Consider the following 227,030-nt stretch of genomic DNA (forward strand, 5'->3'; position numbering starts at 1 on the left):
GGTCGACGTCGCCAAACCAGTAGCGGTCGAGCATCATGTCGCCAACCACAAGGATGCGGGCGGCGTGGATCTGTTCGGAAACGGGCGTAGTCATGAGTCTAGAGTTTCGGCAGCAGCCGAGGTCACTGCGATTACGATTGGGTGGAGCGCCCGATGGCCTGGTATTCAAAGCCCGCATCGCGCATGGCTTGCGGCTCGAACAGGTTGCGGCCGTCGAACACCATCGGCGTCTTCAACAGGGCCTTCACGGCGTTGAAGTCGGGGCTGCGGAACGCCTTCCACTCTGTCACGATGACCAGCGCGTCGGCGTCCTTGAGCGCGTCCATCTGACCAGTGCAGAACGTCACGCGTTCCAGTTGCTCGGCAGAAAGATCGAGCGCCAGTGCATGACGGGCCTCTTCCATCGCAACCGGGTCATAGACCTGCACGCGTGCACCGCGCGACAGGAGTGCCCCGATCAGGATGCGGCTCGGTGCTTCCCGCATATCGTCGGTGTTCGGCTTGAATGCCAGACCCCAGATGGCGAAGGTGCGGCCGGTCAGGTCCGCGCCCATGCGGTCTTCGATCTTGCCGACCAGCACTTCCTTCTGCTTGTCGTTGACGGCCTCGACGGCTTCGAGCACGTGGAGCGTCTGACCGTACTCCTGCGCGGTGCGCACCAGCGCCTGCACATCCTTCGGGAAGCACGAGCCGCCGTAGCCGGTACCGGCGTAGAGGAAGCTGTAACCGATGCGCGGGTCCGAACCGATGCCCAGGCGCACGAGTTCGATGTCAGCGCCCACCTTGTCGGCCAGGTTGGCCATCTCGTTCATGAACGAGATGCGCGTGGCCAGCATCGAGTTGGCAGCGTACTTGGTGAACTCGGCCGAGCGCACATCCATGTAGAAGGTGCGTTCATGGTTGCGGTTGAACGGTGCGTACAGCGTGCGCATCATCGACTTGGCCTTCAGGCCGTCGGCATCGCCATACGTGCCGAGCACGATGCGGTCCGGGCGCATGAAATCGTCCACCGCCGCGCCTTCTTTCAGGAACTCAGGGTTCGACACCACCGAGAAGCCGACGTCCGACTTGCCGCGCGCGGCCAGCACTTCCGCCACAGCTGCACGTACCTTGTCGCCAGTGCCCACCGGTACGGTCGACTTGTCGACGATCACCTTGAAGCCATTCATGTGCTGGGCGATGTTGCGCGCGGCGGCCAGCACGTACTTCAGGTCAGCGGAGCCGTCTTCATCGGGCGGCGTGCCGACGGCGATGAACTGCACATCGCCGTGCGCCACGCTGGCGGCCACGTCGGTCGAAAACTGGATGCGCCCCGCCGTGCGGTTGCGCTCAATCAGCTCCTTCAGGCCCGGTTCGTAGATGGGCACGCCGCCGGCGTTGAGCAGGTCGATCTTTTTCTGGTCGACGTCGAGGCAGAACACGTCGTTGCCAAGTTCCGCCAGACATGCGCCGGTGACCAGACCGACATAACCGCTACCGATGATGGTGATTTTCATACGAACACTTCAAAGATTGAAAAAGCGCCGACGTGGACTACGTGAGCACACCACGCCGGACTGAATTACATGCTGGCACCACCGCTGCCGCCGAGGGTCTCGGTACGGCGCGGTGCATAGGTTTCCCAGCGGTTGCAACCCGGGCACTGCCAATAGAACAAGCGCGCGCGGAAACCGCATTCCTGACAGGTATAGCGGGCCAGGTTGCGCGTCCGGCTTTGCAGCAGATCGCGAATGGCACCGAGATCCTGCGCGCGCTGGATATCAGCATTGCTGCCCGCCTCGACAGGATCGGCCAGCGCGCTCTCAGCCACATCAGCCGTAGCAGACACCTCATGGCTGACCGCCTCCGACGCACGCGTTGCCTCCGCTTCCACCAGTCGCGTCAACGCCATCAGCGATGGCTGGCGACGAATCTGGTCGCGCATCAACGCCACGGCATCGTCGATACCGTGCACATCCAACTCGTATTTGTAGACCGTATCGAGCAACTCCGGGCCCAGGCGGGCGTCCATCTTGGAGCGCAGCCACGCCAGCCCTTCGGCGGCACGCCCGAGCTGCGTATACGCCTTCATCAGTCGCTCGGCGACCAGCGGCAGGAAGGCCACATTCTGCTGTTCAATGCTGCGCCAGCGCTTGATGGCGCCTTCGACGTCGCCCTGACCTTGCGCCACATCGCCCAGTTGGATGGTGGCGCGCACGTTTTTGGGGTTCTCCTGCAGCGCGCGTTCCAGCCACTCCACGGCGGCGGGCACGTCCTTGCGTTGCAGTGCTTCCTGCGCCAACTCGCAGCAGAACTGTGCGATCTGGACGGCGTAATCCTTACCCTGCAGTTTCTGCAACTCACGTGCCGCTTCAATGGCCTTGCGCCATTCCTTCTCGATTTCGTACAGCTCGAGCAGCACGCGCTTGGCCGGCTCGGCGAATGTGCCTTCCATCAACATGCGCAGAGATTCCTCGGCGCGGTCCAGCAAGCCGGCTCGCAGGAAATCCTGGCCAAGCTCATACAGCGCATGATCGCGCTCATTGGGCGGCAGATCGGGGCGGTTGACGAGGTTTTGATGCACGCGGATCGCGCGTTCAGTTTCGCCGCGACGGCGGAACAGGCTACCCAGCGCAAAGTGCAGCTCGGTAGTTTCCGGGTCCAGGCGGGCAACTTCAATGAAGGCGTCGATGGCCTTGTCCGGCTGCTCATTGAGCAGGAAGTTCAGCCCCTTGAAGTACGAGCGCGGCAGCGACGATTGCTCGGTGCGCAACTGACGTGCATCGAGGCGCGCGGCCACCCAACCCAAGCCGAACACCAGGGGGATGGCCAACAGCCACCAGAGATCAAAATCCATGCGTCAGACCTTGGGGCCGGGAACGTGATACGGGGAATCGGCGACCACTGCCGCAGGCGCCTCAACGGCCTCCTCCGCCTTCTTCATACGGCCGATCTGGCGGCGCAGGCGGCTTGCGGCAAAGCGATGCCGCACCACACGCGGCGCCATCGCCAGCATGGCAAGAAGGATGCCGGCCACGAAGAACGCCAGCGCAATCAGGATCAGCGGTGCGTGCCAGACCACACCAAACGGCAGCACGAGCGAGACTTCCGCCGTGTTGTGCAGTGCCAGCACGAAGAGCAGCACAAACAACAGGATGCGGATGACCCAGACGAGAAATTTCATGCGGATTCGGAAACGGACGGCGGTGCGATGGCCAAATGCAGCGCGATTGCCGGGTTGTGCCGCATTGTAGCGGATTCATCCGCCGGCCAGCCACGCGCGAGCGCGTGCGCGAGTGTGCCGCGACAATAAAAAACGCCCCGGCAGAACCGGGGCGTTTCTGAAACAACCTTTGCGACCAGGACTCACCGCGACATGACCAGCGGCACCGCCATATCCGCTGAAAATCCAGCGGTCGAGCGTTTGCTGTCAGCCTGTCGGGCTGCCTTGACAGCCGAGAGCGACACTGCTGGCTCACCCTCCGAAGAGAGTTCGCCTTGTCGCTCCAGACTGCGGTCGACCCGCTCGCGCAACTCCTTGCCTGCCTTGAAGTGCGGCACCCGCTTCTCGGGCACCAGCACCTTCTCGCCGGACTTGGGGTTGCGACCGACACGCGGCGGACGACGATTCAGACCGAAGCTGCCGAACCCGCGGATCTCGATGCGGTGGCCGTCTGCCAGGGCGTCGGACATCGCATCCAGGATCGTCTTGACCGCGATGTCCGCATCCCGCAGCAACAGCTGCGGAAAGCGGGCGGCCAGCTTTTCCACGAGTTCGGACTTGGTCATGGGCATCGTGCGCGTCCTTGCAGGTCGAACGTGGATGCTTACTGGTTAGTTTCGTTCAGCTTGGCCTTCAGCAGCGCGCCGAGGTTCGTGGTACCAGCGGTGCCGGTATCCGCAGCGAACTTCTGCATCGCTTCTTGCTGGTCAGCGCTGTCCTTCGCCTTGATGGAGACGTTGATGTTGCGCGACTTGCGATCGATGTTGACGATCATCGCGGTCATCTGTTCGCCTTCCTTCAGCACGTTGCGGGCGTCTTCCACGCGGTCGCTCGAGATTTCCGAAGCGCGCAGGTAGCCTTCCACGTCGTCAGCCAGCTGCACCACGGCACCCTTCGGATCAACGGCCTTGATCGTGACGTTCACGATCGAACCCTTGTCGTTGGTCGAGATGAAGTTGTTGAACGGGTCGCCCGACAGCTGCTTGATACCCAGCGAGATGCGTTCCTTGTCGATGTCGATGGCCAGCACAACAGCTTCCACCTCGTCGCCCTTCTTGTACTTGCGAACGGCTTCTTCGCCAGTCTCTTGCCACGACAGATCCGACAGGTGCACCAGGCCGTCGATGCCGCCCGGCAGACCGATGAACACGCCGAAGTCGGTGATCGACTTGATCTGGCCCGACAGCTTGTCGCCCTTCTTGTGGTTGCGACCGAAATCGTCCCACGGGTTGGCCTTGCACTGCTTCATGCCCAGGCTGATACGACGCTTGTCTTCGTCGATATCCAGAACCATGACTTCCACTTCGTCGCCCAGCTGGACAACCTTCGACGGCGCCACGTTCTTGTTGGTCCAGTCCATTTCCGACACGTGGACCAGGCCTTCGATACCGGCTTCGATCTCGACGAACGCGCCGTAGTCGGTCAGGTTGGTCACCTTGCCGAACAGGCGGGTGCCTTGCGGGTAGCGACGCGAGATGCCGACCCACGGATCTTCGCCCAGTTGCTTGACGCCCAGCGAGACGCGGTTCTTCTCTTGGTCGAACTTGAGGATCTTGGCGGTGATTTCCTGGCCAACCGACAGCACTTCGCTCGGGTGACGCACACGACGCCATGCCAGGTCGGTGATGTGCAGCAGACCGTCGATGCCACCCAGATCCACGAACGCGCCGTAGTCGGTGATGTTCTTGACGATACCGTTGACGATCGCGCCTTCCTTGAGCGTTTCCATCAGCTTCTGACGCTCTTCGCCCAGCGTGGCTTCAACCACGGCACGGCGCGACAGCACAACGTTGTTGCGCTTGCGGTCCAGCTTGATGACCTTGAATTCGAGGGTCTTGCCTTCGTACGGCGTGGTGTCCTTGATCGGACGCACGTCGACGAGCGAACCCGGCAGGAATGCACGAATACCGTTGACCATGACGGTCAGGCCGCCCTTCACCTTGCCGGTCACGGTACCGGAGATGATCTCGCCGGATTCCAGTGCCTTCTCAAGGTTCAGCCACGAAGCCAGGCGCTTGGCCTTGTCGCGCGACAGGATGGTGTCGCCGTAGCCGTTTTCCAGTGCGTCGATCGCGACCGAAACGTAGTCGCCGACTTGCACTTCCAGCTCGCCCTGGTCGTTCAGGAATTCTTCGACCGGAACAAATGCTTCAGACTTCAGGCCCGCGTTCACAACGACGAAGTTGTGGTCGATACGCACAACTTCCGCAGAGATCACTTCGCCAGCCTTCATATTGGACTTGGCGATCGACTCTTCGAACAGGGCGGCAAAAGATTCGTTAGTTTGGGACATAAAAGATAGGCATCCGCAGAACATGCCTCGCATGGCTTTCGCTGATGATGGGCGAAGACAGGTATGCGGGGTTATGAGTTGAACAACCGCCGACAGCAACATGCCGCCGGCACCGATCGAACCAGTTCAGCCGGCTCAGTTCGCCTTGTTGGCGCCCTGCACCTGCCGGTACCAGTCCAGTACCTGCGCAACCACTTCATCGACCGACATGTCGGACGAATCCAGTTGCCGCGCATCTTGCGCCGGACGCAGCGGCGCGACACTGCGGGTGCGATCCCGCAAATCACGCGCTTCCAAGTCCTGCGAAAGACTTTCCACTGTAGCAGAAAAACCCTTTGCAATCAATTGTTTATAGCGCCGCTCGGCGCGTGCCTGCACGCTCGCCGTAAGGAACACCTTGAGCACCGCTTCAGGGAAAACCACGGTGCCCATGTCGCGTCCGTCGGCCACGAGGCCGGGCGCTTCCAGGAACGCCCGCTGACGTGCATGCAGCGCCTCTCGCACGGCGCCATGCACGGCAATCGCCGAAGCTTGGTTGCCGACCGATTCGTGACGTAGCGCCAAGCTCACATCTTCGCCCTTGAGCCAGATGTGATCGGCCTTGAAGCGCACATCCAGCGTGCTGGCGATGCGCACGAGGCTATCGACGTCGTGATCGTCGACGTTTTCACGCATGCTGGTGAGCGCCACCAAGCGGTACAACGAGCCGCTGTCCAACAGGTGAAAACCCAGCAAATCGGCAACCTGATGAGCGACCGTGCCCTTGCCGGATGCGGTCGGGCCGTCGATGGTGATGACCGGATACGGCGTGGAAGCAACGGTGTCGGACATGATGAAAATCTGGCGGTTAATTGCGTCTCAGGCGGTAATGCCGCCGAACGCGGTGAAATATTCCGGGAAGGTCTTGGCGACGCAGCGCGGATCGTTGATGCGCACCGGCACCGGGCCGAAGGCGGCCAACGAGAACGCCATCGCCATGCGGTGATCGTCGTAGGTGTCGATGCCGCCAGCGGGCGAGGTCCATTGCGACGGGGGCGTCACGCGGATGTAGTCAGCGCCCTCTTCCACCTCGGCGCCGAGCTTGCGCAGTTCAGTCGCCATGGCGGACAGGCGGTCGGTTTCCTTGACACGCCAGCTGGCGATGTTGGTGAGCGTGGTGGTGCCGTCCGCAAACAGCGCGGCCACGGCCAGCGTCATCGCCGCGTCCGGGATGTGGTTGCAATCCAGCTCGACCGCGTGCAGCTTGCCGTCGTCGCGCTCGACACCGCGGACTTCGATCCAGTTGGCGCCGGCCATGACGTTGGCGCCCATGCGGTTGAGCGCGTCGGCAAACCGGACGTCGCCCTGAATGCTGGACATGCCAACCCCCTCCACACGCACCGGCCCACCGCCCAGCGCGCCGGCCGCCAGAAAGTACGATGCCGATGAAGCATCGCCTTCCACGAAAATCTCGCCCGGCGCCTTATACGTGATGCCGGTCGGAACGGTGAACGACGCCCAGCCGTCACGCTCTACCTGCACGCCAAAGCGCGCCATCAGGTTCAGCGTGATCTCGATGTAGGGCTTGGAGATCAACTCGCCAACCACTTCGATCGTGACAGTGCCGGCGGACTCCACCAGCGGCAGCGCCATCAGCAGCGCGGTCAGGAACTGGCTCGACACATCGCCGCGCACGCGGATGGGCGCGTCGATCTTGACGGGTGCGGCGTGGATCGCCAGCGGCGGGTAGCCTTCGTTGCCGGTGTAATCGATGCGCGCGCCGACTTGGCGCAGGCCATCGACCAGATCGCCGATCGGGCGCTCGTGCATGCGCGGCACGCCGTGCAACGTGTACTCGCCACCTTGCAGCGCGAGCGCGGCAGTCAGCGGGCGAATGGCCGTGCCGGCGTTGCCCATGAACAGATCGGCGGATTTGTTCGGGAAACGGCCGCCCGTGCCGGTGACGCGGTAGGCGTTCTCGCCCAGGTTTTCGACCGGGACACCCAGCTTGCCGAGCGCATCCAGCATGACGCGCGTGTCATCGGAATCAAGCAGGTCGCGCACAACGGTTTCGCCCTGCGCGAGCGCGGCCAGCAACAGCACGCGGTTGGAGATGCTCTTCGAGCCCGGCAGCTTGATGGTGCCGCGCGCAGACTTCAGCGGACCGACGTCGAGATGTTCCATGAATCCAATCAGTTCAAAACAAACGTTATTCGGGTTGCGCGCCGTTGCCACCTTCCGGGGCCACGCGCTGCGGCCAAGCAAGGCGCGCTTCGCTCGCGCGGCGGAACACGCGTTCAAGCGAAGCGCCATCACGCTCGGCAATCATCGTCTTCAGACGACCGATCACCGCTTCATATGTATTCAGTTCGCGCAGCAGCGCTTCGCGGTTCGACAAGCAGATGTCGCGCCACATCTCGGGCGACGATGCGGCGATGCGCGTGAAATCGCGGAAGCCACCGCCGGCAAAATCGAGCTTGAGTGCGCCATCTTCGGCATTGATGATCTGCGCCACCAGCGCGTACGACAACACATGCGGCAGATGGCTGACGGCGGCAAACACGGCGTCGTGCTGCACGGCCGACATGATGTGGCAATGCGCGCCTGCCGCTTCCCACATGGCCTGCACACGCTCGACATCAGCGCGGCGGTTTTCCTGCAGCGGGCAGAGTACGGCCTTCTTGCCGACATAGAGATCGGCCAGCGCAGCCTCCACGCCGTTGAGTTCTCGGCCGGCAATCGGGTGCGCCGGCACGAACTGGCTGACCTGATCGCCCAGCGCCGTCTTGGCCGCCATGATGACGTCGGACTTGGTGCTGCCGGCATCGGTGACGATGGTGTCGGGGCCGAGGTGCGGCTGCATGGCGAGCAGCAGTGGCAGCGTCTGCGCCACGGGCGCGCACAGCACGACCATGTCGGCGCCACGCACGGCCTCTTCCATCGGCAGCGCTTCGTCGATCACGCCCAGCCGGATCGCCGTCTCCAGCGACGCAGCTGACCGCCCGACGCCCACGATATGCCCGACCACGCCGGCGCGTCGCAACGCCAGTGCAAGCGACCCGCCAATCAGGCCGACACCGACAATCACCAACCGGGAACTGGAAAAAGAAGAGGCCACAACACCGCCCTGCCAGAAAAAAGCAAAGCGGCATTGTAGCCCGATGTGCGGAGCGCGACGTTCCCGCTAGTGCGCCGAGGGATAGGACCCCAGCACCTTGAAATACGCCGCGTCATGACGCAGCTTTTCGAGCGCGCGCGCCACCTGCGGGTCACGCTGATGGCCTTCCACGTCGACGTAGAAGTAGTACTCCCACGCCCCGCTGCGGGCCGGACGCGACTCGAAACGGCACATCGACACGCCGTTGTCCGCCAGGGGCGCCAACAGCTTGTAGACCGCACCGGCCTCATTCGGCACCGACAGGATCAGCGAAGTGTGATCGCGCCCGCTCGGCTCCGTCTCGTAGTTGCCGATGACGACGAAGCGCGTGCGGTTGTGCGGATCATCTTCCACGTTGGCCCGCACCACATGCAGCCCGTAGCGGTTGGCCGCCTGAACGCTGGCCAGCGCGGCGACGGTTTCGTCCTCACCCGCCATGCGCGCGGCCTCGGCGTTGCTCGACACGGCTTCGCGCGGCAGGTTCGGATAGTTCGTGTTGAGCCAGCGCTGGCACTGCGCCAGCGCCTGCGCATGCGCGCGCACCACCTTTACCTGCGACATGTCGCCCGTCTTGTGCAGCAAGTTGTGATGCACCCGTAGCGCGATCTCGCCGCTGATCTTCAGCGATGTCTGCAAGAACAGATCGAGTGTGCGCGACACCACGCCTTCGGTCGAATTCTCGACCGGCACCACGCCGCAATCAACCGTGCCGGACTCCGCCGCACGGAACACCTCATCGATGCTCGGGCACGGCATCGGCTGGATCTCGTGGCCGAAATGCGCAACCACCGCCTGCTCGGAGAACGTGCCCGCCGGGCCGAGGTAGCCGATGCGCAGCGCCTGTTCCAGGCCACGGCAGGCGGACATCACCTCGCGCCAGATGGCGGCGATGCTCTCGTCATGCAGCGGGCCCGCATTGCTCGACTGCATCTTGCGGATGACCTGCAGTTCGCGGTCCGGCCGAAACGCCGGCGACGAATAGCGCTTCTTCACCTCGCCCACTTCCTGCGCCACCTTGGCGCGGTCCGAGAGCAGCGTGAGCAGCTGGCTGTCGATGGCATCGATCTGCGTGCGCAGCGGCGCCAACTCCGCCGCCAATGCGGCGTCCTTGTTCTGTTTCGTATCGTCTGACTGACTGGTCATTGTAGAAATCGGTTCGGCAACGGATTGCGGATTGCAGATTGCCTCGCGAAGCAAACGCTTCGCGCTATGTTCTGGGCTGATCGGGCGCCTGCCTTAGGCGGAAGCCCGCTCAAACTCGCGCATGAAGTCGACCAGCGCTTCCACGCCTTCCAACGGCATCGCGTTGTAGATGCTCGCCCGCATGCCGCCCACGGACTTGTGGCCCTTGAGCTGCACCAGCCCGCGCTCGCGCGCCTGCGTCAGGAACGCCTCGTTGCGGGATTCGTCGTTGAGGAAGAACGGCACGTTCATGCGCGAACGGCACGTCGGATGGATTTCATTGCGGTAGAAGCTGCTGGCATCGATAAAGTCGTACAGCATCTTCGACTTGACGATGTTGCGCGTCTCCAGTGCTTCGACGCCGCCCTGACGCTTGATCCACTGGAACACCAGCCCGGCGATGTAGATCGCGTAGGTAGGCGGCGTGTTATACATCGAGCCGTTTTCGGCCACGACGCGCCAGTTGAATGCCGACGGGCACAGCGGGTGGGCATGGCCGAGCAGGTCCTTGCGCACGATCGCGATGGTCAAACCGGCCGGGCCGATGTTCTTCTGCGCGCCGCCATACAGGACCTGATAGCCATTCCAGTCGATAGGCCGCGAGAGGATATGGCTCGACACGTCGGCCACCACCACACGCCCATGCGCCTGGCCCACGTCCGGCGTGTGCTGATATTCCACGCCGACGATGGTTTCGTTCGTGCACAGGTGCACATAGGCCGCGTCAGACGACAACTGCCACTTCGATACGTCGGGAATCTTGTGGAAACGCTCGGCCTCGCTAGTGGCAGCGATATTCACCTCGCCGTACTTGCGCGCCTCCTGCTGCGACTTCACCGACCACGTACCGGTGACGACATAGTCAGCCTTCGGAGCGTCAGCCGATAGCCGGCGCATCAGGTTCAGCGGCACGATGGCGTTCTCGGCGATGGCACCACCTTGCAGGAAGAGGATTTCGTAGTTGTCCGGCACCGCCAGCAATGCACGCAGATCGGCAAAGGCCTGCGCCATGATGCTTTCGAACTCGCGCCCGCGATGGCTCATCTCCATCACGCTCATGCCGCTGCCGTGCCAGGAGAGCATTTCCTCCTGCGCCTGTTCCAGCACCTCGGTCGGCAACACTGCCGGACCTGCCGAAAAGTTGTACACGCGCGCCTGGCTGGCTTGAAGAGCTCGATCCGCTTGGTTCATGGGGCGAAGGACAAAAGAAAAATGGCTGTCTGGGCGCAAACCCAAACAGCCATTATCCACCAACTGGCGGCGCGACGGGGATTGCGCCCCGATCGTCGGCCTAAGCCGGTCAATTACTTCGAAGCGGCGGAAATTTCCTTGTCAGCCATGTCGCGCATCTTCTTGCCGACTTGCGGGCCGTACTTCTGCATCACGCTGCCCCACACTTCCTGCATGGCCTTGCCTTGGTTGGCCATGAACTTCTGGCCGCTCGGCGTCTTCAGGAATGCAGTCAGGTCCTTGATCTCCTGGGTCGAGTAGTACTTGCCCAGCGAGTCGTAGTGAGCCTGCAGAGCGTCCTTCTGGAACGCGGCCGTCTCAAAATCCTTGCCTGCACCGTCGGTCATGCGCTGCACTGCGCCGTTCTTCTTCAGCTTGTCGACCGCAGCCTGCTTTTGCTTGTCAGTCAGAGTCTTGTTCTCGACCAGTGCCTGTTCCAGCACCAGCGGGGCTTCCTGCTTGGCACCGTTTTCGAGCACTTCACCTTGGCCCTTGATCGCTGCGTCAACGTTCATCGTCGTCAGCAGGTCCTTGATGGCTGCGGTCTTGTCGGCGTCACCGGCCTGCGCGAACGCAAACAGCGGAGCGAAACCGGCCACCACGATCAGATGTTTGAGTTTGAGACTCTTGTGCATTGTTGCTCCCTTAAGATAAGCGTTGCGTTTAGGCCGGGCGTGTGACGCAAAAGTTCCAATCCCTTGCCGCGCATAGGTCCGGCATCATGACAGAACTGCGCCCGGCGGCAAGCAAAAGATGTTTCTAATTATGTCTCGATGCTGCCATCAGACTGCATATCGGCATCGGGGGCAGCTTCCGCTGCATCCGGACCCTCGGCCCCTTCCGCGCCCTCGGCGTCGGACTCCACCACACGTTGCAATCCGGACAGCTTGTTGCCCTCACCCACCGAGATGAGCGTGACGCCCTGCGTAGCGCGGCCCATTTCGCGGATCTCGTCCACACGCGTACGAATCAGCACGCCGCCAGTCGTGATCAGCATGATTTCGTCTTCCGGCGCCACAAGCGCGGCGGCGACCACCTTGCCGTTCCGCTCGGTGGTCTGGATGGCGATCATGCCCTTCGTGCCGCGGCCGTGGCGGGTGTACTCGGAGATCGGCGTGCGCTTGCCATAGCCGTTTTCGGTGGCGGTCAGCACGCTGCCAGCACCGCTCTGGGCACCTTCGCCCTCGGTTTCGGCGGGCGCGACCAGCATGGCGATCACCTGCTGGTTCTCTTCGAGATTCATGCCGCGAACGCCGCGCGCTTGGCGGCCCATCGGGCGCACATCGTTCTCATCGAAGCGCACTGCCTTACCGGCGTCGGAGAACAGCATCACGTCGTGCTGGCCATCGGTGATATCCGCACCAATGAGGAAGTCGCCCTCGTCTAGGTCCACGGCGATGATGCCGGCCTTGCGCGGGTTCGAGAACTCGGTGAGCGCTGTCTTCTTCACGGTACCCTTCGAGGTGGCCATAAAGACGAAATGCTGCTCGTCGAATTGCTTGACCGGCAGGATGACGTTGATCTTCTCGCCCGGCGACAGCGGGAACATGTTGACGATCGGGCGGCCGCGCGAGTTGCGGCTGCCTTGCGGCACCTCCCAGACCTTCAGCCAGTACAGCCGGCCGCGATTCGAGAAACACAGGATGTAATCGTGCGTGTTGGCGACAAATAGCGTGTCGATCCAGTCGTCTTCCTTCGTTGCAGCCGCTTGCTTGCCACGCCCGCCGCGCTTCTGTGCGCGGTATTCGGAGATCGGCTGGCTCTTCATATAGCCGCTGTGGGACAGCGTCACCACCAGATCTTGCGGCGTAATGAGGTCTTCTGTATCCAACTCCGTGGCATTGTGCTCGATCTGCGAGCGACGCTCGTCGCCGAATTCCGCGCGGATCGCGGTGAGTTCCTCGACGATGATGGCAGTAATCCGTTCCGGACGTGCCAGGATATCCAGCAGGTCGGCGATCTGCGCCATCACTTCGCGGTATTCCTGGACGATCTTGTCCTGCTCCAGCCCCGTGAGGCGTTGCAGGCGCATCTGCAGGATTTCCTGCGCTTGCGTGTCGGACAGTTTGTACAGGCCATCGCCCTGCATGCCGAATGCTGGCAACAACCCTTCCGGACGATACGCCGCGCCACCGCCCGAGGTTTCGCTCTCGGCACGAATAAGCATGTCGCGCACCAAGCCCGAATCCCAGCTACGGCTCATCAACTCTGCCTTGGCGACCGGCGGGGTCGGCGCGGCCTTGATGATGGCGATGAACTCGTCGATGTTGGCCAGCGCAACCGCCAAGCCTTCCAGGATGTGACCACGTTCGCGCGCCTTGCGCAGGTCGAACACGGTGCGACGCGTCACCACCTCGCGGCGGTGCAGCAGGAAGCACTCCAGCATCTGACGCAGGTTCAGCAGTCGCGGCTGGCCGTCGACCAGCGCCACCATGTTCATGCCGAACGTGTCCTGCAGCTGCGTATTCTTATAGAGGTTGTTGAGCACAACCTCCGGCACTTCGCCGCGCTTGAGTTCGATCACCACGCGCATGCCGGACTTGTCCGACTCGTCGCGGATATCAGAGATGCCCTCGATGCGCTTCTCCGTCACCAACTCCGCGATGCGCTCGAGCAGCGTGCGCTTGTTAACTTGATAGGGCAGCTCGTCGACGATGATCGCTTGGCGTTGCCCGCGGTCGATATCTTCGAAGTGCGTCTTGGCGCGCATCACCACACGGCCGCGGCCAGTGCGATAGCCTTCGCGCACGCCCGAGATACCGTAGATGATGCCGGCGGTCGGGAAATCCGGCGCGGGGATCAACTCGATCAGCTCATCCACGGTCGCATCCGGATTGCTCAGCAGATGCAGGCAACCGTCGACAATCTCGTTCAGGTTGTGCGGCGGAATGTTGGTCGCCATGCCGACCGCGATCCCAGACGAGCCGTTGACCAGCAGGTTCGGAATGCGCGCCGGCAGAACCGATGGCTCGCTTTCGCTGCCGTCGTAGTTCGGCTCGAAATTGACGGTTTCCTTGTCGAGGTCGGCCAACAGTTCGTGGGCGATCTTTGACAGGCGGATTTCGGTGTACCGCATGGCTGCGGCGTTATCGCCGTCGACTGAACCGAAGTTACCTTGGCCATCGACCAGCATGTAGCGCAGCGAAAAGTTCTGCGCCATCCGCACGATGGTGTCGTATACAGCAGTGTCACCGTGAGGGTGATACTTACCGATCACATCGCCGACGATACGTGCGGACTTCTTATAGGGACGGTTCCAGTCGTTGTTCAGTTCGTGCATCGAATACAACGCACGACGATGTACCGGCTTGAGACCATCCCGCACATCCGGAAGGGCGCGGCCCACGATCACGCTCATCGCGTAAGCGAGGTACGAACTGCGCATTTCTTCTTCGAGCGATACCGGGAGTGTCTCTTTGGCGAATTGATCCATTGGGCGAACGGTGGGAGGCCTCGTAGTGATCACTACAAGGCACTGCGGTTGCGCGAATAACAGAACATTTTACCATGCCGCAAGCCCCCTCCCCCTCACCCCGACGAGCGACGCATCCTCAACCCCGGGCACGTTCCCTGCGAGGGCGACCAAAACTGTCGACCCAGTCCCCATAAGGGTTTGCGAGCCATTTACTGCCTTGTTGCGTACACACCACAAGGCCATGGTGCCCCGTTCGAATCGCTTATATTTGCTTTTTAGGAGTGCGTGCTTGTGGCACAATCCCCCAGCGAAGAGGCAGACATTGTTCGAAGTGGAGCCTTCACCACACCGAGAATGTTATACTCCGAAGAATGTATGACTTGTTTTCGTCCCATCTGCTCGCAGTCTTCTGCGGTGATCTCATCCTGAGAGGAGAAATATGAAAAAATTTGCCAAGCTCGCGTTCGCTGCAGCTGCGGTAGCTCTGACTGCATCCGCTTACGCTCAGTCCGTGCCCTACGAAAAGAAGGCCGTCAACGACAACTGGGGTAACGGCACGAGCGAGTGGGTCTGGAAGAACGGCACGAACGAACTGTGCTGGCGCAATGGCTTCTGGACGCCGGCAACTGCCAACGCACAGTGCGACGGCGCTCTGGCTCCGGCTGCTGCTCCGGCACCGGCTCCGGCTGCTCCGGCTGCTCCGGTCGTTTCGAGCGAGAAGGTCACCTTCGCCGCTGACACCCTGTTCGACTTCGACAAGGCTGTGCTGAAGCCGGAAGGCAAGGCCAAGCTGGACGACCTGGTCTCGAAGCTGAAGGGTATCAACCTGGAAGTCGTGATCGCCGTTGGCCACACCGACTCGTTCGGTTCGGACAAGTACAACGACCGCCTGTCGGTCCGTCGTGCTGAAGCCGTCAAGGGCTACCTGGTCAGCAAGGGCATCGAAGCCAACCGCGTCTACACGGAAGGCAAGGGCAAGCGCCAGCTGAAGGTTGATCCGAAGTCGTGCAAGGGCGCTCGCAAGGCACAAATCGCCTGCCAGCAACCGAACCGCCGCGTGGACGTCGAAGTGGTCGGCACCCGCAAGGCTCAGTAATTCGGTTCTCACCGAGAAAAAGCCCAGCGAAAGCTGGGCTTTTTTTTTCGTCTGTGCAACGGAATCGCCTGATCCCGCTGAACCGACAATAAAAAAACGATGACGCCAATCGCGCCATCGTTTTTCTTTGGGGCATTCACCGCCCCTCGCACGAGCCGCCTCCTCTTATTAATAGGCAGGAGTCGCCTGGTCGTTGGCAACCATGGCGCGATCACCCACGCGCAGGTTGTTCGGGTTGCGTTGGGTGACCGTCGCGACACGGCCATCATCCAGGCGCACGCTGACGCGGTACACCGTCTGGCCGCCCGCCCCGGCACGCTGCTCGACCTGGTTGCCGGCGTAAGCGCCGAGCGCTGCACCACCAATGGTCGCCACCGTGTTGCCCGTACCGCCGCCGACCTGGTGTCCCAGGATACCGCCCGCCACACCGCCGATGATCGTGCCCAGAATACCTGGGCTATTGGCCGGTGCCTGGACGGGCTGGATCGATTCGACCCGGCCATAGAGCGCACCCGTCTGCTGCGGCTGACCGCCGTACGCCGGCGGCTGACCATACCCACCGTTGTAGCCGCCGCCGTAGCCCGGTGCCGCACAACCCGCCAGCACTGCCAAGCCTGCCACACCCAGTCCCGCCAAAATCTGTTTGGTTTTCATCGATCTCTCCTTGAGCGAAAGTGACTATTGGAGGAAACGCATGCGCGTTCGTTCACCTCTGTTTCAATGTGAAACCTTTTTGCGGGCCGTCTAATTTGGTCGAGGCGACGCTTTTTGGTACATTTCCTCACCTAGCCGTTATACCCAGGCGCAGCGCAACATGACTACCATTCACGCGAACGCCGATCCAGGCGAACTCGAAAAATTCAGCGAACTTGCCCACCGCTGGTGGGATCCGAACAGCGAGTTCAAACCCCTGCACGAAATCAACCCACTACGCCTCGGCTGGATCCAATCGATCGCGCCGCTGGCAGGTAAGCGCGTTGTCGATGTCGGCTGCGGTGGAGGCATCCTCTCAGAAAGCATGGCGCGTGCCGGGGCCAACGTCAAAGGCATCGATCTGTCGCGCAAAGCATTGCGCGTCGCCGATCTGCATGGCCTTGAAGCCGGCGTGGCAGTCGATTACGAGGAGATCGCTGCAGAAGCGCTCGCCGCGCGCGAGCCCGGCAGCTTTGATGTCGTAACTTGCATGGAGATGCTCGAACATGTGCCCGATCCGGCGTCAATTGTGCGCGCTTGCGCGACACTGGTGAAGCCGGGCGGCTATGTGTTCTTCTCGACCATCCACCGCAACGCTAAGGCCTACCTGCTGGCGGTCATCGGCGCGGAATACGTGTTGAACATGCTGCCGCGGGGCACACACGATTACGCCAAGTTCATCCGCCCGTCAGAATTGGCCGGCTTTGTGCGCGCCGCCGGCCTCCAAGCCGAAGAGATGCGCGGACTCGAGTACAACCCGATCACCGACCGCTACGCCCTCACCCAGGACACCAGCGTTAATTACCTGATGGCTACGCGCCGTCCGCCCCAGGCATGATGACCGGCCGGTTTCCCGATCCGCTGGGCGCGGTGCTGTTCGATTTGGACGGCACGCTGGCGGACACGGCGCCTGACCTCGCCGCCGCAGCCAACAAAGTGCGCACCGACCGCGGCCTCGCCCCCCTGGCCTACGAGGCGCTGCGCCCTGTCGCTTCGCACGGCGCGCGGGGCTTGATTGGCGTGGCCTTCGGCGTCGGGCCCGAAGATGCGGAATTCGAACCGCTGCGGCTGGCCTTCCTCGCGAACTACGAGGCGGAAATCTGCGTACGTACACGGTTGTTCCCCGGAATGGGCGACGTGCTGGCCGAACTGGGTCGCGCGGGTATCCCGTGGGGGATCGTCACCAACAAATCGGGCCGGCTGACGGTGCCGCTGGTCGCGCAACTGACGTTTCCGGTGCCGCCGGCCTGCGTCGTGGCGGGTGACACCACGCCGCACGCCAAGCCTCACCCCGCCCCGCTGCTCCACGCAGCCCAGTCGATCGGCGTCGAGGCACGGCAGATCGTCTACGTGGGCGACGACCTGCGCGACATCGAAGCCGGCCGCGCCGCCGGCATGCCTACCATTGCCGCCAGTTACGGCTATTGTGGTAATGGGCCGCAGCCTGCGGAATGGCGTGCCGACGCGCTGATCGCCAGCGCCGCCGAGCTGATCCCGCTGCTGCTCGAATCACAACGCGCCTGAGCGCGACTCCCGGGCGAATGCCCAGCACCTTTCCGGACCGCCGCCTCCCCACGGGACGCGGCGGTCGACCGACTGACGAAGTACGCCACGCCGTGGCCGGACCGACACCAGCATGAGCACCTCACCCGATTCGCATCCTGATTTGCAATCGAATTCCAACGGCTGGCGTGCGCGGCTGGACCGCGTGCGCCGCACCGCCGGATGGCAACGCGCCGCGCAGGTCGGCACCTCGCGGCGCACCAGGCGCATCGGGCTGGGCGTGCTGATCTTCCTGGTGGTGTTCGGGCTACTGGGTATCTTCGGCGGGCCGCCGCTGCTGCACCATCTGGCGCAAACACAACTGAGCAAGTTGATTGACCGCCCCGTTTCGGTCGGCAAGATCCGCATCAACCCATACACGCTGCGGCTTGATGTGGACCAGCTCCACATCGCCGAGCGCGACGGCAAGACGCCGTTCGTCGACGTCGGCCACCTGCACGTGAACGCGTCGTGGAGCTCCATCTTCCGCCGCGCGCCCGTCATTGAAGAGCTGAGCATCGATGCGCCGCGCGTACGTATCGTGCGCACTGCCGAGCAGCGCTTCAACTTCTCCGACATCGTCGACAAGCTGACCCAGCCCGAGAATCCGCCGAAGCCCAAATCCGCCGAGCCGGCGAGGTTCGTCTTCGCCAACCTGCAGCTCACCAACGGCGCGATCGATTTCGTCGATCAGCCACTCGGTACGCAGCACACGGTGGATGGCCTGCAGATCGGCGTGCCCTTCGTGGCAAGCCTTCCGGCTGACGTGAACATCTTCGTGCAGCCGCTGTTGGCGGCGCGCATTGACGGCGCCCCACTGCATTTCGCGGGCAAGACCAAGCCGTTTGCGGATTCGCTGGAATCGAACCTGAACATCAAGATCGACGGCCTGGATCTCCCGCGCTACCTCGGTTACGTGCCCGGCCCGCTGCCGGTGGCCGTGCCGCAAGGCAAGCTGACGACCGACCTGACGATCGACTTCCAGAAGCCCAAGAGCGGCGCGCCGGTACTGCGCGTGCACGGCACCGCCGGCCTCGACAACCTGGAAGTGACCGACGCCCAGAAAGCGCCCCTGGTGGCGGCCAAGCAAGTGCGCGCGGCACTCTCTGACGTGCGCCCGCTCGACAACGTATTCCACCTCGATGCGCTGACGCTCGATGGCGTGCGCGTTGATGCCACGCGCGGTGCCGATGGTGGGATCAACTTCGCGCAACTCGGCGGCAAACCCACGCCCGCCGAAGCGAAGCCTGCCAAGCCCGAAGCTGCCCCGGCTGCCAAACCGAAGCCGCTGGATGTGATGGTCGGCAAGCTGCAGCTAGCGAACAGCATCGTCCACTGGCGCGATGCCACCACCCAGCCCGCTGCGGACCTGATGCTGGAAGACCTGCACGGCGAGATCGCCGTACGCACGCTCGGCGGCCCGACAACGCTCGACGTGGGGGCCAAGCTGGCACAAGGCGGCACGCTCCAAGTCAAGGGCAACACCTTGCTGGAGAAGAACACCGGCGAGCTGGAGCTGAAGTTGGATGGCATGAAGCTAGCGGGCATCGGCCCGTATCTGCGCCAGGCCGGTGCGCCGCAGTTGCAGAACGGTGCGCTCTCGGTCGACGGCAAGGTCGCGCTCGACTTCGGCCCGGACAAGTTCAACGTGCGTGCGGAGCCGCTGACCGCCAGTGTGGCCGACCTGTCGATGGCGCCCGCCACCCGCAAGGACGCTGCACTGCGCGCCAAGCTGCTGCGCGCCGACGTGAAGAGCTTCGACCTGGCCGCACGCACCCTCGCCTTGAATGAAGTGCGTGCCGACGGCCTGCAGCTTGACGCGCTGCGCAAGAAGGACGGCACCACCACGTTGACGCTGCTCGACAGCGCGCATCCAGAGACAGCCAAATCGGCGGCACCTGCCAAGGCCAAATCCAACGCGCCGGCCGAAAAGCCCTGGGCCGTGACCGTGCAGACGCTGAAGCTGGACAACAGCGCCGTCGGTTTTGAAGACCAGACCAACGCACGCCCGGTGAAGGTGCGCGTCGAGCCGCTGAACGTGGTCGTACAGAACGCCTCGACCGATCTCGGCAAGCCGGTCAACGTGCAGATCGGCGCGGGGCTGGGCGCCAAGGGCAAGCTCGACGTGCGCGGCGACGTGGTGCCGCAACCGCTCAAGGCGGATCTGAAGGTGAGCTCGCAGAACCTGTCGCTGGCGGGGTTCGATCCGTATCTGGACAAGTCGCTCAACGCCGCCATCACCAGCGCGCTGCTGACGATGGACGGCCGCCTGGTGCTCAACCAGGGCAAAGCGCTGACGGTCAACTACCAGGGCAACGCCACGCTGGGCAACGTGCGCCTGCAAGACCGCGTGACCTCGGACGATTTCCTGCGTTGGCGCTCGCTCGCGCTCAACCGCATCCAGGCTAACTACGACGGCAACACGCCCCACGTGCGCGTGGGTGCAGTGGCACTCTCGACGTTCTATGCGCGGATCATCATCAACCCCAACGGCCGTCTGAACCTGCAGGACATCCGCGTGCAGCCGGAGGAAGAGCGGCGCTCGCTCACACAGTCCGAACCGACGTCGGCTTCCACACCTGCCGCTGCGCCCGCAGCCGCGGCCGCGCCGGCAGGCACGCCGGCCTCGGCCGTTGTCTCCGCGCCACCCGCGCCCAAGGCCGGCGGCGCAGACTTGCGCATCGACGCCATCACGCTGCAGGACGGCAACATCCGCTTCACCGACAACTTCGTCAAGCCAAACTACACCGCCAACCTGACCGCCATCGGCGGCTCGATCGGCACCATCAGCACCGCGGTCAACCAGACGCCCGCCGACGTAACGCTGCGTGGCAGTGTCGACGGCACGGCCCCGGTGGACATTCACGGCAAGGTCAACCCGCTCGCGCCCACGGCCTTTGTGGACCTGACCGCCAAGGCCGACGGCGTGGAGTTGACCAACCTCACGCCTTACTCCGCCAAGTACGCCGGCTACCCGATCACCAAGGGCAAGCTGACGATGGACCTGCACTACCTGCTCGACCAGGGCAAACTCACGGCCGACAACCATATCTTCATCGACCAGCTCACCTTTGGCGACCGCGTGGAGAGCAAGGACGCGACCAACCTGCCGGTGCGCCTGGCGGTGGCGCTGCTCAAAAACTCGCGCGGCGAAATCGACGTGCGCGTGCCGGTGTCGGGTTCGCTCGATGATCCGCAGTTCAGCATCGGCGGCGTGATCCTGCGCGCGTTCGTCAACCTGATCGCGCGTGCGGTGACGGCGCCGTTCTCATTGCTCGCCAGCGCCTTCGGCGGCAGCGGCGGCGAAGAACTCGGCTACATCGAGTTCGACCCAGGTACCGCGACCATCAGCCAGGCATCGGTCGCCAAGATGGACAAGCTGGCCACCGCGCTCAAGGATCGCCCGGCGCTGAAGGTCGACATCGTTGGCCGCGTCGACCCCGAATTCGACCGCGACGGCCTGCGCCGCGAAGCCGTCAACCGCCAGATCCGCGAACAGAAGCTCAAGGACGCCGGTGACGCCGCCGAGGCCGACACCAGCGTCACGCCGGAAGAGCAAAACAAGTACCTTGAACGCGCCTACAAGGCCGCCAAGTTCCCGAAGCCGCGCAACATGATCGGCTTGGCGAAATCTCTGCCGCCGGAAGAAATGCGCAAGTTGATGGAAACCAACGTGCAGGTGACCGATGCGGACCTGCGCGAACTCGCCCAGCGCCGCGCCAACGCCGTGCATGTGGCGCTGGCCGAACGTGTGGAACCGGGGCGTCTCTTCGTGGTGGCGCCCAAGCTCAACGCCGAGGGCATCAAGGACAAGGGCAAGACCACACGGGTTGATTTCGCGCTGAAGTAGCCCATCTATGGGATAATCGATCTTCTTCTCTGGGGCCGACCTGGTTTCGACGTGGGTTGCGAAGCAGTGGAGGGCATACCGAGGACCCGTCACCTCGTTAATCAATGGGAATGCAATAACTGCTAACGACGAACGTTACGCACTGGCAGCCTAAGGGCCGCCGTCCTCGCACTGGCTCGCTGACGGGCTAGGGTCGCAAGACTAGCGAGGTCATTTACGTCAGATAAGCTTCAGGTGAGTCACGGGCCTGGAGACGAAAACCTAGTGAATCGCCGTCGTAGAGCGTGTTCGTCCGCGATGCGGCGGTTAAATCAAATGACAGAACTAAGTATGTAGAACTCTCTGTGGAGGGCTTGCGGACGCGGGTTCGATTCCCGCCGGCTCCACCATCACCTTCCCTCGAAGCATTGAGGGACAAGCAGTAACGGTCATTTGCGCGTTCGGTTTTGGGTATGTGTCCCAAATGGGTGTCCCAACCGAACGTCAATGGCTTACAGACTCCCTGCGCACCTGCGCCGGAACCGCTACGGCACGCTGTATTTCCGGCTGTCGATCCCGGCGGACCTTCAGGCAGACTTCCACCAAAACGAGCTTTACCGGAGTCTCGGCACGGCTAGCGTGCGCGAGGCGACGCTTATCGCGCATCATCTGTATGTGACGATAAGTCGAATCTTTGTGGAATTGCAGCAGATGGATGCAGAGGACCGAAAAAAGGCAGCAGACGCGGCGCTAAAGGCGCTCAAGACCTCCCCTGGCCTGCGGGACAGGATGCGCGTTGAACGGCTCCAGCGGGCGCTCCGAGAACAGGAGGCTGAACTGGACCGCCGGGAGTGGGAAATCGTCGGAATCGAGGAACGCCACTCGATCGAAGTGAAAGCACTGAACGGAGCGATTGGTCGCCTTGCTTCCGGCAGCACGACAACCGTCCCGCCTTCCCGCCCGCTAACGGACGCCATCGCTGCCTACATCGAGGAGAAGACGACCCGCGCCCGCTGGACGAACAAGACACTCGAAAAACGGCAACACTGGTTCCGGCTGTTTCAACAGTTCATGGGCGAACGTCTGGGCCACGAACCGCGCCTGAAGGAGATCGACCGCGCGGCGTGTGTCTCTTTCCTGAGCCTTCTGCAAAAGCTGCCGCCAAATATGACAAAGAACCACGCTGGCCGCCCTCTGGACGAGGTGGCAGCACTCGGACTACCTCCGATGGCTGCGGCCAGCATAAACGGCATCTTGGGCTTCCTGAGCGGATTCTTCGACTGGTGCAAGGAGAACCCGGCGTTCAAGATCGACCACAACCCGGCATACAAGCTCTCAATCGATGAGAGTGGCACCAAGCAACTTCGAGCGTTCAGGGATGAGGAGCTTGTGGCCCTGCTCAGTTCACCTGCGTTCAGGTCAAAGACGTTCCTGCACCCCTACCACTACTGGATCATTCCAATGGCCTTGCACACCGGCGCGCGCCTCGGGGAGCTGTGTCAACTTGGACTTTCGGACATCATCGAGGTGAACGGCGTGCCCTGTATTGATATCAACGACGAGGAGGAGAAGGCGCTCAAGAATCGCAACGCCAAGCGCTTAGTGCCGATTCATTCGTGCCTGATCGAGATGGGGCTATTGCGCTACGTGGCGGCCCTGCGTCAGCGCGGCGAGACGCGCCTGTTTCCTGAAATCAACCTTTCGATCAGCGCCAGCCACGACGCCTCGAACTGGTTCAATGACAAGCGCCGATACAGCGACTCCTGCGGCGTCACCGATCCGGAAACTAACTTCCACTCGTTCCGGCGAACGTTCATCACTCGAACGATCAAGAAAGATGGCGGAGGCTCAGCACACCCGCACGATGTAGCGCCCATCGTTGGACATGAGCACGGGTTGATAACGATGGACGTTTACTTCGATGACAAGGACGATGCCGCAGAGCGCCGCGAAACCGTCGAGAAATTCCGGCTGCCGCCTGCCGCCCTATCCATCATTCCGCCGATTGAAGACGTCTCCTTCGGCACACGTCCGCCACGCCAACGACGAGCCGCCCGATCTTAATCTGTGGGTAAGTCCTCGACCGTTCAACTTGCTCAGAAATTGCCAATCCAGCAGAGCTCTCTCAAACAGGCGGAGCGCACGAGCCACACTGGTTTTCGGCAACAAAAAAGGGCGCTGTGTGCGCCCTTTTTTCTCAACCAAGAGTAGCTTACGCGGCTTTAGCCATCGGGCAAGCCTGCTCCAGAAGTCGCGTCAAGCGGTCGGCCTCAGCTTCCATCAGCTGCGTAGCCTTCACAAGCTCACGCAGCATGCCGAGCATTTCGCCCTTGCTACCGGTCGAGTGGAGGAACGTAACTTTCTGATGTGCCATTTCGATCACCTTTAGTCGTGGGCGGGGTCGTATGTTTCTAGAATGCTGCTTGATTTTGTAGCTTCTCAACTTCTTCGTTGTAGAGCGCTTCGTCATCAGCAGCTAGGGCTGCCGCTACAGCCTCCAATTGCGAGACTTGCTTCTTCGCGTTCAACAAGAGCCGGACATTTTCCGGTCCCAGATCAACTCCTGGGTTACTCAAGTGACTGATGATGGTGTCGAGCATTCCCGACACAACGCCCATCGAGCTCAGAAGCTGATGAATATTCGGGTTTTCGATGAGTTGGATGCCGTGGAACCCATACAGCTTCGAGTTCGCAATCACAGTATTGCTTACCCCGAAAATTCGCTCCCAAGCTTCGGTAACGAACTTCGTAGCCTGTTTCTTGAAGTCTTCCTCTGTCATAGCACCGTTCTATCGCGGTTAGGGAAAACTTCCCCAAACCAGTGATTGTAACGGAACCACCACCAATCTACAAGCGAAGACTCCCCTGTTACTTCTAATATGCACTACTTGGATGAAAAATCAAGCCATCAACCGCACACAATTTCCGTAGATGAAACGGAAGTCACTTTCGATGCGTTGACACGATCATCCTGCTTCCATGCAGATATCGGCATCAGCGAGCGACTCTTGAGCCGCCGCTCCCGCCCAAAGTGGGCGTCAGCCGAGGCGCCTGAGCCTAGACGATCGATGCACCTTAGCAACAGACACGGCTTTCCACGATACCACAGCTCAGCGTTCCGGGCTGGACTCCCAGAAAGTGCGGCTCAGCCGTCATTTAGCACCGCTGGGATACGTGCCAACACGCGCTGCAACTGCGCAAGGTGCCAATCGCCGCCCTTCGGCGTCCTTATCCCCAGCCGATTCAACTCCTCTACCATCCGGCGCTGTGACAACCCTGCGGCCTGATAACCACGCAGGGTTTGGGCAAGACCGGATGCAAATACGTCGGCCGCGACCATCCGCTCTGCAACGTTCCCCCGCAGGTTTTCGGGTTTGCCGAGCTTCACGCCTCGCGCCTTTGCCGCTGCAAGCGCATCCTTTGTCCGCTGGCTGATCCGTTTGGCTTCGTGTTCTGCGAATGCCGCCATGATGTGAATCGTCAATTCGTTCGCTTCCGGCATGTCGCAGGCCAGGAACCGCACCTTGCTCTCCATCAGCCCCGACACGAAGTGAACATTCCGGGCTAGACGATCAAGCTTGGCTATTAGCAACGTTGCGCCATGCTTCCGGCAGGCGTCCATCGCCGCCCGGAGTCGGGCGCGCTTTCCGAGTGCATCTGCACCCTTGCCCGACTCGTGCTCCTCAAACTCTGCTAACAACTCCCACTGCCCGCCGCTCAGATACCGAGTGACGGCCTCCCGCTGCGCATCCATCCCTAGACCACTCTGACCTTGCTTCGCTGTGCTGACCCGGTAGTAAGCGATGAACTTGCCATTTGCCATGTCTGACCTCGTTGTTGAACGAACGTTCAATATGAGGTCATGCTACACGGAGTTCACATATTGCGCAACGGAGTTACTCCAGAGTATTATTCGTGTCCCACTAGAGACACATAGGAGTTAACATATGTCAGTTTTGACTGATCACGTCATTGATATGCCGTCCAAGAAACCACGCCTTAACCTGACGCTCGACGAAGACACCATGGCGCTTCTGCGTTGGCTGTCCGCTGCGACGAACGTGCCGGAAACCAGCATTGTCAACAAGCTGTTGTCCTCCCATCTGTCCGAACTTTGGGAGTATCGAACGTGGCTCGAACAGCTCCCGAAAGACAACGAGCGGTTAAATATGTTGGGCGTCAATCTGCTGGTCTCCTACGGCCCCGATGACCTAGTTGCTGGCCTGAAGCGGCTGGACCCGGCATACGAGACCATGGAAGAAAAGATGGCGCGCGCCCTCAAGGGGGAATCCAAATGAGTCACGCCGAATTTGACGCGCTGGCCGACAGTCGTATGCAGGAGCGACAGGCCATGAACAACCCGGCGCAATGGGGGCCATTCACGGGCGACGGCTACTATCCCGTCAACGACGAGCAACTAGCCGATACGCTGGTTGGCGCCGATATCGTCATCGCCGAAGACCGTTTCACCTCGTTTGCTTACATGGAAGGCTATCTCTCGCCTGAGCGAGGCTCAAAGCCGTTCTTCGCGATCAAGGACCGCACACCCGGCGAAGTGCATTTGCTGTCCGTTCCCGGCGCAAATGAATAGCCGCCATGCTCGAACCCCTGTCATCCGTGCTGGCGCGGCAAACACCGGGCACGCTCGAACGCGCCCGAAGCATCATCCAGCCGTGTGACCGTGAACGGCTGATCGGCATGTATCGCAACGCGTTTGCGACGCAGCAGCGAACCAAGGCATTCTTGCTGGCGGAAGCCCTCACGATTCATCGCCTGCCACCGTGTCTTCGGTTCGCACATCCACCGCCCGTTCGCCCGCTTACGGTCGATCAACAGCTTGATCTATTCGCCCACGACATCCAGTGGCTCGCAGGACAGCACGCTGCACAACGCCGTGCTGTCACCGGCAAACGCTACACGCGCTTGTTTGATGAATTCATCTGCCCCGATGAGTTCGAGTGGGTGCGCGAGGCGGAATACTGGTTCAACAACGGCGAACGCGACCAGTGGGTTATCGTGCGCGGGTTGGCTTTGTCAGAGCGACAGCAATGGGAATGCAAGTGGTTGCGCTCGCCCGTTGTCAGTCGGAAAGCAGATGCCCTCGCCGAGCGTCGAGATACGGTCTACAAGGCAATCATGTTGCACCTACCCAAGACCAGCCGGACGATGGATACGGATGCAGCCAAAGCGGTCTTGACCCGCCGATTTCGGGTTTGGCTATGCGGCCAGATGACGCGAGATGGAGGTCGGGTTAGCCCCGCTGCTGCCGCTCGACTCTACGCCATGTGGACCGGCGACGCGATCGACAGGGGCACGGCCGGCAAGGCGCTGGATTGGCTAGAAACGAACATCCCCGAATCTCGCAATCGCAGACATGGCGGCGCACGTAGCGGCGAGATCGCCATCTCGAACGTATGAGCAATATGGGCATCCCTCCCAATCCACAGGATTGGGGGTGCATAGCCGGCTTTTCAAAACGTCCCAAAGCCAATGCACGTAAGGCTTTGCGTGCCCTCTGAAGGGTCCACACCCTGAAGCACACTGAAGGGTCCACGCAATAGACCAGAAATACGCCCGACTGCGGACCCTTCCCGACGTTTTTCGTGGACTCTTCTACCCTGCCCCTCCGGTAGCGGCCACACCTGTCCTATCTGCCAGCCGTTGCAGACGATGCCGAATACATGACCGACCCCCACGAGCGCACAGCTCCTTTTGCGATCGTCGGCCACTACGTGCGTATCGAAAACGCTTAGCCAGTTACTTGTAGGGCATGCCAATCGAACCGCAGGCTTCCGCCAAAGCGTCAAACACAATGAGGTGCATGCCGTCGCCCCATGCTACAGGCCGAGCGTCGAGGTAGCGATCTACGATGGCGGTCAGTTGAACGTCCGTCGCACGCATCGCATCAACGCACTTCCCTAACATCTGCTCCCTGGCGAGGTCGCGGAATGCAAAGATCGGCGACATGAACATGCCGTCAATCACGCCCATCACATACGCACGGCGCATCAGGTCAGGCAATTCGCGATAGTGAGTGCCCGTCACAAACGGATTGTGAATGTGGACGGGCGGCGGAGGGGACTGCGCGAAAGAAGCGGTGCCCAGAATCAACAAGGCTGCTGCCGCAAGTAGCTTTCTCATTGCGATTGTCAGGTGGTCTCGTCGTTTGCTGACTTCTAATTGCGCAAGCCAAGCAAGCTAATCCTTGAGGCGGAATGGTGTCTCACGCACCGACCGGCAGAAGTTGCTGCCGATTCCAAATGATCCCCTCAAGATACCGCTGTAAGGATATCCAGTAAGGTTTCCTGAATCATATGTCAGCACGCGTCGGCTCCATCAAAAAGTGGAACCCCTAGAAAAAACGCACCTTCTCGATGGGGTGCGTTTCGTCAACCGGCGCAAGTTTTCGTGGAAACCTTATACCTCTATTTCACGTGCTCGATGAACGTCCAGTATTCCACTACGTCTCCACGTCGCCGAATTTTTACCTTCCCTGTGAAGATGGACGTATCGGTCAATTCGACGCTTTCCCCAACATCAAAGATATCGCACTGGCCATTTGCGAGACCTGCCCCCAGCGCCTTCTTGAAGGCAACGTTGTCGCGGCTTGCAGAGTAGCCAACTATCTTCCCAAACATTTCCTCGGACTGGCATCCATAGGTCTTCTTTTCTATCCGGTGCGCACTTTGCGCGCCCGCACTCGCCGCCCATGCCAGAGCCACAATACCCAATGTGACCGAAGTGAAAACTCGTCTCATCATCGTCCTCGTCAGTCTTCTTGGCGTCGTTATCAGATACGCAAATGCCGCTACCCTCGGCGCCGGACAATCGTATCGAGCCAGTCATCATGTCGCCTACCCAACGACCGGAGGGCTAAGCATGGCCTTTGCACTCGGCCTTTATTCGATTCCTCGTTCCTCAATCGAACTAAAACCGCAACCGTGACGCCTCACCCTCCGTGCTAGACTCGCCCCACTCAAGTGTCCCAATGTGGACAGATGCCTTACACACCTACAACCCAAGAACCCGCACGGGTGAACGATTACATGCCTAGTTGGTGGAGCCGGTGAACCTCCCGCCGGCTCCACCAAATTCCGCTCTCAAACGTCTTTGGCGTTTGGCAATGAAACCCCGCTGGGCTTGGCTCTGCGGGGTTTTTTTGTTGCAAACTTCCCCACGCCATTCCCAGTCACGACGCCCCCAATCTCGGCGGCTTTATGGGGAGTTGTCGAACGCCCCCGAAAGCAAAAGACCCGTTCGGGATTGCATCTTTGAGTGGCCTTTCAGCGTTTGCTTTTGACCGGTTGATCTGTAGCCGAGCACCGTCGTTCAGCCCATATCACGCATCACCTCAATCCTGCAAGCTCCCCGCCGGGAGCATGCGGTCGGGCCAATCCTTCACGACATGCCTTCTCACGAGGTTACGGCCGCCCTGTTTCGCCTCATAACAAGCGGTGTCCGCCGCTTTTATCCAGGCATCCCAAGTGCCGTCCTTTTCGTCACTCCAAGCGACGCCGATGCTGACCGTAACGCGGACGGTCGTGCTGCCATCGACCACGATAGACATCGCCTGGACCCGCTTGCGAAGGCGCTCGCTCACAAGCCCGGCCTCTAGCTCGCTGACATTGGGCAAGAAGAGCACGAACTCTTCCCCGCCGTACCGGGCGAAAACATCCCCTTCCCGCAGTTCGTCTCGGACAGCTTTGGCAACGGATACCAGCACCTGATCACCAGCGGGATGCCCGAACCTATCGTTGATCTGTTTGAAGTGGTCGACATCTAGGATCGCCAGTGCGCTGTTTGCGCGCGGCGTGGCCGGAATGCGGCCGAGAAACCAACGGCGGTTACCGACACCAGTCAGCGTATCGGTATCGGCTGCGAGCTGAAGGCCGGCTTCGCCGCGCTCCCGGACCAGCGTCACAATCAATAGCGCGATCCAGAAATTGAAGAAGATCTGAAGAAAAAAAGCCGTCGCAAAGTCGAATGCCGATGGGATATCGAGGCTGATGCAGACCAGCCGTACAGCGTAAATGGCTGCGCTGATCAACAGACACGCCGCCAATGGGCGGCGCGCCGGTAGTGGCTCGCTAAGCCGATCCAGCCAGATTTCGCACGCCGATGCCGCCAGGGAGATCACCGCTGTCAGATGAAAGACGCTCGCTCGCTGCTCATTGACGAGCGGAAAGCCCGACACGATGCCGATCAGCAACCATGCTGCCGGCACGAGTACGACAATCCAGTAGAGACTGCGGCGGCGTCCGCTCAGGCGGCGCACGCCATCCCAAAACAGCGGATAGGCGACCGTCCCAAGAAAAATACTCAGATAGGTCCACAGCCAGTACGGTAAAGCGGCCTGCTCACCAAAGGCAGCCAGTGCGGCGCCGATGGCCAACCCAATGAAAGCGGCAGCAATTCGCTCTAGACCCATCGGCCGAGTTGAACGCCTGCGGCTGTGCAGGATAGCCGCGGCGCCGGCAATCAACGAGGTATCGTGAAGAAGAATAACGGTGGCTAGATCGAACGCCGGGTGCATACAGCCTCTTGGGTTTCCAATATTCGAATTATCGAAGAAGCATTTGCCACAAAGATGACCGGCGCGATTAGGTCTTCCCCTCTGTCCATCATCGTGACGTGCACATCGTCGCACGCCGCGGCCGGCGAGGTTACGGTGTGGCGCACACATTCATATCCACCCTTGCTACCCCCATTGCTGGGCTCGTTGGGCCGATTCATCAATCGGGCTTTTTTTGTCCCATAAGCGCGCCCAATAAAAAACCCGCAACGCCTTCGCAGTTGCGGGTCTTCTCTTGCTTGGCAGAAGCGGGACTTAGCCGCCGATCGTCACGTTGAATACAAAGCCGTCCGGACGAACGAGGTAGTAGTCACCACCCACGCCCACCCAGTGGTAGCCGCGTGGCGGGCGCGCCAGGCGATGTTCGCGCCAGTCGTCAATGATGTACTGGCGATCACGATATTCCGGCGGAATGCGTTCGCCACGATTCCAGCGGTGGTATTCCATGCGATCGGCGCGGCGGTCCATGTCGACGCGCTCTTCGTGGCGGTCGCGGTCCCAGTGGCGATCGTGATCGCGGTCACGGTCTTGCGCGTGGCTTGCCAGCGGTACCAGCGCCGAAACGGCCAGCATCAAAGAAGTCAGGATTTTGGCTTTTTGCATTGCAGTGCTCCCAGAACGTCCGGATACGTCGGACCTTGGTTTGAGTCTAGGCTCCGACCGCCGGCAAGGCTGTGACGAGCACCGTTAAGGATGTAACCGAACATTATTGTGCGTCACGCGCCGGCTGGCGATGCCCTGCAGGCCACAGCGGGTGCCGTGTCGATCATGTCGGTAGGGGCGCGGCGCGTACGAGGCGATGTAGACGCATCCTGCCGGGACAGCGGGACCCATACAGAATCGAAGAAATTTGCGATGTTCTGTACCTGTCGGCGGCGATGCGGCGGGTGCTAGCCTGCAAGCTCTTCATCACTTGCAAGACACCCTTCCGCCATGCCAACCCTCCCCAACCTGCTCACCTTTGCGCTGGTCGCGCTCGGCATGGTGCTGACGCCCGGCCCGAACATGATCTACCTGATCTCGCGTTCGATTTGCCAGGGGCGCAATGCGGGGCTGGTGTCGCTGGCGGGCATCGCCACAGGGTTCGTCTTCTACATGCTGTGCGCGGCGTTCGGTATTACGGCGCTGCTGATGGCGGTGCCGTTTGCCTACGACGGGCTGCGCTTTGGCGGGGCGATCTATCTGCTGTATCTCGCCTGGCAAGCCGTGCGCCCCGGGGGCCGCGCGCCATTCCAGGTGCGAGAGTTGCCCGTGGATAGCCCGCGCAAGCTCTACACGATGGGCTTGCTGACCAGCTTGCTCAATCCGAAGGTGGCGGTGCTGTATCTGTCGCTGCTGCCGCAGTTCATCGAGCCGGCGCATGGCAGCGTGCTGGTGCAATCGGTCTGCCTCGGCATCACGCAGATCTGCGTGAGCGTGACCGTCAATTCGATGATTGCCGCCACGGCAGGCAGCATTGCGGCGTTCCTGTCGCGCAAGCCGAGCTGGCTGTCGATCCAGCGTTACCTGATGGGCACGGTGCTGACGAGCCTGGCGTTGCGCATGGCGATGGAAGCGCGCAGGTAAGGGAGCAGAGGTCCCAGCACCGCAGTGCACCATCGCCACCGCCGACAACCCTGATTGACACGCGCGCCACCATGTCCTTGGATACCCAGAGTGACTCCAAGGAGACAACGGCATGCACCCGGATGATCCGCAGCAACGCGCCACGCGGCGCGGCGTACTCAAGACCCTTGCCACGCTAGGCGCTGGCGCTACGCTCAGCCACCCGGCATTGACCGCGCTGGCCGCAAACACAGGCAGCGTCACCCTGCCCTTCGACAACGGCGCGCGCGAACTGGTGGCCTTTCCGCAAAAGCGCCCACTGATCCTGCTGACAAGCCGCCCGCCGCAATTGGAGACACCCTTCGCAGTCTTCAACGACGGCACCATCACGCCCAATGACGCCTTTTTCGTGCGCTACCACTGGGCGGGCATTCCCACTTCGATCGAACCGGCAACATATCGCCTGCAGGTGGGCGGCAACGTCAACACCCCGCTCGACCTATCGCTGGCCGACCTGAAAGCGCTGGGCGAGCCGCGCGAGATCGTTGCCGTCAACCAGTGTTCAGGCAACGGTCGCGGCCACTTCCAGCCGCGTGTCGGCGGCGGCCAGCTCTCCAACGGGGCGATGGGCAACGCGCGCTGGACCGGCGTGCCGCTCAAACAGGTACTCGACAAGGCCGGCGTACGCGCGGGCAGCCTGCAGGTCGTGTTCGACGGCCTCGACCATCCGCCGCTGGCTGATGCCAATAGCCCCGATTTCGTCAAGGCGCTGGACATCGACCACGCGCTCGATGGCGAGGTGATGATCGCCTGGGCCATGAACGGTGCCGATCTGCCCATGCTCAATGGCTACCCGATCCGTTTGATCGTACCGGGCTACTACGGCACGTACTGGATAAAACACCTCTCGAGCATCCAGGTTGTCGACAAGACCTTCGATGGATTTTGGATGCGTGCGGCTTACCGCATTCCAGACAATCCCTGCGCCTGCGTTGCGCCCGGCACCGCGCCCGCAAAGACGATACCGATCAACCGCTTCAACGTGCGCTCATTCATTACCAGCCTGACGGATGGCGCCACCGTTGCCGCCGGGCGTGAGCACATCGTGCGCGGCATCGCGTTCGATGGCGGCTACGGCATCACTGAAGTAGCGTTCTCCTCCGATGGCGGACGCTCATGGGTGGAAGCCCAGTTGGGCCGGGACCTCGGCAGATACTCGTTCCGCGAGTGGCGCGCGGCATTCACACCCGCGCGGCGCGGCGCCTATGAGCTGAAGGTGCGGGCTACCAACCGTATCGGACAGAGCCAGCCGATGACGGCGCTGTGGAACCCGCCGGGTTATATGCGCAACGTGGTGGAAACCACGCGCATCACGGTTGCGTGAGGAGGTGGACATGCTCGATCGCAAAACGCTGCGCACCTGCCTCGCTTTGGCCGCGCTGATCAGCGCGACGGCCACATACGCGCTGGATGTCACGCTGCCGCCCGAAACCGCCCAGTACAAGCCGAACGATCTTCCTGGTTATCGGCTCGTGCTACAGAACTGCATGATCTGCCACGCCGCGCAGTACGTGCAGACGCAACCGGCCACGCTGCCGCGCAGCTATTGGGAAGCCACGGTCAAAAAGATGAAGGTGCCGTTCGGCGCGCCGTTTCCGGAAGAGGACATTCCGGCGATGGTGGACTACCTGGTGAAGACCTACGGGGCAGAACGTGCACAGGCAAACCCCGCCAAATGACAACGGGGCGGTCCGGCCACCCCGGATCGCCCCGCTTGTTGTGAACGCACGACCCGATCAGCGGCGGCGCATGTAGAACGTAAAGACCTTGTCGTGCTCGCTGTGCTCCAGCAGCTCGTTGCCGGTCTGCTTGGCGAACGCCTGGAAATCGCGCGTGGCGCCCGGGTCGGTGGCGAGGATCTTGAGCACGTCGCCGCTTTGCATGTCGGCAAGCGCCTTCTTCGTGCGCAGGATGGGCAGCGGGCAGTTCAAGCCGCGCGCATCAACTTCCTTCTGAAACTCCATGTCTTCCTCTGGGTTGCGAGCGAGCAGTGTTGCACTGCCCGCGTAAGTCATGCCGCTATTGTAACGAGCCGCGTCGGTTGCCATTGGCGCGGCGGCGGCTCGGCGGGTTCGCCGGTGCGAATGTCGATATAGCTGACCGGCAGGCCGCGCGCGGTCAGGAAATCGGCCACGGCATAGCCGGTGCCGGCCGTCCACGGGCGCACCTTCTCGAACGGCTTCAGGCGATACTCGACCAGCTCTTCCGACAGCGCGATCTCGCCATCGGCCACCACGTGGTACGCGATGATCAACTCGTTCTTGCGGATGAACTCGTACACGCCGATCAGCGAGATTGATTGCGCGTCGAGGTTGGTTTCTTCCTTCAGCTCGCGCGCGATGCCCGCTTCGGGCGTCTCGTCGCGCTCCATGAAGCCGGTGACGAGCGCGAACATGCCCTCCGGCCACTGCGCGTTGCGCGCCAGGAACATCTGCCCGCGATACTCGACCACCGCCGCCAGCACCGGCAGCGGATTGTTCCAGTGGACGAAGCCGCAGTCCGGCGCCGGACAAGCGATGCGCAGCCGGCCCGCCGTGTGCTGCTCGACGAGCGGCGTGGCACATTGCGGGCAGAAGCGGTAGTCGAAGCTCATGGTGATGAAATGGCTGAGGTAGCGATTCAGGCGGCTTGTTCGCAGGCAAGGCGGATGTCGGCAGCAAAGGCTTCCACCGTTTCGGGCTGCACATCCCACGAGCACATCAGGCGGCAACCGCCCGCGCCGATGAACGTGTAGAACTTCCAGCCACGTGCGCGCAGTGCCTCGATGGCGGGCAACGGCAGTTCGGCAAACACCGCGTTCGATTCGGTCGGGAACATGATGCGCACACCGGGCACATCGACGATGCGCGAATGCAGCAGTTGCGCCATCGCATTGCCGTGGCGCGCGTTGCGCAGCCAGACGTCGTTCTCCAGCAAGCCCAGCCACGGCGCCGAGATGAAGCGCATCTTCGAGGCCAGTTGCCCTGCCTGCTTCACGCGATAGGCAAAGTCCTCCGCCAGGCGACGATCGAAGAAGACGACGGCCTCGCCCACCGGCAGGCCATTCTTCGTGCCGCCGAAGCAGAGCACGTCCACGCCTGCACGCCAGGTGATCTCCGAGGGATGCACACCGAGCGATGCCACCGCGTTGGCAAAGCGCGCGCCATCCATGTGCACGCGCAGCTGGCGGCGCTTGGCAATGGCGGCAATCGCGCGCACTTCTTCCACTGTGTAGACCGTGCCCACCTCCGTCGACTGCGTAAGCGAGACGACCTTGGGCTTCGGGTAGTGGATGTCAGACCGGCGCGTGACCAGTGCTTCCACCGCGTCGGGCGTGAGCTTGCCGTTCTCGCCCTTGGCGGTCAGCAGCTTGGAGCCGTTGGAGAAGAACTCGGGGCCGCCGCACTCGTCCGTCTCGATATGCGCCAGCTCGTGGCAGATGACGGAGTGATACGACTGGCACAGCGAGGACAGCGCCAGCGAATTGGCCGCCGTACCGTTGAAGACGAAGAAGACCTCGCAGTCGGTCTCGAACAGGTCGCGGATGCGATCGCACACGCGCTGCGTCCACGAATCATCGCCATACGCGGGCTCGTGGCCGCTGCCGTTGGCTTCCAGGAAGTATTTCAGCGATTCGGGGCAGAAGCCCGCGTAGTTGTCGGAGGCGAAATGTTGCATGGGCTGCATGGCGACCGGCCTGAATGAGGAGTGCGTTACTTCTGTTCGGACCAGAGCACGCCGCCGGTCGCCCAGTTCTCGCGCTTGACGTCGTTGATGATGATGTCGACGGCACCGGGCGCGCAGCCCAGGGTTTCGCAGGTGACGCGCGTCACGGCTTCAACGAGCTGTTTCTTTTGCTCGACGGTGCGGCCCTCGAACATCTCGATATGGAAAGTCGGCATGGTGTCTCCGGTGTGGTGAGTCGCGTGATCAATCGCGATAGGAAGCGTCAATTTTATCCAGTTTGCGCAACAGGGCCGGCCACTCCATCACGCCCTCGATGGCGCCGCCGTCTTCCAGTTGCTCAACAGCTCGGTCCGCTACCTGCGGAGCGGGCGAGACAACCTCGCCGCCCGTCAGCGCCTGGATCTGGATTTCGCACGCCTTGATGAGCGTGGCCATCAGCACATGCGCTTCGGCCACGGTGCGGCCGATGGTGAGCGTGCCGTGGTTGCGCAGCAGCATGGCGAACTGGGCCCCGAGCGACGCGGTCAGGCGCGTACCCTCTTCCGGCGTGAAGGCCAGGCCTTCGTAGTCGTGATACGCAATGCGCTTGTGGAAGCGCAGCGCGTGCTGCGAGAGCGGCAGCAACCCGTGCTTCTGCGCCGACACGGCGATGCCCGCAGTGTTATGCAGATGGATCACGCAATGCGCATCGGGCCGCGCGGCGTGCACGGCAGCGTGCAGCGCAAAGCCCGTCACGTTCACGGATGGCCGCGTTGCGGCATCGGGCCAATCGCCGACGAGTTGCCCGGCGCGGTTGATCTTGACCAGGTTGGATGCGGTGATCTCGTCAAACGCCAAGCCGAACGCGTTGATCAGGAAGTGGTCCGGCTCGCCGGGAACGGTGGCCGAGAGGTGGGTGTAGATCAGATCATCCCAGCCGTTGAGTGCGGCCAGGCGATAGGCGGCGGCCAGGTCGACACGCACGGCGCGCTCGGCGGCGCTGATCTCGCCCCCGGGCACGACGGCACCGGGGCGCAGGGCAAAAGACATGGGGCTCCTCCAATGGAGGAGGCATTCTAGAACGCGCGCGCGAATCGAGCAGCGACGCGCGCTACATGCTGTCCATCACGCACGTACGGGCGATGCCGGTGAGACGCGCTTGACCACGATGAACGTCGCCACGCCCACGACCAGAGACACCGCCGCCACCGCGAGCGACGCATTGAAGCCACCCGTGGCCGCGAACAGCCGGTTCGCCAGCGGCGGCCCGACGATCTGGCCGATGCCGTAGGCAGCCGTCATCAAGCCCATCAGGCGCGGTGCCGCGTGCGGCCACAGACGACGCGCCTCGCGCATGGCGAACAGTGTGATCGCCGTGAACGGCAGGCCAAGCAGCAGGCTGGAGAGCGCCAGCCCCGCCACCGTCGGCCAGACGATGCTGATGGTCACGGCAACGGCCTGCATCGCATATGCGGTGGCCAGTAGCGCGCGGTTGTCGCGCGCCAGGCTGATCCGCGTGGAGAGAAAGGCGCCCAGCGCCACGCCCGCGCCGAACATCGGCCAGAACAGGTCGGGCCAGACGGAGCCGGCCGGCAGCACCTTGCGCGCGATCACCGGCAGGAAGGTGGCGGTGATGATGTAGCCGAAACCGGCCACGCCGTAGGCCAGGGTGACAGCAATGGTTGGGGCATCCAGTTTCGGTACCGCGCCGGCCGCGGCCGATGCCGGCGCGGCATGCGAGCGCGCTTCGGGCCGGACGGTCGACCACACCGCCGCAGAGAGCAGCGCCGACAGCACACCAAACGCAACCCACGCCGACGTGGCATGCCAGCCCAACGCCACCATGCCGCTGGCCATCAGCCCCGGAATGGCGATGCCCAGACCCGGCCCGCAGAAGATGATGCCGCCCAGCGCTGCGTGCCCCAGCTCGGTCAGGCGGTGCAGACACCAACCGGCCGTGAAGACAAACACCAGCGCGCTGATCATGCCCGCCGCAAAGCGCAGCACGAGCCACGCCGGCTGGCCTTGCAGCACGCCCATCCCGGCAGTGAGCAGTACCGTCGCAACCAGGCCGATGCGAATGAACCGCGCCGCATCACCGCGCAACGCCATGCAGACCAGGGCGCCGACGAAATATCCAAGGTAGTTGCCCGTGGCTAGCCAGCTGCCTTGCGCAAGCGTGAGGCTGCCGTCGTGCAGCATCATCGGCAGGATTGGCGTGAAGGCGAAGCGGCCAATGCCCATCGCCACGGAAAGCGCGACCATGCCCGCAATCGCCACACGCCACGCGGTAGCGCGCGGGTGCGGCACAGCAGAGACGACAGAGGAAGACGGCAGAGTGTGCTCCATGGGAAGCGCTCGGGATGAGGAAGTCGGCACTTCATCGTACGCACCGCCGCTCATCTTGAAAAATGAATTATATTGAACGAACCCATTAGCATTTGAGATAGATCATGGATCTGGCCTCGCTTGAGATTTTCCGAACGGTGGTGCGCGAAGGCGGCGTCACCCGGGCAGCCCAGCAGTTGAACCGCGTGCAATCGAACGTGACGACGCGCATCCGCCAGCTGGAAACGTCGCTGGGCGTGCAGCTATTCGTGCGCGAGAGCAAGCGTATGGTGCTCACGCCCGCCGGCCAGACCCTGCTGACCTACGCCGACGACATCCTGCGTCTGGCCGCCGAAGCGCGTCAGGCCGTGCAGCCGCGCGAGCCGCACGGGCGCCTGCGCATCGCCTCGATGGAGAGCACGGCCGCCAGCCGCCTGCCCACGCTGCTCGCCACGCTGCACCAGCGCTGGCCTCGCGTGCAGCTCGAACTGGTGACGATGACAACGCGCCAGTCGATCCAGGCGCTGTCGAATTTCGAGGTGGACTGCGCATTCGTTGCCGAAACCGCATGCCTCGCCAACACGCGTGCGGCGATGACCACGCTCCCCGCCTTTGCCGAAGAGCTGGTGCTGATCGCCCACCGCGCGCATCCGCCCATCCGCCGCGCCACCGACGTGCAGAGCGCCGCCCTGCTCGGCTTTGAACCTGGCTGTGCGTATCGGCAATTGATCGAAGACTGGTTCGCTGCCGATGGCGTGGTGCCGTCGCGCGTGCTCGAGCTGGGCTCGTACCACGCCATCATCGCGTGTGCGGCGGCAGGCATTGGCGTGGCACTGGTGCCGCGCTCGGTACTGGAGCTGTACACCAATGCGCCGGAGATCAGCGTGCACGAGCTTGGCAAGCCCGGCCGCGTCGACACGGTGCTCGCCTGGCACCGCGAGATGGCCGGCCCCGCCCTGCAAGCGCTCCTGCAGGTGCTGAGCGAGCCGCATGCCGTAGCGAGCACACCCGCCGGCGAGGCCATCGCTGCCTAAACTGAATGCAGCACACGGACCATGCCGCGGGTCCGACGCAGTCCAGCGCGGCAACGACGACGGAGGCGCCCATGCGACCGTCAATGCGGATTCGTCAAGGGATGGTCTGGCTGACGGCAATCATCGCCGCCACATGGAGCAGCCTTGCCATGGCAGCCGCCCCGGTAATCGTGCTGCCGCTGACCGGCGCGATCGGGCCGGCGAGTGCGGCCTACGTCATCCACGGGTTGCAGCAGGCGCGCGCGCAAGGCGCACAACTCGTGGTGCTGCAGATGGATACGCCTGGCGGGCTGGATGCGTCGATGCGGCAGATCATCCAGGCAATCCTTTCCTCTCCGGTGCCGGTGGCGGGCTATGTGGCGCCGGGTGGTGCGCGTGCCGCCAGTGCGGGCACCTACATCCTCTACGCCTGCCACGTCGCGGCGATGGCGCCGGCCACCAACCTGGGCGCGGCATCACCGGTGTCCATCGGCATTGGCGGGCATGCGCCCAGTCCGCCAAGTCCCGGAGATGCAGCCAAACCGGCCAGCGCCCCCGCTGCATCGTCCAGCAACGAAGACACCCTCGCCCGCAAGCAGATGCACGACGCGGCGGCGTACATCCGCGGGCTCGCGCAACTGCGTGGTCGCAACGCAGACTGGGCTGAGCGCGCCGTGCGCGAAGCCGTGAGTCTCGACGCGCCCGAAGCTGCCAACCAGCACGTCATCGACCTCATCGCCAGCGACACCCCTGATCTGCTCAAGCACGTGGATGGGCGCGCGCTGCGTACGTCCCGCGGCCTCGTCACGCTGCACACTGCTGGCGCGCCGACCGTCGTGTTGGAGCCCGACTGGCGCAACCACTTCCTCGGCGTCATTACGGACCCGAGCCTCGCGCTGTTGCTGCTGACGGTGGGCGTGTATGCGCTGATCTTCGAGTTCTCGACGCCGGGAATGGTGGTGCCCGGCATCCTCGGCGCGATGTGCATTCTGGTGGCGCTCTATGGGCTGCAGATGCTGCCGATCAACTACGCAGGGCTGGCGTTGATTGCGCTGGGCCTCGGCTGCATGGTGGCCGAGGCGTTCCTGCCGACGTTCGGCGCGCTCGGCGTAGGCGGCATCGTGGCGTTCGTGCTCGGGGCGGTGATGCTGATCGATACGCAAACGCCCGGCTTTGGTGTGCCGCTGCCGCTCATCATCGGGCTGGCCTTTGTGAGCCTGACCGTCGTGCTGGCGGTCTCCAGCCTGGCAGTGCGTGCGCGACGCCGGCCGATGGTCACGGGCGGCGACACGCTCATCGGCATGACGGGTGAAGTGGTCGACGTCGACACATCGGACGCCGATGCAGACAGTGACGGTTGGGCGCGCATCCATGGTGAGCGCTGGCGCGTGCGTTGCGACGCTGGCATGGCGCGTGGCGATCAGGTTCGCGTCATCGCGCGACATGGCTTGACGCTGTTGGTGGAGCCGGCCGAGCCCGTGGCGGCTTCCGCTTAAGAGCCGCTAACAAAACTGTCCTGGCTAGGCGTACCGACGCGGACAGTACTGTAGTACGGCAAGGAGGTGCAACGAAGCCAGGGCGGTTTTGTTAGCGGCGCTAAGGAGAAACAACATGGTCTACGGATTCTTCAGCGCAGGCGGCCTGATCTTTCTGGCCGTGCTGCTGGTCATCTCGTCTTTTCGGGTGCTGCGTGAGTACGAGCGCGGTGTGGTGTTTCTGCTTGGGCGCTTCTGGCGCGTGAAGGGGCCGGGGCTGGTGCTGATCGTGCCAGCTATCCAGCAGATGGTGCGGGTGGACCTGCGCACCGTGGTGATGGATGTGCCGCCGCAAGACGTGATCTCGCACGACAACGTGTCGGTCAAGGTGAATGCGGTGGTGTACTTCCGCGTGGTGGACCCGGAGCGCGCGATTATTCAAGTGGCCAATTTTCTGGAAGCGACCAGCCAACTCGCGCAGACCACGCTGCGGGCGATTCTCGGCAAGCATGAACTGGATGAGATGCTGGCCGAGCGCGAGAAGCTCAACCTCGATATCCAGAAGGTGCTCGACATTCAAACTGATCCTTGGGGGATCAAGATTGCCAATGTGGAGATCAAGCATGTGGATCTGAATGAATCGATGATTCGCGCGATCGCGCGCCAGGCTGAGGCCGAACGTGAGCGGCGAGCCAAGGTGATTCACGCGGAGGGTGAACTACAGGCTTCCGAGAAACTGCTGGAGGCGGCGCAGATGCTGGCGCAGCAGCCTGAGGCGATTCAGCTGCGTTATCTGCAGACGCTGACGCAGATTGCTGGCGACAAGAGTTCGACGATTGTGTTTCCGTTGCCGATGGAGGTACTGGGGGCGATCAAGAAGCCTTAGTTGCCCTGTTTTTTTGGTGTTGGTCCATCCCTTGTTTCATCCCCTGCCGGGGCTGACTCACTTTCTTTGTCTTGCCAAAGAAAGTAAGCAAAGAAAGGCGCGCCCGAGATGGCGACCCCCTCCTTGGATTTTTGCCGCAGGGAGGGGAAGGAGCCAAACTCGCTGCGCTCAGACAAGGCTCCTTCCTTTTTCCTCCCCGCAACAAAAATCCAAGGCGCCATCTAGGGCAAGGTACGGCCAGACCATCGGGGTGCTTGCGTTAGCGCCGTGGCGAACGTCACAGGTCGATCTTCATGCCTAGCTTGAAGAGGCGCGGGGCGCCCATCGATAGGCGGTTGTTGCCGGCGCCGGCCCAGTAGCGCTTGTCGGTGAGGTTGTCGACGTTGAGTTGCAGCGTGGTGCGCTTGCCTGAGATGCGGGTGACGTAGCGCACACCGGCGCTGAACAGTGTGGTGCCGCCCAACTCGGCTTGGTTGGCGTCGTTCACGGGTCGTGGGCCGATGTAGTACGCGCCTGCGTTCAGCGACACCGAGCGCAACATCGGCAGCGTGTATTCCGCGAACAGGCTGGCGGTGCTGCGTGGCGTGTTCTCGGGCGTCTTGCCGTTGAGGCCGTTGCCAACGCCGCGGAACTTGGCGTCTGTCCAGCCGGCGGAGGCCAGCAGCGACAACTCGTTGGTGACACGTCCCTGCGCCGTCAGTTCGACACCGCGAATGCGTTCGCGGCCGTCCTGAACGAAGAGGTTTGCGTCGTTGGTGTAGCTCGCAGCGCGGTCGATGTCGTACACGGCGGCGGCGAGCTGCGTGCCGGCCAGCGTTTCGTAGCGCACGCCCACTTCCTTCTGTTCGGAGAGCGCGGGCGGCATCGCCACGTTGGCATTGGCGGCGGTATTGGGTGCGCGCGCACCGGCCTCCAAACCTTGCGCGTACGACGCATACGCTGACAACGTCGGCGTGAATTTGTAAATGACGGCGCCCAGCGGCGTGGTCTTGCTGGCTTCGTAGCGGTTGGGCGCTTGCTCGCTGGTGTAACGCGTATAGCGCAGGCCGGCGATCACCTGCCAGTGCTGCGAGAGCGTCATGCGGTCCATTGCGTAGACGCCCGTATCGACGGCGCGCTGCTCGGCGGTAAAGCCGATGCCGGTGGTTGGCAGCCAGCCGAGATCGACCGGGTTGTACAGATTCTGCGAACCCGAGAAGCGATCGGAATACACCGCCGCCTGCCGCATGTCCGATCGCGCCACGCCAAAGGTCAGGTCGTGCGTAATCCAGCCCGTCTTCTCGGTGCCGTTGATGTCGGCGCGCACGTGGCTCGTGTTCCAGCGGCCGTTCTGGCGTTGGCCGGACAGCGTGCCTGCGCCCGTCACGGGGTTGGTCAGGCGAAACTCTGAGAATGCCCGCGAGCGCGCTGTCTCCGACAGGCCCCCTTCCACCGTCAGCAGCCACGCATCGGTGAGTGCGTAGTCCGCACGCAGCAGTGCGTTGGTGTTGTTGCCATCAAAGTCGGCCCAGCCGGGTGCGATGCGCTTGCTGGGGTCGGGCATAGCGGGCAGCGCGATCACGCCGTTCCTGGCGGCAGGTAGCGTCACCACGGATTGCTCGGTGATGACCTTGCGTGAGTACTCCACATCGGCCTTCAGGTTCAGGCGGCTGTTGACCTTCCAGTCAAATGCCACAGCAGCCAACTGCCGCGTGCCTTCGATGCCGCTGGTGGGCGATTGCAGTGAACCGCCCGCCGCGTTGAAGCGGATGCCGTATTGGTTGTCTTCACCAAAGCGGCGGCCCACGTCGACCGTGCCGATGGCCGTGCCATTGCTGTCGAACTGCATGCCCAGCGTGGTGACGGGCGTATTGCCCGCACGCTTGGTGACGAGATTCACGACGCCGCCCGGCGTGGTGTAGCCGTAGTACAGCGCCGATACGCCCTTGAGCACTTCCACACGCTCCTTGTCTTCCAGCGGGATGGCGGTGAGCGCCGCAATCGGCATCGCGCCGTTAAAGCGGAAGTTGGTGCGGTTCTCCATCGTCACGCCACGGATGGCGAGGTTGTCGAAGGTCTCGCCGGAGAGCTGCTGGCGCGTCACGCTGGCCGTGTTACGCAGCGCGTCGAACAGTGACGTGTCCTGCTGGGCGTCGAGCGCCTCGCGCGTGACGACGTTCACCGTTGCCGGAATGTCGCGCAGTGCCATGCCACGGAATGCGCCCACCTCGGCCGTGCTGGCTGCAAAGCCGCGCTGGCTGCGCGCGGTGACGGTGGTTTCGTCCAAGTCGACCTTGGCATGGCCGGCAGCAGGTTGCGGTTCATCGGCGCGCGCTAATGTCGAGACGGTGAGCAGAGCAGCAAGCGGAATGGCGGCGAGCGCGCAAGGCAATGCGCGGGCCGCTGCATTGACCACATTCGGATGAGTCATCGCAGACAACAGGTTGATCAGGATTGGCGAAACCGGACGCGCGGCAATGCGCTGGGAGAAGAAAAAACGCGCCGCAGTACAACACGGCGCGTCGATCCATTGGCTGGCAGGTGAAAACCCGCTGGCTCGCCCGGCAGAAGCAATGGCCAGCGATCAGGCAAGGTACCCGCTGCCGCCCATCAAATGAGAATGATTCGCATTATATTGAGGTCGCGTGATCTCGGCAACCGTTAGCTCGCCGGCACCCCCTGCTTCCATTGCGGCCAGCGGTTCACGATATCGTCCAGCAATGGCTTGGCCGCGTTGACGAGGTTGTGCGTGGCCGGCACGAAGCCGCCCTGCTGGGCGTAGTTGATGAGGCCGTCAGAAGCCGTCTGACCGTCATATGGGCGATCGAAATCGGACCCCGAACGCAGCAGCGCCACGCGGCTGAAATCGACCTTGCCGGCACGGGCACCGCGCGTGAGTACTTCCAGCGTGGCGTTGTCCTCTTGCGCGGTAGTGCAGTAGGTGCCCTTGTTGTCGGTCATCGTCTTCACCCAGTCACGCGCGCGCTGGCCCAGGTTGCGGCCAGCCCACCACGTATCGGCAGAAGCGACATCGCACTGAATGACAGCAGGTGGCTGATTGGCCGGCGCGTATGCGTAGTTCTTGCGGAAGGCGATGGCCTCGGGGCTGTCTTCCAGCGTGGCCGATTTCGACAACGTAAAGGCGCGCTGCAGCAGCGTCTCGTTCAGCTGGAACACCTCGGTGCGGTAGTCCATGGGCGGTTTCTCGCCCGGGCCCTTGGTGCCGATGCCGAAATAGCCATACGGCCAGCTGGTTGGCATTTCACGCGCGTCGATCTCATGCGACAGGCCGTAATCCACCGCATAGCGCGCCCACGCTGCTGAACCGACCGTGCCCTGCCCCGGATCAATGCCCGCAATGCCGGCGATGACGAAGTAGGTGTGCGTCAGATCCAGCTTGCTGCGATAGAGCAACGCAGAAATCGTCGACGCGGCATTCGCGTATCCCATGCCTGTGGTGATCTGGCAAACGCCGTCGTAGTTGCAGAGCATGTTGGGCGCGTCGGGCGACAAGCCGGAGATGGCGACCTTCTCCTTCAGGTCGTAGCGGTCGATAAAGGGCTGGGCTTCGCCCTGGAACATGTTGACGACGATGACCTTCACGCCGTCATACGCGCAACTGTTCAAGGTCAGGGCTGCGGCGCCCACAGCGCACAGCTTGGCGATCGTACGCAAACGAGGCATGGGCGTCTTGAGTCGGGAATCGATCATGGCGAGGGCACTCCGTGTTTCCACACGCTCCAGCGCGTGACGATCTCGTTGACCAGCGGGCCGCCCGCCAGATAGAGGTTGTTGAGCGACGGCACAAATCCGCCCGAGTTGCTGCCCACCAGCGAGTCGTACGGCGTCTGCCCCGGATACGGCCGATCGAAGTTGGAAGCGGTACGCAGCACGGCCACACGCTGCAGGTCGAGCAGCCCCGTCCTCGCACCACGCGTGAGCGCTTCGAACGTCGCATTGTCTTCCTGCTGCGTGGTGCAGTAGGTGCCTTGGCCATCTGTCAGCAGCTTCACCCACGCGGCTTCGCGCTCGCCCAGCTTGGCGCCGTGCCAGTACGTGTTGCCCGCGGCGGTGTCGCATTGCACGACCGACGGCGGCTGGTTGGCCGGTGCACTCGGGTAGTTGGCGCGATACGCGCGCGCGGTGGCGTTGTCATCCAGCGCCACGCCCTTGGAGAGCGCAAGCGCTTTCTGCAGCAGTGCCTCGTTCACGCGGAAGACTTCCGTCTTGTAGTCCAGCGGCGGCTTTTGTCCCGGCCCCTGTGTGTTGATGCCGATGAAGCCGTTGGGCCAGTTAGCGGGAATCTCGCGCGCATCGATCTCCCAGGCGAGGTCACTGTCGACCAGATAACGCGCCCACGCAGCAGAGCCCAAGGTGCCTTGCGACGGATCGATCCCGGCAATGCCCGCCACCAGGAAGTACGTGCGCTGCAAATCGAACTGCCCGCTGTAAATCAGCGCCGACACCGACGATGCGGCGTTCGCCTTGCCCATGCCGGTGGTGAGCTGGCACACGTCGTTGGCGTTGCAGTGCACGTTCGGGTAATCAATCGACAGGCCGGGCACCGGCACGTCTTGCGTGAGGCCCAGCTTGTCGATCCACGGCTGCGCCTCGGGCGCGAACATGCTGATGATCAGCACCTTGACCTTGCGCGCGTGCGACTCAGGCGCAGGTTCTTGCGCAAGCAGCGCAACCGGCTGCGTCGATGCGCCAATGCCGGCGGCCACCAGCACGCCAGCGGCGATCGCCCGTAGCAATCGTTTGCTGCGCCGCGCAGCCGATGGCTCGGGCGGCACAGCGTCGACCTTCTCGGATAGAACGCTCATGGTTCTCCTCGGATTTGGGGATGGGAACAGGGGTACATCAGCGCTGCGGGGAACAGCGCGCGCAACCGATGCAAGTTGCCTGCCAGTTATCGCGAGGGCACGCAATCTCAACAGAAGCGGCTGCGTTTCCCCGGTATAGGCGATGGCGCAACCGCCCTCCACTCCCGGCAATCAGAACCAAACTTGTTTGGTCACCCTATACAAGCCACCTTCGCGTGCGCTGCACATCAGGTCGAGCCCCAAAACAAAACGGCACGCGCCCCGTTGCCGGGAACGCGCGCCGTTCAGCGCATCAGATTCGAAGGGGCGTTACATCACACCTTCTGCTGCACCCACGCGGCCACACCGGCCAGCGCTTGGGGCAGCTTCTCGGGCTCCGTACCACCAGCCTGCGCCATATCCGGGCGGCCACCACCCTTGCCACCGACCTGCTGGGCGACAAAGTTAACCAGCTCGCCGGCCTTGACCTTGGCGGTGGCATCCGCCGTCACACCGGCGATCAGCGCGACCTTGCCGTCGCTCACGCTGCCCAGAACGATGGCGGCGGTCTGGAGCTTGTCCTTGAGCTTGTCCATGGTCTCGCGCAGCGTCTTGGCGTCGGCGCCGTCGAGCTTGGCAGCCAGCACCTTGATGCCCGCCACGTCCACAGCCTGGCTGACGAGTTCATCGCCCTGGTTTGCGGCCAGCTTCGACTTCAGGCGCTCCAGTTCCTTCTCCAGCGTCTTGACCTGATCCTGCACCTGGCCGATACGCTGCGTCAGCTCCGACGGCTGTGCGCGCAGTGCGGCCGCCGCTTCGTTGATGCGCGTGTCGAGCGTCTGCAGGTAGTGCAGCACGTTGTCGCCGGTGATGGCTTCCACGCGGCGGATGCCTGCTGCCACGCCCGATTCGCTCACAATCTTGAACAGGCCGATGTCACCGGTGCGCGCGACGTGGGTGCCACCGCACAGTTCCTTCGACGTGCCGATCGACAGCACGCGCACTTCGTCGCCGTACTTCTCGCCGAAGAGCGCCATCGCTCCGTTCTTGACCGCATCATCGAAGCCCATGAGTTGGGCGCTGGTGGCGGCGTTGGCGAAAATCTCGGCGTTGACGCGTGCTTCCACTTCGCGGATCTGCAGCGGCGTCATCGGTGCGTTGTGCGAGAAGTCGAAGCGCGTCTTGTCGGCATCGACCAGCGAACCCTTCTGCTGCACGTGGCTGCCCAGCACTTCGCGCAGGGCCTTGTGCATCAGGTGAGTGGCCGAGTGGTTGCGCATGGTGCGCGCGCGGCGCACGGCATCCACTTCCGCAGCCACGGCATCGCCGACCTTCAGCACGCCGGTGCGCAGCTCGCCATGGTGGCCGAACACATCGGCCTGCACCTTGAGCGTGTCGGCCACATCAAACCAGACGGTGGCCGCCTTGAGCGTGCCCTGGTCGCCGACCTGACCGCCCGATTCGGCATAGAACGGCGTATGGTCCAGCACCACCACGCCGGTCTGGCCGGGGTGCATTTCCTGCACCGGTGCGCCGTCGACAAACAGCGCCGTCACGCGCGCGGTTTCACGCACCAACTGGTCGTAGCCGTGGAAGGTGGTCTTGTCGCCGGTGTAGTCGAGCGTGCCAGCGGTCATCTTGAACTTGCCGGAGGCGCGTGCCTGCTCGCGCTGGCGGTTCATGGCGGCGTCAAAGGCAGCTTCGTCGACGATCACGTCGTTCTCGCGGCAAACGTCTTGCGTCAGGTCCAGCGGGAAGCCGTAGGTGTCGTGCAGCTTGAAGGCGAGTTCGCCGTCGAGCATCTTGCTGCCCGAAGTCTTCAGCTCGCCCAGCGCGGCGTCGAGGATCGACATGCCGTGCTCGATGGTCTCGAAGAAGCGCGCCTCTTCCGTGCGCAGCACCTCGACCACGCGGTCGCGTGCGTCGCGCAGTTCCGGATAGGCCTCGCCCATCTGCGCGACGAGGTCGTCCACCAGCTTGTGGAAGAACGCGGCGCGGCAGCCCAGCTTGTAGCCGTGGCGGATGGCGCGGCGGATGATCCGGCGCAGCACGTAGCCGCGACCTTCATTGCCCGGGATCACGCCGTCGACGATCAGGAACGAGCATGCGCGGATGTGGTCGGCAATCACGCGCAGCGAGTTGTTCGACAGATCGTTCGTATTCGTTTCGCGCGCTGCGGCAGCGATGAGCGCCTGGAACAGGTCGATCTCGTAATTGCTGTGCACGTGCTGCAGGATGGCGGCCAGGCGCTCCAGGCCCATGCCGGTATCCACGCACGGTGCCGGCAGCGGGGTCAGCGTGTATTCGCCGGTGGCCGGATCGAGCTGGCGGTCGAACTGCATGAACACGTTGTTCCAGATCTCGATGTAGCGGTCGCCATCGGCTTCCGGGCTTCCCGGGGGGCCGCCCCACACGTCCGGGCCATGGTCGTAGAAAATTTCCGAGCACGGGCCGCACGGGCCGGTTTCGGCCATCTGCCAGAAGTTGTCCGATGCGTACGGCGCGCCCTTGTTGTCGCCGATGCGCACGACGCGCTCGGGCGGCAGGCCGATGACCTTGGTCCAGATGTCATAGGCCTCGTCGTCGGTCTGGTAGACGGTCGCCCAGAGCTTTTCTGCGGGCAGCTTGTATTCCTTGGTCAGCAGTTCCCACGCCCAGGTGATGGCTTCGAGCTTGAAGTAGTCGCCGAACGACCAGTTGCCGAGCATCTCGAAGAAGGTGTGGTGACGCGCGGTGTAGCCGACGTTTTCCAAGTCATTGTGCTTGCCGCCGGCGCGCAGGCAGCGCTGCACGGAGGCCGCACGCACGTACGGGCGCTTGTCGGTACCGAGGAAGACGTCCTTGAACTGCACCATGCCCGAATTGGTGAACAGCAGCGTCGGGTCGTTGCCCGGCACCAGCGGCGAGGAGCGCACCACGGTGTGGCCCTTGCCCTCAAAGAAGGTCAGGAATTTTTGGCGGATATCGGAGGCTTTCATGTCGCGGGGTGCCGGAGTCAGCATTGCGCCCTGGAGCATCCCGCTCCAGAGCGCCTTGGATTAGTGCAAACCATTGATTATACGGGGTTCGTGACCAGGTCGCGTCCATTCTGCGCCGCATTTTCCCCGGTTGGTCGCATCGGCTTAGAGGGATCCTGGAGCGTGGTGTAGAGTGCACCCGTTCCAATCGTGTCGATTCGTCAATCCATGGGCGCTCTCAGCCATCTCCGTGTTCTTGACCTGACCCGCGTGCTTGCCGGCCCCTGGTGTGCGCAAAACCTCGCCGATTTCGGCGCCGACGTCATCAAGGTGGAGCGCCCCGGCGCTGGCGACGACACCCGCACCTGGGGCCCGCCCTGGCTCAAGGACGAGGCTGGTCAGGACACTGCCGAAGCCGCCTACTACCTGGCTGCCAACCGCAACAAGCGGTCCATTACCGTCGACATCAGCACGCCCGAGGGGCAGGACATCGTCCGCCAGCTCGCCGCGCATGCGGATGTCGTGCTGGAGAACTACAAGGTCGGCCAGCTCAAGAAATACGGGCTGGACTACGCATCGCTCAAGGCCGTCAAGCCGGACCTGATCTACTGCTCGATCACCGGCTTCGGCCAGACCGGCCCCTACGCCGCGCGCGCCGGCTACGACTTCATCGTGCAGGGCATGGGCGGTTTCATGAGCCTGACCGGCGAGCGCGACGACCTGCCCGGCGGCGGGCCGCAAAAAGCCGGTGTGGCCATCTCAGACCTGATGACCGGCATGTACGCCACCGTCGCCGTGCTGGCCGCGCTCGCGCATCGGGACCGCACCGGCGAAGGCCAGTACATCGACATGGCGCTGCTCGACGTGCAGGTCGCCATGCTGGCGAACATGAACACCAACTACCTCGCCAGCGGCCAGGCGCCCAAGCGCTGGGGCAACGCGCACCCGAACATCGTGCCGTACCAGACCTTCCAGGCGGCTAACGGCTGGATCATCGTGGCGGTGGGCAATGACGGGCAGTTCCGCCGCTTTGTCGACGCCGGCGGTATGCCCGAACTCGCTGACGACCCGCGCTTCGCCACCAACCCGCAGCGCGTGGCCAATCGCGACGTGCTGGTGCCGATCCTGGCCGAGATGGTCAAGCGTTTCAGCAAGGGCGATTGGATCGACAAGCTCGAAGCCGCCGGCGTGCCCTGCGGCCCGATCAACAATCTCGACGAAGTCTTCGACAACGAACAGGTACAGGCACGCGGCCTGCGCGTGGACCTGCCTCACCCGAGCGCCGGCACCGTCAAGCTGGTCGGCAGCCCGGTCAAGATGAGCGCCACGCCGCCCAAGGCCGCGAGCCACCCGCCGCTGCTGGGCGAACACACCGAGGCTGTGCTGCGCGATGTGCTGCGTTTATCGCCCGACAGGATCGAAGCGCTGCGCGCACAGGGCGTCATCTGAATCGCACCTTCCCCACCCTAGACGAGGTCTCCATGTGGTCTGATGCGTTGCTGGCTTACCTGCATTACATCTCGATCTTCACGATGATCGTCTTCCTTACCGCCGAGGCCGTGGTGCTGCGGCCCGGCATGACACCGGAGATCCGCCATCGGCTCGCCCGCTATGACGCGGTCTTCGGCTTTGCTGCACTGGCGGTGCTGGTGACGGGGCTGCTGCGCATGTCCTACGGCGCCAAGGGTTATGCGTTCTACGTCCACAACCCGGTGTTCCATATCAAGGTGGGCCTGTTCATCCTGGTGGGGCTGCTGTCGATTCCGCCCACGCTGACCATCCTGCGCTGGAAGAAGCAAGGCAAGACGCTGCCCGACTTCGTGCCCACGCCCGCCGAGATTGCGAAGACGCGGCGCTGGGTCATGATTGAATCGCACCTGATCGTATTCATTCCGCTGGCAGCCGTGCTGATGGCGCGCGGCATCGGCATGTAATCGCGCGGGCCAAACGCGAGCGCTGGGCATCAACGCTCAGGACAAACCCTGAATCGTTGGCCAGCGCGCCGCGCCAGGCCATGAGATGCGCGGCCCCCCTCTGCAAGGTGCTTGAAAGCCGGTCTGCTTAGCGTGCAAACTTGGCCGCCAACAGGGCGGCCCGCCGTCGCTGGCGCAGCACGCCCCTTCCGAGGAGACCCGTCTTGCAGAACGATTCCCAGAGTCGTCCGGTAATCCGCAGCCATCAGGACTTTGCATCCGGCGTCTTGTTCATTGTCGCGGGCGCGGCGTTTGCCATTCTGGCGCGCAGCTACCGCATGGGCACGGCCAGCAGCATGGGGCCCGGCTACTTCCCGTTCTGGCTGGGCATTGTGCTGGTGCTGCTGGGCGTGGTGGTGATCGTGCAATCGCTGTCGCGCAAGGGCGTGGCCGACCGCATTCCGCGCTGGGACATCAAGACCCTGCTGTGGGTGCTCGGCTCGGTGGTGCTGTTCGGGCTACTGCTGCAACCGCTGGGGCTGGTGCTTTCGCTGGTGGTGCTGGTGTTGGTGTCCAGCATGGCGAGCCACGAATTCACGTGGAAAGGCGCGGTCGGCACCGCCATCGTGATGGCGCTGATGAGCCTGGCCGCCTTCATCTACGGGCTCAAGCTCCAGTTCCCGGTGTGGCCGGCCTTCATCGGCGGTTGAGCGAGAAGGAAAGACGCCATGGACCTCTTTGCCAATCTCGCGCTCGGCTTTTCGACTGCGCTCTCGATCCAGAACCTGATCTACGCGTTCATCGGCTGCGTGCTCGGTACGCTGATTGGCGTGCTGCCGGGCCTGGGCCCCATCGCCACGATTGCGATGCTGCTGCCGGCCACGTATGCGCTGCCGCCGGTGGCCGCGCTCATCATGCTGGCGGGCATCTACTACGGGGCGCAGTACGGTGGCTCCACCACGGCCATCCTCGTCAACCTGCCGGGCGAATCGTCGTCGGTGGTGACCACCATTGATGGCTACCAGATGGCGCGGCGCGGGCGCGCGGGCGTGGCGCTGGCGACTGCCGGCCTCGGCTCGTTCTTTGCCGGCTGCGTGGCGACGCTGGTGCTGGCCGCGTTTGCCACGCCGTTGTCGGAGTTCGCGTTCAACTTCGGGCCGGCGGAATATTTCTCGCTGCTGGTGCTGGGCCTGATCGGCGCGGTGGTGCTGGCCTCGGGTTCGCTCATCAAGGCGATTGCGATGATCGTGCTGGGCCTGCTGCTCGGCCTGGTCGGCACCGACGTGAATTCTGGCACCGCGCGCTACTCGTTCGACGTGCCGGAGCTGGCCGACGGGCTGAACTTCGTCTCGGTAGCAATGGGCGTGTTCGGCTTTGCCGAGATCATCGCCAACCTGGAGCAGAAGGAGCATCGCGAAACCTTCATCGACCACGTGCGCAATCTCTGGCCCGGCCGCGAGGACTTCAAGCGCATGATCCCGGCCGTGCTGCGCGGCACAGCGCTCGGTTCGGTGCTCGGCATTCTGCCCGGCGGCGGCGCAACGCTGGCGTCGTTCGCGTCGTACTCGCTGGAGAAGAAGACCTCGCGCTATTCGCACGAGTTCGGCAAGGGCGCCATCGAAGGCGTGGCGGGGCCGGAATCAGCCAACAACGCGGCGGCGCAGACGTCGTTCATCCCGCTGCTCACGCTGGGCATTCCGCCCAACGCGGTGATGGCGCTGATGGTGGGCGCGATGACCATCCACAACATCCAGCCCGGGCCGCAGGTGATGACCAGCAACCCCGCGCTGTTCTGGGGCCTGATCGCCTCGATGTGGATCGGCAACCTGATGCTGATCGTGCTGAACCTGCCGATGATCGGCGTGTGGGTGCGGCTGCTGAAGGTGCCGTATCGCTTCCTGTATCCGGCCATCCTGGTGTTCTGCTGCATCGGTGTGTATTCGGTGTCGAACACCACGTTCGACATCTTCCAGACGGCCGTCTTCGGGTTGATTGGTTACATGTTCGTCAAGCTGCGCTGCGAGCCGGCGCCGATGCTGCTCGGCTTCGTGCTGGGGCCGATGATGGAAGAGAACTTCCGCCGTGCACTGCTGCTCTCGCGCGGGGATTTCTCCACGTTCGTCACGCGGCCGTTGTCGCTGGGGCTGCTGATTGCGGCGGGCATCCTGGTGCTGCTGGTGGCGCTGCCCGCCATCAAGCGCAAGCGGGAGGAAGCGTTTCAGGAAGAATGACGCTGTCCGACGCCGGCCGCGCCATCCAGATCGTGCAGTTGCGTCAGCAGCCCCTCACCGCATCCCATGCGCTATTGCACGCACCGGCGCTCGACGGTCTGGCCGCGGCGCACATGGCATCCGGCAGCCTCAACCGCCGGGCACGGTAAAATCATGGGATTGCCGAATCACGCACCCCCATGAGCCAAGACAACGCCACCGCCAACGGGTCGACTGCCGCCGCCCCCACGTCCAACTTCCTGCGCCAAATCATCGACGGCGACCTCGCACAAGGCACCTACGCCAATCGCAAGGACGCCGCCGGCCAGCCGATTCCGCCGGTGGTTACGCGCTTCCCGCCGGAGCCCAACGGCTACCTGCACATCGGCCACGCCAAGAGCATCTGGGTGAACTTCGGCATGGCCCGCGACTACAACGGCCGCTGCCACCTGCGCTTTGACGACACCAACCCCGTCAAGGAAGACACCGAATACGTTGACTCCATCATCGACGCCGTGCACTGGCTCGGCTACTCGTGGAGCGACGCCGGCGGCGAGCACCTCTACTACGCCAGCGACTACTTCGAACAGCTCTACGGCTTTGCCGAAGTGCTGATCCAGCGCGGCGTGGCCTACGTTGACAGCCAGAGCGCCGAGCAGATCGCCGCCAACCGTGGTGATTTCACCCGGCCAGGCACGCCGTCGCCGTTCCGCGATCGTTCGGTGGACGAAAACCTCGCGCTGTTCCGCGACATGCGCGCCGGCAAGTACAAGGATGGCGAGCTCGTCCTGCGCGCCAAGATCGACATGGCCGCGCCGAACATCGTGATGCGTGATCCGGTGCTGTACCGCATCCGCCACGCGCATCACCACCGCACCGGCGACGCGTGGTGCATCTACCCGATGTACGACTTCACGCATTGCATTTCCGATGCGCTGGAGAACATCACGCATTCGCTGTGCACGCTGGAGTTCGAAAACAACCGCCCGCTGTACGACTGGGTGCTCGACCAGCTGCGCGATGCCGGCGTGCTGCCCGGGGCGGTCACCAACGCGCTGCCGCATCAGTACGAATTCGCGCGTCTGCACCTGACCTACGCCATCACCAGCAAGCGCAAGCTGCTGCAACTCGTGACGGAAAAGCGCGTCGACGGCTGGGACGACCCGCGCATGCCGACCCTGGTGGGCATCCGCCGCCGCGGCTATACGCCGGAATCGATCCAGCTGTTCTGCGAACGCGTGGGCGTGTCCAAAGCCGACAGCTGGATCGACATGAGCATCCTGGAAGGCGCCGTGCGTGACGACCTCGATGCACGTGCGCCGCGCTCGGTGGGCGTACTGGACCCGGTCAAGCTGATCCTCGATAACGTGCCGGCGGATTTCAACGAGCCTTGCTCGGCCCCCGTGCACCCGAAGCAGCCCGAACTCGGCCGCCGCGAATTCCCGCTCACGCGTGAGCTGTGGATCGAGCGCGAAGACTTTACCGAGACGCCGCCCAAGGGCTACTTCCGCCTCTTCCCGGGCAACAAGGTGCGCCTGCGCTACGGCTATGTGATCGAATGCACCGGCTGCGACAAGGATGCCGACGGCAACGTCACCGCCGTGCACGCCAACATCATCCCGGACACCAAGAGTGGCACGCCGGGTGCTGACAGCGTGAAGGTGAAGGGCAACATCCATTGGGTAAGCGCCGCGCACGCACTCGAGGCCGAAGTGCGCCTGTACGACCGCCTGTTCAGCGACCCGCAGCCGGACTCGGGCGACAAGAACTTCCTGGATGCCCTCAACCCCGACTCCAAGAAGATCGTCAAGGCCTACTTGGAGCCGACGCTGGCAACGGCCAAGCCGGAAGACCGCTTCCAGTTCGAGCGCCACGGTTACTTTGTGGCTGACCGCATCGACTCGCAACCGGGCAAGCCCGTGTTCAACCGAGTGGTCGGCCTGAAGGACAGCTGGGGCAAATAAAGATCGGGGCCAAATGCGGGCCCATGCCTGCGTGGGCCTCTGCGCAAGGAGGCATCATGCGTGCATGGATTCTGTTGCTGGCCGGGCTGCTCGCCACCCCTGCCTTCGCGGGGACGTACGCGCCGGACCTGACGCACACATCGGTCTACTTCGGCGCGTCGCATTTCGATCGCACCACGATGCGCGGCCGCTTCGACAAGATCGACGGCGCCATCAATTTCGATGAAGGCGCCCAACAAGGCGGCTTCGATTTCACTGTCGATGCAGCCTCCATCAACACGCGCCTGCGCGTGCTCGATGGCGTGCTGAAATCCGAGCAGTTTCTCGACGCCCTGCAGTTTCCGGTCATCCGCCTGCGCAGCGATCGCTTTGTCGTGGAAGGCGGCAAGCTCGTCGCCATCGAAGCCAAGCTGACCCTGCACGGCGTGACGCAACCCGTGCGGCTGGACGTACGCCGCTTCAGTTGCGGCGACGAGAAGATGCCCGGCAGCACGCGCCACGTCTGCGGCGGCGACTTCCACCTCGCCATCGCCCGCAGCGCCTTCGGCATGACGCGCTTCCTGCCGGATGTGAGCGACCGCGTCGACCTCGACATCAGCGTGGAAGCCACGCCTCAATAAACCACGCCATCCCTCTATGCCCAATATCGATTTCGCCCTGACCACCGAATACATCGAGCTGCACAAGCTGCTCAAGCTCACCGGCGTGGTCGACAGTGGGGGCGCCGGCAAGGCGGTCGTCGCTGATGGGGCCGTCACCGTCGATGGCCAGCCGGAGCTGCGCAAGACGGCCAAGATCCGCGCGGGCCAGGTGGTGATGCTGGGCGATGTGCGCATCGCCGTGCACGAAGCCGAGTAGCACGGTAGGTGTTTGAAAACACGCCGCGTGATAGCGTGCGGCGGTTCATCGTTCTCATCATTCCAGGAGATTGACCATGCCGATCGCACTCTGGTGCGTCTTGATTGCGGGCGTGTTGCCGCTCGTGTGTGCGGCCCTGTCCAAGGCCAGCGGCCAGAAGTACGACCACAACAACCCGCGCGCCTGGCTTGCTCAGCAAACCGGCTTTTCCGCGCGTGCAAACGCCGCGCAGCAAAATCATTTTGAGGCATTCCCGTTTTTTGCGGTGGCCGTGCTGGTGGCCATCCTGGGGGGCGGCGTGATCGACCGCATCAACCTGCTCGCCATCGCGTTCATCGTGGCGCGGCTGCTGTACACGGCCTGCTATTTCGCCGACTGGGCCATGCCGCGCTCGCTGATGTGGCTGGCCGGTTATGGCATCACCATCGCGCTGTTCGTGCAGCCGGCCTTTGTGCACTGAGCTACCGCTCTGCCATCAAAAAACGGCGCTCAGGGGGCGCCGTCTTTTTTGGGGGGTCTGACAGTCGGTGCGGATTACGGCGACGCATCGGGCGGGGCGGCCGGCGTGCGGAACAGCCGCCAGGCCATCCCGCCCAGCACCGCCACCGCTGCCACCAGCGCGCCCCACAGCACCCATTGGCGTGTGCGGCCGCCAGGCGGCTCCGCCTTGAGTGCATCGGCCGGTGACTCGCTCATCGCGCCAAGCTGCGCCGGTGCCACCGCGGGCGACGCCCCGGCCAGCAGATCCGCGCGTGCCACAGGAGCGCCGCGTGCCACCTCTCCCACCGCCAGCATGAACGGCACGTTGCCGCGCGCTGCATACGTGACCGTGGCCGGTCGCCAGCCGATCGCCATCTGCGGCGCACCCGCGCCCAGGCCACCACTGCGCGTATCGACCTGCAGGCGCCAATAACGCTCGCCCGTGGCGGGCACGATGATGGGCGCATTCTCCTGCTCGCCCTTGCCGCCCGCACCGGCTAGCCGGAACAGGCGCGCAGAGGTGACCGGGCGCCACGGTGCCTGCGCATCGGCGCGCGCATACAGGGTGGCCTGTGCGACGGTGTTGGTCTGGGGCAGATGAATCTTCACGCGCTCGACCGGGAACACCCCGCCGGTATCGAACTGGTAGTCGCCGGCGGCGGGTGTCTGCACGGGGGCAAGACCGGTGCGCCACTGGATGGCGCTGTCGACGGGCGCCACGGGAGCGCCAGCGGCCACCTCCGCGCGCACGGCATCCGGCGCGGGTGGTTTGCCCTGCCACGTCAGGCGCAGGTACTTCGCGCGCAAGCCGGTAAATTCGATGCGGTCCTGCACCAGCGTGCTGCCCTGGTTGGACAGGCGGAACAGCGTGGCCTGGGCGACGGGGCTCCAGTGCTGCAAGTCATCGCTGGCTTGCACGCTCACGCCGCTCTGGAATTCCGTTGCCGGCAGCGCCACGACCAGCGCCGTCACCGTGTCATGTAGCTGGCTCAGGTCGACCAGCCATGCGCGAACAGAGGCCTGGGCCGGCTGCGCCCCGGTTGCCCGCAACACGCCATCGGCGCCGAGCACCACACCGGTAGTCCCAGGCTTCTGGGTATCGTCGATGGGCGTTGCGAACCAGTGCACGTCTTGCTGCGTGCGCGCCTGCGGTGCCGGGTCGCGCGGCACCTCGATGGTGAACGGCACGGGCTCGCCGTCGCCGTTGAGGATGCGCAGGTCCGCCAGGCTGGTCTCGTGCGCGTGCGCATAGACGTCTTCATTGAGCGTGACGGCGTAGTAGGCAGCGCCTGGCGTGCCGGTCAGCGCAAAGCGCTCCGCCCAGGCCGGCGCGGACAATAGCGACGCCGCAGCCATCGCAAATACAACGGTCTTCACAGAACCTCCTTGGGTTCGATCTCGGCTTTTGGCTTGGGCGGCAGCGGCGACAGGTAGCCGATCAACAGCAGCAGCACGCCAATCGCGATGAACGACACGATGCGCTCGACGCCCGTCACGCGCGACAGGTCGAACAGGAACAGCTTCACCACCGTCACGCCCAGCAGCGCCCCGCCGGTAAACCACAGCGCGCGGCTGGCACGCCGCGTGGCAAACACCATCACCGCCAGCGCCAGCACCGTCCAGAACATCGACAGCGACGCCTGCACCAGCATCGAGTCGCCCAGGTCATCCAACGTGTACGGCACATGCGCCCAGTGGTGCAGCGTGCGCAACAGCACCGCATTGGCCCAGATGAACAGCGTCGCGCCGACGGCGTAACCGATCACCATCGGCTCGGGCACGAGCTTCTGCAACGCCACGCGGCGCATCCACAGCACAATGGCCAGGAAGACCAGCAGTTGCGCCACGTCCAGCGGGTTCAGGATGGGTAGATAGAACAGCGGTGCGGCATTGCCGTCGCTGGCGGCGCTGACCAGGCTCCACAGCCACAGCAGCGCGGCCAGCGGTGCCGCTCCCCACAGCAGGTAGGCGCGCTCGAAGCGGGCGATCGGCCAGCGGATGCGCCAACCGGCGCCGGCCAGCAGGGCGAGCAGCGCACCGTAGGCGTAGGCCCAGGCGGCAAAGCTCCACATACCTTCGGGCACATATGCATCCAGACGCCAGTAGCCTTCGGTGGCCAGCACGCCGCAGATCAGCCAGAACAGCACGGTGTGCAGCGGTGCTAGCGTGCCATCTTTGACGTCGCGCTCCTGGCAGCGCAGCAGCACGAAAGCGAGCACCACGGCCGCAATCCACACCAGCCCGCCCCAGCCGGCCAGCGGCGACGGTGCCCAGTGTTCGATCGCGGCCAGCGACACCAGGGCAAGCGCGGGCGACAACGCCAGGGCCGGCCACTCGGCCAGCGCCCACTCCAGCTTGCGACGCAGGCCATGCGCGGCCCACGCCGTCAGCACGGCAAAGGCGGCGTACAGCGGAATGTCCGGCCGGTCGACCGTCTTGGTGGCAATGCGCCAAGCCCAGCGGTCGATCTCGTTGCTGCCGCTGCCGAGCCACCACAGCAAACCCCACACCGACGCAACGATGCCGACCACCGGCGCAGCCTTCAACCACGCACGCGCCTCCGCCTTGCCGTGCAGGCGCCAACCGCTGAACACGCCCGCCAGCGCAATCAGCAACCCGCCGATGTAGCGGCTATTGAGCACCGGCCAGCCAGTCTGCGGTGACCAATCGAACGCCGCGCCCAACGCAAAGGCCGCGCCCGCCGCCACTTGAAGCAGCAGGCCCGCCGCCAGCGTCAAGCGACGCTGCTGACGCACACTCAGCCACACCACGGCTGCACCTTCCAGCGCCCACACCGCACTCGTGGTGCGCCCGTCAAAGGCCAGCGGAATGGCCAGCGTGATGAAGATCACGCCCAGCGCGAACATCGCTTCGAACAGCAAACCGAGATTGGCGCGCTTGGGCGCCAGCCATCCGGCAATCAGCAGATAGAACGCCGCCAACGCGGTCGCGCTCCACGCCATCGCAAACGGAATGTGGTGCACCAGCCCGGCCTGCAGCCCCATTGCCACCAGCGGCGTGCCGAACACCAGCGTGCCGTCGACGTAGTGGTTGAGGCTGACATGGCGGCGCAGCGCGTACAGCAGCGCAATGCCCACATACATCAGGAAGAACAGAATCAGGAACGGCTCGGTGCTCGCCAGCAATGCCGGCTGGTAGCGCAGCACGCCCCACGCCGTGGCAATGCCGAACGTAAAGATAAAGCCCAGCAGATTCAGCGCCCGCCACGCCCGGAACCAGGCAATCGCAAAGATGCCCGCGTTGAGCAGCGCGTAGTAGCTGAACAGCGCCACGTGGCTGCCCTGACCGGTGGAGATCAGAATAGGCGCCAGGAAACCGCCCGCGCTGCCGGTAAAGGCCAGCGCCGGTGCGTTCTGCCTGACTGCCAGCCCGGCGGCCAGCGCGCAGATCAGCACCAGCAGCGGAAACGCCATCCCCGGCGAGAGCAGCGGCACCATGCGCGTGGCCGCAAACACCGTCAGATACAGCACGCCGACGCCGCCACCCTGCAGCACCAGCGCATAGCCGGGGCGCTTGTCGCGCAAGCGCCAGCCAATGCCCAGCAGCACGATCGCACCCACTGCCACACCGGCCAGGCGGAATTCGACCGGCAGCAGGCTGTTGTCCGCCGCGTATTTGAGCAGGAAGGCCACGCCGAAGAACAGGATCAGGATGCCGACCCGCACCACGCTGTTGCCGCCCAGCAGCCAGTCGCGTGCGGCGCCCACGGCGCGCTCGACCCAGTCGGGCTGGTGCGGAGCCAAAACTGGCGCAGGGGCGGGAACAGGCTGAGGAACAGGCTGAGGAGGGGGCAGAGGAACCGCCACCGGCAGCGGCGGCAATGTCTCAGCCACGGCGTGCGGCGGCACGGCCTGCGGGACCTCGCCAGCGGCGGCGGGCGCAGCAGCCGCTCCCCCCCGGATTTCAGCCATCTGCCGGCGCAGCAGCGAAACTTCGTGCTCCAGGCGCGCCACGCGCTCCTGCAGCGTGGCCTGGGCGGGCGTTGCTGGCGCTTGCACGGGCACGCGGCCCTGCGGGGCATCCGGTGCACCCGGCGGGTTGGCCCACTGCGCGCTCGCTCGCTTGTCCATATACAGGATCAGCGACGCCAGCCCCAGGCCGATCAGCGCCCCAGCGAACGCCCCGACGACGCCTCCCGACAGGCCTCCCAGCAGCATCCCCACGATTCCGAATATCCAACGCATCGTTCTGATTGTCCTGTTTGGATAGGAAAAACATGCGCCGACTAGCGCACGCACCGCTCGTATACCGCAAAGCGCCGCCGATGGGAATGCGTCCAGCCCCCGTCGAAAGCATCATCGGCCCGTGCGACAATGCGCGCTTTGCCAAAAACGGCCTATCTTCCGACCAACCTGCCGACCACCCGCATGGCCCTCAAATCCACGATCTACAAGGTCGATCTGCAGATCGCCGACATGGATCGCCACTACTACGGCAACCACGCGCTGACCGTCGCCCGCCATCCGAGCGAGAACGACGAACGCATGATGGTGCGCGTGCTCGCCTTCGCCCGCCACGCCAGCGAAGCGCTCGCCTTCACGCGCGGCCTGTCCGAACCCGATGAACCCGAGCTCTGGCAGCGCGACCTGACCGACGCCATCGAACTCTGGATCGACCTCGGCAACCCCGACGAAACCCGCATCCGCAAGGCATGCAACCGCGCCGAGCAGGTCGCTGTATATACCTATAGCGGCAATGCCAGCCGCGTGTGGTGGCAGCAGACCGAAACCAAGGTCACGCGCTTTACCAACCTGTCGGTGTACGAAGTTGCTGCGGACACCGTCGCCGCGCTGGCCGCCATGGTGAAACGCACCATGCGTCTGCAGGTCACCATCCAGGACGGCGACATCTGGATCGCCAACGACGCGGACAATGTCCACGTCCAGCTCGAAACGCTCAAGGCCGCCCAGGCTGCCTGAGCCCGCTCTCACCCACGCCCACTCACGAGGCTCACCATGACCACTACCACTGCAAGCGGCCTGCAATACGAAGACGTCGTCATCGGCGACGGCGCTGAAGCCACGGCCGGCAAATACGTCACCGTGCACTACACCGGCTGGCTGTACGAAAACGGCCAGGCCGGCCGCAAGTTCGACTCCAGCAAGGACCGCAACGACCCGTTCGCCTTTCCGCTGGGCGCCGGCCACGTCATCAAGGGCTGGGACGAAGGCGTGCAAGGCATGAAGGTCGGCGGCACGCGCAAGCTGATCATTCCGGCGGCCCTGGGCTACGGCGCACGCGGCGCGGGCGGTGTGATCCCCCCGAACGCAACGTTGCTTTTTGAGGTCGACCTGCTGGAAGTCTGATCCTGCGCTAGAATCGCGCCCTGCTTGCGATGCGTCACACGGTGCATCGCAAGCCGCCTCCCCCGGCGGGGTGGCAGAGTGGTCAATGCTGCGGCTTGCAAAGCCGTATAAGACGGTTCAATTCCGTTCCCCCGCCTCCAGTTTTCCGGTCTCGACACGTCTACCGTTGCGGCCGCGCCATAGTCAAACGTTCCCCAGCCTCGCAACGCCCTGTTTCCCGGGTATCGTTCGCCTGCCCGCGTGACCGCTCGTAACGATTGCTCTATGCTTGCGACATGGCCGTCACCCGAGAGGATCTCGAACAGAACCGGTTGCGCGCCGCCCTGGGTGATTCGCCCGTCGCGTCGTCGTTGCTGACCGAGGCTGCGCTGGAAGCGTCGCTTGCATCGACGCTCGCGCGGCTGTCGGCTGCGCCCGGCGAATGCCAGGACGCCTGGGTGTTCGGCTACGGCTCGCTCATCTGGAACCCGATGATCTTCCACACCGAGGCCGCCCGCGCCACGGTGCATGGATACCACCGCGGCTTCTATCTCTATTCCCGCATCAACCGTGGCACCTGGGACAACCCAGGGCTGGTGCTCGGCCTGGACCGTGGCGGCAGCTGCCGGGGCGTGGCCTTCCGCGTGCCGCGCGAGCATGCGGAGCACGAATTCCGCGTGCTCTGGCGCCGCGAGATGCTGACCGGCGCCTACCTGCCGCGCTGGCTGCCGACCGAGATCAACGGCAAGCGCGTCCTGGCGCTGGCCTTTGTCATGAACCGCGCGCACGAGGCCTATGCCGGCCGCCTGCCCGACGAACGCGTGGTCGGCTGCCTGCGCGAAGCGGTCGGGCTGTACGGCCCGGCACGCGAGTACCTGCAGCGCACGCTGATCGGCCTGGCCAGCAACGGGCTGCACGATCCGTACTTGGACCGCCTGTGGGCGCGCCTGCAAGCCACCGACGCCGCCAACGCCCCCTCTGCCGCAGCGCAGACGACGGACGCCGCGCCACTGCCCGACCCCTATCTCAGCGCCTGAACCCGCCCGCCATGCTCATCGCCCCGCGTCCCGCGCTCAACCAGCTCATCGGCGTCATGCTGGGGATGGCACTGGCCGTGGGCGACATGGCGAATGCGTGGCAGGAACAGCATCTGCCGATCCTGCATGTCGCGGCCAACGCCAGCACCAAGGGGACACCCAGTGCCGCGCACACCCCTGACGCGCGCCCTACGCGCCGCAGCGACGCCGCCACGCGTGACCGCGACCTGATCGTCGCCGCGCAGACCGGGAACACGATGGCCATCCAGGCGTTGCTGGCCGAAGGCGCCAGCCTCAAGGCACGCGACGCCGACGGCCGAACCGCGCTCATCGCCGCCGTGAGCGCACACATGGGCGCGGCGGCCCGGTTGCTCATCCAGGCGGGGGCCGACGTCAACCTGCAGGACAACGCACAGAACAGCGCCTTCCTGCTCGCCGCCATTCAGGGCGATGCCGAAACCGTGCGCCTGGCGCTGTCGCACGGCGCCAATCTGCGCGCTACCAACGCCGACGGCGACACCGCGCTGATCCCTGCCGCACGCCGCGGTTACGTGGAAGTGGTGAGCGAACTCGTGAAAGCCGGCGTGCCGCCCGACGCCACCAACAACCTGGGCCTCACGGCGCTGATCGAAGCCGTGGCCCTGGGCGACGGCAGCGACAAATACGAGAAAACCGTGCAGATCCTGCTCGACGGCGGGGCCGACCCAAACCTGCCCGACCGCGGCGGTATCACACCGATGCGGCATGCCCGCCAGCGCGGCTTCCACGGCATCGGCGCACTCTTGTTCAAGGCGCGCGGACATTAAAAAAGGGGCCACTCTGGCCCCTTTCTCTTGACTGTCACTCTTTAGGCTGCCGCCGGTTTCTCGGCCGCCGCGTTCCTGGCGTTTTCCTGCTCCTGCAGCGTGCGCCACATCACCTTGCCGGTGCCGGACTTGGGCAGCGCATCCACGAACTCCACCACGCGCGGATACTTGTAAGCGGCCATGTTGTCGCGCGCCCAGTTGATGATGTCGTCTTCCGTGGTCTTGCCCTTGGCGTGGGCCTTGAGCACCACCACCGCCTTGACCGACTCGCCGCGATACGTATCGCGCGTGCCGATAATGCACGCCTCCTGCACGTCCGGGTGCTTGTACAGCAGGCTCTCCACCTCAGCCGGCCAAACCTTGAAGCCAGAGGCGTTGATCATGCGTTTGAGGCGGTCGGTGAGGAAGAAGTAGCCGTCTTCGTCCATCCGGCCCAGGTCGCCCGTGCGGAAGAACTGCTTGCCGTCGAATTCGATGAAGACCTCGGCGGTGGCCTGCGGCTTGCCCCAGTAGCCGAGGAACACCTGCGGGCCGCTGACGATGATCTCGCCCACCTCGCCCACTGGCAGTTCCTGCAACGTCTGCGGATCGACGATGCGCGCGTCGGTGTTGAACACGGGAATGCCCAGGCACTGCTGCTTGGTGTGGTCGGCCGGGTTGCTGTGCGTGGGCGCGATGGTTTCCGACAGGCCGTAGCCTTCCTGGTATGCCAGGTTGAAATCCTTCAGCAGGCGCTCGGCCACGGCCTGCGGCATCGCCGCGCCGCCGCCACCGATGTAGGCCAGGCTCGACAGGTCGAACTCGGCCAGCTGCGGGCTCGCCAGGAAGTCGATCACCATGGTCGGGATGTTCGTCCAGTGCGTGATTTTGTAGCGCGAGATCAACCGCCCAGCAACCTCGCGGTCCCAGCGCGGCAGCATCACCACCGTGGAGCCCATGTAGATCGGCGCGTTCATGCCGTACTGCATGCCGGTCACGTGGAACAGCGGGATGATCGACAGGCTCACGCCTTCCTTCGTGGCGCTCGACCACATCGAACCGCCCACCACGTTGTGCATGACGGTGCGATGCGGGTGCATGCAGCCCTTCGGGAAGCCGGTGGTGCCCGACGTGTACGGCATCACGGCCAGGTCGTCCGGCCCGGCGGTGTGTGGACCGGGCACCAGGCGCTGCGCCAGCACGCCGTTCCAGTCGGTGGCGCCCGGCTGCGCCGGATGCTCGGCGGTGATCCACGCAGGCGGCGCGTCTTCCGGGTATTCGTAGGTGGCGGGCAGCGCGTCAGCGTAGGACGTGACGAGCAGATGCTTCGTACGCTGGGCTTCCGGCAGCTCGGCGTTGGATGTCGTCACGTTGACGGCGAGATCCGCGCTGCAGATGACCGTGGTGGCGCCCGAATCGGTGATGTAGTGCTTGAACTCTTCGGGCCGGTTCATCGGGTTGACCGGCACGACCACCGCATCGGCGCGCAGGATGCCGTAGTACGCGGCAATGAACTGCGGGCAGTTCTGCATGTACAGCAGCACGCGGTCGCCCTTCTGTACGCCCGCCACCTGCTGCAGCCAGCCCGCCACGGCAATCGCATCATCATGCAGCTCGCGGAAGGTGGTGTGGCGACCGTAGAAGATGATCGCATCCTTGTCCGGATAGCGTCGGGCAGACACCTCCAGGTTGTACCAAAGGCTCGTTTGCGGCGAGCTGATGTTGTGCGGCATCCGCCGGGGCCAGAACTGGAAGTGCGGTCGTGTCATGCCATGTCTCCGTAAGTCTGCGTGTTGTTGTTTTTACCTGATGGTATCCGAACGATCGTTCTATTTTCAACCGCTACCCAGAAATACGCTTTTGCGGGGTGAAAACAGCCCACACCACCCCAAGTAAAATGCACAACACCCCCGCCGGCGCTGCTTGCCGGTAGCAAGTCCCTAGGAGAATCCCGACGATGAGTGACGTCACCACGCAGAATTTCGCGCAAGAAGTGATCGAAACATCTCGCCAAGTCCCGGTCCTGGTTGATTTCTGGGCGCCGTGGTGCGGCCCCTGCCGCACGCTGGGCCCGATGCTGGAAAAGCTCGAAGCCGAATACGCGGGCAAATGGAAGCTCGCCAAGATCAATTCAGACGAAAATCCAGAGCTGTCCGCACAGTTCCATGTGCGCAGCATTCCGTATGTGGTGGCGTTTGTGGATGGCAAGCCGGTCGACCAGTTCGTCGGCGTGCTGCCCGAGGCGCAACTGCGCGCCTTTCTTGATCGCGTGATTCCGCAACCGGCCGAAGTGGCCTACCGCGAAGGGCTGGCCGCCCGCCAAGCCGGGGAGATGGCCCGCGCGCGCGAGGCACTCCAGAACGCGCTGGCCTTGGACCCAGGCTTCGATGCCGCCCGCTTCGAGCTGGTGAATGTGCTGCTCGACAGCGGCGACGCGCATGCCGCGCAAGACGAATTCGCGCTGCTCTCACCCAAGGCGCCGCAGGACGCGCGCTATGCGCCGCTGGAAACGCGCCTGAAAGCGGCCGAACGTGCCGATGCGCTACCCGATGCCGACGCCCTGCGCGCGCTCGTGGAAACGGAGCCGTCCAACCTGCAGGCGCGGCTCGACCTCGCGCAGCAGTACATCGCCGGCCAGCAATACGAGGCCGCGCTGGAGCAACTGCTCGCCATCGTCGAGCGCGACCGCACATTCCGCGACGATATTGCCCGCAAGACCATGGTGTCGGTGTTCGACATGATGCGCGACGCGCCGCAAGCGGTGTCGCACTGGCGCCGGCAACTCGCGTCAAAACTGAACTGAGAACCCCCATGCGACTGATCTACGTAGCCGACCCGATGTGTTCCTGGTGCTACGGCTTTGGCCCGCAGCTGGCTGACTTGCGCAAGCGGCTGGGCGACACGCTCGGCGCGCCGGTGCCCGTCACGCTCATCACGGGCGGCCTGCGCCCCGGCCAGCGCGAACCCATGGCGGCCGACAAGCGCGACGAAATCCTGCACCACTGGCACGCCGTGGCCGAACGCAGCGGCATGCCGTTCGATCAGTCGCCCGAAGTCGCCATGCGCCGCGACGGTTTCGTCTACGACACCGAGCCCGCCTGCCGCGCCGTCGTCATGGCACGCGAGCACTGGGCTGAGGATGACGAGCGCGTGCTGACCCTGTTCCATGCCATCCAGCACGCGTTCTACGCCGAGGGCCGCGACACCACACAGGCCAACGTGTTGCGCGAAGTCGCCATCGCCAACGGCGTCGAGGCGGCACACTTCGATGCCGTGTTCGACACGGATGCGCTGCGCGCCGAAACCCGTGAAGACTTCCGCCTGTCGCGCCGCTGGGGCATCAACGGTTTTCCCAGCCTGCTCACCGAACAGGGCGGCACGCTTTACCAGATCGGGCGTGGCTATGCGCCGGCGTCGGCGCTGTACGCGCGGGCGGTGGAAGTGCTGCAGCAGCATCCCGCACCGGACGCCGGATGACACGTTTGCCCGTCGTCAAAGTGGGGCGCGCCAGCTGTCGCGTAAGCTGACGGCCTTGCCTACCCAATTCGGCTACCCAACGCATCCGCCTACCATGCCCGTGATCGAATGGTCAGAGGCGCTCCACCTCGGAGACGCCGCCACCGACGCCAACCACGCCGAGTTCTGCGCATTGCTCAACGCCGTTGCCGATGCACCGGACGCTGAGTTCATTGCCGCGCTCGATGCCTTCATCGCGCATACCGAGGTGCACTTCAGCGAAGAAAATGCGTGGATGGACGCGGCGGAATTCCCGCCCCGCCACTGTCATCGCGGCGAGCACGACAACGTGCTGGCGCTGTGCCATGAAGTGCGCAAGCGCACCGCGGCTGGCGACATGGAACTGGGGCGGAGATTGATCGCGGAACTGCCCGCCTGGTTCGCCCAGCATGTGGACGTGATGGACCGCATGATGACGACGTATCTGGCGCAAGCGCACAACGCGGTGGCGACCGTTTGAACTCCCGCGCCACGTGGCGTAGAGTCTGACGACCTCTCCCCGTGAACCAGGAGTTGCCATGCAGACCACCGACGATGCGGCATTCCAGGCCGACGTGATCGACGCCTCCCAACACCGGCTTGTGCTCGCCTGCTTCATGACCCTATGGAGCGGCCCCAGCAAGGCGGCCATGGTCAACCTCGAAACACTCGAGCCGGCTTACACCGACATGGCCACGTTTGTGACCATCGACGTCGACGCGAGCGATGCCGCCGCGCAGAAGTACGGCGTTCGAGACGTGCCCGCCTTCGTGCTGTTCGACAAGGGCCAGGTGAAAGACACGTGGGCTGGCAGCGATATCGACCAGATCCAGAAAAAGCTGGATCAATACGCGCCCAAATAGACGGGCGCCCAGCCCCAGGCGCTACTGGCTGATGGCCCGCAGCGCCGTCGACGCGGCCACCATCCCAAACACCGCCGTCACGCAGACCGACGAACCGAAGCCCGCGCAAGCGAGTCCCTGCGGGCCCTGCGCAGGCTGCGGTGCGGGCGGCGCATTGACCAACTCGATGGCTCCGGCCGCTGCCAGGTCATCGATGCCGGCGTGGCTCGACTCCACCGGCACCTCAACGGCGCATGCCTGCTGCTCGGGTTCGGGATAACGCAACGGCTCATCCGAGAACACGGCATCCACGCCGAACTTCGCCTTCGGGTTCTTTGAAAAGCCATGCTGGCGGCGCAGATTGCCCCGCACCTTGGCCAGCAGCGGATCCTGAATCGTGCGCGAAAGATCCGTGACGCGGATGCGCGTCGGGTCCAGCTGGCCGCCCGCTGCACCGCAGGTCACCACGCGCTTGCCGGTGCGCTTGCAGAACGCGAGGATGGCCGTCTTCACCTTGACGGCGTCGATAGCGTCGATCACGTAATCGAACGGATGGCCCAGCAAGGCCTCAACGTTTTCCACGGTCACGAAATCGTCGATGCGGCTGATCTCGGCACGCGGATTGATCTGGAGGATGCGCTCGGCCATGGCGTCCACCTTGGCCATGCCATAGGCATCACCCAGCGCGTGAATCTGGCGGTTGGTGTTGGAGACGGCAATGTGATCCAGATCGATGAGGGTGAGCTTGCCGACGCCGCAGCGCGCCAGGGCCTCGGCTGCCCATGAGCCCACGCCCCCGATACCGATCACGCACACGTGCGCCGCCGCAAAGCGCTCCAGCGCCTGCGGACCATACAGGCGCGCGACGCCGCCAAACCGGCGTGCGTATTCATCATCAAGGACGGGCGGATGCGCGGGCGCGCTGATTGCTACTTGGCTCATGACACAATGAAATCGTGGTTGCGCCGAACTATATAACAACGTGCGCGGTCGCATTTTTGTGCCAATACCAACAAAAAACCGATGCGTACATCCGGCAAACTCGCCCTCGGACTGATCATCACCCCTGTCGTCATCGTGGCGGCGGCGGTCATTTTTGTGCTGACGTTCGACTGGAACCGCGCCAGGCCCTATCTGAACGACCGCGTTTCGCAGGCCATCGGGCGCCCATTCGCCATCAATGGCGACCTCATGCTCTCGTGGAAAAAGCCCGAAGGCGAATCGGGCTGGCGCGCGTATGTGCCGTGGCCGCGGCTGATCGCCAACGACATCACGGTGGGCAACCCCGACTGGACCAAGCAGCCGCATGTGGCCACCGTGCAGCGGCTCACCTTCGTGCTGGAGGCGCTGCCGCTGCTGGCGCATCGCATTGTCATCCCGAGCGTGACGCTCGACACGCCTGCGATCGCGCTGGAGCGCGACAAGCAGAACCGCAACAACTGGACGTTCAACCTCGCAGGCAACGAGGAGGGCAAGAAGCCATCGGACTGGAAGCTGGATCTGCGCGAAATTGCCTTCAGCAAGGGCTCGCTGGCACTGGACGATGACGTCAAGCGCATCCACCTGGCTGCCACGATCGACACCGTCGACAACCAGGCGCTGTACACAGCCGCCAACGGCACCGCCATCAAGGGCGAAGACCAACCCGCCCAAGTGCCGGCCGCCTCGGGCGCCTCGGCCCCACAAGCCACGGCGCAAGCGCCCGTCGCACCCGATCCGCAGCAGCCTTACGGCATTGCATGGACGGTCAAGGGCACGTACAACAACGCCGCCATTACCGGTAGCGGCAAGGCCGGCGGCGTGCTGCGCCTGCAAGACGCGCAGCGGCCCTACCCGCTGCAGGCCGACGTGCGGGTCGGCAAGACGCGCATCGACTTGGCAGGCACGCTCACCAACCCCGCCAGCCTGACGGCGCTCGACCTGCGGCTGCACCTGTCGGGCGCGAGCATGGCGCAGCTGTATCCGCTGACGGGCGTGGTGCTGCCGGAGACGCCGCCGTACGACACGCGCGGCCGGCTCATCGGCGAACTGCGCAAGCAAGGGTCAACATGGCGCTATGAAAAATTCACCGGCCGCGTGGGCGGCTCAGACCTCGGTGGCACGCTCACCTTTGCCATGCGCGAGCCCCGTCCACTGCTGACGGGAGAGCTGGTCTCGCACCAGCTGCTGTTTGCTGACCTGGCCCCGATCATCGGTGCAGACTCCAACGCCAGCAAGGCCAAGCGCGCCGACCCCAGTGCCGACCCGGGCGAGAGCAAGACCGTCCGCCAACCGCCCAACAAGGTGCTGCCTGTCGAGCCGTTCCGTACCGACCGCTGGAACGCCATTGACGCCGACGTGAAGTTCACCGGCGAGCGCATCGTCCACACCGCTGAGCTGCCGATCAACCATCTCGTCACGCACGTCAAGCTGCAGGACGCGGTGCTTACGCTCGACCCGCTCAACTTTGGCATTGCGGGTGGCACGCTCACCTCCAACCTCCAGGTCGACGGCCATGCCACGCCGATGCAAGCACGCGCAGCACTGGCCGCACGGCACTTCAAGATCAAGCAATTGTTTCCGAAGATCGAATCGGTGCGCGCGAGTGTCGGCGAGATCAATGGTGATGCCCGGCTCTCGGCCACAGGCAACTCGGTGGCTGCGCTGCTCGGCTCGTCCAACGGCGAAGTGAAGCTCCTGGTCGAGCAAGGCACCATCAGCAAATTCATCCTGGAGGCCATGGGGTTGAACGTGGCCAACGTGATCCTCACCAAGCTTTTCGGCGACAAGCAGGTCACCATCAACTGTGCGGCCGGCGACTTTGCCGTGAGCGATGGGCTGGCGCAGGCGCGCACGTTCGTGGTGGATACGCAGGATGCCGTCATCGATGTGACCGGCTCGACGAGCTTCAAGCAGGAAGCGCTGGACTTCACCATCCATCCGGACTCGAAGGGCCTGCGTGTGTTTTCGCTGCGCACGCCGCTGTATGTGAAGGGCACGTACAAGCATCCGGATGTGTCGATCAACCCGGCGGTGGTGGCACTGCGCGCGGGCGGTGCGGTGGCACTGGCCTTTGCCGCGCCGGTGGCCGCCGTGTTGCCGGTGCTCGAACTCAAGCCCGCGCCGGACAGCGCCTGCGGCAAGCTGCTCGCCGACGTGCGCCAGCGCCCCACCGCGCCACCGCCGGGCAAGACGTATCACAGCAAGAAGCCGGGGCGCACGCCGGAAGGCGATCTGAAATCGACGCAGCCCGCATCCGGCGCGCCTGCTGCGACACAGCCGCAACGCCAAAGCCGCCCTGCCGCACCTGTCGCGCCTACCGCACGCGATCCGATGACAACCGGCGGCTAAGCGAAAGCCGCCGGCGTCGCGCTACCGGTTACTTTGCCGACCGCCGCTTCGCAATCGTCTCGGCCGTCAAGGGCGGCGTGGCCGGGTCGCCGAACTGCCGCGTGACGTAGTTGGTCAGCGCTGCAAGCTGTTCGTCGGACAACTGCCGCCCAAACGCCGGCATGCCGATGTGCCGATCGCCGGCCTTGCGCTCAATGCCGAACAGGATCACCTGCACGAGGTTGGTCGTGTCCCGCGTGCCGACCGCGGAGTTGTGCAGCAGCGGCGGATAGTAGCCGTCTGGCGTGCCGCGCCCATCCGCCTGGTGGCACGTAGCGCAATTGCCGAGATACAGGCGCGCTGCATCGATCGTGGTTTCGATGGGCTTGCCGCGCAGCGCCGTCACATCCGTGGCGGGCTTGCCCCAGTCCTGGCGCGCACGCTCCAGGTTATTGCTCACGGCGGGCACGGTGCGCAGGTATTCAGCGATGGCCTGCACGTCCTGCATCGTCATGCGCGAAAAGCTGTGCTGCACCGCCTCGCCCATCGGCCCTGCGGCTTGCGCGACCCCGGGCAGGCTGCCGGTGCGCAGATACTGCACGAGCTGTTCGGGCTTCCACGCGCCGATGCCGCTAGTCGGGTCGGAGGTGATGTTGAACGCCGTCCAGCCCGCCAGCGTGGAGCCTGCCAGGTAGCCGCTGCCGCGCTCGTCCATGGCCTTCTCCTGCATGGCAAAGCCGCGCGGCGTGTGGCACGTGCCACAGTGTGCAAGCCCCTGCGTGAGATACGCACCGCGATTCCACGTCGGCGGCTTGTCGCCCCTGGGGATGTACGGCTCGGTCTTGAGGAAGATCAGGTTCCACAGCTTGAGCGGCCAACGCATGTTCAGCGGCCAGCGGATCGTGCTCGGCGGTGGGTCGTTCTGCACCGCTGGTACGCCGTAGCGGAAGTACGCATACAGGTCGCGCATGTCCGCATCGTTGATCTTCGCGTATGACGGATACGGCATGGCGGGATAGAGATTGTCACCGTCGTCATCCACGCCCTTGCGCACGGCACGTTCGAAATCTTCGTAGCTCCATTTGCCGATGCCGGTCTTCTCATCGGGCGTGATGTTGCTGGTGTAGATCGTGCCCAGCATCGGAATCGGCATCGGCAAGCCGCCCGCGAACGGCTTGCCCCCGGGCGCGGTATGGCAGGCAGCGCAATCGGCAGCAATGGCGAGGTATTCGCCGCGTTTGATCTGCGCAGCATCGGCTGGGGTGTCCTTGGCCCATGCAGTCGCCGTCAAGCTGGAGAGCAACAGGAAAGAAGCGATCGTTTTCATCTCACGCCTCCTTCTTCAGTTGATCGGCAATGCGCAGGGCCAGCGCCGCGATGGTCAGCGTCACGTTGACGGTGCCCACCGTCGGCATGGTGGAACTGCTGCTGATGAACAGGTTCGGGTGGTCGAACGTCCGGCAGTCCTTGTCGACCACGGAGTCTTTCGCATCCGCCCCCATGATGGTCGCGCCGGTGATGTGATTGTTGGGCGCGAAGTCGTCGTGGAACTGCACGTCGGTGCCACCGAGCACCTTGGCCGCCGTGGCGTAGACCTCCCGCGTATGCACGGCGCTACGTTTGACGTAGTCGTCAATGTGGTACGTGATCTCCGGACGCGGGATGCCGATGGCATCGACCTCGGTCGCGCTTGGCACGATGCGGTTCTCGGGCATGGGCAGGATCTCGTGGAAGCTGTCGAACTGCACGTAGCGTGCGGCCTGATCGCGGATGCGCGCGTTCAATTCAGCAGCCTTGATGAGCTTGCCTTCCTTGAAGATGCGCTGCGTCTCCTGCTCGATGCGCGACATGTTCGACAGGTGCAGCTTCTTGCCCGCCTGCGTGGCACGGAACGGCCCGTCGCGAAAGCCGATCAGCGACGTCATCTCCTGCGGGCCGCGCCCCGGCCACAGCTTGCGGTCGGCATAGAAACTCACGCCGGTGCCGGGGTGGTCCATCAGGTTGCGGCCCACCATGTCAGAGCTGTTGCCCACGCCCTTGGGATAATCCTGGCTGGTCGACATCAGCATCAGCTTGGGCGTCTCGATGCCGTTGGCAGCCAAGACGAACCACTTCCCTTCCACGCGGTGCTCGACGCCCTTCTGGTCTTTGTAGCGCGCCGCCACAATGCGCTTGTTGGCGCCGACTTCCAGCTTGAAGACCACGGCGTTCTCGATGAGTCGCGCGCCGGCCTGCTCGGCTTTCTCCACGTGAACGATGCCGTTGTACATCGCCCCGATCGGGCAGATCGGCATGCAGTTGTTGTTGCCGCAGCAGGTGGGGCGGCCATCGTAAGGGCGGCTGTTGCGGGCGACCGGCTCGGTCACCACATGGAAGCTTGCGTCGTGCGCGTTGAGCGCTTCCTTGATCGTGCGTTCGTTGAACGACAGCGGCAGCGGCGCCATCGGATATGGCCGGCTGCGTGGAGAGCCAAGCTCCTCATCGTTTGGCCCCCACACGCCGAGCGCCTCTTCGGCAAGACCGTAGTAGCGCTCAAGGTCTTGATACTGGAGCGGCCAGTCCCGCGCAATGCCGTACACGCTGCGCAGCTTGAAGTCGTTCGGCATGAAGCGCCAAGCCGACGCCGCCCAGTGCCAGGTCGTGCCGCCCACCGCGCGGATGTACTGCGAGTTGAACTGGTGCTCGCCCTTGAGAACGAGGTAGTTGTTGGGCGGGCCGTATTCCGGATGCGGCGCCCATGGTGTCGATGGATACGGCGCCATGAAGTCCATCTTGTCGGCCTGGTTGCGGAAGCGCTCGACAATCTCCCAGCGCGGCAGGCGCGGGCCGGCTTCGAGCATCAGCACCGACTTGCCCGCGCGCGCCAGTTCGTACGCCACCAGCGCCCCGGCCACACCGGAGCCCACCACAACGATATCGGCTTGTTGGGTATCTGGCATCAGGCTTGCCTCTCGATAGGGGGCTCGGCCCAGAAGCCGGGTTGGTTGGGGCAATACGTGCGGATGACCAGGGTGTCGGACACCACGCCGTACATCAGCGCCTGCTCGTACGTGACGACGTTGCCGTCGACCACGCCCAGGTACCACGCCTCCAGGATTCGCAGCGCAGTCTTCTGTTGCGCATCGCTGAGCGAACCGCCGGTCAGCGCCTGTGCCAGCGGACGCAGCTGCGCGGCAAAGTCCGCACTGGATTTGCCCAGCGCCGCCAGCAACCGCGTGCCAACCGCACGGTCCAGCGCCGGCCGCGCCGTCAGCGCCTGTGACAAGGCCATGAAGGCGTCCAGCGGCTCACCGGGCGCCTGGGCCACCGCGCGCAGCACCTGCGAGCCCACCAGCCCGGCCGCAGCCAACGCCAGCGTGCCCTGCAGCCACTGGCGGCGGGTCAGGCCAGCAGGGGTGTCAGGAGAATGGGAAGGGGCCATTTCGACATCCTGTTGAAACTTCTGCGGGGTGGATGGGCGGGCGCCTCGGCCGGACGCCCTTGACTAGCCAATATAGGCGGCGCAGAACAGATCGCCAGAACCTGCCGGCAAGCGCGAACCGTGCCAGCTCCTTGCGTACAAGCAAACGGCGGCCGGCGCGGTTTGTCTATACTCGGCCCGTTCGCTCGCCGCACACGCTGTTGCACCCCGACGCCTATGACTTCCATTGCCGATATCCGCACTGAATACGCCCGCGCCTCGCTCGACATCGCCGACGTCGATGCCAACCCCCTGCGCCAGTTCCGCCGCTGGTTCGACGAGGCTCTCAAGGCCGAGGTGGCCGAAGTCAACGCCATGACGCTCGCCACCGTCGACCCGCAGGGCCAGCCCTCGGCCCGCATCGTCCTGCTCAAGAACCTCGACGAGCGCGGTTTCACCTTCTTCACCAACTACGCCAGCCACAAGGGCGAGGAGCTGGCTGCCAACCCGCATGCCGCGCTACTGTTCCACTGGATCGGGCTGGAGCGGCAGGTGCGCATCCAGGGCATCGTCGAAAAGGTGAGCGAGGCGGAAAGCGATGCCTACTACCACTCGCGCCCGCTGGGTTCGCGCCTGGGCGCGTGGGCTTCGGAGCAAAGTAGCGAGGTGCCCGACCGCGCCACGCTGGAAGCGCGCGAAGCCGAATACCGCCAGCGCTTCGGCGACGCCCCGCCCCGCCCGCCGCACTGGGGCGGCTACCGTTTGCTGCCCGAGCGGCTGGAGTTCTGGCAGGGCCGCCCGTCGCGTCTGCACGATCGGCTGGAATACCGCAAACAGCCCGACGGCAGCTGGAAGATCGTCCGCCTCGCCCCCTGATCGGCCGTAGGGAGCGCAATACGTTATTGCGCATTGCACCAAGCCGGCACGGCGCTTGCTGCCACAGTAAGGAGCCATGTGCTGCCCGTAAGACCCGCACAGCACCATGGGAAAGTTTGTCGTAAGCTAATGTGATCCGTTCGGGCGGCAATCCGATGGCCGCCCCGATCTAGTGCACGCTAGGGAGGCATCGACATGTTTTTCCAACAGGCGATCGACCGCAAACTCGAACAGTGGATCAAGGACATCCGCGAGTCAGCCAACCTTCCGGTGCGCGTGCGGTTATGGAACGGCGATCAATACGAACTGGGCCGCTTTGAGCAGCCGCGCGTCACGCTGACCGTGCGCGAAGCCAGCGCCCTCCCCCTGTTGCTTGCCCCCACGCTCAACAACCTCGGCGAGGCCTACGTCCAGGAGAAGATCGACCTGGACGGCAAGCTCGCCGACATCATCAACGTCGGTTACGGCCTGGCTGCCGCGGCAGCCACCAGCAGCGGCAATGCGCTGGCCCGTGTGGTACGCCACTTCGCCCACACGAAGGAAGGCGACAAGGAATCGATCCAGTACCACTACGACGTCTCCAACGACTTCTACAAGCTGTGGCTGGACCAGAACATGGTCTACTCGTGCGCCTACTTCGAGAACGGCAACGAAACGCTCGACGAGGCACAGCTCAAGAAGATCGACCACATCCTCACCAAGATCCGCCTGCAGCCCGGGCAGACGCTGCTCGACATCGGCTGCGGCTGGGGCGCGCTGGTGCTGCGTGCGGCGCAGAAGTACGGCGCGCGGTGCCTGGGCGTGACGCTGTCGCAGAACCAGTACGAGCTCGCCACCGAACGCGTGCGCGCGGCCGGCCTGCAAGACCAGATCGAGATCCGCATCCAGGACTACCGGGATCTGTCCGGCCAGTTCGACCGCATCACCAGCGTCGGCATGTTCGAACACGTGGGGCGCAAGAACCTGCCGGGCTATTTCCGCCGCATGCACGACCTGCTGGCCGACGGAGGTGTCGCCATGAACCACGGCATCACGTCGTCCGATACCGCCGGCGGTGAAAGCTCCATGGGTGGCGGCGATTTCATCGATCGCTACGTCTTCCCGCAGGGGGAGCTTCCGCACATTTCGCTGGCGCTGTCCGCCGCGCAGGACGGCGGCCTGGAGGCGCTTGACGTCGAAAGCCTGCGCCGCCACTATGCGCGCACGCTCGAGCACTGGGCCGAGCGCTTCGAGACCAACGGCGAAACCATCCGCGCGCTGGTCGGCGAGAAGAAATACCGCATCTGGCGCGTCTATCTGGCTGGCTGCGCACACGCCTTCGACGCCGACGAGATCTCGATCTTCCAGACCGTCCTGCAGAAGGCCGGCCAGTCGGCGACGTCGATCCCGTGGTCGCGGCGCTATATCTACGCTTGATCATTTGACCGCCAGCGCCCCCATCGACGACCTGTTCGGCGCGCCGCAAGACGACACTGCGGCGGCCCAGCCTGCTAAACCCAAGCGTTCTCCCGCCCGTCAGGGTGTGCAGCCGGCCGTGGTGTCGTCCGAGGTGGCTGCACTCGCGCAGCGCCTGCCGCGCGGGCTTCGCATCGGCACTTCGTCGTGGTCCTATCCCGGTTGGGACGGGCTGGTGTATGCGGGCGAATATTCCGATTCGATGCTCGCGCGCAAAGGTCTGGCGGCCTACGCCCAGCACCCGCTGCTGCGCACGGTCAGCATCGACCGCGGCTTTTACTCGCCGATCCCGCTGGCGGACTATGTGGCCTATGCCGCCAGCGTGCCGGACGATTTCCGCTTTGCCGTGAAGGCGCCCTCCGCCGTGTGCGATGCGTGGATCCGCGAATCGGACGGGCGCGGCCGCATGGCCAATCCGGCGTTCCTGAATGCAGAATTCGCTGTGCGTGATTTTGTCGATCCGGCCACGCGCGGGCTCGGCATGCGCTGCGGGGCGCTGGTGTTCCAGCTTTCGCCGCTCGGCGCGCTGGCCGAAGATGCCACCGGCTTCGTGGAGCGGCTCGAAGCGTTTCTGGCCGCGCTACCGCCGCTCGACCCGCAGCTCAATCCTGATGCGGTCTATGCCGTGGAGCTGCGCGACGCCACGCTCCTCACGCCGCGCTTCATTAAGATGCTGCGTGCGGCCGGCGTGCGCTACTGCGTTGGCCTGCACGAGCGGATGCCTGCAGTCGATCGGCAAGCCGCCGCGGTTGCCCTGCTGGATGAAGGTGCGGGCGGCCCGCTCGTGGTGCGCTGGAACCTGAACAGCCGCTACCGCTACGCGCAGGCCGAGGCGGCGTACAAGCCGTTCGACAAGCTCGTCGATGAAGACCCGTTCTCGCGCGAGACACTCGCCGACATGGCGGTGGCCGCACTGGCTGCCGGGCGCAAGGTGACGATCCTGGTCAGCAACAAGGCCGAAGGATCGTCCCCGCTGTCATGCATCAAACTGGCCGAGGCCATCGCCGCGCGCCTGCCGGCGGACGCAGGGTAGCCCCGGCCCGCACTTACCCTTGCAGGCGGTGCGCGAACTGCTTGCGGAACTTCGACACCTTGGGCGAGATGACGAACGCACAGTAGCCCTGTGCCGGATGGTCGCGGAAGTAGTTCTGGTGCTCGTCTTCGGCGCGCCAGAAAGTCACCTTGCCGTCGGTGGCATCCACCAGTTCCGTAACGATCGGGGCTTCGAAGATATCGCTGGCGCCCAGCTCGGCAATGGCGACGCGAGCCGTCTCCAATTGCTCGGGTGTTTGCGCGAAGATGGCCGAACGGTATTGCGGCCCGACATCGTTACCCTGCCGATCGGGCGTGGTCGGGTCGTGGATGGCGAAGAAGATGTCGAGAATCTCGCGGTACGGAATCACGGCTGGATCGAACTGCACGGCGACCACTTCGGCGTGGCCGGTGTTGCCGTTGCAGACGGCGCGATAGCTGGGGTGATCGACATGGCCGCCGGCATAGCCGGACACCACGCTGTGCACCCCCTGCACCTGCTGGAAGACAGCTTCCAGGCACCAGAAGCAGCCTCCGCCCAGCACGGCGGTTTCAAATTGACGGTCTTGTTGGGTTTCCACGTTCTTCTCCTGAGTCTGCTTCCAATGTTGGGGCCGGCGCGCCAGCCACAATGGCTGGCCGTTTCGTCACTGCATGCTCTTGAACAGAATGGCGCCCATTCTGGCAATGGCGGTGTTGCTTTGCGCCGTGGTCGCCTTGGTATGGGTGATGTAGATGGAAACCAGCAGCGGCTTTTTTTCACTCGGATAGACGACGGCAACAATCGAGCGGGACCCATATCCCCCCGCCCCGGTCTTGTCGGCAATTTCCCAGCCGGAAGGCAGCGATTTCCTCAACAAATCATCAGCGACCTTGTCGTTGATCATCCAGTGCTTCAGCTCGGATTTCGAGGCTTTGGACAGATGATCGCTGAAGAAGATCTGATCCAGGCTGCGGACGGCGGCCACCGGCGTCGTGGTATCACGAGGGTCCCCAGGGGTGCCTTCGTTCAACTCGGGCTCCTTGCGGTCCAGGCGCGTTTTCTGGTCGCCGATCGATCGCATGAACCGGTTGAAACCATCCACGCCACCAATGTTCTCCAACACCTTGTTTGCCGCTGTGTTGTCGCTGTAGCTCACGGCAGCCTCGCATAGCTGCGCGTTGGAGACCGTCTGCGGGGCAAGCCGCTTTTCGGTGATGGGCGAATAGGTCACCAGATCCGTCTTGGCAATGGTCGTGGCGTCGCTCAATGCCAGCGCCTTTTGGTCGACCTTTTCCAGCAGCGCGGCACACAGATAGGCCTTGTGCGTGCTGTTGATTGGAAACGCCTCATCGCCTCGATAACTCCAAGTCATGCCGGATGCCTTATCGATGACGGCGACGCCAATTCTGGCGTGCAGCGAGGCTTCCTCGGATTGGACTGCCTGCTTCAGCCAGTGCTGGTTGAACGCGTGCGCATTGACGCTGACCACGGCCAGCATTCCAGCCAGCAGGACGAAGTGCTTCGTTTTTCTTGAAATCATCAGTGCAATGTTTCCCCAAAACCATCAAGATGCAGCCACGAGTGCTGCGCATGTCACCCCAGAGGATGAAACCCAGCGCTCGGAAAAGCTGCAAGGGCAATTGAGTTTGCCCCCTCTACCTGCAAAACGTTCCGGCCGAAATATGACGTATTGATATCGCAGGCCACGAGCCGCACGGCGGGTTGGCTGCGTGTGTTGCCATTGGTCGACTGAGCGAGCGCATCCTGACATGTGCGTTTGGCAACGTATCAAGCGCCGGTCTACCAGCGACCTTCCACGCGTGTCCGTTACAATTGAGCCTTACTTTCGGTAGTTTGCATGGACCATTACGGAGCCAGCCGCACGGATGCGCGCGAGAGCGAGTCTTCTTCGCGCACACCAGCGGCACACGGCCGCGCCACCCCGCCTGATTTTGATGCCGCGCATTTCCGGCACGCCCTGTCCCAGTTTGCGACTGGTGTGACGGTGGTCACGACTCGTTCGGAGGGTGGCCCCGGCAAGCCAGCGTTCGTCGGCGTGACGGCCAGCTCGTTCAACTCAGTCTCGCTGAATCCGCCGCTGGTGCTGTGGAGCCTCGGCATGCAGGCGAACTCGTTCCCGCTGTTCCACGCCGGATCGCACTACGTGATCAATATCCTGGGGGCGGAGCAATTGGACCTGTGCAAGCGCTTCGCCACCCTCAAGGGCGACCGTTTCGCCAATATCGACTACGCCTTGAGCCCGACCGGCCTGCCGATTCTCGCGCAGTCGCTGGCGTGGTTCGAGTGCCATAACCGCAGTCGCTACCACGAAGGCGACCACGTCATCTTTGTCGGCGAAGTCGAACGCTGCGGCGTGGTCGACCCGCATGGCGCACCGCTGGTGTTCCACCGCGGGGCGTTCTCGTCCCTTACGCACGGCGGCAAGTAACGCTTCGCCGATTGCTCCGGCACTAGCCGGGCTTGGCGCGCTTGCCCGTGCCCGCCTCCAGCGGCCGCACGCCCCGCGCTTCCATCAGCAGCGCCAGGCCGCCTTCCCGATCCTTGATCGTGCGCAGAACGATGTTCGAGCGGATGTCCATCACGCCCGGCGTCTTGTACAGCCGCTCGATGATGAACTCCGAATAGTGCTGCAGGGTCGGCGCCTGCACGCGCAGGATGTAGTTGCAATCCCCGGTGATGATGTAGGCGGCCACGATCTCGGGCCAGCTCTGCACGGCGGCCATGAAGGTTTCGTGCCAGCCGGTCACGTCCTGCCGCATCGACACCTGCACGATGGCTTCCAGCTCCAGCCCGAGCGCCGCCCGACCCAGTTGCGCCCGGTAACCGGTGATGGCGCCGCCCTCTTCCAGCATCCGCACGCGCCGCAGACAGGCCGACGGCGACAGCGCCACGCGCTCGGCCAAGTCCTGATTGCTGATGCGGCCGTCCTCCTGCAAAACCTGGAGAATGCGCAGATCTGTGGTGTCGAGTTGCATCTGTCGTTGTTCTTTGCGTGATTTCGTTGATACGTTGAATTTTATGCGAATCCAACGAAACCGTACGCACGAATATGCAAACCCATTGCGCGTGGATTTCCCTATCATTTCGACACGGATTCACCGAGTTTTCTGCCCTGGAGCCGCCTTGGAACGCACTTTGTGGGACATCAGCCCCGCCCTCTCGACTGCCACGCCCACCTGGCCCGGCGACACGCCGTTTTCGCAGGAAATTGCGTGGAAGCTCGAAGGTGACTGCCCGGTCAACGTTGGGCGCATCACGCTGTCGCCGCACACGGGCGCGCATGCCGATGCGCCGCTGCACTATCGCGCGGATGGTGCCGCCATCGGGCAGGTGCCGCTGGATGCTTACCTCGGCCCCTGCCGCGTCATCCACTGTGTGGGTGTCACGCGCGTTGCGCCGGAACACGTGCGCGATGCGCTGAGCGACACGCCCCCGCGCGTGCTGCTGCGCACGTACGCCCAGATGCCGCAGACCAGGTGGGACGACCACTTTGCTGCCGTCGCGTCCGAAACCGTCGAACTGCTGGCCGCGCATGGCGTGAAGCTCATCGGCGTCGACACCGCCTCGCTCGACCCGCAGACCTCCAAGACCATGGACGCGCACCACGCCGTCGGCAAGCACGGCCTCGCCATCCTCGAAGGGCTGGTGCTCGACGACGTGCCCGCCGGTGATTACGAACTGATCGCCCTACCGCTCAAATTCGCCACGCTCGATGCGAGCCCGGTGCGCGCCGTGCTGCGCAGTCTGCCCTGATTCACAGAACACCAACGCATTCATCGCCCCCAACATCACCATGACCTTGACCCGCAACTCCTGCCTCGAACGCGACGCGGCCGACCCGATCGCCCCGCTGCGCGACGCCTTTGCCCTGCCCGACGGCGTGATCTATCTGGACGGCAACTCGCTCGGCGCGCGCCCCAAGGCAGCGCTCGCGCGCGCGCAGGAAGTCGTCGCCAATGAATGGGGCGACGGCCTGATCCGCAGCTGGAATTCGGCCGGCTGGTTCGAACTGCCGCGCCGCCTGGGCAACAAGCTGGCCCCGCTAATCGGCGCGCGTGAGGACGAAGTCGTCGTCACCGACACCACGTCGATCAACCTGTTCAAGGTGCTGGCCGCCGCGATTCGCGTGCAGCGTGAAGACGCGCCGAACCGCAAGATCATCGTCTCGGAAACGCACAACTTTCCGACCGACCTGTACATCGCAGAAGGCCTGGCCGACTTGCTGCGCGATGGCTACAAGCTGCGCCTGATCGATTCGCCGGACGAGCTGGAAGGCGCGCTCGGTGACGACGTGGCCATCACCATGCTTACACACGTGAACTACAAGAGCGGGCACATGTACGACATGGCGGCCGTCTCCGCGCTGGCGCACAAGCATGGCGCGCTGGCGATCTGGGATCTGGCGCACTCGGCGGGCGCGGTGCCGGTGGACCTGCACGCAGGCGGCGCGGATTACGCCATCGGCTGCACGTACAAGTACCTGAACGGTGGCCCGGGTTCGCCGGCCTTCGTATGGGTGGCACCGGCGCTGCGCGAGCGCTTCTGGCAACCGCTGTCGGGCTGGTGGGGTCATGCGCGGCCGTTCGCAATGGAATCGCGCTACGACGCCGGTGCGGGCATCGGCCGCTTCCTGTGCGGTACGCAGCCGATCACGTCGATGGCGATGGTCGAATGCGGGCTCGACATCTTCGCGCAGACGACCATGGCCGAACTGCGCGCCAAGTCCCTCGCGCTGACCGACCTCTTCATCACGCTGGTGGAAACGCGCTGCGCGGGCTTCCCGCTCACGCTGGCCACACCGCGGGACCACGCCGTGCGCGGCAGCCACGTCAGCTACGAACACCCGAACGGCTATGCCGTGGTGCAGGCGCTGATCGCGCGCGGCGTCATCGGCGACTACCGCGAGCCGCAGATCATGCGCTTCGGCTTTACTCCGCTGTACACGAGCTTTGCCGATGTGTGGGATGCCGTGGAAGCGCTGCGCGATGTGCTGGAAACCGGCGCGTGGCAATCGACCCAATTCAACGAACGTACGCTGGTGACCTGAGATGTCGAATCCGAATCAACCCGCAGCATCGGGCTGCCCCATGCATGCAGCGCAAAGTGAAGGCTGGCATGACGCACAGCTCGATTTCTCGAAGTCGATGAGCTATGGCGACTACCTCGCGCTCGACCAGATTCTGAACGCGCAGCACCCGCGCTCGCCGGATCACAACGAGATGCTGTTCATCGTGCAGCACCAGACCACCGAGCTGTGGATGAAGCTGATGCTGCATGAGCTGCGCGCTGCGCGTGACTGCGTGCGCAACGACAACCTGCCGCCCGCGTTCAAGATGCTGGCGCGCGTGTCGCGCATCATGGATCAGCTTGTGCAGGCGTGGAACGTGCTCGCCACGATGACGCCGCCGGAGTACTCGGCCATGCGCCCGCACCTGGGGCAGTCGTCAGGCTTCCAGTCGTATCAGTATCGCGAGATCGAGTTCATTCTCGGCAACAAGAACGCGGCGATGTTGAAGCCGCATGCGCATCGGCCTGAGCATTACGAGCAAGTGAAGGCTGCGCTGGAGACACCATCTCTGTATGACGAAGCCGTTCGCTACATGGCGCGGCATGGCTTTGCGTTTGATGCAGATTGCGTGGAGCGGGATTGGTCGCGGCCTGTGACCTACAACGCTTCAGTGGAGGCGGCTTGGCTAGAGGTCTATCGCGACCCGACGCACCACTGGGAGCTTTACGAACTCGCCGAGAAGTTTGTCGACCTGGAGGATGCGTTCCGGCAATGGCGGTTCCGGCATGTGACTACGGTGGAGCGCGTGATTGGTTTTAAGCGTGGAACTGGCGGTACGGAAGGCGTTGGCTATCTGCGGAAGATGTTGGATGTGGTGTTGTTTCCGGAGCTTTGGAAGTTGCGGACTGACCTGTGATTTTTGCTATTGGTCCATCCTTTGCTTCATCCCCTGCCGGGGCTGACTCACTTTCTTTGTCTTGCCAAAGAAAGTAAGCAAAGAAAGGCGCGCCCGAGATGGCGAAAGATTCCTTGAATTTATGTCGCAGAGAGGGAGCGCAGGCAACTCGCTTCGCTCAGACAGGCCTGCACTCTTTTTCCTCTCTGCAACAGAAATTCAAGGCGCCATCTAGGGCATCCACGGCCAAACCATCGTAGCGCTGGTGCTGTCGCGGGAGCGATCTCTGGTAGAGCGCGCGGGGCTACATGGCGGGCTCGATGACTTGGCCGAGTCGCGCTGCGAACTCTCGTAGCGCGGGCGCCAGCTCGGTGCGGATGCGCTCCGCATCGGCTACTGCGTACGGCGCGCTGCAGCTCACCACATATGGCTCGCGCTGGCTCGGGGCGAAGAACGCCACGGCACACGCGTGGATGGCCGGATGCCAGTCGCGCAGCGATACTGCGTAGCCCTCGCGTACGCCGGCTTTGACTGCATCGTCTGCTGCCGCACCTTCTGCCGCCCACTGCGCGGGCTGTTGCGTGCGCAGTGCTTCGTAAAGGCGGTCACGCTTGGCCGCAGGCAGCGATGCCAGATACGCGCGCCCCATCGAGCTCGACAGTAACGACAGCCGCGAGCCCACGCCCAAACCCGACGAGCCGCTCATCGATGGGCTGTCGTGGCGGATCGTTTCCAGATAGACCATGTCCAGCCGGTCGCGCTTGCCCAGCGAGATCGATACGCCGTACTTCTGCGCAAACGCGCTCATGTGCGGCCGCGCGAGCTGGATGACGTCGCTCGATGCGAGGTACGCAAAGCCGAGTGCCAACACACCGGCATCGAGCCCATATTTGCCGAGCGCATCGTCGTAGCGCAGATAGCCCAGCGAGACCAGCGTGCCCGCCAATCGGCTGACCGTCGCCTTGGGAAAGCCCGTGCGCCGCACGAATTCCTGATTGCCGAGCAGCGTGTCGCCGGGGCGGAACGCACGCAGCAGTTCCAGCCCCCGGGCGAGCGCGGTCACGAAGTTCGGATCGCTGGATTCAACGGGCGACGTGTCGAATTCGGCATCGGGGAGACGTGTTGTGCTCATGGCAAAAAAGCCCTGGAAATCGTCAGTAGTTGCGCTATGATAGCTCTAAATTTCGAAACTGTGTTCCGTATGTCGGAACAACGAAGACTCGGAGACTACCACCGTGACTGCTCGTAACGCCTTCAACTGGGCCGATCCCCTGCTGCTCGACCAACAACTGACCGACGACGAGCGCATGGTGCGCGACGCCGCCGCGTCGTACTGCCAGGACAAACTGATGCCGCGCGTGCTGGAGTCGTTCCGGCATGAGAAGACCGATGCGTCGATCTTCCGCGAGATGGGCGAACTGGGCCTGCTGGGCCCGACGATTCCCGAGCAGTATGGCGGCCCGGGCCTGAACTACGTGAGCTACGGCCTGATCGCGCGTGAAGTCGAGCGTGTCGATTCGGGGTACCGCTCGATGATGAGCGTGCAGTCGTCGCTGGTGATGGTGCCGATCTACGAATTCGGCACCGAGGCGCAAAAGCAGAAGTACCTGCCCAAGCTGGCCACCGGCGAGTGGATCGGCTGCTTCGGCCTGACCGAGCCCAACCACGGCTCCGACCCGGCATCGATGGTCACGCGCGCCAAGAAGGTCGATGGCGGCTACTCGCTCTCGGGCGCGAAGATGTGGATCACCAACTCGCCCATCGCCGATGTGTTTGTCGTGTGGGCCAAGCTGCCGAACGACAATGGCGAAGACGAGATCCGCGGCTTCATCCTGGAGAAGGGCTGGAAGGGCCTGAGCGCGCCGGCCATTCACGGCAAGGTCGGCCTGCGCACGTCGATTACCGGCGAGATCGTGCTGGACGAAGTGTTCGTCCCGGAAGAGAACCTGATGCCCGGCGTGCGCGGCCTGAAGGGGCCGTTCACGTGCCTGAACTCGGCGCGCTACGGCATTGCGTGGGGCGCACTGGGCGCGGCGGAAGCCTGCTGGCATATCGCGCGCCAGTACGTGCTGGATCGCAAGCAGTTCGGCCGCCCGCTCGCCGCCAACCAGCTTATCCAGAAGAAGCTGGCTGACATGCAGACCGAAATCACGCTCGGCCTGCAAGGCTGCCTGCGCCTGGGCCGCATGAAGGACGAAGGCACCGCCGCGGTGGAAATCACCTCGATCATGAAGCGCAACTCGTGCGGCAAGTCGCTCGACATCGCCCGCATGGCGCGCGACATGCTGGGCGGCAACGGCATCTCCGATGAGTTTGGCGTGATCCGCCACGTGGTGAACCTCGAAGTGGTGAACACCTACGAAGGCACACACGATGTTCACGCACTGATCCTGGGCCGCGCGCAGACCGGTATTCAGGCCTTCTACTGATTGCGCTTTGTTTTTTCGGCGAGTTGGGGCACACTCGTGCACGACTCGCCACACCCCTCGCCGCATCTCTCGCCCGTCCTGGGCACCGTTGTTCTCCTCCCCTCGCGTTATACAAGTTTGCAAATGACCGGGATACGCCGCGCCGCATGAAACGGCCGTGAGCGCGCGTCTATGCTTCGTCCCAAGTGTCGGCGGATGGTTTTGTCGCACGTCCCTCACACCGATAGAACGAGCGCGCAGTCCACACGCAGAGTGCAGCGCCACGCGAAAAAAACCATCGCGAGACAACGGTCTGGAGAATGTCAGCGCGCGTACGCCGGCACCCGCACCGATATCAAAACCAGAACAGGGCACCCTACGCAGGCGACAGAGATCAGCCGGCGCGGAGTCCTGCCAGGAGACAACCCACCATGGCTGAACAGTCCATTCCGTCGTCGACGGACCTTGGCGCCGCTGGCATCGCAGATGCGCGTGCCATTGATCGCTATTTCCAGATTTCTGCACGCGGCAGCACACAGAAGCGCGAGGTCGTGGCGGGCATCACCACCTTCATGGCGATGGTGTATGCCGTGTTCGTCGTGCCCGGCATGCTCGGCAAGGCCGGCTTCGATACCAGCGCAGTCTTCGTTGCGGTGTGTCTGACCACCGCCTTCGGTTCGCTGCTGATGGGCCTGTGGGCCAAGCTGCCGATCGCCATCGGCTGCGCAATCTCGCTCACCGCGTTCATGGCCTTCGGGCTGGTGCTTGGACAGAAGCTCACGCCGGAAGTCGCGCTGGGCGCCGTGTTCCTGATGGGGGTCGTCTTTACCGCCATCTCCGCCACCGGCGTGCGCTCGTGGATCCTGCGCAACCTGCCCTCGGGCGTGGCGCACGGCACCGGCATCGGTATCGGCCTGTTCCTGCTGCTGATCGCGTCCAACGACGTCGGCCTGGTGGTCAAAAATGCCGGCCCGGGCCTGCCCGTGGCGCTGGGCCACATCACGGCCTTCCCGGTAATGATGTCGGTGCTGGGCCTGGCAGCCATCTTCGGCATGGAGCGCCGTCGCGTGCCGGGCGGCATCCTGATCGTGATCATCGCCATCTCGGCGCTGGGCCTGATCTTTGACCCGGCCGTGAAATTCACGGGAGTGTTCGCCCTGCCCTCGCTGAGCTCGCCGGGCCATGCCTCGCTGATCGGTGCGATGGACATCCGTGGTGCGCTCTCCGCCGCCGTGCTGCCCGCCGTGCTGGCCCTGGTGATGACCGCGGTGTTCGACGCCACCGGCACGATCCGCGCCGTGGCGGGCCAGGCCGGCCTGCTCAACGAACAAGGCCACATCATCAACGGCGGCCGCGCCCTGACGGCCGATTCGATCAGCTCGATCTTCTCGGCATTCTTCGGCGGTGCTCCGGCTGCGGCCTACATCGAGTCGACGGTGGGCGTGGCGGCAGGCGGCAAGACGGGTTTGACGGCTGTCGTTGTCGGCGCGCTGTTCCTGGCCGTGATGTTCTTCTCGCCGCTGGCTGGCCTGGTGCCCTCGTATGCAACGGCGCCCGCGCTGATGTACGTCGGTCTGCTGATGCTCTCGAGCGTGAGCAAGCTGCACATGGATGACATGGTCGACGCACTGGCCGGCCTGGTCTGCGCAGTGTTCATCGTGCTGACCTGCAATATCGTCACCGGCATCATGCTCGGCTTCGCCACACTGGTGATCGGCCGCCTGGTGGCCGGCGAATGGCGCAAGCTGAACGTTGGGACCGTGGGTATCGCCGTGGCGCTGGTCGGGTTCTACGTCGGTGGCTGGGCAATCTGATCGCGCGCTGAACCGTCCTCACAAAAGACAAACCGGCCAGACCCGCAAGGGCTGGCCGGTTTTGTTTTGCGCCGCACGCTACCGTTTGCGTAGACGCAAAAAACGCCCGGCACAAAGGCCGGGCGGCAATCACACTACCAAGGAGCCGGTTACTTGTTGGGCTGCGGCGTCAGGCGCAGATACGGACGCACCACCTTGTAGCCCTTCGGGAATTTCTGCTTGAGGACCTCTTCGTCCTTCAGCGACGGCACGATGACGACGTCATCCCCATCCTGCCAGTTACCCGGCGTCGCCACGCTGTGGTACTCGGTCAGCTGCAGCGAGTCGATCACGCGAAGCACTTCGTTGAAGTTGCGCCCCGTCGAAGCCGGATACGTAATCGTCAAGCGGACCTTCTTGTTCGGATCGATCACGAACAGCGAACGCACGGTGAACGTCTCGCTCGCGTTCGGATGGATCATGTCGTACAGCTGCGAGACCTTGCGATCCGGATCGGCAATGATCGGGAAGTTGACGGTGGTGTTCTGCGTGTCGTTGATGTCGTCGATCCATTTCTTGTGCGAATCGACCGGGTCCACCGACAACGCAATCACCTTGACGTTGCGCTTGGCAAATTCGTCCTTGAGCTTGGCGGTCAGGCCCAACTCGGTGGTGCAGACCGGCGTGAAATCGGCCGGATGTGAGAACAGCACCCCCCAGCTATTGCCCAGCCACTCATGAAACTTGATGCGGCCTTCGCTGGAATCCTGCTCGAAATCGGGGGCGATATCGCCCAAACGTAGAGACATCGTGTCCTCCATACACTGATTGGGAACCACTATAGCCAGATTGCCATCCAACCAAAACGACTATAAATTCACAACAACATCACTTTTTGTCATTAGGCGCGGCATTTGCTGACGAGAGGGTGGAAGGCATGCGCACATTGCCGGACAATGACCGAGGCCTTGATCCATCGCAGCGTGCGCTGCGTGAGCGCTTGAAGTTTCGTAGCGCCCACACATATGCTAGCGAATAAGTGCGTCGACAGATTGACGATTGAACCCACCCGATACCGAGGACGCGACCATGACGAACACTTCCCCCAACCTGGCCGATTCCGTCAATAAGGAGAAACTGATGACCGACGTGAAGACTGTACTGTCCGACGCAGAAGCCCTGCTCAAGCAAGCTGCTTCCAGCAGCGGTGAAAAGGCCGCCGAGCTGCGCGAGCGTGGCATGGGCCTGCTGCGCCAAGCCAAGGAGAAGGCGCAGGACCTGCAAGACGCCGTGGTCACCAAGAGCAAGGCTGCCGCACGCGCGACCGACGACTACGTCCACGACCATCCGTGGCAAGCCGTGGGCGTGGCAGCTGGCGTGGGCCTGCTGATCGGCCTGCTGCTCAACCGCAAGTAATTCGCTGCACCCTTTCTGGCCGATGGCGCGCACCTTTTGGGATCGCGCCATCGGCCAGTTGCATTCTGGCGGTTCCATTTCGGGCATGGTCCGTGCTGCGCTCGCAGTGGCGCCGCCTGCCTCGCATCCTCCAACCACCTCATGACCGACGACACCAGCCCCAAGCTATTTGCCTCCCTGAAGACACTGGCCGGCACGGTCGTCTCGATGCTGCAGACGCGGCTCGAGCTGGCGAGCGTCGAACTGGCCGAAGAAAAAGAGCGCCTGCTCGGCACCGCCTTCCTGGGGATGCTGGGCATCAGCCTGATCGCCCTGACCATCATGACGCTGACTGCACTGGTGGTGATCCTTTGCTGGGATACCTATCGCTGGCAGTCTCTGGCCATCATGGCGGCACTGTATGGGCTGGGAGCCCTGGCGTGCCTGTGGAAGGTGCGTTCGCTGCTGCGCAGCGCACCGCCGCTGTTTGAGGCCACGCTGGCCGAACTCGACAAGGACCGGGAGATCCTGCGCCAATGACCGACCCAACCCAACAAGCACCGGCGCCCGGTACGTCCATCAACGAGGAGCCGGCGCAGCATGCACGTCACCATGTCCGCCCATCGCGCCGCGGGGCCGAAGCGCGTCTGCCCCTGAGCGTTCGAAAGGAACTGCTGCTGACCCGCGCCGCACTGGAGCGCTATGACTACGCGCAGGCCCGCAACGACGTACACCGCGCCACCAGTCGGACCTTCAGCCTCGGCGGCCTGGGTGCACTGCTGCCGAGCCTGATCCGCCCGCTGGCACGACCGAACGGTCTGATGCGCACGCTAGGTATCGCGCGCGAGTATCCGTTGGTCGGGACGGTGCTTTCGCTGGCGTATGCGGGATTGCGCCGCACCTTCATCGGCCGCATCACCCGAAAACTCGGCAAGGTGGGGCTGGTTGCCGGCGCGGCCTGGTGGGGCTACAACAAGTGGCAGGAAACCCGCGACGAACACGCCAGCCCCCAGGCATCACCGTCCTCCAGCGCGGTAGACCCGACCGAGATCATCCCGGGCAGCACCTCCTGAGGTTCGGGCACGCAGCAGAAAAGGAAAAGGCCGGAGCACTCCGGCCTTTCTCTTTGCAGCGTTATGTGTGATCAGTGCAGCGGAATCGGATGCCGCATGCGTTCCCAGCGTCGCGCCACATGCTGGCGCAAGGCTGCCAGTCCGTGCGGCTGGGTATCTGGGTCCGCCGCAGGCGGGCTGTCGACCTGCGGGGACTGCGTTGTCACATCAACGTCATGCGCCATGCGGCGTCGGCCATGCCACATCAGCACGCCGCTGGCCGTCCAGCCGATCACGAATAGCGTGTCGCCAACATGCTTGAGGGATTCGGGCGAGGTACCCGCATGGAAGATGGCGCCGAGCATATCGGGGGGCAGCTCCGCGCAGACCCACAGGAAAATCGCCGGCGCCGATGCGAAGACACCGGGTTGCCACCATGGGTGGGCCACTTGCATCTTGTCGGTCTCCATGGCGTCCTCCATCTTTTCTTCTAGTGACGACTCGATCCTATGCCTGACGTGCCTAATTGGCGACCCGCCCGCCACTGAATGCCATGTCGGATTCGTCCGACACTGGCCGTGCGCGTCGGTCTTCGGCCTGATCCGTTCGGGTTAAGGGCCGCCCCGTAAGGCTCAGAGATCGCGCAGCCATGCGGCGCACGGCATGGGGCAGCAGGCGGTCACCCCCGGATTTCGACGGAGGGCGGCATGCGCCGTTCATATGCATAATGCATAAAAGCAGTGCATTGATGCCGTACCGTAAGCAACACATTCGTCCCCTTCCATGCTGGCCGCCAACCAACTTCAACGCCGGGATCCACGCACCGGCATCACGCTGCTGCAACCTGCCACGCTTGCCGTGCGCGCGGGCAACCGCATTGCGCTCACCGGGCCGTCCGGCTCGGGCAAGAGCGTGCTGCTGCGCGCGCTGGCGCTGCTCGATCCGCACGATGGCGGCCAGGTGACATGGCACGGCCAAGCGATCAGCGGGCGCGCCGTCCCCGCCTATCGCTGCCACGTGGCATACGTGCGCCAGCGGCCGGCGCTGCTGCCCGGCACGGTGGAAGACAACCTGCGCATGCCCTATCAGTTGCACGTCCGGCGCCACAGCCCGGGATTTGACCGCGATGCCGCCATCGCCCTGCTCGCACGCGCCGAACGCGAAGCCGGCTTTCTCGACAAGAATGCCGCCGATCTTTCCGGCGGCGAAGCGCAAATCGCCGCGCTGGTCCGCACGCTACAAACAGGGCCGACCGTCCTGCTGCTCGACGAGCCCACTGCCGCGCTCGATCCGGCCTCCGCCAGCGCGGTCGAAGCCCTGCTGCAGCACTGGTTTGCGCAGGCGCCCGAACGGCACGCCTGGGTGTGGGTTACGCACGATCCCGCGCAAGCAGCGCGCATCGGCCACCAGCATTGGCGAGTGGAAGCCGGACGCCTGTCCACGGAGCCCGCACGATGAACGGACAGGACCTCACCCTCTCGGCCTGGCAGGTCGGCATTGCGGCAGCGCTGATTCTCGTGAACGGCGCGCTGTCTTTGGGGCTCGGGCTCGGCCTGGAAAAGCGCCTTGCCTGGGCCGCCGTGCGCACCGTGGTGCAGTTGCTGGCCGTCGGCTTCGTGCTCGAATGGGTATTCGCCCATGCGCATTGGGCCGTGGTGCTGGGTATCGTGGCCGTCATGACGCTGATTGCCGGGCACGCCACGGGCAGCCGCGGCGCACGCGGTTATGCCGGCTTGCGGCTGGACGGCATGCTGTCGGTGTTCGGCAGCGCGTGGCTGATCGGCGCGATCGGGCTGGTGGCCGTGCTGCACGCGCGGCCGTGGTACGAACCGCAGTACGCCATCCCGATCATGGGAATGATTCTCGGCAATACGTTGACCGGTGTGGGCCTGGCGCTGGAACGCATGACCGGCGAACTGACCGCCACACGCGATCAGGTCGAGACGATTCTTGCGCTCGGCGGCACGCGCTGGGAAGCGGCGCGCAATGCCGCACGCACCGCTGTGCGCTCCGGCATGACGCCGATCATCAACCAGATGACGGTGGTGGGCGTGGTGAGCCTGCCGGGCATGATGACCGGTCAGGTGCTTGCCGGACAATCCCCGCTGGAAGCCGTGCGCTACCAGATCGTCATCATGTTCCTGCTGGCGGCGGCCTCGGGATTGGGCACCGTGGCAGCCGTGCTGCTGGCTTACCGCCGGTTGTTCAGCCATGACCACCAGTTGCTGAGTGCCAGCATCACCCAGCGTGGAGGCGCGAAATAGCATGGCGATCGCCCTGTCCTGCGGCCTCGTGCTGCTCAATGAAGACGGTGAAGTGCTGCTCGCCCACGCCACGGAAACGCGCCACTGGGACATCCCCAAGGGCGCGCCCGACCCCGGTGAAGACCACCGCGACACCGCCCTGCGCGAAACGCGTGAAGAAACCGGCCTCGTCCTCGACGGCCACACGCTCGTTGAACTCGGCCGCTACCCGTTCCGGCGCGACAAGGAGCTGCACCTGTTCGCCACGCGCCTGCGCCGCGCAGACGTCGCGCTCGATACGCTGACGTGCACGTCGATGTTCAACAGCTATCACAGCGGCCGGCTCATCCCCGAGATGGATGCCTACCGCTGGGCCACGGCGGACAAGGTGGCGAAGTATGCGAGCCAATCGCTCGCGCGGCTGTTTGCGCAGACGTTGACGCTGGCGAGCATCGATGCGCGCCTGCGCGAGGCGGGGCTGTAGCGGTTAGGGCCTGTTGACACATAAAACGTACGCACGTTGGCCCGAGCGGTGGCCAGATGCGCGAAGGGTGGCGCCGCAAAGGGTCATTCCCTTTGCAAGCCGCCCGACAAAGCAAATGGCCTGCGCTCGGCCCAACCCGGAGGGCAAGGGTCGGATGGGCCGCATGGCGTCGTTACGGCCGGCTTGCTTAGCCCGCTAAGCGGCGCCGTCCACGCCTAGCCCTGCGGCCCATTCGACCCTTGCGTGCGCACGTTTTATGTGTCAACAGGCCCTAAACCGGCACGTCGCCCTCGATGGTCGTGCGGTGCAGCGTGCGCCGGTACGCATCGGGGCAGCCGGGCGCGAAGTGGATGGTGGAACGGTTGTCCCAGAACAGCATGTCGCCGGCGCGCCAGCGGTGCGTGTAGACATTGTCCGCGCGGATGCTGTGGGCGAATAGCGCCTCCAGCACGCTGGTGCTCTCATCTTCCGGCAGGCCGAGGATGTGCGAGGTGAAGCCCTCGTTGACGAACAACGCGCGCTTGCGAGTCTCTGGATGCGTGCGCACAACCGGATGGTCGACAGGCGGCACGGCATCGCGCTGCGCCTGTGTGAGCGGGGCGCGCCACGTCGACAGCGCGCGCAGCCGCTCATAGCGATACACGTACGAATGCACCGCGCGCCGGCCCTCGATGATGCGCTTGAGATCGGCGGGCAGCGTTTCGTACGCGCGAACCATATTGGCGAAGAGCGTGTCGCCGCCCTCTTCCGGCAGCTCGCGCGTCAGCAGCATCGAACCCAGGCTCGGCAGCGGTTTGTATGACAGATCGGAATGCCAGTCGCGCCCCGCATCGCCCAGGCCGATCGGCTTGCCGCTTTCCACCACGTTGGAGACAACGAGGATTTCCGGATGCCCCGTCAGATGGAACTGGTTGAGCACATGCACCTGCAGCGGCCCGAAGCGGCGGCTGAACCGAACCTGTGCCTCCGGCGTGAACGGCACATCGCGGAAGACCAGTAGACCATCATGCGCGAGCCATGCGTGGCGGATCGCCGCGATATCGGCATCGGAAAGATCGGCTGCGTCACCCAGGCCGAGAATCTCTGCGCCGAGCGGCGCATCGGGCAACCGGCGGACGTGGAAACGGGACGTGTGAACGGCAGGCGCTGCAAGGGCTGTATCTGCGGTTTCAGTGGCAACAACAGCGTCGGACATGATGTGGGCACACGGCGGCGAACGAATTCCACATTACACCGCCCGCGCTCACCGCATGCCAACGAAGGATTGCGCAGATCGATACGCGCTTGGTGCTCGACTATCCGTAATGCGCGCGCATGCGCTCCAGGCAAGCACGGGCATCGCCGACGACGAGGCGGCTGCTGCAGGCGATCATGAGATTGCGCGGCAGGCCGAAATCTTCCACGGCCCAACCGTCGACATCGCTGCCGTCGGTGTTCGGCACCTGCGCGATGAGCGGCACGGCAGGCACGTGGTAGCACCAGACATCCTTGCCGCGCGCGATGGCGTAGCCGATTTCGAAGCAGGTGCCGGAGTCGGGCTCATGGCCGCGAAAGTCCGCCACGTTGGCCATCACGGCGTTGGCCGAATCGATCAGCGCAACGTTCTGACGGTAGATCTCGGCGGCTGTCGATGGGCCATCGGCCTGCGGGGCGATCGTGTTGTCGAGCGGGTACAGACCAGTGAAGCCGAACGCCGCGCACAGCGCCTTGAGCGCTTCGCCGTGAGCGGCGGGTTGCGGGCGGAAAACGTCGGGCCCGGCGAGGTAGAGGCGCAGCGTCATAGCGCGATCTGGACGGATTTTGCGGTCGACGCACGCTCAACCAGCGTGCCTGGCAGCAAGACGACACGCGCATCGCCGGCCACGCCTTCGATGCGCTCGTGCACGAATTCGACGGCCTTGTACCCGATGTCGTAGGTCGGTTGCCGGATGGTGGTGATGCCGATCAACTCTGCCCATTCGGGATCATCGATCGACAGCAGCGCTGCACGTTCCTGCCATGCCTCGCCAAACCGGTTGCGCAGATGCCGCGCCACAACGAGCGCAACCGGCGCGTTGGCAACGAACAGCGCCGCCCGTTTACCGCCGTGTTGATGCGCGGCGTCGATGCGCGCATCCAGTGCCTCCAGCGCAGCATCAACCGATGCCGGATCGTTCAGGTCCAGCACGACAGTGGGCTCGGTTGCCTGCCCTCTTGCCACCATCGCCGCACGAAAAGCGGATTCGCGCTCGCGCCGCGAACTCACCTGCTGAAACGGCTGCACGATGAACTGGATGGAATCAAACCCGCGGTCGAGCAAATGCTGCACGCCAAGCCGGACGGCATTCTCATTGTCGAGTCCGATCAGATCGGCCTCAAACCCTTCGACCGTGCGATCCACCAGGACAGCGGGAATGCCGCCGCCCCGCAGCGGGCGCAGCACCGCCTCTTCCGCGCCGAGCGGGTTGACGATCAAGCCTTCGACCCGATAGGTGGTCATCAACTGGACGAAGCGGCGCTCCATCTCGATCTCGTTGGCTGCGTGGCAGATGAGCGGCATATAGCCCAGCGCATGGCAGGCTGCCTCGACGCCTTGCAGCACTTCGATCGTGTAGGGATTGGTCAGGTCGGCCACCAGCATGCCGAGCAGGCGGTTGCGGCCGCGCTTGAGGCCACGCGCCATCTGGTTCGGCCGATAGTTCAGCCGCTGGATGGCCGCCTCGATGCGCTGCCGCAGGTCGTCGGAGAGAACGTTCGTCTCGCCGTTCAGGTAGCGTGAGACGCTGGTCTTGCCGGTTCCCGCTTCGCGGGCCACGTCGGTGATCGTCGCGGGGCGCGACGAAGAGGAAAGGGAGTCAGTCACGATGCGCGTCGAAGCAGGCTATGGGCGCCGGGGGCCGAAGCCAGGTGCGAGGATCATAGCGCAAACCCTGTAGCGCTCTCACGTTGCGCGCGCTACCTCCAGCACCTCCGGATTGACCACGTTCTCGCGCAGCGTGCCCGTCAATGCCTTGACCAGGTTGTCCGCCGCGCAACACGCCATCGCATGCCGCGTCTCGTGCGTTGCCGAGCCGATATGCGGCAACGCGACCACGTTTTTCAGCCCCAGCAGCGGTGAGTCGGCCGCCAGCGGCTCGTGCTCGAACACGTCGAGACCCGCAGCGCGGATCGTGCCGTCGCGCAAGGCATCGATGAGTGCAGCCTCGTCGACCACCGGCCCGCGCGATGCATTGATCAGGATGGCGCTGCGCTTCATCTTCGCCAGCTCGGCCGCGCCGATCAGATGGCGCGTATCGGGCATCAGCGGCACTTGCAGGCAGATGAAATCGCTTTCGGCCAGCAGCGCATCGAGCGTCACCTGGCGCGCACCATACTGCGCCTCGGCCTCGGGGTGCGGATGCCGGTTCGTGTAGAGCACCCGCATCCGGAAACCGAGCGCCGCGCGGCGCGCCACCGCTGCGCCGATCCTGCCCAGCCCGACGATGCCGATTGTCTTGCCTCGAACATCCGTGCCGTAGAGCTCAGGCCCGATGCTGCGCTTCCAGTTGCCGGCCTTGACCCACTCGGCCAACTCAACCACGCGACGCGCGGATGCAAGGATCAGCGAGAACACGGTATCAGCGGTGGACTCGGTCAGCACATCGGGCGTATGCGCGAGCACGATGCCACGGCGCGTCAGGTCGGGCACGTCGAAGTTGTCGTACCCGACCGAGATCGTGGACCATGCCTTGAGCCGCGGCGCACGGTCGAGCATCCCGGGCGTGATCTTCAGGCTGGCGCCGATCGCGCCATCGGCGTTGGCAAGCGCCTCGGTCAACGCGGCGGCGCCATCCACCTGCACGAGTTCGACATGCCTGCGCAGCTCGGCTGCAACGTCTTCAGGCAAGGGCTTGTAGGCAACAACGGTGGGCTTCATCGATTCACTTTCCAGGCACAGGGTGGGCGAGCGCATACGGTTCACGCGGCTGCGGCTTGACGCACAGCGTAAGGACGACGGCGGCCAGCAGCGCGGCGCTCATGAATGCATACGATGCGAGCGGCGAGCCGGTGGCACCGTTCAGGTAGCCGACAAAGTACGAGCCGACAAACGAGCCGAGCGCGCCCATGCTGTTGATCAGCGCCATCGCGCCGCCGGCAACGTTCTTCGGCAGCAGTTCTGGCACGATCGCGAAGAACGGGCCATAGGGCGCGTACATCGCGGCACCCGCAACGACCAGCAGCACATACGACATCCAGAAATGCGATGAGCCCAGAGCAAACGACGCCGCAAACGCCGCCGCCCCGACCAGCAGAAACGGCCACACGAAGCCGCGCCGCGAACCTACCTTGTCGGACGCCCACGACGCTACGAGCATCGCAATCGTGGCGGCGAGGTACGGCAGCGCCGACAGCCACCCCGTCTCGACCATGCCGAGCGACGAGCCGTTCTTCACGATCGACGGCAGCCACAGCACGAAGCCGTAGACGCCGATGCTCCAGCAGAAATACTGCGCGCACAGCTTGATCACAGCCGGCGAGCGGAAGGCTTCACCGTAGTTGCGCATTGGCTTGATGGTGGCCTGCTCCGCCGCCAGTGCCTCCTCCAAGTCACGCTTTTCCGGCGAGCTGAGCCACGGTGCCTGCGCCGGCTTGTCCTGCACCAGGAACCACCAGCACACGGCCCAGAGGATGGCCGGCACGCCCTCGGCAATGAACATGTTGCGCCAGCCGAATTCGCGGATGAGGTAGCCCGACACCACCGACATCCACAGCACCGTCACCGGGTTGCCGAGGATCAGGAACGTATTCGCACGCGAACGTTCCTGTTTCGTAAACCAGTTGCTGATGTAGATGAGCATGGCCGGCATGACGGCCGCCTCGACCACACCAAGCACAAACCGGATCGCCAGCAGCGACGGGATGTTGCTCACAACACCCGTAAGCGCTGCGCACAGGCCCCAAAGTATGAGGCTTGCGAACACCAGCTTCTTCACACTGCGGCGCTCCGCATAGATCGCGCCCGGGATCTGGAAGAAGAAGTAGCCCAGGAAGAACAGCGCGCCGATCAGCGACGAGAGCCCCTGGCTGATCCCCAGGTCGTGGTTGATGCCGGCGGCCGCCGCGAAGCCATAGTTCGCACGATCGAGGTAGGCCAGGCTGTAGGTGATGAAGACGATCGGCATGATCATCCACCAGCGCCGGGCAGCAAGTTGCGTTGCCATGGTTGTGTCTCCTTTGATGGTTTGCGTTGCCCCCAAACGAGGCCGCGGTCGAAGCGCCGCGTTACAGGCTGATGAGGGGTTCCGGCTCGCACACCGTGCGGCCGGGTTGTTCGAGAACATCGAGTGCGGCGCGCGTGGGCAGGCCTTCGGAATCGCCGATCACCTGGATCGCCAGCGCACCGATCCGGTTGCCGCGCGCCACCGCCTGTTCAGGCGACTGGCCTTCGAGCAACGCGCTCACGACGCCCACGGCAAAGCCATCGCCAGCGCCCACCGTATCGACGACGCGTTCGACGCGCACGCCATCCGCCACGCCCTCGGCGCCGTCGGCGGTCTGGTAATACGCACCCGCGGCACCGAGCTTGATGGCGACACCACGCGCGCCCCGGTCAAGATAGAAGCGCGCAATATCGGCCGGTGAGTCATAGCCCGTCAGTTGCCGCCCTTCAGCCAAGCCCGGCAGCACCCAATCGGAAAGTGCCGCCAGTGCGTTGAGCGTGCTCACCATCTCGACGGCGGAGGGCCACAACGTTGGGCGCAGATTCGGATCAAACGAGATCGAACGGCCCGCCGCGCGCATCTCTTGTGCAAGGTGGAACGCCAGCTCGCACGACGTTGCAGAGATCGCAGGCGCCACGCCTGTCAGGTGCAGATGGCGCGCGCCAAGCACGTAGTCGGCGACATAGTCGGCGCGCGACAGCCGGCTGGCGGCCGAGCCCTTGCGGAAATACTCCACGCGCGGGTCGCTGCCATCATCGGCGCGCGACTTCAGTTGAAAGCCGGTCGGATACTGCGGGTCCACGACCACGCACGACGCGTCGATCTGCTCGCGCGCGAGCGTTTCCAGCACGTAGTCGCCAAAGGAATCCCGACCAACCCGGCTCACATAGCCGACGCGGAACCCCAGGCGGCTCAAGCCGACCGCCACGTTCAGGTCTGCGCCGGCAATCCGTTTCGTGAACTGCGTGGCCTGTGCGAGCGGCCCGGGCGCGGTCGCCACGAACATCGCCATGGCTTCGCCGTAGGTAATGACGTCCAACGGGTGTGACATACGTAAGCTCCTTCGATGTGCTGTAGCGATCAAGCGGCCTTGAGCCACGTGACGTGCCGATGGGCGTCGGCTGCGAGGTCCACCGTGTCGAACGGGAATTCGATACCGCGCGGCACGTCGCCCGGCAATGCGGCCAGCACCTCGGCGAACCGCGCATCATTGCCGGCCGGGGCCACAGCAAAGCGTCGCGCGCCCTCACCGGCCACACCCTTGCAATGGATGTATTCGACATACGGAGCCAGCGCCTGTGCGCATGCGAGCGGCGCCTCACCCGGCCATTGCCAGTTGCCGACGTCGAACGTCATGCCGAGCAGATTCGCCACGCCTGCCGCTTCAAGCGCGGCAAACAGTTCACGGAACTGCGCGAGCGAGCCGCCCACTGCAGCTTGACCGTTCTCGACCAGCACCCGTGCGCGCGCGCCCCGCAGCAACTTGGCAAGCACCTCCGCCGAGGCATCACCGGCAAAGCCACCCAGTTGGAACTTGACGATGCGCGCGCCCACGGTTTCGGCCTCTGCCAAGGCGCCGCGCACGGCTTCGCAATCCAGTGCTCCCGCATCGGTGTACAGCGTGGCGGGCGTCGAATAAACCGACCACAGACCATGCGCCGCAATCAAGCGGCCGAGCGCGGCCAGTGCGTCGGTCGATACCGCGCCGTCGAGCGCAGCCGGCAGCAGTTCGCGCCGCACTTCAAAGCCCGCAGCCCCGGCCGATGCCGCGACCGGGACGTAGGCGTGATGCCCCTGCTCATGCACCTGTGCGACGCCGAACGCGCTCGCCACGATCACGATGTCTGCCATTTGTACGCTTTTCTCCGAATGGAACCGGTTCCAATGGAACGTATAGTGGTCGGCGCGATGCGCCAGCGCTATAGAGGAAATCCCTAGCGGCAGGCCCGGAATGCGACTTGCCAGCCATTTCTGGCGGCAGTGAGTGCGATGGTGGGATGGGAAAAGGCGCGCAGGCTTGGCGGTGCTGAAAACGACCGACAATACCCAACGGGCGTAGACGAAGAAGCCATGGCGCGGATCGTCAGTACGATCTGCAGACAAACAAAAAGGGCCGACAGTGTGACCTGTCAGCCCTTCGAATTTTGGTGGGTCCTGCGGGATTCGAACCCGCGACCAATAGATTAAAAGTTTGTTTGAACTCCGCTACCTGCAGATTCACCATCTTTCACGAGCCTTTACGCAGAGCCAGATGGAGCCTATTCTAGCTTTCACGGGGTTAGGCAGAGATGCACGGTAATTCACCAATCTCATAACCCCAGCATAACCCTGGAGGAGCATATGACCCGCTCCCTCACCTTCACCAAGGCGACTCTGGATGCCCTTCCCCCTGCCACCTCAGGTTCGCGGGACACCTACCACGACTCCAAGACACCCGGCCTGCAACTCCGAGTTACGGAGACCGGCGTAAAGACGTTCTCGGTCTACCGATGGCTCAAGGGCGACAGTAAGCCGCAACGCACAACGCTTGGTCGCTATCCCCAGATGACCATTGATCAGGCCCGCACTGCGGCGGCACAGGTCAACGCTGTGGTCGAAGGTAGAGGCAATCCAGGAGACGAACGCAGAGCGAAGCGCGCCAGCGGCATTACGCTGCGCGAAGCCTTCGCGGAGTTCCTCCTCGCTCGGAAGAGCCTGTCCCCTCGCACGGTCTACAGCTACGAACGCATCATGGGCTTGCATGCGGAGGAGGATCGGACGGACGCTAGGCGCCCCAAGCACAAGCCTCGTCGCTCCGGGGCATCGTTTAAGGACTGGCTGGACAAGCCCATCGTGTCAATAACCAAGGATATGGTGGCACAGCGGCACGCAAAGATGGGAGAGCATTCGCCTGCGCAGGCTAACGGTTCCATGCGCGTACTGCGTACGGTGTTGAACTTCGCGGCAGCCAAGTACGAGAACAGCAAGGGAGAGCCCATCATCGGGGAGAACCCCGTGAGACGTCTGTCGCAGACGCGAGCATGGTATCCAGTGGCCCGACGCAGCACGGTGCTGCGCCAACAGGACCTAAAGCCGTGGTTTGCCGCTGTGTTGGCTCTCCCTACAGTAGACGGAGGCAGTCAGCGAGTAGCGAATGCCAAACCAGAAGACGTCCGTGACTATCTACTGTTCCTGATCCTGACAGGCGCTCGGCGCACCGAGGCGGCTAAGCTGCGATGGGATCAAGTGGACCTCATAGCTCGCACCTTCACGTTCCACGAGACGAAGAACAAGCAACGTCACACGTTGCCACTGTCGGACTACCTCTTCGACATGCTGTCTGCCCGGAAAGAGGCGGCTGCAGGCGACTACGTCTTCCCGGGTACCGGCAAGGGAGGCTATCTAGTCGAAACGCGGCGGCAGACGGCGAAAGTGGTCGAGCAGTCTGGAGTCTCATTCACGCTGCACGATTTACGGCGCACCTTCATCACCATCGCGGAGTCGCTAGACATCCCTGCTTACGCCCTCAAACGACTGCTCAACCACAAGAGCAACAATGACGTAACCGCTGGCTACATCGTGATGGATGTAGAGCGGTTGCGAGGGCCTATGCAACTCATCACCGATTACATCCTCCGTACAGCGGGATTGCGTGCATCGGCCAGCGTTAAAAGCATCGGACCACGTGCAGAAAGAAAAAATTCTCCAGAGTGATTCGTGCTCCGCATTGCGGAATTATTGCGCCGCAGGTAGCGCAACGGGGTGATTTCGCGCAGTCAGTGCGTCGTGTGCGCACATTGCGCATTGCGCAGGAATGCAATTATACGCAATATATAACCTTAAGCGACGCGCATGACCACCTACATCAACCTCCTACACCACCCTCTTCTTTCATATAATTGCTCACAGAACGGGTCGGTTGGTTGATGGAAAACTTATAGAGATGAACATCGAATTACTGAGCACAGGGCAAGCTGCAGCCTATTTAGGCGTCACCCGTCACACGCTAGAAGTTTGGCGGTCCGTTGGCCGTTATGGCCTCCCATTCATCAAGGTCGGGCGTTTAGTCAGGTACCGGAAGACCGACCTCGAAGCGTTCCTTGCCTCGCGGACGCGGAACGAGTCCACAGGCTGAGCAACCTGCCTCGTAGTGCCCTATTCCAGCTAGTACAGGTCAAGGCACGACTCGGTGCCTTCCCCCCCAAGTGTAAGCAGCACGTTCACTGCCGGTCGGCAGTGAATAACCACGCCCATTTGGAGGCCGAAATGACCGAGACGCCGTGTACCCCAGAACAACTCCTCAGCTACGCCAGACTTGGTGTCCGGCACAGCCTAGCCTGGTCCGTTGGGCCCGACAGAGTCATCCCCACCGACACTTCCCCGAGCGCCTACCGGTGGTGGGTAATCGACGCCGGTCTTCCATGGGAGTCCCGCGCGGAAATCCTTCAAGAGATGGTTCGCTCTGGCCACGTTGAGATGAGGGCCGGTGAGAAGAACGCGTTGGTCTACGTGCTAGCCAGCGCTTGAAGAACATCGTCGCCACAACAGCCCGTTGAGCGCGTTGGGGCAGGCGGTGTCCAACGCCGCTCTGCCTCGAACATATTCTGTGAATGCAATATGCCGCACCAACAAAATCCCGCTGTCGCCGCCAGTCAAGCCACTAAAAATCGGTACGACCTAACCAAGCCTAATGAAGCCGCCGAGTTCTACGTGGTGTGCGGGCATCCGGTGGTCCCTGTGCAGCCGCGCGCCAAAAACCCCTACGCCAAAGACTGGCAACAGCATCCGCTGCGCACAGTTGAAGACGTCCAGAAGCATTGGGCTGCGTATCCTGACGACAATATCGGCCTGTTCATGGGCGACGAGTACGTTGCCCTGGACTTCGATACGAAGGACGGAAAAGCGGGAGCGCGAACCCTTGCATGGCTCGCAGCCAAGTACCCGCCTGTTAGAACGACCCTGACGCAACGGTCTCAGTCAGGGGGCTGGCACAAGTTGTTCAAGCTCAAACCGGAGCAGCAGCAGAAGTTGCGGAAGCACACGAACGTGAAGCTTGGCCCGTGCCCCGATTACTCCGGCCTCGACATCATCGCAGGTAACTCGATACTCCTCGCAGCACCGTCTGCCACGCCAGTCGGCATGTATAGGTGGAAGGACCTGGATGCAGACATCGCAGAGATGCCGGACGACCTCTTCGAGCTCTTGCTAGGTCTTGAGCATGGAGGGAGAGAGCCAGCGAATGATCCGGCGCCGCAATCGCCGAGCGCTAAACCACCCAAGGTCGAACTACCCGACCATATTGTTGCGCTGCTGAAGCACGGGCACAGCACAGCGTCTGGGTACAAGTCCCCCAGCGAGGCTCGCGCTGCAGCCTACCGCGCCCTCCGCACGGTTGGCTATACCGTGGATCACATCGTTTCCGTGCTAGAGAAGAGCCCATTGAGGGATCACGCAGACACTACACGTCCGCCGCTGTCGGGCGACGCACTGCGGAAGGACGTCGAGAGCGTCTTGGCACTGCCCTATACAGGGAGCACAGGAAATACAGGCGATAGCGGCATGCCCACTCCTCGCAGCACGCCAGGATTATTCAAGGACTACGCCACGCTCTGCGGTATAGCTAACGGCCGCCGCTGGATTGTGAAAGGCCTGATCCCCTCAGACGGGACGGGGATCATCTATGGGGAGAGCGGTTCCTATAAGACGTTCGTCGCGCTCGATTTGGCCTTGCATATTGCGCATGGCATGCCGTGGTGCGGGCGAAAAACTGTGAGCGGCCCGGTTCTGTATATCGCTGGCGAAGGTGGCACCAGTCTGCGCTACCGCATTGAAGCTTGGCACCAGCGCCACGATCTGGCCCCGGACACAGCGGCTCTCCGCGTGTGCACAAATCCGCTACCACTGAACGATGCGACCTGCGTCGCAAGGGTCAAAGCGGAGATCCAACGGCTTCGCACCGAGATCGGCGACCCTGTGCTGATCGTCGTCGACACCCTCAGCCAGAACTTCGACGGTGATGAGAACTCGTCCAGCGAGATAGCTACCTTCCTCCGCACCCTTGCAACCGAAATTCGGGGGATCTGCCCAGGTTCATCACTCATCCTCATCCACCATTCAGGCCACGACAAGACGCGCGCACGGGGAAGCTCTGCGATCAGAGCCAACTCCGACTTCATGTTCCGGATGGAAGGCTTTGCTCACACGGCCAAACTGATCGGCGAGAAGATGAAGGACGCAGATCTCCCGGAACCGCTCGTGTTCGATCTGCGCGTAGTGAACCTCGACGAGGACGAAGATGGGACTCCCATCAGCTCCCTTGCGGCTGCATTCTCAGATGGTTTATCCACCTGTACTCCCGCGACGGGCCCTCGCCGGTACAGCAAGCATTACGCCATGCTGCTGACAGTGATGCGCGGCTTCAAAGAAGGAGCGCTGGAGGTCGAAATCCGCGAGGCCTTCTACAAGGCTTGCCCTCAGCTTACCGAAGAGGCTAGGCGGCAAGGCTTCAACCGCGCGCTCGAAACCGCCCAACAGGATCGCTCGATCGTTCGCTCACCAACCGGCGTTCTATCCCTGGCAGCTGGATCAACGAAAGATGCCGACGACATCGAAGCTTGAAGACATCAGACGGGACAGGACACACCTATAGGTGTGTGTCCATGTCTGTCCGGTTTTGTTCGCGATGTCCGCAAATGTCCGGTTCTGTCCGGGCTGGCGTCCGTCTGTCTAGCCAGAAAAAAATCGAACAGCGTCTCAGGCGATGAACTGACCGGCTGAAGCACTCCCCCAACGCCGTACCGTTACGCGGGTACGGTGGCGTCTCTCCTGTGCTCCCCGAGTTCACGCAGCCGGTCGGCCAAGTTCCCTAAGCGCTGCTGCGGCGCAGTAGCCATCGCGTCTCGCAATACCTGCCGCCTGTCGATAGCCAGCGCCAAGATCGCCATGGCGTCACGCGCCGAGATAGGCTTGCGCACGGTTTCGCCCTTGGTGGTCACGACATAGTCGCCGTTCTCCAGCCGATCCATGGTGGCGGCAAGTGCCAACTGAATCATCTTGGACAGAGTGGCATCGAGCTCCCCCTCCATTTCCGTGCGAACTTGCGCGACGAGGGTCTCCCACCAGTCGGTCTTCTGCCAATCGTAGAGAGTGCGGACGGGGATACCGGAGGCCTCGGCCGCGCGGCGCATGCTGCCAAGCAGGACGTACTGAATTGCGGCCAAGCGCCTGTCATCGCTGCTGTGCAAGCTGCCTTGACGATGAATAGCATCGCTCATGGCACTACCCCCCAAAATCTTGATAGCTCTATTCTATGATTTGCCAGCAAGCTCTCAACTGCCCGGCCCTGGCTCACTGGATAGGCGTCCTTTTGCTTGCCAGCCTCTGGATGCAGGGGTAGAGCCGAAAATAACGACGCCACTGCTTTGATGTAGCAACTGACGCTGGGGTAAAAGATGCAGTCCATCCTTTCAGACCAAGAGTTACGTGCGGCGTTGCACTCGATCTACGTCGCTCAGTTTGAAGCGATCAGGGCGTACCCAAAAGGGTTTACGAAGGCTGATGCAACGCGAATGCTTACCGGCCTAATGGGGGCGCGCCCGTGGTCTTGGCGCGTCATTGGAGTCACGCCTGCAGCGCTTCAAGTGTTTGCCGAGCATGACTTTAAGCGGCCACCAAGGCAGTTGCAGCGAGGACACAAACAAGACCGCGCGACTACTGCGCAGACTCTGTATTTCAATCGTTCCGAGCCGATGGAGTTGGCAGAGTTCTTTAACTTCTTCCTTGAGCGCGACAGGACGGTCATCATGACCAACGAGGAGAACAAACATCGGCCAGACAGCGTATTCCCCGACTACATCCCGATCCCTCAGCACCTCAACCTGTTTCCATGCGGCACCCTGGTGGGCTGGCAGCACCGCAAGCTGGAAACCGAGTTCCTCCGAGAGCTCTTTGCCCAACAATCGCCGGGGCATGGTGTGTTGAACGCTACCCAGTCAGCTGATGCCGCATAGATACTGGTCCAGAGTTGAGGTTACGGTCGTTAGTGCACCATGCTGTTACAGATTGATGGCAGACTGTTCTCGCCATTTCTTAGCAGTTGTAGGCACTGAGCCATAATTTCATTCTGCAGTTGTAGTTGCCTAGTCTGCTCAACGGTGTTTCGAGTCCGTTCCGGCGTACTCGTCGAGCTATCGATCTGGTCGAAGAGTGAGGTCGTAGATTTCCCCCGCAGCTCGGCCTGTTGCTGCTGCAACTGCTGGAGCGCCATTTGGTCACGGATCTGTCGTAGCAGGATCGACTGGTCTGTGTCCTGCGAGAAGGCGTCCAGTGCGACACAGGATGCGGTTACGGCGAGCACCCAGGGGAGAATTGATGGCTTCATGACCACCCCCTACTACCAGACTTGAATCGGTGATACATCCTTGCCGGGCGTGCACGTTGAAGGAGTTGCGCTCCCTTAGGCATCGCCGGTCCATATCCTGTATGCGCCCCAGAAGGCCCCAACTATGGCGCCGGACACAGCCCCACGCACTCCGCCGAAGAGAGCAAAGAATGCGGTTGCCAACCCCATCGACACCAGCACGGTAAGCGCCGCGTCGGTACGGGCGTTCTTTTGTCGCTCTTCTTCAGTCGGAATCACCCATCCGCTGAGGTCTTGTTTCTCGTCTTCGTCGCCCACGTTAGCCTCCTTGGCACTAGCAGATGGCTACCGAAGTCTCTGCCCGCTGCCCCGCTCCACAGCCAAATATAAACCACCTGGATTATTCTTCAAACCATTTGGTTTCCTGGCATCGGAATGGCTCTCCGACACTGCTGGGCATGCCCAGCCTGGAAGAAAAACACGCTTTCGCCGAACGCCTAAAGCAGGCGCTTACCCGTAGCTCGAAAAAGATCAGCTCGGCGGCTGAACTTGCTCTCCAGTTCAACCTGCGAACCACGGGCGAGCCTGTCTCAGCTCAGGCCGCGCATAAGTGGTTGGTGGGCACAGCGATGCCGACCCTCGACAAAATGGAGACACTGGCGGTATGGCTGGACGTCCCGCTGCAGTGGCTGCGTTATGGGATTCCGGAATCGGCAACCAAGCCCCGGAAGAGGAAGGCGAAAGCGGGCGATCTGGGCATCCTCTCGGCAGACGAGGCCGAGCTATTAGCACGGCTAAGGGCGATGCCCGAGGTTCGCCGCAAGCTCGTCTTGGACTTGGCTGAACAGCTCGCGCTCGACGGAGAAATGTGGGCTGGCTAGTACAGTCCATGCTGTGACAGCCCTGACCGGCCTCCGAATCGTGGTTACACCACACGCCAGCGCACCGTACGCTTTTATCGGGAAGAGTCAAAAGACAGCCAGGCGGGGCGGCGCGCTCAGGCATCATCTGTCCACCGACGAAGCCAACTGAGCGGTTCGACACCTCGTGGCGCTATTGACACTTTGACCGGCGCACGCTCGCGTCCGTCCGGCCCCTCAAAAACAAGACTGAAGAGCGAAATGGCCGAGAAGAAACAGAAACAAAAGAGTACGCCAGAAATGATCGAGGTTGGGTACGAAATATCTCGCCAAGTTTACGAAGGGATGTTACCGGCGAATAAGGCCAGCCAGCTTTTCATGTCGCGCCTAAATCTCGCACCCAACCAAGTCCGCACGGCAAACGGGTATTGGCAGTGCTATCTATACCTACTGACCCGTCGTCTTATTCAAAACACAATCTCTGAGGAAGGTTGGATGTACAACCTCGAAAGAATTTCAGCGTTAGGACCGGTGCCCTTGACCACGGCGTTGTACACACTCAATGATCACGTCGAGTACATCAAAAAGAAAAATCCATCCTACCGCGTTCCAGAACGTGTTCACGGCTTTTTTCTGGCTAAGCTCTCCGAGATAGATGCAGGTATTGCGGAATCTATCGATCTGGACCTTCAAGTCGGGAAAGCCCTGCTCGCAACAGAAGACGAGCGCAAGCGAGCCATCACGCTAATGCCTCGAATCCCTGAAAAGATGACGGTAACAACGACTGTTTACCGAAGAAATCCGTACGTCATCGCCCAAGTCCTTTGTCGATCAAAGGGAAAGTGTGAGGGCTGCCGTAAGCCAGCACCATTCTTCCGGCCTAACGGAAGCGCGTACCTCGAAGTGCACCATATTCAACGCCTTGCAGATGGCGGACTCGATACTGAAGAGAACGCACTAGCCCTTTGTCCTAACTGCCATCGAGAACGACACTTCGGGGCTGCGTACTCGATTGAAAACTCCGAGCCTGAGTAACTGCGTAGACGCCTTACCCTCCTAGCGGAGGCGATGCTGCCAAGGGCGGGCAAGAAACATAAAGCCACCTCACGCATCACTCAGCCTGGGCGACGGCAAAGTCCGACAACCTGCCGTCCAAGACGATGTGCAATATGCAGTCAGAGCGCTGTATCGCCTCCATGGCGCGTGGTGCGAGCCAAGGTGATCCAATACGCCGCTCAAGGGAAGCACTACTTCGCCTCAAGAGGGGCGATAGACACGAGCTTGCCAGCAGAGAATTTGTATTGCGCGGGCTCGGATGCCACCTTGCCATCGCAGTGCGGACACGGGACATGAATAGCGCCATTGACCGTCAATTCGATTGGAGGCACGTCAGGGGTAATATCTCCCTCAAGCCCGCAGGTGGTACATATCCCGCGTAGTATTGGAGCCGTCCCGGAAGGTAGAGAAGCGAACGTCATAACTTCACTGGGGACAATGTAGTTGCCTAGAAGCGGATGTCCCCGGCTTGCTGCCACAGTGCGGTAGGTGTTGGTAATGCCGCCGATAAACGCGAGAACACCGTCATATTGGTCGCAATCGAATCCACCGACCCAGTGAGTGCCGTTGTCATACCAGTATTCACGCCCGGCCACACATATGGCGCGCAAGTAGGCCGTCTCCTCTTTATAAAGCCTCTTGTATCGCTCACCCTCGTTCAGATTGTTTCCTGAGAGGTCTGTCTTCAACGCAAAAAGCACTGAACGCACCTTTTCGATCTGATGTTGCTCAACGACCTTCCCTTCCTTGCGCTGGCCAGGTAGGTATCCGAAATTGAGTTGCAGGTCCTTCGCGCTTTCGTGTGCCTGCGTTAGCTCAGAGGCATTGAGCGTAGTCTTCACTTCGATCGCGTAAAGGACGGACTCGATCGGAAATACCCCCACCTTGTCGTCCAAGAGGACCGGCGGCAGTATCGATCGGTCGTAGAGGATGATGTCGACCTGCCCCGATAAGCGCCCTGTGTAACTTTCGACAATTTGCCCGGTCCCGATACCGATGTCGGATGGCAGCAGGGGGCGAAACAGTTGGCCCACTAGAATCTCAAGCACTGTTCCTTTGACTCCTTGGTGGGTGAGGCCGGCGGCCGCCCTCGCGTGCTCGACAGCGGAAATGACCTTAGCCCTGAGGAGCGCCTGATACTGGTTTTTATCAGCCATGGTGAATGCCGTATGCGGTTACGTTCTTCGCGCTGTACTGGGATGCCGGCTGCGAAACGAGGATGTATGTCCTCGATCAGGCGAGGATCAACCGTTGCCGACTCGGGGGCCGAAGTCAGTAACGATGAAGTCGGCACCACTGCAAACGTGCGCTGGTTTTGCCTATCGCGTTCGATAAGGCGTGGTAGATGCGGAAACTCGGTCGCAGAGTTCGACCTTCCCGTTCTTGGTCAACATGCGCTTTACTGCGGTGATCGCGAGATCGCTGGACAGTGATGGCCCCAAGATGATCTTCTTGACGACCTTTTCCATAGACATGTCTTCGGCGGTGATCCCGTCGATATGACCAACCTTGAATCGAAGCTTTGGCTCGATGCCGCGAGGCCCGACCGCATAGTTGAACATGTCGCGAAGCTTCCCCGCTTTGTCTCGCTCGGGCATATAGACAACGCGCCACTCTTGCTCTTCCCTGAAACCATCGTGCTTGGTAAAGAGCGCGAAAAACTTGATCCGCTCCAGGAGAGCATGGGCAGCCAGGTAAAGTTTCTCGATCGGAAATGCTCCGGCTTGAATCAAGCCTGCCGCCTGATCGATCTTGCCGGTGATCCACTCCCTGCGCTTCGCGGTCGAAAGATAGTCCACGGGCGCCAATACGAGCGGAGAATTCTCGTTGTAGGCTAGCTTGGAGACGTCGAACACGATTGCGGCACCGTCTCCGTTGCCACCGTAGCCTCTCCACATAGAAAGCCTACCATCTATGTCCTCCGGCTCCTCGTGCTTCGACAGACAGACGATATACGTATCAAATGCGTGTTCGACAGCGAACCGGTTGAAGTAGCCGGAAAATGCGTCAAGCAGAGCCTTGTATCGTGGCTCATCTCCACAGGCAGCTCTTATGGTTTCGCTGCGAAGAAGCGCGTGCAGCCCCTCGTTCATGCCGAAGCGGAGTTCTTCCACGTCGTTCATGAACATCGGGTTGGAGAACCAAACTTCGTCGTTCGACATGATTGCGTCGAGCGTCGAGATTGACGTGTAGTGCGCCAGCAGAGGCCTTTTGTTTGGAAACGTTTCCCCATTTTCCAAATCGGCCCACAAGGCACGATGAAACGGCTGGTACAGCTCATCGTCTGAAGTCATCTTTTCCCCGTCCCCTTCCGCTGATCGTACACCGGTGCGGGGGCCAAGTGCATAAATCTGCATACGCATGCGCTGTCCGCCACGACCGTACTAGGCCTTGCTGCTGGCCCCTCTGACATTCGTGCATTTGCATAAAAACGACTCGATGAAGCGCACAGGCAGGCGAGGTCCCAACCGCGCGCGCCGAGTGACAAGCCCCTGGGGCAGCCCCCTCTCCACCCTTCGGGAATGGGCCTGCAGGCCGCATTGGCGGCCGCTGGAGGGGCGATCAGGGTTCGGGCCATGGGCCGGAGCTCTGCAACCGTAAGCGCCCCACTAGCGCGCAGGTGAAGTCGGAGGCATGTCAACAATGTCAGCGTTGACGAGTCCCGCCCCGCCTCAGATACTGTATGCATATACAGCACCGCAGCCATGCCCTCCCCCCTCCGCCTCGAATACCCGGCGCTGTCACGCGCCCAGCTCCGCATCATCGGCGACCGCCATGGCAGCGACCCGGTCGTACGGCGGTTGTTGATGGAGGTGCGCGCGTTGCAGAACATCGTTTTGCGGGCGCACCAGGTGGCGGAGGCTGCAGGACCTGGTCATCGAGCGGATGCGTTCGGCATCGCGGTCGCCGCCTCACACAGAGAGCTGGAGGCCGAGACCTGGTTCCAGGAAGACCTTGCAGAGAAGGCCGCCTACCGAGCCACGGTTGCAGCCGGCAAACTACTACCACGTCGAGCGGGCACATCGCGCCGCGAGGGCACGGAGTGACGGGGACTCTATGTCGAAGCCAATCCGCGAGCGCTTTCCCGCGTTGTCTCTTGCTGAGCTTCATCAACTCGCCGAGCTAAATCGCGACAACGAGACGGTGACGCGGCTCTTGTGGGAGATTCGCGCTCTCCACGATGTCGCGTACTACGCTTGGCGCCTGGAAGCAGAGCACTACTTTGTGTACCCCGACAACCCCAAAGGAGCGGCACTGTTTGCACTTCGCCGCGCTCTACAGCAAGAGCGTTGGCTCTCCGAGATGATCGCGAAGATGCAGGTAGAGACACCGCTAGGCGACCGAAGGTGAACAAGTGCCCAGCGTATGATGAGACAGCCCACCCGGGGCTCCGCGCCAATGTGCTACTCCGCCCAAATCGAGGCCGACTATCGGCGATTCGTTCACGAGTACGGTGCCATCATGTCGCTGGATGAGTTCACGCGGATGGTGGTCGCGTACTTCAACAATCCGAAGATGCGTGTTCCCAAGGCCATGACTGCGCCCTTCCTCGTTTCGCCTGAGACTGACGAGGAGCGCAAGATTGCTGAGGTGATACGGGCACGCATGGCCGCCGATGAGATCGAGCTGCTGCAAGAATTGGCAAAGCAGGCCGAGCGCCTGGAGAAGGGTCAGCAGGCCCTGGCGGTGAAGGTGTCAAAGAAGGCCTCAGAAGAGGTGCGCATCGCCACCAACAAGATTGCGTGGACCAAAGGCAAGCTGGAAGAGCTCAGGAGTACAGAGATTACGCCAAGGGACGCACGTATCTTCCCTGGCTGGTATGCCCCGGTGATGGTGATGGAGAACGGCCGACGCGTCGTCAAGCCGATGCGCTACCAGTGTCGCCCCGCCGGCAAGCCTGCCTTCTACGACGCTCAGTTTCCCGGCACCTACAACGCCCGCCGCGACAACCTGCGAGGCTTTTGGAAGGCTCAATACGGCCATACCCACGGCCTGATCCTGGTGGACGCGTTCTATGAGAACGTGACCGGACCAGATGGAAAAAACGTTGTGCTCGAATTCCGGCCGGAGCCACAGCAGACTCTGCTGGTCGCGTGCCTATGGTCTCGCTGGACGAAGCCAGGCGAAAAGGACCTTCTTTCTTTTGCCATCATCACCGACGATCCGCCCCCAGAGATTTCGGAGGCCGGCCACGATCGCTGCCCGGTGCCAATAAAGCCTGAGAACATCGATGCATGGCTCAGCCCCGATCGGGCCAATCTAGATGCAATGGAGGCGATTCTGGATGCGCGCCCAGCTGTATATTATGAACACCACCTTTTCACCTAAACTCGCATGCAACGCCGTACGGAAAAATGATTAAAGAAATCGCCGAGGCAATAGCCACCATCCCCAAGGAATTCGTGACCGCCATTTTGTCTGTGGCCGGTGCTTTTATCGTTGCCGATCTAACTTCCAGACGCAACAACAAACACGCACGGAGCATGCTGGAGTTAAAGCAGTCTTACGATGAAAAGCAAGCTGATGTGGACAGGCAACTCAAGATGAGGCTCGACATCTATATCCCCGCAGTAAAGGCGTCAAGCCAGATTCCCGTGGTGTTGGGAAAATACCTGGACCCGTCCGCCTCAGATCAAGATTGCGCCAGCACCCTGGCAGAAGTAGCCAAGGAGTTGGCAGCGGCAAACGCAATCGCAGGAGAAAATTCCACGGAGAGCTTAATGGCGTTGTCACAGAAACTAGGGGAGCTTGTCGGCAAGAATGGCGTCACCAGACTTGGTCTCAAGATGAAGCATGCAAAATGGTCATCTCTAAACGATCTAACGAATCAGCACATCGCGTCCGGCACGGCTTTGACCGAATTAATGAAGAACGCGAACATCAATGGGGAAGGCAAGGAATACTGGGAGCGAATAAATCAGCAGAGGCTTATTCATGAGACCCTATTAGCGGATTTCACGAAAAAACGTGATGCTGCATATGATGTGCTCAAAACCGCAATCGAAGAAGCGGTAACCTCTCTTGCAAAGGACATACCAAAGCTTCAGACGCTGCAGGACGAGGCACTGTCCAACCTGCGCCTTGACCTAGGCCTACCGGAAGACCGGGCCGCAAGAGCCGCGTTCAGGGAAAAATCTATTGCCACCGCCCAAAGCGCTATTGCCGAAATGGTCGCTACTATGAAGGCGCCGGCGGGGTAGCTCTTACAAATAGCCAGAGGGAAACCGCATATCCCTCATTGATCCTCTACCCCTTGCGATTGGCGAACGGAAGAGCGCCATGTAACTTCATGAATGCCTCCAGCAGAGCCCGCTCGGTATCGCGCGGCACTGGTGGGCCATCCGTGGGCATCGCGCGCAGCAACAGCGACTCGTACCTCGCCAATTGCCATAAGATCTCGCCGCCCCTGTGGGGACCGTTGATCGACGTCTTTCCGGCGCAGTGATTTAGGAGGTCTCTGAGGCGCTGGCGAAGCGAACGCGCTGAGCGGTCCCCCGCAAGTCCGATGTTGCCGCAATCACTCCCGCCGTCATTGCCTCATCGGCAGTCAAGAGAACTTCAACGATTGCCTCATGCAAAGTGAGCACAATCCAGTCCCTCCCATCCCCAGCAGCCGATTCGATGAGGAGCGGCGTGCGTAGCGCACCACTCCGTCACCACTACTTCCTTATCTGCGTATCGTGTAGCCGATCTCCGCGTGGATGCTGGCTTCGATGACAGCATCATAGGGTGCCGGCTCGCGGACGGCCACCCGTGGCGGCTTCTGACGGCAGTTGGCCACGATAGGGCAAGCAGAAAGGCCGTAGTCGCAGTGTGGGGGAGAGTGAGAGTGAAGCAGCTGTCGGCTGCCTGGAGCAGAGGCGCATATTGAGCACGGTGCGCACAAGCGCAAATCAGGCACACCGCCAAGTTTTTCAAAAAATTATGGGACGGCCTCAAGAACTGCCCATCCGAGACAGGTTTGCCCCCTCCCCCCCTCATTGATCCCGGAAGAGTCTGGGAACGAGCCACGCATCATTGATGCGCCGTGTGGCTTGAACAGCACGCGAGTGGAGGCCTGTTCGCTGTGCCCTAACCCCGGCATAACCCCGAGAAAAACAAAAGGGCCGACAGTTGCCTGCCAGCCCTTGTAAAACTTGGTGGGTCCTGCGGGATTCGAACCCGCGACCAATAGATTAAAAGTCTACTGCTCTACCGACTGAGCTAAAGACCCCAAAGACCGCGATTATAGGGAGATAACCGCGATTCTGTCAACGCCCCTTAGGCCAGACGCTCCATCCTCCACATCTGATAGCGGAACGCCAGCACCGCGCCGATCAGGATGCCCGCCACCGCGATGAACGAACCGATCGCCAGTGTCGAGACGCCCGACAGGCCCTGCCCGATCGTGCAGCCCAGCGCCGTCACGCCACCGATGCCCATCAGGATGCCGCCGATGATGTGGTTGCCGGTGTCCTCTGCGTTGGCGAAGCCTTCCCAGCGGAACGTACGCGTGGCCAGCGCCACCACGGCAGAACCGGCAATCACGCCCAGCACGCTCACGATGCCGACCGTCAGCACCTTCGACGTATCGCTGAAGAACATCAGCCATTCCAGCGTGTACGACACCGGCGCCACGAAGCTCAGCGCCTCCATGCGCCCGCTGTTGGTGGCGACGAATGCCTCCTGCAGCGTGTTCGGATCTTCCTGCACGTAGCCAATGTGGCCCGACACGTACCACATGCCCACGATGATGAGCCCAACGCCGATGCCGCCGAGCAGATTGTCCCCCGTGCGGAAGTCACGCCCCACCAGCGCCCAGAGCGACAGCGCCCCGCCCATCACCAGCGACAGCACGAGGCGCAACATGCGCGCATTCACCGAGAACGCATGGCCGAGCACGCTGGGCAAATCTTGCGACGTCGGCAGCGCAATGGCGACGCTGTCGACGGTTGCCACGCGCACCACGCCGAACACACCCTTGAGCGTCATGTACGCCGACAGCCCGAGGAACACGAACACCACGACCGACTTGAGATTGCCGCCGCCAATGCGCACCAGCGTCTTGCTGCCGCAACCCGAGCCCAGCACCATGCCAAAGCCAAATAGGAACCCGCCCACCAGCGACGACAGCCACAGCAGCTTGCCGGCCGTGTAGATCGTCTTGCTCGTATCGATCAGGCCGAGCCAGCTCAAGCCCCCCGTGCCGATCATGGCCACGCCGATGGCGAGCGCCCACATGCGCAGGCGGCTCCAGTCGCCGATGTTGACCACATCGGACACCGCACCCATCGTGCAGAAGTGGGTGCGCTGCAGGATCGCCCCAAAGAGGAACGTGAGCGCAAAGGTGCCCCACAGTACGGTGTGGGACAGCGCGTTGAGATCGATATCGGGCATGCTGTGTCAGACGTAGCGGGTCGGATCGGGAACACCGGCCGCCTCGAAGCCGGCCTTGCGGATGCGGCACGAATCGCACACGCCGCACGCGCGGCCATCGTCGTCGGCCTTGTAGCACGACACGGTCATGCTGTAGTCCACGCCCAGTCGCACGCCGGCCTGGATGATCTCCGCCTTGGTCATGTCGATGATTGGCGCGTTCACGCGGATGCGGTCGCCTTCCACGCCAGCCTTGGTGGCCAGGTTGGCGAGCGTCTCGTAGGCGGCGACGTATTCGGGGCGGCAGTCCGGATAGCCCGAGTAGTCCACCGCGTTGGCACCGAAGAACAGGTCGCGCGCGCCCACCGCCTCCGCCCAGCCAAGTGCCAGCGACAGCATGATCGTGTTGCGTGCCGGCACGTACGTGATGGGGATGCCCGATTGCGCGCCGTCGGTCGGCACGTCGAGCTTGTCGTCCGTCAACGCGGAGCCGCCGAACTTGCGCAGATCCAGATCGACGATTTCGTGGCGTACCGCGCCCAGCGCAGCCGCCACCTTCTTGGCCGCCTCCAGCTCAGACGAGTGGCGCTGGCCATAGCGCATCGACAGCGCGTAGGTCTCGAAGCCATCGGCATTGGCCATGGCGAGCACGGTGGCGGAGTCCAGCCCGCCGGACAGCAGGACGATGGCGCGTTTTTTCATGGGCGAAGCCTTGCAAAGCCAATCGGGAAGGCCCGCATTTTAGCGTGCCGCCGCCCTGCCCGCGCCCGCCGCGGCATATGTCCGCCATATGCGCCCCCATGTGCGCGCCATGTGCCGCCCCATGAAAAACGCCCGCCGGTGCAGCCACGGGCGGGCGTCGTCGGGTACACAGCGGCTTGCCGATCAGCGCATCGTCTTCAGACGGCTTTGTGCGGTCTTGGCCTGCTCGGAGCCGGGGTACTGAGCCACCACCGATTCCAGCGTCTTGCGCGCGGCCGCCTTCTGGCCCGACTCGCCCTGGTTGGTCGCCACCTGCAGCAGCGCGTCGGGTGCCTTCGGGTGCTGCGGATTGCTGCGCGCCATGTTCTCCAGCACGTAGCTCGAACCCTTGTAATCGCGCTGTGCGTAGAGCGCGTTGCCCAGCCAGAACTGCGCCAGAGGCAGATACGGGCTTTGCGGGTACTTCTTGGCGAACGCCGAGAACTGGTTGCCCGCGCCCTTGAAGTCGCCGCTCTGGAACGCCTTGAGCGCGGCGTCGTACTCGGGCTTCTCGTTGGGCTGGACCATGCCCTCGCGGCCTTCCACCGTGGCCTGTTGCGGCTCGAACTTCTTCAGGCGCGCATCGAGGTCGGTGTAGTAATCCTTCTGCTGCTTGGTCAGCGTGTCGACGGCGTTCTGCAACACCTCGTTCTGACCACGCAGGCGCGCCACCTCGGACTTGAGCGTCTCGATCTGGTTCTGCGCGTCGATGACATTGCGGCTGTTTTGGTCGATGCGCTGCGCCGCCGTCGACTGGAAGTTGTTGAACTTGTCGCGCATATCGATGATGGCGCGACGCGCCTCATCGTCGTCAAACACCCCCGCTGCTGCCGGGCCAGCCATGGTCAGGGCGCCACCCGCGACACATGCTGCCATCAGAATGGCTCGAGAGACGCGCTGTTTCATCATCGTATTCATGTGATTGCCAACGTAAGAACGCCGGCCGCAACCTCGCAGCCGGCGTGTGTCACTTCAAATCGTGCCGATCAGCAGACGCGATTAGTACACGATATCGGCGCGGCGGTTCTGCGCCCACGAGTCTTCGTCGTGGCCAGTTGCCTGCGGCTTTTCCTTGCCCAGGCTCACGGCTTCCATCTGGCTGTCAGGCACGCCCATCGACGACAGTGCGCGACGCACGGCCTCGGCACGCTTCTGGCCCAGTGCCAGGTTGTATTCGCTGGTGCCGCGTTCGTCGGTGTTGCCCTGGATCAGGATCTTGCGCTGGTTGTGCGACTGCAGGTAGCGCGAGTGCTGGCCCAGCAGGCCCTGGTATTCCGGCTTGACCGAGTAGCTGTCGAAGTCGAAGTAGATGCTGCGCTTGGCCAGCGGGCTGTTCGGGTTGGTCAGCTCGTCGGCACCCACGTCCACCGGGGTCACGGTGCGGGCGTCCGCGCCCGTACCAGCACCGCCCGTACCGTTCTTGGCGGTGTCGTCCAGCTTCACACCCGAGCTGCAAGCGCCCAGGGCCAGCAGCGCGGCAACCGCTGCGAGTTTGATCATGGTTTGGGACTTCGACATGTCCGATTTCTCCTAAAGGAACGACTTGTTATTGCATGAAAGGACCCCACGCCGGCTCACGCACTTCGCCGGCCTGGAGGGAAAGAACCTGACGCGTACGGCCATCGGTGGACACTGCAGCCAGCACCGACTTGCCGCCCACGCGCGTGGAATACAGGATGAACTTGCCGTTGGCGGCAAAGCTCGGCGATTCATCGTGCGACGTGTCCGTCAGCGCGTTCACATCGCCGTTGGTCAAATCCTGGGTGTACAGGCGGAAGGCACCGCCCACGCGCGAAATGTACGCCAGCAGCTTGCCGTCGGGGGACACGCGCGGGCTGGTGTTGTAGCTACCCTTGAACGTCACGCGCTGAGCACCGCCGCCTTCTTCGCCATCGGCCGACATGCGGTAGATCTGCGGCGCACCGCCACGGTCGCTGGTGAAGTAGATGGAGCGGCCATCCGGCGAGAACGACGGTTCCGTATCGATCGCGCTGCTGCGGGTCAGGCGGCGCAGGCCCGAACCATCGGCATTGACGACGTAGATTTGCGTATTGCCATCGCGCGAGAGCGACACCGCCACGTGGCGGCCATCCGGCGACCAGGCCGGCGCCGAGTTGTTGCCCTTCTGGTTCGAGATGACCGTACGGCGGCCCGCCACCAGATCGTGCACGTAGACCACCGGCTTCTTGCTCTCGAACGACACATACGCGACCTTGGTGCCATCCGGCGACCACGACGGCGAAATGATCGGCTCGTTGCTCGTCAGCGCGATCTGCGGGTTGGCGCCGTCGGAGTCGGAAATCTGCAGCTGGAAGCGGCGGCCGACCTTCGACACGTACGACAGGCGCGTCGCGAAGATGCCGCGCTCGCCGATCAGCTTTTGATAGATATAGTCGGCGATCTCGTGCGCAGCCAGACGCAGTTGCTCGGGCCGGCGCGTCAACGACAGGCCGCCCAGGCTTTCGCCCTTGGCGGTGTCATACAGGCGGAAGCGGATTTCGTAGCGGTCGCCGTTGCGGGTCACGGTACCGCCCACGAAGGCTGCGGCCCCCTTGGTCTTCCAGGCACCCAGGTCAGGGGCCGGACTTTCCGGCACCACGGCACCGGCGACGTCCACGTTCGAGAAGCGACCGCTGCGCGCCAAGTCGGCCCGGACGATCGCCGTGAGGTTTTGCGGGGCCTGCGCCTCGCCCTGGAAGTTAGCAATCGCGATCGGGTACTGGCTGGCGCCCACGCCCGAAATTTCGACGTTGAGCTGGGCATGCGCCACACCCACGCTGGCGGCGGTCAACAACAACGCCTGCGCGGCGCGTCGGAACATCGGGATCCACATCTTTCGCATCATGTTCGTGTCCGTATCGAATCTGAGAATCGTTGGCCAGCGCCGCCGAAGCAACGCCGGTGCGTTATTCCTTGGGCCGGAACGTCAGGGTGACGCTCGATGGCGCCTTCCCGTTGGTGTCACGCGGCAGCGGGTCCGAACGCTCCACTGCACGCAGCACGGCTTCGTCATAGGCACCGTTACCGCTCGACTTCGTCAGGCGCTTGGACAGGATGGAGCCATCGGGCGCCATCTGCACCGCCACCACCGCCGTCGGGTTGCCGCTGATCGCCGACGGGTCGAACAGGATGTTCGGCTTGACCTTTGCACGCACGCGCTCGGCATACCCTGCCGATGCCGTGCCGCCAGTACCCATCGCGTTGCCGACACCACCGCCGGAGCCCGCCACCGAACCCGTCGCACCCGCACCCGCCATGGCGCGCAACCGATCCAGCTGTGCCTGCCGTTGCGCGTTGGCGCGCGATTCATTGGCCTTGCGCTCAGCATCGGCCTTTGCCTTGGCCTCGGCTGCAGCCTTGGCCTTCAACTCCTTCTGCTTGGCCTCAGCGTCGGCCTTCGCCTTGGCTTCTGCCTGCGCCTGCAGCTGCGCGTTCCTGCGCGCCTGCGCCTCGGCCGCGGCGGCCTTCTCAGCCGCCTTTTCCTTGGCCTGCTGTTCGGCCAGGGCCTTGCGTTGAAGTTCCGCCTGACGGGCTTGCTGCTCCTCCTTCAGACGAGCCTGGCGTTGCGCCTCAGACCGCTCTTCGGCAGCACGGCGGGCGTGCTCGGCCTCACGCGCAGCGACGGCTGCCGCTGCGGCCGCGGCTTCCTGCTCACGCTTGCGCTTGCGCTGCTCCAGTGCGATGTCGGCTTCCTCTTCCGCCTTGGCCGGCGGCGCCTTGATCACGGGTTCAGGCTTGACCTCCGGTACCGGCGCGGCCTGCTGCACGGCCTGCTGAACCGCCGCTTCGTCCCACAATTCGGCCTCTTCGCCGCGCGGGGTGCTGCTCTGCCACTGCACACCAAAGTACAGAAAGATCAGCAGCAGGATATGTGTCAGGACCGCCAGCCCGAACGCGCGCAGCGTGCCGCGCTCGCGAACAGGCTCGTACCGGTGCAACGACGTCGTAGTCATGACGTTCAGGTTGCCCCGCCCTGGTTCGTTAACATTCGGTTCATCCACGTGCTCATGACGATTTCACCATCAGGCCGACGCGCTTGACGCCATCGCCCTTGAGCACGCTCATCACGGTCAGCACGCGGTCGTATTGGACCGACTTGTCGGCGGCAATCACGACGGGCTGGTCGGGGTTTTCGTCGGTACGCTGCTTCACAAACGCACGCAACTCGTTGTTGTTGGCGAGCTTCTGCTCGGTCGCCCCGGAACCCGTCTTGATGCGAGCAAGGATCGTGCCGTCGCCCTTGATGGTCACGACGATGGGCGGCTGGGTCTGCTGCGGCGTGGCGTTGGCCACCGACGGCAGGTTGACCACGCCCGGGTTCACCACGGGTGCGGCCACCATGAAGATGACCAGCAGCACCAGCATCACGTCGATGTACGGAACGACGTTGATGTCAGCCTTGGCCCGTCGGGCGCGGCGCGTTCGCTGGATGGTAGCCATGCGCTTGGCTCCTTAGCGCGTCTGGCGCTGGAGGATGTTCGAGAACTCTTCCATGAAGCTCTCGAACCGGTTGGCCAGTCGGTCCATCTCGGTGGCGTAGCGGTTGTAGGCGATCACCGCCGGAATGGCCGCAAACAGGCCGATAGCCGTGGCGACCAGCGCTTCGGCAATACCGGGCGCCACCGCCGACAGCGTGGCCTGCTGCACGTTCGACAGGCCGCGGAAGGCGTTCATGATCCCCCACACCGTGCCGAACAGGCCGATGTACGGGCTGACCGAGCCGACCGACGCCAGGAACGGCAGGTGCGATTCGAGCGAATCCATCTCGCGCTGATAGGCAGCACGCATGGCACGGCGGGAAGCGTCGAGAATGGCGCTCGGGTCCCCACCGCCGCGCTGCAGCTCGCGCGCTTTCAGGTATTCACGCATGCCGGCTTCAAAGATGCGCTCAAGCGCCCCGGTGGTGTGGCGATTGTTGGCAGCGCTCTGGTACAGCGCCTGCAGGTCGCCGCCGGCCCAGAAATCGCGTTCGAACGACTCGGTCTGGCTGCGCGCGGCGCGCAGGGCAAAGGCTTTGCGGAAGATGTACGTCCAGGAGAACAGCGACATCACCAGCAGCAGGCCCATGACGAATTGGACCAGGAGGCTGGCGTGCAGCACCAGCGAGACGATCGACAGATCTTGTGTGACCTCGACGGGATTCATGCGGCGGCTTTGATGGTTGCAAGTACGGGAGCGGGAATCGGGGTCGGCCGGAAAGTGACTCGGTCGACACATCCGACACGAATCGTGCCTGATGCGAGTAAAACGTCGCCACGCCAGCCTTCCTGGGCGAATTGGACCGACGCGGAGCCGACCCGTTCCATACGCGAACGGATCTGCAGCAGGTCATCCAGGCGTGCAGGTGCGCGGTAGTCCACAGCGGTGCTACGCACCACGAAAATGGCCCCGGTCGTGTCGGCCAGCGCCTGCTGGTCGACCCCAAGCGCGCGCAGCCACTCGGTGCGGGCGCGCTCAAAGAATTTCAAGTAGTTGGCGTAGAACACCACGCCGCCTGCGTCGGTATCTTCCCAATACACGCGCAGGTTCCAGTCAAAAGAAGACATTTGGCAATTTTACCAAGACGCAAGTGACGGCCAGCCATCCGCCGGCCGGTCGAGGGCTTGCACCGGATGACAAACCCTGTCTCAGGCCATGTTCCGCGTGACGCTGGTGGCCGAGAATGACTGGCAAACGGGCATCAGTTCGATCGCGTTGACATTGAAGTGCGCTGGGAGCGCCGCGATCCAGTAGACGGCCTCGGCGATGTCGTCGGCGGTGAGCGCTTCGGTGCCTTCGTAGACCTTGCCCACACGGGCGTCGTCGCCCTTGAAACGCACGTTCGAAAATTCAGTCCCCGACACCAAACCCGGCTCAACGTTCGATACCCGCACACGCGTGCCGGTCAGGTCCGCGCGTAGGTTCAGCGAGAACTGACGCACGAACGCCTTGGTGGCGCCATATACATTGCCGCCCGAGTACGGATACGTCCCGGCCACGGAGCCAATGTTGATGACGTGACCCCGGTTGCGCTCGATCATGGCCGGAAGTAGCGCACGCGTCATATGGACGAGGCCCGAGCAGTTGGTGCCGATCATGCGGTCCCAGTCGGCCAGATCGGCGCGCTGGGCGGGCTCCACACCCAATGCCAGGCCGGCGTTGTTGACCAGCACATCGACCTCTCGCCAGCCCTCGGGCAGCGAGCCAGGCAGTGCGGCAACGGCTTCGGCATCCAGCACGTCCAGCACGAACGGCAGCACGGCGTCGCCCAATTCTGCCTTGAGCGCGTCGAGACGGTCCTGACGGCGCCCGGCCGCGATCACGCGATGGCCTTCTCGCACAAAACGCCGCGCGATGGCCGCGCCGAAGCCAGCGGTTGCGCCGGTCACGAATACGATCATGGGAAATGCCTCCGGGCCCAAAAAAACGAAAGGAGGGAGTTTACCTGAAGCTTTGCACCCTATTGCACCGCAATGTGCGTGTCTGCGCGCCCCGGTTCTTGCGGCGGCCATGGGGCTGTCGTACACTCGCGGGCAACCATTCCACCTTGCGCGACTGGCGAATCCTGAGGCCGCAACCTGCGACCTCGACATGTGGGCAGCGACCACGAGGAAGCGCAAGGTTTCTGGCGTCATGCACAACGGCGCCTGCCGCTCGCCTGGGCAGCGAATGGGAAGCACAGGGTGACTTGGGCACCTGCTGCAATCGGCCAACGCCGGGCGCAGCGTCCAAGCCGCGCGCATGTTTCCCCAAACTCGCCCGCCCGATCTCCGCCATTTCCGTTTCGTTTCAGACCAGACACTCGCCATGTTCGAACGCAGCCGCTATACGATCGACCAGATCGACCCCGAAATCTTCGCCGCGATCCAGAAGGAAAATCAGCGCCAGGAAGACCACATCGAGCTGATTGCCTCCGAGAACTACACCTCGCCGGCCGTGATGGCCGCGCAAGGCTCGCAGCTGACCAACAAGTACGCCGAGGGCTACCCCGGCAAGCGCTACTACGGCGGTTGCGAATACGTGGACGTGGTGGAACAGCTCGCCATTGACCGCGTGAAGCAGCTGTTTGGCGCCGAAGCCGCCAACGTGCAGCCGAACTCGGGCTCGCAGGCCAACCAGGGCGTGTTCTTTGCCGTGCTCAAGCCGGGCGACACGATCATGGGCATGAGCCTGGCCGAAGGCGGCCACCTGACGCACGGCATGGCGCTCAACATGAGCGGCAAGTGGTTCAACGTGGTGAGCTACGGCCTGAACGCCAAGGAAGACATCGACTACGACGCGCTGGAAGCCCTGGCGCAAGAGAAGAAGCCGAAGCTGATCATTGCTGGCGCATCGGCATTTGCGCTGCGCATCGATTTCGAGCGCATCGGCAAGATCGCCAAGTCGATCGGCGCGTATTTCATGGTGGACATGGCCCACTACGCCGGCCTGATCGCCGCAGGTGTGTATCCGAACCCGGTGCCGCACGCTGACTTCGTCACCACGACCACGCACAAGAGCCTGCGCGGCCCGCGCGGCGGCGTGATCCTGATGAAGGCCGAGCACGAGAAGGCCATCAACTCGGCGATCTTCCCCGGCATCCAGGGCGGCCCGCTGATGCACGTGATCGCTGGCAAGGCAGTGGCGTTCAAGGAAGCGCTGTCGCCGGAATTCAAGGCGTACCAGGAGCAGGTGGTGAAGAACGCCGCCGCCATGGCCGAAACGCTGATGGCCCGTGGCCTGCGTATCGTCTCGGGCCGCACCGAGAGCCACGTGATGCTGGTCGACCTGCGCGCCAAGAACATCACCGGCAAGGAAGCCGAGAAGGTACTGGGCGACGCGCACATCACCGTCAACAAGAACGCGATTCCGAATGACCCGGAAAAGCCGTTCGTGACCTCGGGCGTGCGCCTGGGCTCGCCGGCGATGACCACGCGCGGTTTCAAGGAAGCCGAAGCCGTGAAGGTCGCGCACCTGATCGCCGACGTGCTGGACAACCCGCACGACGAAGCGAACATTGCTGCCGTGCGCGCCAAGGTGGCCGAGCTGACCAAGCAGTTCCCGGTCTACGGCTAAGCGCCTGACCATGGCCGGGGCACACACGCCATCGGCCACGTAGTACCCTGCCGCGATGGGCCAACCGGGCCATCGCGGCGTTGTTCTTTTAGCGCAATGCGTTTGAGGTTGTCAGGAGAGCGGCATGAAATGCCCGTTTTGCGGCCACGCGGCCACCCAGGTCATTGAAACCCGCATGTCGGAAGAAGGCGACACGGTGCGCCGCCGCCGCAAGTGCGAAGCCTGCGACCGCCGCTTCACGACCTACGAGCGCATCGAGCTGTTCTTCCCCGCTGTCGTCAAAAAGAACGGCAGCCGCGTCGACTACGACCGCAACAAGGTCAAGGACTCCATGCGCCTGGCGCTGCGCAAGCGCCCTGTGTCCGCCGAGGCCATCGACGAGGCCATCGCGCGCATCGAAGAAAAACTCCTCAGCCACGGCGAGAAGGAAATCGGCAGCGACCGCGTGGGCGAGCTGGTGATGCGCGAACTCAAGCGGCTGGACAAGATCGGGTACATCCGCTTTGCATCGGTGTATCGGAGCTTTGAGGATTTGGCCGAGTTCCGGGATGTGCTGGATGAGGTTGCGGCGACGAATGTGCGCAAGTAGGCGGCGCGTGCCAGAGTCACGCCACCGCTACCAGCATGCTGCCGCGGTCAGCGTACCGCCCGAGACCGTCTTATTGCCGGCTTGGTCGTAGCTGAACGTGCCGCAGGCGTCGGTCGCCTGCGCGCCCCGCGGAGCGGCCTGGATCGTATAGACGGTCTGCGTCGGCGCAACAGAAAAACTCAAGGCGTAATAGCCATTGTCCGACTGGTTGGCGTAGATGCCGCCCGTGCCCAACGTTGCACCAGCGTAGGTGTTGCTGAGCGTGCGGTACTGCTCCATTTTTTGTGCAGCGGCGAGCAGCGCAGCCTTGGCATCCGCGCGCCTGGATTTCTGGATGAAGCCGGTAAACGACGGATACGCGACGGCAGCCAGGATGCCAACCACAACCACTGCGATCATCAGTTCAACCAAGGTGAAGCCGTTCGATGTGGGGCCAGACAGGCGTTGGTTTGCGTTCATGGCAGATAGATCACTGAAATCGTTCGCGCCGCTGGGTCTGTCCGGTCAAGCAGGAAGCGGATCTCCTGCCCTTTGTGCAGCGCCGTCAGGCTGCCGGGCGCGCCACTGGCGCTGAAGATGCGTACCGCGCGACCGGCACGTAGAACGTTGCCGTGAATCGCGATCTCCCCCCGATCGAGGTTGAGCGCGGTAATCACGCCATGGTGCAGGCTCGGAGGTAAATTCGCCACCGGCAGTACGTGGTTCAGGCCAGCACCACTTGCCACGCCGCCGCTTCCCAGCGCCAGTGCGGCGTGCGAGGGATTGCACGCCAATGCCAGCAACACAGCCATGCACGATGTCTTCATCTCGTTGGCCCTCCTTTAATTCAGTTGCCGCCACGCGACGCGGCCACGGGAGCCCTTGCCCGCCGTCTCGCCCATCACCTGGATTGCGCCGGCAGAGGTGTTGACGTACTTGTTTTCGAACGGCGTGGCCCCTGGCGGCTGAATCGGCTGCAGAAAACCTGGCGCCGCCGGAATTGAGCCCACCTGCCGGCCGCTGGTGTTGGCGCTCGCCCCATTGAATTGGAGCAAGTCACTGTTGTTGATGACCCTGTCGCCATTGGTGTCGAACGTCGGGTTATCCAGGCGGTTGCCCGTGAACACGTCGAGCTCCATCACCCAGCCGGTGCCGCCCGCGCTGCACACGGCGTTGGAGGGAATGACGGTGTTGAAGATCACGCGCCCGGAGCGGATGGTCGCGTCTGTGACGGCACGCTCGCCCGAGGTCGGCAAGTTGATGTACCAGCCCAGCTTCGTGCTGTTGTAGGAGCCGAGAGAGATCGCGTTATCGCCAGTCTCCGGTGCGTCCAGCGTGGCCTTGCCCACGGCATGTGTCGAGATGCGATACGTGTTGCCATCGGTGCCCGTTGCCGTACCCAGCACCGATTGCTGCTGAAGACTCGACACCCCGCCCACTGCGGCGCCCTTGTCGATGATGCCGTAGAACGTCTGGCCCGCGGTCGTTGCGTTGTCGTTCGTTGCAAGGTACTGGCCCGTGCCAAACACGACCAGGTAATTGCCTTGCTGGTTCTTCGTCACGTCGGGGCGCATCGTGATCGGTTGGCCGCCCGTGCTGAACAGCGGTTGGGGGCTCGCAGAAGTCCCATAGGCCACCGACCAATTGCTGACCGTGGTGCTCGATAGATCGAACTTCCACATGTTGCCGGCCAGGTCACCCGCATACACCACATCGGCAATGCCATCGCCATTGGTATCCACGGCGATCGGCCCCGACAAGCCATTGGGTGACGAGGTGGTACCGGCCTTCGTATCGATCTTTGCGGTGATCGCGCCGGTTTCCGCATCGAGGACGAACAGCACGGCGTGGCCTGTCGTGCTCGCCGCGCCATCCCCTTGCGTGCTGTTGTAGCCGTTGGCCACGATGACGGACCAGCGCCCGTTGTTGGTCTTGACGATCAGCGGCTGGCCGAAGCTGTAGCCCATGTCAGCGTCGTTGGCGTCGGTGAATTCCCACCGGGCGATCTGGCTTGCAGTCGACTCGGAAAACTTGGACGGATCGGTCACGTCGAGCGCAAAAATGCCCTGCCCGCCTGCGGCCAAGGCGCCAGCAAGCATCGTGTGCCAGGCGCTCTTGTAGAACGCGTCGCCCACCGTGATGGCGCCGTCGACAAAGTACTGGTGGCTATAAGCGGGTGCCGTGAGCGTGCTCAGATTGCTGTAGACCGCCGCCGGGACGTAGCCCATGACCTCGTTGCCGGTGGTGGCGTTGATGGCGTGCAGCATGCCGTCGTTCGCGCCCACGTAGATCATGGGTGTGCGCTTGCTCCATGTGGAAGCGAATGCCGAATACGAAGCGCTCTCAAAGTTGTCGGGATAGTTGAATGCCGGTGCGCCGACGTAGTTTGGCGACGAATGCACGATATCGCCCAGCCTGCTGGTCGGGCGGTTACGGAAGGACGGCGTACACGATGGGCATGTATTCGCTTCGTTCGCCGTATTGCCGCGCAAGTAGCTCACGCGTTGCGCCCCGTACCCGTCGTTCGTGGTTTGGTTGGCGTTGTAGTTGAGCTTGGTCGACTGTGCCGCATCCAGCTCGGTCGACGTGGGCGATGCGGGCACCACCGGCCAACGGAACGGAATGCCCCGTGCCCCGAGCGCCGCGGAGGGCTTGTACGTAAGAATCTGCCGGCCGGTGTCCCAGTTTTGCGCATTGATTTGCTTGCCAGCATCCCAGAGTTGGCTTCCGAGTGAACCGTCTGCGTTGATGGCGTAGGCCAGCAACTGGCCCGACCAGTCTCCACTGCTGAATTTGGCCTGATACAGCGCAGTGCCCGTTCCCCACGATCCAGCGTTCAGCGAAACCGCCGAGGCCGCCGCCACCTTGCTGGTGATATCGGCGGCAATACTCTGAAAGCTCTGTTGCAACGTCGCAGAATCGGATGCCAGATACGCGTTGCCCGTTCCGCCCAGCTTGGCCATCTGGTTCAACACGGCCACCGAGGCTGGGTTGGCCACGGTACTGCCCATCCCGACCACATAAGTCTGGATATCGAACGGGGAACCGTAGCCCTTGATACTTGTGCTGCGCAGCGCTGTCACCTGACTGAACACGTCATTCGCGGCTTTGGAAAATGTCCATTGCCCTGTGTTGGCGTTGTAGGTGCTTTGCTGGTCGGACATCGCCCACATCGAGCCATCGGTCTTGCCGGTGGGGTTGCCGTCCGTCGCCAACAGCACGAAGTTCTTCTGGCACGTTTGCGACACCGGTGTCGAATAGCCGCTCTGCGAACCGCCAAAGTAGCTCTTCGCCGTTTGCAGGCTGCCGGAGAGCGGCGTATAGACGGCGCTGTTCTTGATCTCCAGTTGGCTATGTCCGCTCGCCGCCGATGCCGAGTTGGTCTCCGGCGCGAGGTAATCCATTAAGTTTTGGAAGTGCGATGCGGAATCGGCTTGCACTGCTTCGACGATCTGGCCATCGCCCGTCACGTCCGCGTTGTAGCCCCAGGCACGCGGCAGCCAGATCATGCGCGAGTACGGCGGATTGCTGGGTAGAAAGCCAGCATCCGTCGGAGTAAAGCTCGCGCTGGTGCAACGTGAAAAGTCGTCCGGATAGGTCCATGTGCCGACGTCATCGTGCGACGAGCACGCGTAGTAGCTTGTCGTGGGCTTGTTCCCCTTGGCGTTCTGGCCGATGCCCCATGGGTACGGCCACGACGATGTGTACAGCACATCGTTGATGGAGGAATCGTCACCACTGAGTTCGTAGGTGATGTATGGGTATGCCTTACTGGACTGTGGATTGGGAATGCAACGCAAACCGTTGTTGGACGCCGAGATGCCGTTCACGCAGTCCTTGGTAAAGACCATCGTCTTGTCGGTACCGAAGTAGTACGCGAACGTGTTCTTGAGCACGGGGCTCTGCACGTTGAACGTCGCCAGCCCCCAGTTGAACTGCGTTCGATAGCTCGACATCGTCGATGTGATGACCGATCGCGCAATATTGCCGCGCGTGGAAGGGTCACTGCCTGCGATCAACTGGCCCGCCATCGTCCCGTCCATCGACTGCGAGTTGTCGTAGACCACCAGAACGTTAGGCGTGGCCGAGTTCGACAGGAACAGCGGGTACTGCGCAATCGTCAGCAATGCCGCGTTGGTCGTCAAAGGCAGCAGCGCACTGAGCAGCAGCGCAAGTGCCTTGGCCCGTAGGGATCGATTGTTCATGGCGTCAACGCTTGACGTAGATGGATTCGAGAACGACATGCGTCTCCGGACGCGCGCCTGTCGCATAGACGGTGATCCGGTAGGCCGTCCCACCCGTCGGGGGCTTCACACCGATGCCGACACTCTCGCCGGCCGGCACCGACACCCCGGACAGCTTCTCGATGACGTACAAGGGCTGCGAGGCCACGTCCGGCAATGCCGACGCTCCTGTAAAGGCGCCATACGCCCGGGTATTGCCGCTGTTGGTCCAGTCGATCAGCGTGGAGATCGATGCCGATTTCGGCGTGGACCAGGACGACGGCGGCGTGCATAACCCGCTTGCACAGGCTTGCACAAAGCTCGTAGCGGCGGTGATGTTCTGGGCAATGTCCTGTTCGGCATCGCGCAAGGCAGTCTCCGCCGCCTGAAACGCCAACTTGCTGTCCTTGCTGTTGCCCAGCATCATTTCCTGCATGACGGAGCCGTTGACGAGCGCCAAGCCCAGAATCGTCATCACCAACAAAAGCACCAACGCAACGGGCAGTGCGACACCCTTTTGCGCGCGACGCGGCATGAGTCGATCCATCGTCATCACATCACCCGGTTGCGCAGCGTGATCAAGCTCGAGAAAGCGGAGCGTATGCGCCTGTCCGCTGCCGTCGCCGAGGCGCCGTTAAAGGTGTAGACCTGTGCGACGGGCGACACGTTGTCCTGCACGGTCGCCATCAGAAGTTGCATCCGCACGCTGACGACGTTGTTCCAATTGCTGACGTTGTCTGCGGTGACGTACCGGTTGGCAGCCTGATCGCCGTCTGTGTCTTCGCCGAACAGCAGGGCAAGGTTCTCCACGCCTTCCACCAACTCCTGTGCCTGCCCGGCGCCCGTGTAATCCGGCACGCTGTACGACCACAGCGATTTCACTTTGCTGTTGAGCACGCTCTTGGCGATGTAATACGTCTTGGTCACGACGCGATAGGCTGAAGCATCGGTATTGAAAACATGCGCGAGGTCGGCACTGGCATTGCCTGGTGACGGCGTGGTCGTCGCTGCATGCGCGAGCGCGCCCGTCGTTGGTGTGCTCGTCATTTGGCTGACCTGGAAGACGGCCTGTGCCTCGCAGTCGGTCACCAGCACGTAGTCGCCCTGCGCAAAGGGGGCGCTGGCGTCGACGGTCACGGCCCCCGTTGTACCGGTCATCGGCGCCGTCAGGGCAGCGCCGTTGCCGTAGACGCGCTTGATGGCAAAGACGTCCGTTCCCGCGATCGGCGGATTCGCCAGGGTGCTGACACTCGCGTCCAGCGCCGGCGACCATGTCGAACCGCTGGCGTGATAACCAAACAGTGTCTGGTCGAAGCGGTTGTTGAACGCACTGGCAGTATTGAGCGTATTGACGGGTGCATTGGCTGCACCATTACAGCCGCGGAACCCCGCCATGCGGACATCCTGCTCGATCATCTCCACGGCGAAACGCGCGCTTTCCTCCAGGCGCCCGACCGTGTCGACCACGCGCGAAGTCTGACGCCCCGAAAGATAAATCGACACGGAAACGCCAACGAGCAGCAACCCCACGGCCAGACCGACCATGAGTTCAACAAGAGAGAAGCCGGTTTGTCGACGATGCATCATGGTTTGAAAGTCGAAGACAACAACTGTTGCTGGCCGTTCTCCGTCCACCAGATCATGACGGCGTAGGTGCTGCCGACGCCGTCGCAGCCGGGCGCATCGGGCGTGGCGGGCTTAGCTGGTTTGGCCGGTTGGGCTGGTATCGCGGGCGTGGCAGGCACACCGGGGCCGCCGGGGTCGGCTGGCGTGGCAGGAATCGCCGGCGTTCCGGGTGTGCCGATTACGCTGGTCAAACACACCACGCCCGTACCCTTCGGAAGCAATGTGCTCAGTTCATTCGACCACTCGTAGTAATCGTTCTGCGCGGTCTGCGCGGCCGAGCAACCGGTCGACACGCAGCCAGGGTTCGCGGCGGAGCCCGTCAGGTTGTCGTACGCGCCGGCCGCATACCCGGCAAGGTTGGCGCGCATTCGGTCGGTCATTTCATAGGCCAACGATACGGCCTTGCTGCGTTGGCTGGAGGTCGTGGAACTCGACATGCCCACCAGTTGCAGACGGGCAAACCCGATCAGGCCGATGGAGATCACCAGAAGCGCCACGAGCGCTTCAAGCAGCGCGTAGCCCTGCGATTTGGATGTCGACATGCGCGCGCTCATGGGCAGGCTGCGCTGGCGGAATCCGCCAGCCCATTCGGCCGAACCGTGATCTGGTATCCCGGTGCGCCGCTGGTTGAGGAACACGCCTTCAGTTGTCGCGCGGGGCTCGGGGCGGGCAGCAGAAAGCCATGCGCATCGAACTCGATCACGCCGTTGTTTGGCACGCTCAACGTCAACCCCGCCACCAAGGGTTCATGGGCGCGCAAAACCGGCTCTCCCGCATCGATGGCACCGTTCGCGTTCGAATCAACCCAGACGGACCAGCCCGTGCCCCACTCATTCCCGCTTGCCACCGACGCTCCCGGCGCTTTCACACCCACCGGAACGCCGCGCTTTGCTGCTTCACTCCGCGCCAGGGCCAGGGAAGACATGACCTCGCTTTGCACAGCAAAAAGGCGGTTGCTGCGCAGCGTAGGGCCGAACGAGGGCACCGCCATCATCAGAATCACCGCCAGGATGGACAGCGTCACCAGCAACTCGATCAAGGTGAAGCCTTGAACCGGCGCTCGCGCACGGCGTATCCCGAACGCAACGCCGCTCGCAGCGCGCACGGCGCGAGCACCAGGCCGCCCACCCAAAGCATCATGTCCGCTTGCGGAATGTGGCTGGTGAAACGAAGAGGAGAAATCGCGATCTGCCGCGCGCATCTCAGTCAGCGTGCCGCTGCAAGATTGCGCGCCTACACCGCCCCCTGGGCGGCATCCCGTTAAACATACTCACCCCCGACGTTTTGTTATGCGGCAGCCCCTGCGCAATCGATTGCGCAAGCTGCTCCTTGCATTTCCGTGTTTTTTCTTTTGAGCCGCATTGAACGTCACGAACGCGGCGATCGCGCTGCCTCCCCGCAAGAAAAAGGGCGAAGCAGAACCCCCAAATAGTGGGGAATTCGTAACAAAGTGTCAACAATCGACCCGAACAGTGCAAGGTCAGTTAGGGGCCCGCCCTCCCAAAACCGGCCGGGCAACCATGCACCAACCGCAATGGCACAGCACAAGCACGGGTGCCTGAGCGTTTTAGAGGGTATTCACTAGATGTGACATTTAAGCGACCGCTTTGCCACTAATTTGGGCCCGATCTGCCCTCTTCCATCACCGCTTCATGTCCACTCGTTGCTGCCCTCGCCGCCAACGCGGCGCGATCCTGATCGAATCGCTTGTGGCCCTGGCTATCCTCTCGCTGGGTGCGGCGGCGATGTTCACCGCGTTCGACCACCTTGAAGCGGCCAGCCACGCCACACGCACGCTGAGCACGAGCGCCCGCACCCAACTCTCCGCATCGGGCACGCGCTAAGATGCCGCGCCCACTCGCCCGGCGCGCGTGCGGCGTGTCGCTTGTCGAACTGCTGGTTGGCATGGTGATCGCGCTGATGGTGCTGGGTATCGCCTTGCAGCTCACACTGATCGCCAGGGCGCGCTATCTGCGCCTGGCCGATGAGGCCCTGATCCAAGATCGCGGCATGCAAGCGCTCGATCTCATCCGGACCGCCGTGAACCAGGCAGGATGGGTGACCGATACGCCCACGGCCTCTCCCACACGCCGCTGGCCCAGTGACAGCGCACCGCCGTCGCTGGTCGGCTGGGATAACTGTGGCAACCAGGCACTCCCGGCTGCCTCGGGACCGTGCCCAAGCGGCTTGCGCGGGAGCGACGCGCTATTGGTCCGTTTCGCCGGCCGAGGCAAGAGCGTCAGTGACGCTGACGGCGACGGTGCCACACGTGACTGTGCCGGCTATCCGGTGCCGGAGCGCGATGCAAGCGAAACCGACCCTCGCCTCGGTTACATCCTGCTGTACGTGGCCCGTAGCAGCGACGCTGCACAGGTGCCGCAACTGATGTGCCGCTCTCTCAAGCGGGACTTCAAAACGCCGCCAGCCGACCCAGGGCGAGGCTCCGCCATGGTCCGAGGCGTCGAAACCCTGCAACTGCTCTACACGCTTGCCCCGACTGCCACCGCGCTCGGGGAAACGGTCTCTGCACGCGACATGACAAAGGACGACTGGTATCGCGTGCAGCAGATCGAGGTCTCGCTGGTCGTGCGGGGCGAGCGGTTCTCGGCCAGAACACCACCATCGGAGACGATCGAACTGTTCCCGGAAATCAAAGCCATACGAGGCGCGCCAATCAAGCAGGACCTGGAGTTCCGCCCGACCGACCCACACCGCAACCGCGCCCGCTTCACCGCCACGCTGGCCGTGCGCAACCCACTGCACTGCGAGGCCGACGTATGTTGAACCGCCACGCGCGCGGGCGCGGCTTTTCCATCATCGCAGTGGTTGGCGCGCTGATCATCATCAGCCTACTGATGGTCGCTGCATTGCAAGCGGTGCAGGACCAGCGACGCCGTGCAACGCTCTCAGCCAATCACGCGCTCGCGCTGCGCGAAGCCGAGGCCGCGCTCGCCGCTGCCGAGTGCGAATTGGCATTCGCCACCGGCTCACGCGATCCCACCGGCTGCCCTGCTGCACCAGACCCGGCCCGTGCTGCGGCGCTCAACCCTGTCACGCTGGCTGGATTTGTTGAGGGGGCTTGCGGTAAAGAAAAACCAACACAGGGACTCTGCTGGCCACGCGCCGGCCAAACGGCCCAAGGGATGTCCGACCTTCTGCACTCCACGCGCTACGCGACGGTGCTTCTCACCAGCACGACCTCCGCACGCTACGTCATTGAACCCATCCCCGATGTGCCGCCTAGCCAATGGATGCACGCCGGCGCAGCCCCGGCGCCTCATCTCTTCCGCATCACGTCGGCGGGCTTTAGTGCAGATGACGGCGTCAACGTGATGCTGCAGGCCGTCTACCGCCCACGAGTCGGCCAACCATGAACAAGCGTCGCGTTGGAGCGTGGCTTGTGGCCGCGCTCGCCAGTTCCACCCCGGCTGCCACGAGCGACAACCCGGCGGACCTGCTACCGACGCACATCATCGCGGTACGCGGAGGAGATGCGTGGAGCGGCCGCCTGCGCGCGCTGCAATTCCAGCCGACGCTTGGCACGCTCGACGCGCCGGCTCCGCCCGATCTTTGGGAAGCAGGCGCGCTGCTCGGCGATATGCCCCCCGATACACGGCAGCTTTGGACATTCCGTCATGGCGAAGCAACAGCACACAAACCGGTGGCGCTGCGTTGGGATGCGCTATCCCCCGCGCAGCAGGCGGAAATCGATGGTGGCGACGGCCTCGGCACGGCGCGCGTCGATTATTTGCTCGGCGTGCGCGACGCCGAGCATGACGGAGCGGGCCTGCGCCCGCGTTCATCCATCCTGGGCAACATGCGCGGTGCACACGTGCAGTTGCTCGGCCCTCCGGGTTTCGTGTTCGATGCGCGGCATGCGAGCTTCCGCCAGGACCATGCACGGCGTCCATGGATGGTCTACATAGGCGCCAATGATGGCCTACTGCACGCCTTTGATGCGCGCACCGGCGAGGAGCGTTTCGCGGTCATGTCGGACGCCGTCTTGCCGACGGCCGCACGCAACGCATCACCGGGCAGACCGGTGCCGGGTCCGGTCTGCAGCCGGCCCTTTGCTTCGGATGCCTGGACTGGCAGCCAATGGCGGTCTGTGCTCGCCTGTGGCAACGGTGCGATGGGCACGGGCCTGTTCCTGGTAGACGTGACCGACCCGACATCGAGTGGGCCGCGCTCCCTGTTCGCCTACGATGCCACAGACGACCCTACCGTCGGCCACATCGAAGGCCCCATCCCCATCGTGCCGCTGACCGGCAGCGACGCGCAGCCGCGCTGGTTCGCCATCAGCGGCAACGGCCATGGTGATCCCGCCGGGGAAAGCCGCCTACTGCTGCTGGCGCTCGATCAGCCGGTCGTATCGGCATGGCAACCGAACAGCACCGCCTACGCGGTCAGCGTACCCTCCACTGCCGGGCGCGGCGGCCTGGGCGCGCCTGTCGTGGCGCTGGGGCCAAATGGGCGAGGCAACACCGCGTACGCCCCCGATGCCAACGGCAACGTCTGGCGTTTCGACCTCAGCGGCGCACCCCCGTGGGACAAGGCGCTCGGCAAAAACTCGCCTGAGCAGAGCACGCCGTTCTTCACCGCCATGTCGCATGGCAAGCGCCTTCAGCGCGTCCTCGGCCCGATGCTGCTGGCTGCCACGACGGGTGGGCCGCTGCTCGTTTTCACGGCGGTCGACGCGAGCGGCCATGCCACGCTGTACGGGGTAGTCGATGGAAGCAAGCGCGGTCTGTCACGCGAGGACTTGGTCGCGCGCAGCGTCACCGATACGGTCGGCGACGTCGCCGACAGCGCACGCGCCACGAACGGCTGGCACATCGATCTGCCGACCGGCGAGATGCCCGAAGACCTTGCCACCGCCGACCTGCGCAGCCTGATGCTGACCACGCGCGACACAACGGGCCATCAACGCGCGTACCTGCTGGACCCGGTCAGCGGCTTGGCCACCAGTCAAACCGGCGGTACCGGCCATGTGGTCGCGGGTACGCCGCTGATCACCACGCTGGATACGCCCCCAACACAAACGCCCAATGGCATCTCCATACAAGCCACCCACACCACGCTATGGCAACTCGACGGAGATGACGTGCGCCAGTTGGAAACCCGCACCTACACCCGCCAACTCGGCCGCCTGAGCTGGCGGGAAATGACCGAAATGGGCGCGCACTGATGCGGCGTACACAAGGGTTTACGCTGCTTGAGTTGATGGTGGTGCTCGCCGTAGCGGGCGCGCTCGCTTTTGCCACCATGTCGAGTTGGCCGGCGTATTTGCAGCGCACGCGCCGCGCCGCGGCAGGCGCTGCGTTGGTTTCCGCACTGGCGCAACTTGAACTGCGGCACGCGCGCACAGGGTCGTATGGAGAGGATGACCCGATGCCGAGCGTCGATGGTTACATCATCTCCATGCAACCCTGCATGACGCTTGACACAACTCCGCCCCGCTCCCAGTGCATCGAAGTGTATGCACTTCCCAATCCACCTGACGTTGCATGCAGTAGGCTCATTCTGCGCAGCAACGGCACACGCGAACCCGCCGACCCGGCATGCTGGCCATGAAACGGCTCGCACACCGCGCCTGCAAGGCAGGCGTCACGCTGATGGAGTTGGCCATTGTGATCGCCATCGTCGGCATCCTCGCCATGGCGGCGCTCCCGTCCATTATCGACCGCTGGCAGCGCGAAACCGTCATCCTGCTGGCTGACCGCTTTGCCAGCACCGTTTCCTTGGCACGCGCAATGGCTCAATACCAACATATTCAGACCAACATCGTGCAGTTGGATAATAGGGTGGGTTGGGACGGCGGCTGGGCGCTGACCACACAACAACCCGTAAGCAACCCGGATCGCACCGCTAAGCCGGTACCGGTGCCACCGCTGCTCTCCGTCTCAGCCGTCTCTGTGCCCAAGGTGCCAGCTGTACAAATCAGCTTCAGGATCCGCGACCAGACGCTTTCCTACGCACCTGTGGGATACTCACGTGATAGCAACGGGGGACCACGGTACGGCACGCTGACGATCTCCAGCGGACGGCACACGCGGCAAGTACGCATCAGCAATGTTGGCCGAGTCCGCATCTGCGACCCCGTTGCAGACAGCAAGAGTTGCCCGCTCACTGGCGACGACAGCGACTCGGACCCCTAACCCACTCCCGCTTCACACCCATGTTCTCCGACTTCGACCACGCCATGATGCAGCGCGCCCTGGCGCTGGCCGAGAAGGGCCTGTTCACCACCACACCGAACCCGCGCGTGGGCTGCGTGATCGTGCGTGACGACACGGTCATCGGCGAGGGCTACACGCAGCCGGCCGGCCAGGACCACGCCGAAATCCAGGCCATCAAGGACGCCCAGTCGCGCGGCCAGGACGTGCGCGGCGCCACCGCCTATGTGACGCTGGAGCCCTGCAGCCACTTCGGCCGCACCCCGCCTTGTGCGGATCGCCTGGTTGAAGCCGGCATTGCCCGTGTGGTGGCGGCCATGGAAGACCCCAACCCCGCCGTCTCCGGCCGCGGCCTGCAGAAGCTGCGCGATGCCGGCGTCGATGTGCGCTGCGGCCTGCTGGAACGCGAAGCGCGCGAACTGAACATCGGCTTTGTTTCGCGCATGACGCGCGGCACGCCGTGGGTGCGCGTGAAGGTGGGCGCGTCGCTCGACGGCCGCACGGCGCTGGACAACGGCGTCAGCCAGTGGATCACCGAAGCCGAAGCCCGCGCCGATGGCCACCGCTGGCGCGCGCGCGCGTGTGCCATCCTCACCGGCATCGGCACGGTGCGCGAAGACAACCCGCGTCTGACCGTACGCGCCGTCACCACGCCGCGCCAGCCGCGCCGCGTGCTGATCGATTCGGCGCTAGACGTACCGCTTGACGCGCACATCCTCACCACCGACGGCCACCACGAACCGACGCTGATCTTCGCCGCGCAGCCCGAAGCCGGCCGCATGCGCGCCCTGGCCGAACGCGGCGCGGAGGTCATCCTCCTGCCGAATGCCGCCGGCAAGGTCGACCTAGCCGCGGTGCTGCGTGAGCTCGGCCGCCGCGAGATCAACGAACTGCACGTCGAGGCGGGCTTCAAGCTCAACGGCTCGCTGCTGCGCGAGGGGCTGGTCGACGAGATCCTCGTCTATCTGGCGCCCAAGGTGCTCGGCTCGGGCCAGGGCATGTTCAATATGGGGCCGCTCCAAACGCTGGAAGGCGCGGCCGAATTCTTCTTTCACGATATCTCGCGCATCGGGGGCGACCTTCGCATCCTGGCGCGCCGCAACCCGACAGACTGATCACTATGTTTACCGGAATCGTCGCCGCAGTTGGCCGCATTGAAACCGTCTCGCCGCTCGGCACCCACGCTGATGCGGGCGTGCGCCTGTCCATCGACGCAGGGGGCCTGCCGATGGCCGACGTGGCCCTGGGCGACTCGATCGCCATTCAGGGCGCCTGCATGACGGTCGTTGCCAAGACCGACACCGGCTTTGACGTCGATGTCTCGCGCGAATCGCTGTCCAAGACTGTCGGCCTGGAGCGCCCCGGCGAAGTGAACCTGGAGAAGGCCCTGCGCCTGGCCGACCACATCGGCGGCCACCTCGTGTCGGGCCACGTGGACGGCCTCGGTACGGTCACGCACTTCGCGCCCGTGAACGAGTCACATGAATTGCGTGTGCGCGCACCCGCCGAGTTGGGCAAGTACCTGGCCTACAAGGGCTCGGTGGTGGTCAACGGCGTGTCGCTCACGGTCAACAGCGTGCGCGACGATGCCGACGGTTGCGAGTTCTCGATCAACCTCATCCCGCACACGGTGGCAGTCACCACGCTCAAGCATCTGAAGGCGGGCAGCCCGGTCAACCTGGAAATCGACCTGATCGCCCGCTATGTCGAGCGCATGTTGAGCCAGACCACGCTCGCCCGGCCCGCCGCCGCTTGAACCTCGGGTTGGGGCATCGCCCCGGCCGCCTTGGCGTACAATAACGGGCTTCCCATTTACGCAGTCGCACGGCCCCCAGAAGTTGCCAAATGTGGGCGCTGGCCGGCGACACGCACCCCTGCTACGCCATGTCGATCGCCTCAGTCGAAGAAATCATTGCCGAAATCCGCGCCGGCCGGATGGTCATCCTGGTCGACGAAGAAGACCGTGAAAACGAAGGCGACCTGATCCTGGCAGCCGATTACGTCACACCGGAAGCCATCAACTTCATGGCTCGCTTCGGCCGTGGCCTGATCTGCCTGACGCTCACCGCGGATCGCTGCCGCCAGCTCGACCTGCAACTGATGGTCAGCCGCAACGGCACGCCGCACGGCACCAATTTCACCGTCTCGATCGAAGCCGCCGAGGGCGTCACCACCGGCATTTCCGCCGCCGACCGCTCCCGCACGGTGCAGGCCGCCGTGGCACGCGACGCCAAGCCGGAAGACCTCGTCCAGCCGGGCCACATCTTCCCGCTGATGGCCCAGCCGGGCGGCGTGCTGATGCGTGCCGGCCATACCGAAGCCGGCTGCGACCTCGCTGCGCTGGCTGGTCTGTCGCCCGCCTCGGTCATCTGCGAAATCATGAAGGACGACGGCACCATGGCCCGCCTGCCGGACCTGGTGGAGTTCGCCAAGGAACACGGCCTGAAGATCGGCACGATTGCCGACCTGATCCAATACCGCAGCCGCACCGAGAGCATCGTCGAGCGCGTTGGCGAGCGGACGATGGAAACCCAGTTCGGCACGTTCCATGCCGTCGCCTTCCGCGATCGCGCTGCCGGCCGCGCCCATCTGGCGCTGGTCAAGGGCACCCCGACGCCGGGCACCGAGACGCTGGTGCGCGTGCATGAGCCGCTGTCGGTGCTGGATCTGCTCGAATGCCAGCGCACCACGCACTCGTGGAGCGTGCCGGCCGCCCTGCGCGCCGTGCAGGCCGCCCCGACCGGCGTGGTGGTGCTGCTCAACTGCGGCGATTCGCCGGACCGGCTGTTCACGCAGTTCAGCGCCCTGGATACCCCGCACGAGCGCCCGCGCAGCAAACCCGATCCGCGCATCTACGGCATCGGCGCGCAGATCCTCAAGGAAGTGGGTGTCGGCAAGATGCGTGTGCTGGCTTCGCCGCTCAAGCTCCCGAGCATGACGGGCTACGATCTGGAGGTCACGGCCTACCAATCGATGGCGGATGCACCGGACGTCACTTCTCCTGCATCGACCGCCACGCACTGAATTTCCCGCGGCAGCCCAGACTGCCGCGTCGGCTTTATTTTTCTGACGTTGCCCTAGCGGCAATCCCAACCGGAATACACCATGGACCACGGCTTCTACCCGACCAATCTCAACGGCGAAGGCCTGCGCATCGGCATCGTCCAGGCGCGCTTCAACGAGCCCGTGTGCGAAGCGCTGCGCGAAGCCTGTGTCGACGAACTCGAACAACTCGGCGTGGCCGGCGAAGACGTGCTGCTGGTAACCGTGCCGGGCGCACTGGAAGCCCCGCTGGCGCTGCAGAAGATGGCCGAATCGGGTCAGTTCGACGCGCTGATTGCCCTGGGTGCCGTCATCCGCGGTGAGACGTATCACTTCGAGCTGGTGTCGAACGAAGCCGGCGCCGGCATCACCCGCGTGGGCCTGGACTTCAACATCGCCATCGCCAACGGCATCCTGACCGTGGACACGGACGCGCAAGCCCACGCCCGCACCCGCGAGAAGGGCCGCGACTGCGCCCGCGCCGCTGTCGAAATGGCCAACCTGACCAACGCACTCCACGGCCTGCAGGATCACGGCCAGGACGACGAAAACGAGTAAATGCGCGAATAAGCGCCGCGAATAAGCGCCCACCGGCGCAAAGGCTTTTCCCATGACGCAAGACAATTCCCCAGCCAAGACCAAGGCTCCCGCCAAGAGCGCCCGCCGCCGCGCGCGTGAACTGGCGCTGCAGGGCCTGTACCAGTGGCTGCTCAACCGCAACGATCCGGGCGTGGTCGAGGCGCACCTGCAAGATGCGCAAGGCTTCAACAAGGCCGACCGCGCGCATTTCGATGCCCTGCTGCACGGTGCAATCCGCGAAGAAACCACGCTCACCGAGGCCTTCACGCCGTATCTGGACCGTCCGGTTGCCGAGCTTTCGCCGGTCGAGCGCGCAGCCCTGCTGGTTGGCGCGTATGAGCTCGTGCACTGCCTGGATATCCCGTACAAGGTCGTGATCAACGAAGCGGTTGAACTGACCAAGACGTTTGGCGGCGTGGAAGGCTTCAAGTACGTCAACGGCGTGCTGGACAAGCTGGCCGCACAGGTGCGTGCCGTCGAGGTTGCTGCCCGCCGGTAACTTCGACGTTTGTTGTTCGCTTGACCTTTTTGCTTCGCCCCCAGATGGACGCCCACCGCCTGCAGACAGCCGCCCGGCTGGCCAATATCCGCGCCTTTCACGTGATGGAGCTGGCCAAGCAGGCCCGCGAGCTGGAGCTGGCGGGGCGCAGCATCATCCACATGGGCATCGGCGAGCCCGACTTCACCGCGGCCGAGCCTGTCGTGCAGGCTGCCGCCGACGCCATGCGGCGCGGCGTCACGCAATACACTGGAGCGCTGGGCATCCGCCCGCTGCGCCAGGCGATCGCCCACTACTACCAGACCAGCTACGGCCTCGACATTGCGCCCGAGCGCATCATTGTCACGGCCGGCGCGTCAGCAGCGTTACTGCTGGCTTGCGCGGTCCTGGTGGAGATCGGCGGCGAGGTGCTGATGCCCGATCCGAGCTATCCGTGCAACCGGCACTTCGTGGCCGCCTTCAATGGCGTGGCGAAGCTCGTGCCTTCGGGGCCGGAAGAGCGCTTCCAGCTGACTGCCGAGCAGGTCACCGCCCATTGGGGCGAGCGCACGCAGGGCGTGCTGCTGGCCTCACCGTCCAACCCGACCGGCACGTCGATCCTGCCGGACGAGCTGCAGCGCATCGTGCAGACGGTGCGCGCACGTGGCGGATTCTCGATCGTCGATGAGATCTACCAGGGGCTGTCGTACGACCAGGCGCCGGTCTCCGCGCTGTCGTTCGGCGACGATGTCGTCACGATCAATAGCTTTTCGAAGTATTTCAACATGACGGGCTGGCGGCTCGGCTGGCTGGTGGCCCCCACAGAGCTGGTACCCGAGTTCGAGAAGGTCGCGCAAAACCTGTTCATTTGCGCGTCAGCCGTGGCGCAGTATGCGGCGCTCGCGTGCTTCGAGCCGCAAGCGCTGGCCATCTACGAAAGCCGCAAGGCCGAATTCCGCCGCCGCCGCGATTTCATCGTGCCGGCACTGGAATCGCTCGGCTTCAAGGTGCCGGTCAAGCCGGATGGCGCGTTCTATGTCTTCGCCGATTGCCGCGGCGTACACCACCCGCATGCCGCCGATGCCGACGCCCTCACCCAGTCGATGCTGCATGATGCCGGCGTCGTGCTGGTACCCGGGCTGGATTTCGGCCCGCATACCGCGCAGCACTACATCCGCCTGTCCTATGCCACGTCGATGGACCATCTGGAAGAAGCGGTCGCCAGGCTCGGCAAGCTGTTCGCCCGGTAGCTCGCCCATCGCCCAAACAAAAAGGCCGTCCCGAGGGACGGCCTTTCTTATCTATAGACAGCGCAGCGAAGCGAGCCGATCAGGCCTGACCTTGCGACGTGTCGTCCAGGCGTGCCTCTTCCTGCCGGCCGCTGACCGGTTGCTTGTCCGCCGGCTTGGCAGCTTGCGTCTTCGCCTCGGCCTGGGTGACGGGCGTCGTCGTCGCCACCGGCTTCACCGGTTCGCGCTCCGAAGCGGCCGTGACCGGCGAACGATGCCCAGTCGCCACCATGCGCAGGCGCGAGCGTTCCTGGAGCACCTTGCCACCATAACCGCCGTCGCCCTGCGTGACCGCACCGACGTAGAGCTTCAGGCCGGCCTCGATCGAGCCGCCACGGGCGATGCAATCCTTCAGCACCAGCGCACCGACCTTGATGTTGGCGTACGGATTGAGCGCAGCGCCAACGCCGCCCATCACTTCGTACTTGTCCTGGTGGACCTTGGTCATGACCTGCATCAGGCCCTGCGCACCCATGCCGCTTTCCGCGAACGGGTTGAAGCTGGATTCGATGGCCATCACGCCCAGGATCAGCAGCGGGTCCAGGCCGACTTCCTTGCCGGTCTGGTAGGCCGCCTTCACCAGTTGGCCGGTGGCGGTTGCTGCCACCCGGTACTTGCGGGCGATGTATTCGGCCACGGCAGCCTGCTCGCGCGGGGTACCGGCGGTTGCCGACTCACGCGCATCGCGGACGACCTGCGTGTTCGGAATCTGCGCAGCCAGCTCGGCCACGGACGGCACCTTCGAGAGCGTGTCCCAGCCGGCAGCCGCCACCGTGCCGCCTTGAGCGGCAGCGGGCGCCACAGCCTGAACGGCACCCGTGCCGGCCGACGGTGCAGTCGGCGCAAACGCGACCGGCTGCACGCCAGCCGCAACCGCGGGCGACGGATTGGCCGAAGCAACATTGGTGTCAGCGCCCGGCGTGAAATGCAACACGCGCTGGGCGACCATGGCACGCCACTCGCCGTTGAGCGAGAGCGCCACTGCAGCCACCACTGCGAGCACGCCGATGCTGTTCAGCATGACATGCCCACTGCGGAAGACCAGCAGTACGCCAGGATGCAAGGCATTGCGGGACGCGACGGCGCCCCCTGCGTTCAACTCCATGCGCAGCTTACGAGGCAGCGCAATCTGACCTGCACGCGCGAGGCGGCGGCCAACCGGGGCGACGAGCCGGCGTTGCAGCGCCGAACCGATCCCGGAAGAATGAAGGGTTTTCCAACCGTTCATACTTACCTCCGTCCGCTGCGCAGATCCGGTGGGCGCCTTTATTTTGCATGGCGCCGTGCCTTTCGAATCGCAACGGTTTTTAGTAAGGATGCCGCGCTGTTGCAGTCAGCCGGCATCTGTTGGGGGCACTCCCCTAGTGCCCAGACAAATGCGGGGCGTGTCCTTGGGGAGGTCACGTCCCGCAGCGATGCTGAAGTGCTCTGGCGTCGCCCCTCATACGAACGAGAGAACGGGCGAAGGCGTTAGCCGAAAACATGTTGCGACGCAACAATTGCCAGATCGGATTGGATTGTAGGAAGCGCGTTATTCCAAGTCAATCATAAAGAATTTGTTTTTCATATCAAAAAGTAATGATGGGAACACTGTTGTGGGGGCTGGCTGACCTGCGATGCGTGCTGTCATCAGGGTGCCATGGGGTTTTGGCCGTACAATCGCGGCCACCCTGCCTACACCAAAAAAATCGCGCCAGGACGTCCGTTTGGCGGGCCGGCGCTCTGCGTGATAGGTGACCCACCTTACCTTTAGTTACAAAATCTCCATGCAATACAGGGACTTACGTGACTTTCTCGCCCAGCTGGAACGCCTTGGCGAGTTGCGCCACGTGCGCCAGCCGGTGTCGCCGCACCTGGAAATGACCGAAGTCTGTGACCGCCTGCTGCGTGCCGAAGGCCCGGCGGTGGTCTTCGAGCAGCCGGTAGATGGCACGCGCAAGTACGACATGCCAGTGCTGGCCAACCTGTTTGGCACCACGCGCCGTGTGGCCCTGGGCATGGGCGCGGAGTCTCTTGATGAACTGCGCGACGTGGGCCGCCTGCTCTCTGCATTGAAAGAGCCCGAGCCGCCGCGCGGTCTGCGCGAAGCGGGCAAGCTGTGGACGATGGCCAAGGCGGTGTGGGACATGGCGCCGCGCAAGGTGTCGTCCCCCGCATGCCAGGAAGTCGTGTGGGAAGGTAACGACGTGGATCTCTCGCGCATTCCCGTGCAGACGTGCTGGCCGGGCGATGCGGCGCCGCTCGTTACATGGGGGCTGGTCATCACGCGCGGCCCGCACAAGAAGCGTCAGAACCTGGGCATCTATCGCCAGCAGGTGATCAGCCGCAATCAAGTCATCATGCGTTGGCTGGCGCACCGGGGCGGCGCGCTGGACTTCCGCGAGCACGCCATCGCGCACCCCGGCCAGCCCTTCCCGATTGCCGTGGCGCTAGGCGCGGACCCGGCCACCATTCTCGGGGCCGTCACGCCGGTGCCGGACACGCTCTCGGAGTATCAATTTGCCGGCTTGCTGCGGGGCAGCAGGACAGAGCTGGCGACGTGCCTCACACCCTCCTTGGCACAGGCACAACTGCAAGTGCCGGCCGGCGCCGAGATCGTCCTCGAAGGCCACATCCAGCCCGACCCGACGCACCCGAGCGGCTATCAACATGCGCTCGAAGGACCGTTTGGCGACCACACCGGCTACTACAACGAGCAGGACTGGTTTCCCGTGTTCACGGTCGAGCGCATCACCATGCGGCGCGACCCGATCTATCACTCTACGTATACAGGCAAGCCGCCCGATGAGCCGGCCGTGCTGGGCGTGGCGCTCAACGAAGTGTTCGTGCCGCTGCTGCAGAAGCAGTTTCCGGAGATTGCGGACTTCTATCTGCCGCCCGAAGGCTGCAGCTACCGCATGGCGCTGGTCAGCATGAAGAAGCAGTACGCCGGCCACGCCAAGCGCGTGATGTTCGGCGTGTGGAGCTTCCTGCGGCAGTTCATGTATACGAAGTTCATCGTGGTGGTGGATGACGACGTGAACCTGCGCGACTGGAAGGAAGTCATCTGGGCGATCACCACGCGCGTGGACCCGGCGCGCGATACGGTGATGGTGGAAAACACGCCCATCGACTACCTCGACTTCGCCTCGCCGGTATCGGGCCTGGGCTCGAAGATGGGCATCGACGCCACCAACAAGTGGCCCGGCGAGACGACCCGTGAATGGGGCCAGCCCATCGTCATGGATCCCGCCGTCAAAACCAAGGTCGACGCCATGTGGGACACGCTGTTCCAGTAACCGCGCTCCCGGGCGGGTCAGTCTGCAAGCGAACGGTCGTTCGGTTATTCTTACCAAGTTAAGCGACCGCTGCCTACACGAGGCGCACTGGGCTGTGCGCCTCGTTCCATTCTGGAGACCGCCATGGCCGAAGCACTCGACTCCCGCACCACCGCCAACGCGCTGGAGCGCATCAAAGACCGCACCCTCGTCAAAACGCAGTCCTACGTGGATGGCACCTGGGTGGGCGCGGCGGACGGCACCACCTTCTCCGTCTGCGACCCTGCCACCAACACCCACCTGGCCGATGTCGCCAACCTCGGCCACGCCGAAACCCTGCGCGCCATCGACGCCGCCAACGCGGCCTGGCCTGCCTGGCGCGAGTTGACCGGCAAGGAGCGCGCCGGCCTGATGCGCCGCTGGTTCGACCTGCTCATCGCCAACGCCGACGACCTCGCCGCGCTGATGACCGCCGAGCAAGGCAAGCCGCTGGCCGAAGCCAAGGGTGAAATCGTCTACGGCGCGTCGTTCATCGAATGGTTTGCCGAAGAGGCCAAGCGCGTCTCGGGCGACGTGATGGCCAGCACCTGGCGCGACAAGCGCATGGTGGTGCTCAAGCAGCCGGTGGGCGTGTGTGCATCCATCACGCCGTGGAACTTCCCGCTGGCGATGATCACCCGCAAAGTCGCGCCGGCGATGGCTGCGGGCTGCACCATCGTCATCAAGCCGGCCGAGCAGACGCCGCTCTCTGCGCTGGCGATGGCGGAGTTGGCGCATCGCGCGGGCATCCCCAAGGGTGTGGTCAACGTGGTGACGGGCGATGCCGATCGCTCGATCGCCATCGGCAAGGCCTTGTGCGAATCGCCGATCGTGCGCCACCTGTCATTCACGGGCTCGACGCCGGTGGGCCGCATCCTGATGGAGCAGTGCTCGCCGACCGTAAAGAAGGTCGCGCTGGAGCTGGGCGGTCATGCGCCGTTCATCGTGTTTGACGACGCCGACATCGATGCCGCAGTGGAAGGCGCGGTGCAGTCGAAGTACCGCAACGCGGGTCAGACCTGCGTGTGTACGAACCGCTTCTATGTGCACGCCTCGGTGTACGACGCGTTTGTCGAGAAGCTCTCGGCCAAGGTGCGCGGTATCAAGGTCGGCAACGGCTTCGAGTCGGGCGTGGCGCAAGGTCCGCTGATCGACGACCAGGCCGTGGAGAAGGTGCAGCGGCACATCAGCGACGCGACGCAGAAGGGCGCGCGCGTGACCGCCGGCGGCAAGCTGATGCAGGGCTTCGGTTCGCAGCGCTTTGTCGAGCCCACCGTCCTGGCCGATGCCACGCCCGACATGTTGATCGCGCGCGAAGAGACCTTTGGCCCCGTGTCCGCCATCTTCAAGTTTGAAGACGAAGCGGAAGTCGTGCGCCTGGCCAACGACACCGAATTCGGCCTCGCCTCGTACTTCTTCAGCCGCGACATCGGCCGCATCTGGCGCGTGGCGGAGCAGCTCGAATACGGCATGGTCGGCATCAACACGGGGTTGATCTCCAACGAGGTGGCGCCGTTCGGTGGCATCAAGCAATCGGGCCTGGGCCGTGAAGGTTCGGTCTACGGCATCGACGAATATCTGGAACTCAAGTACCTGTGCATGGGCGGCATCTAAACCTGCCCACGGTCCTGCTGCACGCCCCGATCTTGGCTCTGCGATGCTCACCGTACCCATGTACGGTTGCGCTTCTCGAGCCAATCTCGGGTCGCTCGCTACGGACCGTGAACAGGTTTTAGACCATCACACCACCCCACCGGCCGACCCGCCGCATAGAGCGGGCGGCATCCCCCCAGCCTTACGGCGGAGGAGACACATGAGCACCATCCAGGAAGGCGCCCTGCTGTGGACGCCCTCGGCGGATTTCATCGCCAATGCGCGTCTGACGCATTACCTCGACTGGCTTGCACGCGAACGCGGCCTGCGCTTCTCGGCCACCACGCCCGAGGGCTACGCGCAGCTCTGGGACTGGTCCACCACTGAACTCGAAGCGTTCTGGACCTCCGTCTGGGACTACCTCGACCTGCGCGCCTCCACGCCTTTCACGCAGATGCTCGGCGACCGCACCATGCCCGGTGCGCAATGGCTGGTCGGCGCCAAGCTGAACTACGTCGACCAGGTGATGCGGCACGTGGAAGAAGGAGGCAACCCCGAACGCCCCGCCATCCGCTACGCCAGTGAGACGAAACCGCTGGCTGATCTGTCATGGCGCGCGCTGCGCCAGCGCGTTGCCTCGCTGGCCGATGCGCTCCGCAACATGGGCGTGGTGCCCGGCGACCGCGTGGCCGCGTATCTGTCGAACACGCCGGACGCCATCATCGCGTTCCTTGCCACGGCCAGTGTCGGGGCGATCTGGTCGGTCTGCGCGCCCGACATGGGCGAGGTAGCCGTCACCGATCGCTTTCGCCAGATCGAACCGAAGGTGCTGATCGCGGTGGATGGCTATCACTACGGTGGTCGCGCGTTCGACCGCACCGGCGTGGTCGCGGAGATGGTCGCCGCGTTGCCGACGGTCGAGCACCTCGTGCTCGTGCCGCAGTTGCACGGCGAGATTGACCGCGCGCGCTTCCCGCAAGCCGAGCACTGGCGCGACCTCACGGCCAACGACGTGCCGCTCGTCGTGACACCCGTGGCGGCCGATCACCCGCTGTGGATCTTGTATTCGTCCGGCACTACCGGCATGCCCAAGCCCATCGTGCACGGCCACGGCGGCCTGCTGCTGGTGCAGACGATGATGGGCGCGCTGCACCTCGATCTCGGCCCCAGCGACGTCTACCACTGGTACAGCAGCACCGGCTGGGTCATGTGGAATTCGCAGGCAAGCGGCCTGCTTGGCGGCGTCACGCTCGCCATCTACGACGGCAATCCCGGCACGCCCGATCTCAATACGCTGTGGCGCTTCGCCCAGGATGCGGGCGTGACGTTCTTCGGCGCGGGCGCGGCGTTCTTCGCCAATTGCCTGAAGGCCGGCATCGAACCCGGGCGAGATTTTGATCTATCGAAACTACGCGCAATCGGCTCGACCGGCTCGCCGCTCTCGGCCGAGGCGTACGACTGGATCTACCGCCACGTAAAGGCCGACGTGTGGCTCAACCCGATCTCGGGCGGCACCGATTTTGCCGGCTGCTTCGTGGGCGGCGTCGCCACCCTGCCCGTCTATGCCGGCGAGATGCAGTGCCGAAACCTCGGCTCGCGCGTGGAAGCCCTGGACGAAGCTGGTCAACCGCTCATCGACGCCGTGGGCGAGCTGGTGTGCACCGCGCCCATTCCGTCGATGCCGCTGTTCTTCTGGGGCGATACCGACGGCAGCCGCTACCGCGACAGCTACTTCGACATGTACCCCGGCCAGTGGCGCCACGGCGACTGGATCAAGATCACCCCGCGCGGCGGCGCCATCATCTACGGCCGGTCGGATGCCACCATCAACCGCCACGGCATCCGCATGGGCACGGCCGAGCTGTACCGCGTGGTGGAAGACTTGCCGGAAGTGCTCGACAGCCTGGTGGTCGATCTGGAATTCCTCGGGCGCGAGTCGTTCATGCCCTTGTTCGTGGTGCTGCGCGATGGTGCCGCGCTGGACGACACGCTGCGCAACACCATCAACGCGCGCATCAAGGCCGGGTTGTCGGCGCGGCACGTGCCCAACGTGATCGTGCAGGCGCCGGGGGTGCCGCGCACGCTCTCGGGCAAGAAGATGGAAGTGCCGATCAAGAAGCTGCTGCTGGGCGCGCCACCCGAGCGCATCGCCAACCCCGATGCAATGGCCAACCCCGACGTGCTGGCGTGGTATGTAGACTACGCACGTACGTTCGCAACGCAGAGTGGCCCTGCCGGCGAAGCCGCGCCGGCGCTGGAATCCTGGCGGAGTTAGACCGATCGATCGCCTCCGACCGCGCAAATTCGACTGATCGTACGATGGCATGGCACAGACAGGCTGACTAACGTACAGCGTGTACCGGTGCATCAAGACACCGGGCTCGCTGCTGATACGGGGAGTCACCATGCTTGCAACGACGAGCGTTCTCATCAAGACGGACGACGGCCGCGAGGCCTTGGCCGCGCGCCGCCACGACATGCAGATGCGCCAGCGCCATCTGCTCATCCTCATCGACGGTGCGCGCACCGTCGGACAGTTGCACCAGTTGCTGGGCGGCTGGCCCGATCTGGACGAACTGCTTGCCGGGCTGCAACAGGCGGGCATGGTCGACGTGCTGCCCAATGCCTTGCAACCGGACGCGCCGGCTGCCGCAGCCTTCGACCCCATCGCCCACTTCAACCGCCCCTTGTTCGACGAGCAAGCCGACGGCGGGCAGGCTGCCCTGTCAGACATCTACGGCGAGCTGCCACCACTGACCGGCATGACGCTCGGCCTGCAGACCCAGGCCGCGGCTGCCAACGGGCCCGCCGCCAATGAACCGCAGCTGTGGGCGATCCCGCCTGCGCGGTCACCGCAGTCCGCCATCCCGCCCGCCATTCCCTCCGACTTGGCCGACGTGCTGCCCAACGTGGTCAAGGTGGAGCTGATGCGCCTGGCCATCCAGCACTTCGGCTCGGCTGCGGGCGCGGCCATGCCGCTGCTGCGCGCCAGCAAGGAAGACACACAATCGCTGTGCGACGTGATCGCCGCCTGTGCCAAGGCGGCCGCCCCGATGGCCGGCGAACGCGCTACCGCGAAGTTCGTGGATGCAGCGATGCGGGCCATGGCGCAGCGTCGGTAGGCGCCCCCGCGCTTGCTCTATGCTGCAAATTACGACCGGCATCCATTGCCGGCGGCCTGAGCAGGGGGAAGCGCCATGTCCAAGATCCACGAATCGCCCATCCACGACCTGCGCCCCACGCAACTCACCGTGGGCATGATCGAGGTGGAAGACAAGAAGAAGCACCTGATGTCGCTCACGCAGAAGGAGCAACAGGCCTTCATGCAAGCGCATCTCATTCCCGCCGTCCTCGGGCCGGACGGCAAGCTGTACATCACCGACCATCACCACCTCGGGCGCGCCGCGCTGGAAGCCGGCGTGGCGACCGGCTATTTCGAGGTGGAAGCCGATCTGTCCGCGCACCACATCGACGATTTCTGGAAGGCAATGGACAAGAACTGCTGGGTCCACCCACTCGACGAGCACGGTGTGCGGCACCACTACGTGGCCATCCCGGACAAGCTGAAAAAGCTCATCGACGACCCCTACCGCTCGCTTGCAGGCTACGTGCGCAACGCCGGCGGCTACGATAAGACGCCGACCGCCTTTGCCGAATTCGTGTGGGCCGATTTCTTCCGCCGCGCCATTCCGATTGAAGACCTGCAGGCGGATTTCCACGCAGCGGTGCAAGCCGCACTGCCGGTGGCCCATGGCAGGCTCGCAAGCGGGTTGCCGGGGTTCAAGGCGAAATAGCCCGTCCCGCATCATGGGCCCCGGCCGTCTGGAGCCCGCGCACTCGGCCGAGGGCGCGCTGATTCAGCACGATGGAACGATCGTTTATCCCGCCGAAGAGCAAACGTAGCGGCAGCGAAATGCGACGTTCAAGTGCCAATAGCAGCACTTTCCATGTCAGTGCCGGTGCTCGCAGCTTGCCCAGCCCCCAAAATCCCGCGTAGAATTGCGGGTTACGCGGGCGTCGTATAATGGTAATACCCTAGCTTCCCAAGCTAGAGCCGTGGGTTCGATTCCCATCGCCCGCTCCACCGAACATAGTCTGAAGCCGCCCTCGGCGGCTTTTTTGTTGCCTGCCCGCCGCTCGATCGACGGGATACGGCACGGGATCTTCATGCAGCCCACCGACCAGCCGGGCACCGGCCCCGACGACATCACACCGGATTCGCAGGACACCAACGCCGCCGAAGGCACGGAAAACGGCGCCGAAGTCGGTCACCCGCGCCGCATCCGCTCGTTCGTGCGTCGCGCCGGCCGCACCTCGACCGGCCAGCAGCGCGCCATCGACGAACTCGGACCGCGCTTCCAACTGCCCTACGCTGCCGAGCCGCTCGATTGGGAAGCTGCCTTCGGCCGCACGGGTGCCAAGCGCATCTTCGAGATCGGTTTCGGCATGGGCGAGACCACCGCGCACATCGCGCAGCTGCGTCCCGACGATGATTTCCTCGGCGTGGAAGTGCACGAGCCGGGCGTGGGCGCACTGCTCAAGCTGATCGGTGAACGCGAGATCGGCAACATCCGCATCTGTTCGCACGATGCGGTGGAAGTGCTGGCGCACATGATTCCGGAAGGCACGCTGGATGGCATTCACGTGTTCTTCCCCGACCCGTGGCACAAGAAGCGCCACAACAAGCGGCGTCTGATCCAGGGCCCGTTCGTGGCGCGCCTGGCGGCGCATCTGAAGCCGGGCGGCTATCTGCATTGCGCGACGGACTGGGAGGAATACGCCCACCAGATGCTCGAGGTGCTGTCCGCCGAGCCCCTGCTCGAGAACACCGCCGACGGCTTCGCGCCCCGCCCCGACTATCGCCCCGTCACCAAGTTCGAGAAGCGCGGCCTGCGCCTCGGGCACGGCGTGTGGGACGTGGTCTTCCGCAAGCGCGGTTGACCACATCCACGCGCCTCAGTTAGCGCGCGCCGAAATGCGTCTCGCCGAAGAGGTTCTTGGCGTGACGCGGAAAGGCGCGCCAGTATTGCGGCGGCGCCTTGACGGTGGCGCCCAACTCAGCAGCGGCGGCCCACGCCCAGTGCGGGTTGTAGAGGAATGCGCGGCCAACGGCCACCAGATCCGCACGCCCCTGCGCAACGATGGCCTCTGCCTCGTGCGCCTCGTTGATCAGGCCGACGGCGATGGTCGGGATATCCGCTTCGTTGCGGATCTTCTCGGCAAACGGCACCTGGTAGCCGGTCGACAGGGGAATCTGCTGCAGCGGCGACACGCCGCCTGACGACGCGTCGATCCAGTCGCACCCCCGCGCGCGCAACGCCTGCGCAAACACCACGGAATCTTCCGGCGTCCAGCCGCCCTCCACCCAATCGGTGGCCGACACGCGCACGCCTACCGGGATGTTGTCCGGCACCACGGCGCGCACCGCATCGAAAATCTCCAGCGGATAACGCATGCGATTCTCGCGCGAACCGCCGTACGCGTCGGTGCGCTGGTTGGCGATGGGCGAGAGGAATTCGTGCAGGAGATAGCCGTGCGCGCAGTGCAGCTCGATGGCTGCCATACCCAGGCGCACTGCACGGCGCGCCGTGTCGACAAACTGGTCGCGCACGAGTGCGAGGTCCGCATCGGTCATCTCACGCGGGGCACGCTCTTCGGGGCGCTGCGATAGCGCCGAGGGGCCCATCGTTTCCCAACCGCCCGCGTCGAGCGGCAACAACGCGCCGCCCTCCCACGGACGTGCACTCGACGCCTTGCGGCCGGCGTGCGCGATCTGCATGCCGATCGGCACCAGCGCGTTCTGGCGGATGGCCGCGAGCGTGTCCGCCAGCGCCGCCTCGGTGGCGTCATCCCACAAACCCAAGCAGCCGTTCGTAATGCGCCCTTCCGGCGACACGGCGGTCGCCTCGATCATCAGCAGGCCGGCGCCCGAAAGCGAAAGACTGCCCAGATGCGTGTGATGCCATGCCGTGGCCCGGCCATGATCGGCTGAGTACTGGCACATCGGCGAGATGACGATGCGGTTCTCAAGCGTGAGACCGCGCAGGGAGAAAGGCTGGAAGAGTGCACTCATGATCGGGAGATTCGGTAGTCAGCGGCTGACGAGGAAACCGCCAGTGTGTCCGAATCCACCCGATCGTGCAGACGGCGCGAAAGCCCACGCCGAGGTAGGGAATTGCCCGGCTCAGGCCTGCCAGGCGATCAGGTGCGTGTACGCCGTCACCAGCACGATGATGCCGAAGATGATCCGGTACCACGCAAAGCCGCGGAAGTCGTGCGTGGCAATGAACTTCAGCAGCCAGCGCACGCAGAAGAACGCCGAGATGAACGCCGCCACAAAGCCCACCGCAAAGATCGACAGATCGTCGGCCGACAGCAGCGCGCGCGACTTGTACAGCTCGTACACCGTTGCGCCAAAAATCACGGGAATCGCCAGGAAGAACGAGAACTCCGTCGCCACCTTGCGCGAGAGGCCGAACAGCAGCCCGCCGATGATGGTCGAGCCCGAGCGCGACGTACCCGGAATCAGCGCAAAGCACTGCGCAAAGCCCACCTTGATGGCGTCGGAGATGCGCAGGTCATCCAGCGTCTCGATGCGCGGCGCGCCAGCCTTGGCGGCCTCGAGCAGCGCATTGGCGCGCGGGTCGTGCGTCTCACCGCGATGGCGCTCGCGCCATTCGGCCCACAAGATCACGAAGCCACCGATGATGAATGCCGACGCCACCACGATCGGGTTGAACAGGTGCGCCTTGATCGCCTTGCCGAAGATCAGCGCGAGCGTGATCGCAGGAATCGTCGCCACGATCACGTTGATGGCAAAACGTTGCTGGCGCGGATCGTTGGGCAGGCCGCGCACCACGTCGATGATCTTGTGGCGGAACTCCCAGCACACCGCCAGGATGGCGCCGAACTGGATCACGATCTCGAAGATCTTGCCCTTTTCGTCATTGAAGTCGAGCAGTTGGCCCGCGAGGATCAGGTGGCCGGTGCTGGAGATGGGAAGGAACTCGGTCAGGCCTTCGACGATGCCGAGAATCAGCGCTTTGATGGCGAGTGCGATGTCCATGCAGTGGGCAAAGAGGGAGAAGAAAAACGAAGCGCTGGGCGTACAGCGAAGCTTATGGCCGCTTGGCCTGGACGTGCACGCCTTCGGGCAAAACCGTGATTGTACCGGGCTCTACGGCAATTCCAGCCACTTTCAACTGCTCGGGCTTGAACGTGTAGACGGCGTAGTCATTGAGCAACTGCCCCGCGATCAACGAGCCGATCGCGCTGATCTGCGGGCCCACGCCGCCGGGCACGTTCTGCAGGTCGAAGCGGTCGACACTGGGTTGATCGAGGCGAATGGAGCGCGTGGGGGCGTCATAGTGCAGCCCGCTGGACACCGCCAGAGGCCCTGTCAGCGGCTGGCGGAACAGGCCGCTTTCCACCTGCGCATCGGCCTGGATAGCGATGCGGTTGCGCCCCGGATCAAGCGACACCTGCGGGTTGGACAGCGTCACGTCAAAGAAGCCGAGAAAGCGCCGCTGAAACGGAAACTTGCGGGCCACCGCGTCCTGCATCTGGCCGCGCGAGAAGGTATAGCCATCGCCCGTCCAGCCGGTGGGCATGCAGGCGACCAGCACGGCGGCAATGGCCACCGCAACCGCGGCAGCGCCTGCCCACCAGCGCATGCGTCGGGATGGCGTGTTGGAAGGTTCGGTCATGGCAAATCAGGATGCGGTGTCGATCTCGAGTCGGGTCAGGAACTGCATGGCGTGCGTGGAAGAAGCGCCGCACATGTCGGGCTCGGGCTGCAGGCTGCCGCACACGGCGGGCCGCTCCGGATGCCCAAAGATACGACAGCGATTGGCCCCATCGAGTTGCGCGCAGCGCACGCCCGCCGGCTTGCCGTTCGGCATGCCGGGAATGGGGCTGGAGATGGAAGGCGCGATGCAGCACGCGCCGCAGTGGGGTCGGCAGTCCATGGCCGTCCGGATCGATGAAATCGGGGCGAAAACCGCTATTGTGCACCAGCACAATCGAGGCCCAGTCCGATTGACAATGCCGATGCCGCTTGACCCACCCCGGCGGCATGCGTACATTAATGACCGGAAAGTAAGTTATCTGTGAGTCAGTGACATTGCCCGCTGGCTGACGCCCTACCGCAGTTGCCCGCCGTGACCGATCGAGATTCTGACGCCTCCTCCAAACGCTGGACCCGCCGTAAAGAAGCCCGCCCGCAGGAACTGGTCGCCGCCGCGCTGAACCTGTTCGTGGCGCGCGGCTATGCGGCCACGCGCCTGGAAGATGTGGCCTCGGCGGCCGGCGTGTCCAAGGGCACGGTCTATCTGTATTTCGCCAACAAGGAAGAACTCTTCAAGGCCGTGGTGCAGGAAAACCTGCTGCCGGCGCTGGCCGAGGGCGAAGCGTTCATCGACGCCTTCGACGGCACCACCGAGGCCCTGCTGCACGAGATCCTGATGGGCTGGTGGGAGCTGATTGGCGAGTCCCCCGCCTCGGGCCTCACCAAGCTGCTGATGGCCGAGTCGGGCAACTTCCCCGATCTGGCGCAGTACTACCACGAGGAAGTCATCGACCGCTGCGACCGCCTGTTCGCCCGCATCCTGGAGCGCGGCATGGCACGCGGCGAATTCCGCAACGTTGACGTCGACCTGAGCACGCTGGCCATGGTCGCGCCGATGCTCTTCCTGATGCAGTGGAAGCACTCGTTCGGCCCGTGCTCGCACCGGGAGCTGGATCCTCGGGCGTTCATCTCGCACATGGTGTCGCTGTTGCTGCACGGCGTGCTGCGCAATCCGGCGGTGGGCGCGACCATTCCGCCGCTGCCGCCGCTTACCGAACAACCGTGGCGCACGCTGCCCAAGGGCCCCGAAGGGACCGACACCCCCGATGAAGGCGCCACGCCATGACAACGTCTGCCGGAATGTCCTCCGGACTTGCTAAAATGCCGGGTTTCTCGTCAAACCCTCATTCGCCCCGCATGGAAGGCATGCCCATGGACATCGAAAAATCCCGGTTCAACATGATCGAGCAGCAAATTCGTCCGTGGGACGTGCTCGATACCGACGTGCTCGACCTGCTGACGGTCGTCAAGCGCGAGCACTACGTGCCGGAGGCCTACCGCGCGCTGGCCTTCGTCGACATGGAAATCCCGCTGGCCGGCGGCCAGAACATGCTGGCGCCCCGCGTGGAAGCCCGCGTGCTGCAGGAGCTGGCCGTGCGCAAGCACGAAGACGTGCTGGAAATCGGCGCGGGCTCCGGCTACATGGCCGCCCTGCTGGCCCATCGCGGCCGCCAGGTCACCACGCTGGACATCGTGCCGGAGCTGATCGCCTTCGCACGCGACAACCTCACACGCAACGGCGTGACCAACGTCGACGTGGTCGAGGCCAGCGGCGCCAACGGCTGGGGCGATGGCCTGTACGACGTGATCTGCGTATCGGGTTCGGTGCCGGCCGTGCCGGAAGCGCTGCTCAAGCAGCTCAAGGTGGGTGGTCGCCTGTCGGTCTTCGTGGGCGGTGCGCCAGTCATAGAAGCGCAGCTCATCACGCGCATCTCCAACACCGAGTACCAGACGCGCAACCTGTTCGAGACCTACGTCACGCCGCTGGTGGGCATTCCCGTCCCGTCGCAATTCCGCTTCTGAGCGTTTGATCCACCCCGCCGGCTCATCCCCAATCATCATGCAACAGCTCGCTCCCACCGCCCTCGCTCAATGGCTCGCCGACGCATCGCGCGCGAAGCCCGTCCTGCTCGACGTGCGCTGGGCGGAGGAAGTGGAAATCTGCGCCATTCCGGGCATCACGCACATCCCGATGGATCAGATCCCGGCACGTGCCAGCGAGCTCAATGCTGACCAAGACATCGTCTGCATCTGCCACCACGGCGGACGCAGCGCGCAGGTTGCGCAGTTTCTGATTCAACGCGCCGGCTTTGATCCCGAGCGCGTCTACAACCTGCAAGGCGGCGTCCATGCCTGGGCCAACCAGGTGGACCCGCAGATGGCGACGTACTGATTGGGGAAGCCGCCGCCGGACGCACGCAGCTCACGCTCCTACGGGCGGTGAGCTGTCTCTGACGCGTCCGCGCTGCCTTCCGAACGCGAACGTTTTCCTCCTCGCTCGGGGGCTTTATGACTGTTGCTCGCAGTAGCCGCACGCGGATGGCCGCGCGCGGTTCGCTTGTTGTGCTGTGCTGCTCGTTACTGCCGATGTTCGCGTGGGCCCACGCCCAGCCGGGCACGCCGGCAGCGACGGACCTCCTCTCCGCCTACCGCGCCGCGCTGGCCAACGATCCGCAATTCGCGTCGGCCCGCGCGCAGTCGCTCGCGCAGCGCGAGAAGCTCACGCAAGGCCGCGCCGGCCTGCTGCCGCAGATTGGTGGTGCCTGGAGCTCGACGCGCGTCATCTTCGATCAGAAGGCCCCGGCCGAATTCAACAAGACGTTCTCGTCGACGGGCTGGACGCTGTCGCTCTCGCAGCCGCTGTTCCGCTGGGACCGCTGGGAAACCTACAAGCAGGGCGAGATTGCCGCGCAGGCCGCCGAGGCCGCGCTCGCGCAAGCGCAGCTCGATCTCATCACGCGTACGGCGCAGGCCTACTTTGATGTGCTCAACGCGCAGGACACGCTGCAGCTCGCCACGGCGCAGCGCGATGCGATCCAGCAGCAGTACGAGCAAGCACGCCGCAACTTCGACGTCGGCAACGCCAACATCACCGACGCGAACGATGCGCAGGCCCGGCGCGATGCCATTGAAGCGAGCGTCATCGCCGCGCGCAGCGACCTCGAGGTCAAGCAATCGGCGCTCAAGCAGATCATTGGGGAGCCGGTGGCCACGCTGGCTGGCGTGCGCACCGGCGTGACCATTCCGCAGCCCGAACCGGCTGCGGCAGAACCCTGGGTCGACCAGGCGCGCAGCAGCAACCTGCAAGTCGCGCTTGCTCAGTACAACCTGCAAAGTGCTGAGCGTGATGTGAAAAAGGCCACCGCCGGCCATCTGCCCTCGGTCGATCTGGTCGCGCAGACGGGCCATACGAACGCCAGCGGCAATCAGTACCTGCCGTCGCTGCCGGGCGGTGCGCGCTTTGACAGCTCGCAGATTGGCGTGCAGGTGTCGATCCCGATCTTCGCGGGTGGTGCGATCCAATCCCGCGTGCGCGAGTACATCGCGCTCGAAACCAAGGCCGCAAGCGATCTCGAATTCGCCCGCCGCTCTGCCGAGCAAGGTGCGCGGCAAGCGTACATCGGCGTGATTGCGGGATTGGCGCAGGTGAAAGCGCTGGAAGCGGCCGAGCTGTCGGCGCGTACGGCGTACGACTCCAACCAGCTCGCCTACGGTGTGGGTGTGCGCATCGGCACGGACGTGCTCAATGCGCAGGCGCAGCTCTTTCAGGCGCGGCGCGATCTGGCACGCGCGCGTTACGACACCATCGTCAACGGGCTGCGGCTGAAGTCCGCCGCGGGCTCGCTCTCCGAGGCGGATGTGATCCAGGTGAACACGCTGCTGACCGCCAACGGCTCAAGCGACATCACTGCACTGCCGCCGAGCGCCGTGAAGCCCGCATCGACCAAACCCGCAGCCAAATCCGCCAAGCGCTGATCAGTGTGTCTGGCCGCGCGGTGGCAGTGGCCGTTCCGCAAACTGCAGCAATGCGCCGCTCGTCGTCTTCCAGATGACCTGGCGGCCTTGCTTGCCGCTGGACGAGGGCTGCATGCCCACCGTGGCCAGCGGCGACTTGAGCGCTTCCAAGAACGCGGTCTCCAGCTCCATGCGCGGCGGATCGCACGCCATGCGGGTAGACGCGAGGTTGCCGAAGCGCATGCCCGAGGCTAGCTTCTCGTATGGCCCGGAAAAGCGGTTGCAGCCCGAGTAACCCGACACCACACCATTGGCCGCTTCCAGGCCAGCGCTGAACTCGATCGAGATCGGCTGCGCAGCCGGATCGGCCTCATCACCTTCTGCTGAAGGCAATTCCTTGGGCGCGGCGCCAGGCTCTTGCCAGCGCACCAGCACGAAGCGCGAGCGGCCCTCGCCCTGCGCTTGCGTCAACGTCGCCTGGCCGGGGTTGGGCGCGGCGCTGGCCGGCGTCGGTTTGGTTTCCGCCGCCGGGGCCGATGCGGAAGCCGCCGGCGCAGATGCAGCGGCAACGGTGGCGGCAGCCGGCTTGGACGAAGCCTGCGGGGTCATGCAGCCGGCCCCGATGATGGTAGCGGCGGTGAGCGCGGCCAGCGCTGCCGCCGTCAGCACCACGCGGCGCGGCGTCTGCAGCAATTTCGGCTTGGGACGATTCGTTTGGGACATGAACGTGTCGTGAACAATGACGGAATGCAAACTGCGTGAAGAGCCGTTAGTCTGCCCGGCGCGTCATGAGTTCGCACTTTTCGTGCCGGAGGTGTACCGCGTTACAGCGTTGGCAATACCAGGGACGCCACGGCCTCTACGGTGCGCGCTGTCGCTCCACCGTGTGTGGCGGCAAAGGCCAGCGCGGCGCGCGATGCGGTCTCGCGCGCATCGGCGTCGGAGAGCAATGTGTCGATCACACGCATCGCCGCATTTGCGTCTTGCACTTGCATGCAGGCGCCTACGGCCACTGCATCGCGCGTCGCCTGCGCAAAGTTGAACGTGTGCGGGCCGATGACTACCGGCGTGCCGACCGCACACGCCTCGATCAGGTTCTGGCCACCCAACGGAAGCAAGCTGCCGCCGATGAATGCGACCTCGGCGGCGGCGTAATACAGCGCCATCTCGCCCATCGAGTCCCCGAGCAGGACATCCGCATCGGCAAGACCAGCGGTATCCGACACCCCTGCCGCAGACACGGACAGCACACTGCGACGCATGACACGCAGGCCGGCACGCTCGGCCATTTGAGCCACTTCATCAAAGCGCTGAGGATGACGCGGCACGAGAATCAGCAGCGCATGCCGGCGCCCGACATGCTGCGCACGATGCGCCAGCCACGCGTCGAATAGCAGCGCTTCCTCGCCCTCCCGCGTGCTGGCGGCCACCCAGGCCGACCGCCCATGCAGCGCATCGTGCAACACGCGGCCGGCCATGATCTGGTCGACATGCGGCGTGATGTCGAACTTCAGGTTGCCGGTCACGCGCACGCGCGGCACGCCGAGCGAGCGGTAGCGATCGGCATCATCGGGCGTCTGCGCCAGCACGGACGCCAGTTGCGCATACGTCTGCCGAGCGGCCTCGCCCAAGCGCGCCGTGCGGCGGTGGCTGCGTGCGGACAGGCGACCGTTGACGAGCACCACCGGCACGCCAGCCGCGTAGGCACGCTCGATCAGCACCGGCCAGATCTCGGTTTCCATCAACAGGCCGAGACGCGGCTGGAAGTGGCGCAGGAACCGGTCAACGGCACTGGGCAGGTCATACGGTAGATAGGCCTGGATGACGCGGCCGTTGCGCTGTGCCGCGAACTCGGCGCCCGTGCGGCGGCCCGTCGGCGTCATGTGCGTCAGCAGGACAGCGTGGTGCGGAAAGCGCGCGAGCAGCGCATCGATAAGCGGCTGCGCGGCGCGTGTCTCGCCCACGGACACCGCATGCACCCACAGCAATGGGCGATCCGGATTCGGGCGCGGCGGATAAAAGCCGAGCCGCTCGCCGACGTGCTGGCGATAACCGGGCTCCTTGCGGCCGCGCCACCACAGGCGCAGCAGTGCGAATGGCAGCGCGATGCGCCACAACCAGCGATACAGAACCCGCAGCATCAGAGCACACCCAGCGCGCGCAGCGCATCGAGCGCCTGCGCGCTGGTTGGATGGGCTTCGGCACTGCCGAGATCGTGCACGTTGGGCGTCCAGTAGCCGCCCGTGCGCCACGACGTGGTGAAGTTGTAGAGCGCCACCGTCGGCTTGCACAGGGCCGCGGCAATGTGTACGAGACCGGTATCCACACCCACCACCGCCGTCGCCTGATCAAGAAAGGCCGTCACATCCGGTAGCGACATGCGCGGCGGAATCACCACGCGCCCCACCGTGCCCGGAACCGCAGCCACGATGGCCTCGCGAATGGCCTCACTGGTGCGTCGTTCGGCCTCGCTGCCCCACGGCAGCGCGAGGGCGTAATCGCGTGCCAACAATGCGCGCGCAACGTCCACCCACGCATCCTGCGGCCAGCCCTTGTCGGCGCGCGAGGTGGCGTGCACTAGCGCCACATACGGGCGTGGCAGCGTGAACGGCAACTCGGCTGGCGGCTGCAGACCGAAATTGATGGTGTCAGGCAACGTGTAGCCCAGCGCTTCTGCCGCCATGCGGCGCGAACGCTCGACCACATGTACGCGCGGCTCCATCTCGATCTTGCGTTGATAAAACAGCCTGGCGAGCGGCTCGTAGCCGGCGCCATCCGTGCGATTACCCAGACCGGCTACAAAGCCGTTCGGCGCCAACCTGGCCTGCGCGGCGATCAGCGCGGTCTTGATGAGCCCCTGCGTGTCGAGCACCGCGTCGTACGGCTTGGCACGAAGCGCGCGGCGGAACGCTGCCATCTCGCTCCACGTCTTGCCGGTGCCGAGCGACTTGCGCCAGCGCCGCAGCGCAAACGGAATCACACCCTGCACGCCACGCACGATGCGCACGATGCCGGCAAAGCCTTCCTCAACCACCCAATCGATCTCGGCATCCGGATAGGCGCGCAGGATATCGGCCACAACCGGCGTGCAATGCACCACATCGCCAAGCGACGATACCTTGACGATCAGCACACGCATGCCGTCACCCTTTCCCCCAACCTCATGAGTGCGAACCGTGCGATCAGAATGGCAGCTGCGCGTCCGGCTTCTCGGCCAGGATCACGCGGCGGAACTCGCCCTGGATGCGCGCCATGGCGGCATCGTTATCGGCTTCGAAACGCATCACCACCACCGGCGTGGTGTTGGACGGGCGCGCCAGGCCAAAGCCGTCTTCGTATTCCACACGCACGCCATCGATGCGATTGACTTCCTTCGCGCCAGCAAACGACGCGTTGGCCTTGATCTTGTCGAGCAACTCGAAGGCTTCGCCCTCGGCGCACTTCAGTTGCAGCTCAGGCGTGCAGTTCGAGTTCGGCAGCGCGTTGAGCGTGGCGCTCGGATCCGCCAGACGCGAGACAATCTCCAGCAGACGCGCGCCCGTGTACAGGCCGTCATCAAAACCGTACCAGCGGTCCTTGAAGAAGATGTGGCCGCTCATCTCGCCGGCCAGCGGCGCGCCGGTTTCCTTCAGCTTCGCCTTGACCAGCGAATGGCCGGTCTTCCACATCGTGGCCTTGCCGCCATGCTCGCGGATAAACGGCGCCAGCTTGCCCGTGCATTTCACGTCGAAGATGATCTCGCCGCCCGGGTTGCGCGACAGCACTTCCTGCGCGAACAGCATCAGTTGGCGGTCGGGGAAGATCACCTGGCCATCCTTCGTGACCACGCCGAGGCGGTCGCCATCGCCATCGAAGGCGAGGCCGAGTTCGCAATCGGTCGTCTGCAGCGTGCGCACGAGATCCTGCAGGTTCTCGACGTGCGCAGGGTCCGGATGGTGGTTCGGGAAGTGGCCGTCCACCTCGCAGAACAGCTCCGTCACCTCGCAGCCCATCGCACGGAAAAGCTCTGGCGCAAACGCACCGGCTACACCGTTACCGCAATCCACGGCAATCTTCATCGGGCGGCTCAGCTTGACGTCCGACACGATGCGGTCGATGTACTGTTGGCGGATGTCCACCTGGACGTAGTCGCCAGCGCCTTCGGTGAAGTCGCGCTGCTCGATGCGGGTGCGCAGCGCTTGAATTTGCTCGCCATAGATGGCCTGGCCCGCCAGGACCATCTTGAAGCCGTTGTAGTCCGGCGGGTTGTGGCTGCCCGTCACCATCACACCTGAGGTGGCGCGGCGGCCGGCCAGCTCGATGTTCGTGCCGAAGTAGACCATCGGCGTGGCCACGAGGCCCAGGTCGATCACATCGACGCCGCTGGCGCGCAGGCCGTCTGCCAGAGCAGCCAGCAACTCGGGGCCCGACAAGCGGCCGTCGCGGCCGATCACCACGGCGGATTCGCCCTTGGCGCGCGCTGCGGAACCGAAGGCACGGCCGATGAGGCGTGCGATGTCAGCGTCGACGGTTTTTCCGACGATGCCGCGGATGTCGTAGGCTTTGAAGATGGTGGGGTTGATGCTGCTCATGGAACGATCCGTGAGAATGTCGAATGGGCATCATTGTAAACGGTCAATACCGCCACATCAGGGCGATACGCATTGCCCCATCGCCAGCCGCGTCTAATGCGGACACCAAGTCATATAATGACGGGCTGACTCCGACACGGGCTGAAGCGAAAAGCCTCGCTCGTTTGTCGGTTTTGAAAGCTCCAATCTGACCGTGTCCGCGCCCTCGCCCCTTCCCCTCATCGCTTATGTGATTACCAACTCGGAAGTCGGTGGAGCGCAAGCGCATGTCGCAGACCTGCTGAAAGGACTGCGTGGCCGCGTTGATGCAGTGGTGCTTGCCGGGGGCGATGGCCCTCTTTTCGCCAATGCACACGCCTGCGGCGCCAAAACCGTACGGTTAGGGTTGTTGGACAACGCGCTCTCGCCATGGCGAGCATTGGCTGCATTCAAGCAGCTTGTCAGGGCGCTCCGCGCCGTCAGACCTGACCTGATTCATGCCCATAGCGCCAAGGCTGGCGCACTAGGCAGACTGGCCGGTTGGCTGCTTGGCATTCCTGTCGTCTACACAGTTCACGGCTTTGCCTTCAAAGAGGCGGCTCCGGCACGCCAACGGATCATTGCACGCACGATGGAATGGCTGTTGGCGCCGTTGACCGCACGCATGATCTGCGTTGCGGAAGCGGAACGTGAGATTGCGGAAACACTGCCGATTCCGCGGCCTCGTATTCGGGTAATCCATAACGGCATTGCGGATAGCAGCAACCTTGCCACTCCCCGCGCACCTGTGCGCCGTATCGTCATGGTGGCCCGCTTGGCAGCTCCCAAACGCGCCGATACGCTCATCCGGGCCTTTGCGCGGGCGGCGCTACCGGATTGCGAACTGATTCTTGCCGGCGATGGGCCACAATCGACCGCACTGCGAACCCTCGCCGATACGCTGGCGCCAGGACGCATCCGCTTCTACGGCGTCGTCACCCATATCCCGGCTTTGCTGGCATCAGCGCAGATCTTTGCGCTGGTATCAGACCATGAGGGCTTCCCATTGTCTGTGCTGGAAGCCATGCGCGCAGGCATGCCTATCGTTGCCAGTGATCTTCCCGGTATTCGCGAGCAGCTCGCGGATGGTGACTGCGGAGTGCTCATACCAGGCAACGACGAACAGCTCTGGGTTTCGATATTGACTGAACTGGCCGCCAACCAAGAACAGCGAGAAAACCTGGGAAATAAGGCACGAGCCCGCTGGAAACAACATTTTGGCGTCGCACCGATGGCCGATGCCACACTGCTCGTTTATCGACAAGTCTTGGCGGCCAGGCCGCAGACACATCGTCGAGAGCACTCTGCAAAGCAGGCAACAGATGAATAAAGGCACCAGCGCCGGACAACCCGCCCGGCCATTCCCTGCGCAAGGATCAGAGACCGTTCGGCGAGCCAGCCGCATGCTGGCTTGGGCATTTTTCGGGCTTGCGCTCTTTGGGCTCAATGTTGCGCTGGCGGAACTTGCACGTCGGGCAGGCTGGGTCACGCACGTTTTCACCGCCACGCTGTTATGGGCCATCCCCGCGTACCTGACAGCCTTCTTGTTGCTGCATCGTTCGCTCCACCTCCCCGCCCTGGAGGGCAACAGTCTCGTCGGGGTCGCAACTACGCTGCCTTTCGTGGCATTGCTCTTCGCGTTTGCTGCTTTCCACCTCGAATATTCGCGCGGTGCGTTGCTGCTTGCATACGTCACGACGCTGATGTGGATCTGGTTCGGCTATCAACGCTACGTGCGAAACTATGTCCCGGTGTTTGGTTACACCGATGCCGCAGCATTGAGGCAACTAGAACAAATGCTCGCCATGCCCGGTGCAGCGCCGGCCGGCCCAACGCGCCTGCGCGCCATTAGCTCGCTCGCCGAGGCCGTACATTGCGACGGCCTGATGCTGGACCGCAACGCCACCGCCGACCCGGAGCGCACGCGTGCCTTGGCCCAGTTCAAGCTCAGTCACGTACGCATGTACTCGGTGGAACGCGTTGGCGAGATGCTGACCGGTCGCGTCGCACTGGCCCATATCGACGAGAATTTCTTCGACGATCACGCCGCCCACTACTTCTATCGTTTCTCTAAACGCCTAATCGACATCGCGGCGGTGCTGTGCCTGGCGCCCCTGGCTCTACCGTTGGGCCTCGTCGTGGCCTTGATCATCCGGATTGAAACGTCGGGACCCGCATTGTTCCGTCAGGAGCGCATCGGCCTATATGGCAAGCCGTTCACCATGCTGAAGTTCCGCAGCATGGGCTTCGATGCCAGTGCGCCCGCCCAATTCGCCGCGAAGCGGGATCCGCGTGTAACGCGTGTGGGGCGTGTTATCCGCAAATATCGGCTCGACGAGATTCCGCAGTTGTGGAACGTGCTGATGGGCCATATGAGCCTGATTGGCCCACGCCCGGAGCAAGCGCCGATGGTGGAGGAATTTGAGCAAACCATCCCCTACTACCCGTACCGTCATCTGCTGCGGCCCGGCCTGTCGGGTTGGGCTCAGGTCCAGCAAGGCTATGTGGGCACACACGAGGAAACCGTCACCAAGCTCAGCTATGACCTCTACTACGTCAAACACTGCTCCCTCGCCCTTGACCTGCTGATTGCGGTCAAAACGTTACGGACCCTACTGACCGGATACGGGGCACGGTGAGCATGCCGAGTGGTCCTACATCGCCCGCACCCATGCGCATTCTGCTGCTGACGACGGGCCTCAAGCTGGGTGGCGCCGAACAGCAAGTCGCCGCGCTGGCGCGGCAATTTTCGGCGCTGGGACACGCAGTGGCAGTCGCCAGCCTTGCACAAGGACAGGATGTGGCGCTCCACGAATCGGTCACTGTCGTGCAGCTGGCGATGCGCAAGACACCCCAATCGATGGCACGGGCTCTTTGGCGGCTACGAGCCTTCATCCGTCAGTGGCAACCGGACATCATTCACGCGCACATGATTCACGCCAACCTGTTTGGCCGCATGCTTGGCGCAATCAGCAGCGCAGCGCCACCGGTCATCTGCACCGCACACAGTGCACGGGAAGGCGGCCGTCTGCGCATGTTGGCCTATCGGCTGACCGACCGCTGGAGCCAGCTCACCACGCACGTCAGCCCCGAGGGTCGGCAAGCCATGATCGCGGCGCGGGCAGTCCCGGCATCACGGATAACGATCATGCCCAATGGCATCGACACGGCGCAGTTTCGTCCGGATGTTGACCAGAGGCTGCGCACTAGGGCAGCGCTCGGATTGCAAGAGAGCACACGCCTCTTGATCAACGTCGGGCGCTTAGTCAAGGAAAAAGCGCAAGGCACCCTGATTGACGCATTTGCTCGATTGACGCCCGATCTGGACGCACGCCTGCTTATCGTCGGCGAGGGCCTGCTACGAGGGTCGCTCGAACAACGCATCCGAGACCACCAACTGACGAAGCGAGTTCATCTGATTGGAGCCCGTCAAGATATTCCCACCCTCCTGAACGCAGCCGATCTATTCGTATTGTCTTCTGACATTGAAGGCATGCCGCTTGCACTCGGAGAGGCGCTCGCTTGCGAATTGCCGGTGGTCGCCACCGATGCCGCCGGGGTGGCTGAGCTATTGGGCGAGTGCGGCGAAATCGTGCCACGAGGCGATCCCGCAGCGCTCGCGGCCGCCATGCGCCGCGCGCTTGATGCTGGCCATGGCGACGCCAACGCGCAAGCTGCACGACGCGCGCGCATTGTCTCGAACTTCAGTCTGGAGGCCGTCGCTCTCCAGTGGCTGGATTGCTACGCCCGCCTTATCACGGCTAAACACACGGGCTCCGCGGAGGCCGTGAGATGAAGCAGTTCAAGGTCGCCAGCAATCTGGCGTGGATGCTTGCTGAGCGCGGCCTGCAGATCGGTGCCGGCATTGGCGTGGTCGCCATGCTGGCGCGCGGCCTCGGGCCAGAAGGGTTCGCACATTTCCAGTATGCCCAGGCGGTCATCTATGTGGCGGCATCCGTTGCGTTGCTCTGCAGTGCGGAGGTCGTCATCCCCCGGTTGGTGGCGAACCCGGAGCCCATCGCACAACATCGACTGTTGATCCATGCATTCGGCCTACGGTTTGCTGCCGGCGTGCTTGGTTATCTGCTGATGTGCATGTTCCTGGTTGTTACGCGGCAGTCGATCGACTTTTGGCTACCCGCCCTCATCCTGGGCATCGCGATCCTGCTGCGCGAACCGTTCGGCATTGTCACTGCCTGGATGCAAGCGCATACCCGGACCCGTTCGAACACACTGTTCAATGTCGCGTCTCTTACGGTCAAGGTGGGCGGGGTGGCCATCCTGTTTGCGCTTGGCATGCGCAGTGTGCCGGCTTACGCAGCGGTGTTCTCAGTGGAGTCCATCACGCTGGCTGCATTGCTTGCCGCCTTCTATCTCGCCCGCGCACCACGCGAGCGTGCGGTGCACGACCCACAACTCACGCGCGAGCTGCTTTCCAGCGGTGCGCTCTTCTGGGTCAGCTTCATGTGCATGATGGCCTCGCGCCGCGTCGACCAACTGCTGCTCAAGCCGTTCGTCCCATTGGCTGATCTTGGCGCCTATGCCGCTTCGATGCAGATTCTCGACAACTTTGTGATGCTAGCCACCATTCTTTCGGCCGGGCTGGCACCGGTCTATGTCTACGCCAAACCCACTTTGAAACAAGTCCGCCAGAACGTACTTCGGATCGCCGGCGGCATGGCGGCCATCGGTGTCATCGGCGGTGTGCTGATCGCACTCAGCGCGCACTGGGTTGTCCACCTTCTCTACGGCTCGGCGTTCGCGCGCGCCGTCAACCTGCTGCAACTTGCTGCCCTCGCATCGGCGCTCGTGTTTGCCGATGTTGCGCTCACGCTTCTGCCTATCCATTTGCGGCAGCCGCGTCTGGTCGCCATCAAATGGGGGGCGGCGCTCGTTGCCACGTTGATCGTTGATGCCGTGGCAATTCCGCGCATGGGCACCTATGGGGCCATTCTGGGCTACGCGACGGCCAACCTGCTTTCCGTTCTGTTCGGGATGGCTGTCTGGATGCGCTATCGCAACGATGAACCGGCAGCTCAGAGAGTCGGCGCATGACGCAGGCAAAACCCAGGTTGTGCTTTGTCACCGGCACGCTCAATGCCCTGGCGGGCGCCGAGCGCATGACGGCCACGATCGCCAATGCGCTGGCAGAGCAAGGCTATACCGTCACTATTCTCAGTTTGTGGGATCCGGCCAGTTGCTTTGCGCTGAACCCAGCCATCCGGCACGAGACACTCTTTGTGCAGTGTCCATCCTTCAAGCGCGCCTATATGGCAACCGTGGCGGGCATCCGGCGGCATCTCAAAAAGCATCGTATCGACATCCTGGTGCAAGTCGACACGATGCTCTCGCTCTTTGCGTTACCCGCGGCGCTGGGGCTCGGCGTGCGGCACATTGCATGGGAACACTGTCACTTTGACGAAGACCTGGGTCGACGCGCACGCCGATGGGCCCGACGCCTTGCCGCGCGCTACTGTACGCACGTCGTTGTACTCACCGAGCGCGACCGCAAGCGATGGCTGGAAGCCTTAAGTCCCCGCAGTTCGGTCGTCTACATTCCCAATCCGCTGCCCTTCGCGCTGCCTGCACAGCCCGCACCCCGAACCACCAAGACGGTACTGGCAGTCGGACGGTTGGTGCATACCAAAGGGTTCGACGTCTTGTTGAACGCGTGGGCGCTCGTCACCCAACGCATGCCCGACTGGGAACTGATAATCGTAGGCGAAGGCGAGGAACGGCACGTGCTGGAGGCACTGCGCGACCGACTCGGTCTAGGCACCAATGTCATGCTGCCAGGCGCCCTCTCAGACATCACGAAAGCCTACGAGCAAGCTTCGATCTTCTGCCTGTCCTCACGCTATGAGGGCTTTGGATTGGTGCTGATCGAAGCCATGGCGTTTGGCTTGCCGATCGTCTCAACGGCTTGCGAAACCGGCCCGCGTGAATTGCTGGTGGACAAGCGCGATGCCATCATGGTCGCCATTGATGACCATTTGGCACTTGCCAACGCCCTGCTTGATCTGATTTCAAACCGTGCCGAGGCAGACAAATTAGCGCGTGCCGCCGGCGAAAAGGCCAAGCTATTCTCCAGGGAGCGGATTGTCCAAGCGTGGGGCGCACTGCTGCGCTGACATGAACCGCGGCTACTGAAAGATCCGCCCCCCACGAAATGGGGTAGTGAGTATCGGCTTATACGCAACTCTCGGCGCTACCGCCGCCGCGTAAGGCCCGCAAGGTCTTTGCCGCGACATGAACCTCCTTGAGTCCGAGCCCGATGGCTTTGGCGCCGGGCTCGCCATCGCCCTTACGGCCAAGGAAGCCGCCCAGGCGCGCGATCAAGCGCAGCACTTCGTTGAGCTTGGGCTTGGGTGGCTGCAAGACATCTGCGAGCAAATACGCGCCGCGAATCTCTTCGGCGTCGAAGAATAGCGAGACATCCAGATCGGGACAGGTTCGACCCATGCGCATCAGGTGAGCGATACGCCAGGCCACCGCCAGGAACAGTGCCGATGCACCCCAAGATCATGATGGCCGCCGAGGATTATTACGCACGCAAGGAACTGGCGCCGATCATCGATCGCCTCGCGCACGCCTGCGAGCGCAACGACCACGATGCGATCGTGACGATATGAAGGAGTGCGTATCGGGATTCCGCGTGGTGACCGAAATCCAGGACCACTTGTATGGTTGGCCGTCGGGGGTCATTGGCGGCCCTGATCGCCCGACGGTAGTTCATTGATAGCGACCGCAGACCGAAGCCACGCATGGGTTACCATTACCGGTTTCTCATTTCGGCCGGGTGCGGCGAATACGCCTCGAAGGCGCATTTGCGTCAAACAGCTTCTCGACCAAATTCGACATGAATAGCCTGATATTGCCTGTGGTACTGTCTGGCGGCGCCGGAACGCGGCTCTGGCCACTGTCCCGCAAGTCCCTGCCGAAGCAGTTCGTTCCGCTGGTTCCCTCCAGCGGCGGAGTGCAGAATAAGGACAATCACCGGGTGACCCATGGTCATCGTATCGGACAGTCCTTCCAGCCGCTCCGGGACGTGTTTGCCCCAGCGCTCGGCCGCTAAGGGGACGAGTGGCTGTGGCAATTCTAAGCACGTTCAGGAAGTACCTGTTTCGCGATCTGATCTGGAGCATTCTGGCCGCTGTTTCGATGCAGGGGTCGGTACTGCTCTCCGGCATGCTGGCAGCACGCGTGCTCGGTCTCTCAGTCTTCGGCAAGTACGCACTACTGGTCACGACCGTGACAACCGCTGCCGCGATTGCACAAAGCGGCGCAGGTTCGGTCGTCGCGAAGTTCGTGGCCGAATACCGTGTGTCCGAGCCGCATCGTATCGGTACCGTGCTCTGGTTTTGCCAGCGCATTACCGTCGTCATGGGGCTCATTGCCGTCGCCGTGTTGCTGTTTGGCGCGCCGGTATTCGCGACCTCGGTGTTCAAGCAGCCCGATCTCGAACCGGTGATCCGGCTCGTCGCGCCCGCCATCTTCTTTCAGGTGATGGTGACGTATCAGCAGGGCGCCTTGCAGGGGTTTGCCGCCTTCAAAACCTTGGGGCGAATCAGCACGGTGTCCGGCCTCGTGTTTCTGGTGCTCCCCCCGCTGGGCGCGAAGCTCGGCGGCCTGGACGGTGCGGCGCTCGGTTTTGTGGTGGCCAGTCTCGCGCGTTCGGTGTTCTTCTACATCGCGGTTCGGGTGACCACGCGCGACATGCTGTCGGGCGTTTCGCAGATGGTGCGCCGTGACGACATCGGGCGCGTGTTGCACTTCCTCGTTCCGGCAGGTCTGGCGAGCGTTGTGACACTGCCGTGCATCTGGCTGGTCAGCGTGTTCTTGGCACGCGCGCCGAATGGCCTTGAAATGGTAGCCATCTTCTCCGTGGCAACGCAATTGCGCATGGCGACGCTCCAGTTGCCCACGCTGCTTAACAGCGTAACGCTTTCTGTGATGAATGCGCTGTTCGGGCAACGCTCGTCGCGCGAATTCCGTAACGTGTTTCGTACCACGCTGATTGCCAACGGCGCGTTCCTGGCCCTGGCGATCCCTGTCCTGGTCGCCTGCTCGTCGCTGATTCTTGGCCTGTACGGCCACCGGTTTGCCGATGGGCGCCGAACACTCATTCTGCTGCTCGTCTCCGTGATCCCCGAGATTCTCGCGGCCACGGTGTACCACGTTATCAATACGTTCGGGCGCATGTGGTTGTCGTTGTTCTTCATCATCACACCCGTGAACGTGTCGTACACGCTGATCGCTGCCTGGCTGATCCCGACGATGGGCGTGGAGGGCGCAGCGCTTGCCTACGTTGTGGCGCAGGTTCTGTACCTGATTGCGACGATCATCGTAGCGAGACTCGCGGCGCGCGATCACGCCTTGAAGGAGCGTCATCCGGGAGGCGCGGCAAACGGATGACTTCAGACATCTTCGATATGAAACGGAACGCTACCGCGAAGCGGGTGCTGCATCTGATCCCGTCATTCGGATCGGGAGGCGCCGAGCGGCAACTCTCCCTCCTGGCGCCGGAACTCGCACGCCAGGGGGTGGAATGCCACGTCGGGTACTTCGCCGAGGGGCCGAACCTCGATCGTTTGCGCAATCAGCCGGGGGTCACACTGCACCGGCTGGCGGCCAGCAGCACGCATGATCCGGCGATGTTTCTCCGTGTCCTGCGGCTCATCAGAAACGTGCGTCCTCAACTCGTTCAGACCTGGGTCATCCAGATGGATGTCGTTGGCGGCGCCATGGCGTATTCGGCGGGGGTGCCGCACATCCTCAGCGAGCGCTCCGCTGCACAGTTGTACCAACACGGGTGGAAGTCTCGTGCACGCGCATGGCTCGGCCGTCGCGCGGCGGCGGTCATCGCCAACTCGCAAGGCGGCATCGATTACTGGCACGACGTGCTTGGCGACACCGTGCCGACCTACGTGATTCGCAACTGCGTGACGCCCACGGTGCCGGGACTGGCCTGGGCCGGGTCGGGACGCTCTCCGGAGGCGGGCGCACGCGTGTTGTTCGCGGGCCGCCTGAGTGAGGAGAAAAACGTCGATCAGTTGGTCGAGGCCTTGATTCGTGTCGTTGCCGCCCGGCCCGGCCTGACGGTCGACATGTTCGGCGAAGGGCCGTTGAGGGAGCGTTTGCAGGCGCGCATCGACGCGGCGGGCGCCGGCGAGCGCATCGTCATGCACGGCTTCACCTCGAATCTTGCGGGGGAGATGGCGCGTGCGGACATCACCATTTCCGTGAGCAGTTTCGAAGGCAATCCCAACGTTGTACTCGAAGCGGCGGCGATCGGGTGTCCGCTCGTCATCTCGGAGATTCCGGCGCATCGCGAGTTTCTCGGCGACGACGACGCGTGGTACGTCAATCAGACCGACGTGGCGAGCATCGAGGCCGGCCTAACGGCGGCCCTGAACGATCCCGCCCGCAGCGCAGCCAAGGCGGCGAGCGCCTCGTCCAGGCTCAAGGGGGCCAGTGTCGAAGCGCTGGCGGCACACTACCGGGCTGCTTACGAGGAAGTGCTGACGGCGCGACATGCGGGGCGACGCGGCAACGCATACGCCAATGAACGACCCACAGAATAACGATCGTATGCGGCTACTGGTAGTCACGTCCGGAAGGGATGGACGTCGGCACGGTGATCATGTCGGGATTGCGCCGCGAACCGGTGCTGGATGCGATGCGTGCAGTGACGGAGAATTTCGACCCCGACGTGCGCGGCACGCTGGCCGTGCCGGATTACGAGAACCCGTTCGTCTCGACGCAAGTGCTTCGGGTGGTGTTGAGCTACATCGACTACATCAATCGCACGGTCTGGCACAAGGCGTGGCGCCGGAGGCGAAGAAGCGATCGCCGGGCTGCGACCGTTTCGAAGTTTCCGCCGGGTGAGCCTGATCAGCGATTGGCCAACCAGGCCTGGAACATCAGCACATTCCAAAGATACGGGCTGCGATCGTAGTTGCCCGACAGATGTTGTTGCCAGGTGCGTTCAACCTTGGCGGCATCCAGATAGCCTTGCGAGCGCAATTGCGACGGGTCGAGCAACGCTTCGGCCCACTCGCGCAACGGTCCACGCAGCCACTCTCCCAATGGAATCGAGAAGCCGGTTTTCGGTCGGTCGATCAACTCGCGCGGCACATAACGGTCGAGCACGCGTCGGAGCACCCATTTGCCGACGCCGTCACGCTGAAGTACGCGATTCGGCATAGCCAACGCGAGTTCCGCGATGTGATGGTCGAGCAAAGGGGCCCGGGATTCAAGGCTCGCACTCATGGCGGCACGGTCGACCTTGACCAACAGATCGTCCGGCAGATATTGGTGCAGATCCCAGCGACGCATCGCATGCTGCCAGTTCGGCGACGATTCCCAGACATCCAGCGGCGGCGCGTCGACATTTGAGGACGCCCCCAGCACCAGGCCGTCTTCCGGCTGCCATTGCGACATCAGGCGCGGGTACAGCTCGCCGATAGACGGCGACGTGATTAGGCCGGCAAGGCGGTGCAGCCTTCGGCCGTTGACCTGTTGACGCAGGCTCTGCGGGGCGAGGCGCAGCATGGTGTCCCACCCCCCGGGCGACGGTGTGCGAAGGGCGCATGCGGCGAGCCGACGGAGTACCGCCGGCTGACCGTCGATTCGATCCCACAGGCGCGACGTGATGTCATAGCGCGGATAGCCGGAAAACATTTCATCGCCGCCGTCGCCTGAAAGGGCCACCGTAACGTGCTTGCGGGTGAGATGAGAGACAAGCGTCGTAGGGATCTGCGACGAATCCGCGAACGGTTCGTCGTAAATCTGCGGCAGCGACGGGATCAGATCGGATGCCTGCTTGGCCGTGATGTAGAGCTCGGTATGCGACGTGCCGAGATGCTTGGCGACGGCCGCCGCATACGGTGCTTCGTTGAACGCTTCTTCGTGAAAGCCGATGGTGAAGGTGCGCACCGGCTGCGACGATTGCGCCTGCATCAGCGCGACGACGGTGCTCGAATCCACGCCACCCGAGAGGAAGGCGCCCAGCGGTACGTCCGACAGCATTTGCCCGGCGACCACGTTCTTGAGCTGATCGTGCAACCGGTCGATCAGTGCAGCATCGCTTTCATCGGCCAGAGAGCGGCGCAGTTCTGCCTGTTCGGGCGTATCGAGCGACCAGTACGCCTCAGGGACCGCGTCGCGATCGTTGGCCGTACGGAAGACGATGCGATGACCGGCGGGCAGCTTCCACACATTTTTAAAAATGCTTCGCGGCGCCGGAATGTAGGCAAATCGCATCATGGCGTCGAGCGCGTCGCGGTCGATTTCCAGCGGACGGTCGGCGCCGGCTTCGAGGGCCTTGAGTTCGGAGGCGAAGAGGAGCTTGTCGCCGACCCAGCCGTAGTACAGCGGCTTCTCGCCGATGCGGTCGCGGGCCAGCGTGAGGGTGCGATCCTGGCGATCCCACAGGGCGATGGCGAACATGCCGGTCGCCTTCTTCAGGGTCGCTTCGACCCCCCAGGCTTCGAAGCCGGCGAGAAGAATCTCGGTGTCGGAGTGACCGCGCCAGGCCGGCGCCTTGCCCTCGCGCTCGAGGGCTTCGCGAAGCGCCGGGAAATTGTAGACCTCACCGTTGTACGCGATAACGAAGCGGCCGCTCGCCGAGGTCATCGGCTGATGGCCGTGTTCGGAGAGATCCACGATGGCAAGGCGTCGATGACCGAACGCGACGCCATTCTCCGCATCTGCCCATGAACCGCCGTCGTCGGGCCCGCGATGCAGAATTTTCGCAGCCATGCGTTCAGCGACAGGAATCAGCGAGCCCATCGAGCGCCAATAGGCGATTCCGGCAATGCCACACATATTCAGTTTCCTTGAATCACGTTCCGGGGACGCGATCGGCGAGCGCCGTCCGCCGGTCTTGAACGGCGATTGCGCCGCAGGCCGCGGCACGCCACCCGCATTTTAGGTGCTTAAGATCTCTTTCCAGGTCGCCTGTGCGGTCTTCGACCACGCGAAATCCAGACTGCGCGCAGCGGCACGGTCGGCCAGTGCCCCGGCCAATGCCGAATCCTGTGCCATCCGGGTAATCGCAGCAGCGATACTGCCAGGATCGTCCGGCGCGAAGTAAAGCGCGGCGTCGGCGGCAAACTCGGGCATGGGTTCGATATCCGATGTCAGCGTCGGACGGCCGGCGCCGAGGGCTTCGAGCAGAATGTTCGGGCAATTCTCGCACGACGACGCAAAAAGGATCATCTCGGAATTGCAATAGGCGCCGGGCAGGCTCCCGTACTCGACACCGCCGACCACGCGGACCCGGTCGGTCAGGCCGCGCTCGCAGATTTCGCGTTCGACGAGTTCTGTCTGGGGCGAGAGCGGCTCGCCCACCAGAATCAGGCGATATTCGTTTCGCAGCGCCTCGGGCAACTGCGCATAACCCTGGACGACCTCGAGGTGATGCTTATAGGGCTCGAAGCGCGACACATAGAGAATGCACTTGCCGTCCGGCAGGTAGGCTGGCCTCGGCAGATCGGTGCCCGCCGTCTTGAAGATTTCGGGCACGCCGTGCGGAATCGTCACGCCACGCGAAATGGGGATCAGCGCCTCGACGACACCCCGGGCGAAATGCGAGATGAAGATAACGAGATCCGCACCGCGCATGCTTCGCAGCATCGCTCCTTTCAGCAGCAGGGTTCGCAAGCGCAGCAGTCCCCACGGAATGACCTTGACAGCCTCCGGGTCGAACGGCTGCATGTTACGGAACATCGTGACGGTACGGCATCCGGCTGGAACGCTTGTGTTGACCAGCCCGCCCGGGCAGAACAGAAGATCGACGCCTTCGCGCTTCAGAATGCCCGGCAGCGTCAGTCGTTCCCATACGAGGCGGCGCAACGGGTTGTTGGCCGCTGCGTCGAGATTTCGACGCTTGATGCGAGGATCGGGCGGCAGATCAAGCGAAGATGGTGCGTATATCAGCAGCTGTAGCGACGGATCATCCGGCAGATTTCGCAACAGGTTAATCAGATAGGTTTTCCCTCCGCCGACCCGGGCGGAGAGCGCATTGATCAGTATTTTCATACGCGAGTGCGAGATGATCGTGACATGGCGATGCCGCGATCAGCTTTGCGCGCGCCGCGCGAGGGACATGTACCACGAACAGGCGATTTCGAGCCCGGCCGCCACGCGGTGCGTCGGCGCGTAGCCGAGCAGCGATTTCACCTTGCTGATGTCGGCTTGCGAGTGCCGCACGTCGCCCGCGCGGAAGTCGCGGTACGTCGGCGTAGCGTTGGCCACTTCGGGCAATTCGCGTGCGATCAGCGTACGAATGTTGGCGAAGAGTTCGTTGAGCGTCGTGCGATCGCCGAGCGCCACGTTGTACACCTGATTCGCAGCTTCCGCGCTCTCGGGGAGCGACGCGAGGATGTTCGCCTGAACGACGTTCTCGACAAAACAGAAATCGCGGCTGGTCTCACCGTCGCCGTTGATGAACACGGTCTCGCCGTTGAGTAGGGCGTCGAACCACTTGGGAATGACGGCAGCATAGGCGCCCTTCGGATCCTGGCGCGGTCCGAACACGTTGAAATACCGCAGACCAACGCTATTGAATCCGTAGCAACGCGCGAAGACGTCAGCGTACAGCTCGTTCACGTATTTCGTGACGGCGTACGGCGAGAGCGGCTTGCCGATACGGTCTTCCACTTTGGGCAGGCCGGGGTGATCGCCGTAGGTCGAGCTCGACGCGGCGTAAACGAAACTCGCCACGCCAGCGTCGCGCGCGGCGACCAGCATGTTCAGAAAACCGGACAGGTTGGTGTCGTTCGTGCGAATCGGGTTCTCGATCGAGCGGGGAACGCTGCCGAGCGCGGCTTCATGCAGCACGTGCTGTACGCCGGCCGTGGCCCGCTGACACGTTTCAAGGTCGCAGATGTCGCCTTCGATGAACGAGAAGCGCTGCCACTGTTCCGGGCTGACAAACGACTTGACCAGATCGAGGTTGGCACGGTGACCGGTGGCGAAGTTATCAAGCCCGACCACTTCCTGGTCGAGCTTGAGCAGCGTTTCAAGCAGGTTGGAGCCGATAAAGCCCGCAACACCGGTAATCAGCCACTTACGGGGTGCCTGTTGCAGCGATCGTTGGACGTCAAGATACCGCGTCACTTTACTTTCCTTGGAGTTGCCGGCCGATGGAATGGCTGGGGCAGGTGAAGACGTTGCCGAGGCGGCGGTGTAATCCCGCCGGCCCCGTGATTGTCGTTTCGATTTTGGAGCGCGTCGATCAGAGGCGCCAGAGGTCCACGCCGGCAGCGGCGAAAGTCGCGCGGTCGTAAATGCTCTTGACGTCGACGACGACGGGGTTTTCCGTAAGCAGGCCGAGGAGATCGCGCGGCGTCATCTGACGGAATTTGCTGTGTGCAACGGCGGCGACGAGCGCCTGAGCAGGTTTGAGCGCGTTGAGATCGCAAAGCTCGACGCCATATTCGTGACGCGCTTCCTCCGGATCCGCTTCCGGATCGCACACTTGCACCTTCACGCCGAACGACTCCAGTTCGCGAATCACGTCCACGACGCGCGAGTTGCGCAGGTCGGGGCAGTCTTCCTTGAACGTCAGACCAAAGACGGTCACGGTCGCGTTGGCGACATGGTGCCCGGCGCGAATCATTTGCTTGATCGTCTGTTGCGCGATGTAGGCACCCATGCCGTCGTTGATGCGACGGCCCGAAAGAATGACCTGCGGGATGTAGCCGAAGCGCTCAGCGATATGCGTCAGGTAGTATGGGTCGACGCCGATGCAATGGCCGCCCACCAGGCCGGGGGAGAACTTCAGGAAGTTCCACTTGGTGCCGGCAGCTTCGAGCACTTCGCGCGTGTCGATGCCGATGCGATTGAAGATGATCGCCAGTTCGTTCATCAGCGCGATGTTCAGGTCGCGCTGCGTGTTTTCGATGACCTTCGCGGCTTCTGCCACCTTGATCGACGACGCGGCATACACGCCCGCCGTGACGACCGAGCGGTAGACGTCGGCCACGATCTTGCTTGTGGCTTCGTCGCTACCCGAGACCACTTTGGTGATCTTGGTGAAAGTGTGTTCCTTGTCACCCGGGTTGATACGCTCGGGACTGTAGCCGACGGTGAAGTCGCGGCCGAAAGTCAGGCCCGAAACGCGCTCGAGAATCGGCACGCACACATCTTCGGTCACACCGGGGTAGACGGTCGATTCGTAGACGACGATGTCGCCGCGCTTGAGCGCCCGGCCGACGGTATCCGTTGCCTTGATGACCGGCGTGAGATCCGGCTGATGGGCGCCATCGACCGGTGTCGGGACCGCCACGATATGGAAATCGGCCTGGGCCAGCTCGCTCGTCTCCGCCGTCAGCAACAGGTCGGCTTGTTTCAGGTCGTCGGTCGCCACTTCATTCGTACGGTCGTGGCCCCGGCGCAACTCGTCGAGGCGCGAAAGATTTATGTCGAATGCAACGGTTCGAGCGGATTTACCAAATGCAACTGCTACGGGCAGACCCACATACCCGAGACCGACCACAGAAATTTTTCGCGTATGCATCAATTCAATAACCTAATGTATCGACTGAACGTCTTGTGACCCGTGCCGATAATTCCGGATGACGAGAGGACAGTATGGCCGTCAAAGACTGTTTCGTTTAACCCGTGAGACAGAAGTGCGCATCGGTCCCCGGAGTGGTCGAATGCAGACACAGATCTGCCCTTTACCAAACTGTAGATTGTATCACCGCGCCCCGCCGGACTGCCCGCGGAGGGGGCCGCGCACCGCTATCTTGCCCCTCGCCTGGACAAACGCGCCAGCCCCGTAGCAGGCCCGTTCGCTCCATCGGCTTATACACATCTTTTGCCTAATTTTTGAGCGAATCCACCTGAGGCCCTTGTAGCAAGGGATTCCGGGTAGCGGCATCCGAAAAGCTTGATCCGATGTCGTCGGACAAGGCGCTCGTAAGTCACTGATTCGGAAGGGCATGCCCGAGATGGGTATAAGTCGACAGGTTTAACTGGCAATCATGTTCGCCGCCAGTCGGCTGCGTTTTCACTAGGACGGCAGCCGACTTGCCCCGATTGAACCATAGCGTTGAGCAATCTTGAGAGAAACGCTGTTTAGGGCTCGAAGCCAACTGACCTGACCCTATGACCCTACACCAAGAAACAGTACCGCTGAGAAGTAGAGAATCCGGCATGATTTTCACGATTTGAAACGGAAGACATGCCATGAAGATGAGCAAGTTCACCGAGGCGCAGATAGCGTTCGCGCTCAAGCAAGCGGAGCTGGGTACGAAGGTCGAGGAGGTGTGCCGTAAGCTGGGCATCAGCGAAGCGACGTTCTACAACTGGAAGAAGAAGTACGGAGGCATCGGCCCTTCGGAGTTGCGCCGGATGCGGCAACTCGAGGAAGAAAATGCGAAGCTCAAGCGACTGGTGGCGGACCTGTGCCTGGACAAGGCCATGCTGCAGGACGTGCTGTCAAAAAAGGTCTGAAGGCTTCCCGCAAGCACACGCTGGTGGATGAGTTGCGTGACCGCTACCGCGTAAGCCTGACCAAGGCTTGCGCGTTGTTCCACATGTCGCGCTCGTTGTACGGGTATCGGTCGGTTGCACGCGACTCGTCGGCATTGCTTGCACGCATCAAAGAGATTGCAGCCACGCGCGTCCATTACGGCTATCGTCGTGTGCACGTGATGCTGCAGCGGGAAGGCTGGAAAGACAATCACAAACGCGTCTATCGACTGTACCGAGCCGAAGGCTTGTCGCTGCGGCATAAACGCCCCAAGCGCAACAAGTCCGCACGGCTACGCCAGCCCAAGAGCATCGTCACTGCCATCAACGAAATCTGGAGCATGGACTTTCTATAGTCCGCCCGCAAACCGCAAGCTCAAACTGGTGGCGCTGAACGACTCGCGTTTATCTATCCGGCCTGTTGCAGACACTTCCAAAGTGTCCTTGGCCTGCATAAAGAAACCGCACGCTCCCGTTCCGATTAGTGTGAAGGCGTCAGAAGCGCCGAAAGTCCAGACGGGTCTACGGGTGCGACGGATGGTCGTTGCTGCCATGTCGATGCTTCGCGAGCTGCGGAAAGCAAAAGAACTCTAGTTCATTGGGTGAAGGCGGTACTGCACCTGGAAATCCTTGCCGCTGCGCAATACGGCCCACACGATGCGCGCAATCTTGTTAGCCAAAGCGGTTACGGCAACATGTGTACGCCGGCGCGCGGCAAGTTGGATGAGCCATCGTTGCAACGGGTCATTCGGGTGCTTATCCTTCCACACCCAGACGGCTCTGGCCCCTTGGATCAGGAGGCGCCGCAGATAGGCGTTGCCTCGCTTTGTGATGCCTGCCAAGCGTGTCGTACCACCGGTGGAAAGCTGCCTGGGGACGAGCCCTGCCCACGAGGCAAGATCGCGCGCGCGTTTGAATTCGCTGCCATTGCCAATCGAAGCCACGATGGCCGTTGCAAGCAAGGGCCCTACACCGGGAATCGATTGCAGGCGTTGCCGAGCGTGGCACACCTCAGACCATCAAGGTGGACAATGGCAGCGAGTTCATCTCGAAGGCCATGGACCGATGGGCGTACGAGCACGGCGTGGAGCTCGACTTCAGTCGACCAGGCACGCCGACCGACAATGCCAAGGTGGAAAGCTTCAACGGGCGCTTCCGACAGGAATGCCTGAACGAGCACTGGTTCTTGTCCTTGGACGATGCTCGGAGCAAAATCGCCGACTGGCGGCGGTACCATAACGAGAGCCGTCCCCACTCCGCACTGCAGTGGGCGACACCCGACGAATTCGCCCGTCAGGCAAGGGAAAGTGCCTCGGCGCACGAATCAACGATGCCGGAAATCTCCACTTCTGGACGGTACTAATTCCGGTGTAGGGTCATAGGGTCAACTTGCACCTCGAGAAGTACTGCAACAGTATAACCATCGGCATATATATGTCTCGGCATGCCTATTATGATTCGATGAACGAGTACCTTATCTGACGGCATCGTATCGAGCTTTTCGGATGCCCCCCCGAAATCCCTTGCAAAGGACCTCCGGTCAATTCGCTCAAAAATCGGGCAAAAGATGTGCATAAACCGATACGTTCGCCGTGCCCTGTCACGTCGCCGGTGTTTCAACAACCGGAAGCTTTGTCGGCGCCGTTTTTTCAGAACATAAATTCCGATACGTTTTGCGTTGAAGCGAGGCTGCCATGAAATGCACGTAAATAGCCACCGGCATTACCTGAACTACGTAACGAGCAAACAAGGTGAATGTGGTGTCGCGAATCGATTGATACGACATGGCGAAAAGCCATATGTAGACGACGATTTTCATCGGTGTCACGCTCTCACGCAGCAGCCGGTTAACGACAAATGCCGCGACCAGCCCGAGCAGCATGCCGCGCAGCAAGGCTTCCATCACGCCGAACCCGACAAACGACTCAGTGATGGCACCGAAAGCGAGGCCGCCACCGGCCATCGCAAACTCCGGATAGAACGTGGACACGTACCAGACTGAGGGGTCCAGCTTGTCGAACCAGAGAAGCTGCTGCGGAACCACGCGCGCGAGGTCCAGCGTGTAAAGCGGGACGTCGAAGTCGACGACCATCTGCTTTTGCTTCATGATGTCGAGCGCGTTGATGAAGACGGACGAGAATTCGCCCGACTGGAGGCCCGAGATCGCCGTGGTCTCGGATACGCCACCACGAATCTGGCCGGCGAGCAGGAACAGGACGATGCCGACGAGAGTCATCGTCACCCAGGTCGAAGGCTTGAGGCGACGCACCAGAATCATGTAGCAAAGCAGATAGCTCAAGGCACACAGCGCGGCGCCCGACCGGCTGCCGCCGGCCACGGCCGACTGCGCCAAGATCCCGGCAACCGCGACGATCCACAGGCGATGCCACTTTGGTGCCTTCGCAATGGTGAAAACCATGAGCGCTAAGAAGAAGGTGAATTGCAATCGTTCTGCGGTGGCGATGAGCTGCTGAAGGATTAGCGGCAGATTGCGCAACACTGTGTAGCTTTCGATGTACGAAGCCGCGACCGGCACGTTGGCCATGGTTCGCACCGCGAAGTCAGTGAGAAAAACGAAGACCAATCCGTAGCCGAGGGCCCGGATTTCCTTCACTTCCGGCACACGGATGGTCTCTACGACGACGTGATACCGGCGCGTCAGGCGGTAGACGCAGGCGAAGCCGAGTAGGAACAGGAAGTAGGCCAGACCGGCGAAGAACACTTGGTCGTCGGTGAACCCGCCGAATTCGTACCGGGTGTCCAATATCTCTCCGATACCTTGCCTGTTCAGGTAGATGCCGATGAGCGGAAGCCATCCATACAGCAGGACGCAGAACCCCAGAAACACTCCAATGTCCGGAATCGGCGTCGAACGATTCTTACGGCCGATCCATAACCCCACCCATGGCAGAGGGAACACCAGGAGCAGCAGTTCTGTCATTGGGGCTTCCTCCTTTACACTTTCGCAAGAACAGGCACGCGATAATACCGCACTCATCGCCAGCCAAACCTGGGGTACTTGCTACCGGCTCGAGCACAACTTCGCCGCCCTTGCGGGTGCACGATAATGGGCTGAGCGAATCAGCCAGTCTGCCGACGTGCCCGATTCCTGGGCGCGCCATCAGCCCAATCATGTCTGCTTCGTGATCCGCGATGTACACCAACCGCGTATGCGGCACGCTCACGGCGCTCCCCCGCTACGTTCGTACCCTTCGATCCAACGCTGGCTTTCCCTCATATCGCTGCGCGTGCCCTAGACATCCTTCGGCTAGCGTGCCGAAGCACAGTGGTCTTGCAGGCACAGCACGACCTGATGGGCTGCCATGCGCTGCTTGGTTTGCTGCAGCGCGGCGCCAGAACCGCGCGCCATTCCACCTCGGCGTTGCCGAAGAAGCGGTATGACGCCATCGCATCACCTCAGCGTCGGCACGCTGGCGGCACACCGGCCCCTGGCTTGGCTGCCAATCGTTTCATCAAAATCCTCGCTCGCTTGTTCAGGCGCGCCGCCAAGGTCGAGGTCAGCAAATTCGGTCCGCGTCCCTCAGGCCGAGGCCAGGACCGAGGCGTTCACGCAAAAAGCGAGCGCAGACACGAGTCCTCACGCGCTTGTAAGCCCTGCGCTGTGTCGTTGAAACTCAATGGCTTCTTCCGCTATCCGCTCCGGCGGGGAGGGGTTCTGTATAAGCTGATGGGTAAAGAGACGCTACAATTTGGAAGTTTGAACGCTCACGTCACATATGCCCCTCACACGCGCCGATCCGCAGACCTCCGACCTCCACCCGATACATGTATTAGCGAAGTCCTTCAAACTCATTTTGTTGGTGGGCGTCATTGGGGCATTGCTGGGGTTGGCTGCCTCTCAGATTATTCACCCCCGCTGGGTGGCCAGGATGACAATCCAGCTTGGACAAGTGTCTATTCCTGATGCCAAGGGTTCGCTGGTACCGCAGCCGCTCGAAAGCCAATTGACTGCAGTCGAGCGGTACAACCTGCCGAGCTTCCACCTCCAAGTGCTCCACGACCTTGGATTGCCTAACCCCGGCACCGGCAACAAGGATTCCGATCTGACGTTCAGTTCATTGAAGGCAACGGCTGCTCGAAGTCCGACCCTGATCAACATCGAGGTTTCCGCCTATTCGCGAGAAGCCGCCGCAGGAACGCTGGAAGCAGCCCTGAAAACCTTCTCGGTCGAGCATCGAAAGCTGTTCGACCAGGCCATCACTGATATGCAACGCAATCAGGCAACTGCTCAAGGCAAGCTCGCTAGCGCACAGCGCGACTATGCACGCATCGGTGAGACCCTGAAATCCTTGGCCACCTCGGGCACTGCAACCGGCATGGGCGCGCGCGACGTTCTAGCCTCCAACACCGCCTCGCTGATCAATACCCAGATTCTTGAGTTGCAGCAGCAAGTCGCAGCGTATCAGGACGCGTTAGGGCCGCTGCGTAGCTACCCAACGAAAGCGATGGGGCCGGCCTATGTTCCGGCACGCCCCAGTACGCCGGGCATTGCGATCTTCATCGCTGCCGGTGTGGCGATGGGTCTGATACTTGGTGCTGGCTTGGCACTTCTCAAACACTCCTTTCGCACCGCATGAATTGCATGGCGAGAGGTATCAATTCCGGTAATCGCTCTCGCCTCATGGATAAAAAAATCCCGCAGCCAGCTGTGGGATTTTTTTCGACTCAATTGAGCGGCCCCCAGTAAACAGTGCCATGATGTAAGCGAGTTTTCGGCGGACTTTTCAGCAAGAAAGGAGCCGTACGATGAAACGCAAGCGCTTCAGTGTCGAACAGATTGTGGCAGTGTTGAAACAGGCCGAAGCCGGGATGCCGGTAGCGGAGCTGATTCGTCACGTGGGCATTACGGAGCAAACCTTCTATCGCTGGAAGAAGGTGTATGCGGGTCTGCAGACGGGCCAGGTTCGGCAGCTGAAACAACTTCAAGACGAGAACGCACAGTTGAAGAAGGTCGTTGCCGAGTTGACGTTGGATAAGGCGATGCTGACCGACGTATTGAAAAAAAAGTGGTGAAGCCTTCGCCGAGGCGCAGCATCGTGGATTATCTGAAGTCAGCGTACGCAGTCACGGAACGCCGAGCCTGCCGCTTGGTGGCGCTGTCCCACTCGGTGTATCAGTATCGCAGTCACCGCGACCCGCAGACGGCATTGCGCCAGCGCATGTGCGAAATCGCGGCGACCCGCGTGCGTTACGGTTACCGCAAGATTCGCGTGCTACTGCAACGGGAGGGCTATCAGGTCAGCAAGAACCGGCTGTATCGCTTGTACCGGGAAGAAGGCATGTCGCTGCGCTACAAGCCGAACCGCAAACGACGGGCACAGATGAGTCGTCCTTCCCGCGCCAGGGCCACAGCGGCCAATCACGCGTGGAGTCTGGACTTCGTGGCCGACCAGCTGACAAGCGGTCAGCGATTTCGTGCGCTGACCATCGTCGATATCTTTACTCGCGAAGCTTTGGCAATCGACGTTGGTCAGAGGCTGGGTGCGTCAGACGTTGTGCGTGTACTGGACGAACTGCGCATCCGGCGCGGAGCACCGCGCATGCTGTTGTGCGATAACGGCTCGGAATTTACCAGTCAGGTGATGGACCTGTGGGCTTACCATCATAAGGCCGAGATTGCCTTCAGCCAGCCAGGCAAGCCAACGGATAACGCATTCGTGGAGTCCTTCAATGGCACGCTTCGCGACGAATGTCTGAACGCACACTGGTTCACGTCGCTGACGGACGCCAAAGAGCAAATTGAGCAGTGGGGGGTGGAATACAACGAGAGTCGGCCTCACAGGGCCCTAGGCGAAGTGTCCCCTGCCGAATACGTCCGTCAGTTGGGCCTGCAGGCCCAACTGACGGACCAACAAGAAGCCGAAGACTAACGTTGCTGTTGGCACTGAAAACCGAGGCCGCTCAAAAACGGACTCTACTAGCTTCCCCGTGGACCGGTTTATTGGGGGCAGGTCACAATATCATAGGGCTTGGATGTTGAACAACAGCATTGCCGTGAAACACTAGCGGCAACGTATCCGTGGCACTTGTAGCTACTACTCGATAACGAATGAGGATTCAGCTTCCGTTTCCGCATCTGCAGCGTTCACAACCTGCGGCCCATAGCCGTGAACATGCTCCCCCAGAATCTCCTTGATGGCGGGCTCGTCCCCCTCTTCGGCCGCAGTCCGCATATTGGCCAAGACGGGAGCAAACTGAGTCCACGGGACATAGTGTTCACGCGCCTTCATAATCCGTTCGTGAACAGTGCCCTCCGGGTTGTCTCCAATGAGCAATTCCTCATACAGCTTTTCGCCAGGCCGCAGTCCGGTGATCTTGATTTCGACATCCCCTGCTGGGTGATTGTCATCTCGGATCGTCAGGCCAGAAAGCTGCACCATGCGCCGCGCCAGATCCATGATCTTGACCGGCCGCCCCATGTCCAGCACGAAAACTTCACCACCATGTGCCATTGCGCCGGCTTGCAGCACCAACTGCGCTGCCTCGGGAATTGTCATGAAGTAGCGCGTCACCTCGGCGTGTGTCACGGTTAGCGGACCGCCCTCTTGCAACTGCCGCCGGAAGAGCGGCACGACGCTACCACTGCTGCCCAGCACGTTGCCAAAACGCACCATCGCAAACACAGTACGGTTTTGAACTACCTTCGAATCGCCGTTTAGCAAGCCGAAATCGACGGTGTCACTCGCCGCAAGCGCCTGCAGCGCCAACTCCGCCATTCGTTTTGACGCCCCCATGACGTTTGTCGGGCGAACAGCCTTGTCGGTCGAAACGAGAACGAAATACTCTGCGCCGCTCTCCATGGCAGCGCGCGCCATGTTGAGCGTACCGAAGATATTGTTCCGCACACCTTCAGATGGGTTGCACTCCACGAGCGGGACATGCTTATAGGCTGCAGCGTGATACACCGTTGCTGGCCGATGGAAACGGCAAATTTCCCGCAGCCGATCCAGATTTGCAACGCTTGCCAACAGCGGCACGATTTCAACAGACAAGTGGTTGTCCGCACGCAAGCCTTCTAACTCTCGATGAATGCTGTACAGCCCAAACTCGTTATGCTCGACAAGCACCAGCTTGCGCGGTTTCTCGAGCATGATCTGACGACACAGCTCGCTACCAATGCTGCCACCCGCGCCGGTCACAAGAACCGTCTTGTTGGCAAGATTGCGTGCGACCAGCGCCTCGTCCGGTGGCACAGGAGCACGCCCCAAAAGGTCTTCGACATCCAGCTCTTGGAAATCACGCACCGTGACACGGCCTGACGCGAGATCAACCATGCCGGGCAGCGTACGGACGTGAACCGGCAATTCGCGCAATTTGGCGATGATGGCATTACGGCGCGCACGCCCAAGCGAAGGTACCGCAAGCAGGATGTCGGTAACGCCCATGCGCTCTATCGCATCGGGCACTTCCTCTGGGCTGATGATGTCCAGGCCGTTGATAGTGCGCCCAATCTTGGATGTGTCGTCGTCAACGTAACCGAGCAACACGAATTCACGCACCACGGCAAGCGCCAGGGCCGTCTGCACACCAGCTTCGCCTGCCCCATAGATCAGCAATCGGCCGACACCGTGATGGTGCCCTTTACTCAACTGACCTGCCAACCAGAACCGAGCCATCGCACGCGTGGTGCTGACCAACAACAGGAATATGATGGGCTGTATCAAGCCAACACTGCGCGGTACCCCATCCCATTTAAACAAAACTATGGCCAGGAAAAACAGTGCGCCATACAGGCCCACCGCCTTAGCTGTGCTCATCAAGGCCGACATGCCCGTATAACGGAAGATGGCGCGGTAGAGGCCAAACCGCGCAAATATCGGGAATGCAAGCAGAGGCGCTAGTATGTAGACGTACTTCTGCTGCAGTTGCGGGAGACCGACTTGGTCGATACGCAGGTAGTACGCGACCCAGACGGAAATCACCGCTAGCATCAAATCCACTGCCACAACAACAAGGCGCTTTGCAGGGCGCGGTAGAGCCAGCAAGGGAGCCGCTGATCTGTGGAATAGCATCTTGGAAATCTTCAATCTCATTTTGATTGCAATGCCTGACCCGGCTCCAACACCGCCCACGCCGCAACCTTAACCCCATAACCCAAGACCGATCCCGCTTGCATCCAGGCCCCATATCCTAATGTCGAGCCACCCGCCATGGCAGCATTGACGCCCAGGTGTCCAAAGTTCTCTACTCGACAATGGTGATCGACCACCGCGCCGCAGTTGACGATCGCACCCACGCCCAGTTGCGCCTCGGTCCCGACAATCGCCCCCGCCATAATGGCACTCCCTGCCCCGATCACCGAGCTGGGCGATACGATGGCTCTCGGGTGCACGATGGTCGCCAATTCAAAATTGGCTGCCAGAAGCTGGTCGCACAGTTTCTCCCGTAAGCCGTTCTTGCCAATCGCAACGATGGCTGCGTCAGCCAGATCACGGTACTTGGCCAAATCGGACGTCCCACCTATCACTGGCCACGCCCAAACTTGCCGCGCCTCAGTCACGTCGTCAATAAAGCCCGCCACCGCGTACTGGCCTGCAGCGCACGCGGCTTCTGCGACCGAACGGCCGTGGCCACCCGCTCCGACAATCAGTAGTCGCTTCATCAGTGTGATACTCCATCCCGGCGCACGACCTTCACGAACGTCATCCAGATGATCCGGAGATCGAACATCAGCGACTGCCTGCGCAAGTACTCCACATCCAATTGCACCTTTTCAGGTATGGGCAATTCGTCCCGTCCATTCACCTGAGCCCATCCGGTAAGGCCGGGCACTAGATGATGTACGCCAGATTCCGTACGCAAGGCAATCAAATCGTCTTGATTGAACAACGCCGGACGAGGTCCAACAAAGCTCATATCTCCAGCGAAAATACTCCACAGTTGGGGCAATTCGTCCAGGCTAGTCTTCCGCAGGAAAGACCCGATAGGTGTCAGATGTGCCTTGGGATCTGCCAGCAGATGCGTTGCCACAGCGGGGGTGCCTACCCGCATGCTGCGGAACTTGGGCATCCTGAATATCTTGTTGTTACGTCCAACCCGGTCGGACCAATACAGGGCGGGGCCGGGAGATGTCAGGCGCACTAGCAAAGCGACGACCAGCACCGGGACAGCCAGTACGGTCGCTGCCATCAGTGCCAACAACAAATCAAACGATCGCTTCACGGCTCCAAACCCTCCACGGCCTTTTTCAAGCCTTGATCCAACGTCAGGGGCGGGCGCCATCCCAACAGCCGTCGCGTTTTTTCAATGTCGACCTGCAATGAACCGCACAGGCGCTGTGCTACAGATTTCTTGCCCACCAGCGCCGCTGCCCCCTCCAAACAGGCCGAAGGAATCGGCAGCAAACGCGCCGATCGGCCCATCGCTCGTGCGGCGCGCCTCAACAATTCTGTGGTTGACACATCTTCGCCGTCCGACACTAGAAATACCTGCCCTGCGGCAGCTGGATGTGAGAGGCAGGTCACCAACAAATCCACCAGATTGTCCAGAGCCACCAAGCTGCGCGCATTATGAATCGCACCCAATGGCAACGGCACGCCACGGCGCAACCATCGCATCATGGATGCGAAGTTGGCCTTGACGCCCGGCCCATAGACGAGCGGAGGCCGGACAATGACCACCTCCATGCCGGTCTGTTCAGCAAGTTCGCGCAGCCTGTTCTCAGCCTCCATCTTGGATACGCCATAAGGATCAAGCGGCGCGGGAAAATCGTCCGCCGTAAATGGCCGCCCCACCGGGGAGGATTCCCCGTTGACCTTGATGGAGCTGACAAACACAAATCGCCGCACGCCGGCCTCGGCAGCCTGCCGAGCGAGGTGCAGCGTGCCGTCAACATTGGCGCGCCTAAATTCGGCCAGGGGATCACTCGCGGTCTCAGCCATCACATGCACACGCGCGGCTGTGTGCACGATCACGTCGACGGCGCTCAATGCATCCCGCCAGTCTGTCCCCGCGGACAAGTCGCCGACGCGAACCGTCTGGACACCGACTGGAAGGCTGACGCAGTCTCGACGAATCGCCGCGCGCGTAGCGAAACCGTCACGGGCCAGCTTGCCCACCAACGCGCTACCGACAAAACCCGTTGCTCCTGTCACCAGAATCACGACGCCCCCCTGGAGACGGAAGGCGAGTCATCCGCGAGTCTTAACTGTTCGATCCACGCCTCCAGACGACTGATCAGGGTTTCCCGATCAAACTCGCGCGCGCTCACAGCCAACCCATTGCAACCCATGACCTCGCGCTCTTGCATCGTCATACGGGACAGCTGCAACACAGCGGCGGCCAGCGCCTCGTGATCGCCCGCAGCGCAGGTCAGGCCCGCGCCCGAGTCCCTCACGACCGTAGACCCTTCCCCATTCAACATAGCGACTACCGGGATGCCAGCCGCCAGATACGACTGCAGCTTGCTCGGAATCGTCATGGAAAAAATGGGTTCGTCCTTCAAGCTCACCAACAGGGCTTGCGCGTGCTTGAAAAATGATGGCATTCTGTCCAAAGGGTGCCGTCCGAGCATCAGCACGCGGTCCTGCAACTGACGGCGTTTGATTTCATCGGCGACCCAACCGCCCATTCTGCCGTCGCCGACAATCAGCCAGCGAATGTGCGCATGGTCCTTGAGCGCCTCGGCCGCGGCCAGAATCGCAGGGAAATCCTGGGCCACGCCAATATTGCCGGCGAACATGACATTGAAGCTCCCAGGCTTGACCGGCACCTCCTCTGCGGCAATCGCATGCTGCATATCGAAGACTGATTCAGCCCATCCAGGGAAGTACTCCACCCGACTGTCCGCTGCCGCATATTTGCGTATCTGCGGAATGAAGCTGTGCGACTGCGCCAGAATCAGGTCACAGCGCTTGTAAATGAACGCTACCAGCTTACCCACTGCCCGCAGAATGGCGGGTGAGCGCACGACACCAATCGCCTGCAAAGTTTCCGGCCAAAGATCCTGCACCCAGAAAGCCATCGGAGCGCGCTTGGCGGCACGCATTACCGCCGCCGGCAGCCCTACGGTGATCGGCGATGGTTCGTATGCGAAGACCGCGTCAAATTGCCGTCCGCGCAGCCTCCCCAGACCCATGGTCGACGCACTCACTGCAAAGCTCAGATAGTTCAGCATCAGGCGCAAACTGCCCGCGCCCCGCGGCATCATCGGCACACGGACAATCTCGGCCCCCTCGTATCGAGCAAAGCGAGCCGGATCGGCGCGAAACTGAGGAAAAACGCTCCCATCAGGGTAGTTAGGTAAACCCGTCAATACCGTGACCTGGTGCCCGCGCCGCGCCAGCTCGGCGACCAGGTCATTGATTCGGAAGTTCTCTGGCCAGAAGTACTGGGTAACGATCAGCAATCGCATAAATCAATTGCTCAATATTTCTTCCAGACCACGCGGTTCACGTAGTCCGTGTAGCTGTGGATGATGCGCAGAACCTTGTCAGAAACATTGGGCATGCTGTAGTCAGCCACCATGCGCAGCATACGCGTCTGACCGCTTGGCTGGCTCTGCAGGATAGCCAAGCCCTGCATTACCCGCTCCACGTCCTGCCCCACCAGCATCACCGCGCCCTCTTCCATGCCTTCGTGTCGTTCCTGCGCCTCACGCAGATTCAGCGCGGGAAAGTTCAGGATGGACGATTCCTCGCTGATCGTGCCACTGTCCGACAGTACGGCCTTGGCGGACATCTGTAGCTTGTTGTAATCGGTGAAACCGAGCGGCTTAAGCAGCCGCACGTTGGTGTGAAACTTCGCCCCGATAGCATCCACGCGCTTTTGCGTGCGCGGGTGCGTCGACACGATGACGGGCAGACCATACTGCTCTGCCACCGTATTCAACAGCTCTACCAACTTGCGAAAGTTGGGGGCGGAATCGACGTTTTCCTCGCGGTGAGCGCTGACCACAAAAAACGCCCCCTTTGACAAGCCAAGGCGGTCCAGCACGTCGGACGCTTCGATGCGCGGCATGTAATGGGCGAGTACCTCCGTCATCGGACTACCCGTCTTGATCACGAGGTCCGATGGCAATCCCTCACGCAACAAACATTCGCGAGCAATGGTGCTGTAGGTCAGATTGACGTCCGCTGTGTGATCCACGATGCGTCGGTTGATCTCCTCGGGCACGCGCTGGTCGAAGCAGCGATTGCCGGCCTCCATGTGGAACACTGGCACTTTGCGCCGCTTCGCCGGCAGCACCGCCATACAGCTGTTGGTATCACCCAGCACCAGCAAGGCATCGGGTTTCTCCGCCGCTAGTACACCGTCCACTGCGATGATGACCTTGCCGATGGTTTCCGCAGCGCTGCCGCCCGCCGCATTCAGGAAATGATCGGGCTTGCGGATGCCTAGATCATCAAAGAAGATCTGGTTGAGTTCGTAATCGTAGTTCTGCCCCGTATGCACCACGACGTGATCGCAGTACTCATCGAGTCGCGTCATCACGCGCGAGAGACGAATGATCTCGGGTCGTGTGCCGACCACCGTCATGACCTTGAGTTTCTTCACGACTTCAGTCCTCCGCGACTGCGTGTTCACCGCGCACGATACGCTGCATAAAGTCGAGCTTGAGCAGCAGAGCCTTCATGCCGTCCACATCCAACCGTGTCGTGTTGTGCGAGTTGTAGTCCTCACCATGCATACTTTGCGTCAGACGCGGCTCCCCCTCCTCGACATACTTGCTGTAGTTCAGGTCGCGGCCATCAGGTGGCACTCGATAGTACTCGTCCAAATCCTCGGCGCACGCGATTTCCTCGCGGCTGAGCAACGCCTCGTACAACTTCTCCCCATGGCGCGTCCCCATCACTTGCACGGGATGCTCTGGCTTGCCCATCAGGTCCAAAATGGCCTGAGTCAGCACGTCCACGGTTGCTGCCGGAGCCTTCTGTACGAAGATATCCCCGTTGTTGCCGTGTTCGAAGGCGTATAAGACCAGATCGACCGCATCCGCCAGCGTCATCATGAAGCGGGTCATCGTCGGGTCGGTCACGGTGATGGCCTTCCCGGCCAGAACCTGCTCCACGAAGAGCGGAATGACTGAACCGCGCGATGCCATCACATTGCCGTAGCGCGTGCCGCAAATCACGGTGTTCGTTCCCTCCAGATTGCGACTGGCGGCCACCATGACCTTCTCCATCAGGGCTTTGCTGATGCCCATGGCGTTAATCGGATACACGGCCTTGTCGGTGCTCAAGCACACCACCCTTTGCACCCCGGCACGAATCGCCGCATCGAGCACATTCTCTGTGCCCAGCACATTAGTGCGCACGGCTTCCATCGGATGGAACTCACAGGACGGAACTTGCTTCAGCGCTGCGGCGTGGAACACGTAATCTACGCCGCGCATGGCAGTCCCTACGCTATGGGCATCACGCACATCACCGATGTAGAACTTCAGCTTCGGATTGTTGTAGCGCTTGCGCATGTCATCTTGCTTCTTCTCGTCCCGACTGAACACACGAATCTCGCGCAACTCAGAACTCAGGAAGCGACGCAGCACGGCGTTGCCGAATGAGCCGGTACCACCGGTAATTAACAAAATTCTATCTTTGAACATTTTGGGACTTGTCGAGTTCTTCTCTTCAACCAAATTCATGCATGGTCCGCACCAGCTCTGGCCACGGCTTGGGTTGAAAACCCGCTGCCTGCCGGAAACGCGTCGAATCCAATGAGCGGTCGATCACCAACTGATCATCTGGCATGATTTCGATGACTTTTCCATAAACTTCGGCGACGAGCGTCAGCAAATCGAGCTTGTTAATAGGTTCCGACGACACGTGGTAAAGACCATGGAGTTCCGGGTGCGGAATGACATGGTCGCGAATCAAGCGTGCGATCTCCACGGTGGGCAAGCCGGAAAAGATAGCACGGCTGAAACCTTTGACGCGGCTCTCTTGGGCCAGAAACCATCCAACAAGGCTGCGTGCGCCGTCCAGTTCATGGCCGATGATAGACGTACGCAGCGTAATGGCATGCGGATAGTCAACTTCACCCAAGTACTTGCTGCGACCATAGAGGTCCCTGGCATCCGACACGTCTGCTTCGGTGTACATCCCCTTGGCACCCGAGAAAACGCAGTCGGTGCTCATGTGAACCATACGCGCGCCGGCCACCTCGCACAACCGCGCCAATCGGTGCGGCAACAGGGCGTTAATGGGTATGGCCGACAGCGCATCATCAGCCTCGGCCAGTTGCTTGACCAGACCGACACAATTGATGACAACGTCCGGATGTACCATCGCAAACAGTCTTGTCAGGGCGTCGCTATTTTCCACATCCACACCCGTGACTACGTTCGCGTGCAGCTCTTTGGGTAGCGAGCGCAATGCACTCGCTGAACGGACCGAGCCAATCGCCTGATAACCCGGGCTTTGCGCGAATAAGCGCATCACGGCATTGCCCAGCATGCCGGACGCCCCCAAGATCAACACACGTATAGGTTTGCTCGTCATGAACTTATTTTCCTAAAGAAATTCTGCAGAAATCTCCGTACCAGTGCTCAGCGCCGTGATGGCCATCTGCCACACAGCACACACCTTAAAACCAACCTCCGGCTACTAATCAGACATGCGCCACATACCAAGGTATCGCCTCGGCACCAGCGCACAGCCCGTACGTTGCGGCAGACCCGATCAGAACACTCGCTTTCCCGAGGTCGGCCGAACGGTGCCGCACATCGCCAGCGTGGAATCCCCACAAATCGGCTGAGCGCTTTGGCTCAGTTCATGGGTAATACGGTTTGCTCTTGTTCTATGTGTTCTTAAAGGCGCGCGTCTGCTGCTCCGTTTTTCAAAATGCCCTTCACGTCAAATAGCACCACGTCCGACACACCCAAAGCCTTGATGCCGGATTCCCCCATGGCGACGAACTCGCGGTGACCCACGGCTAGCACAATGGCAGCATAGGTTCCCAGGGGAGGCGGTTCTGACAGACACGTCAGTCCATATTCGTGCTTAGCATCATCTAGGTGGATCCAGGGATCGTAGATGTCTACGTGCGCGTTGTATCGCTGCAAGTTGCTCACGATGTCTACCACCTTGGTGTTGCGAACGTCGGGACAGTTCTCCTTAAACGTCAAACCCAGCACAAGTATCTTGCTGCCCAGCACAGGCAAATTCTTGCGCAGCATCAGCTTGACGGTTTCGTCCGCGACGTGGCTGGCCATGTTGTCGTTAATGCGACGGCCAGCGAGGATGACTTCAGGGTGATAGCCAACCTCTTGCGCTTTGTGCGTGAGGTAGTAAGGATCGACACCGATACAGTGACCGCCTACCAAGCCAGGACGGAACGGCAGAAAATTCCACTTCGTACCCGCGGCCTCCAGCACCTCCAAGGTGTCGATCTCCAAGCGGTGAAAGATCAAACTCAACTCATTCATCAAGGCGATATTGAGGTCGCGCTGAGTGTTCTCAATCACCTTCGCCGCCTCCGCCACCTTGATGCTGCTCGCCTTGTGGGTACCAGCCATGATGATCTGGCCATAGAGAGCGTCAACCCCGTCCGCGATCTCCGGAGTGCTTCCGCTGGTCACCTTCTTGATTGTCGGTAGACGGTGCTCTTTGTCACCCGGATTGATTCGCTCAGGGCTATATCCGCAGAAGAAGTCGACATTGAATTTCATGCCGCTCATACGCTCCAGCACCGGAACACAGACCTCCTCCGTAGCCCCGGGATAGACAGTGGACTCATAAATCACCACTGCATTTCGGGGCATCACCTTCCCAACAGTCTCACTAGCCTTGATCAGCGGGGTCATATCAGGCCGGTTGGCCTTATCAACCGGGGTCGGCACCGTTACGATAAAGACCTCGCAGGATTGCAAATCCTCCGGCGCACAGCTATAGCTAAGCTGGCTAGCAGTCTTCAGCTCTTCCACACTAACTTCAAGGGTCCCGTCCTGGCCAGACTGCAGTTCTACGATACGCGCCGGATTGATGTCAAACCCAACAACAGGCCGCTTCTTGCCGAATTCCACAGCCAAAGGCAGGCCAACATAACCGAGACCAATAACGGCAATCTTTGCTTGATTCAGGTTCATAAAGAAAGAACTAATAAATAAGACGAATTCAGTGTGCCGCGCGAGAGGTCATGCATCTCTTCGCCGGCATGGCGTGCTCAGACGTAGACCTCGGCAACACCCAAAGCCATTCCCTGCTGATCCTTCGCTGACAACACCGGTGGACAGTCGATATCCGGCCATTCAATGCCGATGCTCGGGTCATCCCACTTGATGCATCGTTCATGTTGAGGGGCGTAGTAGTCGGTCGTCTTGTACAGGAAATCCGCAGACTCGCTCAGCACGAGGAACCCATGCCCAAACCCGGGAGGAACCCATAGTTGCTTGTGGTTCTCCGCCGTCAACTCAACGCCGACCCATTTGCCAAACGTTGGTGAGCCCTTGCGAAGGTCCACCGCGGCATCAAAGACAGCACCGCTGACGACACGCACCAACTTGCCCTGCGGCTGTTCGAGCTGGTAGTGCAGCCCGCGCAGCACTCCTTTGCTACTCCGACTATGGTTGTCCTGAACAAAATCGAGATTCAAGCCGGTCGCCTCTACGAAGGATCTCTGGTTAAAAGTCTCGATGAAAAAACCGCGAGCATCCCCAAACACTTCTGGCTCGATCACCAGAACATCTGGAATTCCTGTGTGAGTAACCTTCAGACTCATTTGATTGCTACTCAAAGAATCTGGTCAAGCAGGAAATGAATACCCTGGCGCCAATTGGGAAGATGAATGCCGAACGTCCCACGCAACTTACTGGTGTCGAGGCGCGAATTGGCCGGCCGTGGCGCCGGCAATGGGTACTCGGCCGTAAGAATGGCGGCAATCGCCTCTGGGGCCACCTTGAGCTCCACGCCACGCGCCGCCGCGTAGTGCAATAGCTCGGTGGCATAACCGTGCCAGGTGGTCTCCCCTCCGGCGGCCAGGTGATAGGTGCCGCCAGGAAAGACCGAACGATCCGCTGCAAGCCATGAACGCGCGACAATCTGCGCTGTCACGTCAGCAATTAACGCGGCTGAGGTGGGCGCGCCGAACTGATCAGCAACAACATGCAGACAGTCCCGCTCGCGCCCCAGTTTCAGTATGGTTTTCGCAAAATTGCCGCCGTGCGCACCGGCTATCCAGCAGGTACGCAGCACCAGCGCGGTTGCGCCCGATACTGCGATTGCCTCCTCCCCGGCAAGCTTGCTCTTGCCGTAGACAGACCGCGGACTGGTCGCATCTGTCTCGACATACAGGCCGTCCTTAGTACCATCGAAGACATAGTCGGTGCTGTAGTGCACCAGTAGGCAGCCCAGTGCGCGCGCCTCTTCAGCTAGTACGCCCACTGCCGTGCCGTTAACGGCGAATGCGGTATCCGCGTCGCTCTCTGCCTTGTCCACTGCGGTATAGGCGGCTGGGTTGACGATCACGTCGGGGAGGCATTCGCGCACCAACTGGCGCAGCATGTCTGGCTGAGTCAGGTCACATGCGGCGCGGTCAAGCGCAATCACCTCGCCCAGCGGAGCCAGACTGCGCCGCAGCTCAAAGCCAACTTGGCCGTTACTTCCCGTTACCAGGAACTTCGGAATGGAGCCCGACTTACGCAGCATATTGCTTTGCCACCCAATTCCGGTACTCGCCAGACATCACGTCCTGCACCCAAGCCTGATTGTCCAGATACCACTGCACCGTCTTGCACAGCCCTGTTTCAAAGGTTTTAGCGGGTTTCCAGCCCAGTTCGCGTTCCAGCTTGCTTGTGTCGATGGCGTATCGACGATCATGGCCGGGACGATCCTTCACGAAGGTGATCTGATCGCGATAAGAGCCACTGTCCTTCGGCTTGAGCCAATCCAGCAGGTCGCACAAGGCGTGCACGACCTCAAGATTGCTCTTCTCGTTCCCTCCGCCAACGTTATAGGTCTCGCCCAAGCGGCCGCGGGCCAGCACCTCGCGGATGGCACTGCAATGGTCCTCAACGTAAAGCCAGTCGCGCACGTTCCGCCCATCACCATAGAGGGGCAGCGGCTTGCCGCTGAGCGCGTTGGTGATCATCAGCGGGATCAGCTTTTCCGGAAAGTGGTAAGGCCCGTAGCTGTTGGAGCAGTTAGTGGTCAGGACTGGCAAACCATATGTATGGTAATAGGCACGAACGAGGTGGTCCGATGCCGCCTTGGACGCCGAGTACGGGCTGTTGGGCGTGTACGGCGAGGTCTCGGAGAATCGCGAGTCGGTAGGACCGAGGGAGCCAAACACCTCGTCTGTCGAAACATGCAGAAACCGGAATGCCGCCTTGGCGTCACCATCGAGCCCATTCCAATAGGTACGCGCGGCTTCGAGCAGAGTGAACGTACCAATGATGTTTGTCTGTATAAAGTCGGCCGGCGCACGAATGGACCGATCGACATGGCTTTCTGCAGCAAAGTGCACCACCGCCCGTGGCTCGTAAGCAGCGAACAGGCGGTCCAATGCGGCACGGTCACAGATATCGGTCTGCGAGAAGACGTGGCGCGGATCACCCTCGACCGGAGCAAGCGTCCTACGATTGCCAGCGTAAGTCAGCTTATCAACATTGATTACACCATCCGCATCGGCATTGGAGAGCCAGTTCAGCACGAAATTGCCGCCGATGAAACCGGCACCGCCGGTAACGAGGATGTGGGACAAAACTCTGTGCTCCTTGCTGCGGGCTCAGCCACGCGCATTGCGGTTCCGCGCGATACCCCCATCGGAGGGAACGGAATATTACATACGATTGGAAGTGCCGTATTCTATCCGACCCTAAGGTAAGCCCCTGCCGATGACTGTCATCTTTTTGTAGCGCGCCGTAACACAATTGACGTATTGAGGCTTAATAGTCCTTTGAGCACTACAGCGCCGCATCACCACTGTGTCGATCCCTCCTCACGCCATCGGCGACCTCCAAGGCTGCTGCTCACCGCTGCAGACCCTCCTGGCGGCCCTACCCGCCAACGCCCCACTACGCTTCATCGGCGACCTCATCAACCGCGGCCCCGACTCCCTCGGCACGCTGCGCCAGGTCACCGCCCTTTGCGAGGCGGGCCGCGCCCGCACAGTCCTCGGCAACCACGACATCCACCTATTGGCCGTGGCCGCCGGCGTGCGCAAACCAGGCAAGCGCGACACCATCACCGACATCCTCTCCGCGCCCGATAGCGACCAACTCATCACATGGCTGCGCCACCAGCCCTTGGCCATCTTCGAAAATAGCTTCCTGATGGTCCACGCCGGCGTCCTGCCACAATGGACGACAGGCGACGTGCTGGAATTGGCCGGCGCAGTGGAACGCGAACTGCGCAGCCCCCACTGGAAAACTTTCCTGGCTGACGCTTTCGGCAACCACCCGGACAAGTGGAGCAACGATCTCGTCGGCATGGACCGCCTGCGCTTGACGATCAACGCCCTCACCCGCCTGCGCTTCTGCAAGCCTGACGGCACGATGGAGTTCGAGACGACCGACGCCGACGGCGCACCCGATGGTCACATGCCATGGTTCGACGTACCGGGCCGCCGCACACGCGGCACGCCCATCGTCTTCGGACATTGGTCCACGCGCGGGCTGGTGATGCGCGACGATGTAATGGGCCTGGATACCGGCTGCGTATGGGGCGGCAAGCTCACGGCAGCGAAGCTATCGCTGGCGCCCGCCGGGCGTGACGTGATCCAGGTGGATTGCGAGCAGGCGCAAGACCCGCTCGCGCACAAGAAGAAATAACCGGTTGGCCTAGCCCGCGCGGTTGATCAGCGCGGCCACGGCTTCCTGGCTGTGCGCCGCAAGCGCCCGCCGGTCCATCTCCGGGGCGACGGCCGGGCCCACAAGCACCTCCACCACCAGCGGCGGCCCGTTCAGGATCGCGTTGATCGTATCCATCATCGACAAGTCGCCGATATACGCGGGAATCGTCGTCAACTCGCCCGTGGCGGCAACGCGGTAGCGCAGCGCCAGCGGGCGGATCGGCGCACCGGCGCTCACGGGCGCCTGGAACAGGTTGGCGTGAAACGGCAGCAACTGCAGCCCGTCCGACGTCGTCCCTTCGGGGAATACGCAGATCGCATCGCCACCGCGTAGCGCATGGGCAATGTCATGCATGATGCGGTGCGCATCGCGCTTGCGGGCGCGCTCGACAAACAGCACACCCGTCTGCGCGCACAGCCAGCCGATCACCGGCCAGCTACGGATTTCCGATTTGGCGACGAAGCGCGGCGGGTGCCAGCTGTTGATGGCGTAGATGTCGATCCACGACACGTGATTCGACACCAGCATCGAGCCCGCCAGATCCTTGCCCTGCGCCGGCTCGCCATGCACGACGAGCGAGAACCGGAACAACGCCAGCAGCTTGCGCGACCAGCGCTGGATCAGCGCCTGCTTGCGCACGGGGCCGATCCACCAGAATAGCAACGCGCACGTGGCAAGGCCCTCGACCAGATGCACGAGCAGGCGCAACTTGCGCAGGATGTGCCTGCGCTGCGGCAGGCTCACCTCGGCTGGCGCGCTCGCCATGCGCTCGTCAATGCCCGTCATACGCCAGGTGGCCAGCGACCAACGTGGCGCGCACGCGGCCAGCCAACTCGAAGCCGAGGTACGGCGAGTTCTTGCCCTGGCTGCGCAGGTTGCGCGGCTCCAGTGTCCAGGTGGCATCGGGGTCGAACACGCACACATCGGCCATCGCGCCCACTTCGAGCGAACCCGCATGCAGTCCCAGCACGCGCGCCGGTTCACTGGTGATGCGCGCCAGCGCCTTCGGCAACTCCACCTTGTGCTCGGCGGCCCAGCGCAGCGTCAGCGGCAGCAGGGTTTCGAGGCCGGTGGCGCCGGGCGAGGCTTCGGCAAACGGCAGCAGCTTCTCGTCGTCATCCACGGGCGTGTGGTCGGAGCAGATCGCGTCGATGGTGCCATCGGACAGCGCACGCACGATGCCGTCGCGATCGCGGCTCGAGCGCAGCGGCGGCACAAAGCGCATCTGCGAATTAAAGTAGCCGATGTCGACGTCGGTCAGCGAGATGTGGTGGACGTTCACATCACACGTGACCGGCAGGCCTTCGGCCTTGGCGCGGCGCACCAGCTCGATGCCGGCGGCTGACGACAGGCGGCACAGGTGCACGCGCGCGCCAGTTGTACGCATCAGTTCAAAGATGGTGTGCAGGCGCACCGTTTCCGAAATCACCGGCACGCCCGACAGGCCCATGCGCGAAGCCAACGGGCCGCTCGCGGCCACGCCACCTTTGCCCAGGTACGGATCTTCCGGGCGCAGCCAGACCGTAAAGCCGAAGGTCTGCGCGTACTGCAGCGCGCGCATCAGCACCTGCGTGTCGGCCATCGGCGCGTCGGCTTGCGAGAAACCCACGCAGCCCGACTCTGTCAGTTCGGCCATCTCGGTCAGCACCGCGCCCTTCAGGCCGACAGTGAGTGCGCCAAGCGGATACACGTGCGCCTGGTTCAGGTTGCGCGCGCGGAACTTGAGCATCTCGACCAGGCCAGGCTCGTCCAGCACGGGGTCGGTATCGGGCGGGCACACCAGCGAGGTCACGCCACCCGCCATGGCAGCAGCCATTTCCGATTCGAGCGTCGCCTTGTATTCGTAGCCCGGTTCGCGCAGGCGTGCAGAGAGGTCGATCAGCCCCGGGCAGACGATCAGCCCCGTCGCGTCGACCGTCTTGTTGGCGTGGAAATCCGCCGGTGCGTGGCCAACGCCCACCACCTTGCTTGCCGCGATGTAGAGGTCCTGTTGCGCGTCGATGCCGTTGGCCGGGTCGATCAGGCGGCCGCCCTTGATATGCAGTTTCATCGCTGTTCTTAGTCGTTGTTGCCGGCCACGATGCCCATCACGGCCATACGGACCGCAATGCCGAACGTCACCTGGTTCAGGATCACCGATTGCGCGCCATCGGCCACGGCGGAGTCGATCTCCACGCCGCGATTCATCGGGCCCGGGTGCATGACGATGGCGTCGGGCTTGGCCAGCGCCAGGCGCTCCTGCGTGAGGCCATAGGCCTTGAAGTATTCCTGCGCAGAGGGCAGCAGCGCGCCGCTCATGCGCTCGTTCTGCAGGCGCAGCATGATGACCACGTCCACACCCTTGAGGCCCTCTTCCATGTTGTGGAAGACGCGCACGCCCATATGCTCCAAGCCGCCGGGCAGCAGCGTGCGCGGGCCGATTGCGCGCACCTCGGCGCAGCCCAGCGTCGTGAGCGCGTGGATGTCGGAACGCGCCACGCGCGAGTGCAGGATGTCACCGACGATCGCCACCGTCAGGTTCGAGAAGTCCTTCTTGTAGTGGCGGATGGTGAACATGTCGAGCAGCCCCTGCGTGGGGTGCGCGTGGCGGCCATCGCCCGCGTTGATCACGTGCACGTGCGGTGCGACGTGCTCGGCAATCAGGTACGGCGCGCCCGAACTTGCATGCCGCACGACGAACATGTCCGCCTGCATGGCCGACAGGTTGTTGATCGTGTCGAGCAGCGACTCGCCCTTGCTGGTGGACGACGCGTTGATGTTCAGGTTGATCACGTCCGCCGACAGCCGCTTGGCCGCAATCTCGAACGTGGTGCGCGTACGCGTGGAGTTCTCGAAGAACAGGTTGAACACGCTTTTGCCGCGCAGCAGCGGCACCTTCTTCACCTCGCGGTCGGAATCTGATACGGAGACGAACTGCTGCGCGGTGTCCAGCACGTGCGTGAGGATGTCGCGCGACAGCCCCTCGATCGACAGCAGGTGCTTGAGCTCGCCGTTTTTCGTGAGCTGCGGGTTGGCGAAAGTCTTGGGCATGGAGAAACGAAAGGCGACGAGGTCAGGTCAAGTCAGGACAAAACAGAAGCGATGCAGCGCGCGGGCTCAGACACCCTTGGGCTCACGCGTGAAGGTGAAGCGTGCGGAGGCACCCTCGCCGGCTTTGCTCAGCACGAGCGACTCGTCAACCGACAGCGTGATGCGCTCGCCGATGTAATCAGGCGCCACGGGCAACTGGCGCTCGCCGCGATCCACCAGCACGGCGAGCTCCACTGCAGCCGGGCGGCCGTAATCGAACAGCTCGTTGATGGCGGCTCGGATGGTGCGGCCGCTGGCCAACACGTCGTCCACCAGCAGGATGCGGCGCTCGTTCACGTCAAACGGCAGCGTGGTCGGCTGCGCCTTGGCGTGCAGGCCCTTCTTGGCGTAGTCGTCGCGGTGCATGGCGACGTTGACGACACCGTATTCGGGCAGGCCCAGGTCATGCGCGAGGCGCTTGGCGATCCAGGCGCCACCGCTGACGATTCCGGCGATGGACCACGCGTGGCCCTCAGCCATCCGCGTGCGCAGTTGTGCGACGAGGCTCTGGTACAGGGCCTCGGCATCGATCTGTTGCGATGTCATGATTCGTCGAAGAACTGTTGGAGGATGATGCGCGCGGCTTCCGCGTCGAGCACATCGTCGGAGGCACCGGCATCCTGCGCGGCGATCGAGGAATATCGCTCGTCCACCCAGGTGACCGGCAGGCCATAGCGGCCATGCAATTGATTGCCGAAGCGCTTGGCAAGCTTGATCATCGGCTGCTCTTCCCCATCGGGGTGCACCGGCATGCCGACCACGAAGCCGACCGGCTGCCATTCGCTCACCAGCCGCGTGATCTGCGCAAAACGGAAGTCGACCGAGCGGTTGGGGATGGTTTCCAGCGCCCGCGCCGAGCGCGACACCGTATTGCCCAGCGCCACACCGATGCGTTTTTCGCCGTAATCGAATGCCAGCAAGGTGCCGTCAACAGGCACGGAAGCGATGGCCGGATGCACCGGCTCAGGCATGCCCTGCCTCGCCCGACAGCATGGCGGGGTTGATGCCGAGCAGGTTCAGCGCTGCAGCAAACCGCGCTTCGGCAGGCACATTGAAGATGATCTCGGGATCAGCCTGGACGGTCAGCCAGCCGTTGCGGCTAAGTTCGTCTTCCAGTTGACCGGCGCTCCAGCCGGCGTACCCAAGCGTCAGGATGAAGCGCTGCGGCCCGCCGCCCTGGGCGACCGCTTCGAGCACATCCTTGGAAGTGGTCATTTCCAGCCCGCCCGGCACCGCCAGCGACGACGAATACGCGCCCGTGGCGTCATGCAGCACAAAGCCGCGCTCGGTCTGCACCGGGCCGCCGTAATACACGGGCTGTTCTGCGAGGGGGTGGATTTCGAGCTTGAGGTCGATCTTGTCGAACAGCGTCGCCAAGTCGATATCAATGGGTCGGTTGATGACGAGGCCGAGCGCACCGCGCTCGTTGTGCTCGCACATGTACACGACCGTGCCCGAAAAGGTGGAGTCCGCCATGCCGGGCATAGCGATCAGGAACTGATTCGTGAGATTGATAGGTGCGTCCGGCGAGGCCATGGGGCTAGTTTACCAAAAGCCCTCGGCCACCGCCCCTTTCATTTGAGAAAAGACCCGGTGGCGCCAACTGGCTTCGTGTGATGATTCATGCACTCGGCGCGCCTGCATGCGGCGGGGTGGTGTTCAGCGCCTCCAGATCGGCGGCGTCCAGCCAGCGCCAGTCACCCGGGGCCAGATCATCCCCCAGCGACAACCCGCCGATGGCGCTGCGGTGCAGCCCCGCCACGTGGTTGCCTGCTGCGGCCACCATGCGTTTCACCTGGTGGTATTTGCCCTGCGTGAGCGCCATGCGCAGGTGGTGCGTGTCCACGCGTTCGGCCCAGGCGGCGGCGACGTTTTCATTTTCATCGGCCAGCAGCACGCCGGCACACAGTTGGGCGACCTGCGCGTCGGTCACCGGTTCGGCGGTGGTGATTTCGTACACCTTGGGCACCTGGTGGCGCGGGCTGGTAAGCGTGTGGACGAACTGGCCGTCGTCGGTGAGCAGCAGCAGGCCGGTGGTGTCCTGATCGAGCCGGCCCACGCACTGCACGCCGCGCTCGCGCAGCGGCACGGGCAGCAGCGAGTACACGCTCGGGTGGTGCTTCGGCTTTTGCGAGCACTCCACCCCTGCCGGCTTGTGGATCATCAGGTAGGCGCGCGCATGGTACGTCCAGCGCTCGCCATCCACGTCAAGCACCAGACCGGCGGTGTCGACCAGCGCATCGGGGTCTTCCATTTCCACACCGTTGATGAAAACGAGCCCTGCCAGCACGAGGTCCTTGCAATAGCGGCGCGTGCCGAAGCCCTGGGATTGCAGGATGCGATACAGCGGAAGACGAGCAGAAGAATCAGCCATGACAACAACGTGAAGAAGACAATACAGCCGGGTTTTTGCGATACGCTCGGCCAGTTTCCGTCCAAGCCGATTCCCCATGCCGAACCCCGCCTCAAACCGCCAACCGTACGCGATCGGCGCGCATTTCCAGCGCGGGCTGGTGTGGTTCCGGCGCGATCTGCGGCACTTTGACCACGCGGCGCTGCATTATGCCCTGCGCCACTGCCGCCAGGTCTATTGCGTGTTCGTGTTCGACCGCGACATCCTTGACGCGCTGCTAGCGCGGGGGCTGCGGGCCGATCGCCGCATCGAGTTCATCCGTGCGTCCGTCGAGGCACTGCGCGCCGTGCTGCGCGAAGCCGGCGGCGACCTCATCGTCGTGCATGACCACCCGCGCCACGCGATTCCCGATCTCGCCCGCCAACTCGACATCGAAGCTGTCTTCGCCAACCACGACGAAGAGCCCAGCGCGCAGGCCCGCGACGAAGCCGTGCGAACGACGCTCGCCCAGCAGCCGTGCGCGTGGTTCGACTTCAAGGACCAGGTGATCTTCGAGCGCGATGAAATCCTGAACGGACAAGGCAAGCCGTATGGCGTCTTCACGCCTTACAAGAATGCGTGGCTGGCCGCGCTCACGCCGTTCGACCTGCGCGCGTATCCGACCGAGCCGTACTTTGGCGCGCTGGCCAAACCGCCACAAGCACTCGCGCCTGCCACGCCTACGCTGGAAGCGATGGGCTTTGCACGTTCGAACCTGTCGGAGCTCGCCCTGCCCACCGGCATGTCGGGCGCAGAGGCATTGCTGGAGGATTTCGAAAACCGCATCGACGACTACCACGCGCGCCGCGACTTCCCCGCCGTGCGCGGGCCGAGCTATCTGTCGACGCACCTGCGTTTTGGCACCGTATCGATCCGCACACTCGCAGCGCGCGCGCATGCCGCCATGCTGCGCGGCAGCCGAGGCGCGGCGACGTGGCTGTCGGAACTGATCTGGCGCGAGTTCTATTTCATGATCCTGCACCACCGCCCCGATCTGGCGCATGGCGCATCGTTCCACCCGGAATTCGACCGCATCCGCTGGGTGGACGGCGAGCTTGGCGACGCCCGCTTCGAAGCATGGAAAACCGCGCGCACCGGCTACCCGCTGGTGGACGCGGCCATGCTGCAGATCTTCCAGAGTGGCTATATGCACAACCGCCTGCGCATGGTGGCGGCCAGCTTTCTCATCAAGGACCTGGGCATCGATTGGCGGCGCGGCGAGCAGTACTTTGCCGACGTGCTCAACGACTTCGACTTCGCGGCCAACAACGGCGGCTGGCAGTGGGCGGCCTCCTCCGGGTGCGATGCGCAGCCGTGGTTCCGCATCTTCAACCCGGTCACCCAATCGGAGAAGTTCGACCCGCAGGGCCGCTTCATCCGCAAGTACCTGCCGCAGCTCGCCAGGCTGCCCGACAAGTACATCCACGCGCCATGGACGGCCCCGGCCGATGTGCTGAAGGATGCGGGCGTCGTGCTGGGCGAGACTTACCCACACCCGATCGTCGATCATGCCGGCGCGCGCGCCGCCACGCTCGATCGCTATGCGGTGACCAAGGCGGATCGCACCTCGGGCGCGGAAGCGGCATCGCTCGGTAGAACCAGCCCACGCAACAACTGACGCGCCAAAGACAACGGGCCGGTCAATGCCGGCCCGTCATCCTTGCTGCGTTGTGCTTCAGCCCACGTTGGCCGCCGGCGCACGTTCACCGATGAGGGTGCGCAGATGCTTCAGCAGTTCCTCTTCGTTGTACGGCTTGCCGAGGTAGACGTTCACGCCGATCTCCGCGGCATAGCGGCGGTGTTTGTCCGCCGACCGCGAGGTGATCATGATGATCGGCGTGGCGCCGATGCGCTCATCCGCACGCACGTTGCGCGTGAGGTCGAAGCCATCCATGTGCGGCATTTCGATGTCGACCAGCATCGCATCTGGCGTGACATCCTGCAGCTGACGCAGTGCGTCCACGCCGTCGCGCGCCAGTACGGCCTGATAGCCGGAACGCGTAAGCAGACGCTGCGTGACCTTGCGCACCGTGAGCGAATCATCGACCACCATGACGATCGGCTGCGTGGCCAGGCCAGGCACGGCGTCGGTGCTGCCGTCGCGCTGCAGCTCGGCCACGGCGCCGGTCGCTTCCTGATCGGACAGGCCACGCGCGGCCGCTTCGCGCTCGAAGCGCTGCGTAAGCACCACGGGGTTGTAGATCAGCACGATCTCGCCGTCGCCCAGCGTGGTCGCACCGGCAATGCCTTCCAGGCGTGCGAGGTGCGGGCCGATGTGCTTGACCACCACTTCGCGGTTGCCGATCACTTCGTCCACGTGCACGGCAGCGCGGTCGGCGCCGTTGCGCACCACCACGGCCGGCGAGTACTTGCGGCCGCCCGTGACGGATGCCGATTCTTCCAGCAGCGTGCCGAAGTAATGGAACGGCACCGGACCCGTCGGCAGTTGCAGCGCGGCGGCGTTGTACGCCTCGGCCAGCGCCTGCGGGCGCAGTTGCTGCACGTGATCGATCATGCCCGACGGAATCGCATACACGCGCTCGCCCACGCGCACCAGCAGCACCTGCGTGATGGCGGTGGTCAGCGGCAGGTGGATGGTGAAGCGCGTGCCGACTTCCGCCGTGGTCTGCAGCGAAATCCGCCCGCCCAGCGCCACGGTCTCTGCACGCACCACGTCCATGCCCACGCCACGGCCGGCCAGCTCCGACACCTGATCGGCGGTGGAGAAGCCCGGCGTGAAGATCATCTCGGTGAGGCGCGCGTCGCTGGCTTCTTCGTCGGGCGCCAGCAGTTGGCGCTCCAGCGCGCGGGCACGGATGCGATCGAGGTTCAGGCCCGCGCCGTCGTCCACGAAATGCAGCACGACTTCGTTGCCTTCCTGCTGCACCTCCAGCGTCAGCTCGCCGGCGGCCGACTTGCCCTTGGCGCGGCGCTCGTCGGCGGGCTCGATGCCATGCGCCACGGCGTTGCGGATCATGTGCTCAAGCGGGCCGCCCATGCGGTCCAGCACGCTGCGGTCCAGTTCCACCGTACCGCCCTTGATGAAGAGGCGGACTTCCTTGCCGGTTTCCGATGCCGCCTGGCGGGCCACGCGATACAGGCGGTCCGCCACGGTATCGAACTGCACCATGCGCGCACGCATCAGGCTGCGCTGTAGACCGCGCGTGAGGCGCGCCTGCGTTTCCAAGTCCAGCGAGGCCTGGTCGAAACCGCGGAACAAGTTCTGCTGCACCGTCGCCACGTCGTTGACGGACTCGGCCATCATCCGCGTGAGTTCCTGGAGGCGCGTGAAGCGGTCGAACTCCAGTGGGTCGAACGCTTCGGAGTGCGCCTGCGCATCGGCAATGCGCGACTCCATCTGCGTTTCGGCCTGGATTTCGATCTCGCGCACCTGCGAGCGCAAGCGCGCCACGTTGTCGTTCAACTCCGACAGATACGTCTTCAGCGCATCGACTTCCGATTCCAGGCGCGCACGCGCGGCACCCACCTCACCGGCATCGTTGATGAGCGCGTCGAGCGCGCGTGCCTGCACCCGCACCATGGCACGCTGGCGTTCGGCCACTTCGAGGGCCTCGGCTTCGGGGCTGCGTGCGCCGGTCAAATCCACGCTGGTCGTGGCGGCCACGGCGGGCAGCATCGACGTGCCGGACACTGCCTGTGCGTCGGCAGCGGTGTGCTGCACTTCCGCAGCATCGGCCAGGCCCGCATCGAGCGGCAGCAGGTTGCCCGCGCCGAGCGCATCGACGTGTGCCTGGATACGGTCGAACCAGACGTAGAGCTTGCGGAACAGCGCATCGTCCACGCGGTTCTGGCGCAGGCCGCCTTCGATGGCGCTTTCCATTTCGTGCGCCGCCTGGCCCAGCGTCATGGCACCGGCCATGCGCGCACTGCCCTTGACGGTGTGCAGGTTGCGCAGCAGCAGGCCGGCGGTGGTGCGGTCCTGCGGCGCGGCTTCCCAAGCGCGCAGTTGCTGGCCCAATTCGGGCAGCGCGGCGTGCGCTTCTTCCAGGAAGATGTCGAGCAGCGCCGGGTCCAGCGCGTCGGACGGCGCTTGGCGCACCAGTTCGCCCACGGGCTCAGCGGGTTGGACGACTGGCTGCGCATACACCGGCGCCAGCGTGGGCGTGACCTCGGTCGGCGGGAATGCGGGCTCGCCTGCCAGACCTGCGGTTTCGTTCTCGGCCGCTTCGGCGTGTTCGGTGTGTTCAGCGTCGTCGCTCAAGGCCAGCGGTGCAGGCTCCAACGGCAAGCGCGGACGCACCAGGACACGTTCGCACAGCTCTTCCAGACTGCGGCGCACGGGTTCGTCGGCTTCCGGCCAGATGCTGGCGGCAAACTGATGCAGCATGCCGCGCATGCGTTCGACAGCCTGGTCGAGCAAGCGGAAGTCGCCGGGGTGCATCGCCACCGGGCGGCTGTGCAGGTTCAGCAGCACCTGCTCCAGCGCATCGGCCAGCTGGCGCACAGGCTCCAGCTCGACCACGGCGGAGCTGCCTTGCAGCGTGTGCGCGGCGCGCAGGGCCAGCTCGCTCGGCGGCGTGCGGCCTTCGTGGCGCCACTCCGAGAAGTCCACCCCCAGGCGGCGGATCAGATCATCCGCTTCCTGCAGGTAGACGTTGTACAGCGCCACGCTGATGCGCGTCGGGCCGATCTCCTTCACGCCGTCGTCATGCACGACCTCTTCCGGCTCGCCGGTCTGCGCGAACGGGAACGGGATGACCTTGGCGTCGCCATCGGCAGCGGCCGGAGTTTCGATCTCGACGTGCGGGGTGCCGGACTCGGTGTTCGAGGTCTCAAACTCGGCGCTCGGCGTTCCGGACTCGGCATGCGGCGTTTCGGGCTCGGCATTCCGGGTTGCGAACGCGGCGTCCGGTGTTTCCGACTCGATATGTCGGGCTGCGAACTCGGCGCTCGGCGTTCCGGACTCGGCGTTTGCGGCTCCAAACTCCACGTGCGGCGTTTCGAACTCGGTGCTCGGTGTTTCGAACGCCGCGAGCGCCGTGTCGGACGCCGCGTGCGCGGGTTCGTCGTCCCACACCAGCGAGGCGGCATCGTTGGCCGGCGCGGCCAGGTCGAGCGTGGCGACCGGCTCAGCCCCGGCGGCTTCGTGCGCCTCCGGCGCTTCTTGCGTTTGGGGTGCCGTCTCCAGCCACACGAACGGACCGCCATGACGCACGCGCTCGGCGGCGGCGACCAGCGGCTCGATCGGGTGATCGGCCTCGGGCGATTGCGCAATCGCAGCCGCCCACGCCGACAGCTCGGACTCGGCACGCGTGAGCAGCGCAGCCAGGTCGTGCGTGGGCACGCGGCTCTCGGCCAGCCACACGTTCATCACCTGCTCGATGGCCCAGGCGGCTTCGCCGTAGCGCGTGAGGCCGACCATGCGGCCCGAGCCCTTGAGCGTGTGGAATGCGCGACGCAGTTGCGTGAGCAAATCCAGGTCGGAACCGGTAGCCAGACCGCCCGCGCCCATGTCGGCGGCGGCGTGCAGCGTGTGCAGATCGGTGCGTACGCCCGCCAGCACTTCCTCGGCTTCGGACAGGAAGATGTCGAGCAACTCGGCATCAAGGGATTGGGTATCGCGCGCGGCGGCGGGTGCCGGTGCCACAGCAGCGGACGGCACGGCAGCCGGCGCCGCCAGCGCAGCCTGCAGGCGCTGCAGGGAACCGGCGCTGCCCACCTGCCAGGCATCGAACTGCGCGAGCGCCTCTTCCAGTCGCTTGCGGCGGGCGGGGTCGTCGTCGATGGTGGCGGCGTCGCGCGCTTCTTGCAGCGCGGTGCGCAGCTCGGCGGCCAGCGGGTCCGCCGGGTCGACCGGGTGCTTGGCCAGCAGGCGATCAAGCAACAACTGCACCGGCGATGCCATATCGGCGTGGGCCGCATCTGCATCGGCGAGCACATCAGCTTCCGGCTCGCGCCGGGCGAGCATGCCGGTCTCGGTATCGAAGGCGAACTCGCGCCAGGCGGTTTCGCGCGCGGTCGGCGTCAACGTGCCTTCAATGACGATCTCGTCAACCTGGCCACCGGTCAGCTCGGTGCCTGCGGACAGCGCGTCGAGCAGGCCCTGCAGGCCGCTGACGTTGGCAGCGAGCGCGGCCAGATAGCGTTCGCGGTCGGCCGGTGCGCCCTCGCCAGCGGCTTGCAGCGCGGCGATGGTGGACTGCGCGGCTTGCGTGGCGTGCACGGCCTCGTAGGCATCGAGCGCGGCAAAGGCGCCCTGCATCTCGCCGAACAGGCGGGCGGCTTCTTGCAGGCCGCCGCTCTCGGCGCCTTCACGCTCGAAGGCATCGAGGTGCGTTTCCGCCGAGGCCAGCAGCGTTTGCAACGCGCGGACCTGCTCTGCGCGTGCCCGGCGTTGTGCGGTTTCTTCGGCCAGCAGCGTCAGCCACACGGGGGCAGGCCGGGCATGGCCTTCCTGCGTGGCGCGAGCATGTTCGGCAAGCTCACCGCAGCGGGCCGCAAACCAGGCGCTGCGCAGGTCGCCCGACTCACCATGCACTGCCCATGGGCGGGTCAGCATACGCGAGAGGAACTGCAGCGACGGCACGACATCATGGCCACGCGCCTGCGCCAGGCGCTGCGACAGATCGAGCAGCGCGGGCTGGCCCAGCGTGTCGGTACGCAGGGCAAGCGTCTGCAACGCGGCGTCGATTTCCTCGGCGTCGGGTGCGGGTTGCTGGCTGAGCGCTTCGAGCGTGCGGCCCACGCGTTGCAGCGTGTCGCTGGCATCGGCTGGCAGCAGTGCGTAGTACTGGCGCGTATGCAGCGCACCGGCCGGCGCGTGCGTGGGCGGAATCGCAAAGGCCTGCACGCAGGCGACGATGTCCGGGCCCAGCGTGTCGTCGCCCACCGGTGCAGCAGGCGCGTTGTTGTAGGCCATCCCGGCCAGCAGGTACAGCGCGTCAATCAGCAGGCCCTGCGGCAGGTGGATGTTGTTGTGCGAGTACTGGCGCAGCAGCAGGTTGACGCGCGCGGCCAGGCGCTTGGCGGTCATGTCGGCCGGCACCAGGCCGGCACGCAGCGCGCCGAACGTCAGCGCCAGCACGAGCCACAGATCGCGCTGCAGATCGTCGCCGGCGCGGCGCGGCTCGCGCTCGAGCGCGCGGATGCCGTGCAGCAGTTCTTCCAGCGGCGCATAGGCGGCCGCAGCCGCCACGGGATCGGCGTGCACACCATCGGCGCTCGTGGCCGGTGCGCGCAGCGCGGTCAGCAGCGCAAGTTCGAACTTGCGGCGCAGGCGTGCGAGCCCAGGCAGATCGCGCGAGGGCAGCAGCAATGCTGGCAGGTGGCGCAGCTCATCGGCCCACAGGTCGGCCGGGTGGATGCGCTCTTCGCTCAGGCGGGCGAGCACGGCTTGATACGGCTGGAACAGGCGCAGCGGCTCTTCGGCCATGCCGGCCATCAGGTCGGCGACATATTCCTGCAGCGCCTGCACGGCGCGCGAGAACACATCCAGCGTCTGCATGTCGGCCGCCAGGGTGCCGGCATCCACCGCTTCGAGCAGGCGCTTGGCGGCCTGGCAGTACACGTCGACACCGCGCAGGCCGACAATCAGCAGCGCGCCGGCCGCCTGGTGCAAATATTGACCGGCCAGGCGAAGCGAGGTGGTATCGCGCGCACCGAGGACTTCCGGGTTGGCGGTGACATCGGCCACGTATTCGCCAAACTCGCGCACGGCGTCGTCCAGCGCGGCGCGCATGTTGGGCGCCACCCATGCGAGCACAGAAAGATCGCGTGCAGGCACGGCAGACTTCGGGCCGGACGTCTGGCGCCCGGCAGGGGCTCCGGTCGCCTCAAAGGAGGCGCCCTCGGGCTGTTCGGGCTGGGCGGAAGATTGATGACGCATGTGTGCTTCCAGAAAGCAGATGGCGGTTGCCTCGGGAACCCCCTCGGCACTCCCGCCCGAAATCCAGGGCTTGCGCCCTTAAGCGATGCGGAACCGTGCCACCGAGTCACGCAGCTCTTCGGCAAGCTGCGTAAGCTGGCGCACCGACTGTGCCGTCTGGCGCGTACCGGTCGACGTCTGCTCCGTGATGTGCAGGATCTGTTCGATGTTCTGCGCCACGTCGGAAGCCAGCGTCGCTTCGTGCGAGGTCGTCTGCGAAATGCTTTCAATCAGTTCGGCAAGCTGGCGCGACACGCGGCCGATCTCCACCAGTGCGGCACCGGCGTTGTCCGACAGCTTCGCCCCTTCCACCACCCCTGCCGTGCTGCGCTCCATGGCGTGCACCGCGTCTTGCGTATCGGTCTGAATCGTGCGGATCAACGCACCGATCTGCTTGGCTGCCTCGGCGGAACGTTCTGCCAGGCGCTGCACTTCCTCTGCCACCACCGAGAAGCCGCGGCCGGCTTCACCCGCCGATGCCGCCTGGATGGCTGCGTTCAGTGCCAGCACGTTGGTCTGCTCGGTAATGTCCGAGATCAGCTCCACGATTTCACCGATCTCCTGCGACGATTCGCCCAGGCGCTTGATCCGCTTCGAGGTTTCCTGAATCTGGTCACGGATGTCGTTCATGCCCGTGATGGCGTTCTGCACGGCCTGCTGACCTTGCTCGGCAGCGGCCAGCGAAGCGCGTGCGACGTTGGCCGATTCGGCCGCGCCGCGCGACACCTGCGTAATGCGGTCGGCCATCTCCACCACCGACTGGCCGGTCTGGCGGATCTGGCGGGACTGTTCTTCCGATGCGGCCACCAGCGATTCCGACGTGGTCTGCACCGCCGACGATGCCTGCGTCACCTGCTCGGCCGTTTGCTGCACCCGGCCGACCAGCTCGCGCAGTTCTTCCACGGTGTAGTTCACCGAGTCGGCAATGGCGCCGGTAATGTCTTCCGACACGGTGGCCTGCTTGGTCAAGTCACCGTCCGCGATGTCCTGCAGCTCGTTCATCAGCCGCAGAATGGCCGCCTGGGTGGAATCGTTGTTGCGCTTTTCCACCATCCGGCGCTCTTCCGCTTCACGCTGACGGGCTTCTGCTTCCATCGTACGCACGCGCGAATCGCGCAGGTACAGGGCCGCCAGGCCGGCCAGGCAGACCACGGTCAGGATGGCCGACAGCACCACCGCGCCCAGCGTCAGCGGGCGGTTGCGCACGCTGCTTGCGTAGGCGGACTGCAGCTCCGACAGGTCGGCACGCAGCTTTTCGTTGTCGTTGAAGATCTGTTGCTGGGCGCGCTTGGCGGCAATCAGGCCGGGCAGGTTTTCGAGAATGATGTGCGTGGTCTTCTGCACATTGTCGAAACGCGACTGCAGCTCCATCAGGTAACCCTTGGTCTCGGTATCGGTCACGGGCGACAGGCGCAGCGCTTCCGAGCCGTTGAGCAGGCCGTTCAGGGTTTCGTTGAAGGTGTTGGTGTCCTTACCGAGCAGGAACGCCGTTTCCGGGTTCACGCCTTCGCCGGCGAGGAACTCGTTCATGTTCTTACCCAGGCGCTGCGTCAGCATCACGAGCTGCGAGGATGCGGCAACCTCGCGGGCAGGCGCATTCATCTGCAGCTTCATCGACGAGATCTGTTCGGCTTCTTCCAGCAGTTCGGGGTTGGACGCGTTGAACACGCTCAGCGTCTTACCCACCGCCACCAGCGTCTTCTCCTGCGTCAGGATGGCCTGGGCGCTCTTGTCGCTGCGCTTCCACTCTTCGATCGACTTGTCGAGCAGGGCTTGCGCGTCGCCGCCGGTGGTGGCCCGCACGCCGCGATCGGAGTTGCCGTTCTTCAGCGCTTCGAGGTTCTCTTGCAGGCGCGCGCGGCTCTCCTTGAGCTGCGTGAACGCGTTGGCGTTACCCAGCAGCGCCACCGGCACCGCCTTGGCCAGGCGCTGCGAGTGCATCAGCGTGTCACCGGCAATTTCAATCTGCACCGAGCCGTTGTTGGCCTGCCGGTTATCCAGGTACACCGACATCAGCAGGGCCAGCAGGCCGACCACCAGGCCGATCGTGAAGACCCGCTGCTGCGCGGCAAACGGCACACGCTCCATCCAGCCGACCACGGCATCCATGGGCGTGCGGCCCAGCTGCGTGGGCGTGCCAGCGGGATTGTCGTCATCCATATGGGCATGAGCCAACTGCGCGGAGGCTGCGGATGCGCCCTCCGCAGCAACCTCCGGCGCCCCGGCCGCTGTTCCTGCTGCGGCACGGCGACCTGCGTTGAACCACTTGAACCCCATAGGACCCTCTTGTCGTGTCGATGCCGCTGTCCCGGTCTGTCGAGATCAGCCGCATGGATTTCCCGTCCGCGTCCACGCCTTGTTCCGTCCGGCGCGGTCCGCACCTTCGGCGGTGCTTTCGATACACGCTGGCGCGCCCGATAGCCGCGCCCTGCACCGCCTCTTGCCCCTATGCGCATCCGCTCCCGTTGCGAATGCGCGCCTTCTTTGTTGTTCGTGTCGCCGCTTGGTGCCGCTTGGTGCCGCAGGCTTAGGCGCGGCTGCGCCCCACCTGCAGGAAAGCCGGATCGGCCAGCAACTGCCGCACATCGAGTTCGCGCCACAGCGTGCCCTGCGCATCGCGCCAGGCGCGGCCCAGCCACGGGCGCCCCTCTTGCGGCGTGGCTTCGGCCGGCTGCAGATCGCTCACGCTGCGCAAGCCCGCCACGCGCGGCACCACAATCGCGCACGCGCGCTGCGGGTCTTTCGACAGCACCACAATCTTGGTCCCCGCACTGCCCGTTGCCGGCGCTTCGCCGCAAAACAAGCCGAAATCGATCACGCCGAGCAAGTTGCCGCGCGCATTCACCAGACCGAGGTACCAAGGCTGCGTGAGCGGCACGCGAGCGGGGCTCTGGTAGTCGAGCACCTCGCCGGTTTCGGTCAGCGACAGCAGCCAGTGGTGCTCGCCGATCTGCACGCCCAGAAAGCCTTCCGTCGATGCCTTGGCGCGCGCCTCTTGCAGGCGGCGGGCCAGCATCGCCTGGTATTCGTGCAGGCGCTGGCGGGAAGTCAGGTTGGTGCGCTGTTCGTTCACGTCGGGCTCATGTCCGGTGCTGCGTCTGTCCTGCGCGCCATTCAGGCATTCGGCGTCGCGCGGTGGGAACGGAAACGGGCTGCAGCAGGCTTACTGCGGCAGCTTGGCGATCTTGTCGAGCAGCTCGTCGGCCTTGACCGGCTTGACGATGTAATCCGAAGCACCCTGACGCATGCCCCATACGCGGTCGGTCTCCAGGCCCTTGGTCGTGCACATGATCACGGGGATGCCCTGGAAGCGCTCGTCCTTCTTGATGGCGCGGGTGGCCTGGTAACCGTTCTGGCCGGGCATCACCACGTCCATCAGGATCAGGTCGAAGGCTTCGGCTTCGAGCTTGGTCATGGCCTGCCCGCTATCGGCAGCAACCGTCACCTTGAAACCGTTCTTGCCCAGGATCTCCGACAGGTGCAGCGCTTCGGTCGGGGAATCGTCGACCACCAACACTTTCTTGATTGCCATACAAACAGTCCTTCGTTAAGAGAGATGCCGTCACTGCACAGCGGCATGTGCCGCGGGCAAGTGCATCTGGACCGCCTCCAGCAGCGCTTCTTTCGAGAACGGCTTGGCGAGGTGGTCCACCGCCCCGACCGACTTGCCGCGCGCGCGGTCGAAGATCCCGTCGCGCGAAGACAGCATGATCACAGGCGTGGCATGAAACTTTGGGCTTTTCTTGATGAGCGCGCAGGTCTGGTAGCCGTCGAGATTCGGCATCAGGATGTCGCAGAACACGAGATCGGGCTTCAGGTCACCCACCTTGGCCAGCGCATCGAAGCCGTCTTCGGCCAGCATGACCTGGCAGCCGGCCTGGGTGAGGAAGATCTGCGCGGTGCGGCGGATGGTGCTGGAGTCGTCGATGACCAGCACCTTGCAGCCCGTGAGGGAATTCGCCAGCGGGAGATTCGCCAGCGGTTGGGAGTCGGTCAGTTGTTCCACCCGCGCGGTTTGCATCATGTTCTCGCCATACGCGACTACGGCGACAACAGGTCGCCACGACAAGCTGACCGGATGGATCGCGGCAAATCGCCACGCAGCGCGCCCAGGAATAGGCCCACGCTGGGCAACGACTTCAAAACTACGCCCCCCGGCCCGCTTATGAAGTGTGAAGCTCAGAATTTGACGAAGTGTGACAAGTCACCCACCCGCCGTCAATGATGCCGTCAATGGCGCCGGTCGTCCGCCGGGCCCCTGTGGCATGGAAGCGACGAGGCCGATTATTCGGCTCATTGGATTCGTCACTTTCCTGATATTGAGCGGACGGCAAGAGGGCAACCGCTCACTTGGCCGTCCGGGAGACAGGTCAGATCCGGATCAGATCTGCACCATTTCGAAGTCTTCCTTGCGCGCGCCGCACTCGGGGCACGTCCAGTTGATGGGCACGTCTTCCCACTTCGTGCCGGGCGCAATGCCGTCATCCGGGGCGCCTTGTTCTTCGTCGTAGATCCAGCCGCAAATCAGGCACATCCACGTCTTGAGTTCGGTGTTGGTGTCGCTCATAGGTAAAGCTTGGTGGTTCCGTCTATTAAAATGGCAGGCCAGATGGTACCGAATCGCGCCCGCCCGCGCCAGAACACGCGCTGGATGGGCACCGTGTTTGACAGCTTTCGCGCGTGATCTGCGTCAAACCGTCGCCTAACACGCGCATTCATGCTCCAAACCGCGCCGCTACGCTATGTAGCCCGGCGCCTCTCTCTTTCCATTGCATCCATGTCGACCTCTTCCCGTAGTGCTGCCCTGTTTGAACGAGCCCAAAAGACCATCCCCGGCGGGGTGAACTCGCCGGTGCGCGCTTTCCGCTCGGTGGGCGGCACACCGCGCTTCATTGCCAAGGCAGCCGGCCCCTACCTGTGGGATGCCGACGGCAACCGCTATATCGACTACGTTGGTTCGTGGGGGCCGATGATCGTCGGCCACGCACATCCGGATGTGGTGCGCGCGGTGCAGGAGGTGGCGGCGGACAGCTTCTCGTTTGGCGCCCCGACCGAGGCCGAAGTCGTCATGGCCGAGGAAATCTGCAAGCTCGTGCCTTCCATCGAGCAGGTGCGGCTGGTGTCGTCGGGCACCGAGGCGACCATGAGCGCCCTGCGCCTGGCGCGCGGTTTTACCGGCCGCGACCTGATCGTCAAGTTCGAGGGCTGCTACCACGGCCACGCCGACAGCCTGTTGGTGAAGGCCGGCTCGGGCCTGCTGACGTTTGCCGATACCACGCAGAACGCGCCGTCGTCCGCCGGTGTGCCGGAAGACGTGGTCAAGCACACGATGGTGCTGCCGTACAACGACGTTGCCGCGCTGCAAGAGGCGTTTGCGCGCCACGGCAAGGAGATCGCCGCGGTGATCGTCGAGCCGGTGGCGGGCAACATGAACCTGGTGCGTGGCAGCACCGAGTTCCACCAGGCCATGCGCGCGCTGTGCACGGAGCACGGCGCCGTGCTGATCTTCGATGAGGTGATGACGGGCTTCCGCGTGGCGCTCGGCTGCGCGCAGTCGCTGTACGGCATCACGCCGGACCTGACGTGCCTGGGCAAGGTGATCGGCGGCGGCATGCCGGCCGCAGCGTTTGGCGGCCGGCGCGACATCATGGGCTTCCTCGCGCCGCTGGGCAGCGTGTATCAGGCCGGCACGTTGTCGGGCAACCCGCTGGCCGTGGCCGCTGGCCTGACCACGCTGCGCCTGATTGCCGCGGATGGCTTCCACGACCGCCTGGCTGCGCAGACACGCAAGCTGGTCGACGGGCTGTCGGAGATTGCCCGTGAAGTGGGCGTACCGTTTGCGGCAGACAGCGTCGGCGGCATGTTCGGCATCTATTTCCGTGAAGGCGTGCCGACCAGCTTTGCGGAGGTGACCAAGAGCGATGTGGGCCGCTTCAATGCGTTCTTCCACGCCATGCTGGATGAGGGCGTGTATCTGGCGCCTTCGGCGTTCGAGGCCGGTTTTGTGTCGGCCACGCATGACGATGCGATCCTGGATGCGACGTTTGAGGCGGCGCGCAAGGCGTTCAAGGCGGTTTGATCCTTGTTCCTTTGGGGGTGGACTGGGCGGCCCATCCCCAACAGCCAAGGTAACCACTCAAAGTCGCCCAACCGCATCGATCAGCCCGTCGGCGATCGACGCCTCCGCAGCCAGCATCGGCGCGCGCAGCACGTTCTTCACAAGCCCTTGCGCCGCAAGCCACGCCTTGAGCGGCCCCGGATTGGTCTGCGCGAACAACAACCGAATCACCGGCGCCAGCGCGTGATGCAGCCGGCGGGCATCGTTCAAACGCTGCTCCTGCACCGCGCGCACCATCTCGACAAACAGTTCCGTCCGCACGTGGGCTGCAGCAATGATCGCCCCCACGCCGCCCGCGCACAGCGTGCCGAACACCTGCGCATCCTCCCCCGCCAACACCTGCAGCCGCCCGTCAGCGATCACGCGCTGGGTCTTGTCGGCGTCGCCGCCGCAATCCTTGATGCCGTGGATGTTGGGGTGCGCAGCCAGCGCGAGCAGTGTTTCAGTGTCGATGGTCGCGCCGGTTCGATAGGGAATGTCGTAGAGCAACACCGGCACGGGCGATGCGTCGGCCAGCGCCGTGAAGTAGTCGATGAGCCCCGCCTGCGACGGGCGGATGTAGGAAGGCGGTGGCACCAGAAACGCGGCCGGCCGATGCTCTGCGAGCCGCAGCATGCGTTCGCGCACGGGGGCGAGCGCGCTGCCCGACAAGCCCATCACCACCGGCAGCCCATCGGCGGCAGCGCGTACCGTATCGAGCACGTCGGCCTGTTCCTGCTCGGTGAGCGCCGCGGCTTCGCCGGTGCTGCCGCACGCGACAAAGCCGGCCACGCCCTGCGCGCGGTACCGCCCCACTAATGTATAGAGCGCACCGTAGTCGACCGAACGTGCTGCATCATCGGCAAACGGCGTCACGATGGGCACCCAGATGCCCGCATACGACGGGCGCGTGCGGGTAGACAGCGGGGTGGACGGGTTTTCAAGCATGGCAACTCCTGGACGAATCAACGACCGATCAAGAACCGTCAGGAGTGCACCGGGAATGCGGGCCCGCGAGATGCGGGTAAGAGGTCAACCGTGTCTGAGGCTGGCTGTCCGCTGTTCCGTCGCCCATCTGACGGAACAGCGCTCCGGTCAGACGAGCGGCTGTTTGGAGGCTTTTTTGGCGCGCACGCACGTCGACGCGACCGGCAGGCTGGAGGCCGGTGCGAAGCCAATCGACGGGACAGAGGAAATCGCGCGCATGGAAATTGTCAAAAAAGTCCCCATACCGTACTGATGTGTGACTGGAGCGTCAAGCGCATAAGCTAAAGTGCGCTGGAACACCATGAGACGCTGTCGGTCTCATGCCACATTGTTTTCAGATTCAGACCAAGAGGACTTCATGACCCCTGCCCTGACCCTCCGCTCGACGCGCTTTTCGGTGCTGCGCTGGCTGGCCCGATCGTTCGCCATGCTGGCCGTGCTGGCCACGCCATTCCTGTCCGCGTGCGGCTACAACGACTTCCAATCGAAGGACGAAGCCACCAAGGCCGCGTGGGCCGAGGTCGTTAATCAGTACCAGCGCCGCGCCGACCTGATCCCGAACCTGGTCAACACGGTCAAGGGTTACGCCTCGCATGAGAAGGACACGCTGGAAGCCGTGACGCGCGCCCGCGCCGCGGCCACCAGCATCGAGGTCACGCCGGAAACGTTGAACGACCCCGAGGCGTTCAAGAAATTCCAGCAGGCCCAGGGCGAGCTCTCCAGCGCGCTGTCGCGCCTGATGGCGGTGTCGGAGAACTACCCGCAGCTCAAGGCCGATCAGTCGTTCCGTGATCTGCAATCGCAACTGGAAGGCACCGAGAACCGCATCACCGTGGCGCGCCAGCGTTATATCAAGTCTGTGCAGGACTACAACGTGCTGGCCCGCAGCTTCCCGACCAACCTGACGGCCAAGGTGATGGGCTACCAGGTCAAGCCGAACTTCACGGTCGAGAACGAGAAGGGCATTTCCACCGCCCCAGCGGTGAAGTTCTAACAGGCTGACCATCATGTCGATGCGCGCGCGTGCCTTCTTCGCCTTCCTGCTGACTGCCGCCCTGTGGCTGACGGCGGCGTTGCCTGCCCGTGCGCAGAGTGACATGGTGGCCGTGCCCCCGCTGGCCGCGCGCGTGACCGACCTGACCGGCACGTTGAGCGCCGAGCAGCGCGGCGCGCTCGAGCGGGTACTGGCCGACTACGAACAGCAGCACGGCAGCCAGATCTTCGTGCTGATGGTACCGACCACCGCGCCGGAGCCCATCGAGGCGTACGGCATCCGCGTGGCCGACGCGTGGAAGGCCGGCCGCAAGAACGTGGACGACGGCGCCATCATCCTCATCGCCAAGGACAACCCGGCATCGCTGCGCAAGATGCGCATCGAGGTCGGGCGCGGGCTGGAAGGCTCGCTGACCGACCTGCAATCCAAGCGCATCCTGCAGGACGTGATGGCGCCGCACTTCCGCCAGGGCGATTTCTATGGCGGGCTGTCGGCGGGCATCTCGGCCATCCAGACCGTCATTGCGCAGGAGAGCCTGCCGCCGGCCGAGCGCGCCAAGCACCAGCAGGCCAACGGCGGCATCGGCGACTGGCTGCCGGTGCTGTTTCCGCTGGCGATCATCGTGTTCTTCGTGCTGAGCGCGGCCATGCGCTCGGGCGGGCGTGTGACGGGCAGCCTGCCTGGTCGGCCCGGCTCACGCGTGGTGATGGGCAACCGCGGCTGGGGCCCAGGCACCATCGGCGGGCTTGGTGGCGGATTGGGCGGTGGCCTCGGCGGTGGCTGGGGACGCGGTGGCGGTGATTTTGGCGGTGACGGAGGTGGCGGCGGCTTCAGCGGCGGTGGGGGTGGTGACTTCGGCGGCGGCGGCGCTTCCGGCAACTGGTAACCAGCGAACGATCATGGCTTCCAAACCCCGACACCATCGCGGCGCACGCCGCGCCCTCGCCCACCTGCTGACCACGCCGTTGCGTGCGCGGCGCGCCTTCCCGGCTGCGGATCTGCACAAGCTTGAAGCCGCGGTGCGCGACGGCGAACAACGCCATCGCGGCGAAGTGCGCGTCGTCATCGAAAGCGCACTGCCGGTGCGCGACGCCTGGGCCGGCGTCACGCCGCGCCAGCGCGCACGCACCCTGTTCGGCCTGCTGGAGGTGTGGAACACGCGCGAGCACGTGGGCGTGCTGCTCTACATCAACCTGGCCGACCACGCGGTCGAGATTCTGGCCGACCACGGCATCGCCGCGAAGGTCGATGCGCAGGCGTGGCGTGCCATCTGCGAGACCATCACGCGTGGCTTTGCACAACGCGTGACCATTGCGCCGGTGCTCGATGCCCTGGCGCAGATCAATGACCTGCTTGCCGCGCATGTGCCGTCTGACGGCACGCCGCGGGCGAATGAGTTGAGTGATCGGCCGGTGGTGCTGTAGCGCAATTGCGCATCAATCGAGATGCAACACGTGCCGCCATTCGGTACCCATGTTGTCGTCGGTGACGGGCACCAGCCCAGCGGTCCTGGCCAGGACGCGTGAGCAATCTTCCATGGCGTCTTCGCGGCTATCGCCACCTCCACGTTGCGCCGCCTCCCCTAGACGCTGCAAGCCACCGGCGATGATGCGCCCCTGGCCCAGGCTGGCATCGAGCATCGGGCGACCGTCAATACGATAAGCGTCCAATGTCTGGCGCCAATGCTCGAAGTCCCAAGCAAGCGGCGCACCCGAGACCACCATATGGTTGCTGAAACGCGCGCCATAAGGGAAAACGAGACAGGCCGTACGCTGCACTCGCTCGGAATCGGTGGTGTTGTAGTACAGGATGCCCGCCGGGTTTAAGTGACCTTCGGCCAGGCGGAGAAATTCGACAGACAGCAGATTGGTCGCGTTCGCCCGGTAGTGCCAAGTCGTGTTCGACACGATGGCATCGAACTGGCGCTCGGGATGCATGCGCAGCCAGCGCCGCCCGTCGTCCGTCACGATGGACACTTTCGGGTTGTCCAGCAACGACGCGACCTGTGGATGGTTTGCCACCAGTGCCACATAGCCCGGGTTGATCTCCACGATGGTCAGCGAGCGCACGTCCGGATTGTTGGCGATCACCTGGGCCCACGAGCCCGAGGCAAGGCCGATCATCAGTACGTCGCGAGGATGCGGATGGAAGAGGCTCAGGGCATACGGCCGCAGGATACCGTTGGTATCGTGCCGCAGATCAACGTTAAAGCGACCGTCGTACATGCCGCCGCCGTAAACCGCACCCTCCTGGTCCACCGTGATGATGCCGCTGCGGTTCTCGATCACTTGAGCAAATGGGCCCTTGGCGTCAGGTTCTCCCTTCCACAGCAGGCTTTCCAGCACGCCGCTGCTGAGCGCTGGCATCACTGCCACCGCCAGCACGCCCAAGGCGCCGGCTCCCGCCATATACCGCTGCCTGAGTTGCAGCGACAAGGGCAGCCAGGCATACAGCAATGCGGCACAGGCCGCTCCCGCCACCACCAGCCCCGCCGCAATGCCGACCAGGCTGAGGTGGTCCATCAGGACGAAACCCGTCAGAATGCTACCCGTGGCCGAACCGACAATATTGGCCAGATAAAGAAGCGCCGTGCGCATGCCGGCGTGGCCGTCTGCACTGACACCCCAGTGTGCCAGGCAAGGCAGCAGCGCACCCAGATTGCGTGCCAGCAGAAATACCATCAGCAAGGCCGCACCGAGCATGGCCGTGCCGAACACAACGAAATGCGTCAGCAATGGCAGAAAGAGCAGGCCCACCAGATTGGCTTTGAGCAGGCTGGCGGCAAGTTGCCGCATGCCGAGTTCGATCGGATTGGCGCACCATTCCCCCGCCTGACGTGAACCAGAGGCGATACCGACAAGAAAGGCGCCCAGCGTGGCGGCAAACGCTGACGCGCCGCTTCCCGTCGCATAGGAGATCGTGCGGAAGAAGAAGATTTCATACGACAGCGAGATCGCCCCGCCGACGCATGCGAGCACGAGAATCGGCGCAAAGTGCAACGCTGGCGCCGCTGTGCTCACGGTGGACAGCCGCGTCTCCAATGCACTCGCCTCCAGACGGCCGCGCCAATGCATGAACAACGCCCCGACAGCGACCGCTACATTCATGGCGACTGCCATATGCACCGCTGCCTGCATGCCCAAAAATGGGAACAGCAGCACCGCACAAGCAAGGCACGCTACGCCAGCACCGAGGGTATTGACGTAATACAGCAGTCCAACGGCGTTGCCGACATTGCCCGAGCGCCGGGCCAGATGGCCAACCAATATTGGGAGCGTGGCGCCCATCAACAATGTCGGCACCAGCACGAGTGCCAGCGTCACGGCCGCCGTCAGGCCCAGTGGCAATCCGAGCGCTAGCGTGCCGACCCGATCAAAGATGTCAATCGACACGAAACCGAATGCTCCGGTCAGCAGTTCGATCGCCGCCAGCAACGGAAGCAGGGGCAGCCTGCGGCGCTTGGACAGCAAGCCGCCCGCCAGGCTACCGAGCCCCAGCCCCAACATAAACGCAGTCACTACAATCGTCACCGATTCGATATTGACGCCGAAGATTCGGAACAGGGCACGCTGCCAGACCAGCTGATAGATCAGCGCAGGAAATCCTGAGAAGAAGAACAGCACGCAGAGAATGCGCCTGACGCGCAAAGCGGCTGCCTCGGCACCTTGAGCACCTGCATCCAAGTTAGGGCTTGCCGTGTGCGCAACCGTTGCCGCCAAGTGTCTTGGTTCCATGAACCATCCCTCCCTCTAGCACGTTGTTATTGTTGGCCGCCGCCACCTTCAAATTTCAGCGGAACAGGGTCTGCACGGAAAGCTTGGGCGCCGCCGGCACACGCTTGCGGAGGACGGTCAATCGCAGTGCGCCGATTGTTACCGCCCACAACGCCACACCTGCGATCACGTCGACAAGATAGTGACCACCCTCGGTTGGCGTTGCGAGGATCATGAGCGCATTGAGCAGGCCGGAGAGCACTAGGCCCGTGCGCGTCCAGCGCATGGCTTGCACGAAGAACAGCGCCATGGCCGTGTGATAGGAAGGCAATGACACAAGGCCTTGCATCTGGGCGAGATCGATTACCCGCATCGTTCCGTCGCGCAACGCGCCGAAATGCGACACCATCGCCAGGTCGGAAGGGCTTGCTATGCCGTAGAACACAAACGCGCCCGCGGCGGGCCAGGGGGTTGAGATCACCAGCAGCAATGCGCACGAGAGCATCAGGTTGGCGACGAACTCCCGCAGATGGTCGCTCCGCCCCAACAATCCTGCCAGCATGGGAATGAGCCCTAACTGCAGCAGGGCGCTGTAGTAAGTCAGTTGCAAAACGAGATGCAGAGTCGGCCGCGTATGCACCCAAATGTAGAGGTGCGGCCAGTCAAAGCCGAGTTGCGCATCGATTGCGGCCAGCTGGGTATCCACTATCGGCGGGGCGATCGACACTAGCAAATACGACAGCACGCTCATGGCGCAGGTGAAGGTCACAATCAATGCACCGCTTTGCGCGACCAGAGCAAAACGGCGGTAGTGCATGCCACGCGGAGTCGCCGTAATTGTGGGCAGGCCTGCGATAAGTGCCAACGCGATTGAAATGCCGGCCAGCAGCAGCACGCTCGCTAACTTTGGCGCCAGACTTGTCCCCGTGATCGAGCGTCCCGACGCCGCCAGCCACACACCATCCAGCACAACCACGACCAGAACGCCCGACCATCGAATGAGGTCGCCTTGCGTAAACACCCGAGTGGTCGTTTTCATATTGAAGCTCCCCCGGAACTACGCGACTGAGCACTGACCCATGCCCTTCATCGCCACGCTTTTAGAGCCACAATAGGTGGCCGTACCCACCCCCACGCCAGGAATCGTCCGTCTTCGTGAGGCGTTCATCCGTACGTATGAGCGGATGACACGCATATCGTCGCGCAAGCACCCATACCGGTGCTTAACGGTGTTCACGCGGCACGCCCGGCCGCTGTCCAGTTGGTCGCCTGGCGGTCGGCAGCCAACGCTTTGAGCCTGGTCTCGCAACGGACCACACGTGTTTCAGTTCTGATACGAATTCGCGCATGCGAGGACTCGCACTGGCAATACGCCGAGGCAACAAGGCACCTCATCTTTTAGGATGACGCGACGGGCGCCCGGCCTCAGGAATCCGCGTGATTCTCTCCAGCGCATTCCCCCACATCGCCGACACGCCGCTAGTCCATTTCCGCGACGCGCGTGTGCGCAGTGAGATACGAGAGCCCTTGCGGTGATGGCTCGGCAGGCAACATGCGCAGGGCATGTTTCACGGATGCAACCACTTTGGGGGCCTGTGGTTGTCCCTCGGGTTCTGCACCGCATCAGGCATGCCAAATCACTTTTTGCGGCCGTTTGCGAGAGCGATCGCGCACAAAGCTCCTCCGTGCTTAGCGATTTCCACTAGGCGCAGGCGGTATTCGGCACGTATCCATTTCGAAACATCTACATGGAGGTTGCCGCCGCAAATGCCTGCGTCCGTGCTGAAACCGTTGTGGCTCAAGGGCTTAGTCGCCGTGGCATGGTCGTCGCTCTACTGTCCGCGCCGGCAAGGCGGATTCATGGCCGGCAAGCTCGGCGGGCGAAGCAGCGCGGCATGCCGTATCGCAACCGAGCCCACAGGAAGAATG

The 227,030-nt window shown here is 63.3% G+C and carries 217 protein-coding genes, 3 tRNA genes, 1 other RNA gene, 4 pseudogenes and 1 riboswitch (1 of these 226 cut by a window edge); of the genes and pseudogenes, 105 read left to right on the forward strand and 120 right to left on the reverse strand.

Annotated elements, in window-relative coordinates:
• The 13 genes from rfaE1 to gyrA all read right to left on the reverse strand — a co-directional run.
• Positions 1-94: the beginning of a D-glycero-beta-D-manno-heptose-7-phosphate kinase gene (rfaE1, locus tag NG900_RS08880; RefSeq protein ID WP_252679360.1), read on the reverse strand. 848 nt of this gene lie to the left of the window's left edge; only the first 94 of its 942 coding nucleotides appear in the window; it begins with the start codon at positions 92-94; the stop codon falls past the left edge of the window.
• A 37-nt stretch (positions 95-131) separates the two neighbouring features.
• Positions 132-1,496: a UDP-glucose dehydrogenase family protein gene (locus tag NG900_RS08885; protein ID WP_252679362.1), complete on the reverse strand. Its 1,365-nt coding sequence runs from the start codon at positions 1,494-1,496 to the stop codon at positions 132-134.
• A 65-nt stretch (positions 1,497-1,561) separates the two neighbouring features.
• Positions 1,562-2,836 (reverse strand): lipopolysaccharide assembly protein LapB, encoded by a 1,275-nt coding sequence (gene lapB, locus NG900_RS08890; RefSeq protein WP_252679364.1) that lies wholly within the window; start codon positions 2,834-2,836, stop codon positions 1,562-1,564.
• Positions 2,837-2,839: 3 nt separating this feature from the next.
• A complete protein-coding gene (locus NG900_RS08895) occupies positions 2,840-3,163 on the reverse strand; it encodes a LapA family protein (protein ID WP_252679366.1) in 324 nt (107 codons plus the stop codon).
• 182 nt (positions 3,164-3,345) lie between these two features.
• On the reverse strand, positions 3,346-3,774 hold the full coding sequence (locus NG900_RS08900; RefSeq protein WP_252679368.1) for an integration host factor subunit beta: 429 nt from the start codon (positions 3,772-3,774) through the stop codon (positions 3,346-3,348).
• Between the two features lie 32 nt (positions 3,775-3,806).
• On the reverse strand, positions 3,807-5,495 hold the full coding sequence (rpsA, locus tag NG900_RS08905) for a 30S ribosomal protein S1 (protein WP_252679370.1): 1,689 nt from the start codon (positions 5,493-5,495) through the stop codon (positions 3,807-3,809).
• A gap of 135 nt (positions 5,496-5,630) precedes the next feature.
• Positions 5,631-6,326: a (d)CMP kinase gene (gene cmk, locus NG900_RS08910; protein ID WP_252679371.1), complete on the reverse strand. Its 696-nt coding sequence runs from the start codon at positions 6,324-6,326 to the stop codon at positions 5,631-5,633.
• 27 nt (positions 6,327-6,353) lie between these two features.
• Positions 6,354-7,658: a 3-phosphoshikimate 1-carboxyvinyltransferase gene (gene aroA, locus NG900_RS08915; RefSeq protein ID WP_252679373.1), complete on the reverse strand. Its 1,305-nt coding sequence runs from the start codon at positions 7,656-7,658 to the stop codon at positions 6,354-6,356.
• 25 nt (positions 7,659-7,683) lie between these two features.
• On the reverse strand, positions 7,684-8,592 hold the full coding sequence (locus NG900_RS08920; protein WP_252679374.1) for a prephenate dehydrogenase: 909 nt from the start codon (positions 8,590-8,592) through the stop codon (positions 7,684-7,686).
• A 66-nt stretch (positions 8,593-8,658) separates the two neighbouring features.
• On the reverse strand, positions 8,659-9,774 hold the full coding sequence (pheA, locus tag NG900_RS08925; RefSeq protein WP_252679376.1) for a prephenate dehydratase: 1,116 nt from the start codon (positions 9,772-9,774) through the stop codon (positions 8,659-8,661).
• A gap of 93 nt (positions 9,775-9,867) precedes the next feature.
• Positions 9,868-11,004: a 3-phosphoserine/phosphohydroxythreonine transaminase gene (gene serC, locus NG900_RS08930; RefSeq protein ID WP_252679378.1), complete on the reverse strand. Its 1,137-nt coding sequence runs from the start codon at positions 11,002-11,004 to the stop codon at positions 9,868-9,870.
• A gap of 113 nt (positions 11,005-11,117) precedes the next feature.
• Positions 11,118-11,678 carry a DUF2059 domain-containing protein gene (locus tag NG900_RS08935; RefSeq protein ID WP_252679380.1) on the reverse strand — a complete coding sequence of 187 codons (561 nt, stop codon included), beginning with the start codon at positions 11,676-11,678 and terminating at the stop codon, positions 11,118-11,120.
• Positions 11,679-11,806: 128 nt separating this feature from the next.
• Positions 11,807-14,476, reverse strand: a complete 2,670-nt coding sequence (gyrA, locus tag NG900_RS08940) for a DNA gyrase subunit A (protein WP_252679382.1) — start codon at positions 14,474-14,476, stop codon at positions 11,807-11,809.
• 421 nt (positions 14,477-14,897) lie between these two features.
• Here gyrA and ompA point away from each other — a divergent pair, with 421 nt between their 5' ends.
• Positions 14,898-15,554, forward strand: coding sequence for an outer membrane protein OmpA (gene ompA / locus NG900_RS08945; protein ID WP_252679383.1), 657 nt, complete (start codon positions 14,898-14,900; stop codon positions 15,552-15,554).
• Positions 15,555-15,722: 168 nt separating this feature from the next.
• Here the strand turns inward: ompA and NG900_RS08950 are convergent, their stop codons facing one another.
• Positions 15,723-16,208: an outer membrane lipoprotein gene (locus tag NG900_RS08950; protein WP_252679384.1), complete on the reverse strand. Its 486-nt coding sequence runs from the start codon at positions 16,206-16,208 to the stop codon at positions 15,723-15,725.
• Between the two features lie 160 nt (positions 16,209-16,368).
• Here NG900_RS08950 and ubiG point away from each other — a divergent pair, with 160 nt between their 5' ends.
• The 5 genes from ubiG to NG900_RS08975 all read left to right on the forward strand — a co-directional run bounded on the left by ubiG (position 16,369) and on the right by NG900_RS08975 (position 23,682).
• Entirely contained in the window at positions 16,369-17,085 is a 717-nt protein-coding gene (gene ubiG / locus NG900_RS08955) for a bifunctional 2-polyprenyl-6-hydroxyphenol methylase/3-demethylubiquinol 3-O-methyltransferase UbiG (RefSeq protein ID WP_252679389.1), read from the forward strand.
• Complete coding sequence (locus NG900_RS08960) at positions 17,082-17,771, forward strand: HAD-IA family hydrolase (protein WP_252679391.1); 690 nt, start codon at positions 17,082-17,084, stop codon at positions 17,769-17,771. The genes ubiG and NG900_RS08960 overlap by 4 nt, the downstream gene beginning before the upstream one ends.
• 112 nt (positions 17,772-17,883) lie before the next feature.
• On the forward strand, positions 17,884-21,639 hold the full coding sequence (locus NG900_RS08965) for a DUF748 domain-containing protein (RefSeq protein WP_252679394.1): 3,756 nt from the start codon (positions 17,884-17,886) through the stop codon (positions 21,637-21,639).
• Between the two features lie 31 nt (positions 21,640-21,670).
• Positions 21,671-22,028, forward strand: a transfer-messenger RNA (tmRNA) gene (ssrA, locus tag NG900_RS08970).
• 97 nt (positions 22,029-22,125) lie between these two features.
• Positions 22,126-23,682, forward strand: a complete 1,557-nt coding sequence (locus NG900_RS08975) for a site-specific integrase (RefSeq protein ID WP_252679395.1) — start codon at positions 22,126-22,128, stop codon at positions 23,680-23,682.
• 148 nt (positions 23,683-23,830) lie between these two features.
• On the opposite strand, the gene NG900_RS08980 is transcribed toward NG900_RS08975, so the two are convergent.
• From NG900_RS08980 to NG900_RS08990, 3 genes are all read right to left on the reverse strand, one after another.
• Positions 23,831-23,992: a hypothetical protein gene (locus NG900_RS08980; protein WP_252679397.1), complete on the reverse strand. Its 162-nt coding sequence runs from the start codon at positions 23,990-23,992 to the stop codon at positions 23,831-23,833.
• A 37-nt stretch (positions 23,993-24,029) separates the two neighbouring features.
• On the reverse strand, positions 24,030-24,398 hold the full coding sequence (locus tag NG900_RS08985; RefSeq protein WP_252679399.1) for a hypothetical protein: 369 nt from the start codon (positions 24,396-24,398) through the stop codon (positions 24,030-24,032).
• A 365-nt stretch (positions 24,399-24,763) separates the two neighbouring features.
• Positions 24,764-25,441, reverse strand: coding sequence for a recombinase family protein (locus tag NG900_RS08990; protein WP_252679401.1), 678 nt, complete (start codon positions 25,439-25,441; stop codon positions 24,764-24,766).
• Between the two features lie 124 nt (positions 25,442-25,565).
• On the opposite strand from NG900_RS08990, the gene NG900_RS08995 reads away from it, so the two are divergent.
• The 3 genes from NG900_RS08995 to NG900_RS09005 are packed head-to-tail and all read left to right on the forward strand — an operon-like array spanning position 25,566 to position 27,036.
• Positions 25,566-25,916: a hypothetical protein gene (locus NG900_RS08995; RefSeq protein WP_252679403.1), complete on the forward strand. Its 351-nt coding sequence runs from the start codon at positions 25,566-25,568 to the stop codon at positions 25,914-25,916.
• Positions 25,913-26,209 carry a hypothetical protein gene (locus NG900_RS09000; protein WP_252679405.1) on the forward strand — a complete coding sequence of 99 codons (297 nt, stop codon included), beginning with the start codon at positions 25,913-25,915 and terminating at the stop codon, positions 26,207-26,209. Before NG900_RS08995 ends, NG900_RS09000 begins: the two co-directional genes overlap by 4 nt.
• Before the next feature lie 5 nt (positions 26,210-26,214).
• A complete protein-coding gene (locus tag NG900_RS09005; RefSeq protein ID WP_252679407.1) occupies positions 26,215-27,036 on the forward strand; it encodes a hypothetical protein in 822 nt (273 codons plus the stop codon).
• A 339-nt stretch (positions 27,037-27,375) separates the two neighbouring features.
• Here NG900_RS09005 and NG900_RS09010 read toward each other — a convergent pair whose 3' ends face one another.
• From NG900_RS09010 to NG900_RS09025, 4 genes are all read right to left on the reverse strand, one after another.
• Positions 27,376-27,759, reverse strand: a complete 384-nt coding sequence (locus NG900_RS09010; RefSeq protein WP_252679409.1) for a Rap1a family protein — start codon at positions 27,757-27,759, stop codon at positions 27,376-27,378.
• A gap of 284 nt (positions 27,760-28,043) precedes the next feature.
• Complete coding sequence (locus NG900_RS09015) at positions 28,044-28,379, reverse strand: hypothetical protein (protein WP_252679411.1); 336 nt, start codon at positions 28,377-28,379, stop codon at positions 28,044-28,046.
• Between the two features lie 590 nt (positions 28,380-28,969).
• Positions 28,970-30,151 carry a GGDEF domain-containing protein gene (locus NG900_RS09020; protein WP_252679413.1) on the reverse strand — a complete coding sequence of 394 codons (1,182 nt, stop codon included), beginning with the start codon at positions 30,149-30,151 and terminating at the stop codon, positions 28,970-28,972.
• Positions 30,152-30,445: 294 nt separating this feature from the next.
• The gene (locus NG900_RS09025; RefSeq protein WP_252679415.1) at positions 30,446-30,793 is read right to left on the reverse strand and encodes an RcnB family protein; all 348 of its coding nucleotides are present in this window, start codon (positions 30,791-30,793) and stop codon (positions 30,446-30,448) included.
• A 330-nt stretch (positions 30,794-31,123) separates the two neighbouring features.
• On the opposite strand from NG900_RS09025, the gene NG900_RS09030 reads away from it, so the two are divergent.
• From NG900_RS09030 to sorB, 3 genes are all read left to right on the forward strand, one after another.
• On the forward strand, positions 31,124-31,756 hold the full coding sequence (locus NG900_RS09030; protein ID WP_252679417.1) for a LysE family translocator: 633 nt from the start codon (positions 31,124-31,126) through the stop codon (positions 31,754-31,756).
• A gap of 112 nt (positions 31,757-31,868) precedes the next feature.
• Positions 31,869-33,119, forward strand: a complete 1,251-nt coding sequence (gene sorA, locus NG900_RS09035; protein ID WP_252679419.1) for a SorA family sulfite dehydrogenase catalytic subunit — start codon at positions 31,869-31,871, stop codon at positions 33,117-33,119.
• A 10-nt stretch (positions 33,120-33,129) separates the two neighbouring features.
• Positions 33,130-33,474 (forward strand): SorB family sulfite dehydrogenase c-type cytochrome subunit, encoded by a 345-nt coding sequence (sorB, locus tag NG900_RS09040; RefSeq protein WP_252679421.1) that lies wholly within the window; start codon positions 33,130-33,132, stop codon positions 33,472-33,474.
• Between the two features lie 57 nt (positions 33,475-33,531).
• Here sorB and NG900_RS09045 read toward each other — a convergent pair whose 3' ends face one another.
• From NG900_RS09045 to NG900_RS09070, 6 genes are all read right to left on the reverse strand, one after another.
• Positions 33,532-33,759: a sulfurtransferase TusA family protein gene (locus tag NG900_RS09045; RefSeq protein ID WP_021195565.1), complete on the reverse strand. Its 228-nt coding sequence runs from the start codon at positions 33,757-33,759 to the stop codon at positions 33,532-33,534.
• A gap of 47 nt (positions 33,760-33,806) precedes the next feature.
• Complete coding sequence (locus tag NG900_RS09050) at positions 33,807-34,388, reverse strand: NUDIX hydrolase (protein WP_252679425.1); 582 nt, start codon at positions 34,386-34,388, stop codon at positions 33,807-33,809.
• Positions 34,389-34,414: 26 nt separating this feature from the next.
• Positions 34,415-35,452, reverse strand: coding sequence for a threonine aldolase family protein (locus NG900_RS09055; protein ID WP_252679834.1), 1,038 nt, complete (start codon positions 35,450-35,452; stop codon positions 34,415-34,417).
• A gap of 35 nt (positions 35,453-35,487) precedes the next feature.
• Complete coding sequence (locus NG900_RS09060; protein WP_252679427.1) at positions 35,488-35,676, reverse strand: 4-oxalocrotonate tautomerase; 189 nt, start codon at positions 35,674-35,676, stop codon at positions 35,488-35,490.
• 28 nt (positions 35,677-35,704) lie between these two features.
• Positions 35,705-36,490, reverse strand: coding sequence for a class II aldolase/adducin family protein (locus NG900_RS09065; RefSeq protein ID WP_252679429.1), 786 nt, complete (start codon positions 36,488-36,490; stop codon positions 35,705-35,707).
• 75 nt (positions 36,491-36,565) lie between these two features.
• On the reverse strand, positions 36,566-37,789 hold the full coding sequence (locus tag NG900_RS09070; RefSeq protein WP_252679431.1) for a YbfB/YjiJ family MFS transporter: 1,224 nt from the start codon (positions 37,787-37,789) through the stop codon (positions 36,566-36,568).
• Positions 37,790-37,893: 104 nt separating this feature from the next.
• Here NG900_RS09070 and NG900_RS09075 point away from each other — a divergent pair, with 104 nt between their 5' ends.
• The 3 genes from NG900_RS09075 to NG900_RS09085 all read left to right on the forward strand — a co-directional run bounded on the left by NG900_RS09075 (position 37,894) and on the right by NG900_RS09085 (position 41,142).
• On the forward strand, positions 37,894-38,802 hold the full coding sequence (locus tag NG900_RS09075) for a LysR family transcriptional regulator (RefSeq protein ID WP_252679432.1): 909 nt from the start codon (positions 37,894-37,896) through the stop codon (positions 38,800-38,802).
• A 71-nt stretch (positions 38,803-38,873) separates the two neighbouring features.
• On the forward strand, positions 38,874-40,277 hold the full coding sequence (locus NG900_RS09080; RefSeq protein WP_252679433.1) for an NfeD family protein: 1,404 nt from the start codon (positions 38,874-38,876) through the stop codon (positions 40,275-40,277).
• 115 nt (positions 40,278-40,392) lie between these two features.
• Positions 40,393-41,142 carry a slipin family protein gene (locus NG900_RS09085; RefSeq protein ID WP_252679436.1) on the forward strand — a complete coding sequence of 250 codons (750 nt, stop codon included), beginning with the start codon at positions 40,393-40,395 and terminating at the stop codon, positions 41,140-41,142.
• On the opposite strand, the gene NG900_RS09090 is transcribed toward NG900_RS09085, so the two are convergent.
• Both NG900_RS09090 and NG900_RS09095 read right to left on the reverse strand, forming a co-directional pair.
• The gene (locus tag NG900_RS09090) at positions 41,139-41,318 is read right to left on the reverse strand and encodes a hypothetical protein (protein ID WP_252679437.1); all 180 of its coding nucleotides are present in this window, start codon (positions 41,316-41,318) and stop codon (positions 41,139-41,141) included. The two genes, NG900_RS09085 and NG900_RS09090, sit on opposite strands and share 4 nt — an antisense overlap.
• A gap of 101 nt (positions 41,319-41,419) precedes the next feature.
• Positions 41,420-43,552, reverse strand: a complete 2,133-nt coding sequence (locus NG900_RS09095) for a TonB-dependent siderophore receptor (RefSeq protein WP_252679438.1) — start codon at positions 43,550-43,552, stop codon at positions 41,420-41,422.
• A gap of 46 nt (positions 43,553-43,598) precedes the next feature.
• Here NG900_RS09095 and NG900_RS09100 point away from each other — a divergent pair, with 46 nt between their 5' ends.
• Positions 43,599-43,739, forward strand: coding sequence for a hypothetical protein (locus tag NG900_RS09100; protein ID WP_252679440.1), 141 nt, complete (start codon positions 43,599-43,601; stop codon positions 43,737-43,739).
• Positions 43,740-43,782: 43 nt separating this feature from the next.
• Here NG900_RS09100 and NG900_RS09105 read toward each other — a convergent pair whose 3' ends face one another.
• The 3 genes from NG900_RS09105 to alaS all read right to left on the reverse strand — a co-directional run bounded on the left by NG900_RS09105 (position 43,783) and on the right by alaS (position 48,904).
• On the reverse strand, positions 43,783-44,832 hold the full coding sequence (locus NG900_RS09105; protein ID WP_252679442.1) for a purine-nucleoside phosphorylase: 1,050 nt from the start codon (positions 44,830-44,832) through the stop codon (positions 43,783-43,785).
• Complete coding sequence (locus NG900_RS09110) at positions 44,829-45,947, reverse strand: purine-nucleoside phosphorylase (protein ID WP_252679444.1); 1,119 nt, start codon at positions 45,945-45,947, stop codon at positions 44,829-44,831. Before NG900_RS09110 ends, NG900_RS09105 begins: the two co-directional genes overlap by 4 nt.
• Positions 45,948-46,261: 314 nt before the next feature.
• Entirely contained in the window at positions 46,262-48,904 is a 2,643-nt protein-coding gene (gene alaS / locus NG900_RS09115; protein ID WP_252679446.1) for an alanine--tRNA ligase, read from the reverse strand.
• A 207-nt stretch (positions 48,905-49,111) separates the two neighbouring features.
• On the opposite strand from alaS, the gene NG900_RS09120 reads away from it, so the two are divergent.
• From NG900_RS09120 to NG900_RS09160, 9 genes are all read left to right on the forward strand, one after another.
• Positions 49,112-50,332 carry a CaiB/BaiF CoA transferase family protein gene (locus NG900_RS09120; RefSeq protein ID WP_252679448.1) on the forward strand — a complete coding sequence of 407 codons (1,221 nt, stop codon included), beginning with the start codon at positions 49,112-49,114 and terminating at the stop codon, positions 50,330-50,332.
• A gap of 32 nt (positions 50,333-50,364) precedes the next feature.
• Positions 50,365-50,817, forward strand: coding sequence for a DUF2214 family protein (locus NG900_RS09125; RefSeq protein ID WP_252679450.1), 453 nt, complete (start codon positions 50,365-50,367; stop codon positions 50,815-50,817).
• A 203-nt stretch (positions 50,818-51,020) separates the two neighbouring features.
• Positions 51,021-51,506, forward strand: coding sequence for a tripartite tricarboxylate transporter TctB family protein (locus tag NG900_RS09130; protein ID WP_252679453.1), 486 nt, complete (start codon positions 51,021-51,023; stop codon positions 51,504-51,506).
• Between the two features lie 18 nt (positions 51,507-51,524).
• On the forward strand, positions 51,525-53,027 hold the full coding sequence (locus tag NG900_RS09135) for a tripartite tricarboxylate transporter permease (RefSeq protein ID WP_252679455.1): 1,503 nt from the start codon (positions 51,525-51,527) through the stop codon (positions 53,025-53,027).
• Positions 53,024-53,176, forward strand: a complete 153-nt coding sequence (locus NG900_RS09140; protein WP_252679457.1) for a hypothetical protein — start codon at positions 53,024-53,026, stop codon at positions 53,174-53,176. Before NG900_RS09135 ends, NG900_RS09140 begins: the two co-directional genes overlap by 4 nt.
• A 30-nt stretch (positions 53,177-53,206) precedes the next feature.
• A complete protein-coding gene (locus tag NG900_RS09145) occupies positions 53,207-54,970 on the forward strand; it encodes a glutamine--tRNA ligase/YqeY domain fusion protein (RefSeq protein WP_252679458.1) in 1,764 nt (587 codons plus the stop codon).
• A gap of 56 nt (positions 54,971-55,026) precedes the next feature.
• Positions 55,027-55,590 carry a YceI family protein gene (locus tag NG900_RS09150; RefSeq protein ID WP_252679459.1) on the forward strand — a complete coding sequence of 188 codons (564 nt, stop codon included), beginning with the start codon at positions 55,027-55,029 and terminating at the stop codon, positions 55,588-55,590.
• 16 nt (positions 55,591-55,606) lie between these two features.
• A complete protein-coding gene (locus tag NG900_RS09155; RefSeq protein ID WP_252679461.1) occupies positions 55,607-55,828 on the forward strand; it encodes an RNA-binding S4 domain-containing protein in 222 nt (73 codons plus the stop codon).
• Between the two features lie 76 nt (positions 55,829-55,904).
• Positions 55,905-56,288, forward strand: a complete 384-nt coding sequence (locus NG900_RS09160) for an MAPEG family protein (protein WP_252679470.1) — start codon at positions 55,905-55,907, stop codon at positions 56,286-56,288.
• 74 nt (positions 56,289-56,362) lie between these two features.
• Here the strand turns inward: NG900_RS09160 and NG900_RS09165 are convergent, their stop codons facing one another.
• Together NG900_RS09165 and NG900_RS09170 are read right to left on the reverse strand one after the other, a co-directional pair.
• Positions 56,363-57,685, reverse strand: coding sequence for a DUF3999 domain-containing protein (locus NG900_RS09165; RefSeq protein ID WP_252679472.1), 1,323 nt, complete (start codon positions 57,683-57,685; stop codon positions 56,363-56,365).
• On the reverse strand, positions 57,682-60,513 hold the full coding sequence (locus tag NG900_RS09170) for a DUF2339 domain-containing protein (RefSeq protein WP_252679475.1): 2,832 nt from the start codon (positions 60,511-60,513) through the stop codon (positions 57,682-57,684). The genes NG900_RS09165 and NG900_RS09170 overlap by 4 nt, the downstream gene beginning before the upstream one ends.
• Positions 60,514-60,696: 183 nt before the next feature.
• Here NG900_RS09170 and NG900_RS09175 point away from each other — a divergent pair, with 183 nt between their 5' ends.
• From NG900_RS09175 to NG900_RS09195, 5 genes are all read left to right on the forward strand, one after another.
• Positions 60,697-61,248: a YaeQ family protein gene (locus tag NG900_RS09175; RefSeq protein WP_252679476.1), complete on the forward strand. Its 552-nt coding sequence runs from the start codon at positions 60,697-60,699 to the stop codon at positions 61,246-61,248.
• Positions 61,249-61,284: 36 nt separating this feature from the next.
• The gene (locus NG900_RS09180) at positions 61,285-61,635 is read left to right on the forward strand and encodes an FKBP-type peptidyl-prolyl cis-trans isomerase (RefSeq protein ID WP_252679477.1); all 351 of its coding nucleotides are present in this window, start codon (positions 61,285-61,287) and stop codon (positions 61,633-61,635) included.
• A gap of 64 nt (positions 61,636-61,699) precedes the next feature.
• Positions 61,700-61,775, forward strand: a tRNA-Cys gene (locus NG900_RS09185).
• Positions 61,776-61,910: 135 nt separating this feature from the next.
• Entirely contained in the window at positions 61,911-62,651 is a 741-nt protein-coding gene (locus tag NG900_RS09190) for a gamma-glutamylcyclotransferase (protein WP_252679478.1), read from the forward strand.
• An 11-nt stretch (positions 62,652-62,662) separates the two neighbouring features.
• Positions 62,663-63,457, forward strand: a complete 795-nt coding sequence (locus NG900_RS09195) for an ankyrin repeat domain-containing protein (protein WP_252679479.1) — start codon at positions 62,663-62,665, stop codon at positions 63,455-63,457.
• Between the two features lie 41 nt (positions 63,458-63,498).
• Here the strand turns inward: NG900_RS09195 and NG900_RS09200 are convergent, their stop codons facing one another.
• Positions 63,499-65,205, reverse strand: a complete 1,707-nt coding sequence (locus NG900_RS09200; RefSeq protein WP_252679481.1) for a long-chain fatty acid--CoA ligase — start codon at positions 65,203-65,205, stop codon at positions 63,499-63,501.
• A gap of 188 nt (positions 65,206-65,393) precedes the next feature.
• On the opposite strand from NG900_RS09200, the gene trxA reads away from it, so the two are divergent.
• The 4 genes from trxA (at position 65,394) to NG900_RS09220 (ending at position 67,794) form a co-directional block, all read left to right on the forward strand.
• Positions 65,394-66,239 (forward strand): thioredoxin, encoded by an 846-nt coding sequence (trxA, locus tag NG900_RS09205; protein WP_252679483.1) that lies wholly within the window; start codon positions 65,394-65,396, stop codon positions 66,237-66,239.
• 8 nt (positions 66,240-66,247) lie between these two features.
• A complete protein-coding gene (locus NG900_RS09210) occupies positions 66,248-66,913 on the forward strand; it encodes a DsbA family protein (RefSeq protein WP_252679487.1) in 666 nt (221 codons plus the stop codon).
• 94 nt (positions 66,914-67,007) lie between these two features.
• A complete protein-coding gene (locus NG900_RS09215; protein ID WP_252679835.1) occupies positions 67,008-67,412 on the forward strand; it encodes a bacteriohemerythrin in 405 nt (134 codons plus the stop codon).
• A gap of 58 nt (positions 67,413-67,470) precedes the next feature.
• Positions 67,471-67,794, forward strand: coding sequence for a thioredoxin family protein (locus tag NG900_RS09220; RefSeq protein ID WP_252679488.1), 324 nt, complete (start codon positions 67,471-67,473; stop codon positions 67,792-67,794).
• A 21-nt stretch (positions 67,795-67,815) separates the two neighbouring features.
• On the opposite strand, the gene tcdA is transcribed toward NG900_RS09220, so the two are convergent.
• Entirely contained in the window at positions 67,816-68,715 is a 900-nt protein-coding gene (gene tcdA / locus NG900_RS09225) for a tRNA cyclic N6-threonylcarbamoyladenosine(37) synthase TcdA (RefSeq protein ID WP_252679490.1), read from the reverse strand.
• A gap of 81 nt (positions 68,716-68,796) precedes the next feature.
• On the opposite strand from tcdA, the gene NG900_RS09230 reads away from it, so the two are divergent.
• Positions 68,797-71,103, forward strand: a complete 2,307-nt coding sequence (locus tag NG900_RS09230; RefSeq protein ID WP_252679492.1) for an AsmA family protein — start codon at positions 68,797-68,799, stop codon at positions 71,101-71,103.
• 28 nt (positions 71,104-71,131) lie between these two features.
• Here the strand turns inward: NG900_RS09230 and NG900_RS09235 are convergent, their stop codons facing one another.
• Genes NG900_RS09235 through NG900_RS09245 form a run of 3 tightly spaced genes read right to left on the reverse strand, consistent with a single transcriptional unit; the run spans position 71,132 to position 74,503 of the window.
• A complete protein-coding gene (locus tag NG900_RS09235) occupies positions 71,132-72,409 on the reverse strand; it encodes a c-type cytochrome (RefSeq protein ID WP_252679493.1) in 1,278 nt (425 codons plus the stop codon).
• 1 nt (position 72,410) lies between these two features.
• Positions 72,411-74,021, reverse strand: a complete 1,611-nt coding sequence (locus tag NG900_RS09240; RefSeq protein WP_252679494.1) for a GMC family oxidoreductase — start codon at positions 74,019-74,021, stop codon at positions 72,411-72,413.
• Complete coding sequence (locus NG900_RS09245) at positions 74,021-74,503, reverse strand: sorbitol dehydrogenase family protein (RefSeq protein ID WP_252679496.1); 483 nt, start codon at positions 74,501-74,503, stop codon at positions 74,021-74,023. Before NG900_RS09245 ends, NG900_RS09240 begins: the two co-directional genes overlap by 1 nt.
• Before the next feature lie 216 nt (positions 74,504-74,719).
• Between NG900_RS09245 and pdxH the strand changes: the two genes are divergently transcribed.
• From pdxH to NG900_RS09260, 3 genes are all read left to right on the forward strand, one after another.
• Entirely contained in the window at positions 74,720-75,358 is a 639-nt protein-coding gene (gene pdxH / locus NG900_RS09250) for a pyridoxamine 5'-phosphate oxidase (protein WP_252679498.1), read from the forward strand.
• A 195-nt stretch (positions 75,359-75,553) separates the two neighbouring features.
• On the forward strand, positions 75,554-76,774 hold the full coding sequence (locus NG900_RS09255; RefSeq protein ID WP_252679500.1) for an SAM-dependent methyltransferase: 1,221 nt from the start codon (positions 75,554-75,556) through the stop codon (positions 76,772-76,774).
• A 4-nt stretch (positions 76,775-76,778) separates the two neighbouring features.
• Positions 76,779-77,846, forward strand: a complete 1,068-nt coding sequence (locus tag NG900_RS09260; RefSeq protein WP_252679502.1) for a DUF72 domain-containing protein — start codon at positions 76,779-76,781, stop codon at positions 77,844-77,846.
• 13 nt (positions 77,847-77,859) lie between these two features.
• Here the strand turns inward: NG900_RS09260 and msrA are convergent, their stop codons facing one another.
• A complete protein-coding gene (gene msrA / locus NG900_RS09265; protein WP_252679506.1) occupies positions 77,860-78,426 on the reverse strand; it encodes a peptide-methionine (S)-S-oxide reductase MsrA in 567 nt (188 codons plus the stop codon).
• Positions 78,427-78,492: 66 nt separating this feature from the next.
• Positions 78,493-79,368: a class A beta-lactamase gene (gene bla, locus NG900_RS09270; RefSeq protein WP_252679507.1), complete on the reverse strand. Its 876-nt coding sequence runs from the start codon at positions 79,366-79,368 to the stop codon at positions 78,493-78,495.
• Between the two features lie 318 nt (positions 79,369-79,686).
• Here bla and NG900_RS09275 point away from each other — a divergent pair, with 318 nt between their 5' ends.
• Positions 79,687-80,277 (forward strand): flavin reductase family protein, encoded by a 591-nt coding sequence (locus tag NG900_RS09275; RefSeq protein WP_252679509.1) that lies wholly within the window; start codon positions 79,687-79,689, stop codon positions 80,275-80,277.
• A gap of 22 nt (positions 80,278-80,299) precedes the next feature.
• On the opposite strand, the gene NG900_RS09280 is transcribed toward NG900_RS09275, so the two are convergent.
• A complete protein-coding gene (locus NG900_RS09280; protein WP_252679510.1) occupies positions 80,300-80,824 on the reverse strand; it encodes an Lrp/AsnC family transcriptional regulator in 525 nt (174 codons plus the stop codon).
• Positions 80,825-80,972: 148 nt separating this feature from the next.
• Here NG900_RS09280 and kynB point away from each other — a divergent pair, with 148 nt between their 5' ends.
• From kynB to kynA, 3 genes are read left to right on the forward strand one after another with little or no spacing between them, the layout of a single operon-like run.
• Positions 80,973-81,602, forward strand: coding sequence for an arylformamidase (gene kynB / locus NG900_RS09285; protein ID WP_252679511.1), 630 nt, complete (start codon positions 80,973-80,975; stop codon positions 81,600-81,602).
• 40 nt (positions 81,603-81,642) lie between these two features.
• On the forward strand, positions 81,643-82,896 hold the full coding sequence (gene kynU, locus NG900_RS09290; protein ID WP_252679513.1) for a kynureninase: 1,254 nt from the start codon (positions 81,643-81,645) through the stop codon (positions 82,894-82,896).
• Positions 82,897-82,936: 40 nt separating this feature from the next.
• A complete protein-coding gene (gene kynA / locus NG900_RS09295; RefSeq protein ID WP_420804138.1) occupies positions 82,937-83,773 on the forward strand; it encodes a tryptophan 2,3-dioxygenase in 837 nt (278 codons plus the stop codon).
• A 283-nt stretch (positions 83,774-84,056) separates the two neighbouring features.
• Here kynA and NG900_RS09300 read toward each other — a convergent pair whose 3' ends face one another.
• Positions 84,057-84,884 carry an IclR family transcriptional regulator gene (locus NG900_RS09300; RefSeq protein WP_252679518.1) on the reverse strand — a complete coding sequence of 276 codons (828 nt, stop codon included), beginning with the start codon at positions 84,882-84,884 and terminating at the stop codon, positions 84,057-84,059.
• Positions 84,885-84,987: 103 nt separating this feature from the next.
• On the opposite strand from NG900_RS09300, the gene NG900_RS09305 reads away from it, so the two are divergent.
• Positions 84,988-86,181 (forward strand): acyl-CoA dehydrogenase, encoded by a 1,194-nt coding sequence (locus NG900_RS09305; protein ID WP_252679519.1) that lies wholly within the window; start codon positions 84,988-84,990, stop codon positions 86,179-86,181.
• A gap of 410 nt (positions 86,182-86,591) precedes the next feature.
• Positions 86,592-87,974 (forward strand): NCS2 family permease, encoded by a 1,383-nt coding sequence (locus NG900_RS09310; protein ID WP_252679521.1) that lies wholly within the window; start codon positions 86,592-86,594, stop codon positions 87,972-87,974.
• A gap of 149 nt (positions 87,975-88,123) precedes the next feature.
• Here NG900_RS09310 and NG900_RS09315 read toward each other — a convergent pair whose 3' ends face one another.
• Complete coding sequence (locus NG900_RS09315; RefSeq protein WP_252679523.1) at positions 88,124-88,762, reverse strand: peroxiredoxin; 639 nt, start codon at positions 88,760-88,762, stop codon at positions 88,124-88,126.
• A 280-nt stretch (positions 88,763-89,042) separates the two neighbouring features.
• Between NG900_RS09315 and NG900_RS09320 the strand changes: the two genes are divergently transcribed.
• The 3 genes from NG900_RS09320 to NG900_RS09330 all read left to right on the forward strand — a co-directional run bounded on the left by NG900_RS09320 (position 89,043) and on the right by NG900_RS09330 (position 90,421).
• Positions 89,043-89,369, forward strand: coding sequence for an ElaB/YgaM/YqjD family protein (locus NG900_RS09320; protein WP_192943539.1), 327 nt, complete (start codon positions 89,043-89,045; stop codon positions 89,367-89,369).
• 141 nt (positions 89,370-89,510) lie between these two features.
• Positions 89,511-89,888 (forward strand): phage holin family protein, encoded by a 378-nt coding sequence (locus tag NG900_RS09325; protein WP_252679525.1) that lies wholly within the window; start codon positions 89,511-89,513, stop codon positions 89,886-89,888.
• Positions 89,885-90,421 (forward strand): DUF3318 domain-containing protein, encoded by a 537-nt coding sequence (locus tag NG900_RS09330; RefSeq protein WP_252679526.1) that lies wholly within the window; start codon positions 89,885-89,887, stop codon positions 90,419-90,421. The genes NG900_RS09325 and NG900_RS09330 overlap by 4 nt, the downstream gene beginning before the upstream one ends.
• A gap of 71 nt (positions 90,422-90,492) precedes the next feature.
• Here NG900_RS09330 and NG900_RS09335 read toward each other — a convergent pair whose 3' ends face one another.
• Complete coding sequence (locus NG900_RS09335; protein WP_252679529.1) at positions 90,493-90,870, reverse strand: hypothetical protein; 378 nt, start codon at positions 90,868-90,870, stop codon at positions 90,493-90,495.
• Between the two features lie 313 nt (positions 90,871-91,183).
• Between NG900_RS09335 and NG900_RS09340 the strand changes: the two genes are divergently transcribed.
• From NG900_RS09340 to NG900_RS09350, 3 genes are read left to right on the forward strand one after another with little or no spacing between them, the layout of a single operon-like run.
• The gene (locus NG900_RS09340; protein WP_252679537.1) at positions 91,184-91,858 is read left to right on the forward strand and encodes an ABC transporter ATP-binding protein; all 675 of its coding nucleotides are present in this window, start codon (positions 91,184-91,186) and stop codon (positions 91,856-91,858) included.
• A complete protein-coding gene (locus NG900_RS09345; RefSeq protein WP_252679539.1) occupies positions 91,855-92,664 on the forward strand; it encodes an ABC transporter permease in 810 nt (269 codons plus the stop codon). Before NG900_RS09340 ends, NG900_RS09345 begins: the two co-directional genes overlap by 4 nt.
• Position 92,665: 1 nt before the next feature.
• Positions 92,666-93,127 (forward strand): NUDIX domain-containing protein, encoded by a 462-nt coding sequence (locus tag NG900_RS09350; RefSeq protein WP_252679541.1) that lies wholly within the window; start codon positions 92,666-92,668, stop codon positions 93,125-93,127.
• Between the two features lie 271 nt (positions 93,128-93,398).
• On the opposite strand, the gene NG900_RS09355 is transcribed toward NG900_RS09350, so the two are convergent.
• From NG900_RS09355 to NG900_RS09385, 7 genes are all read right to left on the reverse strand, one after another.
• The gene (locus NG900_RS09355; protein WP_252679543.1) at positions 93,399-94,322 is read right to left on the reverse strand and encodes a TauD/TfdA dioxygenase family protein; all 924 of its coding nucleotides are present in this window, start codon (positions 94,320-94,322) and stop codon (positions 93,399-93,401) included.
• 100 nt (positions 94,323-94,422) lie between these two features.
• Positions 94,423-94,908 carry a nucleoside 2-deoxyribosyltransferase gene (locus tag NG900_RS09360; protein WP_252679545.1) on the reverse strand — a complete coding sequence of 162 codons (486 nt, stop codon included), beginning with the start codon at positions 94,906-94,908 and terminating at the stop codon, positions 94,423-94,425.
• Positions 94,905-95,969, reverse strand: a complete 1,065-nt coding sequence (locus tag NG900_RS09365) for a LacI family DNA-binding transcriptional regulator (protein ID WP_252679547.1) — start codon at positions 95,967-95,969, stop codon at positions 94,905-94,907. The genes NG900_RS09360 and NG900_RS09365 overlap by 4 nt, the downstream gene beginning before the upstream one ends.
• A gap of 78 nt (positions 95,970-96,047) precedes the next feature.
• The gene (locus tag NG900_RS09370) at positions 96,048-97,022 is read right to left on the reverse strand and encodes an NAD(P)-dependent oxidoreductase (protein ID WP_252679549.1); all 975 of its coding nucleotides are present in this window, start codon (positions 97,020-97,022) and stop codon (positions 96,048-96,050) included.
• Between the two features lie 4 nt (positions 97,023-97,026).
• Positions 97,027-98,307 (reverse strand): MFS transporter, encoded by a 1,281-nt coding sequence (locus NG900_RS09375; RefSeq protein WP_252679551.1) that lies wholly within the window; start codon positions 98,305-98,307, stop codon positions 97,027-97,029.
• Positions 98,308-98,368: 61 nt separating this feature from the next.
• Positions 98,369-99,358, reverse strand: coding sequence for a sugar kinase (locus NG900_RS09380; RefSeq protein ID WP_252679553.1), 990 nt, complete (start codon positions 99,356-99,358; stop codon positions 98,369-98,371).
• 29 nt (positions 99,359-99,387) lie between these two features.
• Positions 99,388-100,158, reverse strand: a complete 771-nt coding sequence (locus NG900_RS09385; protein WP_252679555.1) for a sugar phosphate isomerase/epimerase family protein — start codon at positions 100,156-100,158, stop codon at positions 99,388-99,390.
• 489 nt (positions 100,159-100,647) lie between these two features.
• On the opposite strand from NG900_RS09385, the gene NG900_RS09390 reads away from it, so the two are divergent.
• The 3 genes from NG900_RS09390 to NG900_RS09400 all read left to right on the forward strand — a co-directional run bounded on the left by NG900_RS09390 (position 100,648) and on the right by NG900_RS09400 (position 104,904).
• On the forward strand, positions 100,648-102,000 hold the full coding sequence (locus tag NG900_RS09390) for a tyrosine-type recombinase/integrase (RefSeq protein ID WP_252679557.1): 1,353 nt from the start codon (positions 100,648-100,650) through the stop codon (positions 101,998-102,000).
• Between the two features lie 229 nt (positions 102,001-102,229).
• Entirely contained in the window at positions 102,230-102,421 is a 192-nt protein-coding gene (locus NG900_RS09395; protein WP_252679562.1) for a helix-turn-helix domain-containing protein, read from the forward strand.
• A 482-nt stretch (positions 102,422-102,903) separates the two neighbouring features.
• Positions 102,904-104,904, forward strand: a complete 2,001-nt coding sequence (locus tag NG900_RS09400) for an AAA family ATPase (protein WP_252679563.1) — start codon at positions 102,904-102,906, stop codon at positions 104,902-104,904.
• Between the two features lie 182 nt (positions 104,905-105,086).
• Here NG900_RS09400 and NG900_RS09405 read toward each other — a convergent pair whose 3' ends face one another.
• Positions 105,087-105,560: a hypothetical protein gene (locus tag NG900_RS09405; protein ID WP_252679564.1), complete on the reverse strand. Its 474-nt coding sequence runs from the start codon at positions 105,558-105,560 to the stop codon at positions 105,087-105,089.
• 177 nt (positions 105,561-105,737) lie between these two features.
• On the opposite strand from NG900_RS09405, the gene NG900_RS09410 reads away from it, so the two are divergent.
• Positions 105,738-106,295 carry a hypothetical protein gene (locus NG900_RS09410; RefSeq protein ID WP_252679565.1) on the forward strand — a complete coding sequence of 186 codons (558 nt, stop codon included), beginning with the start codon at positions 105,738-105,740 and terminating at the stop codon, positions 106,293-106,295.
• Positions 106,296-106,324: 29 nt separating this feature from the next.
• Here the strand turns inward: NG900_RS09410 and NG900_RS09415 are convergent, their stop codons facing one another.
• Positions 106,325-106,666 (reverse strand): hypothetical protein, encoded by a 342-nt coding sequence (locus NG900_RS09415; protein ID WP_252679567.1) that lies wholly within the window; start codon positions 106,664-106,666, stop codon positions 106,325-106,327.
• A 75-nt stretch (positions 106,667-106,741) separates the two neighbouring features.
• The gene (locus tag NG900_RS09420) at positions 106,742-106,963 is read right to left on the reverse strand and encodes a hypothetical protein (RefSeq protein WP_252679568.1); all 222 of its coding nucleotides are present in this window, start codon (positions 106,961-106,963) and stop codon (positions 106,742-106,744) included.
• A gap of 23 nt (positions 106,964-106,986) precedes the next feature.
• Between NG900_RS09420 and NG900_RS09425 the strand changes: the two genes are divergently transcribed.
• Entirely contained in the window at positions 106,987-107,526 is a 540-nt protein-coding gene (locus NG900_RS09425) for a transcriptional regulator (RefSeq protein ID WP_420804134.1), read from the forward strand.
• 240 nt (positions 107,527-107,766) lie between these two features.
• The gene (locus tag NG900_RS09430) at positions 107,767-108,540 is read left to right on the forward strand and encodes an HNH endonuclease (protein WP_252679569.1); all 774 of its coding nucleotides are present in this window, start codon (positions 107,767-107,769) and stop codon (positions 108,538-108,540) included.
• A gap of 212 nt (positions 108,541-108,752) precedes the next feature.
• Here the strand turns inward: NG900_RS09430 and NG900_RS09435 are convergent, their stop codons facing one another.
• Both NG900_RS09435 and NG900_RS09440 read right to left on the reverse strand, forming a co-directional pair.
• On the reverse strand, positions 108,753-109,718 hold the full coding sequence (locus tag NG900_RS09435) for a DUF6602 domain-containing protein (protein WP_252679571.1): 966 nt from the start codon (positions 109,716-109,718) through the stop codon (positions 108,753-108,755).
• 162 nt (positions 109,719-109,880) lie between these two features.
• Positions 109,881-110,924 carry a DUF2971 domain-containing protein gene (locus NG900_RS09440; protein WP_252679572.1) on the reverse strand — a complete coding sequence of 348 codons (1,044 nt, stop codon included), beginning with the start codon at positions 110,922-110,924 and terminating at the stop codon, positions 109,881-109,883.
• Between the two features lie 342 nt (positions 110,925-111,266).
• Between NG900_RS09440 and NG900_RS09445 the strand changes: the two genes are divergently transcribed.
• From NG900_RS09445 to NG900_RS09460, 4 genes are read left to right on the forward strand one after another with little or no spacing between them, the layout of a single operon-like run.
• Positions 111,267-111,608 carry a hypothetical protein gene (locus NG900_RS09445; protein ID WP_252679573.1) on the forward strand — a complete coding sequence of 114 codons (342 nt, stop codon included), beginning with the start codon at positions 111,267-111,269 and terminating at the stop codon, positions 111,606-111,608.
• 10 nt (positions 111,609-111,618) lie between these two features.
• The gene (locus NG900_RS09450; protein ID WP_252679574.1) at positions 111,619-111,912 is read left to right on the forward strand and encodes a hypothetical protein; all 294 of its coding nucleotides are present in this window, start codon (positions 111,619-111,621) and stop codon (positions 111,910-111,912) included.
• Positions 111,913-111,960: 48 nt separating this feature from the next.
• On the forward strand, positions 111,961-112,890 hold the full coding sequence (locus NG900_RS09455) for an SOS response-associated peptidase family protein (protein WP_252679575.1): 930 nt from the start codon (positions 111,961-111,963) through the stop codon (positions 112,888-112,890).
• Positions 112,891-112,916: 26 nt separating this feature from the next.
• Positions 112,917-113,762 carry a hypothetical protein gene (locus tag NG900_RS09460; RefSeq protein WP_252679576.1) on the forward strand — a complete coding sequence of 282 codons (846 nt, stop codon included), beginning with the start codon at positions 112,917-112,919 and terminating at the stop codon, positions 113,760-113,762.
• A 937-nt stretch (positions 113,763-114,699) separates the two neighbouring features.
• On the opposite strand, the gene NG900_RS09465 is transcribed toward NG900_RS09460, so the two are convergent.
• The 11 genes from NG900_RS09465 to ydfG form a co-directional block, all read right to left on the reverse strand.
• Positions 114,700-114,775 (reverse strand) — tRNA-Lys (locus tag NG900_RS09465).
• 47 nt (positions 114,776-114,822) lie between these two features.
• Entirely contained in the window at positions 114,823-115,938 is a 1,116-nt protein-coding gene (locus NG900_RS09470) for a YeeE/YedE family protein (protein WP_252679578.1), read from the reverse strand.
• Positions 115,939-115,944: 6 nt separating this feature from the next.
• On the reverse strand, positions 115,945-116,619 hold the full coding sequence (gene queC / locus NG900_RS09475) for a 7-cyano-7-deazaguanine synthase QueC (protein ID WP_252679586.1): 675 nt from the start codon (positions 116,617-116,619) through the stop codon (positions 115,945-115,947).
• A 183-nt stretch (positions 116,620-116,802) separates the two neighbouring features.
• Entirely contained in the window at positions 116,803-117,576 is a 774-nt protein-coding gene (ybgF, locus tag NG900_RS09480; protein ID WP_252679589.1) for a tol-pal system protein YbgF, read from the reverse strand.
• An 81-nt stretch (positions 117,577-117,657) separates the two neighbouring features.
• Positions 117,658-118,176, reverse strand: a complete 519-nt coding sequence (pal, locus tag NG900_RS09485) for a peptidoglycan-associated lipoprotein Pal (RefSeq protein ID WP_252679591.1) — start codon at positions 118,174-118,176, stop codon at positions 117,658-117,660.
• A gap of 28 nt (positions 118,177-118,204) precedes the next feature.
• Positions 118,205-119,500 (reverse strand): Tol-Pal system beta propeller repeat protein TolB, encoded by a 1,296-nt coding sequence (gene tolB, locus NG900_RS09490; protein WP_420804139.1) that lies wholly within the window; start codon positions 119,498-119,500, stop codon positions 118,205-118,207.
• A gap of 64 nt (positions 119,501-119,564) precedes the next feature.
• Positions 119,565-120,611: a cell envelope integrity protein TolA gene (gene tolA / locus NG900_RS09495; RefSeq protein WP_252679593.1), complete on the reverse strand. Its 1,047-nt coding sequence runs from the start codon at positions 120,609-120,611 to the stop codon at positions 119,565-119,567.
• 52 nt (positions 120,612-120,663) lie between these two features.
• Positions 120,664-121,098, reverse strand: coding sequence for a protein TolR (gene tolR, locus NG900_RS09500; RefSeq protein ID WP_004629515.1), 435 nt, complete (start codon positions 121,096-121,098; stop codon positions 120,664-120,666).
• Positions 121,099-121,110: 12 nt separating this feature from the next.
• Complete coding sequence (gene tolQ, locus NG900_RS09505) at positions 121,111-121,803, reverse strand: protein TolQ (RefSeq protein WP_004629517.1); 693 nt, start codon at positions 121,801-121,803, stop codon at positions 121,111-121,113.
• Positions 121,800-122,204, reverse strand: coding sequence for a tol-pal system-associated acyl-CoA thioesterase (ybgC, locus tag NG900_RS09510; protein ID WP_252679595.1), 405 nt, complete (start codon positions 122,202-122,204; stop codon positions 121,800-121,802). The genes tolQ and ybgC overlap by 4 nt, the downstream gene beginning before the upstream one ends.
• 81 nt (positions 122,205-122,285) lie before the next feature.
• Complete coding sequence (gene ydfG, locus NG900_RS09515) at positions 122,286-123,038, reverse strand: bifunctional NADP-dependent 3-hydroxy acid dehydrogenase/3-hydroxypropionate dehydrogenase YdfG (RefSeq protein ID WP_252679601.1); 753 nt, start codon at positions 123,036-123,038, stop codon at positions 122,286-122,288.
• A gap of 140 nt (positions 123,039-123,178) precedes the next feature.
• Positions 123,179-123,308, forward strand: a riboswitch (ZMP/ZTP riboswitch).
• Positions 123,309-123,444: 136 nt separating this feature from the next.
• On the opposite strand from ydfG, the gene glyA reads away from it, so the two are divergent.
• Positions 123,445-124,692, forward strand: coding sequence for a serine hydroxymethyltransferase (gene glyA / locus NG900_RS09520; RefSeq protein WP_252679603.1), 1,248 nt, complete (start codon positions 123,445-123,447; stop codon positions 124,690-124,692).
• Positions 124,693-124,816: 124 nt separating this feature from the next.
• Positions 124,817-125,281 (forward strand): transcriptional regulator NrdR, encoded by a 465-nt coding sequence (gene nrdR, locus NG900_RS09525; protein ID WP_252679606.1) that lies wholly within the window; start codon positions 124,817-124,819, stop codon positions 125,279-125,281.
• Positions 125,282-125,308: 27 nt separating this feature from the next.
• Here the strand turns inward: nrdR and NG900_RS09530 are convergent, their stop codons facing one another.
• Genes NG900_RS09530 through NG900_RS09560 form a run of 7 tightly spaced genes read right to left on the reverse strand, consistent with a single transcriptional unit; the run spans position 125,309 to position 132,310 of the window.
• Positions 125,309-125,740 carry a type IV pilin protein gene (locus NG900_RS09530; protein ID WP_252679608.1) on the reverse strand — a complete coding sequence of 144 codons (432 nt, stop codon included), beginning with the start codon at positions 125,738-125,740 and terminating at the stop codon, positions 125,309-125,311.
• Positions 125,737-126,072, reverse strand: coding sequence for a hypothetical protein (locus NG900_RS09535; RefSeq protein WP_252679610.1), 336 nt, complete (start codon positions 126,070-126,072; stop codon positions 125,737-125,739). Before NG900_RS09535 ends, NG900_RS09530 begins: the two co-directional genes overlap by 4 nt.
• Before the next feature lie 30 nt (positions 126,073-126,102).
• A complete protein-coding gene (locus NG900_RS09540; RefSeq protein ID WP_252679612.1) occupies positions 126,103-129,465 on the reverse strand; it encodes a pilus assembly protein in 3,363 nt (1,120 codons plus the stop codon).
• A gap of 4 nt (positions 129,466-129,469) precedes the next feature.
• Positions 129,470-130,030 (reverse strand): pilus assembly PilX family protein, encoded by a 561-nt coding sequence (locus NG900_RS09545; protein ID WP_252679614.1) that lies wholly within the window; start codon positions 130,028-130,030, stop codon positions 129,470-129,472.
• 5 nt (positions 130,031-130,035) lie between these two features.
• The gene (locus tag NG900_RS09550) at positions 130,036-131,118 is read right to left on the reverse strand and encodes a PilW family protein (protein ID WP_252679616.1); all 1,083 of its coding nucleotides are present in this window, start codon (positions 131,116-131,118) and stop codon (positions 130,036-130,038) included.
• Positions 131,067-131,651, reverse strand: a complete 585-nt coding sequence (gene pilV / locus NG900_RS09555) for a type IV pilus modification protein PilV (RefSeq protein WP_252679618.1) — start codon at positions 131,649-131,651, stop codon at positions 131,067-131,069. The genes NG900_RS09550 and pilV overlap by 52 nt, the downstream gene beginning before the upstream one ends.
• Before the next feature lie 8 nt (positions 131,652-131,659).
• On the reverse strand, positions 131,660-132,310 hold the full coding sequence (locus tag NG900_RS09560) for a GspH/FimT family pseudopilin (RefSeq protein ID WP_420804135.1): 651 nt from the start codon (positions 132,308-132,310) through the stop codon (positions 131,660-131,662).
• 451 nt (positions 132,311-132,761) lie between these two features.
• Here NG900_RS09560 and NG900_RS09565 point away from each other — a divergent pair, with 451 nt between their 5' ends.
• The 12 genes from NG900_RS09565 to NG900_RS09615 all read left to right on the forward strand — a co-directional run bounded on the left by NG900_RS09565 (position 132,762) and on the right by NG900_RS09615 (position 142,634).
• The gene (locus NG900_RS09565) at positions 132,762-132,953 is read left to right on the forward strand and encodes a type IV pilus modification PilV family protein (RefSeq protein ID WP_252679621.1); all 192 of its coding nucleotides are present in this window, start codon (positions 132,762-132,764) and stop codon (positions 132,951-132,953) included.
• 1 nt (position 132,954) lies between these two features.
• Positions 132,955-133,893 carry a PilW family protein gene (locus tag NG900_RS09570; protein WP_252679623.1) on the forward strand — a complete coding sequence of 313 codons (939 nt, stop codon included), beginning with the start codon at positions 132,955-132,957 and terminating at the stop codon, positions 133,891-133,893.
• Entirely contained in the window at positions 133,887-134,483 is a 597-nt protein-coding gene (locus NG900_RS09575) for a pilus assembly protein PilZ (RefSeq protein ID WP_252679624.1), read from the forward strand. Before NG900_RS09570 ends, NG900_RS09575 begins: the two co-directional genes overlap by 7 nt.
• The gene (locus NG900_RS09580) at positions 134,480-136,297 is read left to right on the forward strand and encodes a pilus assembly protein (protein WP_252679625.1); all 1,818 of its coding nucleotides are present in this window, start codon (positions 134,480-134,482) and stop codon (positions 136,295-136,297) included. Before NG900_RS09575 ends, NG900_RS09580 begins: the two co-directional genes overlap by 4 nt.
• On the forward strand, positions 136,297-136,683 hold the full coding sequence (locus tag NG900_RS26745; RefSeq protein ID WP_420804136.1) for a type IV pilin protein: 387 nt from the start codon (positions 136,297-136,299) through the stop codon (positions 136,681-136,683). Before NG900_RS09580 ends, NG900_RS26745 begins: the two co-directional genes overlap by 1 nt.
• A complete protein-coding gene (locus tag NG900_RS09585) occupies positions 136,671-137,267 on the forward strand; it encodes a GspH/FimT family pseudopilin (RefSeq protein WP_252679626.1) in 597 nt (198 codons plus the stop codon). The genes NG900_RS26745 and NG900_RS09585 overlap by 13 nt, the downstream gene beginning before the upstream one ends.
• 20 nt (positions 137,268-137,287) lie before the next feature.
• Positions 137,288-138,400, forward strand: a complete 1,113-nt coding sequence (ribD, locus tag NG900_RS09590; protein WP_252679628.1) for a bifunctional diaminohydroxyphosphoribosylaminopyrimidine deaminase/5-amino-6-(5-phosphoribosylamino)uracil reductase RibD — start codon at positions 137,288-137,290, stop codon at positions 138,398-138,400.
• A 5-nt stretch (positions 138,401-138,405) separates the two neighbouring features.
• Entirely contained in the window at positions 138,406-139,041 is a 636-nt protein-coding gene (locus tag NG900_RS09595) for a riboflavin synthase (protein WP_252679629.1), read from the forward strand.
• Positions 139,042-139,169: 128 nt separating this feature from the next.
• Positions 139,170-140,309, forward strand: coding sequence for a bifunctional 3,4-dihydroxy-2-butanone-4-phosphate synthase/GTP cyclohydrolase II (gene ribBA / locus NG900_RS09600; protein ID WP_252679841.1), 1,140 nt, complete (start codon positions 139,170-139,172; stop codon positions 140,307-140,309).
• An 81-nt stretch (positions 140,310-140,390) separates the two neighbouring features.
• Positions 140,391-140,885, forward strand: a complete 495-nt coding sequence (ribH, locus tag NG900_RS09605) for a 6,7-dimethyl-8-ribityllumazine synthase (RefSeq protein WP_252679631.1) — start codon at positions 140,391-140,393, stop codon at positions 140,883-140,885.
• Positions 140,886-140,937: 52 nt separating this feature from the next.
• The gene (gene nusB, locus NG900_RS09610; RefSeq protein WP_252679633.1) at positions 140,938-141,405 is read left to right on the forward strand and encodes a transcription antitermination factor NusB; all 468 of its coding nucleotides are present in this window, start codon (positions 140,938-140,940) and stop codon (positions 141,403-141,405) included.
• A 44-nt stretch (positions 141,406-141,449) separates the two neighbouring features.
• Positions 141,450-142,634 carry a pyridoxal phosphate-dependent aminotransferase gene (locus NG900_RS09615; protein WP_252679636.1) on the forward strand — a complete coding sequence of 395 codons (1,185 nt, stop codon included), beginning with the start codon at positions 141,450-141,452 and terminating at the stop codon, positions 142,632-142,634.
• 79 nt (positions 142,635-142,713) lie between these two features.
• On the opposite strand, the gene NG900_RS09620 is transcribed toward NG900_RS09615, so the two are convergent.
• Positions 142,714-143,901, reverse strand: coding sequence for a lytic transglycosylase domain-containing protein (locus NG900_RS09620; protein ID WP_252679637.1), 1,188 nt, complete (start codon positions 143,899-143,901; stop codon positions 142,714-142,716).
• A 538-nt stretch (positions 143,902-144,439) separates the two neighbouring features.
• On the opposite strand from NG900_RS09620, the gene ubiD reads away from it, so the two are divergent.
• From ubiD to trmB, 7 genes are all read left to right on the forward strand, one after another.
• The gene (gene ubiD / locus NG900_RS09625; RefSeq protein ID WP_252679639.1) at positions 144,440-145,951 is read left to right on the forward strand and encodes a 4-hydroxy-3-polyprenylbenzoate decarboxylase; all 1,512 of its coding nucleotides are present in this window, start codon (positions 144,440-144,442) and stop codon (positions 145,949-145,951) included.
• Positions 145,952-146,074: 123 nt separating this feature from the next.
• Positions 146,075-147,583 carry an NAD-dependent succinate-semialdehyde dehydrogenase gene (locus NG900_RS09630; protein WP_252679641.1) on the forward strand — a complete coding sequence of 503 codons (1,509 nt, stop codon included), beginning with the start codon at positions 146,075-146,077 and terminating at the stop codon, positions 147,581-147,583.
• A 199-nt stretch (positions 147,584-147,782) separates the two neighbouring features.
• Positions 147,783-149,837 carry an acetoacetate--CoA ligase gene (locus NG900_RS09635; RefSeq protein WP_252679643.1) on the forward strand — a complete coding sequence of 685 codons (2,055 nt, stop codon included), beginning with the start codon at positions 147,783-147,785 and terminating at the stop codon, positions 149,835-149,837.
• Positions 149,838-149,967: 130 nt separating this feature from the next.
• Positions 149,968-150,684 (forward strand): hypothetical protein, encoded by a 717-nt coding sequence (locus tag NG900_RS09640; protein WP_252679645.1) that lies wholly within the window; start codon positions 149,968-149,970, stop codon positions 150,682-150,684.
• 75 nt (positions 150,685-150,759) lie between these two features.
• Positions 150,760-151,356: a ParB-like protein gene (locus NG900_RS09645; RefSeq protein WP_252679647.1), complete on the forward strand. Its 597-nt coding sequence runs from the start codon at positions 150,760-150,762 to the stop codon at positions 151,354-151,356.
• Positions 151,357-151,572: 216 nt separating this feature from the next.
• Positions 151,573-151,646: transfer RNA gene (locus NG900_RS09650), tRNA-Gly, on the forward strand.
• An 83-nt stretch (positions 151,647-151,729) separates the two neighbouring features.
• On the forward strand, positions 151,730-152,503 hold the full coding sequence (gene trmB, locus NG900_RS09655; protein ID WP_252679656.1) for a tRNA (guanosine(46)-N7)-methyltransferase TrmB: 774 nt from the start codon (positions 151,730-151,732) through the stop codon (positions 152,501-152,503).
• 19 nt (positions 152,504-152,522) lie between these two features.
• Here the strand turns inward: trmB and NG900_RS09660 are convergent, their stop codons facing one another.
• The 4 genes from NG900_RS09660 to NG900_RS09675 form a co-directional block, all read right to left on the reverse strand.
• Complete coding sequence (locus NG900_RS09660; protein ID WP_252679657.1) at positions 152,523-153,635, reverse strand: NADH:flavin oxidoreductase/NADH oxidase; 1,113 nt, start codon at positions 153,633-153,635, stop codon at positions 152,523-152,525.
• A 111-nt stretch (positions 153,636-153,746) separates the two neighbouring features.
• Entirely contained in the window at positions 153,747-154,628 is an 882-nt protein-coding gene (locus tag NG900_RS09665; protein WP_252679658.1) for an undecaprenyl-diphosphate phosphatase, read from the reverse strand.
• A gap of 52 nt (positions 154,629-154,680) precedes the next feature.
• On the reverse strand, positions 154,681-155,268 hold the full coding sequence (locus NG900_RS09670) for a DUF1439 domain-containing protein (protein ID WP_252679660.1): 588 nt from the start codon (positions 155,266-155,268) through the stop codon (positions 154,681-154,683).
• 6 nt (positions 155,269-155,274) lie between these two features.
• The gene (locus NG900_RS09675) at positions 155,275-155,529 is read right to left on the reverse strand and encodes a YkgJ family cysteine cluster protein (protein WP_252679662.1); all 255 of its coding nucleotides are present in this window, start codon (positions 155,527-155,529) and stop codon (positions 155,275-155,277) included.
• A gap of 192 nt (positions 155,530-155,721) precedes the next feature.
• Here NG900_RS09675 and NG900_RS09680 point away from each other — a divergent pair, with 192 nt between their 5' ends.
• The 4 genes from NG900_RS09680 (at position 155,722) to NG900_RS09695 (ending at position 159,164) form a co-directional block, all read left to right on the forward strand.
• On the forward strand, positions 155,722-156,474 hold the full coding sequence (locus tag NG900_RS09680; RefSeq protein WP_252679664.1) for a TetR/AcrR family transcriptional regulator: 753 nt from the start codon (positions 155,722-155,724) through the stop codon (positions 156,472-156,474).
• 86 nt (positions 156,475-156,560) lie between these two features.
• Entirely contained in the window at positions 156,561-157,211 is a 651-nt protein-coding gene (locus tag NG900_RS09685) for a protein-L-isoaspartate O-methyltransferase family protein (RefSeq protein WP_252679668.1), read from the forward strand.
• Positions 157,212-157,248: 37 nt separating this feature from the next.
• Positions 157,249-157,581 carry a rhodanese-like domain-containing protein gene (locus NG900_RS09690; RefSeq protein WP_252679669.1) on the forward strand — a complete coding sequence of 111 codons (333 nt, stop codon included), beginning with the start codon at positions 157,249-157,251 and terminating at the stop codon, positions 157,579-157,581.
• 116 nt (positions 157,582-157,697) lie between these two features.
• On the forward strand, positions 157,698-159,164 hold the full coding sequence (locus tag NG900_RS09695; RefSeq protein WP_476655365.1) for a TolC family outer membrane protein: 1,467 nt from the start codon (positions 157,698-157,700) through the stop codon (positions 159,162-159,164).
• Here the strand turns inward: NG900_RS09695 and NG900_RS09700 are convergent, their stop codons facing one another.
• The 4 genes from NG900_RS09700 to NG900_RS09715 form a co-directional block, all read right to left on the reverse strand.
• Positions 159,165-159,866, reverse strand: coding sequence for an META domain-containing protein (locus tag NG900_RS09700; RefSeq protein WP_252679671.1), 702 nt, complete (start codon positions 159,864-159,866; stop codon positions 159,165-159,167).
• Between the two features lie 101 nt (positions 159,867-159,967).
• Positions 159,968-161,284 (reverse strand): lipid IV(A) 3-deoxy-D-manno-octulosonic acid transferase, encoded by a 1,317-nt coding sequence (waaA, locus tag NG900_RS09705; protein WP_252679673.1) that lies wholly within the window; start codon positions 161,282-161,284, stop codon positions 159,968-159,970.
• Positions 161,284-162,282 (reverse strand): lipopolysaccharide heptosyltransferase I, encoded by a 999-nt coding sequence (gene waaC / locus NG900_RS09710; protein ID WP_252679676.1) that lies wholly within the window; start codon positions 162,280-162,282, stop codon positions 161,284-161,286. The genes waaA and waaC overlap by 1 nt, the downstream gene beginning before the upstream one ends.
• 43 nt (positions 162,283-162,325) lie before the next feature.
• On the reverse strand, positions 162,326-163,714 hold the full coding sequence (locus tag NG900_RS09715) for a phosphomannomutase/phosphoglucomutase (RefSeq protein ID WP_252679678.1): 1,389 nt from the start codon (positions 163,712-163,714) through the stop codon (positions 162,326-162,328).
• A 187-nt stretch (positions 163,715-163,901) separates the two neighbouring features.
• Here NG900_RS09715 and NG900_RS09720 point away from each other — a divergent pair, with 187 nt between their 5' ends.
• From NG900_RS09720 to NG900_RS09740, 5 genes are read left to right on the forward strand one after another with little or no spacing between them, the layout of a single operon-like run.
• Positions 163,902-165,062: a glycosyltransferase family 4 protein gene (locus NG900_RS09720; protein ID WP_289813748.1), complete on the forward strand. Its 1,161-nt coding sequence runs from the start codon at positions 163,902-163,904 to the stop codon at positions 165,060-165,062.
• Positions 165,055-166,371 (forward strand): exopolysaccharide biosynthesis polyprenyl glycosylphosphotransferase, encoded by a 1,317-nt coding sequence (locus tag NG900_RS09725; RefSeq protein WP_252679682.1) that lies wholly within the window; start codon positions 165,055-165,057, stop codon positions 166,369-166,371. The genes NG900_RS09720 and NG900_RS09725 overlap by 8 nt, the downstream gene beginning before the upstream one ends.
• Before the next feature lie 32 nt (positions 166,372-166,403).
• Positions 166,404-167,528 carry a glycosyltransferase gene (locus tag NG900_RS09730; protein WP_252679684.1) on the forward strand — a complete coding sequence of 375 codons (1,125 nt, stop codon included), beginning with the start codon at positions 166,404-166,406 and terminating at the stop codon, positions 167,526-167,528.
• Complete coding sequence (locus NG900_RS09735; RefSeq protein ID WP_252679685.1) at positions 167,525-168,787, forward strand: lipopolysaccharide biosynthesis protein; 1,263 nt, start codon at positions 167,525-167,527, stop codon at positions 168,785-168,787. The genes NG900_RS09730 and NG900_RS09735 overlap by 4 nt, the downstream gene beginning before the upstream one ends.
• Complete coding sequence (locus tag NG900_RS09740) at positions 168,784-169,863, forward strand: glycosyltransferase family 4 protein (protein WP_252679686.1); 1,080 nt, start codon at positions 168,784-168,786, stop codon at positions 169,861-169,863. The genes NG900_RS09735 and NG900_RS09740 overlap by 4 nt, the downstream gene beginning before the upstream one ends.
• Before the next feature lie 58 nt (positions 169,864-169,921).
• On the opposite strand, the pseudogene NG900_RS09745 reads toward NG900_RS09740, so the two are convergent.
• A pseudogene (locus NG900_RS09745) lies at positions 169,922-170,245 on the reverse strand (IS4 family transposase); the annotation flags it as partial.
• Here NG900_RS09745 and NG900_RS26605 point away from each other — a divergent pair.
• The 5 genes and pseudogenes from NG900_RS26605 to NG900_RS09765 all read left to right on the forward strand — a co-directional run bounded on the left by NG900_RS26605 (position 170,242) and on the right by NG900_RS09765 (position 173,690).
• On the forward strand, positions 170,242-170,364 hold the full coding sequence (locus NG900_RS26605) for a hypothetical protein (protein ID WP_289813724.1): 123 nt from the start codon (positions 170,242-170,244) through the stop codon (positions 170,362-170,364). The pseudogene NG900_RS09745 and the gene NG900_RS26605 overlap by 4 nt on opposite strands.
• Positions 170,365-170,591: 227 nt before the next feature.
• Positions 170,592-170,693: pseudogene (locus tag NG900_RS09750) on the forward strand (sugar phosphate nucleotidyltransferase); the annotation flags it as partial.
• A 128-nt stretch (positions 170,694-170,821) separates the two neighbouring features.
• Complete coding sequence (locus NG900_RS09755; RefSeq protein ID WP_252679687.1) at positions 170,822-172,147, forward strand: oligosaccharide flippase family protein; 1,326 nt, start codon at positions 170,822-170,824, stop codon at positions 172,145-172,147.
• Complete coding sequence (locus NG900_RS09760) at positions 172,144-173,316, forward strand: glycosyltransferase (protein WP_252679688.1); 1,173 nt, start codon at positions 172,144-172,146, stop codon at positions 173,314-173,316. Before NG900_RS09755 ends, NG900_RS09760 begins: the two co-directional genes overlap by 4 nt.
• A gap of 38 nt (positions 173,317-173,354) precedes the next feature.
• Complete coding sequence (locus NG900_RS09765; RefSeq protein WP_252679689.1) at positions 173,355-173,690, forward strand: hypothetical protein; 336 nt, start codon at positions 173,355-173,357, stop codon at positions 173,688-173,690.
• On the opposite strand, the gene asnB is transcribed toward NG900_RS09765, so the two are convergent.
• The 4 genes from asnB to NG900_RS09785 form a co-directional block, all read right to left on the reverse strand.
• Entirely contained in the window at positions 173,627-175,561 is a 1,935-nt protein-coding gene (gene asnB, locus NG900_RS09770) for an asparagine synthase (glutamine-hydrolyzing) (protein ID WP_252679690.1), read from the reverse strand. The two genes, NG900_RS09765 and asnB, sit on opposite strands and share 64 nt — an antisense overlap.
• A gap of 102 nt (positions 175,562-175,663) precedes the next feature.
• Positions 175,664-176,776, reverse strand: coding sequence for a glycosyltransferase family 4 protein (locus tag NG900_RS09775; protein ID WP_252679691.1), 1,113 nt, complete (start codon positions 176,774-176,776; stop codon positions 175,664-175,666).
• Between the two features lie 39 nt (positions 176,777-176,815).
• Positions 176,816-177,856 (reverse strand): NAD-dependent epimerase/dehydratase family protein, encoded by a 1,041-nt coding sequence (locus tag NG900_RS09780; RefSeq protein ID WP_252679693.1) that lies wholly within the window; start codon positions 177,854-177,856, stop codon positions 176,816-176,818.
• A 118-nt stretch (positions 177,857-177,974) separates the two neighbouring features.
• Positions 177,975-179,258, reverse strand: coding sequence for a nucleotide sugar dehydrogenase (locus tag NG900_RS09785; RefSeq protein WP_252679696.1), 1,284 nt, complete (start codon positions 179,256-179,258; stop codon positions 177,975-177,977).
• A 674-nt stretch (positions 179,259-179,932) separates the two neighbouring features.
• Here NG900_RS09785 and NG900_RS09790 point away from each other — a divergent pair.
• A pseudogene (locus tag NG900_RS09790) lies at positions 179,933-180,570 on the forward strand (transposase); the annotation flags it as partial.
• Positions 180,571-180,807: 237 nt separating this feature from the next.
• On the opposite strand, the gene NG900_RS09795 reads toward NG900_RS09790, so the two are convergent.
• The gene (locus tag NG900_RS09795; RefSeq protein WP_252679697.1) at positions 180,808-181,179 is read right to left on the reverse strand and encodes a transposase; all 372 of its coding nucleotides are present in this window, start codon (positions 181,177-181,179) and stop codon (positions 180,808-180,810) included.
• Positions 181,180-181,217: 38 nt separating this feature from the next.
• Between NG900_RS09795 and NG900_RS09800 the strand changes: the two are divergent.
• Positions 181,218-181,580, forward strand: a pseudogene (locus NG900_RS09800) (integrase core domain-containing protein); the annotation flags it as partial.
• A 237-nt stretch (positions 181,581-181,817) separates the two neighbouring features.
• On the opposite strand, the gene NG900_RS09805 reads toward NG900_RS09800, so the two are convergent.
• Entirely contained in the window at positions 181,818-183,158 is a 1,341-nt protein-coding gene (locus NG900_RS09805; RefSeq protein WP_252679698.1) for a hypothetical protein, read from the reverse strand.
• A gap of 796 nt (positions 183,159-183,954) precedes the next feature.
• Here NG900_RS09805 and NG900_RS09810 point away from each other — a divergent pair.
• Positions 183,955-184,815, forward strand: coding sequence for a GumC domain-containing protein (locus tag NG900_RS09810; RefSeq protein ID WP_252679699.1), 861 nt, complete (start codon positions 183,955-183,957; stop codon positions 184,813-184,815).
• 169 nt (positions 184,816-184,984) lie between these two features.
• Positions 184,985-186,108, forward strand: a protein-coding gene (locus NG900_RS09815) for an IS3 family transposase (protein WP_252679700.1) whose coding sequence is annotated in 2 segments (ribosomal slippage) — positions 184,985-185,246 and positions 185,246-186,108 — 1,125 coding nt in all. Because the reading frame shifts where the segments join, the coding sequence is not laid out codon by codon here.
• A gap of 165 nt (positions 186,109-186,273) precedes the next feature.
• Here the strand turns inward: NG900_RS09815 and NG900_RS09820 are convergent.
• From NG900_RS09820 to rfbB, 12 genes are all read right to left on the reverse strand, one after another.
• Positions 186,274-188,250, reverse strand: a complete 1,977-nt coding sequence (locus NG900_RS09820; RefSeq protein WP_420804140.1) for a polysaccharide biosynthesis protein — start codon at positions 188,248-188,250, stop codon at positions 186,274-186,276.
• A 17-nt stretch (positions 188,251-188,267) separates the two neighbouring features.
• The gene (locus NG900_RS09825; RefSeq protein ID WP_252679701.1) at positions 188,268-188,840 is read right to left on the reverse strand and encodes an acetyltransferase; all 573 of its coding nucleotides are present in this window, start codon (positions 188,838-188,840) and stop codon (positions 188,268-188,270) included.
• Positions 188,840-189,400 carry a sugar transferase gene (locus tag NG900_RS09830; protein WP_252679702.1) on the reverse strand — a complete coding sequence of 187 codons (561 nt, stop codon included), beginning with the start codon at positions 189,398-189,400 and terminating at the stop codon, positions 188,840-188,842. The genes NG900_RS09825 and NG900_RS09830 overlap by 1 nt, the downstream gene beginning before the upstream one ends.
• Positions 189,397-190,341, reverse strand: a complete 945-nt coding sequence (locus tag NG900_RS09835; protein ID WP_252679704.1) for a UDP-glucose 4-epimerase family protein — start codon at positions 190,339-190,341, stop codon at positions 189,397-189,399. Before NG900_RS09835 ends, NG900_RS09830 begins: the two co-directional genes overlap by 4 nt.
• Positions 190,338-191,591 (reverse strand): glycosyltransferase family 4 protein, encoded by a 1,254-nt coding sequence (locus NG900_RS09840; protein ID WP_252679706.1) that lies wholly within the window; start codon positions 191,589-191,591, stop codon positions 190,338-190,340. Before NG900_RS09840 ends, NG900_RS09835 begins: the two co-directional genes overlap by 4 nt.
• A gap of 11 nt (positions 191,592-191,602) precedes the next feature.
• The gene (gene wecB, locus NG900_RS09845) at positions 191,603-192,733 is read right to left on the reverse strand and encodes a non-hydrolyzing UDP-N-acetylglucosamine 2-epimerase (protein ID WP_252679708.1); all 1,131 of its coding nucleotides are present in this window, start codon (positions 192,731-192,733) and stop codon (positions 191,603-191,605) included.
• A 4-nt stretch (positions 192,734-192,737) separates the two neighbouring features.
• Positions 192,738-193,781 carry a polysaccharide biosynthesis protein gene (locus tag NG900_RS09850; protein WP_252679844.1) on the reverse strand — a complete coding sequence of 348 codons (1,044 nt, stop codon included), beginning with the start codon at positions 193,779-193,781 and terminating at the stop codon, positions 192,738-192,740.
• A gap of 25 nt (positions 193,782-193,806) precedes the next feature.
• Positions 193,807-194,676 carry a dTDP-4-dehydrorhamnose reductase family protein gene (locus NG900_RS09855; protein WP_252679710.1) on the reverse strand — a complete coding sequence of 290 codons (870 nt, stop codon included), beginning with the start codon at positions 194,674-194,676 and terminating at the stop codon, positions 193,807-193,809.
• Between the two features lie 308 nt (positions 194,677-194,984).
• Positions 194,985-196,262: a Vi polysaccharide biosynthesis UDP-N-acetylglucosamine C-6 dehydrogenase TviB gene (tviB, locus tag NG900_RS09860; RefSeq protein WP_252679712.1), complete on the reverse strand. Its 1,278-nt coding sequence runs from the start codon at positions 196,260-196,262 to the stop codon at positions 194,985-194,987.
• Between the two features lie 77 nt (positions 196,263-196,339).
• Positions 196,340-196,894 carry a dTDP-4-dehydrorhamnose 3,5-epimerase gene (gene rfbC / locus NG900_RS09865; protein WP_252679714.1) on the reverse strand — a complete coding sequence of 185 codons (555 nt, stop codon included), beginning with the start codon at positions 196,892-196,894 and terminating at the stop codon, positions 196,340-196,342.
• Between the two features lie 11 nt (positions 196,895-196,905).
• Positions 196,906-197,820 (reverse strand): dTDP-4-dehydrorhamnose reductase, encoded by a 915-nt coding sequence (gene rfbD / locus NG900_RS09870; protein WP_252679716.1) that lies wholly within the window; start codon positions 197,818-197,820, stop codon positions 196,906-196,908.
• A complete protein-coding gene (rfbB, locus tag NG900_RS09875; protein ID WP_252679718.1) occupies positions 197,810-198,874 on the reverse strand; it encodes a dTDP-glucose 4,6-dehydratase in 1,065 nt (354 codons plus the stop codon). The genes rfbD and rfbB overlap by 11 nt, the downstream gene beginning before the upstream one ends.
• Positions 198,875-199,088: 214 nt before the next feature.
• Between rfbB and NG900_RS09880 the strand changes: the two genes are divergently transcribed.
• Positions 199,089-199,943 carry a symmetrical bis(5'-nucleosyl)-tetraphosphatase gene (locus NG900_RS09880; RefSeq protein WP_252679845.1) on the forward strand — a complete coding sequence of 285 codons (855 nt, stop codon included), beginning with the start codon at positions 199,089-199,091 and terminating at the stop codon, positions 199,941-199,943.
• 9 nt (positions 199,944-199,952) lie between these two features.
• Here NG900_RS09880 and NG900_RS09885 read toward each other — a convergent pair whose 3' ends face one another.
• From NG900_RS09885 to NG900_RS09915, 7 genes are all read right to left on the reverse strand, one after another.
• Positions 199,953-200,750, reverse strand: coding sequence for a lysophospholipid acyltransferase family protein (locus tag NG900_RS09885; RefSeq protein ID WP_252679720.1), 798 nt, complete (start codon positions 200,748-200,750; stop codon positions 199,953-199,955).
• Positions 200,737-202,014 (reverse strand): dihydroorotase, encoded by a 1,278-nt coding sequence (locus NG900_RS09890; RefSeq protein WP_252679722.1) that lies wholly within the window; start codon positions 202,012-202,014, stop codon positions 200,737-200,739. The genes NG900_RS09885 and NG900_RS09890 overlap by 14 nt, the downstream gene beginning before the upstream one ends.
• Positions 202,015-202,022: 8 nt before the next feature.
• A complete protein-coding gene (locus NG900_RS09895) occupies positions 202,023-202,994 on the reverse strand; it encodes an aspartate carbamoyltransferase catalytic subunit (RefSeq protein ID WP_039597599.1) in 972 nt (323 codons plus the stop codon).
• A 66-nt stretch (positions 202,995-203,060) separates the two neighbouring features.
• Positions 203,061-203,579, reverse strand: a complete 519-nt coding sequence (gene pyrR / locus NG900_RS09900; protein ID WP_252679724.1) for a bifunctional pyr operon transcriptional regulator/uracil phosphoribosyltransferase PyrR — start codon at positions 203,577-203,579, stop codon at positions 203,061-203,063.
• Positions 203,576-204,004, reverse strand: coding sequence for a Holliday junction resolvase RuvX (ruvX, locus tag NG900_RS09905; RefSeq protein WP_252679725.1), 429 nt, complete (start codon positions 204,002-204,004; stop codon positions 203,576-203,578). Before ruvX ends, pyrR begins: the two co-directional genes overlap by 4 nt.
• Positions 203,997-204,569 carry a YqgE/AlgH family protein gene (locus NG900_RS09910; protein ID WP_252679726.1) on the reverse strand — a complete coding sequence of 191 codons (573 nt, stop codon included), beginning with the start codon at positions 204,567-204,569 and terminating at the stop codon, positions 203,997-203,999. Before NG900_RS09910 ends, ruvX begins: the two co-directional genes overlap by 8 nt.
• An 85-nt stretch (positions 204,570-204,654) precedes the next feature.
• Positions 204,655-205,407: a 16S rRNA pseudouridine(516) synthase gene (locus NG900_RS09915; protein WP_252679728.1), complete on the reverse strand. Its 753-nt coding sequence runs from the start codon at positions 205,405-205,407 to the stop codon at positions 204,655-204,657.
• Positions 205,408-205,483: 76 nt separating this feature from the next.
• Here NG900_RS09915 and NG900_RS09920 point away from each other — a divergent pair, with 76 nt between their 5' ends.
• Positions 205,484-207,043 (forward strand): cryptochrome/photolyase family protein, encoded by a 1,560-nt coding sequence (locus tag NG900_RS09920; protein ID WP_252679731.1) that lies wholly within the window; start codon positions 205,484-205,486, stop codon positions 207,041-207,043.
• A gap of 57 nt (positions 207,044-207,100) precedes the next feature.
• Here the strand turns inward: NG900_RS09920 and NG900_RS09925 are convergent, their stop codons facing one another.
• From NG900_RS09925 to NG900_RS09950, 6 genes are all read right to left on the reverse strand, one after another.
• Complete coding sequence (locus NG900_RS09925) at positions 207,101-213,271, reverse strand: hybrid sensor histidine kinase/response regulator (protein WP_252679733.1); 6,171 nt, start codon at positions 213,269-213,271, stop codon at positions 207,101-207,103.
• A gap of 78 nt (positions 213,272-213,349) precedes the next feature.
• The gene (locus NG900_RS09930; RefSeq protein WP_252679735.1) at positions 213,350-215,587 is read right to left on the reverse strand and encodes a methyl-accepting chemotaxis protein; all 2,238 of its coding nucleotides are present in this window, start codon (positions 215,585-215,587) and stop codon (positions 213,350-213,352) included.
• Positions 215,588-215,837: 250 nt separating this feature from the next.
• The gene (locus NG900_RS09935; RefSeq protein ID WP_252679736.1) at positions 215,838-216,383 is read right to left on the reverse strand and encodes a chemotaxis protein CheW; all 546 of its coding nucleotides are present in this window, start codon (positions 216,381-216,383) and stop codon (positions 215,838-215,840) included.
• 90 nt (positions 216,384-216,473) lie between these two features.
• A complete protein-coding gene (locus NG900_RS09940; RefSeq protein ID WP_252679737.1) occupies positions 216,474-216,842 on the reverse strand; it encodes a response regulator in 369 nt (122 codons plus the stop codon).
• Between the two features lie 30 nt (positions 216,843-216,872).
• Positions 216,873-217,331 (reverse strand): response regulator, encoded by a 459-nt coding sequence (locus NG900_RS09945; protein WP_289813754.1) that lies wholly within the window; start codon positions 217,329-217,331, stop codon positions 216,873-216,875.
• 360 nt (positions 217,332-217,691) lie between these two features.
• Positions 217,692-217,877 (reverse strand): rubredoxin, encoded by a 186-nt coding sequence (locus tag NG900_RS09950; RefSeq protein ID WP_021196743.1) that lies wholly within the window; start codon positions 217,875-217,877, stop codon positions 217,692-217,694.
• A gap of 210 nt (positions 217,878-218,087) precedes the next feature.
• Here NG900_RS09950 and hemL point away from each other — a divergent pair, with 210 nt between their 5' ends.
• Positions 218,088-219,389 (forward strand): glutamate-1-semialdehyde 2,1-aminomutase, encoded by a 1,302-nt coding sequence (gene hemL, locus NG900_RS09955; protein WP_252679738.1) that lies wholly within the window; start codon positions 218,088-218,090, stop codon positions 219,387-219,389.
• A gap of 57 nt (positions 219,390-219,446) precedes the next feature.
• On the opposite strand, the gene dapA is transcribed toward hemL, so the two are convergent.
• Both dapA and NG900_RS09965 read right to left on the reverse strand, forming a co-directional pair.
• Positions 219,447-220,355, reverse strand: a complete 909-nt coding sequence (gene dapA / locus NG900_RS09960; RefSeq protein ID WP_252679739.1) for a 4-hydroxy-tetrahydrodipicolinate synthase — start codon at positions 220,353-220,355, stop codon at positions 219,447-219,449.
• A gap of 147 nt (positions 220,356-220,502) precedes the next feature.
• Entirely contained in the window at positions 220,503-220,697 is a 195-nt protein-coding gene (locus tag NG900_RS09965) for a hypothetical protein (protein ID WP_252679740.1), read from the reverse strand.
• A gap of 55 nt (positions 220,698-220,752) precedes the next feature.
• On the opposite strand from NG900_RS09965, the gene NG900_RS09970 reads away from it, so the two are divergent.
• From NG900_RS09970 to NG900_RS09980, 3 genes are read left to right on the forward strand one after another with little or no spacing between them, the layout of a single operon-like run.
• Positions 220,753-221,388 carry a LemA family protein gene (locus tag NG900_RS09970; RefSeq protein ID WP_252679742.1) on the forward strand — a complete coding sequence of 212 codons (636 nt, stop codon included), beginning with the start codon at positions 220,753-220,755 and terminating at the stop codon, positions 221,386-221,388.
• Positions 221,389-221,401: 13 nt separating this feature from the next.
• Complete coding sequence (locus tag NG900_RS09975; protein ID WP_252679744.1) at positions 221,402-222,274, forward strand: TPM domain-containing protein; 873 nt, start codon at positions 221,402-221,404, stop codon at positions 222,272-222,274.
• Between the two features lie 13 nt (positions 222,275-222,287).
• Complete coding sequence (locus tag NG900_RS09980) at positions 222,288-222,812, forward strand: TPM domain-containing protein (RefSeq protein WP_252679746.1); 525 nt, start codon at positions 222,288-222,290, stop codon at positions 222,810-222,812.
• A 12-nt stretch (positions 222,813-222,824) separates the two neighbouring features.
• Here NG900_RS09980 and NG900_RS09985 read toward each other — a convergent pair whose 3' ends face one another.
• Together NG900_RS09985 and NG900_RS09990 are read right to left on the reverse strand one after the other, a co-directional pair.
• Positions 222,825-225,011, reverse strand: a complete 2,187-nt coding sequence (locus tag NG900_RS09985; protein ID WP_252679748.1) for a spermine/spermidine synthase domain-containing protein — start codon at positions 225,009-225,011, stop codon at positions 222,825-222,827.
• Positions 225,012-225,177: 166 nt separating this feature from the next.
• A complete protein-coding gene (locus NG900_RS09990; RefSeq protein WP_252679750.1) occupies positions 225,178-226,140 on the reverse strand; it encodes a phosphatase PAP2 family protein in 963 nt (320 codons plus the stop codon).
• Positions 226,141-227,030 lie beyond the last annotated feature (890 nt).

The organism is Ralstonia soli (genome assembly GCF_023955655.1).
In the GTDB taxonomy this organism is placed as follows: Bacteria; Pseudomonadota; Gammaproteobacteria; order Burkholderiales; family Burkholderiaceae; genus Ralstonia; species Ralstonia soli.

Excerpts from the sequence above, each read along its gene's own strand:
- gyrA (WP_252679382.1), bottom strand. The coding sequence starts at position 14,476 with ATGGATCAATTCGCCAAAGAGACACTCCCGGTATCGCTCGAAGAAGAA.
- NG900_RS09030 (WP_252679417.1), top strand. The coding sequence starts at position 31,124 with ATGCCAACCCTCCCCAACCTGCTCACCTTTGCGCTGGTCGCGCTCGGC.
- dapA (WP_252679739.1), bottom strand. The coding sequence starts at position 220,355 with ATGCTTGAAAACCCGTCCACCCCGCTGTCTACCCGCACGCGCCCGTCG.
- NG900_RS08980 (WP_252679397.1), bottom strand. The coding sequence starts at position 23,992 with ATGGCACATCAGAAAGTTACGTTCCTCCACTCGACCGGTAGCAAGGGC.
- NG900_RS09315 (WP_252679523.1), bottom strand. The coding sequence starts at position 88,762 with ATGTCTCTACGTTTGGGCGATATCGCCCCCGATTTCGAGCAGGATTCC.
- NG900_RS09050 (WP_252679425.1), bottom strand. The coding sequence starts at position 34,388 with ATGAGCTTCGACTACCGCTTCTGCCCGCAATGTGCCACGCCGCTCGTC.
- NG900_RS09700 (WP_252679671.1), bottom strand. The coding sequence starts at position 159,866 with ATGTCCCAAACGAATCGTCCCAAGCCGAAATTGCTGCAGACGCCGCGC.
- kynU (WP_252679513.1), top strand. The coding sequence starts at position 81,643 with ATGACCTTGACCCGCAACTCCTGCCTCGAACGCGACGCGGCCGACCCG.
- NG900_RS09925 (WP_252679733.1), bottom strand. The coding sequence starts at position 213,271 with ATGCGTCATCAATCTTCCGCCCAGCCCGAACAGCCCGAGGGCGCCTCC.
- NG900_RS09645 (WP_252679647.1), top strand. The coding sequence starts at position 150,760 with ATGTCCAAGATCCACGAATCGCCCATCCACGACCTGCGCCCCACGCAA.
- NG900_RS09455 (WP_252679575.1), top strand. The coding sequence starts at position 111,961 with ATGTGCTACTCCGCCCAAATCGAGGCCGACTATCGGCGATTCGTTCAC.
- NG900_RS09810 (WP_252679699.1), top strand. The coding sequence starts at position 183,955 with ATGCCCCTCACACGCGCCGATCCGCAGACCTCCGACCTCCACCCGATA.
- NG900_RS26605 (WP_289813724.1), top strand. The coding sequence starts at position 170,242 with ATGCACCCCAAGATCATGATGGCCGCCGAGGATTATTACGCACGCAAG.
- NG900_RS09615 (WP_252679636.1), top strand. The coding sequence starts at position 141,450 with ATGGACGCCCACCGCCTGCAGACAGCCGCCCGGCTGGCCAATATCCGC.
- NG900_RS08965 (WP_252679394.1), top strand. The coding sequence starts at position 17,884 with ATGAGCACCTCACCCGATTCGCATCCTGATTTGCAATCGAATTCCAAC.
- NG900_RS09840 (WP_252679706.1), bottom strand. The coding sequence starts at position 191,591 with ATGCGATTGCTGATCGTTACCCAGTACTTCTGGCCAGAGAACTTCCGA.
- NG900_RS09135 (WP_252679455.1), top strand. The coding sequence starts at position 51,525 with ATGGACCTCTTTGCCAATCTCGCGCTCGGCTTTTCGACTGCGCTCTCG.
- NG900_RS09725 (WP_252679682.1), top strand. The coding sequence starts at position 165,055 with ATGAATAAAGGCACCAGCGCCGGACAACCCGCCCGGCCATTCCCTGCG.
- NG900_RS09310 (WP_252679521.1), top strand. The coding sequence starts at position 86,592 with ATGGCTGAACAGTCCATTCCGTCGTCGACGGACCTTGGCGCCGCTGGC.
- NG900_RS09240 (WP_252679494.1), bottom strand. The coding sequence starts at position 74,021 with ATGCCAGATACCCAACAAGCCGATATCGTTGTGGTGGGCTCCGGTGTG.
- NG900_RS09850 (WP_252679844.1), bottom strand. The coding sequence starts at position 193,781 with ATGTTCAAAGATAGAATTTTGTTAATTACCGGTGGTACCGGCTCATTC.
- NG900_RS09095 (WP_252679438.1), bottom strand. The coding sequence starts at position 43,552 with ATGACTCATCCGAATGTGGTCAATGCAGCGGCCCGCGCATTGCCTTGC.
- pdxH (WP_252679498.1), top strand. The coding sequence starts at position 74,720 with ATGACTTCCATTGCCGATATCCGCACTGAATACGCCCGCGCCTCGCTC.
- cmk (WP_252679371.1), bottom strand. The coding sequence starts at position 6,326 with ATGTCCGACACCGTTGCTTCCACGCCGTATCCGGTCATCACCATCGAC.
- NG900_RS09470 (WP_252679578.1), bottom strand. The coding sequence starts at position 115,938 with ATGCCCGATATCGATCTCAACGCGCTGTCCCACACCGTACTGTGGGGC.
- NG900_RS09940 (WP_252679737.1), bottom strand. The coding sequence starts at position 216,842 with ATGGCAATCAAGAAAGTGTTGGTGGTCGACGATTCCCCGACCGAAGCG.
- ribD (WP_252679628.1), top strand. The coding sequence starts at position 137,288 with ATGTTCTCCGACTTCGACCACGCCATGATGCAGCGCGCCCTGGCGCTG.
- NG900_RS09085 (WP_252679436.1), top strand. The coding sequence starts at position 40,393 with ATGGTCTACGGATTCTTCAGCGCAGGCGGCCTGATCTTTCTGGCCGTG.
- NG900_RS09145 (WP_252679458.1), top strand. The coding sequence starts at position 53,207 with ATGAGCCAAGACAACGCCACCGCCAACGGGTCGACTGCCGCCGCCCCC.
- NG900_RS09735 (WP_252679685.1), top strand. The coding sequence starts at position 167,525 with ATGAAGCAGTTCAAGGTCGCCAGCAATCTGGCGTGGATGCTTGCTGAG.
- ompA (WP_252679383.1), top strand. The coding sequence starts at position 14,898 with ATGAAAAAATTTGCCAAGCTCGCGTTCGCTGCAGCTGCGGTAGCTCTG.
- NG900_RS08895 (WP_252679366.1), bottom strand. The coding sequence starts at position 3,163 with ATGAAATTTCTCGTCTGGGTCATCCGCATCCTGTTGTTTGTGCTGCTC.
- NG900_RS09715 (WP_252679678.1), bottom strand. The coding sequence starts at position 163,714 with ATGAGCAGCATCAACCCCACCATCTTCAAAGCCTACGACATCCGCGGC.
- NG900_RS09920 (WP_252679731.1), top strand. The coding sequence starts at position 205,484 with ATGCCGAACCCCGCCTCAAACCGCCAACCGTACGCGATCGGCGCGCAT.
- NG900_RS09200 (WP_252679481.1), bottom strand. The coding sequence starts at position 65,205 with ATGACACGACCGCACTTCCAGTTCTGGCCCCGGCGGATGCCGCACAAC.
- NG900_RS09545 (WP_252679614.1), bottom strand. The coding sequence starts at position 130,030 with ATGGATCGACTCATGCCGCGTCGCGCGCAAAAGGGTGTCGCACTGCCC.
- tolQ (WP_004629517.1), bottom strand. The coding sequence starts at position 121,803 with ATGAATCCCGTCGAGGTCACACAAGATCTGTCGATCGTCTCGCTGGTG.
- NG900_RS09530 (WP_252679608.1), bottom strand. The coding sequence starts at position 125,740 with ATGAACGCAAACCAACGCCTGTCTGGCCCCACATCGAACGGCTTCACC.
- NG900_RS09335 (WP_252679529.1), bottom strand. The coding sequence starts at position 90,870 with ATGGAGACCGACAAGATGCAAGTGGCCCACCCATGGTGGCAACCCGGT.
- sorB (WP_252679421.1), top strand. The coding sequence starts at position 33,130 with ATGCTCGATCGCAAAACGCTGCGCACCTGCCTCGCTTTGGCCGCGCTG.
- NG900_RS09430 (WP_252679569.1), top strand. The coding sequence starts at position 107,767 with ATGGCCGAGAAGAAACAGAAACAAAAGAGTACGCCAGAAATGATCGAG.
- NG900_RS09425 (WP_420804134.1), top strand. The coding sequence starts at position 106,987 with ATGGCTACCGAAGTCTCTGCCCGCTGCCCCGCTCCACAGCCAAATATA.
- NG900_RS09695 (WP_476655365.1), top strand. The coding sequence starts at position 157,698 with ATGACTGTTGCTCGCAGTAGCCGCACGCGGATGGCCGCGCGCGGTTCG.
- ybgC (WP_252679595.1), bottom strand. The coding sequence starts at position 122,204 with ATGTCTTCTTTTGACTGGAACCTGCGCGTGTATTGGGAAGATACCGAC.
- NG900_RS09910 (WP_252679726.1), bottom strand. The coding sequence starts at position 204,569 with ATGGCCTCGCCGGACGCACCTATCAATCTCACGAATCAGTTCCTGATC.
- tviB (WP_252679712.1), bottom strand. The coding sequence starts at position 196,262 with ATGAACCTGAATCAAGCAAAGATTGCCGTTATTGGTCTCGGTTATGTT.
- NG900_RS09965 (WP_252679740.1), bottom strand. The coding sequence starts at position 220,697 with ATGGTGTTCCAGCGCACTTTAGCTTATGCGCTTGACGCTCCAGTCACA.
- NG900_RS09395 (WP_252679562.1), top strand. The coding sequence starts at position 102,230 with ATGAACATCGAATTACTGAGCACAGGGCAAGCTGCAGCCTATTTAGGC.
- hemL (WP_252679738.1), top strand. The coding sequence starts at position 218,088 with ATGTCGACCTCTTCCCGTAGTGCTGCCCTGTTTGAACGAGCCCAAAAG.
- pheA (WP_252679376.1), bottom strand. The coding sequence starts at position 9,774 with ATGACCAGTCAGTCAGACGATACGAAACAGAACAAGGACGCCGCATTG.
- NG900_RS09620 (WP_252679637.1), bottom strand. The coding sequence starts at position 143,901 with ATGAACGGTTGGAAAACCCTTCATTCTTCCGGGATCGGTTCGGCGCTG.
- NG900_RS09785 (WP_252679696.1), bottom strand. The coding sequence starts at position 179,258 with ATGCATACGCGAAAAATTTCTGTGGTCGGTCTCGGGTATGTGGGTCTG.
- ybgF (WP_252679589.1), bottom strand. The coding sequence starts at position 117,576 with ATGAATACGATGATGAAACAGCGCGTCTCTCGAGCCATTCTGATGGCA.
- NG900_RS09445 (WP_252679573.1), top strand. The coding sequence starts at position 111,267 with ATGCCCTCCCCCCTCCGCCTCGAATACCCGGCGCTGTCACGCGCCCAG.
- NG900_RS09000 (WP_252679405.1), top strand. The coding sequence starts at position 25,913 with ATGAGTCACGCCGAATTTGACGCGCTGGCCGACAGTCGTATGCAGGAG.
- NG900_RS09585 (WP_252679626.1), top strand. The coding sequence starts at position 136,671 with ATGCTGGCCATGAAACGGCTCGCACACCGCGCCTGCAAGGCAGGCGTC.
- NG900_RS09280 (WP_252679510.1), bottom strand. The coding sequence starts at position 80,824 with ATGCAACTCGACACCACAGATCTGCGCATTCTCCAGGTTTTGCAGGAG.
- waaA (WP_252679673.1), bottom strand. The coding sequence starts at position 161,284 with ATGCTGCGGGTTCTGTATCGCTGGTTGTGGCGCATCGCGCTGCCATTC.
- ydfG (WP_252679601.1), bottom strand. The coding sequence starts at position 123,038 with ATGATCGTATTCGTGACCGGCGCAACCGCTGGCTTCGGCGCGGCCATC.
- NG900_RS09675 (WP_252679662.1), bottom strand. The coding sequence starts at position 155,529 with ATGGACTGCCGACCCCACTGCGGCGCGTGCTGCATCGCGCCTTCCATC.
- NG900_RS09665 (WP_252679658.1), bottom strand. The coding sequence starts at position 154,628 with ATGGACATCGCACTCGCCATCAAAGCGCTGATTCTCGGCATCGTCGAA.
- NG900_RS09360 (WP_252679545.1), bottom strand. The coding sequence starts at position 94,908 with ATGACGCTGCGCCTCTACCTCGCCGGGCCCGACGTTTTCCGCCCGCAA.
- NG900_RS08950 (WP_252679384.1), bottom strand. The coding sequence starts at position 16,208 with ATGAAAACCAAACAGATTTTGGCGGGACTGGGTGTGGCAGGCTTGGCA.
- NG900_RS09440 (WP_252679572.1), bottom strand. The coding sequence starts at position 110,924 with ATGCGTATGCAGATTTATGCACTTGGCCCCCGCACCGGTGTACGATCA.
- NG900_RS09945 (WP_289813754.1), bottom strand. The coding sequence starts at position 217,331 with ATGCAAACCGCGCGGGTGGAACAACTGACCGACTCCCAACCGCTGGCG.
- NG900_RS09975 (WP_252679744.1), top strand. The coding sequence starts at position 221,402 with ATGTCGATGCGCGCGCGTGCCTTCTTCGCCTTCCTGCTGACTGCCGCC.
- NG900_RS09390 (WP_252679557.1), top strand. The coding sequence starts at position 100,648 with ATGACCCGCTCCCTCACCTTCACCAAGGCGACTCTGGATGCCCTTCCC.
- NG900_RS09670 (WP_252679660.1), bottom strand. The coding sequence starts at position 155,268 with ATGACCGAACCTTCCAACACGCCATCCCGACGCATGCGCTGGTGGGCA.
- bla (WP_252679507.1), bottom strand. The coding sequence starts at position 79,368 with ATGATTTCAAGAAAAACGAAGCACTTCGTCCTGCTGGCTGGAATGCTG.
- nrdR (WP_252679606.1), top strand. The coding sequence starts at position 124,817 with ATGAAATGCCCGTTTTGCGGCCACGCGGCCACCCAGGTCATTGAAACC.
- NG900_RS09210 (WP_252679487.1), top strand. The coding sequence starts at position 66,248 with ATGCGACTGATCTACGTAGCCGACCCGATGTGTTCCTGGTGCTACGGC.
- NG900_RS09125 (WP_252679450.1), top strand. The coding sequence starts at position 50,365 with ATGTGGTCTGATGCGTTGCTGGCTTACCTGCATTACATCTCGATCTTC.
- NG900_RS09405 (WP_252679564.1), bottom strand. The coding sequence starts at position 105,560 with ATGAGCGATGCTATTCATCGTCAAGGCAGCTTGCACAGCAGCGATGAC.
- NG900_RS09345 (WP_252679539.1), top strand. The coding sequence starts at position 91,855 with ATGAACGGACAGGACCTCACCCTCTCGGCCTGGCAGGTCGGCATTGCG.
- NG900_RS09155 (WP_252679461.1), top strand. The coding sequence starts at position 55,607 with ATGCCCAATATCGATTTCGCCCTGACCACCGAATACATCGAGCTGCAC.
- NG900_RS09375 (WP_252679551.1), bottom strand. The coding sequence starts at position 98,307 with ATGGCAACGCAACTTGCTGCCCGGCGCTGGTGGATGATCATGCCGATC.
- NG900_RS09005 (WP_252679407.1), top strand. The coding sequence starts at position 26,215 with ATGCTCGAACCCCTGTCATCCGTGCTGGCGCGGCAAACACCGGGCACG.
- NG900_RS09350 (WP_252679541.1), top strand. The coding sequence starts at position 92,666 with ATGGCGATCGCCCTGTCCTGCGGCCTCGTGCTGCTCAATGAAGACGGT.
- NG900_RS09325 (WP_252679525.1), top strand. The coding sequence starts at position 89,511 with ATGACCGACGACACCAGCCCCAAGCTATTTGCCTCCCTGAAGACACTG.
- NG900_RS08985 (WP_252679399.1), bottom strand. The coding sequence starts at position 24,398 with ATGACAGAGGAAGACTTCAAGAAACAGGCTACGAAGTTCGTTACCGAA.
- NG900_RS09410 (WP_252679565.1), top strand. The coding sequence starts at position 105,738 with ATGCAGTCCATCCTTTCAGACCAAGAGTTACGTGCGGCGTTGCACTCG.
- ribH (WP_252679631.1), top strand. The coding sequence starts at position 140,391 with ATGGACCACGGCTTCTACCCGACCAATCTCAACGGCGAAGGCCTGCGC.
- NG900_RS09535 (WP_252679610.1), bottom strand. The coding sequence starts at position 126,072 with ATGGCTGTGTTGCTGGCATTGGCGTGCAATCCCTCGCACGCCGCACTG.
- NG900_RS09230 (WP_252679492.1), top strand. The coding sequence starts at position 68,797 with ATGCGTACATCCGGCAAACTCGCCCTCGGACTGATCATCACCCCTGTC.
- ruvX (WP_252679725.1), bottom strand. The coding sequence starts at position 204,004 with ATGCCTGAGCCGGTGCATCCGGCCATCGCTTCCGTGCCTGTTGACGGC.
- NG900_RS09160 (WP_252679470.1), top strand. The coding sequence starts at position 55,905 with ATGCCGATCGCACTCTGGTGCGTCTTGATTGCGGGCGTGTTGCCGCTC.
- NG900_RS09075 (WP_252679432.1), top strand. The coding sequence starts at position 37,894 with ATGGATCTGGCCTCGCTTGAGATTTTCCGAACGGTGGTGCGCGAAGGC.
- NG900_RS09330 (WP_252679526.1), top strand. The coding sequence starts at position 89,885 with ATGACCGACCCAACCCAACAAGCACCGGCGCCCGGTACGTCCATCAAC.
- NG900_RS09690 (WP_252679669.1), top strand. The coding sequence starts at position 157,249 with ATGCAACAGCTCGCTCCCACCGCCCTCGCTCAATGGCTCGCCGACGCA.
- NG900_RS09450 (WP_252679574.1), top strand. The coding sequence starts at position 111,619 with ATGTCGAAGCCAATCCGCGAGCGCTTTCCCGCGTTGTCTCTTGCTGAG.
- NG900_RS09380 (WP_252679553.1), bottom strand. The coding sequence starts at position 99,358 with ATGTCACACCCGTTGGACGTCATTACCTACGGCGAAGCCATGGCGATG.
- ubiG (WP_252679389.1), top strand. The coding sequence starts at position 16,369 with ATGACTACCATTCACGCGAACGCCGATCCAGGCGAACTCGAAAAATTC.
- NG900_RS09895 (WP_039597599.1), bottom strand. The coding sequence starts at position 202,994 with ATGCCCAAGACTTTCGCCAACCCGCAGCTCACGAAAAACGGCGAGCTC.
- NG900_RS09560 (WP_420804135.1), bottom strand. The coding sequence starts at position 132,310 with ATGCGCGCGGCAGATCGCGATTTCTCCTCTTCGTTTCACCAGCCACAT.
- tcdA (WP_252679490.1), bottom strand. The coding sequence starts at position 68,715 with ATGAGCCAAGTAGCAATCAGCGCGCCCGCGCATCCGCCCGTCCTTGAT.
- NG900_RS09855 (WP_252679710.1), bottom strand. The coding sequence starts at position 194,676 with ATGACGAGCAAACCTATACGTGTGTTGATCTTGGGGGCGTCCGGCATG.
- ribBA (WP_252679841.1), top strand. The coding sequence starts at position 139,170 with ATGTCGATCGCCTCAGTCGAAGAAATCATTGCCGAAATCCGCGCCGGC.
- sorA (WP_252679419.1), top strand. The coding sequence starts at position 31,869 with ATGCACCCGGATGATCCGCAGCAACGCGCCACGCGGCGCGGCGTACTC.
- NG900_RS08900 (WP_252679368.1), bottom strand. The coding sequence starts at position 3,774 with ATGCCCATGACCAAGTCCGAACTCGTGGAAAAGCTGGCCGCCCGCTTT.
- NG900_RS09235 (WP_252679493.1), bottom strand. The coding sequence starts at position 72,409 with ATGAAAACGATCGCTTCTTTCCTGTTGCTCTCCAGCTTGACGGCGACT.
- NG900_RS09045 (WP_021195565.1), bottom strand. The coding sequence starts at position 33,759 with ATGGAGTTTCAGAAGGAAGTTGATGCGCGCGGCTTGAACTGCCCGCTG.
- lapB (WP_252679364.1), bottom strand. The coding sequence starts at position 2,836 with ATGGATTTTGATCTCTGGTGGCTGTTGGCCATCCCCCTGGTGTTCGGC.
- NG900_RS09760 (WP_252679688.1), top strand. The coding sequence starts at position 172,144 with ATGACTTCAGACATCTTCGATATGAAACGGAACGCTACCGCGAAGCGG.
- NG900_RS08960 (WP_252679391.1), top strand. The coding sequence starts at position 17,082 with ATGATGACCGGCCGGTTTCCCGATCCGCTGGGCGCGGTGCTGTTCGAT.
- rfbC (WP_252679714.1), bottom strand. The coding sequence starts at position 196,894 with ATGAGTCTGAAGGTTACTCACACAGGAATTCCAGATGTTCTGGTGATC.
- NG900_RS09765 (WP_252679689.1), top strand. The coding sequence starts at position 173,355 with ATGGACGTCGGCACGGTGATCATGTCGGGATTGCGCCGCGAACCGGTG.
- tolR (WP_004629515.1), bottom strand. The coding sequence starts at position 121,098 with ATGGCTACCATCCAGCGAACGCGCCGCGCCCGACGGGCCAAGGCTGAC.
- NG900_RS09150 (WP_252679459.1), top strand. The coding sequence starts at position 55,027 with ATGCGTGCATGGATTCTGTTGCTGGCCGGGCTGCTCGCCACCCCTGCC.
- NG900_RS09730 (WP_252679684.1), top strand. The coding sequence starts at position 166,404 with ATGCGCATTCTGCTGCTGACGACGGGCCTCAAGCTGGGTGGCGCCGAA.
- NG900_RS09460 (WP_252679576.1), top strand. The coding sequence starts at position 112,917 with ATGATTAAAGAAATCGCCGAGGCAATAGCCACCATCCCCAAGGAATTC.
- NG900_RS09740 (WP_252679686.1), top strand. The coding sequence starts at position 168,784 with ATGACGCAGGCAAAACCCAGGTTGTGCTTTGTCACCGGCACGCTCAAT.
- NG900_RS08885 (WP_252679362.1), bottom strand. The coding sequence starts at position 1,496 with ATGAAAATCACCATCATCGGTAGCGGTTATGTCGGTCTGGTCACCGGC.
- pilV (WP_252679618.1), bottom strand. The coding sequence starts at position 131,651 with ATGTCGACATCCAAATCGCAGGGCTACGCGCTGCTTGAAGCGCTCGTG.
- NG900_RS09015 (WP_252679411.1), bottom strand. The coding sequence starts at position 28,379 with ATGATGAGACGAGTTTTCACTTCGGTCACATTGGGTATTGTGGCTCTG.
- NG900_RS09355 (WP_252679543.1), bottom strand. The coding sequence starts at position 94,322 with ATGTCCGACGCTGTTGTTGCCACTGAAACCGCAGATACAGCCCTTGCA.
- tolB (WP_420804139.1), bottom strand. The coding sequence starts at position 119,500 with ATGCGAAAGATGTGGATCCCGATGTTCCGACGCGCCGCGCAGGCGTTG.
- NG900_RS09415 (WP_252679567.1), bottom strand. The coding sequence starts at position 106,666 with ATGAAGCCATCAATTCTCCCCTGGGTGCTCGCCGTAACCGCATCCTGT.
- NG900_RS09140 (WP_252679457.1), top strand. The coding sequence starts at position 53,024 with ATGACGCTGTCCGACGCCGGCCGCGCCATCCAGATCGTGCAGTTGCGT.
- NG900_RS09020 (WP_252679413.1), bottom strand. The coding sequence starts at position 30,151 with ATGCACCCGGCGTTCGATCTAGCCACCGTTATTCTTCTTCACGATACC.
- NG900_RS09660 (WP_252679657.1), bottom strand. The coding sequence starts at position 153,635 with ATGAGTGCACTCTTCCAGCCTTTCTCCCTGCGCGGTCTCACGCTTGAG.
- NG900_RS09915 (WP_252679728.1), bottom strand. The coding sequence starts at position 205,407 with ATGGCTGATTCTTCTGCTCGTCTTCCGCTGTATCGCATCCTGCAATCC.
- alaS (WP_252679446.1), bottom strand. The coding sequence starts at position 48,904 with ATGAAAGCCTCCGATATCCGCCAAAAATTCCTGACCTTCTTTGAGGGC.
- NG900_RS09195 (WP_252679479.1), top strand. The coding sequence starts at position 62,663 with ATGCTCATCGCCCCGCGTCCCGCGCTCAACCAGCTCATCGGCGTCATG.
- NG900_RS08995 (WP_252679403.1), top strand. The coding sequence starts at position 25,566 with ATGTCAGTTTTGACTGATCACGTCATTGATATGCCGTCCAAGAAACCA.
- NG900_RS09120 (WP_252679448.1), top strand. The coding sequence starts at position 49,112 with ATGGGCGCTCTCAGCCATCTCCGTGTTCTTGACCTGACCCGCGTGCTT.
- NG900_RS09110 (WP_252679444.1), bottom strand. The coding sequence starts at position 45,947 with ATGAGCGTTCTATCCGAGAAGGTCGACGCTGTGCCGCCCGAGCCATCG.
- NG900_RS09575 (WP_252679624.1), top strand. The coding sequence starts at position 133,887 with ATGTTGAACCGCCACGCGCGCGGGCGCGGCTTTTCCATCATCGCAGTG.
- NG900_RS09025 (WP_252679415.1), bottom strand. The coding sequence starts at position 30,793 with ATGCAAAAAGCCAAAATCCTGACTTCTTTGATGCTGGCCGTTTCGGCG.
- NG900_RS09065 (WP_252679429.1), bottom strand. The coding sequence starts at position 36,490 with ATGTCTTTTGCCCTGCGCCCCGGTGCCGTCGTGCCCGGGGGCGAGATC.
- NG900_RS09970 (WP_252679742.1), top strand. The coding sequence starts at position 220,753 with ATGACCCCTGCCCTGACCCTCCGCTCGACGCGCTTTTCGGTGCTGCGC.
- NG900_RS09055 (WP_252679834.1), bottom strand. The coding sequence starts at position 35,452 with ATGCAACATTTCGCCTCCGACAACTACGCGGGCTTCTGCCCCGAATCG.
- NG900_RS09215 (WP_252679835.1), top strand. The coding sequence starts at position 67,008 with ATGCCCGTGATCGAATGGTCAGAGGCGCTCCACCTCGGAGACGCCGCC.
- NG900_RS09540 (WP_252679612.1), bottom strand. The coding sequence starts at position 129,465 with ATGAACAATCGATCCCTACGGGCCAAGGCACTTGCGCTGCTGCTCAGT.
- NG900_RS09640 (WP_252679645.1), top strand. The coding sequence starts at position 149,968 with ATGCTTGCAACGACGAGCGTTCTCATCAAGACGGACGACGGCCGCGAG.
- pyrR (WP_252679724.1), bottom strand. The coding sequence starts at position 203,579 with ATGACATCGCAACAGATCGATGCCGAGGCCCTGTACCAGAGCCTCGTC.
- NG900_RS09580 (WP_252679625.1), top strand. The coding sequence starts at position 134,480 with ATGAACAAGCGTCGCGTTGGAGCGTGGCTTGTGGCCGCGCTCGCCAGT.
- NG900_RS09220 (WP_252679488.1), top strand. The coding sequence starts at position 67,471 with ATGCAGACCACCGACGATGCGGCATTCCAGGCCGACGTGATCGACGCC.
- NG900_RS09370 (WP_252679549.1), bottom strand. The coding sequence starts at position 97,022 with ATGAAGCCCACCGTTGTTGCCTACAAGCCCTTGCCTGAAGACGTTGCA.
- serC (WP_252679378.1), bottom strand. The coding sequence starts at position 11,004 with ATGAACCAAGCGGATCGAGCTCTTCAAGCCAGCCAGGCGCGCGTGTAC.
- NG900_RS09385 (WP_252679555.1), bottom strand. The coding sequence starts at position 100,158 with ATGGCAGACATCGTGATCGTGGCGAGCGCGTTCGGCGTCGCACAGGTG.
- NG900_RS09340 (WP_252679537.1), top strand. The coding sequence starts at position 91,184 with ATGCTGGCCGCCAACCAACTTCAACGCCGGGATCCACGCACCGGCATC.
- NG900_RS09080 (WP_252679433.1), top strand. The coding sequence starts at position 38,874 with ATGCGACCGTCAATGCGGATTCGTCAAGGGATGGTCTGGCTGACGGCA.
- NG900_RS09930 (WP_252679735.1), bottom strand. The coding sequence starts at position 215,587 with ATGGGGTTCAAGTGGTTCAACGCAGGTCGCCGTGCCGCAGCAGGAACA.
- trxA (WP_252679483.1), top strand. The coding sequence starts at position 65,394 with ATGAGTGACGTCACCACGCAGAATTTCGCGCAAGAAGTGATCGAAACA.
- NG900_RS09820 (WP_420804140.1), bottom strand. The coding sequence starts at position 188,250 with ATGCTATTCCACAGATCAGCGGCTCCCTTGCTGGCTCTACCGCGCCCT.
- NG900_RS08975 (WP_252679395.1), top strand. The coding sequence starts at position 22,126 with ATGGCTTACAGACTCCCTGCGCACCTGCGCCGGAACCGCTACGGCACG.
- NG900_RS09170 (WP_252679475.1), bottom strand. The coding sequence starts at position 60,513 with ATGCGTTGGATATTCGGAATCGTGGGGATGCTGCTGGGAGGCCTGTCG.
- rfbD (WP_252679716.1), bottom strand. The coding sequence starts at position 197,820 with ATGCTGCGTAAGTCGGGCTCCATTCCGAAGTTCCTGGTAACGGGAAGT.
- NG900_RS09435 (WP_252679571.1), bottom strand. The coding sequence starts at position 109,718 with ATGGCTGATAAAAACCAGTATCAGGCGCTCCTCAGGGCTAAGGTCATT.
- NG900_RS09175 (WP_252679476.1), top strand. The coding sequence starts at position 60,697 with ATGGCCCTCAAATCCACGATCTACAAGGTCGATCTGCAGATCGCCGAC.
- NG900_RS09635 (WP_252679643.1), top strand. The coding sequence starts at position 147,783 with ATGAGCACCATCCAGGAAGGCGCCCTGCTGTGGACGCCCTCGGCGGAT.
- pal (WP_252679591.1), bottom strand. The coding sequence starts at position 118,176 with ATGTCGAAGTCCCAAACCATGATCAAACTCGCAGCGGTTGCCGCGCTG.
- NG900_RS09070 (WP_252679431.1), bottom strand. The coding sequence starts at position 37,789 with ATGGAGCACACTCTGCCGTCTTCCTCTGTCGTCTCTGCTGTGCCGCAC.
- NG900_RS09885 (WP_252679720.1), bottom strand. The coding sequence starts at position 200,750 with ATGACGGGCATTGACGAGCGCATGGCGAGCGCGCCAGCCGAGGTGAGC.
- tolA (WP_252679593.1), bottom strand. The coding sequence starts at position 120,611 with ATGACTACGACGTCGTTGCACCGGTACGAGCCTGTTCGCGAGCGCGGC.
- NG900_RS09105 (WP_252679442.1), bottom strand. The coding sequence starts at position 44,832 with ATGATCGATTCCCGACTCAAGACGCCCATGCCTCGTTTGCGTACGATC.
- NG900_RS09255 (WP_252679500.1), top strand. The coding sequence starts at position 75,554 with ATGTTTTTCCAACAGGCGATCGACCGCAAACTCGAACAGTGGATCAAG.
- queC (WP_252679586.1), bottom strand. The coding sequence starts at position 116,619 with ATGAAAAAACGCGCCATCGTCCTGCTGTCCGGCGGGCTGGACTCCGCC.
- NG900_RS09980 (WP_252679746.1), top strand. The coding sequence starts at position 222,288 with ATGGCTTCCAAACCCCGACACCATCGCGGCGCACGCCGCGCCCTCGCC.
- NG900_RS09890 (WP_252679722.1), bottom strand. The coding sequence starts at position 202,014 with ATGAAACTGCATATCAAGGGCGGCCGCCTGATCGACCCGGCCAACGGC.
- kynA (WP_420804138.1), top strand. The coding sequence starts at position 82,937 with ATGCATGCAGCGCAAAGTGAAGGCTGGCATGACGCACAGCTCGATTTC.
- NG900_RS09685 (WP_252679668.1), top strand. The coding sequence starts at position 156,561 with ATGGACATCGAAAAATCCCGGTTCAACATGATCGAGCAGCAAATTCGT.
- NG900_RS09565 (WP_252679621.1), top strand. The coding sequence starts at position 132,762 with ATGTCCACTCGTTGCTGCCCTCGCCGCCAACGCGGCGCGATCCTGATC.
- NG900_RS09245 (WP_252679496.1), bottom strand. The coding sequence starts at position 74,503 with ATGGCCCCTTCCCATTCTCCTGACACCCCTGCTGGCCTGACCCGCCGC.
- glyA (WP_252679603.1), top strand. The coding sequence starts at position 123,445 with ATGTTCGAACGCAGCCGCTATACGATCGACCAGATCGACCCCGAAATC.
- NG900_RS09805 (WP_252679698.1), bottom strand. The coding sequence starts at position 183,158 with ATGACAGAACTGCTGCTCCTGGTGTTCCCTCTGCCATGGGTGGGGTTA.
- NG900_RS09400 (WP_252679563.1), top strand. The coding sequence starts at position 102,904 with ATGCCGCACCAACAAAATCCCGCTGTCGCCGCCAGTCAAGCCACTAAA.
- NG900_RS09630 (WP_252679641.1), top strand. The coding sequence starts at position 146,075 with ATGGCCGAAGCACTCGACTCCCGCACCACCGCCAACGCGCTGGAGCGC.
- NG900_RS09990 (WP_252679750.1), bottom strand. The coding sequence starts at position 226,140 with ATGAAAACGACCACTCGGGTGTTTACGCAAGGCGACCTCATTCGATGG.
- NG900_RS09010 (WP_252679409.1), bottom strand. The coding sequence starts at position 27,759 with ATGAGAAAGCTACTTGCGGCAGCAGCCTTGTTGATTCTGGGCACCGCT.
- NG900_RS09190 (WP_252679478.1), top strand. The coding sequence starts at position 61,911 with ATGGCCGTCACCCGAGAGGATCTCGAACAGAACCGGTTGCGCGCCGCC.
- NG900_RS09570 (WP_252679623.1), top strand. The coding sequence starts at position 132,955 with ATGCCGCGCCCACTCGCCCGGCGCGCGTGCGGCGTGTCGCTTGTCGAA.
- ubiD (WP_252679639.1), top strand. The coding sequence starts at position 144,440 with ATGCAATACAGGGACTTACGTGACTTTCTCGCCCAGCTGGAACGCCTT.
- NG900_RS09275 (WP_252679509.1), top strand. The coding sequence starts at position 79,687 with ATGGACCATTACGGAGCCAGCCGCACGGATGCGCGCGAGAGCGAGTCT.
- NG900_RS08935 (WP_252679380.1), bottom strand. The coding sequence starts at position 11,678 with ATGCACAAGAGTCTCAAACTCAAACATCTGATCGTGGTGGCCGGTTTC.
- NG900_RS09060 (WP_252679427.1), bottom strand. The coding sequence starts at position 35,676 with ATGCCGACTTTCCATATCGAGATGTTCGAGGGCCGCACCGTCGAGCAA.
- NG900_RS09180 (WP_252679477.1), top strand. The coding sequence starts at position 61,285 with ATGACCACTACCACTGCAAGCGGCCTGCAATACGAAGACGTCGTCATC.
- waaC (WP_252679676.1), bottom strand. The coding sequence starts at position 162,282 with ATGCGTGTGCTGATCGTCAAGGTATCGTCGCTTGGCGATGTGGTGCAT.
- asnB (WP_252679690.1), bottom strand. The coding sequence starts at position 175,561 with ATGTGTGGCATTGCCGGAATCGCCTATTGGCGCTCGATGGGCTCGCTG.
- NG900_RS08990 (WP_252679401.1), bottom strand. The coding sequence starts at position 25,441 with ATGGCAAATGGCAAGTTCATCGCTTACTACCGGGTCAGCACAGCGAAG.
- NG900_RS09825 (WP_252679701.1), bottom strand. The coding sequence starts at position 188,840 with ATGAAGCGACTACTGATTGTCGGAGCGGGTGGCCACGGCCGTTCGGTC.
- nusB (WP_252679633.1), top strand. The coding sequence starts at position 140,938 with ATGACGCAAGACAATTCCCCAGCCAAGACCAAGGCTCCCGCCAAGAGC.
- NG900_RS09775 (WP_252679691.1), bottom strand. The coding sequence starts at position 176,776 with ATGAAAATACTGATCAATGCGCTCTCCGCCCGGGTCGGCGGAGGGAAA.
- rpsA (WP_252679370.1), bottom strand. The coding sequence starts at position 5,495 with ATGTCCCAAACTAACGAATCTTTTGCCGCCCTGTTCGAAGAGTCGATC.
- NG900_RS26745 (WP_420804136.1), top strand. The coding sequence starts at position 136,297 with ATGCGGCGTACACAAGGGTTTACGCTGCTTGAGTTGATGGTGGTGCTC.
- NG900_RS09300 (WP_252679518.1), bottom strand. The coding sequence starts at position 84,884 with ATGAGCACAACACGTCTCCCCGATGCCGAATTCGACACGTCGCCCGTT.
- NG900_RS09320 (WP_192943539.1), top strand. The coding sequence starts at position 89,043 with ATGACGAACACTTCCCCCAACCTGGCCGATTCCGTCAATAAGGAGAAA.
- aroA (WP_252679373.1), bottom strand. The coding sequence starts at position 7,658 with ATGGAACATCTCGACGTCGGTCCGCTGAAGTCTGCGCGCGGCACCATC.
- NG900_RS09100 (WP_252679440.1), top strand. The coding sequence starts at position 43,599 with ATGCGCTGGGAGAAGAAAAAACGCGCCGCAGTACAACACGGCGCGTCG.
- NG900_RS09950 (WP_021196743.1), bottom strand. The coding sequence starts at position 217,877 with ATGAGCGACACCAACACCGAACTCAAGACGTGGATGTGCCTGATTTGC.
- NG900_RS09595 (WP_252679629.1), top strand. The coding sequence starts at position 138,406 with ATGTTTACCGGAATCGTCGCCGCAGTTGGCCGCATTGAAACCGTCTCG.
- trmB (WP_252679656.1), top strand. The coding sequence starts at position 151,730 with ATGCAGCCCACCGACCAGCCGGGCACCGGCCCCGACGACATCACACCG.